Source organism: Achromobacter sp. ESBL13 (assembly GCF_036668755.1).
In the GTDB taxonomy this organism is placed as follows: Bacteria; Pseudomonadota; Gammaproteobacteria; order Burkholderiales; family Burkholderiaceae_B; genus Achromobacter.
This window is the reverse complement of record NZ_JAZEVT010000003.1, coordinates 1-226,962: the sequence shown is the minus strand read 5'-3', so window position 1 is coordinate 226,962 and position 226,962 is coordinate 1. Positions and strand designations below refer to the sequence as shown.

Annotated in this window: 208 protein-coding genes, 4 tRNA genes, 1 other RNA gene and 1 pseudogene (1 of these 214 only partly in view); 143 read left to right on the top strand and 71 right to left on the bottom strand. The window is 64.0% G+C overall.

Annotation, left to right across the window (positions count from 1 at the left end):
• The 5 genes from V6F88_RS15275 to V6F88_RS15255 all read right to left on the bottom strand — a co-directional run.
• A protein-coding gene (locus V6F88_RS15275) for an NfrA family protein (RefSeq protein WP_332610524.1) crosses the window boundary here: on the bottom strand, positions 1-2,137 show its 5' portion. 791 nt of this gene lie to the left of the window's left edge; 2,137 of the gene's 2,928 nt are visible here — the first part of the coding sequence; its start codon is at positions 2,135-2,137; its stop codon lies off the left edge, out of view.
• Entirely contained in the window at positions 2,134-3,828 is a 1,695-nt protein-coding gene (locus V6F88_RS15270) for a glycosyl transferase family protein (RefSeq protein WP_332610522.1), read from the bottom strand. Before V6F88_RS15270 ends, V6F88_RS15275 begins: the two co-directional genes overlap by 4 nt.
• Before the next feature lie 13 nt (positions 3,829-3,841).
• Complete coding sequence (locus tag V6F88_RS15265; protein WP_332610520.1) at positions 3,842-6,058, bottom strand: hypothetical protein; 2,217 nt, start codon at positions 6,056-6,058, stop codon at positions 3,842-3,844.
• A gap of 118 nt (positions 6,059-6,176) precedes the next feature.
• Entirely contained in the window at positions 6,177-7,337 is a 1,161-nt protein-coding gene (gene wecB / locus V6F88_RS15260; RefSeq protein ID WP_332610518.1) for a non-hydrolyzing UDP-N-acetylglucosamine 2-epimerase, read from the bottom strand.
• A gap of 198 nt (positions 7,338-7,535) precedes the next feature.
• Positions 7,536-8,444 (bottom strand): LysR family transcriptional regulator, encoded by a 909-nt coding sequence (locus tag V6F88_RS15255; protein WP_332610516.1) that lies wholly within the window; start codon positions 8,442-8,444, stop codon positions 7,536-7,538.
• 131 nt (positions 8,445-8,575) lie between these two features.
• Here V6F88_RS15255 and V6F88_RS15250 point away from each other — a divergent pair, with 131 nt between their 5' ends.
• Complete coding sequence (locus V6F88_RS15250; RefSeq protein WP_332610514.1) at positions 8,576-9,091, top strand: (R)-mandelonitrile lyase; 516 nt, start codon at positions 8,576-8,578, stop codon at positions 9,089-9,091.
• 136 nt (positions 9,092-9,227) lie between these two features.
• Positions 9,228-9,905 (top strand): carboxymuconolactone decarboxylase family protein, encoded by a 678-nt coding sequence (locus V6F88_RS15245; RefSeq protein ID WP_332610512.1) that lies wholly within the window; start codon positions 9,228-9,230, stop codon positions 9,903-9,905.
• 167 nt (positions 9,906-10,072) lie between these two features.
• Here V6F88_RS15245 and ssrA read toward each other — a convergent pair.
• The 5 genes from ssrA to ompA form a co-directional block, all read right to left on the bottom strand.
• Positions 10,073-10,462: a transfer-messenger RNA gene (gene ssrA, locus V6F88_RS15240) on the bottom strand.
• 113 nt (positions 10,463-10,575) lie between these two features.
• Complete coding sequence (locus V6F88_RS15235) at positions 10,576-11,754, bottom strand: MFS transporter (protein ID WP_332610510.1); 1,179 nt, start codon at positions 11,752-11,754, stop codon at positions 10,576-10,578.
• A 697-nt stretch (positions 11,755-12,451) separates the two neighbouring features.
• The gene (locus V6F88_RS15230) at positions 12,452-13,126 is read right to left on the bottom strand and encodes an HAD-IA family hydrolase (protein WP_332610509.1); all 675 of its coding nucleotides are present in this window, start codon (positions 13,124-13,126) and stop codon (positions 12,452-12,454) included.
• Complete coding sequence (gene ubiG / locus V6F88_RS15225; RefSeq protein WP_332610507.1) at positions 13,123-13,851, bottom strand: bifunctional 2-polyprenyl-6-hydroxyphenol methylase/3-demethylubiquinol 3-O-methyltransferase UbiG; 729 nt, start codon at positions 13,849-13,851, stop codon at positions 13,123-13,125. Before ubiG ends, V6F88_RS15230 begins: the two co-directional genes overlap by 4 nt.
• A 155-nt stretch (positions 13,852-14,006) precedes the next feature.
• On the bottom strand, positions 14,007-14,588 hold the full coding sequence (gene ompA, locus V6F88_RS15220) for an outer membrane protein OmpA (RefSeq protein WP_006225153.1): 582 nt from the start codon (positions 14,586-14,588) through the stop codon (positions 14,007-14,009).
• A 413-nt stretch (positions 14,589-15,001) separates the two neighbouring features.
• On the opposite strand from ompA, the gene gyrA reads away from it, so the two are divergent.
• From gyrA to cysM, 15 genes are all read left to right on the top strand, one after another.
• Entirely contained in the window at positions 15,002-17,677 is a 2,676-nt protein-coding gene (gene gyrA / locus V6F88_RS15215; protein WP_332610505.1) for a DNA gyrase subunit A, read from the top strand.
• Positions 17,677-18,807 (top strand): 3-phosphoserine/phosphohydroxythreonine transaminase, encoded by a 1,131-nt coding sequence (serC, locus tag V6F88_RS15210; protein WP_332610503.1) that lies wholly within the window; start codon positions 17,677-17,679, stop codon positions 18,805-18,807. The genes gyrA and serC overlap by 1 nt, the downstream gene beginning before the upstream one ends.
• Entirely contained in the window at positions 18,800-19,885 is a 1,086-nt protein-coding gene (pheA, locus tag V6F88_RS15205) for a prephenate dehydratase (RefSeq protein WP_332610501.1), read from the top strand. The genes serC and pheA overlap by 8 nt, the downstream gene beginning before the upstream one ends.
• A 9-nt stretch (positions 19,886-19,894) precedes the next feature.
• A complete protein-coding gene (hisC, locus tag V6F88_RS15200; RefSeq protein WP_332610499.1) occupies positions 19,895-21,016 on the top strand; it encodes a histidinol-phosphate transaminase in 1,122 nt (373 codons plus the stop codon).
• Positions 21,013-21,915 carry a prephenate dehydrogenase gene (locus V6F88_RS15195; protein ID WP_332610498.1) on the top strand — a complete coding sequence of 301 codons (903 nt, stop codon included), beginning with the start codon at positions 21,013-21,015 and terminating at the stop codon, positions 21,913-21,915. Before hisC ends, V6F88_RS15195 begins: the two co-directional genes overlap by 4 nt.
• Before the next feature lie 5 nt (positions 21,916-21,920).
• Positions 21,921-23,243: a 3-phosphoshikimate 1-carboxyvinyltransferase gene (aroA, locus tag V6F88_RS15190; RefSeq protein ID WP_332610497.1), complete on the top strand. Its 1,323-nt coding sequence runs from the start codon at positions 21,921-21,923 to the stop codon at positions 23,241-23,243.
• A 12-nt stretch (positions 23,244-23,255) separates the two neighbouring features.
• Positions 23,256-23,951 carry a (d)CMP kinase gene (gene cmk / locus V6F88_RS15185; RefSeq protein WP_332610496.1) on the top strand — a complete coding sequence of 232 codons (696 nt, stop codon included), beginning with the start codon at positions 23,256-23,258 and terminating at the stop codon, positions 23,949-23,951.
• A 303-nt stretch (positions 23,952-24,254) separates the two neighbouring features.
• Positions 24,255-25,967 (top strand): 30S ribosomal protein S1, encoded by a 1,713-nt coding sequence (gene rpsA, locus V6F88_RS15180; protein WP_332610495.1) that lies wholly within the window; start codon positions 24,255-24,257, stop codon positions 25,965-25,967.
• A gap of 3 nt (positions 25,968-25,970) precedes the next feature.
• On the top strand, positions 25,971-26,330 hold the full coding sequence (locus V6F88_RS15175; RefSeq protein WP_046802728.1) for an integration host factor subunit beta: 360 nt from the start codon (positions 25,971-25,973) through the stop codon (positions 26,328-26,330).
• Between the two features lie 177 nt (positions 26,331-26,507).
• Positions 26,508-26,822, top strand: coding sequence for a LapA family protein (locus V6F88_RS15170; RefSeq protein ID WP_006225143.1), 315 nt, complete (start codon positions 26,508-26,510; stop codon positions 26,820-26,822).
• Between the two features lie 66 nt (positions 26,823-26,888).
• The gene (gene lapB / locus V6F88_RS15165) at positions 26,889-28,103 is read left to right on the top strand and encodes a lipopolysaccharide assembly protein LapB (RefSeq protein ID WP_332610492.1); all 1,215 of its coding nucleotides are present in this window, start codon (positions 26,889-26,891) and stop codon (positions 28,101-28,103) included.
• Positions 28,100-29,041 (top strand): D-glycero-beta-D-manno-heptose-7-phosphate kinase, encoded by a 942-nt coding sequence (gene rfaE1, locus V6F88_RS15160; RefSeq protein ID WP_332610490.1) that lies wholly within the window; start codon positions 28,100-28,102, stop codon positions 29,039-29,041. Before lapB ends, rfaE1 begins: the two co-directional genes overlap by 4 nt.
• Positions 29,038-30,027 (top strand): ADP-glyceromanno-heptose 6-epimerase, encoded by a 990-nt coding sequence (rfaD, locus tag V6F88_RS15155; protein WP_332610486.1) that lies wholly within the window; start codon positions 29,038-29,040, stop codon positions 30,025-30,027. The genes rfaE1 and rfaD overlap by 4 nt, the downstream gene beginning before the upstream one ends.
• Before the next feature lie 218 nt (positions 30,028-30,245).
• Positions 30,246-30,740 (top strand): ComEA family DNA-binding protein, encoded by a 495-nt coding sequence (locus V6F88_RS15150; RefSeq protein ID WP_332610484.1) that lies wholly within the window; start codon positions 30,246-30,248, stop codon positions 30,738-30,740.
• 81 nt (positions 30,741-30,821) lie between these two features.
• Positions 30,822-31,730, top strand: a complete 909-nt coding sequence (cysM, locus tag V6F88_RS15145; protein ID WP_046802732.1) for a cysteine synthase CysM — start codon at positions 30,822-30,824, stop codon at positions 31,728-31,730.
• Positions 31,731-31,824: 94 nt separating this feature from the next.
• Here the strand turns inward: cysM and mltB are convergent, their stop codons facing one another.
• On the bottom strand, positions 31,825-32,979 hold the full coding sequence (gene mltB, locus V6F88_RS15140) for a lytic murein transglycosylase B (RefSeq protein ID WP_332610481.1): 1,155 nt from the start codon (positions 32,977-32,979) through the stop codon (positions 31,825-31,827).
• A 10-nt stretch (positions 32,980-32,989) separates the two neighbouring features.
• On the opposite strand from mltB, the gene V6F88_RS15135 reads away from it, so the two are divergent.
• The 17 genes from V6F88_RS15135 to V6F88_RS15055 all read left to right on the top strand — a co-directional run bounded on the left by V6F88_RS15135 (position 32,990) and on the right by V6F88_RS15055 (position 53,428).
• Positions 32,990-33,913: a histone deacetylase family protein gene (locus tag V6F88_RS15135; RefSeq protein WP_332610479.1), complete on the top strand. Its 924-nt coding sequence runs from the start codon at positions 32,990-32,992 to the stop codon at positions 33,911-33,913.
• A gap of 70 nt (positions 33,914-33,983) precedes the next feature.
• Positions 33,984-34,733 (top strand): electron transfer flavoprotein subunit beta/FixA family protein, encoded by a 750-nt coding sequence (locus V6F88_RS15130; protein ID WP_332610477.1) that lies wholly within the window; start codon positions 33,984-33,986, stop codon positions 34,731-34,733.
• Positions 34,734-34,735: 2 nt separating this feature from the next.
• Positions 34,736-35,665: an electron transfer flavoprotein subunit alpha/FixB family protein gene (locus tag V6F88_RS15125; RefSeq protein WP_046802735.1), complete on the top strand. Its 930-nt coding sequence runs from the start codon at positions 34,736-34,738 to the stop codon at positions 35,663-35,665.
• A 200-nt stretch (positions 35,666-35,865) separates the two neighbouring features.
• On the top strand, positions 35,866-37,557 hold the full coding sequence (gene aspT / locus V6F88_RS15120) for an aspartate-alanine antiporter (RefSeq protein WP_332610474.1): 1,692 nt from the start codon (positions 35,866-35,868) through the stop codon (positions 37,555-37,557).
• 115 nt (positions 37,558-37,672) lie between these two features.
• Positions 37,673-39,499 (top strand): bifunctional aspartate transaminase/aspartate 4-decarboxylase, encoded by a 1,827-nt coding sequence (locus V6F88_RS15115; RefSeq protein WP_332610473.1) that lies wholly within the window; start codon positions 37,673-37,675, stop codon positions 39,497-39,499.
• A gap of 22 nt (positions 39,500-39,521) precedes the next feature.
• Complete coding sequence (gene aspT, locus V6F88_RS15110) at positions 39,522-41,222, top strand: aspartate-alanine antiporter (protein WP_332610471.1); 1,701 nt, start codon at positions 39,522-39,524, stop codon at positions 41,220-41,222.
• 72 nt (positions 41,223-41,294) lie between these two features.
• The gene (locus V6F88_RS15105) at positions 41,295-43,121 is read left to right on the top strand and encodes an acyl-CoA dehydrogenase (protein WP_332610470.1); all 1,827 of its coding nucleotides are present in this window, start codon (positions 41,295-41,297) and stop codon (positions 43,119-43,121) included.
• 150 nt (positions 43,122-43,271) lie between these two features.
• A complete protein-coding gene (locus tag V6F88_RS15100) occupies positions 43,272-43,913 on the top strand; it encodes a peroxiredoxin (protein ID WP_046802740.1) in 642 nt (213 codons plus the stop codon).
• A 213-nt stretch (positions 43,914-44,126) separates the two neighbouring features.
• Positions 44,127-45,155 carry a sulfate ABC transporter substrate-binding protein gene (locus V6F88_RS15095; protein WP_332610469.1) on the top strand — a complete coding sequence of 343 codons (1,029 nt, stop codon included), beginning with the start codon at positions 44,127-44,129 and terminating at the stop codon, positions 45,153-45,155.
• Between the two features lie 24 nt (positions 45,156-45,179).
• Entirely contained in the window at positions 45,180-46,070 is an 891-nt protein-coding gene (gene cysT / locus V6F88_RS15090) for a sulfate ABC transporter permease subunit CysT (RefSeq protein ID WP_332610468.1), read from the top strand.
• Positions 46,067-46,969, top strand: coding sequence for a sulfate ABC transporter permease subunit CysW (gene cysW, locus V6F88_RS15085; RefSeq protein WP_046802743.1), 903 nt, complete (start codon positions 46,067-46,069; stop codon positions 46,967-46,969). The genes cysT and cysW overlap by 4 nt, the downstream gene beginning before the upstream one ends.
• 27 nt (positions 46,970-46,996) lie before the next feature.
• Positions 46,997-48,061, top strand: coding sequence for a sulfate/molybdate ABC transporter ATP-binding protein (locus V6F88_RS15080; RefSeq protein ID WP_332610466.1), 1,065 nt, complete (start codon positions 46,997-46,999; stop codon positions 48,059-48,061).
• Positions 48,058-48,804, top strand: coding sequence for a phosphoadenylyl-sulfate reductase (locus V6F88_RS15075; RefSeq protein ID WP_332610464.1), 747 nt, complete (start codon positions 48,058-48,060; stop codon positions 48,802-48,804). Before V6F88_RS15080 ends, V6F88_RS15075 begins: the two co-directional genes overlap by 4 nt.
• Before the next feature lie 41 nt (positions 48,805-48,845).
• Positions 48,846-49,754, top strand: coding sequence for a sulfate adenylyltransferase subunit CysD (cysD, locus tag V6F88_RS15070; RefSeq protein WP_332610462.1), 909 nt, complete (start codon positions 48,846-48,848; stop codon positions 49,752-49,754).
• A 40-nt stretch (positions 49,755-49,794) separates the two neighbouring features.
• Complete coding sequence (locus tag V6F88_RS15065; RefSeq protein ID WP_332610460.1) at positions 49,795-51,093, top strand: sulfate adenylyltransferase subunit 1; 1,299 nt, start codon at positions 49,795-49,797, stop codon at positions 51,091-51,093.
• 212 nt (positions 51,094-51,305) lie between these two features.
• On the top strand, positions 51,306-52,868 hold the full coding sequence (locus tag V6F88_RS15060; RefSeq protein ID WP_332610458.1) for a PA0069 family radical SAM protein: 1,563 nt from the start codon (positions 51,306-51,308) through the stop codon (positions 52,866-52,868).
• 62 nt (positions 52,869-52,930) lie between these two features.
• Entirely contained in the window at positions 52,931-53,428 is a 498-nt protein-coding gene (locus V6F88_RS15055) for a hypothetical protein (protein ID WP_332610456.1), read from the top strand.
• Positions 53,429-53,465: 37 nt separating this feature from the next.
• Here the strand turns inward: V6F88_RS15055 and V6F88_RS15050 are convergent, their stop codons facing one another.
• Entirely contained in the window at positions 53,466-54,338 is an 873-nt protein-coding gene (locus V6F88_RS15050) for a DMT family transporter (protein ID WP_104143159.1), read from the bottom strand.
• Positions 54,339-54,556: 218 nt separating this feature from the next.
• Here V6F88_RS15050 and rplS point away from each other — a divergent pair, with 218 nt between their 5' ends.
• Both rplS and V6F88_RS15040 read left to right on the top strand, forming a co-directional pair.
• Positions 54,557-54,937 carry a 50S ribosomal protein L19 gene (gene rplS / locus V6F88_RS15045; RefSeq protein WP_006218237.1) on the top strand — a complete coding sequence of 127 codons (381 nt, stop codon included), beginning with the start codon at positions 54,557-54,559 and terminating at the stop codon, positions 54,935-54,937.
• A gap of 123 nt (positions 54,938-55,060) precedes the next feature.
• On the top strand, positions 55,061-55,792 hold the full coding sequence (locus V6F88_RS15040) for a CoA pyrophosphatase (RefSeq protein WP_332610455.1): 732 nt from the start codon (positions 55,061-55,063) through the stop codon (positions 55,790-55,792).
• 123 nt (positions 55,793-55,915) lie between these two features.
• Here the strand turns inward: V6F88_RS15040 and rsgA are convergent, their stop codons facing one another.
• Complete coding sequence (rsgA, locus tag V6F88_RS15035) at positions 55,916-56,872, bottom strand: ribosome small subunit-dependent GTPase A (RefSeq protein ID WP_332610454.1); 957 nt, start codon at positions 56,870-56,872, stop codon at positions 55,916-55,918.
• The gene (locus tag V6F88_RS15030) at positions 56,869-58,119 is read right to left on the bottom strand and encodes a M48 family metallopeptidase (RefSeq protein ID WP_332610453.1); all 1,251 of its coding nucleotides are present in this window, start codon (positions 58,117-58,119) and stop codon (positions 56,869-56,871) included. The genes rsgA and V6F88_RS15030 overlap by 4 nt, the downstream gene beginning before the upstream one ends.
• A gap of 60 nt (positions 58,120-58,179) precedes the next feature.
• Between V6F88_RS15030 and orn the strand changes: the two genes are divergently transcribed.
• Positions 58,180-58,725: an oligoribonuclease gene (gene orn / locus V6F88_RS15025; protein WP_332610452.1), complete on the top strand. Its 546-nt coding sequence runs from the start codon at positions 58,180-58,182 to the stop codon at positions 58,723-58,725.
• Positions 58,726-58,950: 225 nt separating this feature from the next.
• Here the strand turns inward: orn and paaX are convergent, their stop codons facing one another.
• Positions 58,951-59,880, bottom strand: a complete 930-nt coding sequence (gene paaX / locus V6F88_RS15020; RefSeq protein WP_332610451.1) for a phenylacetic acid degradation operon negative regulatory protein PaaX — start codon at positions 59,878-59,880, stop codon at positions 58,951-58,953.
• Positions 59,881-60,052: 172 nt separating this feature from the next.
• Between paaX and paaA the strand changes: the two genes are divergently transcribed.
• From paaA to paaK, 9 genes are all read left to right on the top strand, one after another.
• A complete protein-coding gene (gene paaA, locus V6F88_RS15015) occupies positions 60,053-61,042 on the top strand; it encodes a 1,2-phenylacetyl-CoA epoxidase subunit PaaA (RefSeq protein ID WP_050447890.1) in 990 nt (329 codons plus the stop codon).
• A 171-nt stretch (positions 61,043-61,213) separates the two neighbouring features.
• Entirely contained in the window at positions 61,214-61,498 is a 285-nt protein-coding gene (paaB, locus tag V6F88_RS15010; protein WP_006218245.1) for a 1,2-phenylacetyl-CoA epoxidase subunit PaaB, read from the top strand.
• A gap of 14 nt (positions 61,499-61,512) precedes the next feature.
• Positions 61,513-62,277 carry a 1,2-phenylacetyl-CoA epoxidase subunit PaaC gene (gene paaC / locus V6F88_RS15005; protein WP_332610450.1) on the top strand — a complete coding sequence of 255 codons (765 nt, stop codon included), beginning with the start codon at positions 61,513-61,515 and terminating at the stop codon, positions 62,275-62,277.
• Entirely contained in the window at positions 62,274-62,780 is a 507-nt protein-coding gene (paaD, locus tag V6F88_RS15000) for a 1,2-phenylacetyl-CoA epoxidase subunit PaaD (protein WP_332610449.1), read from the top strand. The genes paaC and paaD overlap by 4 nt, the downstream gene beginning before the upstream one ends.
• 13 nt (positions 62,781-62,793) lie before the next feature.
• The gene (paaE, locus tag V6F88_RS14995; protein WP_332610448.1) at positions 62,794-63,879 is read left to right on the top strand and encodes a 1,2-phenylacetyl-CoA epoxidase subunit PaaE; all 1,086 of its coding nucleotides are present in this window, start codon (positions 62,794-62,796) and stop codon (positions 63,877-63,879) included.
• Between the two features lie 47 nt (positions 63,880-63,926).
• Positions 63,927-65,591 (top strand): phenylacetic acid degradation protein PaaN, encoded by a 1,665-nt coding sequence (paaN, locus tag V6F88_RS14990; protein WP_332610447.1) that lies wholly within the window; start codon positions 63,927-63,929, stop codon positions 65,589-65,591.
• Positions 65,592-65,605: 14 nt separating this feature from the next.
• The gene (paaG, locus tag V6F88_RS14985; RefSeq protein ID WP_332610446.1) at positions 65,606-66,394 is read left to right on the top strand and encodes a 2-(1,2-epoxy-1,2-dihydrophenyl)acetyl-CoA isomerase PaaG; all 789 of its coding nucleotides are present in this window, start codon (positions 65,606-65,608) and stop codon (positions 66,392-66,394) included.
• Positions 66,394-66,864 (top strand): hydroxyphenylacetyl-CoA thioesterase PaaI, encoded by a 471-nt coding sequence (gene paaI, locus V6F88_RS14980; protein WP_332610444.1) that lies wholly within the window; start codon positions 66,394-66,396, stop codon positions 66,862-66,864. The genes paaG and paaI overlap by 1 nt, the downstream gene beginning before the upstream one ends.
• A 102-nt stretch (positions 66,865-66,966) precedes the next feature.
• On the top strand, positions 66,967-68,286 hold the full coding sequence (gene paaK / locus V6F88_RS14975; protein ID WP_332610442.1) for a phenylacetate--CoA ligase PaaK: 1,320 nt from the start codon (positions 66,967-66,969) through the stop codon (positions 68,284-68,286).
• 110 nt (positions 68,287-68,396) lie between these two features.
• On the opposite strand, the gene V6F88_RS14970 is transcribed toward paaK, so the two are convergent.
• The 6 genes from V6F88_RS14970 to radC form a co-directional block, all read right to left on the bottom strand.
• The gene (locus V6F88_RS14970) at positions 68,397-69,803 is read right to left on the bottom strand and encodes an MATE family efflux transporter (RefSeq protein ID WP_332610440.1); all 1,407 of its coding nucleotides are present in this window, start codon (positions 69,801-69,803) and stop codon (positions 68,397-68,399) included.
• Positions 69,800-71,530: an ArnT family glycosyltransferase gene (locus tag V6F88_RS14965; protein WP_332610438.1), complete on the bottom strand. Its 1,731-nt coding sequence runs from the start codon at positions 71,528-71,530 to the stop codon at positions 69,800-69,802. Before V6F88_RS14965 ends, V6F88_RS14970 begins: the two co-directional genes overlap by 4 nt.
• 126 nt (positions 71,531-71,656) lie before the next feature.
• Positions 71,657-71,923, bottom strand: a complete 267-nt coding sequence (locus V6F88_RS14960) for a type B 50S ribosomal protein L31 (protein ID WP_006218255.1) — start codon at positions 71,921-71,923, stop codon at positions 71,657-71,659.
• A gap of 214 nt (positions 71,924-72,137) precedes the next feature.
• Positions 72,138-72,986 carry a tryptophan 2,3-dioxygenase gene (gene kynA / locus V6F88_RS14955; RefSeq protein ID WP_332610436.1) on the bottom strand — a complete coding sequence of 283 codons (849 nt, stop codon included), beginning with the start codon at positions 72,984-72,986 and terminating at the stop codon, positions 72,138-72,140.
• A gap of 183 nt (positions 72,987-73,169) precedes the next feature.
• A complete protein-coding gene (gene kynB / locus V6F88_RS14950) occupies positions 73,170-73,796 on the bottom strand; it encodes an arylformamidase (protein WP_006218257.1) in 627 nt (208 codons plus the stop codon).
• Between the two features lie 149 nt (positions 73,797-73,945).
• A complete protein-coding gene (radC, locus tag V6F88_RS14945) occupies positions 73,946-74,623 on the bottom strand; it encodes a RadC family protein (protein WP_332610435.1) in 678 nt (225 codons plus the stop codon).
• A gap of 49 nt (positions 74,624-74,672) precedes the next feature.
• Here radC and V6F88_RS14940 point away from each other — a divergent pair, with 49 nt between their 5' ends.
• From V6F88_RS14940 to maiA, 3 genes are read left to right on the top strand one after another with little or no spacing between them, the layout of a single operon-like run.
• A complete protein-coding gene (locus V6F88_RS14940) occupies positions 74,673-75,149 on the top strand; it encodes an FKBP-type peptidyl-prolyl cis-trans isomerase (RefSeq protein ID WP_006218259.1) in 477 nt (158 codons plus the stop codon).
• Entirely contained in the window at positions 75,149-76,126 is a 978-nt protein-coding gene (gene ispH / locus V6F88_RS14935; protein ID WP_332610434.1) for a 4-hydroxy-3-methylbut-2-enyl diphosphate reductase, read from the top strand. The genes V6F88_RS14940 and ispH overlap by 1 nt, the downstream gene beginning before the upstream one ends.
• Before the next feature lie 54 nt (positions 76,127-76,180).
• Positions 76,181-76,825, top strand: a complete 645-nt coding sequence (maiA, locus tag V6F88_RS14930; protein ID WP_332610433.1) for a maleylacetoacetate isomerase — start codon at positions 76,181-76,183, stop codon at positions 76,823-76,825.
• A gap of 32 nt (positions 76,826-76,857) precedes the next feature.
• Here the strand turns inward: maiA and V6F88_RS14925 are convergent, their stop codons facing one another.
• The 4 genes from V6F88_RS14925 to V6F88_RS14910 all read right to left on the bottom strand — a co-directional run bounded on the left by V6F88_RS14925 (position 76,858) and on the right by V6F88_RS14910 (position 80,587).
• Entirely contained in the window at positions 76,858-78,300 is a 1,443-nt protein-coding gene (locus V6F88_RS14925) for a DegQ family serine endoprotease (RefSeq protein ID WP_332610432.1), read from the bottom strand.
• 78 nt (positions 78,301-78,378) lie between these two features.
• Positions 78,379-79,713 carry an ATP-binding protein gene (locus V6F88_RS14920; protein ID WP_332610431.1) on the bottom strand — a complete coding sequence of 445 codons (1,335 nt, stop codon included), beginning with the start codon at positions 79,711-79,713 and terminating at the stop codon, positions 78,379-78,381.
• Positions 79,710-80,369 carry a response regulator gene (locus V6F88_RS14915; RefSeq protein ID WP_046802770.1) on the bottom strand — a complete coding sequence of 220 codons (660 nt, stop codon included), beginning with the start codon at positions 80,367-80,369 and terminating at the stop codon, positions 79,710-79,712. The genes V6F88_RS14920 and V6F88_RS14915 overlap by 4 nt, the downstream gene beginning before the upstream one ends.
• Positions 80,370-80,511: 142 nt before the next feature.
• Positions 80,512-80,587, bottom strand: a tRNA-Thr gene (locus tag V6F88_RS14910).
• 249 nt (positions 80,588-80,836) lie between these two features.
• Between V6F88_RS14910 and V6F88_RS14905 the strand changes: the two genes are divergently transcribed.
• The 4 genes from V6F88_RS14905 to V6F88_RS14890 all read left to right on the top strand — a co-directional run bounded on the left by V6F88_RS14905 (position 80,837) and on the right by V6F88_RS14890 (position 83,931).
• A tRNA-Asn gene (locus V6F88_RS14905) sits at positions 80,837-80,912 on the top strand.
• A gap of 191 nt (positions 80,913-81,103) precedes the next feature.
• A complete protein-coding gene (locus tag V6F88_RS14900; RefSeq protein ID WP_332610430.1) occupies positions 81,104-82,117 on the top strand; it encodes a CobW family GTP-binding protein in 1,014 nt (337 codons plus the stop codon).
• A gap of 105 nt (positions 82,118-82,222) precedes the next feature.
• Positions 82,223-83,128 carry a LysR family transcriptional regulator gene (locus V6F88_RS14895; protein ID WP_332610429.1) on the top strand — a complete coding sequence of 302 codons (906 nt, stop codon included), beginning with the start codon at positions 82,223-82,225 and terminating at the stop codon, positions 83,126-83,128.
• A gap of 470 nt (positions 83,129-83,598) precedes the next feature.
• The gene (locus V6F88_RS14890) at positions 83,599-83,931 is read left to right on the top strand and encodes a hypothetical protein (RefSeq protein WP_332610428.1); all 333 of its coding nucleotides are present in this window, start codon (positions 83,599-83,601) and stop codon (positions 83,929-83,931) included.
• Here the strand turns inward: V6F88_RS14890 and V6F88_RS14885 are convergent.
• Positions 83,910-83,986 (bottom strand) — tRNA-Met (locus V6F88_RS14885). The two genes, V6F88_RS14890 and V6F88_RS14885, sit on opposite strands and share 22 nt — an antisense overlap.
• A gap of 62 nt (positions 83,987-84,048) precedes the next feature.
• On the opposite strand from V6F88_RS14885, the gene scpB reads away from it, so the two are divergent.
• From scpB to typA, 8 genes are all read left to right on the top strand, one after another.
• A complete protein-coding gene (scpB, locus tag V6F88_RS14880; protein WP_332610427.1) occupies positions 84,049-85,287 on the top strand; it encodes an SMC-Scp complex subunit ScpB in 1,239 nt (412 codons plus the stop codon).
• Positions 85,288-85,322: 35 nt separating this feature from the next.
• Positions 85,323-87,158: a 23S rRNA pseudouridine(2605) synthase RluB gene (gene rluB, locus V6F88_RS14875; protein ID WP_332610426.1), complete on the top strand. Its 1,836-nt coding sequence runs from the start codon at positions 85,323-85,325 to the stop codon at positions 87,156-87,158.
• 587 nt (positions 87,159-87,745) lie between these two features.
• Entirely contained in the window at positions 87,746-88,249 is a 504-nt protein-coding gene (gene rimP, locus V6F88_RS14870) for a ribosome maturation factor RimP (protein WP_104143179.1), read from the top strand.
• A complete protein-coding gene (gene nusA / locus V6F88_RS14865; protein ID WP_006218270.1) occupies positions 88,246-89,724 on the top strand; it encodes a transcription termination factor NusA in 1,479 nt (492 codons plus the stop codon). Before rimP ends, nusA begins: the two co-directional genes overlap by 4 nt.
• A gap of 95 nt (positions 89,725-89,819) precedes the next feature.
• Entirely contained in the window at positions 89,820-92,873 is a 3,054-nt protein-coding gene (infB, locus tag V6F88_RS14860; protein ID WP_332610424.1) for a translation initiation factor IF-2, read from the top strand.
• Between the two features lie 23 nt (positions 92,874-92,896).
• Positions 92,897-93,298, top strand: a complete 402-nt coding sequence (gene rbfA / locus V6F88_RS14855; RefSeq protein WP_006218273.1) for a 30S ribosome-binding factor RbfA — start codon at positions 92,897-92,899, stop codon at positions 93,296-93,298.
• A gap of 38 nt (positions 93,299-93,336) precedes the next feature.
• Positions 93,337-94,089 carry a tRNA pseudouridine(55) synthase TruB gene (gene truB, locus V6F88_RS14850; RefSeq protein ID WP_046802776.1) on the top strand — a complete coding sequence of 251 codons (753 nt, stop codon included), beginning with the start codon at positions 93,337-93,339 and terminating at the stop codon, positions 94,087-94,089.
• A complete protein-coding gene (typA, locus tag V6F88_RS14845; protein WP_332610422.1) occupies positions 94,086-95,909 on the top strand; it encodes a translational GTPase TypA in 1,824 nt (607 codons plus the stop codon). Before truB ends, typA begins: the two co-directional genes overlap by 4 nt.
• Before the next feature lie 117 nt (positions 95,910-96,026).
• Here typA and V6F88_RS14840 read toward each other — a convergent pair whose 3' ends face one another.
• On the bottom strand, positions 96,027-96,425 hold the full coding sequence (locus V6F88_RS14840) for a tautomerase family protein (protein WP_332610420.1): 399 nt from the start codon (positions 96,423-96,425) through the stop codon (positions 96,027-96,029).
• 106 nt (positions 96,426-96,531) lie between these two features.
• Here V6F88_RS14840 and V6F88_RS14835 point away from each other — a divergent pair, with 106 nt between their 5' ends.
• Entirely contained in the window at positions 96,532-97,395 is an 864-nt protein-coding gene (locus V6F88_RS14835) for a LysR family transcriptional regulator (protein ID WP_332610418.1), read from the top strand.
• Between the two features lie 110 nt (positions 97,396-97,505).
• Here V6F88_RS14835 and V6F88_RS14830 read toward each other — a convergent pair whose 3' ends face one another.
• On the bottom strand, positions 97,506-98,132 hold the full coding sequence (locus V6F88_RS14830) for a TIGR00730 family Rossman fold protein (RefSeq protein ID WP_046802883.1): 627 nt from the start codon (positions 98,130-98,132) through the stop codon (positions 97,506-97,508).
• 52 nt (positions 98,133-98,184) lie between these two features.
• Between V6F88_RS14830 and polA the strand changes: the two genes are divergently transcribed.
• The 3 genes from polA (at position 98,185) to V6F88_RS14815 (ending at position 102,704) form a co-directional block, all read left to right on the top strand.
• Positions 98,185-100,902, top strand: coding sequence for a DNA polymerase I (gene polA / locus V6F88_RS14825; RefSeq protein WP_332610416.1), 2,718 nt, complete (start codon positions 98,185-98,187; stop codon positions 100,900-100,902).
• 117 nt (positions 100,903-101,019) lie between these two features.
• Complete coding sequence (locus V6F88_RS14820; protein ID WP_332610415.1) at positions 101,020-101,859, top strand: ZIP family metal transporter; 840 nt, start codon at positions 101,020-101,022, stop codon at positions 101,857-101,859.
• Positions 101,860-101,915: 56 nt separating this feature from the next.
• Positions 101,916-102,704 carry a dienelactone hydrolase family protein gene (locus V6F88_RS14815; RefSeq protein ID WP_332610413.1) on the top strand — a complete coding sequence of 263 codons (789 nt, stop codon included), beginning with the start codon at positions 101,916-101,918 and terminating at the stop codon, positions 102,702-102,704.
• A gap of 165 nt (positions 102,705-102,869) precedes the next feature.
• Here V6F88_RS14815 and V6F88_RS14810 read toward each other — a convergent pair whose 3' ends face one another.
• Positions 102,870-104,531 carry a Na/Pi cotransporter family protein gene (locus V6F88_RS14810; RefSeq protein ID WP_046802783.1) on the bottom strand — a complete coding sequence of 554 codons (1,662 nt, stop codon included), beginning with the start codon at positions 104,529-104,531 and terminating at the stop codon, positions 102,870-102,872.
• A 175-nt stretch (positions 104,532-104,706) separates the two neighbouring features.
• Between V6F88_RS14810 and V6F88_RS14805 the strand changes: the two genes are divergently transcribed.
• A complete protein-coding gene (locus V6F88_RS14805; protein ID WP_332610412.1) occupies positions 104,707-106,098 on the top strand; it encodes an L-serine ammonia-lyase in 1,392 nt (463 codons plus the stop codon).
• Positions 106,099-106,186: 88 nt separating this feature from the next.
• On the opposite strand, the gene htpX is transcribed toward V6F88_RS14805, so the two are convergent.
• Complete coding sequence (gene htpX / locus V6F88_RS14800; protein WP_046802784.1) at positions 106,187-107,068, bottom strand: protease HtpX; 882 nt, start codon at positions 107,066-107,068, stop codon at positions 106,187-106,189.
• Between the two features lie 153 nt (positions 107,069-107,221).
• Here htpX and V6F88_RS14795 point away from each other — a divergent pair, with 153 nt between their 5' ends.
• Positions 107,222-108,076, top strand: a complete 855-nt coding sequence (locus V6F88_RS14795) for a DMT family transporter (protein ID WP_046802785.1) — start codon at positions 107,222-107,224, stop codon at positions 108,074-108,076.
• 29 nt (positions 108,077-108,105) lie between these two features.
• Positions 108,106-108,957: a sulfurtransferase gene (locus V6F88_RS14790; protein ID WP_332610409.1), complete on the top strand. Its 852-nt coding sequence runs from the start codon at positions 108,106-108,108 to the stop codon at positions 108,955-108,957.
• Between the two features lie 84 nt (positions 108,958-109,041).
• Here the strand turns inward: V6F88_RS14790 and V6F88_RS14785 are convergent, their stop codons facing one another.
• Both V6F88_RS14785 and V6F88_RS14780 read right to left on the bottom strand, forming a co-directional pair.
• Positions 109,042-109,611, bottom strand: coding sequence for a phosphonate degradation HD-domain oxygenase (locus V6F88_RS14785; protein WP_006218288.1), 570 nt, complete (start codon positions 109,609-109,611; stop codon positions 109,042-109,044).
• 53 nt (positions 109,612-109,664) lie between these two features.
• Positions 109,665-110,528 carry a LysR family transcriptional regulator gene (locus V6F88_RS14780; protein ID WP_332610858.1) on the bottom strand — a complete coding sequence of 288 codons (864 nt, stop codon included), beginning with the start codon at positions 110,526-110,528 and terminating at the stop codon, positions 109,665-109,667.
• A gap of 147 nt (positions 110,529-110,675) precedes the next feature.
• Here V6F88_RS14780 and V6F88_RS14775 point away from each other — a divergent pair, with 147 nt between their 5' ends.
• The 5 genes from V6F88_RS14775 to V6F88_RS14755 all read left to right on the top strand — a co-directional run bounded on the left by V6F88_RS14775 (position 110,676) and on the right by V6F88_RS14755 (position 116,754).
• Complete coding sequence (locus V6F88_RS14775) at positions 110,676-111,830, top strand: putative 2-aminoethylphosphonate ABC transporter ATP-binding protein (protein WP_332610407.1); 1,155 nt, start codon at positions 110,676-110,678, stop codon at positions 111,828-111,830.
• 7 nt (positions 111,831-111,837) lie between these two features.
• Positions 111,838-113,604: a putative 2-aminoethylphosphonate ABC transporter permease subunit gene (locus V6F88_RS14770; protein WP_442880313.1), complete on the top strand. Its 1,767-nt coding sequence runs from the start codon at positions 111,838-111,840 to the stop codon at positions 113,602-113,604.
• Positions 113,605-113,628: 24 nt separating this feature from the next.
• The gene (gene phnX, locus V6F88_RS14765; protein ID WP_332610405.1) at positions 113,629-114,450 is read left to right on the top strand and encodes a phosphonoacetaldehyde hydrolase; all 822 of its coding nucleotides are present in this window, start codon (positions 113,629-113,631) and stop codon (positions 114,448-114,450) included.
• 137 nt (positions 114,451-114,587) lie between these two features.
• Positions 114,588-115,610 (top strand): putative 2-aminoethylphosphonate ABC transporter substrate-binding protein, encoded by a 1,023-nt coding sequence (locus tag V6F88_RS14760; protein ID WP_332610403.1) that lies wholly within the window; start codon positions 114,588-114,590, stop codon positions 115,608-115,610.
• A 13-nt stretch (positions 115,611-115,623) separates the two neighbouring features.
• Positions 115,624-116,754 carry a TIGR03364 family FAD-dependent oxidoreductase gene (locus tag V6F88_RS14755; protein ID WP_332610401.1) on the top strand — a complete coding sequence of 377 codons (1,131 nt, stop codon included), beginning with the start codon at positions 115,624-115,626 and terminating at the stop codon, positions 116,752-116,754.
• Positions 116,755-116,914: 160 nt separating this feature from the next.
• On the opposite strand, the gene V6F88_RS14750 is transcribed toward V6F88_RS14755, so the two are convergent.
• From V6F88_RS14750 to V6F88_RS14740, 3 genes are all read right to left on the bottom strand, one after another.
• Positions 116,915-118,060 (bottom strand): aromatic ring-hydroxylating oxygenase subunit alpha, encoded by a 1,146-nt coding sequence (locus tag V6F88_RS14750; RefSeq protein WP_332610400.1) that lies wholly within the window; start codon positions 118,058-118,060, stop codon positions 116,915-116,917.
• A gap of 332 nt (positions 118,061-118,392) precedes the next feature.
• Positions 118,393-119,403, bottom strand: coding sequence for an acyltransferase (locus V6F88_RS14745; protein ID WP_332610399.1), 1,011 nt, complete (start codon positions 119,401-119,403; stop codon positions 118,393-118,395).
• A 227-nt stretch (positions 119,404-119,630) separates the two neighbouring features.
• Positions 119,631-120,599, bottom strand: a complete 969-nt coding sequence (locus tag V6F88_RS14740; protein WP_332610398.1) for a Bug family tripartite tricarboxylate transporter substrate binding protein — start codon at positions 120,597-120,599, stop codon at positions 119,631-119,633.
• A gap of 169 nt (positions 120,600-120,768) precedes the next feature.
• Between V6F88_RS14740 and V6F88_RS14735 the strand changes: the two genes are divergently transcribed.
• The 12 genes from V6F88_RS14735 (at position 120,769) to V6F88_RS14680 (ending at position 130,967) form a co-directional block, all read left to right on the top strand.
• On the top strand, positions 120,769-121,623 hold the full coding sequence (locus V6F88_RS14735; protein ID WP_332610397.1) for an IclR family transcriptional regulator: 855 nt from the start codon (positions 120,769-120,771) through the stop codon (positions 121,621-121,623).
• An 82-nt stretch (positions 121,624-121,705) separates the two neighbouring features.
• Positions 121,706-121,972: an exodeoxyribonuclease VII small subunit gene (locus V6F88_RS14730; protein WP_046802796.1), complete on the top strand. Its 267-nt coding sequence runs from the start codon at positions 121,706-121,708 to the stop codon at positions 121,970-121,972.
• A gap of 7 nt (positions 121,973-121,979) precedes the next feature.
• Positions 121,980-122,891, top strand: a complete 912-nt coding sequence (locus V6F88_RS14725) for a polyprenyl synthetase family protein (RefSeq protein WP_332610396.1) — start codon at positions 121,980-121,982, stop codon at positions 122,889-122,891.
• Between the two features lie 53 nt (positions 122,892-122,944).
• The gene (gene dxs / locus V6F88_RS14720; RefSeq protein WP_332610395.1) at positions 122,945-124,813 is read left to right on the top strand and encodes a 1-deoxy-D-xylulose-5-phosphate synthase; all 1,869 of its coding nucleotides are present in this window, start codon (positions 122,945-122,947) and stop codon (positions 124,811-124,813) included.
• A gap of 272 nt (positions 124,814-125,085) precedes the next feature.
• Positions 125,086-125,883 (top strand): GTP cyclohydrolase FolE2, encoded by a 798-nt coding sequence (gene folE2, locus V6F88_RS14715; protein ID WP_332610394.1) that lies wholly within the window; start codon positions 125,086-125,088, stop codon positions 125,881-125,883.
• A 7-nt stretch (positions 125,884-125,890) separates the two neighbouring features.
• Entirely contained in the window at positions 125,891-126,814 is a 924-nt protein-coding gene (locus tag V6F88_RS14710; RefSeq protein WP_332610393.1) for a DUF817 domain-containing protein, read from the top strand.
• A gap of 195 nt (positions 126,815-127,009) precedes the next feature.
• On the top strand, positions 127,010-127,384 hold the full coding sequence (gene rpsF / locus V6F88_RS14705) for a 30S ribosomal protein S6 (protein ID WP_006218306.1): 375 nt from the start codon (positions 127,010-127,012) through the stop codon (positions 127,382-127,384).
• A 51-nt stretch (positions 127,385-127,435) separates the two neighbouring features.
• Complete coding sequence (priB, locus tag V6F88_RS14700) at positions 127,436-127,759, top strand: primosomal replication protein N (protein WP_046802801.1); 324 nt, start codon at positions 127,436-127,438, stop codon at positions 127,757-127,759.
• Between the two features lie 118 nt (positions 127,760-127,877).
• On the top strand, positions 127,878-128,150 hold the full coding sequence (gene rpsR, locus V6F88_RS14695) for a 30S ribosomal protein S18 (protein ID WP_006218308.1): 273 nt from the start codon (positions 127,878-127,880) through the stop codon (positions 128,148-128,150).
• 15 nt (positions 128,151-128,165) lie between these two features.
• The gene (rplI, locus tag V6F88_RS14690) at positions 128,166-128,621 is read left to right on the top strand and encodes a 50S ribosomal protein L9 (protein WP_332610392.1); all 456 of its coding nucleotides are present in this window, start codon (positions 128,166-128,168) and stop codon (positions 128,619-128,621) included.
• Positions 128,622-128,748: 127 nt separating this feature from the next.
• Positions 128,749-129,588: a hypothetical protein gene (locus V6F88_RS14685; RefSeq protein WP_332610391.1), complete on the top strand. Its 840-nt coding sequence runs from the start codon at positions 128,749-128,751 to the stop codon at positions 129,586-129,588.
• On the top strand, positions 129,585-130,967 hold the full coding sequence (locus V6F88_RS14680) for a replicative DNA helicase (RefSeq protein ID WP_006218311.1): 1,383 nt from the start codon (positions 129,585-129,587) through the stop codon (positions 130,965-130,967). Before V6F88_RS14685 ends, V6F88_RS14680 begins: the two co-directional genes overlap by 4 nt.
• A gap of 103 nt (positions 130,968-131,070) precedes the next feature.
• On the opposite strand, the gene V6F88_RS14675 is transcribed toward V6F88_RS14680, so the two are convergent.
• From V6F88_RS14675 to V6F88_RS14655, 5 genes are all read right to left on the bottom strand, one after another.
• Complete coding sequence (locus V6F88_RS14675; protein WP_332610390.1) at positions 131,071-132,048, bottom strand: bile acid:sodium symporter family protein; 978 nt, start codon at positions 132,046-132,048, stop codon at positions 131,071-131,073.
• 167 nt (positions 132,049-132,215) lie between these two features.
• The gene (gene pdxA, locus V6F88_RS14670) at positions 132,216-133,196 is read right to left on the bottom strand and encodes a 4-hydroxythreonine-4-phosphate dehydrogenase PdxA (RefSeq protein ID WP_332610388.1); all 981 of its coding nucleotides are present in this window, start codon (positions 133,194-133,196) and stop codon (positions 132,216-132,218) included.
• Positions 133,193-133,501 (bottom strand): hypothetical protein, encoded by a 309-nt coding sequence (locus V6F88_RS14665; protein ID WP_332610386.1) that lies wholly within the window; start codon positions 133,499-133,501, stop codon positions 133,193-133,195. The genes pdxA and V6F88_RS14665 overlap by 4 nt, the downstream gene beginning before the upstream one ends.
• Positions 133,502-133,593: 92 nt before the next feature.
• Positions 133,594-134,052 carry an Lrp/AsnC family transcriptional regulator gene (locus V6F88_RS14660; RefSeq protein ID WP_050446088.1) on the bottom strand — a complete coding sequence of 153 codons (459 nt, stop codon included), beginning with the start codon at positions 134,050-134,052 and terminating at the stop codon, positions 133,594-133,596.
• Positions 134,053-134,129: 77 nt separating this feature from the next.
• A complete protein-coding gene (locus V6F88_RS14655) occupies positions 134,130-134,735 on the bottom strand; it encodes a hypothetical protein (RefSeq protein ID WP_332610383.1) in 606 nt (201 codons plus the stop codon).
• Between the two features lie 183 nt (positions 134,736-134,918).
• Here V6F88_RS14655 and V6F88_RS14650 point away from each other — a divergent pair, with 183 nt between their 5' ends.
• Together V6F88_RS14650 and V6F88_RS14645 are read left to right on the top strand one after the other, a co-directional pair.
• Complete coding sequence (locus tag V6F88_RS14650) at positions 134,919-135,164, top strand: hypothetical protein (RefSeq protein ID WP_046802809.1); 246 nt, start codon at positions 134,919-134,921, stop codon at positions 135,162-135,164.
• Positions 135,165-135,400: 236 nt separating this feature from the next.
• Positions 135,401-135,673: a hypothetical protein gene (locus V6F88_RS14645; protein WP_332610381.1), complete on the top strand. Its 273-nt coding sequence runs from the start codon at positions 135,401-135,403 to the stop codon at positions 135,671-135,673.
• A 9-nt stretch (positions 135,674-135,682) separates the two neighbouring features.
• Here V6F88_RS14645 and V6F88_RS14640 read toward each other — a convergent pair whose 3' ends face one another.
• Positions 135,683-136,246: a DedA family protein gene (locus V6F88_RS14640; RefSeq protein ID WP_332610380.1), complete on the bottom strand. Its 564-nt coding sequence runs from the start codon at positions 136,244-136,246 to the stop codon at positions 135,683-135,685.
• Complete coding sequence (locus V6F88_RS14635) at positions 136,243-137,682, bottom strand: aminotransferase-like domain-containing protein (protein WP_332610379.1); 1,440 nt, start codon at positions 137,680-137,682, stop codon at positions 136,243-136,245. The genes V6F88_RS14640 and V6F88_RS14635 overlap by 4 nt, the downstream gene beginning before the upstream one ends.
• A gap of 169 nt (positions 137,683-137,851) precedes the next feature.
• Here V6F88_RS14635 and V6F88_RS14630 point away from each other — a divergent pair, with 169 nt between their 5' ends.
• The 4 genes from V6F88_RS14630 (at position 137,852) to V6F88_RS14615 (ending at position 140,466) form a co-directional block, all read left to right on the top strand.
• On the top strand, positions 137,852-138,241 hold the full coding sequence (locus tag V6F88_RS14630) for a hypothetical protein (RefSeq protein ID WP_332610378.1): 390 nt from the start codon (positions 137,852-137,854) through the stop codon (positions 138,239-138,241).
• Positions 138,242-138,265: 24 nt separating this feature from the next.
• Positions 138,266-138,342: transfer RNA gene (locus V6F88_RS14625), tRNA-Met, on the top strand.
• Positions 138,343-138,564: 222 nt separating this feature from the next.
• The gene (locus tag V6F88_RS14620; RefSeq protein ID WP_046802813.1) at positions 138,565-138,909 is read left to right on the top strand and encodes a hypothetical protein; all 345 of its coding nucleotides are present in this window, start codon (positions 138,565-138,567) and stop codon (positions 138,907-138,909) included.
• Between the two features lie 294 nt (positions 138,910-139,203).
• On the top strand, positions 139,204-140,466 hold the full coding sequence (locus V6F88_RS14615) for a TIGR03862 family flavoprotein (protein WP_332610377.1): 1,263 nt from the start codon (positions 139,204-139,206) through the stop codon (positions 140,464-140,466).
• A 28-nt stretch (positions 140,467-140,494) separates the two neighbouring features.
• Here V6F88_RS14615 and V6F88_RS14610 read toward each other — a convergent pair whose 3' ends face one another.
• Together V6F88_RS14610 and V6F88_RS14605 are read right to left on the bottom strand one after the other, a co-directional pair.
• Positions 140,495-140,902: a hypothetical protein gene (locus V6F88_RS14610; protein ID WP_332610376.1), complete on the bottom strand. Its 408-nt coding sequence runs from the start codon at positions 140,900-140,902 to the stop codon at positions 140,495-140,497.
• A 13-nt stretch (positions 140,903-140,915) separates the two neighbouring features.
• Positions 140,916-141,275, bottom strand: a complete 360-nt coding sequence (locus V6F88_RS14605; RefSeq protein ID WP_332610375.1) for a hypothetical protein — start codon at positions 141,273-141,275, stop codon at positions 140,916-140,918.
• Positions 141,276-141,550: 275 nt separating this feature from the next.
• Here V6F88_RS14605 and V6F88_RS14600 point away from each other — a divergent pair, with 275 nt between their 5' ends.
• From V6F88_RS14600 to V6F88_RS14575, 6 genes and pseudogenes are all read left to right on the top strand, one after another.
• Complete coding sequence (locus tag V6F88_RS14600; RefSeq protein ID WP_039883990.1) at positions 141,551-141,679, top strand: entericidin A/B family lipoprotein; 129 nt, start codon at positions 141,551-141,553, stop codon at positions 141,677-141,679.
• Between the two features lie 128 nt (positions 141,680-141,807).
• Positions 141,808-142,239, top strand: coding sequence for a BPTD_2524 family lipoprotein (locus V6F88_RS14595; protein ID WP_332610374.1), 432 nt, complete (start codon positions 141,808-141,810; stop codon positions 142,237-142,239).
• 3 nt (positions 142,240-142,242) lie between these two features.
• Positions 142,243-142,653, top strand: coding sequence for a hypothetical protein (locus V6F88_RS14590; RefSeq protein ID WP_332610373.1), 411 nt, complete (start codon positions 142,243-142,245; stop codon positions 142,651-142,653).
• A 166-nt stretch (positions 142,654-142,819) separates the two neighbouring features.
• Positions 142,820-144,112, top strand: a complete 1,293-nt coding sequence (locus V6F88_RS14585; RefSeq protein WP_332610372.1) for an aspartate carbamoyltransferase — start codon at positions 142,820-142,822, stop codon at positions 144,110-144,112.
• Positions 144,113-144,248: 136 nt separating this feature from the next.
• Complete coding sequence (locus V6F88_RS14580) at positions 144,249-145,670, top strand: diguanylate cyclase (protein ID WP_332610371.1); 1,422 nt, start codon at positions 144,249-144,251, stop codon at positions 145,668-145,670.
• Between the two features lie 143 nt (positions 145,671-145,813).
• Positions 145,814-146,420 (top strand): annotated as a pseudogene (locus V6F88_RS14575) (IS3 family transposase); the annotation flags it as partial.
• Positions 146,421-146,495: 75 nt separating this feature from the next.
• Here V6F88_RS14575 and V6F88_RS14570 read toward each other — a convergent pair.
• Positions 146,496-147,395: a recombination-associated protein RdgC gene (locus V6F88_RS14570; protein WP_006218333.1), complete on the bottom strand. Its 900-nt coding sequence runs from the start codon at positions 147,393-147,395 to the stop codon at positions 146,496-146,498.
• Between the two features lie 151 nt (positions 147,396-147,546).
• Here V6F88_RS14570 and V6F88_RS14565 point away from each other — a divergent pair, with 151 nt between their 5' ends.
• Positions 147,547-147,756, top strand: a complete 210-nt coding sequence (locus V6F88_RS14565) for a hypothetical protein (RefSeq protein WP_046802820.1) — start codon at positions 147,547-147,549, stop codon at positions 147,754-147,756.
• A gap of 427 nt (positions 147,757-148,183) precedes the next feature.
• Here V6F88_RS14565 and V6F88_RS14560 read toward each other — a convergent pair whose 3' ends face one another.
• From V6F88_RS14560 to V6F88_RS14550, 3 genes are all read right to left on the bottom strand, one after another.
• On the bottom strand, positions 148,184-149,845 hold the full coding sequence (locus tag V6F88_RS14560; protein ID WP_442880325.1) for an MFS transporter: 1,662 nt from the start codon (positions 149,843-149,845) through the stop codon (positions 148,184-148,186).
• Positions 149,846-150,074: 229 nt separating this feature from the next.
• The gene (locus V6F88_RS14555; protein WP_332610856.1) at positions 150,075-151,451 is read right to left on the bottom strand and encodes a sensor histidine kinase; all 1,377 of its coding nucleotides are present in this window, start codon (positions 151,449-151,451) and stop codon (positions 150,075-150,077) included.
• A 112-nt stretch (positions 151,452-151,563) separates the two neighbouring features.
• Complete coding sequence (locus tag V6F88_RS14550) at positions 151,564-152,253, bottom strand: response regulator transcription factor (RefSeq protein ID WP_006218337.1); 690 nt, start codon at positions 152,251-152,253, stop codon at positions 151,564-151,566.
• 315 nt (positions 152,254-152,568) lie between these two features.
• Between V6F88_RS14550 and recA the strand changes: the two genes are divergently transcribed.
• Both recA and recX read left to right on the top strand, forming a co-directional pair.
• On the top strand, positions 152,569-153,630 hold the full coding sequence (gene recA, locus V6F88_RS14545) for a recombinase RecA (protein ID WP_006218338.1): 1,062 nt from the start codon (positions 152,569-152,571) through the stop codon (positions 153,628-153,630).
• Between the two features lie 198 nt (positions 153,631-153,828).
• The gene (gene recX, locus V6F88_RS14540; RefSeq protein ID WP_332610362.1) at positions 153,829-154,551 is read left to right on the top strand and encodes a recombination regulator RecX; all 723 of its coding nucleotides are present in this window, start codon (positions 153,829-153,831) and stop codon (positions 154,549-154,551) included.
• 72 nt (positions 154,552-154,623) lie between these two features.
• On the opposite strand, the gene V6F88_RS14535 is transcribed toward recX, so the two are convergent.
• Positions 154,624-155,544 carry a LysR family transcriptional regulator gene (locus V6F88_RS14535; protein WP_332610361.1) on the bottom strand — a complete coding sequence of 307 codons (921 nt, stop codon included), beginning with the start codon at positions 155,542-155,544 and terminating at the stop codon, positions 154,624-154,626.
• A gap of 141 nt (positions 155,545-155,685) precedes the next feature.
• On the opposite strand from V6F88_RS14535, the gene metE reads away from it, so the two are divergent.
• The 12 genes from metE (at position 155,686) to ppa (ending at position 172,273) form a co-directional block, all read left to right on the top strand.
• On the top strand, positions 155,686-157,983 hold the full coding sequence (metE, locus tag V6F88_RS14530; RefSeq protein WP_332610359.1) for a 5-methyltetrahydropteroyltriglutamate--homocysteine S-methyltransferase: 2,298 nt from the start codon (positions 155,686-155,688) through the stop codon (positions 157,981-157,983).
• 234 nt (positions 157,984-158,217) lie between these two features.
• The gene (locus V6F88_RS14525) at positions 158,218-162,246 is read left to right on the top strand and encodes a Pls/PosA family non-ribosomal peptide synthetase (protein WP_332610357.1); all 4,029 of its coding nucleotides are present in this window, start codon (positions 158,218-158,220) and stop codon (positions 162,244-162,246) included.
• Between the two features lie 168 nt (positions 162,247-162,414).
• Positions 162,415-163,017, top strand: coding sequence for a DUF2889 domain-containing protein (locus V6F88_RS14520; RefSeq protein WP_332610355.1), 603 nt, complete (start codon positions 162,415-162,417; stop codon positions 163,015-163,017).
• Positions 163,018-163,027: 10 nt separating this feature from the next.
• The gene (gene sucC / locus V6F88_RS14515) at positions 163,028-164,188 is read left to right on the top strand and encodes an ADP-forming succinate--CoA ligase subunit beta (protein ID WP_332610353.1); all 1,161 of its coding nucleotides are present in this window, start codon (positions 163,028-163,030) and stop codon (positions 164,186-164,188) included.
• Positions 164,189-164,291: 103 nt separating this feature from the next.
• Positions 164,292-165,173 carry a succinate--CoA ligase subunit alpha gene (sucD, locus tag V6F88_RS14510; protein WP_006218345.1) on the top strand — a complete coding sequence of 294 codons (882 nt, stop codon included), beginning with the start codon at positions 164,292-164,294 and terminating at the stop codon, positions 165,171-165,173.
• Between the two features lie 286 nt (positions 165,174-165,459).
• Positions 165,460-166,158: a TerC family protein gene (locus V6F88_RS14505; protein WP_332610351.1), complete on the top strand. Its 699-nt coding sequence runs from the start codon at positions 165,460-165,462 to the stop codon at positions 166,156-166,158.
• Positions 166,159-166,268: 110 nt separating this feature from the next.
• The gene (locus V6F88_RS14500; protein ID WP_039883011.1) at positions 166,269-166,988 is read left to right on the top strand and encodes a TerC family protein; all 720 of its coding nucleotides are present in this window, start codon (positions 166,269-166,271) and stop codon (positions 166,986-166,988) included.
• 118 nt (positions 166,989-167,106) lie between these two features.
• Complete coding sequence (gene hemC, locus V6F88_RS14495; RefSeq protein ID WP_332610349.1) at positions 167,107-168,054, top strand: hydroxymethylbilane synthase; 948 nt, start codon at positions 167,107-167,109, stop codon at positions 168,052-168,054.
• The gene (locus V6F88_RS14490) at positions 168,054-168,854 is read left to right on the top strand and encodes a uroporphyrinogen-III synthase (protein WP_332610348.1); all 801 of its coding nucleotides are present in this window, start codon (positions 168,054-168,056) and stop codon (positions 168,852-168,854) included. Before hemC ends, V6F88_RS14490 begins: the two co-directional genes overlap by 1 nt.
• 37 nt (positions 168,855-168,891) lie before the next feature.
• Positions 168,892-170,085 (top strand): uroporphyrinogen-III C-methyltransferase, encoded by a 1,194-nt coding sequence (locus tag V6F88_RS14485; protein ID WP_332610347.1) that lies wholly within the window; start codon positions 168,892-168,894, stop codon positions 170,083-170,085.
• Positions 170,086-170,090: 5 nt separating this feature from the next.
• Positions 170,091-171,710: a heme biosynthesis HemY N-terminal domain-containing protein gene (locus tag V6F88_RS14480; protein WP_332610346.1), complete on the top strand. Its 1,620-nt coding sequence runs from the start codon at positions 170,091-170,093 to the stop codon at positions 171,708-171,710.
• A 32-nt stretch (positions 171,711-171,742) separates the two neighbouring features.
• Entirely contained in the window at positions 171,743-172,273 is a 531-nt protein-coding gene (gene ppa / locus V6F88_RS14475; RefSeq protein ID WP_046802833.1) for an inorganic diphosphatase, read from the top strand.
• Here the strand turns inward: ppa and V6F88_RS14470 are convergent, their stop codons facing one another.
• From V6F88_RS14470 to V6F88_RS14455, 4 genes are all read right to left on the bottom strand, one after another.
• Complete coding sequence (locus V6F88_RS14470; RefSeq protein WP_332610344.1) at positions 172,274-173,110, bottom strand: IclR family transcriptional regulator; 837 nt, start codon at positions 173,108-173,110, stop codon at positions 172,274-172,276. It lies immediately after the preceding gene.
• 15 nt (positions 173,111-173,125) lie between these two features.
• On the bottom strand, positions 173,126-173,887 hold the full coding sequence (locus V6F88_RS14465) for an SDR family NAD(P)-dependent oxidoreductase (protein ID WP_332610343.1): 762 nt from the start codon (positions 173,885-173,887) through the stop codon (positions 173,126-173,128).
• On the bottom strand, positions 173,887-175,098 hold the full coding sequence (locus tag V6F88_RS14460; RefSeq protein WP_332610342.1) for an ABC transporter substrate-binding protein: 1,212 nt from the start codon (positions 175,096-175,098) through the stop codon (positions 173,887-173,889). The genes V6F88_RS14465 and V6F88_RS14460 overlap by 1 nt, the downstream gene beginning before the upstream one ends.
• An 89-nt stretch (positions 175,099-175,187) precedes the next feature.
• Positions 175,188-175,586 carry a cupin domain-containing protein gene (locus V6F88_RS14455; protein WP_332610340.1) on the bottom strand — a complete coding sequence of 133 codons (399 nt, stop codon included), beginning with the start codon at positions 175,584-175,586 and terminating at the stop codon, positions 175,188-175,190.
• 172 nt (positions 175,587-175,758) lie between these two features.
• Between V6F88_RS14455 and V6F88_RS14450 the strand changes: the two genes are divergently transcribed.
• The 7 genes from V6F88_RS14450 to V6F88_RS14420 all read left to right on the top strand — a co-directional run bounded on the left by V6F88_RS14450 (position 175,759) and on the right by V6F88_RS14420 (position 181,221).
• Complete coding sequence (locus V6F88_RS14450) at positions 175,759-176,538, top strand: SDR family NAD(P)-dependent oxidoreductase (RefSeq protein ID WP_332610339.1); 780 nt, start codon at positions 175,759-175,761, stop codon at positions 176,536-176,538.
• 9 nt (positions 176,539-176,547) lie between these two features.
• A complete protein-coding gene (locus tag V6F88_RS14445) occupies positions 176,548-177,318 on the top strand; it encodes an ABC transporter ATP-binding protein (RefSeq protein ID WP_332610337.1) in 771 nt (256 codons plus the stop codon).
• Between the two features lies 1 nt (position 177,319).
• The gene (locus V6F88_RS14440) at positions 177,320-178,012 is read left to right on the top strand and encodes an ABC transporter ATP-binding protein (protein WP_219991972.1); all 693 of its coding nucleotides are present in this window, start codon (positions 177,320-177,322) and stop codon (positions 178,010-178,012) included.
• 13 nt (positions 178,013-178,025) lie between these two features.
• Positions 178,026-179,903: an ABC transporter permease gene (locus tag V6F88_RS14435; RefSeq protein ID WP_332610334.1), complete on the top strand. Its 1,878-nt coding sequence runs from the start codon at positions 178,026-178,028 to the stop codon at positions 179,901-179,903.
• The gene (locus tag V6F88_RS14430; protein ID WP_332610333.1) at positions 179,903-180,205 is read left to right on the top strand and encodes a Dabb family protein; all 303 of its coding nucleotides are present in this window, start codon (positions 179,903-179,905) and stop codon (positions 180,203-180,205) included. The genes V6F88_RS14435 and V6F88_RS14430 overlap by 1 nt, the downstream gene beginning before the upstream one ends.
• Before the next feature lie 137 nt (positions 180,206-180,342).
• Positions 180,343-181,038, top strand: coding sequence for a fumarylacetoacetate hydrolase family protein (locus tag V6F88_RS14425; protein WP_046802843.1), 696 nt, complete (start codon positions 180,343-180,345; stop codon positions 181,036-181,038).
• A gap of 51 nt (positions 181,039-181,089) precedes the next feature.
• Positions 181,090-181,221, top strand: coding sequence for an entericidin A/B family lipoprotein (locus V6F88_RS14420; protein WP_006218367.1), 132 nt, complete (start codon positions 181,090-181,092; stop codon positions 181,219-181,221).
• Positions 181,222-181,328: 107 nt separating this feature from the next.
• On the opposite strand, the gene V6F88_RS14415 is transcribed toward V6F88_RS14420, so the two are convergent.
• The 3 genes from V6F88_RS14415 to V6F88_RS14405 are packed head-to-tail and all read right to left on the bottom strand — an operon-like array spanning position 181,329 to position 184,014.
• Positions 181,329-183,035, bottom strand: a complete 1,707-nt coding sequence (locus V6F88_RS14415; protein ID WP_332610332.1) for a PhoH family protein — start codon at positions 183,033-183,035, stop codon at positions 181,329-181,331.
• Between the two features lie 56 nt (positions 183,036-183,091).
• Positions 183,092-183,556 (bottom strand): peroxiredoxin, encoded by a 465-nt coding sequence (locus tag V6F88_RS14410; protein ID WP_046805545.1) that lies wholly within the window; start codon positions 183,554-183,556, stop codon positions 183,092-183,094.
• Positions 183,553-184,014 carry an Mth938-like domain-containing protein gene (locus V6F88_RS14405; RefSeq protein WP_046805544.1) on the bottom strand — a complete coding sequence of 154 codons (462 nt, stop codon included), beginning with the start codon at positions 184,012-184,014 and terminating at the stop codon, positions 183,553-183,555. Before V6F88_RS14405 ends, V6F88_RS14410 begins: the two co-directional genes overlap by 4 nt.
• Positions 184,015-184,342: 328 nt before the next feature.
• Between V6F88_RS14405 and alaC the strand changes: the two genes are divergently transcribed.
• The 4 genes from alaC (at position 184,343) to V6F88_RS14385 (ending at position 188,705) form a co-directional block, all read left to right on the top strand.
• Entirely contained in the window at positions 184,343-185,530 is a 1,188-nt protein-coding gene (gene alaC / locus V6F88_RS14400) for an alanine transaminase (RefSeq protein WP_006218372.1), read from the top strand.
• A gap of 47 nt (positions 185,531-185,577) precedes the next feature.
• On the top strand, positions 185,578-186,882 hold the full coding sequence (locus V6F88_RS14395) for a homoserine dehydrogenase (protein ID WP_332610855.1): 1,305 nt from the start codon (positions 185,578-185,580) through the stop codon (positions 186,880-186,882).
• Complete coding sequence (gene thrC, locus V6F88_RS14390; protein ID WP_332610331.1) at positions 186,879-188,288, top strand: threonine synthase; 1,410 nt, start codon at positions 186,879-186,881, stop codon at positions 188,286-188,288. Before V6F88_RS14395 ends, thrC begins: the two co-directional genes overlap by 4 nt.
• Positions 188,289-188,483: 195 nt before the next feature.
• Positions 188,484-188,705: a YgdI/YgdR family lipoprotein gene (locus V6F88_RS14385; RefSeq protein ID WP_046805542.1), complete on the top strand. Its 222-nt coding sequence runs from the start codon at positions 188,484-188,486 to the stop codon at positions 188,703-188,705.
• Positions 188,706-188,793: 88 nt separating this feature from the next.
• Here V6F88_RS14385 and V6F88_RS14380 read toward each other — a convergent pair whose 3' ends face one another.
• Positions 188,794-189,813: a class 1 fructose-bisphosphatase gene (locus tag V6F88_RS14380; RefSeq protein WP_332610329.1), complete on the bottom strand. Its 1,020-nt coding sequence runs from the start codon at positions 189,811-189,813 to the stop codon at positions 188,794-188,796.
• Positions 189,814-189,823: 10 nt separating this feature from the next.
• A complete protein-coding gene (gene pepN, locus V6F88_RS14375; RefSeq protein ID WP_332610328.1) occupies positions 189,824-192,529 on the bottom strand; it encodes an aminopeptidase N in 2,706 nt (901 codons plus the stop codon).
• 150 nt (positions 192,530-192,679) lie between these two features.
• Between pepN and V6F88_RS14370 the strand changes: the two genes are divergently transcribed.
• Positions 192,680-193,327, top strand: a complete 648-nt coding sequence (locus V6F88_RS14370) for a DUF4136 domain-containing protein (RefSeq protein WP_332610854.1) — start codon at positions 192,680-192,682, stop codon at positions 193,325-193,327.
• A gap of 87 nt (positions 193,328-193,414) precedes the next feature.
• On the opposite strand, the gene V6F88_RS14365 is transcribed toward V6F88_RS14370, so the two are convergent.
• Positions 193,415-193,798, bottom strand: coding sequence for an H-NS histone family protein (locus tag V6F88_RS14365; protein WP_104143230.1), 384 nt, complete (start codon positions 193,796-193,798; stop codon positions 193,415-193,417).
• A gap of 812 nt (positions 193,799-194,610) precedes the next feature.
• On the opposite strand from V6F88_RS14365, the gene tldD reads away from it, so the two are divergent.
• From tldD to glcF, 6 genes are all read left to right on the top strand, one after another.
• Positions 194,611-196,071, top strand: a complete 1,461-nt coding sequence (gene tldD, locus V6F88_RS14360) for a metalloprotease TldD (RefSeq protein ID WP_006218381.1) — start codon at positions 194,611-194,613, stop codon at positions 196,069-196,071.
• A gap of 278 nt (positions 196,072-196,349) precedes the next feature.
• Entirely contained in the window at positions 196,350-197,423 is a 1,074-nt protein-coding gene (gene aroG / locus V6F88_RS14355; RefSeq protein ID WP_046805537.1) for a 3-deoxy-7-phosphoheptulonate synthase AroG, read from the top strand.
• 130 nt (positions 197,424-197,553) lie between these two features.
• Positions 197,554-198,963: an FAD-binding oxidoreductase gene (locus tag V6F88_RS14350; protein ID WP_332610325.1), complete on the top strand. Its 1,410-nt coding sequence runs from the start codon at positions 197,554-197,556 to the stop codon at positions 198,961-198,963.
• A 172-nt stretch (positions 198,964-199,135) separates the two neighbouring features.
• A complete protein-coding gene (locus V6F88_RS14345) occupies positions 199,136-200,635 on the top strand; it encodes an FAD-linked oxidase C-terminal domain-containing protein (protein ID WP_332610323.1) in 1,500 nt (499 codons plus the stop codon).
• 12 nt (positions 200,636-200,647) lie between these two features.
• Complete coding sequence (gene glcE, locus V6F88_RS14340; RefSeq protein WP_332610322.1) at positions 200,648-201,754, top strand: glycolate oxidase subunit GlcE; 1,107 nt, start codon at positions 200,648-200,650, stop codon at positions 201,752-201,754.
• Between the two features lie 3 nt (positions 201,755-201,757).
• Positions 201,758-202,990 carry a glycolate oxidase subunit GlcF gene (gene glcF / locus V6F88_RS14335; protein WP_332610321.1) on the top strand — a complete coding sequence of 411 codons (1,233 nt, stop codon included), beginning with the start codon at positions 201,758-201,760 and terminating at the stop codon, positions 202,988-202,990.
• Positions 202,991-203,072: 82 nt separating this feature from the next.
• Here the strand turns inward: glcF and V6F88_RS14330 are convergent, their stop codons facing one another.
• From V6F88_RS14330 to V6F88_RS14310, 5 genes are all read right to left on the bottom strand, one after another.
• On the bottom strand, positions 203,073-204,512 hold the full coding sequence (locus V6F88_RS14330) for an NAD(P)(+) transhydrogenase (Re/Si-specific) subunit beta (protein ID WP_046805532.1): 1,440 nt from the start codon (positions 204,510-204,512) through the stop codon (positions 203,073-203,075).
• Positions 204,509-204,832: an NAD(P) transhydrogenase subunit alpha gene (locus V6F88_RS14325; protein ID WP_332610320.1), complete on the bottom strand. Its 324-nt coding sequence runs from the start codon at positions 204,830-204,832 to the stop codon at positions 204,509-204,511. The genes V6F88_RS14330 and V6F88_RS14325 overlap by 4 nt, the downstream gene beginning before the upstream one ends.
• Before the next feature lie 2 nt (positions 204,833-204,834).
• Complete coding sequence (locus V6F88_RS14320; protein ID WP_332610319.1) at positions 204,835-205,953, bottom strand: Re/Si-specific NAD(P)(+) transhydrogenase subunit alpha; 1,119 nt, start codon at positions 205,951-205,953, stop codon at positions 204,835-204,837.
• Between the two features lie 565 nt (positions 205,954-206,518).
• Positions 206,519-207,394 (bottom strand): N-formylglutamate amidohydrolase, encoded by an 876-nt coding sequence (locus V6F88_RS14315; RefSeq protein ID WP_332610317.1) that lies wholly within the window; start codon positions 207,392-207,394, stop codon positions 206,519-206,521.
• Between the two features lie 71 nt (positions 207,395-207,465).
• On the bottom strand, positions 207,466-208,455 hold the full coding sequence (locus V6F88_RS14310; RefSeq protein ID WP_332610316.1) for a Bug family tripartite tricarboxylate transporter substrate binding protein: 990 nt from the start codon (positions 208,453-208,455) through the stop codon (positions 207,466-207,468).
• Between the two features lie 257 nt (positions 208,456-208,712).
• Here V6F88_RS14310 and V6F88_RS14305 point away from each other — a divergent pair, with 257 nt between their 5' ends.
• From V6F88_RS14305 to V6F88_RS14295, 3 genes are all read left to right on the top strand, one after another.
• On the top strand, positions 208,713-209,651 hold the full coding sequence (locus V6F88_RS14305) for a LysR substrate-binding domain-containing protein (protein ID WP_332610314.1): 939 nt from the start codon (positions 208,713-208,715) through the stop codon (positions 209,649-209,651).
• Between the two features lie 7 nt (positions 209,652-209,658).
• The gene (gene mnmA, locus V6F88_RS14300) at positions 209,659-210,777 is read left to right on the top strand and encodes a tRNA 2-thiouridine(34) synthase MnmA (RefSeq protein WP_332610312.1); all 1,119 of its coding nucleotides are present in this window, start codon (positions 209,659-209,661) and stop codon (positions 210,775-210,777) included.
• 105 nt (positions 210,778-210,882) lie between these two features.
• A complete protein-coding gene (locus V6F88_RS14295; RefSeq protein ID WP_332610311.1) occupies positions 210,883-211,704 on the top strand; it encodes a sulfite exporter TauE/SafE family protein in 822 nt (273 codons plus the stop codon).
• A 76-nt stretch (positions 211,705-211,780) separates the two neighbouring features.
• Here the strand turns inward: V6F88_RS14295 and V6F88_RS14290 are convergent, their stop codons facing one another.
• Positions 211,781-212,392: a glutathione S-transferase gene (locus V6F88_RS14290; protein WP_104143238.1), complete on the bottom strand. Its 612-nt coding sequence runs from the start codon at positions 212,390-212,392 to the stop codon at positions 211,781-211,783.
• A gap of 161 nt (positions 212,393-212,553) precedes the next feature.
• Between V6F88_RS14290 and purB the strand changes: the two genes are divergently transcribed.
• Positions 212,554-213,930: an adenylosuccinate lyase gene (purB, locus tag V6F88_RS14285; RefSeq protein ID WP_332610306.1), complete on the top strand. Its 1,377-nt coding sequence runs from the start codon at positions 212,554-212,556 to the stop codon at positions 213,928-213,930.
• 58 nt (positions 213,931-213,988) lie between these two features.
• Positions 213,989-214,447: a c-type cytochrome gene (locus V6F88_RS14280; RefSeq protein ID WP_046805522.1), complete on the top strand. Its 459-nt coding sequence runs from the start codon at positions 213,989-213,991 to the stop codon at positions 214,445-214,447.
• A gap of 104 nt (positions 214,448-214,551) precedes the next feature.
• Here V6F88_RS14280 and V6F88_RS14275 read toward each other — a convergent pair whose 3' ends face one another.
• The 3 genes from V6F88_RS14275 to V6F88_RS14265 form a co-directional block, all read right to left on the bottom strand.
• Positions 214,552-215,244: a cytochrome b/b6 domain-containing protein gene (locus V6F88_RS14275; RefSeq protein ID WP_332610304.1), complete on the bottom strand. Its 693-nt coding sequence runs from the start codon at positions 215,242-215,244 to the stop codon at positions 214,552-214,554.
• Positions 215,245-215,355: 111 nt separating this feature from the next.
• Positions 215,356-215,637 carry a hypothetical protein gene (locus tag V6F88_RS14270; RefSeq protein ID WP_046805520.1) on the bottom strand — a complete coding sequence of 94 codons (282 nt, stop codon included), beginning with the start codon at positions 215,635-215,637 and terminating at the stop codon, positions 215,356-215,358.
• A 741-nt stretch (positions 215,638-216,378) separates the two neighbouring features.
• Entirely contained in the window at positions 216,379-216,741 is a 363-nt protein-coding gene (locus V6F88_RS14265) for a hypothetical protein (protein ID WP_332610302.1), read from the bottom strand.
• A 123-nt stretch (positions 216,742-216,864) separates the two neighbouring features.
• Here V6F88_RS14265 and V6F88_RS14260 point away from each other — a divergent pair, with 123 nt between their 5' ends.
• From V6F88_RS14260 to V6F88_RS14250, 3 genes are all read left to right on the top strand, one after another.
• The gene (locus V6F88_RS14260) at positions 216,865-217,386 is read left to right on the top strand and encodes a GNAT family N-acetyltransferase (protein ID WP_332610300.1); all 522 of its coding nucleotides are present in this window, start codon (positions 216,865-216,867) and stop codon (positions 217,384-217,386) included.
• A gap of 179 nt (positions 217,387-217,565) precedes the next feature.
• Complete coding sequence (locus V6F88_RS14255) at positions 217,566-218,270, top strand: DUF3053 family protein (protein ID WP_332610298.1); 705 nt, start codon at positions 217,566-217,568, stop codon at positions 218,268-218,270.
• A gap of 67 nt (positions 218,271-218,337) precedes the next feature.
• Positions 218,338-219,429 carry an AI-2E family transporter gene (locus V6F88_RS14250; RefSeq protein WP_332610296.1) on the top strand — a complete coding sequence of 364 codons (1,092 nt, stop codon included), beginning with the start codon at positions 218,338-218,340 and terminating at the stop codon, positions 219,427-219,429.
• 44 nt (positions 219,430-219,473) lie between these two features.
• Here V6F88_RS14250 and V6F88_RS14245 read toward each other — a convergent pair whose 3' ends face one another.
• Entirely contained in the window at positions 219,474-221,408 is a 1,935-nt protein-coding gene (locus tag V6F88_RS14245) for a DUF4153 domain-containing protein (RefSeq protein ID WP_332610294.1), read from the bottom strand.
• 261 nt (positions 221,409-221,669) lie between these two features.
• Here V6F88_RS14245 and V6F88_RS14240 point away from each other — a divergent pair, with 261 nt between their 5' ends.
• The gene (locus tag V6F88_RS14240; RefSeq protein WP_332610292.1) at positions 221,670-223,244 is read left to right on the top strand and encodes a sensor domain-containing diguanylate cyclase; all 1,575 of its coding nucleotides are present in this window, start codon (positions 221,670-221,672) and stop codon (positions 223,242-223,244) included.
• Between the two features lie 444 nt (positions 223,245-223,688).
• Positions 223,689-224,594: an aromatic amino acid DMT transporter YddG gene (gene yddG, locus V6F88_RS14230; RefSeq protein ID WP_332610852.1), complete on the top strand. Its 906-nt coding sequence runs from the start codon at positions 223,689-223,691 to the stop codon at positions 224,592-224,594.
• A gap of 33 nt (positions 224,595-224,627) precedes the next feature.
• On the opposite strand, the gene V6F88_RS14225 is transcribed toward yddG, so the two are convergent.
• The gene (locus V6F88_RS14225; protein WP_046805512.1) at positions 224,628-224,819 is read right to left on the bottom strand and encodes a hypothetical protein; all 192 of its coding nucleotides are present in this window, start codon (positions 224,817-224,819) and stop codon (positions 224,628-224,630) included.
• 126 nt (positions 224,820-224,945) lie between these two features.
• Between V6F88_RS14225 and V6F88_RS14220 the strand changes: the two genes are divergently transcribed.
• The gene (locus V6F88_RS14220; protein WP_332610287.1) at positions 224,946-225,332 is read left to right on the top strand and encodes a hypothetical protein; all 387 of its coding nucleotides are present in this window, start codon (positions 224,946-224,948) and stop codon (positions 225,330-225,332) included.
• 21 nt (positions 225,333-225,353) lie between these two features.
• On the opposite strand, the gene V6F88_RS14215 is transcribed toward V6F88_RS14220, so the two are convergent.
• Entirely contained in the window at positions 225,354-225,563 is a 210-nt protein-coding gene (locus V6F88_RS14215; protein ID WP_332610285.1) for a hypothetical protein, read from the bottom strand.
• On the opposite strand from V6F88_RS14215, the gene V6F88_RS14210 reads away from it, so the two are divergent.
• The gene (locus V6F88_RS14210) at positions 225,562-225,753 is read left to right on the top strand and encodes a hypothetical protein (RefSeq protein WP_332610283.1); all 192 of its coding nucleotides are present in this window, start codon (positions 225,562-225,564) and stop codon (positions 225,751-225,753) included. The two genes, V6F88_RS14215 and V6F88_RS14210, sit on opposite strands and share 2 nt — an antisense overlap.
• A gap of 200 nt (positions 225,754-225,953) precedes the next feature.
• Complete coding sequence (locus V6F88_RS14205) at positions 225,954-226,862, top strand: hypothetical protein (protein ID WP_319308079.1); 909 nt, start codon at positions 225,954-225,956, stop codon at positions 226,860-226,862.
• Positions 226,863-226,962: the final 100 nt, after the last annotated feature.

The window sequence follows — 226,962 nt, the reverse complement described above, 5'->3', positions numbered from 1 at the left end:
CGCAAGGGTCGGCGACGGTCTGGCCGGTAGTCTTGCCGCCTTTGTCATACAAGGTGTTGGAAAAGCGGCCATACAACTCGAAGGTCTGCGTGGCCGAGTTCAGAAAGTCGGCCGGGCGCCAGAAGATTTCGGCCGTGCTGAAGATGGCGTCACCGGGCACCGTGATTGCCGCGCCGCCCAGCCCGGAGGACGCCGGCCGCGCGCCGCGATAGCCGGCGGACACATAGCCGCCCCATTCGCGCGACAACTCCGCAACGCCGCTGCGCGTGTCAAAGCGCTGCTGCGGCGTCAGTTCCAGTTTGCCGGCATCGGCTTCGTCGATAGCCTGCTGCAAATCAGCCACCGCGCCACGCTTGTCGCCCGCGCCGGCGCGCGCATAGCCTTCGTCCAGGATTACGGTGGGCGGCGCCTTGCCGGTGGCGCGCGCGGCCTGGAAGTCTTGCAATGCCAGGGCCGGCTGCTTCGTGCGTTGGCGCAGATAGCCGCGCTGCATCAGCAGCGTGGGGTCGTCGGGCTGCGCCACCAGCGCGTCGGTCATGCGTTGGTGGGCTTCGGCCAGCTGCGCGCCTTTGCCGGCTGCAAGCGTGGTGGTCAACAGCCGCTGGTATTCCTGGTTGGCCGGGTCTTGCTCGACGGCCAGGCGGGCCTGGGCGATGGCCTCGGCATAGGCTTCGCGCGCATAGGCGGCGTAGGCCCGTGCAGCGGGGCCGCCGCTGCCCACCGCGTCGGACGGCAGCAGGTCGCAATAGGCGCCGGGCGGCGTGTTGCGGCAGTCCGGGACGGGCGCGGGGTAATTGGCCAATGTCAGCGTGGCGGGCACGGCGGGCCGGGAACGGGCGCGCTTGATTCTTACGTCGGCGGCGCTGTCCTGGCTGCCCAGTGGCGTCATCAGGGCCAGCGCGCGGGCATTTTCGCCGCCGGCCAATGCGGCGTCGGCGGCCAGCAGCCGGATGCTGCGGCGCTGGGCTTCGGTTAATTGTCTTTGCTTCAACGCGGCGTCAAAGTCTGCATTCGCCAGATCGGTCTTGCCTTGGCGCTGGCGCAGATAGCCGCGCATGACCCGTGCCGTGGTGTTGCCGCTGCGCGCGCTGGTGGCGGGGGTGGCGTCCGCGCGGGCGGGGGCGTTGCTGTCGCCGGTGCCGCCGGTGGCTCTGGTGCCGTCGGCGCCGGCCGTGGCGTTGATAGCGTCGGTGGCGGCGGCCTCGGCTTCTGCCAGGCGGTCGCTTTGCATCAGCGCGGTAATCAGCAGCATGCGATAGCCGGCGGTGTCGGGTGACGCCGACACGGCCTGGCGTGCCAACGGCACGGCATCATCCGCGCGGTTGTCACTTAGCGCCTGGTAGGCCGCATCAGCCTGTTTGGCGGCCATGCGCGAGGCCATGGTCTGGCGCCGAGCAGCCAGGTCTTTTTTGTTCGGAGCGCCCAGCGCAATCGCGCGGTCGATGGCGGCGTCGGCCTGGGCGTATTGGTTCTGCGCTTCCAATGCGTCCAGCCACAGCATGGCCCACGCACCTTGCTTGGGGTCGATGCGAAATGCGCGCTCGGCGCCGCTTGCGGCGGCGGCATAGTCACCGCGCTTGTAGTCGGCGTAGGCGCGGGTGGCGATGGGATAGCCGCGACGGTAGGCCGAGGCGGGGGGCGATGCGGCAGGCGATGCAGGGGCCGATGGGGCGGCCGATGCAGGGGCCGATGCGGATCCGGGAGCGGCGGCGGTGCCGGGCGCCGGTGAAGGCGCAGGCGCCGGCGCGGAAGCGGTCGCGGGTGGCGGTGCCGGGCGCAGATTGGCGCGGGCCTGGCGTAACGCGGGCGTGTCGATGCCTTCCTTGATGGCGTCGGCGGCGGCCTGGTCGGCTTCTTTCAGCTTGCCTTGCTTTTGCAGCGCGTAGATTCGCAGCAGGTGCAAGCGTTCCACGTCCGGGCGCAGCACAATGGCCGATGCGGCCTGCCGCGCGGCCAGTTCATAGTGGCCGGCATCAAAATTCTTGTAAGCCTCTTCAGCGAACCGAAATGCGGCGCCTTCCAGCGGCGCTTCTGTTTTCGCGGTGGTCGGCGCGGCGCTTTGCGCGCTGGCCGGTGGGGCAGCCCCCATGCCGGCCAGCGCGGCGGACAGAATCAGCGAGCGGGTCAACGGTGTCATGTCGGCGCGGGTTTGTCTTTGGAATGCGGCGGTGTGGTCGCCTGTCCTGATTGTTGAAAGTCGATGGCTTCGCTTAGCGTGCCTTCGTCCAACCAGCCTTGCTCGGTCAGGATCTGTCCCAACGGTTTTTTATCGCGCGCCTGGATTTCAAGGGCGCGCGCCAGCGTGTCCTGATCGATGGCCTGCCACGACAACAACAGTTCGCCCAGCCGCTGGCGTTGCTGCGACAACTGGTCCGTGCTGGGAAAGTCGTGCATGGTCTTGTCCCATGCCAGCCGCTTGCCCGTGACCAGGTGGGCGATGAACAAACGCCACGCCCGCGCCGCGGCCATGGCGTTGATGAAGTTGCCCACGATCATGCGGGGAATCGACAGCACCGCGTGTTCCCAGCCATACATGCGCCCGACAAAGTACGCGCGCTGCACAACGCGCAGCAGCAGCGCCACGGCGTTAGCCCACATCAGTATCACCAACCACCCGCCGGGCCGGAAATACGAGGGGTAATACACCTTCCACCATCCGAATTTATCGGCCAGGAAGAACACGAAGAAGTTCGCCAGCAACACGTAGGCCAGGATGGCGATAAACGACGTCACCAGGCCCTTGCGGTCACGGAACAGCAGGTACCGATTGGCCAGGGACCCGGTCCAGCCCACCTGTTGCCAGCCTTGCAAACCGATGCCCAGCGTCCAGCGCGCCTTTTGCCGGTACGCGGTGCGAAACGTGTTCGGAAAATACTCGCGCACGCCCAGCGGCATGCGGATCGTGGAAACTTTTTCAGGCCCCAGGCCGAACCAGGAGCGGCGGCGCGTGACGTATTCCACTTCGAATTTGCCGAAGATCTGCTTCATGCCGCGCTGCGCCAACCGCGCCCCGATGTCGTAGTCTTCCGTCAGCGTGTCGGTATTGAACGGCTGGTTGTTGGTTTCGGCCGCCAGTTCCTCTAGCGCGCGTCGGGAAAAGCAGGTGCCCACGCCGGCGGACGGCACCATCTTCGACAAGCTTTCGCGCACCACCAGGTCCTTGGTGTGCCATTCGGCGAATTCATCCATGTAGGTGCCGGCCACCAGCTCGTGCCAGTGACGCTCCAGCGACGTGACCGGCAGCTGGATGAAGTCGATGCGTGGCAGCAGATAGTTGTAGTACTTCAGTTCCAGCGGGTGCAGCACGTCTTCGCTGTCGTGCAGGATGACGCCGGCAAACGGCACGGGCTGCTTGGCGTTCTGCGCGAAGATGGCCTGGACGATCCAGTTCAGGCAATCCGCCTTGCAGGTGGGCCCGTCATGCGGCACTTCCACGCGGATCAGCTTGCGATAGCGCCGCCGCATCCGCTCTACTTCGTCGATGGTGCGCTGGTCGTTCTGGTAGGTGCCCGCAAAGATCATGTAGTCCTTGTATTCCAGCGTGGACACCATGGTTTCAAGCATCGACGAGATCACGTCGTACTCCAGCCAGGCCGGCACCATGATGGCCAGCGGCTGTTCGGGCTTGGCCCGCAACTCCTCGGCCGACAGCGCGGTGTAGCGTCGCTTGACGGTCAGCGAACGCCGCAGTTCGCGCAGCCAGAACCAGGCGTCGATGAACAGATCATCCAGGCTGGACAGCAGGATGATGACCCCCACCACGGCGGTCACCACTTCCAGCCCGCGGTAATAGTCCGCGATGAAGTAGGGCCAATAAAGCGAAGACATGGCGGTGTCGGCCTTACGGGTTGCCCCGGTTCTTCTTGCGGCCCACGCGTCGCGCCACGATCAGGATCAGGATCAGCACAAGCAACGCGACGCTGATTGCCGGCACGCTCCAGGCGATGTAGCGGCGCCATTCGAAGAACGCGCTGCCGCCGGGGCTTGCGGGGTTGCTGGCTTCCGGGTTGGCGCTGTCTATCCACGCAATCGGCCCGTTGGCGCCGACCACGGCCACGTTGCCCCGATTCAGCACGAAAGGCGCGTCCAGCATGCCCGGGTGTTGGCCCACGGTGTGCCAAAGCACGCCATCCTGGCCATTGCCGCGCACGACTTCGGCGGTGCTCAGGTGGTCCAGCCCGGAGAGGTCCAGCCACGTTGCGTTGCGGCCATCCACCTTCAGTTGCTTGCGGTCGGTGACCTGAACCATGGGCTTGGCGCCGTCCACCGGCACTTCCATGGCCAGGAACGGGCGTGCCGGCTTGAACGGCTGGCCTGCCGGCGCTACCGACAATTCCGCGCGCGTGGCCGACACGCCGCTGGCCGAGGCGATGCCGATCACCCGCTTGATGTTGTCTGGCGCGTCGGCCAGATAGCCGTCCGGAATGATCAGTTGCGGGTTGCCGGCCAGCAGCGGCAACAGCCCGACAAAGGTGCCGTCGGGCTGCGGTTTGCCGGGCTTGATGTAGCTGGTGGGCAGCACGTTTACCGGGTAACCCTGGGCAATCTCGTTGCAGTCCACCGACACGGGCTGGCGCTGGAACTGGACGCGCAGCGCATTGGTCACGCCCAAGGCATAGCCAGGCACGCGGGCCGTCAGGCGCTCGGGTTTGCCGTCGGCATCCATTTGCCGGGCCGCCAGCAAGATGCCATTCCAGAACACCGATGCCACGGGGCGCGTGGACGATGCGCCGGGGGCCGCCGCCAGGTCCAGCACCAATTCATCGGGCATCAAGCCGTCCGAGGACACGGTGGACAGCGGGAAAGTGGTGGTCCAGTCGCCACGCGCCACGACGTCGAAGCTGGTCGCTGATCCGCCCAGCGTGGTCAGGCGCACGGCACCGTCGTCGGCGGCCTGCGGCGATGTGGCCGTTTTGATGTTGACCTGCCGCGTGACCAGGATGCGACGCCATGCACTGTCAAAAGCGCCCGCCGCTTGCGCGCCCGCGTCGGCCGCCACCGCAATGACGGCCTGCCGGCCCAGCGGCAGCAAGCGGATATCGCGCGAGGGCAGGTCGGCGCCGGCCAGCGGCATGCGGGCCTGGCGCCAGGCTTTGAAGGCGGCGGCCGCGTCGGCGTCACCGGCAAGCTGCGCGGCCAGCGCATCCAGTGCTTCGTTATAGCGGCCCCGCAGCGCGGCGTCGGCAATCACCACATCGCCGCTGACGGCGGGGGCGCCCATCACCAGCAGGGCGCCGATTTCTGCTGGGCTGGCCAGTTTGTGCGCGGGCTTGTTGGCAACGGCGGCAATGGCCGCAAGCTGTTCCAGCCCGGCCGGCGCTTGCAGGCCGCGCGTATCGATCTCGTCGCCCACCGACGGGAACGCGCGGACCGCGACGCGCTTGCCCGACCGTTCCAAGGCCACGCCCAGCCGCCAGGCGCTATCGAAGGCCTGCTGGTCCAGCTTGGTGCCCGACACCATCAGCACGGGCCTGCCGGGCAGCGTGGCCCAGGCGTCGTCCAGGTTGCCGATGGCCGAGGCATCGTAGCGATAGCGCAGGTGCGTTTGCGGTGAAATGATCAGCGCATTGGCGGTGGCGCGGTTGCTTTCGCAGCGGCGCAGCGCGATCTCTGATTGCCAGTCCACGCCCAGCCGCAAGAAGCCGGATTCCCGGTTGCGGCTCTCGACGTTCAGGCTGCGAGTCATGGACCCGTCTCCATCGGCGACGCGCTCCGCCGTTTGCGGCACGCCATCCAGCCATAGCACCATGGTGGTCCGGCCGGCTTCTCCCTTGGCATATCTGGCATCGAACGTCAGCGTGGCGTCCGAGATCGGCACGCCGCGCGGCACGGGCAGATAGAACTCCTGGCGCGCGTCGCTGTTGCTGAGGACGACGGGGTCCTTGACGCCCAGGTCAAGCAAGGTGGTGTCGCGCGTGATCCATCCATCGCCCTGCAAGCGCCGCAACGCATCGCCGGCGGGGCTGGCCAAGCTGCTTAGCGGCAGGACCAACCCCGCCATCATCAAGGCACGGCAAAGGACTCGGGCAACGGGAACGGGCAGGGCGCTGGGGTGCATTGGGGGCTCCGGGGCGGAATGCGTCGCGAATAAGGTCGGGGCGAATTAGCGCAATGGCTCGGGACAAGTGATCACGAGCGATTGATAAGGGCTACTGGTCAGGGGCAGGGCCGTGACATCAGGGCAAGGGCGCATTGGCGTCGCGGTACGGATCGAACTCGGAAACTGCGCGCCCGCATAGCGCGTCCACGATGCGCTGGCTGGCGCGGCCGTCGCCATAGGGGTTGATGCGACGCGAGAATGAGGCGTGCTGGTCGGTGTCGTCCAGCAGCCGGTTCACCTGGGTAACGATGCGCCGCGTGTCGGTGCCCACCAGGGCCACCGTGCCGGCTTCGACGGCTTCGGGGCGCTCGGTCACGTCGCGCATCACCAAAACGGGCTTGCCCAGATAAGGCGCTTCTTCCTGCACGCCGCCCGAATCCGTCAGGATGAGATGGGCGCGCTGCATGAACCACACGAAGTCCAGGTAATCCAGCGGATCAATCAGATGCACATGGGACAGCCCGGCCAGGTCCGTCATGACCACATTGCGCACCTGCGGATTCAGATGCACGGGGTACACAATCTGCAAATCATCGCGGCGCGCCAGTTCCGCCAACGCCGCGCAGATGTTCTTGAAGCCGCCGCCAAAACTCTCGCGCCGATGGCCGGTGACCAGCAGCAGGCGCCGCGTGGGGTCGAGCCAGTCGTAGCGCGCTTCCAGTCCTTGCGCGAGGGGCCCTGCGGGGTCCAGCTTGGCGCAGGTCATCGCCAGGGCATCAATGACGGTATTGCCGGTCACGGTGATTTGTCCGGCAAGGTTTTCGCGCATCAGGTTGCCGCGCGATTGCGCCGTGGGCGCGAACAGCCAGTCACCCACCGCGTCGACGACGCGCCGGTTCATTTCTTCAGGAAACGGCATGGCCAGGTTGCCGGTGCGCAAACCGGCTTCAACGTGGCCGATGCGCACGCGCCGGTGGAAAGATGCCAGCGCACACGCCGACGCGGTGCTGGTGTCCCCGTGCACAAGTACGCAGTCGGGCTGTTCCCCGTCCAGCACCTTGTCAACGCTTGAAATCAGCCGCGCATACAGGCCGTTCAGTGTTTGATTGGGCACCATGACGTCCAGGTCGTGCTGGGCGCGCAGGTCAAACAGCGCCAGTACCTGGTCCAACATCTCGCGGTGCTGGCCGGTCACGCACACCACGCTCTGTATCTGCGGCTCTTTGCCAAGCGCGGTGACCAGCGGCGCCATCTTGATGGCTTCAGGACGGGTCCCGAAGATGGATAGGACTTTCATCACAAGATGACCCTCCCCAGAGCGTGGTGGCGTCCATTATGTCTTGAAAATATTCGTAATATGTGACGGATTATGTCAGTAACCGCCATATTCGGCGCTACAGGGGGACAAGCACCGCGCCGTGTCGTGAGGCGTTGTCAAGATGCAAAAAAGCCAACTCCACGAGTTGGCTTGGAAGGGTTCGCTGCACGTCCGGTGTTAACGCGGCGCGTCGTCGGGCCGATACCGCAGCGCTTCGATCACCAGCGCCAGCGCTGGCGAGATGTGGCGTCGGCTGGCGTAATAAAGGTGGTAGCCGGGAAAACGGGGCCACCAATCCTCAAGCACCGGGAGCAGGCGGCCGCTGTCGATATGTGGCTGTATCAAGTCGAACGGAACATACGCCAGGCCCAGGCCGTCCAACGCCGCTTGCAGCATCAGGAAGGTGTTGTTGAACACGGTTTGGCCATCGACGCGGACGTTCAAGGCCTGCCCATTCTTTTCGAAATCCCAGGCATACAAGCCGCCATGGGTGGGAAGGCGCAGGTTCACGCAGCGATGCTCGGTCAGGTCTTGCGGGGTGATCGGCAACGGCCTGCCCGCCAGATATTCCGGAGATCCCGCCACCGCCATGCGCAGTTCGGGTGCGATGCGGACCGCGATCATGTCCTTGTCCACGCGGTTGCCCACGCGCACGCCCGCGTCAAAACGATGCGCGGCAATATCCGTGAACGCGTAATCCACGCTGAACTCAATCTGGATGTCGGGATATTGCTTCAGCAAGGGAGCCAACCGCGGCCAAAGCACCGTGGCGATGGCGTGGTCGTGCGCGGTGATGCGTACGGAGCCGGCAGGCTTGTCGCGCATGGCGTTCAGCGATGCCAGCTCTTGCTCGATCTCGCTAAGCCTGGGAGCCAGCACGTTCAGCAGCCGGTTGCCCGCCTCCGTGGTGGAAACACTGCGCGTGGTGCGCGTCAATAAACGCACGCCCAGGCGCGCTTCCAGGGCAAGCATGGCATGGCTGAGTGCAGAGCGCGACACGCCCAGCTGCGCGGCGGCCCGGGTAAAGCTGCGTTCGCGCGCCACGGCCACGAAAGCTTGCAGGTCGTTCAGGTTTTCTTTGGTCATTGGTGAGTGGCTTACACCAGTGTGTGCGCACTTTGCTGTCTTCTCAGCTAATGGTTCGGATCATACAGTGTGAAAAAGCCAGCGGCGCAACGGCATTGCGCTGCCATTCCCTTACAGAACAGGACCGATCCATGAACACGCTTTGTAAAACAGCCATCTGCCTGGCGGCGCTGCACACGGGCTCCTCGGGCGCTGCGGGCGTCGCGGGCCCCGCTCAAGCGCTCGATTCGAAGCCGGCTACAGGCAGGCAACAGCTAACGCGCGCGGGCAGTCAGCCTTCGATGGCCGGACCCGAGGATTACTTCACCGGACCCGTGCGGGTGGATCCGGTCTGGCCGGCCGATACGCACATCAACGCGTCGGGGGGCTTGGTCACCTTCGAGCCCGGTTCACGTTCCGCCTGGCATACGCACCCCGCGGGCCAGCGCCTGGTCGTGGTGTCGGGCGTGGGACTTACTCAGGAATGGGGCGGCCCCGTGCAGGAGATACGCCCAGGCGACGTGGTCTGGTGCCCGCCCGACGTCAAGCACTGGCACGGCGCCGCCCCCAACACCGCGATGACGCACCTTGCGGTCACCGGCACGGCGCAAGGCAAGAACGTGACCTGGATGGAAAAAGTCAGCGATGAACAATATAACGCGCGCTAAATACGCCGCTACGTGGGGTTATGGCCGCGTATTGGCGTTGAGCCTGAGCCTGGTTTGCGCGGGCGTCCACGCTGCGCAGGCCGCCCCACCCACCCCGACCGCCCCGTCCACCGCGAATCAACAGGAGTCCCAACCCATGCCCGCCGCCCAAACCACGTCCCCAATCACCGACCAGACGCTGTCTATGCGTCAACAAGCGATTATGCCGATCGCGGCATTTGCCGCCGCCGGCGATCTTAGCAAGCTGAACGCCGCTTTGAACCAAGGCTTGGACGCCGGCATGACGCTTAGCGATATCAAGGAAGTGCTGGTGCAACTCTACGCGTACGCCGGGTTCCCGCGCAGCTTGAACGCCCTGGGCGAATTGATGAAAGTGCAACAGGCGCGCAAGCAGCGCGGCATTGATGACGCGCCCGGCAGCGAACCCAGCCGCCCCATCCCGAAAGGCGACGCTTTGCTCGCGGCAGGCACTGCCAATCAAACCAAACTATCGGGCGGGGAGGTGGCGGGGCCGCTGTTCGACTTCGCACCCGTCGCCAACGAATACCTGCGTGCGCATCTGTTCGGCGATATTTTTGAGCGCGACAATCTCGATTGGCAAAGCCGGGAACTGGCCACGGTAGGAATGCTGTCGGCACTGCCTGGCGCCGAACCGCAGTTACAGGCGCACATGCGCATCAGCATGAATGTGGGCATTACCGAAGGCCAGCTCCATCACCTTGGGCAGATTCTGGAGGAACGCGCGGACCCCGCGTATGCCCAGCGGGCCCGTGCCGCGCTGGACCGCCATTTAGCGACGAAGGCAGCGGGTTGATTGGGAAAACGGTTTCGGAGATCCGAAAAGAAAAAGCCGCTCGACGATATGTCGAGCGGCTTTTTGCGTCTAGCGGTCAGTGCCGGTCAGTAATGAGCCTTTCGGCTAAAACGTTAATCCTGAAAATCAAAATGCCGAAAATCAGGAAAACCGGCATCAAGGGTATTTGGTGGAGCCGGGGGGAATTGAACCCCCGTCCGCAAGCCCTCTGCAATCAGTTCTACATGCGTAGTCGATTTATTTAGTTTTAACTTTGGACTTAGCCAACCGACAGGCCGGACCAAAGCGATTCACGTAATTTAAATCTGAGCCGTGTGACCCCAGCGCAGACCGATTCCTTGTGAATGTCGCTGCTGCGGTTCGAGGGTTACCCCCCTAGGAAGTTGCCTTCCTCCGCCTGACCCAAGGACAGATCAGTGCAGCGGCTCACCGCTTAAGCGGCGAGAGCGAAACGCTCGTCGTTGGCGTTTGTAGTGTTTCCAGTGGTTTAACGAGCGAACTGGTGCTCGGCATGCCCTGAGTTGTTTCGCGACCCACGTCGAATCCGGATCGGCCCCAAGAACTTCCTATTGTACTGGTAAATGCCATAGCCCGCTGTACTGTCCACCGGCCCGCCAAACGAGGCGTGGCGCGGGGGCGACAGCGGGTTCTGGCCCGCGTCTTACCGACCTTAGACGGCGTTTGCGCAAGCAGGTTCCGCGGGCGCGCGGCCGCGTGAAGCCGCCATCAGCGCCAGCGCCAAACCCACGGAAATCGCCACGATCAGCGCGGCGGCCCAGCCCAACGATGCCAGCCCATAGTTGTCGATGACATGGCCGCCCACCACGGCGCCCAGCCCGATACCGATATTGGCGCCCGAGATGTTCAGCGATGCGGCGAAGGCCGGCGCCTGCGGGGCCGCCTTCATCAGCCGGACGTGGCACACAATGAACAGCGCCGCCTGGGCGATGCCCCACAGCCCCAACGCCACCGCCAGCAAGCCGTGCGATTGCATCACCGGCGCGACGAACACCAGCCCGGCCGCCATCATGGACGAAAACAGCGCCGTTGCGCCCAGCGGGCTACGGTCGACCATGCGGCCGCCCAGCGTGTTGCCGATCAGGCCCACGGCGCCAAAAGCCATCATCGTCCAGCCAACGATCTGGCCGTTGAATCCGGCCAGTCGTTCAAGCATATCTGCCAGATAGGTGTAGGCCGTGAACATGCCGGTGAACACCAGCAGCGACAGCACCACGTGGCCCAGCACGATCGGGTCGCGCAGGATGCGTAGCTGTGTCACCAACTTGACGCTGTCGGCGCGGATCCGGGTGCTGGGAAAAGTCAGCAACAGCAGCAGGGCTTTGGCGAACGCCACGCCCGACAGCACCCAGAACGCGGCACGCCAACCGAACGCGTCCGATATCAGCACCCCAATCGGGATGCCGAACACGGTGGCCGCCACGATGCCGAAGGCGACTAGCGATATAGCACGCCCGGCGCGCGCCGGGCCCACCAGTTCAACGGCGGTGGCGCTGGCCAGCGACCAGAATACGGGCAAGGCCAAGGCAGGCACGAAACGGGCCACGGCCATGACCCAGATATTGGGCGCCAGGGCCGCCACGGCGTTTGACACGCCAAACAACGCCAGAACGCCAATAAACAGGCGTTTGCGTTCTACGTTGGCCATCAAGGCCGTTAACAAGGGGCCCGTGGCGGCAACCGTGAAAGCAAACAGCGTGACCAGCAGGCCAGCCTGTGAAACGGTCACATTCAGATCGCGGGCCAAGCCGGGCAACAGGCCGACGATCAGGAATTCGGTAGTGAGGATGGTGAAACCGGCGGCGGAAAGTAGCAGGATGGGCAAAAGCATAGGCATTCCTCTGGCGCGATGCCACATGGCGGCGCGCGGGGGCAGGGCGTTGTGATCGAAAAGGTCAAAACCGCGCGACGGCAATTGCGTGGCGCGCTGCACAACGGCGTTATGTCGTCGGCGGTAAGGTGTGTGCGGTTAGGCGTGTGCGGTGAAGGAAGCGGGGCGGATGAAAGCGCTGCCCCCACGCCAGCGAGGGCCGAATCGGCAATCGGAAGGTCCCAACCGCCGGGGATGGTTCACACTTTAAGGGAGTTCGAAATCCGGATAAAGCAGACTCGGGCGGAAAGATTGTTCGCGCGAGTCAACTAATGCGTGCGCAGCCCTGGGCCGAATGGGACGCTCATGATGGTCGGCGTGAGCGGGGCGACAGGGCGACAGGGAAGAGACGCACAAGGAGGGACGCGTTTGGGAGGCGGAGAAGAGGGGCTGAACAAAAGGCGCTCAACTGAAGAGGCTGAACAGTAGGGGCTGAACAGTAGGGGCTGAACAGTAGGGGCTGAACAGTAGCGGCTGAACCGAAGAGGCTGAACCGAAGAGGCTGAACCGAAGAGGCTGAACCGAAGAGGCTGAACCGAAGAGGCTGAACCGAAGAGGCTGAACCGAAGAGGCTGAACCGAAGAGGCTGAACCAAAAAGGCTGATTCGGGAGCCCGATCAAGAGAGGCGGCGAACCCCTAGCGCGCCGCCACCTCGCTTCAGCGCACGTCGCTGGGCAGCAACGGGTGGATGGCGGCCCAGAGCTCTTCCGGGGTGTTGGCGCGTGTTTCGGCCTGCCAACTGATGATGTCGTCGTCTTCGCCCACGTACCCGTAGGCGGCTGCCACGGCGGGCATGCCGGCGGCGTGCGCCGCCTGGATGTCGCGCAAGTCGTCACCCACATAGACGCAGCGGTCGGTGGCAAACCCGGCTTCCCGAGCCGCATGTTGCAGCGGCAGCGGGTGTGGCTTGGCGTGGGCGGTGGTGTCGCCGCAGACCAGCACGGCGCTGTCGCGGGTCAAATCCAGAAATTCGACGATGGGCAGTGTCAGATACGTCACTTTATTGGTGACAATGCCCCACGACAGGCCGCGTTCGCGAATGTCCGCCAGCAATTGCTCGATTCCGGGGAAAAGCTTGCTGTGCACTGTGGAGCTGGCCGCATAGTCTTCCAGGAACTGGAGACGTGTCGGCTCGTAATCCGGATCGCCGGGTGCCAGGTCCAGTGCGACGCGCAGCAGGCCACGCGCGCCTTGTGACGCCACCGGACGCAAGGCTTCGTACGGCATGGGCTCCAGGCCGCGGCGCGTACGTTGCTGGTTGGCGGCGGCGGCCAGGTCGGGGGCGGTATCGGCCAGGGTGCCGTCGAAATCAAACAGGATCAGGGCGCTCATTTGCGGGTAGCCATCAGATAGTTGACCGAGGTGTCGGACGACAGCGAATAGATCTGCGTAATCGGGTTGTATTCCATGCCCCGCATGCTGATCGGCTCCAGTTGGGCGGCGCGAGCGGCCGCGGACAGCTCGCTGGGCTTGATGAACTGGTCATAGCTGTGCGTGCCGCGCGGCAGCAGCCGCAGAACATATTCGGCGCCAATGATAGCGAAGAGGAAGGCCTTGGCGTTGCGGTTCAGTGTCGAAAAGAACACCCAGCCGCCCGGTTTCACTAGCGTCGAGCAGGCGCGCACGATGGATGCCGGATCCGGCACATGCTCCAGCATTTCCATGCAGGTGACCACGTCGTACTGGCCGGGCTGCTCGACAGCCAGCTCTTCAACGGGCACCTTGCGGTATTCCACCTTTACGCCCGATTCCAGTCCGTGCAAGCGTGCCACTTTAAGCGACTTGTCGGCCAGGTCGATACCGGTGACTTCCGCACCGCAGCGCGCCATGGCTTCAGCCAGGATGCCTCCGCCGCATCCGACGTCCAGCACCTTCCTGCCCGCCAGGTTGCCCGCACATTCCTGAATCCACTCCAGCCGTAGCGGGTTGATGGCGTGCAGCGGCTTGAACTCGCTTTCGGGGTCCCACCAGCGGCTGGCCAGGGCGCTGAACTTGTCCAGTTCGGCTTGGTCGGCGTTGACGGCAGGGCGGTCGGAGTCGTGAATTTGCGTGGTCATGGGAAGGTCCAGCGAAAGGCGACGCTATATATATAGAGGGGCGGCTGCCGCGCACGGGGCGAGGTAGGCCGCACGCCATAGCACCAACCTGGTGCATGACGGACGAAAAAAAGGGCCTCGCTATGCGAGGCCCCTTATTGTAGCTAGTCCGGCAATTACTTGCGGCTACCCACGATTTCGATTTCAACGCGACGGTTTTGGGCGCGGCCCTCTTTCGTCTTGTTGGAAGCGATCGGGTTCGACTCGCCCTTACCTTCCGTGTAGATACGGTTGGGGTCGATACCCTTGCTGACCAGGTAGGTCTTGACCGAAGCGGCGCGGCGCTCGGACAGCTTCTGGTTGTAGGCGTCAGTACCGATCGAATCGGTGTGGCCAACAGCAATGATGGTTTCCAGCTCGATACCGCGAGCTTGCTGGGCAACTTGATCCAGCAGCTGACGACCTTCGGGCTTCAGGGTCGACTTGTCGAAGTCGAAGAACGTGTCAGCATTGAACACGACCTTTGCCGCCATCGGGGCCGGCTTCGCCTTCTGTTGTGCAACCGGGACACCGTCGCAACCGGGGATACCGGTGGCAGGGGTCCAGAAAGCATCGCGCCAGCACAGTTCGTTCGTACCGTTTTTCCAAACGTTACCGAACGGGTTGCGCCAGTTGTCCACGGTTTGCGCGGAAGCTACACCAGAGGCCGTGACGGCGGCGAAGGCGAGCGCCAGAGCGAATTTGGAGGGTTTGTTCATGTTTCTCCTCGTTGAGCTTGAAGCTGGATAAGTGACTCGCAGCGAACCCCCGCCGCATATCAGGAAAACGGGGCCAGTATAGCAACGCCAAGAGCTGGTTCAAAGGATTAGCTACTGGGTTTCCTGCGTGCTGGAAACAATCTTAAGGCATTTGGGCACCTTTGGCTTCCCTGGAGAGGCGCATTAATGCTGGATATGGCGTTTTCGGCGCTCGTTCGGTTTTCCATGTTGGTTTTTGACAACAGGGGTGGAGGGCGTGGCCCGGCGGCCGAGGGACCTGTCCGACCGGCCGTCCAAGCCGACGCCTTGCGGCACACCGCAAGCAAGCCGGGCAAACGGGAACGGAATCGAATGATAGAATTTCCTGTTTACCCGGCCCGGGTTCCTCCTTACACGATTCTGTCGTTATATATATGGATTCCTTTGCCAAGGAGACGCTTCCGGTTTCGCTGGAAGAAGAGATGCGCCGCAGTTACCTCGATTACGCGATGAGCGTGATCGTTGGGCGGGCGCTACCGGATGTGCGGGATGGGCTCAAGCCCGTCCACCGGCGCGTGCTCTACGCGATGCATGAGCTGAACAACGATTGGAACCGCGCTTACAAGAAGTCGGCGCGTATCGTCGGGGACGTAATCGGTAAATACCACCCCCACGGTGACCAATCCGTGTACGACACCATCGTCCGCATGGCGCAGGATTTCTCCATGCGCTACATGCTTGTGGACGGCCAGGGCAACTTCGGCTCGATCGACGGCGATAACGCCGCGGCGATGCGGTACACCGAAATCCGCCTGGCGAAGATCGCCCACGAGCTGCTGGCCGACATCGACCAGGAGACGGTCGACTTCGGCCCCAACTATGACGGCAGCGAACAAGAACCGCTGCTGTTGCCCTCGCGTCTGCCCAACCTGCTGGTGAACGGCAGCTCTGGCATCGCCGTGGGCATGGCCACCAATATCCCGCCGCACAACTTGCAGGAAGTGGTCGACGGCTGCCTGTACTGCTTGCGCAACCCGGCCTGCACGGTCGATGAACTCATCGAGATCATCCCGGCGCCGGACTTTCCCACGGGCGGCATCATTTACGGCATGTCCGGCGTGCGCGAGGGTTATCGCACGGGTCGCGGTCGCGTCATCATGCGCGCCAAGACGCACTTCGAAGACATGGAAAAGGGCAACCGCCAAGCCATCGTCATCGACGCCATCCCCTACCAGGTCAACAAGAAGACGCTGCAGGAACGTATCGCCGAACTCGTCAACGACAAGAAGATCGAAGGCATCTCCGATATTCGCGACGAGTCCGACAAGGACGGCATGCGCCTGGTCATCGAGCTCAAGCGCGGTGAAGTGCCTGAGGTTGTGCTGAACAACCTGTACAAGAACACGCAGTTGCAAGACACCTTCGGGATGAACCTGGTGGCGTTGGTCGATGGCCAGCCGCGCCTGCTCAACCTGAAGCAGATGATCGACTACTTCCTGCAACATCGCCGCGAAGTGGTCACGCGCCGCACGGTGTTCCAACTGCGCAAGGCTCGCGAACGCGGCCACGTGCTGGAAGGCCTGGCCGTTGCGCTGGCAAACATCGACGACTTCATCGCGATCATCAAGGCCGCGCCGACGCCTCCGGTCGCGCGCCAGGAATTGATGGCCAAATCGTGGGATTCGTCGCTGGTTCGCGACATGCTTTCGCGCGCCGATGGCGACACGCCGGGAGGCCGCGCGGCCTTCCGTCCGGACGACCTGGGCACCGAATTCGGTCTTCAAGGCGACGGCCTGTACCGTCTGAGCGACACGCAGGCTCAGGAAATCCTGAACATGCGCCTGCAACGCCTGACCGGGCTTGAGCAGGACAAGATCGTCGGCGAATACAAGGACATCATGTCCACCATCGCCGACCTGCTCGACATCCTGGCACGCCCCGAGCGCATCACGACCATCATCAGCGACGAGCTTCAGGCCATCAAGGCCGAATTCTCGACGAACACGAAGGATGCGCGTCGCTCGGAAATCGAACTGAACGCAACCGAGCTTGACACCGAAGACCTGATCACGCCGACCGACATGGTCGTGACCCTGTCGCACGGTGGCTACATCAAGAGCCAACCGCTGTCCGAATACCGTTCGCAAAAGCGCGGTGGGCGCGGCAAGCAAGCCACGGCGATGAAGGAAAACGACTGGATCGACCAGCTGTTCATCGCGAACACGCACGATTATCTCTTGTGCTTCTCGAACCGCGGTCGTGTGTATTGGCTGAAGGTCTGGGAAGTGCCGCAAGGCACGCGCAACTCGCGCGGCAAGCCGATCGTCAACATGTTCCCGCTGGCTGATGGCGAGAAGGTCACGGTGGTGCTGCCGGTCAAGGAATTCAGCGAAGATCACTACGTCTTCATGGCGACCTCGCGCGGCACGGTCAAGAAGACCCCGCTGTCCGACTTCTCCAACCCGCGCAAGGCCGGCATCATTGCCGTGGACCTTGACGACGGCGACTACCTGATCGGCGCCGACCTCACCGACGGCAAGCACGACGTCATGCTGTTCTCGGATTCGGGCAAGGCCGTGCGCTTTGACGAAAACGACGTCCGTCCGATGGGCCGCAACGCCCGCGGCGTGCGCGGCATGATGCTGGAAGAAACGCAGACCGTCATCGCGCTGCTGGTGGCCGGCGACGAAACGCAGACCGTGCTGACCGCAACCGAAAACGGCTATGGCAAGCGCACCCCGATCGGCGAATACACGCGCCACGGCCGTGGCACCAAGGGCATGATCGCCATCCAGACCACCTCGCGTAACGGCAAGGTGGTGGGCGCGGTGCTGGTCAACCCGACCGACGAAATCATGTTGATCACCACCGGCGGCGTGCTGGTGCGTACCCGTGTCGCGGAAATCCGCGAAATGGGGCGCGCAACGCAGGGCGTCACGCTGATCAACGTTGATGACGGCAGCACGCTGTCCGGCGTACGTCGTGTTGTGGAAAGCGACGCTGACGACGACGGCGAGCTGGACGATGACGTCCAAGCCGAAGACGGTCAGGCGGAAGGCGGCGACGATACCAACGGCGCAACGGATTCGACGGAACCTACGGAGCAATAATGGCCCGCCCCTGGAACTTCTCGGCAGGCCCCTCGGCCTTGCCCGAGGTGGTATTGCAGCAAGCAGCAGCTGAGATGCTGGATTGGCATGGCAGTGGCATGTCGGTGATGGAAATGTCCCATCGCGGCAAGCACTTCGTGCAGATCTGCGACGAAGCCGAATCCGATTTGCGTGATCTGCTGGGCTTGCCCGCTGATTACGCGGTCATGTTCATGCAAGGCGGGGGTTCCGGGGAGAACGCCATCGTCCCCATGAATCTCATGGGGCGCCGGGGCACGCCGGCCGCCGACTTCGTCGTGACGGGCCATTGGTCCAAGCGTTCGTACAAGGAAGCGGCCCGCTACGGCAGCACCCACGTCGCGGCAAGCAGCGAGCAAGCCATCCAGCTGGATGGCCGCGAGCAGGCGCCGTTGACCTGGGTGCCGCCGGTCGATACCTGGAACGTGCGGCAGGAATCGGCCTACCTGCATCTTTGCAGCAATGAAACGATTGGTGGGGTCGAGTTCTTGGACTGGCCCGACACCGCCGCGCTGGGCGCGCCCGATGTGCCGCTGGTGGTGGATGCGTCGTCGCATTTCCTGTCGCGGCCCATGGATATCACGCGTTGCGGCATGGTGTATGCCGGCGCGCAGAAAAACGCAGGCCCGGCAGGCGTGACCATGGTCATTGCCCGCCGTGACCTGATCGGCCACGCCTTGCCGATTTGCCCGTCGGCGTTCGACTACGCCAACGTGGCCGCCGAGCATTCGCGCTACAACACACCGCCCACCTTCGCGATCTATGTCGCCGGCCTGGTGTTCAAGTGGGTCAAGGCCAACGGCGGCGTGGCGGGCATGGAAGCCGCCAACAAGGCCAAGGCCGACCTGCTGTACGGCTACCTGGACGGCAGCGGTTTCTTCCGCAATCCCATCCACGCGCCCGTGCGTTCGCGCATGAACGTACCGTTTGTGCTGCGCGATGAATCGCTCAACGACGCCTTCCTGCAAGGCGCCGATGCGGCGGGGCTGACCCAACTGAAGGGTCACAAGAGCGTGGGCGGCATGCGCGCGTCCATTTACAACGCCGTACCGCTTGCCGGGGTCGAAGCGTTGGTCGAGTACCTGAAGGAATTCGAGCGCCGCTATGGATGAAGACCTGCAACGCAAGTTGCGCCCCTTGCGCGAACGCATCGATGCGTTGGACGCGCAGATCCTCGACCTGCTTTCGCAGCGCGCCCGCGCCGCGTTGGAAGTTGGCGAAGCCAAGCACGCCGCACAGGCCGATGGCCCGGTGCTGCGCCCGGAGCGCGAGGCCGAAGTCATTCGCCGTTTGCAACAGATCAACCCGGGCCCGTTTCCGAATGCGGGCGTGGCGTCGGTCTGGACTGAAATCATCTCGGCCTGCCGTGGCCTGGAACGCGGCATGACGGTTGCCTACCTGGGCCCGCAAGGTTCGTTTTCCGAGCAGGCGGCGCTGGAACACTTTGGCCACGCCGTCCAGAAGCTGCCGTGCGTGTCGTTTGACGAGGTGTTCCGCGCGGTTGAGGGCGGGCAGGCCGACGTGGGCATGGTGCCGGTCGAAAACTCCACCGAAGGCGCCGTCAACCGCAGCCTGGACCTGCTGCTGAACACGCCGCTGACGATCCTGGGCGAGCGTTCGCTGGTGATCCGCCATTGCCTGATGTCGCAGTCGGGCACCATGGATGGCATCAAGACCATTTCCGCGCACCCGCAAGCGCTGGCGCAGTGCCAGGGCTGGCTGACACGCAACTATCCCGATGTGGAACGGGTTGCGGCGCCCAGCAATTCCGAAGCGGCGCGCGCCTCGGCGGGGGACCCGACCATCGCGGCCATTGCCGGCGAAGTGGCCGCGCCCGCCTGGAATCTTCAAGTCATCGCGGCCGGCATCCAGGACGATCCGCACAACCGCACCCGGTTCCTGGCGATCGGCAATATCCAGCCGCTGGTCAGCGGCAAGGACAAGACCAGCCTGATCCTGGCCGTGCCCAACCGCGCCGGCGCCGTCTACGAAATGCTGGCGCCCCTGGCGGACAACGGTGTGTCGATGACCCGCTTCGAGTCGCGCCCCGCGCGCACCGGCCAGTGGGAATATTATTTTTACGTCGACGTCCTGGGTCATCGTAATGATCCGAACGTTCAGCGCGCGCTTGCCACGTTGCAGGCGCAGGTTGCCTACCTGAAGGTGCTGGGTTCCTACCCGGCGCCGTGAGCCCACACCATGACCACCGCATCCAAGCCCCTCGTTGCCCCGGCGCATGTCAGCGCCATTGCGCCCTATCAGGCGGGTAAGCCCATCGAAGAACTGGCCCGTGAATTCGGGTTGGATCCGGCGGGCATCGTCAAGCTGGCCTCTAATGAAAACCCGCTGGGCATGCCCAAGTCGGCTCGCACCGCGATGTTGGCCGCGGCCGAGTCGCTGGCGCGTTATCCGGACCCGAACGGCTTCGATCTGAAGGCCGCGCTGGCCGAACGCTATGGCGTGCCGATGAACTGGATCACGCTGGGTAACGGCTCGAACGACATCCTGGAAATCGCGGCGCTGGCGCTGCTGGAGCCGGGATCGTCCGCCGTCTACGCGCAACATTCGTTTGCGGTCTATCGGCTTGCCACACAAGCGCGCGGTGCACGCCACATCGTGGTGCCGGCAAAAGACTACGGCCATGACCTTGACGCGATGTTCGACGCCATTGCCGACGACACGCGCTTGCTGTTCATCGCCAATCCGAATAATCCCACCGGCACCTTCGTGCCTGGCGACAAGGTTGCGTCCTTCCTGGAACGTGTGCACGCCGCGCATGGTGACCGGGTCACCGTGGTGCTGGACGAGGCTTACAACGAATATCTGGATCCGGAATATCGCTTCGACAGCACCGCGCTGGCGCGCCGTTTTCCGAACCTGATCATTTCGCGCACGTTCTCCAAGGCCTATGGGCTGGCGGGGCTGCGCGTGGGCTTCTCGGTGTCGCAGCCGCCCTTGACTGACTTGCTCAATCGCGTGCGTCAACCGTTCAATGTCAATACGCTAGCGCAGGCCGCGGCTATTGCCGCCCTGGGCGATGCGGCCTACCTTGAAGAGGCCTATGCGTCGAACAAGTCGGGCAAGGCGCAGCTGTGCGCCGCGTTCGATCGGCTTGGGCTGCGCTATGTGCCCAGCTTCGGCAACTTCGTGCTGGTGCACGTGGGCGACGCGCCCCGCATCAATCTGGAATTGCTCAAGCGTGGCGTGATCGTTCGCCCCGTGGCGGGCGATGGCCTGCCGGAATGGTTGCGTGTGTCGATCGGGTTGCCTGAAGAGAATGCCCGCTTTATTGATGCCCTGACCGACATCCTGGCCACATGAACGACGCGTTACCTTCTTCCGATCAGGGGGCCGCTGGCCCCCTGATTCCTGTATTGGCCGTGGTGGGCGTGGGGTTGATCGGTGGGTCGTTTGCCGCCGCGCTGCGCCAGGCAGGGCAGGTGGGGCGCGTGCTGGGCGTGGGGCGTAACGCCTCGTCGCTGGCGCGCGCCGTTGAGCTTGGTCTGATCGACGAAGCCGTCAGCGCCGAAGATGCCGCCGCACGCGCGGATCTGGTTCTTCTGTCCACGCCGGTCGGTGGCCTGAAAAATGTGTTGTCGCGGATGCTTCCCCATCTGGGCGACAACACCGTCGTCACCGATGCGGGCAGCACCAAGGCCGAAGTCGTCGATGCGGCGCGCCAGGCGTTGGGCGAGCAAATCGGGCGCTTCGTGCCAGGGCATCCGATTGCCGGCGCCGAGCGCACGGGCCCCGACGCCGCCGATGGCGCGCTATATCGCCGGCGTACCGTCATCTTGACGCCGTTGCCGCAGAACAGCGCCGCCTCCATCGCGCTGGTGCGACGTGCTTGGCAAGCCTGCGGCGCCAGCGTGATCGACATGGACGCCGATGCGCACGACCGCGTGCTGGCCTCGGTCAGCCATTTGCCGCACCTGTTGTCTGCCGTCTATATGGAGCAGGTGGCCACGGCCGCCGACGCCCGCACACGCCTTGACCTGGCGGGTAGCGGATTTCGCGATTTCACGCGCATCGCGGCGGGTTCGCCCGAGATGTGGCGCGATATCTTTTTATCCAATCGCGACGCGATGCTGGCCGAGCTTGCCGATCTGCGCGCCGTTCTGGATCGAGCCGAACGCGCCATTGCCGATGGCGACGACGCGGCCTTGCTGGCTTTGCTGGACACTGCGGCCCAGGCGCGCCGCAAGTGGCAACAGGAGTAACTGACATGGGCGCTTTGCCTTATCTGGACCTGCCGCGCGTGCGGCAGGCGCACGGCGTAATGGCCTTGCCCGGTTCCAAGAGCATTTCCAACCGCGTGTTGCTGTTGTCGGCCATCGCCGAAGGCTGCACGCGGATTACCGGGTTGCTGGATTCCGATGACACGCGCGTCATGTTGGGTGCCTTGCGCCAATTGGGCGTGCAGGTGTCTGACCTGGATGCCGGTCGCGTCACGGTAGAGGGCGTGCGCCGTTTTCCAGTTGAAAGCGCGGATCTTTTCATGGGCAATGCGGGCACCGCGATTCGTCCGCTGACCGCCGCGTTGGCCTTGATGGGTGGTGACTACCGCCTGTCCGGTGTTCCGCGCATGCACGAACGGCCCATCGGGGATCTGGCGGATGCGCTGAATGCACTGGGCGCACGCATCGATTATCTGGGTCAGCCCGGCTATCCGCCGCTGCATATCGGCCGTGGTCAGATCGCCGACGAGGCGGTTACGCGCGTGCAGGGCTCGGTATCCAGCCAGTTCCTGACGGCCTTGCTGCTGGCCGCGCCCTTGCGGGCCGGCCGCAGCGGCAAGCCCGTGACCCTGGAAGTGGTCGGCGAGCTCATCTCCAAGCCCTACATTGAAATCACGCTGAACCTGATGGCACGGTTCGGCGTGCAGGTGCAACGCGACGGCTGGAGCCGCTTCGTGATCGAAGGCGGGGCGGGCTACCGCAGTCCGGGCCAGATCGCGGTCGAAGGCGATGCCTCGACAGCGTCCTACTTTCTTGCGCTGGGCGCGATCGGCGGCGGCCCGCTGCGCGTGACCGGCGTGGGCGCTGACAGCATCCAGGGCGATGTCGCTTTTGCCGACACGCTGGCGCAAATGGGCGCCACGGTGGCCTACGGCCCCGACTGGATCGAGGTTTCGGGCGTAAGGGTGGCCGACGGGGCGCGCTTGAAGGCGTTCGATGCCGACTTCAACCTGATTCCGGACGCCGCCATGACCGCGGCGGCGCTGGCCTTGTATGCCGACGGTCCTTGCCGGCTGCGTAACATTGGCAGCTGGCGCGTCAAGGAAACGGACCGCATCCATGCCATGCAGACCGAGCTTGAAAAGCTGGGGGCAACGGTGGAATCGGGACCCGATTGGCTGCGGGTCATCCCGCCGGCGCAGGACGCCTGGCGCGACGCGCACATCGGCACGTGGGACGATCACCGCATGGCCATGTGCTTTTCATTGGCGGCCTTCGGGCCCGCCGCCGTCCGAATTTTGGACCCGGGTTGCGTCAGCAAGACGTTCCCGGGTTATTTTGATGTCTACGCAAGCCTTGTGTCGGCCTAGCGCACTTTCCCCATGACTTCCACTTCATTGACTGACTCTTCCGCCGCCGTCATCACGATCGATGGCCCCACCGCGTCCGGCAAGGGCACGGTGGCCCATCGCGTCGCCAAGGCGCTGGGCTGGGCCGTGCTGGACAGTGGCGCACTGTACCGGCTGACCGCCCTGGCTGCCCTGAATCAAGGCGTGTCCGTCGACGACGAACCCGGCGTGGCGCGCGTGGCGGAAACGCTGGATGTCCGCTTTGACGGGCCTCATGTGTACCTGGCCGGCGTCGATGTCGGGCACGAGATCCGGCGCGAAGAAGTCGGTAATTTCGCGTCGCGCGTCGCTGCGTTTCCCGGCGTGCGCCGGGCGCTGCTGGAGCGCCAGCGCGCGTTTCGTCGGCCCCCCGGGCTGGTCGCGGACGGTCGGGATATGGGCACCGTGGTGTTCCCGGACGCGTCGCTGAAGGTGTTCCTGGTTGCCGATGTGGTGGCCCGGGCCGAGAGGCGGCGTAAGCAGTTGATCGAAAAGGGAATTTCTGCTAATCTAGACGACCTTCTGCGAGACATGCGCGAGCGAGACGCCCGCGATACCGAACGCGCCACGGCGCCGCTGGCTCCCGCAGCAGACGCACACGTGCTGGATTCATCTGATTTGACGATTGCAGAAACGGTGCAGGCAATACTGGATTTTTGGCAGCAGGCCGGCAATAAGGCGAAAGGCTGATGCAAATAGCTTAGGCGAATAGCTTCGGCAAATAGCTTAGGCGAATAGCTTAGGCGAATAGCTTAGGCAAACAGCTGATTTGCCGGATTCTGCGCTGCAAAATCGCCCGGACGATACAACGTATTACGAACGTACAACGTCCGGGCCTAGTTTTATTTGATTAGGCCCTGTCCTCGCCAGGCGCAACCCCCACGGGCCACCCCGCAGGGCAAACCGGCAGGCAGGTATTTTGACTCCACTGTGGCGGGCAATCCGCTGCGGTGTGTTCTTAACGGCCATTTCGGCCCAATGGATTTCAACCCCATGTCTTCCGTTTCCACTACCGCCACCGGCGGCGAAAGCTTCGCCGACCTTTTCGCACAAAGCCTCAAGAGCCAGGACATGAAGTCCGGCGAGGTCATCAGCGCCGAAGTCGTGCGCGTCGACCATAATTTCGTCGTCGTCAACGCCGGCCTGAAGTCCGAAGCGCTGATCCCCCTGGAAGAGTTCCTGAACGACCAGGGCGAGCTCGAAGTGCAACCCGGCGATTTCGTCTCGGTGGCCATCGATTCCCTGGAAAACGGCTACGGCGACACCATCCTGTCGCGTGACCGCGCCAAGCGCCTGTCGGCCTGGCTGCAACTGGAAAAGGCCCTGGAAAACGGCGAGCTGGTTACCGGCACCATCACCGGCAAGGTGAAGGGCGGCCTGACCGTCATGACCAACGGCATCCGCGCGTTCCTGCCCGGTTCGCTGGTGGATCTGCGTCCGGTCAAGGACACCACCCCGTACGAAGGCAAGACCCTCGAATTCAAGGTCATCAAGCTCGACCGCAAGCGCAACAACGTTGTGCTGTCGCGTCGCCAAGTGCTGGAAGCCAGCATGGGCGAAGAGCGTCAAAAGTTGCTCGAAACCCTGCACGAAGGTGCTGTGGTCAAGGGCGTGGTCAAGAACATCACCGATTACGGCGCGTTCGTTGACCTGGGCGGCATCGACGGCCTGCTGCACATCACCGACATGGCATGGCGTCGTGTGCGTCACCCGTCCGAAGTCCTGCAAGTGGGTCAAGAAGTCGAAGCCAAGGTCCTCAAGTTCGACCAGGAAAAGAGCCGCGTCTCGCTGGGCGTCAAGCAGCTGGGCGAAGATCCGTGGGTGGGCCTGGCTCGCCGCTACCCGCAAGGCACCCGCCTGTTCGGTAAGGTCACGAACCTGACCGACTACGGCGCGTTCGTCGAAGTCGAAGCCGGCATCGAAGGCTTGGTCCACGTGTCCGAAATGGACTGGACCAACAAGAACGTCGACCCGCGCAAGGTTGTTACCCTGGGCGAAGAAGTCGAAGTCATGGTCCTGGAAATCGACGAAGACCGTCGTCGTATCTCGCTGGGCATGAAGCAGTGCCGTCAAAACCCGTGGGAAGAGTTCGCCACGAACTTCAAGCGCGGCGACAAGGTCCGCGGCGCCATCAAGTCGATCACCGACTTCGGCGTGTTCGTTGGTCTGCCTGGCGGTATCGACGGCCTGGTTCACCTGTCCGACCTGTCCTGGACGGAAACGGGCGAAGAAGCCGTGCGCAACTTCAAGAAGGGCGACGAGATCGAAGCCGTGGTTCTGGGCATCGATACCGACAAGGAACGCATCTCGCTGGGCATCAAGCAGCTGGAAGGCGACCCCTTCAACAACTTCGTCGCCACGTTTGACAAGGGCGCGGTTGTTCCGGGCACCATCAAGTCCGTCGAAGCCAAGGGCGCTGTTGTCACGCTGTCCGTGGACGTTGAAGGCTACCTGCGCGCTTCCGAGATCTCCTCGGGCCGCGTTGAAGATGCCACCACCGTTCTGAACGCCGGCGACAACATCGAAGCCATGATCGTCAACATCGACCGCAAGACGCGTTCGATCCAGCTGTCTATCAAGGCCCGTGACAACGCCGAGACCGCCGAAACGATCCAGCGCATGTCCGACGCCAGCGCTTCGTCCGGCACCACCAACCTCGGCGCGCTGCTGAAGGCCAAGCTGGACCAACAGCGCAACGACGGTTAATTCGTGACCAAGTCGGAGCTGATCGCCGCCTTGGCGGCCCGCTATCCTCAGCTGGCCGCCCGCGACACCGATTACGCCGTCAAGACCGTGCTGGATGCGATGACCCAGGCCCTGGCCTCGGGTCAGCGCATCGAGATCCGCGGCTTTGGCAGCTTCTCGTTGTCGCAGCGGTCTCCCCGCATCGGCCGCAATCCGAAGTCCGGCGAACAGGTGTTGGTGCCTGGTAAACAGGTACCGCACTTCAAGGCAGGCAAGGAATTGCGCGAACGGGTTGACCTGGTCGGCGGCAATGACGAGGACGCCCAGTCTTCTGGATCGGGTGAACCGATGACGTCAATGGCAAGTTTGCACGCCATGCACTGACGAATCGGCTAGTAAGGCTGCCTACGGGCAGATCGGACCGAGAACAGGCCCCTTGAGAAATCAAGGGGCTTTGTTTTTTCCGCTTCGGATTCGTCCCGCTTTTGCGGGGATTTTTTTTCTTGGACGCTTAAGACGTCGCTTACAATTGGCAGTCTTGAATTCTCTGGAGCATGCGTCATGCGCTATCTAGTCTGGGCCCTGCGATTGCTCGTGTTTATTGCGGTGTTGATGTTCGCCTTGAAGAACACCGACCCGGTCGCCGTGAAGTTCTACGCGGACTACGTCGTGCAAGATGTGCCGCTGATCGTCGTGATGCTGGTCGTGTTCGTTGCCGGAGCCTTGTTCGGCCTGTTGCTGACCGTGCCCGCCGCCATGCGCCGCCGCCGCGAAGCCATGCGCTTGCGCCGCGAACTGGACCGTGTCCAGGCCGCCGTCAACGGCACCACGCCCGTCGTGCCCCCCGAAGCCGTTGCCCCGATGTCGCCGCTTTGATGGCGCGCCGCTCGTCGAACGTCCCGCAACCGCATCCCGCACTGATTTACCGCAAGAGCCCGAAACGTGGATTTTGAACCTTGGTGGCTGATTTTCGTGCCGGTGTTGTTCGCGCTGGGCTGGCTGGCCGCGCGCTTTGACATCCGGCAAATGCTTCGGGAAACGCGCAGCCTGCCCGATTCGTATTTCCGGGGGCTGAACTTCCTGCTCAACGAAGAGCCGGACCGTGCCATCGACGCGTTTGTCGAAGTGGCCAAGCTGGACCCCGAAACAACCGAGCTGCACTTCGCGCTGGGCAGCCTGTTCCGTCGCCGAGGCGAAATGGAACGCGCCATCCGCGTGCATCAAAGCCTGCTCAGCCGTTCCGATCTGCCTGATGCCGAGCGCGAGCATGCACAGCATGAACTCGCGCAGGATTTCCTGAAGGCCGGCATGCTGGACCGCGCCGAAAGCGGTTTCGAACAGCTCAAGGACACGCGCTACGCCCTACCGGCGCTGCGCTCCTTGATTCGAATTTTTGAATCCGAACACGACTGGCCACGCGCCATCGAAGCGGTCAAGACCTTGCAGGGCCTGGTCGATGAACCGGTCCCGCAAATCGTGCATTACTACTGCGAGCAGGCGCAAACCGCGCTGTCGGCCAAGCCGGCGGACGTCGACGCGGCGCACAAAGCGCTGGACGCCGCCGACCATGCCTTGTCCACCACCGATGCGTCGGTGGGCAAGGGCGCCAAGGTGCGCACGGCGATGCTGCGTGCGCGACTGGCGTCGCTGGAACAGGACCCCAAGCGCGAGCGGCTTTACCTGGAATCGGTCATGACCGACGCGCCGGAATTCGCCGGGCTCGTGGCCGAGTCGCTTCTGGCCAACTATCGCGCCGCCAACCAGGTCGAAGCGGGGCTTGATTTCCTGCTCAAGCAATATCAACGGCACGCGTCGCTGGACCTGTTCAACGTGGTGTTCCGCGAATTGCGCGTGCAGCAGGGGTCTGACGTCGCGTGGGCGTTCGCGCGCGGTGCGTTGCGCAGCCATCCGTCCTTGCTGGGGCTGGATCGCCTGCTGGAAGCCGAACTGGCCAACCCGGAAAGCGGCGCGGAAAGCGGGCCGGTGCCCGGCGCCGACCTGACGCTGCTGCGCAGCCTGATTCACAAGCATACGCAACGCCTGGACCGCTATGCGTGTCGTAGTTGCGGTTTTCAAGCGCGTCGTTTTTACTGGCAATGTCCCGGCTGCAACGCCTGGGAGACCTACGCGCCGCGCCGCCTGGAAGAACTTGAATGAAGCCTTTTCCCGCCGAAGCCATTTCCCAAAGCCGCGTCCTTGTCGTGGGCGACGTGATGCTGGACCGCTACTGGTTCGGTGAAGTCGAACGCATTTCGCCGGAAGCGCCGGTGCCCGTGGTGCGGGTCGCGCGCCGTGAAGACCGCCTGGGTGGCGCCGCCAACGTCGCGCGCAACGTCGCGGCGCTGGGCGGGCAGGTGACGCTGGTGGGCGTGCTGGGCGAAGACGAGGCGGGCGAGAGCATCCGCCACTTGTCCGCCGAGGCCGGCATCCGTGCCGATCTGATCGCCGACCCCTCGCTGCACACCACATTGAAAATGCGCGTGCTGGGCCGTCAGCAGCAATTGCTGCGCGTGGACTTCGAGCAGCATCCCGAACAAGCCGCCCTGGACAGCGTGGACGCCGCGCTGGCGCGTCATCTGTCCAACCACGATGTGCTGGTGTTGTCCGATTACGCCAAGGGCGTGCTGACCCGCGTCGAATCGTTGGTGTCCATGGCGCGCCATGCAGGCATACCGGTGCTGGTAGACCCCAAGGGCGACGACTATTCGCGCTATCGTGGCGCCACCCTGGTCACGCCCAACCGGGCTGAAATGCAGCAGGCCGTGGGCCGCTGGAATTCCGAAGCCGAACTCACCGATCGCGCGCAGCGTCTGCGCGCCGACCTGGATCTTGAAGCCCTGCTGGTGACGCGGTCCGAGCAGGGCATGACATTGTTTACCGATGCGGGACGCGACCACATCGATGCGCAGGCGCACGAAGTGTTCGACGTGTCGGGTGCCGGCGATACGGTATTGGCCACGCTGGCCGTGTCGCGCGCCATTGGCTTGCCGTGGGCCGAATCGATGGGCTGGGCCAACAAGGCCGGCGGCATCGCCGTGGGCAAGCTGGGCACCTCTGTCGTCACCGCCGCGGAACTCGCAGGAGAAATTTCATGATCGTCGTAACCGGAGCCGCGGGCTTCATCGGCAGCAATCTGGTGCGCGGGCTTAACCGCCGTGGCATCCATGACATCATCGCGGTCGACGACCTGACCGAAGGCGACAAGTTCGTCAACCTGGTGGACTGCCAGATCGCTGAATACATGGACAAGGACGACTTCCGCCGGCGCGTGGCCGACGGCAGCCTGCCCGCCGTGCGCGCCGTGTTGCATCAGGGCGCCTGCTCGGACACCACCGAGCGCAACGGCCGCTACATGATGGACAACAACTACCGCGTCACGCTGGAACTGTTCGAGTTCTGCCAGACGCGGCGCATTCCCTTCCTGTATGCCTCGTCCGCCGCCGTCTATGGTGGCTCGTCCGTCTACGTCGAGGACCCGGCCAACGAAGGCCCGCTGAACGTCTACGGTTACTCGAAGCTGCTGTTCGACCAGGTGCTGCGCAAGCGCATGGACAGCCTGACGGCGCAGGTGGTCGGGCTGCGTTATTTCAACGTTTATGGCCCGCATGAACAGCACAAGGGCCGCATGGCCTCGGTGGCGTTTCACAACATGAACCAGTTTCTGGAACACGGGCATGTGCGCCTGTTCGCGGGCTGGGACGGTTATGTGGACGGCGGTCAAAGCCGCGATTTCATCTCGGTTGAAGACGTCGTGGCGGTCAACCTGCATTTTCTGGACCATCCCGATCAGTCCGGCATATTCAATTGCGGCACGGGCCGTGCACAACCCTTTAATGACGTGGCCGCAGCCGTGGTGAATGCCTTGCGTGCCGAGCGCGGCGAGGCCGAGCTGACGTTGGCGCAATTGGTCGAACTGGACTTGATCCGCTACATCCCGTTCCCGGAAGACCTGAAGGGCCGCTACCAAAGCTATACGCAGGCGGACGTCACCCAGCTGCGCACCGCCGGGTTCTATGCGCCGATGCGCGACGTGCAGACCGGTGTTGCCGAGTACGTGCGCTATTGGCGCGCGCGCCGCTAGCCGCCAGCCGCCCGCCGCTAAGGCGGGCTGCCGAAAAGCAGCACCACGCCGCCCCGCGCCGCGTGAAAGCCAGGCCACCCTTCAGGGTGGCCTTTATTTCGCCCACGTAGTTTCCGAGGTGGATCAATCCATTCACTGCACGGCCCGCAGGCAGGGCGAACGTCCATGATCCAGGGGTGGTTCGGCATCCGCCGCACCCGTTCTTTTCGGAGACCCTCATGAACCCTTTCCTTGTACCCGCCATTGTCCGTCGCGGCGCGGCCATGCCATGGCGCAAAGCGCGCTTGCCGCATGCGTCGGCAGGCGGCCGCAATGGGCGCCGCCTGTGGCAACACGTGCTTGGCGTCATGCTGGTGAGCGCCGCGCTGGGCTTCACCGCGCCGGAAGCCCGGGCGGTAGATGTCAACCAGGCCAGCGCGCAGCAATTAGAGACCATCCGGGGCATCGGCCCGCGCACGGCCGAAATCATCATCAATGAACGCGAACGCGGCGGCCGCTTCGATTCGTTCGAAGACCTGGCCGAGCGCGTGCGCGGCATTGGCGAGAAAAAGGCGCAGGCCTTGAAGGCGGCCGGCTTGCAGGTGGGCGAGGGCGATGGCGCGGCAGGATCGGGCCAAAGCCCAAGCCAAAGCCAAGGCTCGGGCGCCGCGTCATCCACCGCCAAACCGGCCAAGGGCAAACCCAGCACGGCGCCGGCGGCGGCCCGGCCCTGACGCGCCGGGTAGGCGGCTAACCCCTGGCGCGAGCGCGGCTTTTGCCCGCGCCCAGCGCCAGGCAGAGTTATTATCTTTTGCATGACTACTACCTACCCCACTATCGAGCAGACCGTCGGCAATACGCCGCTGGTGCGATTGCAGCGCATTCCCGGTGCCGCGGGCGACGCGCGTGGCAACGTCATCCTGGCCAAGCTGGAAGGCAATAATCCCGCCGGTTCCGTGAAGGACCGCCCCGCCTTGTCGATGATCCAGCACGCCGAAGCGCGTGGCGACATCAAGCCGGGCGACACCCTGATCGAGGCTACCAGCGGCAATACCGGCATCGCGCTGGCCATGGCGGCGGCGATGAAGGGGTACCGCATGATTCTGATCATGCCCGACAACCTGTCCGTGGAACGCCGGGCGGCCATGGCTGCCTACGGCGCCGAGCTGATCCTGACGCCCGCCGACAAGGGCGGCATGGAATACGCCCGCGACCTGGCCACCGAAATGCAGGCCGACGGCCGCGGCGTGGTGCTGGACCAGTTCGCCAACCCCGACAACCCGCGCGCGCATGTGGAAACCACGGGCCCCGAACTGTGGACGCAAACCGAAGGGCGCATCACGCATTTCGTCAGCGCCATGGGCACCACGGGCACGATTATGGGCGTGTCGACGTATTTGAAATCCCGCAACCCCGCCGTGCAGATCGTGGGCGCACAGCCGGCCGAAGGCTCGCAGATTCCGGGTATCCGCAAGTGGCCCGAGGCCTACCTGCCCAAGATCTTCGACCGCAGCCGCGTGGACGCCTACGAATCCATCGAGCAATCCGAAGCGGAAACCATGGCGCGCCGGCTGGCCGCCGAAGAAGGCATCTTTGGCGGAATTTCGTCCGCCGGTGCGCTGGTGGCCGCCTTGCGTGTGGCCGAAAGAGTTAACGACGCCACCATCGTGTTCATTGTCTGCGACCGGGGTGACCGTTACCTGTCCACGGGCGTATTCAACTGATTCCGTACGGCAGCAGTGGGGCGCATCCAGTCCCCACAATAAAAAAATGCCCCGTTCATCCTGACGGGGCATTGCTGTTTCCGGGGCGGGCAGATCACCGCGTGACGCGCGCTTCGATTTCGTACGCCAGGTCCGCCACCGACGTCGCGTAGAAGTAGCTGCGGTTGTACTTGGTCAGCGCAAAGAAATTGGGCGTGCCAACCCGGTATTGCGCCGTGCCGCGCGCTTCTTCAACCAGGTCCACCACCCCCAGCGGCTGGGTGCCCCAACCATTGCTGCTGGCGCCTGGCTGCAAACGCGCGCCGGCGGCCGACAGCGTGCTCCAGGTTTGCTTGGGCTCCAGGCCGCCGTCGACCAGCGCGGTGGGGTCCGCCGGCAACACCACCGGTGCAAACACGGGCAAGCCGCGCTGCCAGCCGTGCTGTGCCAGGAAGCTGCCCACGGACATGATGGCGTCCTGCGTGTTGTTGGTCAGGTCGATATGGCCGTTGTCGTCGCCGTCCACCGCGTAGTGCATGATGCTGGTGGGCATGAACTGCGGCATGCCGATGGCGCCGGCGTACGAGCCCTGCGTTTCCAGGTCCAGTTTGTCTTTCATGACCAGCGTCAGGAAGTCCGCCAACTGGCCCCGGAACATCGCGGCGCGCTCGGGTTTGTTGGGATCGGGATAGTCAAAGGCCAGCGTGGCCAGTGCATCCAGCACTCGGAAGTTGCCCATGTTGCGGCCGTACAGTGTTTCGACGCCGATGATCGACGCGATGATCGGGGCCGGCACGCCAAAGCGCTGAGCGGCCTGATTGAGCAGGTCGCGATTTTCGTTATAGAACTCGACGCCCCAGCCGATGCGCTTGGGTTCCACGAAGCGGGACCGATACGTCAGCCAACTGCGCCAGATTTTCTTGCCCGGCGGCGCCGGCGCGATCAGCCGGGACACGGTGGCGTTGTAGCGCGAGCTTTCCAACGCCTTGATCATCGGGTCCAGTGGCAATTGGCGTTCGGCCGCCAGGTCCTGCACGAAGCTGCGCACTTCCGGGCGCAGCGCGCCGGTGGCGGTCAGGGTGGCAGGCGCGTCATCCGGCAGTTCGGAGCCGGGTGTCGGCGTGGCGGGTCCGATGCGGATAGCGGCGTTCGCTGAAGCGGCCGGCGGCGGGGTCGAAAGGGAATTTGGAGCAGAGGGGGCGGTGGTGGAGCAGCCCGCCAGCAGGGCGGAAAGCGTTCCGAGTTGCAGTAATCGCCGACAGATGAACATAATCTTCCTTATGGAGACCATGTATCTTACCCACCCGGCTTGCCGCTTGCATGAAATGGGCAGTTGGCACCCTGAAAGCCCGCAGAGGCTGGATGCCATTTCCGACCAGCTATTGGCCAGCGGCCTGATGCCCTATCTGGACGACCGCCAAGCGCCCCAGGCGTCGCGCCACGACCTTTTGCGTGTGCACACCGTCCAGTATCTGGACAGTTTGCGCGAACATACGCCGGACCAAGGGTATTACCCGATCGATCCCGATACGCTGATGAATCCCCACACCTATGAAGCGGCCCTGTACGCGGCCGGCGCGGGGGTTGCGGCGGTGGATGCGGTGATGGGCGGCGACGCCCGCACGGCGTTCTGCGCGGTGCGTCCGCCCGGGCACCACGCCTGCCGGTCGCAAGCCATGGGCTTCTGCTTTTTGAATAACGTCGCGATCGCAGCGCGCCATGCGCTGGACTTTCACGGCCTGTCGCGCGTGGCCATCGTTGACTTCGACGTGCACCACGGCAACGGCACCGAAGACGTCTTCGCGGGCGACGAGCGCGTGCTGATGTGCAGCTTTTTTCAGCATCCGCTCTTTCCCAACAGCGGTACCGACCAGCCCGCGGACAACATGCTGAACGTGCCGGTGCCCGCGTATACGGTCGGCCCCGCGGTCAGGACGATCGTCACCGACCAGTGGCTGCCCCGGCTTGAAGCCTTCCGCCCGGAACTCATCCTGGTGTCCGCCGGATTCGATGCGCATCGGGAAGACGACATGGGCCAGATGGGCCTGGTCGAGGCTGACTACGGCTGGATCACCGAGCAACTCGTCGAGGTGGCCGAACGGCATAGTCAGGGCCGGATCGTCAGTACGCTTGAAGGTGGTTACAACTTATCTGCACTGGGGCGCAGTGTCGTTGCGCATATACGAGCGCTGGCGAAGCTGTAGAATCAGGAAAAAATTGTGCAATGCGATCCCGGCGCATGCCGGGTATTTATTTCCATTTGGAGGCAGCGGGATGAAGGTGTTGGTACCTGTCAAGCGCGTCGTTGACTACAACGTCAAGGTGCGAGTCAAGTCGGATCAGACTGGCGTGGATATCGCCAATGTGAAGATGTCCATGAACCCCTTTGACGAAATCGCCGTCGAAGAAGCGACCCGGCTCAAAGAGAAGGGTGCCGTCGCTGAAGTCGTGGCGGTTTCTTGCGGCGTTGCGCAATGCCAGGAGACGCTGCGCACCGCCATGGCCATTGGCGCCGATCGTGGCGTGCTGGTTCAGACCGATGCCGAACTCCAACCGCTGGCCGTCGCCAAGTTGTTGAAGGCCCTGGTCGACAAAGAGCAGCCGCAACTGGTCATTCTTGGCAAGCAAGCCATCGATGACGACGCCAACCAAACCGGCCAGATGCTGGCCGCGCTGCTGGACTGGCCGCAAGCCACGTTCGCCAGCAAGGTCGAACTGGCCGACGGCAAGGTCACGGTCACGCGTGAAGTGGACGGCGGGCTGGAAACGCTGACGCTGACGCTGCCGGCCATCGTCACCACCGACCTGCGCCTGAACGAGCCGCGTTACGTCACGCTGCCCAACATCATGAAGGCCAAGAAGAAGCAGTTGGACACCGTCACGCCCGACGAGCTGGGTGTTGATCCCGCGCCGCGCCTGAAGACGCTGAAGGTCAGCGAGCCGCCCGCCCGCAAGGCCGGCATCAAGGTGGCCGATGTTGCGGCCCTGGTGGACAAACTCAAGAACGAAGCGAAGGTGGTCTGAACATGACGACGCTGGTTATTGCCGAACACGATAACGCCCAGCTCAAGGGCGCAACCCTGAACGCCGTCGCCGCCGCCGCCAAGATCGGAGGCGACGTGCACGTGCTGGTCGCCGGCGCCAATGCGCGTGCCGTGGCCGACCAGGCCGCCGCCGCCGCAGGCGTGGCCAAGGTGCTGTTGGCTGACGCGCCGCAGCTGGCTGACGGTCTGGCGGAAAACGTCGCGGCGCAGGTGCTGGCCGTGGCTTCCAACTACAGCCACATCCTCTTCCCGGCCACCGCGTCGGGCAAGAACGTGGCGCCGCGCGTGGCCGCCAAGCTCGACGTCGCGCAGATTTCCGACATCATCGGCGTGGAATCCGCTGACACGTTCCAGCGCCCGATCTACGCGGGTAACGCCATTGCCACGGTGCAATCGGCCGACGCCGTGAAGGTCATCACCGTGCGCACGACGGGCTTTGACGCCGTCGCCGCGCAAGGGGGTTCGGCCGCCGTGGAAGACGTGGCCGCCGTGGCGGATTCGGGCAAGTCCACGTTCGTGGGCCGCGAAGTCGCCAAGAGCGACCGTCCCGAACTGGCCGGCGCGCGCGTCGTGGTCTCGGGCGGCCGTGGGTTGGGCAGCGCCGAGAACTTCAAGATCCTTGACCCGCTGGCCGACAAGCTCGGCGCCGCTTTGGGTGCCTCGCGCGCGGCCGTCGACGCCGGCTACGCGCCGAACGACTGGCAAGTGGGCCAGACCGGCAAGATCGTTGCGCCGCAGCTGTACGTGGCCGTTGGTATTTCCGGCGCCATCCAGCATTTGGCAGGCATGAAGGACTCGAAGGTCATCGTGGCCATCAACAAGGATCCCGAAGCCCCGATTTTCGGCGTGGCGGATTATGGCCTGGTGGGCGACCTGTTCCAGGTGGTGCCCGAACTGACCGGCGCGCTGTAAAACGTCAGCGACGTCGCCAGTATGAAAGCCCCGCGGATTCACCATCCACGGGGCTTTTTTCTGGTCTGCGATGATCTGGGATAGTTTGATATCTATGTAGTATTTCTTTTGATTTTCTGAAAGATTCTGATAATGTGTTCCGCGCGCAGCAGGATTTTTCGCGCACGTGCTCGACCTGTACAGAACGAAGGAGATTCGGGATGGAATGGTTCTTTGACACATTGCGGAAGTATCCAGAGTTGGCGGTATTTCTTACCCTGGGGCTGGGGTATTGGATCGGCGCCAAGAAAATCTTCGGGTTTAATCTCGGTGCGGTAACCGGCACGTTGTTGGTGGGTGTGTTGGTCGGCCAACTTGATATCACCATCGCCCCGATTCTGAAGCAGGTGTTCTTCCTGCTTTTTCTTTTTGGTCTTGGCTACGGCGTCGGACCACAATTCTTCCGCGGCATGAAAAGCGATGGCCTTCCCCAGGTCATCTTCGCGGTCATCATCTGCGTTATCTGCTTGCTGGTCACCTGGGCCACGGCCGTCGGATTTGGATTTGACGCCGGTACCGGTGCCGGGCTGTTGGCGGGCGCGCAAACCATTTCCGCGGTGATGGGCGTGGCCACGGACACGATCAACGGGCTGGGCGTGGACGCCGCGACCAAGAAGAAGTGGATCGACAGCATCCCCGTGGCCTACGCCGTCTGCTACATCTTTGGCACGGTCGGCAGCGCGTGGTTGCTGGCATCGCTGGGCCCCAAGCTGATGCGCGTGGACATCGTCAAAGAGTGCAAGGAATACGAAGCCAAGATGTCCGGCGGCGCCGATTCCATGGAACTGTCTGGCTACCGCAAGTTCACGGCCCGCGCCTACAAGCTTGACCACACCGATCTGGTGGGCAAGACGGTGGGCGACCTGGAAGCGCGCTTTGTCGACGCGCGCGTGTTTGTGGAACGCATCCGCCGTGGCGACCAGATCATCGATAACGACTCCAGCACGGTGCTGCAGGCGGGCGATGTGCTGGGCGTGACGGGGCGCCACGATGCGCTGGTCTTGCAGGCCGGCGGCATCATCGGCAATGAAGTCGAGGACAGGGACGTCATCAACCTGCCCGCCGAGATTGTCGAGGTGGTGCTGACCAACAAGAATGTGGCTGGCAAGACGCTCAAGGAATTGGCCGAAAACGAAACGGTGCGTCAGTTGGGCCGGGGCGTGTTCCTGCGCAAGGTTGTGCGCGGCGGTCACGATATGCCGGTCAACTGGGGCCTGAAGCTGGACCGCGGCGACCGTCTCTTTGTGCTGGGCGCCAAGCGTGACGTCGAGCGCGTCGTGGCCAAGCTGGGATATGTGGACCGGGCCACCGAGCAGACCGACATGGTGTTCGTCGGCTTCGGCATTTTGCTGGGCGGGCTGTTCGGTTCACTGGTGCTGACGGTCAGCGGCATTCCCATCACCTTGTCGACGTCCGGCGGTGCGCTGATATCGGGCCTGATCTTCGGCTACCTGCGATCGGTGCATCCCACCTTCGGCCGCGTGCCGGAACCGGTGCACTGGTTCCTGACGTCTGTCGGGCTGACGGCATTCGTGGCCGTGGTCGGCATCACTTCCGGGCCGGGCTTCGTGCAGGGCTTCCAGCAATTGGGCGCCAAGCTTTTCGTGGCCGGCATCATCGCCACCAGCGTGCCGATGATTCTGGGCGTGTTCATCGCCCGATATGTCTTCAAGTTCCATCCCGCGATCGTGCTGGGCGTCTGCGCTGGCGCCCGCACCACGACGGCGGCGATCGGCCAGATCACCGAGACGGCGAAAAGCCAGGTGCCCGCCCTGGGCTACACGGTGCCCTATGCAATCGGCAATACCCTGCTCATTATCTGGGGCATTGTCATCGTCATGCTGATGACCTAGTGGGACGCCCCGCAAGCCTGATCCGGGCTTGCGGGCAGCAAAACCGGGGCGGTGGGCATGCCCGCCGCGCCGCTTCGCCAGCGCTTGTCAAAACGCAAACCAGGAGTACCTAACAATGGCTTCCACCGCGCCTCTCACTGTCAGCCTGGCTTCCGCCTTGAAGACGACCCGCTCGCGTCAACGCGACCTTGAACAGCTGTCGCCGTTTGAACTGAAGGATTATCTGATTACGTTGGCCAAGGAGAATCAGCAGACGGCTGCCTTGACCATGTTGAACGCGGGCCGGGGCAACCCGAATTGGATCGCCACCGAGCCGCGCGACGCTTTCTTCCTGATGGGCCAGTTTGCGATGAAAGAGGCGCGCCGCGTGCGCGACGATGCCATCCTGGCTGGCATGCCGGCAAAGAAAGGTTGCGCCGACCGCTTGCGTAAATTCCTGTCCAAGCACAAGGGCGAGGACGGCTACGACTTCCTGGTGGGCGTGCTTGAATACGGCGTCAAGATAAAGGGTTTCGATCCGGATGAATGGATCCACGAACTGACCGACAGCATCATCGGTGACAACTACCCCGTGCCGCCGCGCGCGCTGGTGCATACCGAACAGATCGTGCACGACTACCTGATCAAGGAAATGTGCGATGGTCGGCCGCCCAAGGGCAAGTTCGACCTGTTTCCGGTAGAGGGCGGCACGGCCGCCATGTGCTACATCTTCGACTCGATGATGCAGAACGGCCTGTTGAAGCAGGGCGATACCATTGCGCTGTTCCTGCCCACCTTCACGCCCTATATCGAAATCGCGCACCTTGAGCGTTTCCAGTTCAAGATTGTCGCCATCAACGCCAGCAGCCTGCGGGCCGACGGCACGCACGACTGGCACTATCCCGCCTCTGAAATCGCCAAGCTGGAAAATCCGAAGATCAAGCTGGCCGTAACGGTCAACCCCAGCAACCCGCCGTCGGTGGCGTTCAGCCCGGTCGAGATGAAGCAGATCGTGCGCCTGATCCGCAAGAATCCCGATCTGGTGCTGGTCACGGACGATGTGTACGGCACCTTCGTGCCGAACTTCCGGTCGCTGATGGCCGAAGTGCCGCACAACACCATCTGCGTCTATTCCTTTTCCAAGAACTTTGGTTGCACGGGCTGGCGTCTGGGCGTGATTGCCACGCACGAGAAAAACACCATGGACCGGCGCATCGCCGAACTGCCCGCGGCCTGGAAGCAGCGCCTGAACAAGCGCTACGGCGCCATGACGATGGAGCCCGAAAAGCTCAAATTCATCGACCGCATGGTGGCCGACAGCCGCAACGTGGCGCTGAACCACACGGCGGGCCTGTCCCTGCCGCAGCAGGTGCAGATGTGCTTTTTTGCGCTGTCCCACCTGCTGGACCTGAAGGACGCCTACAAGCACCTGACGATGCAGATCGTGCGTGCGCGCCGCGACTCGCTATGGAGCGGGTTGGGTATTCCGGTGCCCCCGGAAGATCCGATGCGCGCCTGGTATTACGTGGAACTGGACTTCATGGTCTGGGCCAAGGTCATGTATGGCGATGCCTTCTGCAAGTACATGACGTCGAACTACGAGCCCGTGGACTTCCTGTTCCGGCTGGCCGAGAAGACGGGCGTGGTGCTGATGGATGGCGGCGGCTTCGGCGGGCCGCCGTGGTCGATCCGCATCTCGCTGGCCAATCTGGACGATGCCGATTACGCCAAGATCGGCAAGTACATGGTCGAGTGCGCCACCGAGTACGTCGAGGCATGGAAGGCGTCCGAGCTGGTGCGTTCGGGTCCGACTGCCGGCAAGGGCCAGACGGTGAAAGCCGGCGCGGCCAAGCGCGCGGCAAAGACGGCCACGAAGAAGGTCGCCAAGAAGGCGGTGAAGAAAGCCGTCAAGCAAGCGGACACGGCGGCCAAATCCGCCAAGAAGGCTACCGCCCGCAAGTAGGCAACCACAGGCGACATGAGCTATGACGTGCTCGATCGGGTTTTTCAATAGCGTCCCCATCGCGGTGTTGTTCGTCACGGTGGGTTTGGGATACCTGATCGGCAAGCTCAAGGTCGGGCCGATTCAGTTGGGCGGCGTGTGCGGCACGCTGATCGTCGCCCTGCTGATCGGCCAGACGGGTTGCCAGATGCGCGGGGACCTGAAAGAGGTGGCCTTCGCGCTGTTCATCTTCGCCATGGGCTATTCGGGCGGCCCGCAGTTCTTCGCCAACCTGAATCGCTCCAGCCTGCGCTATATCGCGCTGCCCATCATCGAAGCGTTGCTGGTGCTGACGATTGTGTTGTCGGCCGTGCCGCTGTTTGGCCTGGATGCCGGTACGGCGGCGGGGCTGGCGGCAGGCGCCGCAACCGAATCGGCGGTGGTCGGAACCGCCGCCGAAGCGCTCAAGCACCTGGGCTTGCCGGATGCAGAGGTGCAGCGCATGGAAGCCAACATAGCCACGGCCTACACGCTGACCTATCTGGTGGGCTTGATCAGCATCGTGTTTTTTACCAGCCAGGTCGCGCCGGCGTTGTTGCGTATCAACTTGCGCGCAGCGTCCAAGGCCCTGGAAGCCAAGCTGGGCGTCGCGTCCGGTGAAGACGAAGACATCAACCTGCCCACGTTGCCGCGCCTGGTGGGGCGGGCCCACGTGGTCAAGGACGCCGACGGCATGAAGGTGGGCGACATCGAGGCCCAACTGGGCGGTCGTACCGTGATCAGCCGCCTCCTGCGCAACGGCGCGGCGCTGGACGTTACCCCCGACGACACGCTGGCCACGGGCGACATCGTGGTGGTGCTGGGCTTGCGCCGTTTTGCGCTGCGGGCCGGCGCGGTGGTCGGCCCGGAGATCCAGCTGCCGGAGGCGCACGCCGATGATCTGCAACTGCGCGAGCTTGCGGTCATCGTCAACAAAAAGAACGTCAACGGAATCACCATGGGCGAGCTGGGCAAGCGCCCCGGCGCCAAGCGGGCACGTGGCGTCTTCGTGCAGTCCATCACGCGGTCGGGGCACGTGCTGCCATTGACGCCGGCCACCATCGTGCAATACGGGGACCTGGTCACGCTGGTGGGCGCCGAACCCGAACTGGCGCAAGCGGGTGCGGCGCTGGGCAGCGAGCTGCGCCGCAGCGGCGTCACCGATCTGGTCTTCCTGGCCTTCGGCATCCTGGCGGGCTTGATGATCGGCAGCCTCAGCGCACGCATGTGGGGCATCCCGGTGTCGCTGGGTAGCGGTGGCGGGGCGCTGGTCAGCGGGTTGGTGTGCGGCTGGATCAATGCCAAGCGGCCGTCGCTGGGGCACATGCCGGATCACGCCGTGCAGCTGTTGAAGGACCTGGGGCTGGCGGTGTTCGTGGCCTGCGTGGGCTTGTCGGCGGGGCCCGAAGCCGTGTCGCTGATCCGCGAACATGGCGCCGTGCTGCCGCTGATCGGCTTGCTGGTATCGCTGGGGCCGGCCTGCCTGTCATTGTGGGTGGGCCACAAGATACTGAAGATTGAAGGTCCGCTGCTCGTGGGCGCCATTGCCGGCCAGCACGTCAGCACGCCCGCCATCAGCGCCATCTTGAACTCCAGCGGCAGTTCCGTGCCGCTGCTGGGTTACACCGTGACCTATGCAATTGCCAACGTGCTGCTGCCGGTGCTGGGGCCCATCATCGTGTCGTTGGCGTACCATCTGAGTTAAGACGCGTATCTGAAAGACGCAGCAGAGGCGAGGCGCTTGGCGCCTCGCTGTCGTTTTGCACACGGAGACATCATGCCCTACGTAACCCCGCTACAGGACTTCCGCTTTACGCTGAACGAACTGGCCGGCCTGGACGACATCCTTGCATTGCCCGGCTTTGGCGACGTCACGCCGGATCTGGTCGACGCCATCCTGCAAGAGAACGGCCGCTTTGTGGAACAGGCGGTGGCGCCCTTGAATGTGCCGGGTGACACGCAGCCGCCTGTCTGGAAAGACGGCCATGTCACGACCACGCCCGGTTATGCGCAGGGCTTCAAGGACTACGCCGCCGGCGGCTGGCAAGGCTTGCAGCATCCGCAAGAGTGGGGTGGGCAAGGCCTGCCCAAGCTGGTTGCGGCCGCGCCCGGCGAGAACATCCAGGCTGCCAGCCTGGCGTTTTCCTTGTGCCCCATGCTGACCGACGGGGTGATCGAAGCCCTGCTGACCGTGGGCTCGGACGCGCAACGCCGCGAATACGTGCCGAACCTGATCGCGGGCAAGTGGACGGGCACCATGAACCTGACCGAGCCGCAAGCGGGTTCGGACCTGGCGCAGGTCGCCACGCGCGCCGTGCGCCAGGACGACGGCAGCTTCCGCCTGTTCGGCCAGAAGATCTTCATTACCTTCGGCGAACACGATCTGGCCGAAAACATCATCCACCTGGTGTTGGCCCGCACGCCCGACGCGCCCGCCGGCGTAAAGGGGATTTCGCTGTTCATCGTGCCCAAGTTCCTGGTCGACGCCAACGGCGCCGTGGGCAAGCGCAACGATGTCTGGTGCGCATCGCTGGAGCACAAGCTGGGCATCCATGGCAGCCCCACCGCCGTGCTGTTGTATGGCTCGGGCAAGGGCGAGGTCGGCGAGGGCGCCGTCGGTTATCAGGTCGGCGAACTGAATCGCGGCCTGGAATACATGTTCATCATGATGAACGCGGCGCGCTATTCGGTGGGGCAGCAGGGCATCGGCGTATCCGAACGCGCCTACCAGCATGCGCTGGCCTACGCGCGCGAACGCGTGCAGGGCCGTGCGGTGGAAGGGTCGGCCGGCCCGGTGGCCATCGTGCGCCATCCGGACGTGCAGCGCATGCTGCTGACCATGAAGGCGCTGACGGAAGCGGCGCGCGCCGTGTCCTATGTGACGGCCGCCGCGCATGACAAGGGCACGCATCACCCCGACCCGGAGCAGCGCTCGCGCAACCGTGCGTTCTATGAATACATGGTGCCTGTGGTGAAGGGGTACTCAACGGAAATCGCGGTCGAAGTCGCGTCGCTGGGCATCCAGGTGCATGGCGGCATGGGCTTTATTGAGGAAACGGGGGCGGCGCAGTTTTACCGGGATGCCCGCATTCTGCCGATCTACGAAGGCACCACCGCCATCCAGGCCAACGATCTGGTGGGGCGAAAGACGCAACGCGACGGCGGCGCCACCGCCTACGCGGCCATCGCCGCCATGCGCGAGACCTTGCGCGCGGTCGAGGCCGAGTCCACCCGCGCGGCGGCGCCCGAGCGCGATGCGCTGCGCCTGTTGCGCGACAACCTGGATGGCGCCATCCAGGCCTACGAGGCCGGCGTGGGGTTCATTCTTGAGCAATCCGCCGCCAACGTGCGCGCGGTGTTTTCCAGCAGCGTGCCTTACCTGATGCTGGCCGGCGTGGTGCATGGCGGCTGGCAGATGGCGCGCGCCGTGCTTGCGTGCCGTCGGCACATCGCCGCCGGTTCGTCAGACCCGTTCTATAAAACGAAGATCGCGACTGGGCTTTTCTACGCCGCTCACATCCTTCCACGGGCGCTGGCACTGTCGGCGGCAGTGCGCGCCGGCGTCGTCGCGGACGCCTGCGGCGTGGCAGTGGATATTGCATAAGGTTATATGGCTTGCGTATTTCCTCGACCGAAGGTTTGATGGAAGAATCGTTTCGCAAGCAGTAAGCTCGGCTTGGAAACGCCTTCCTGCGCTGCCCAGCTAGCCGGGCAGCCAGCTTCCTCCCCACTGAATCCTCAAATAGGAGACACCATGAGCCATCTACGTCTGGGCGATACCGCCCCCGATTTCGAACAGGATTCCTCGGCCGGTCCCATTCGCTTCCACGAATATCTGGGCAATAGCTGGGGGGTGCTGTTTTCGCACCCGGCCGATTTCACGCCGGTGTGCACGACCGAGCTGGGTTACACGGCCAAGCTCGCTGACGAATTCGCCAAGCGCAATGTGAAGGTGCTGGCGCTGTCTGTGGACGGCGCCGATTCGCATTCGAAATGGATCGAAGACATCAACGACACGCAGTCCACCAAGGTCAACTTCCCGATCCTGGCCGACAAGGACCGCAAAGTCTCCGAGCTTTACGACATGATCCACCCGAACGCCAACGCCACCTTGACGGTGCGTTCGGTGTTCATCATCGACCCGAACAAGAAGGTGCGCCTGATCATCACGTACCCCGCCAGCACGGGCCGCAACTTCAATGAAATCCTGCGTGTCATCGACTCGCTGCAATTGACGGACAGCCACAGCGTGGCCACGCCGGTCAACTGGGAAGACGGCGACGATGTGATCATCGTTCCGTCCCTGCAGGACGAAGCCGTCATCAAAGAGAAGTTCCCCAAAGGCTACAAGGCCGTGCGTCCTTACCTGCGCATCACGCCGCAACCGAATAAGTAAATTCGGATTCCGGGGGGTAGCATCCCGGTAAAAAACGCGGTTTTCAGCCGCCCGAACCGCCGCCTTCTCCATAGGAGAACGCGGCGGTTTTTTCATGGCTGGGACGGCTGTCCTATATGCCTGCGAGCGATGAGCAATCAAATAATGATTCGTTCCGTTCAGAATGCGCAGCCAGCACACTTGCTTCCATATTGAAAATATAGGGAGCAAGGGATGTCTTTCGGAAAAGCGGGTTGGTTGGCCGCGCTGGCGGCGGTGGCGGTTTCGCTGACAGCCGTGGCGCCGGCGCAAGCACAGCAAAAACAAACGCTGTTGAATGTGTCCTATGACCCCACGCGCGAGCTGTATCGCGCCATCGACGACGCCTTCATCAAGCAGTACAAGGAAAAGGCCAGCGTCGACCTGACCATACGCCAGTCGCACGGCGGATCGGGCCGCCAGGCGCGCTCGGTCATCGACGGGCTGGAAGCCGACGTGGTGACACTGGCGCTGGCCTATGACATCGACGCCATTGCCGACCGGGGGCTGATCCCCGAGAACTGGCAGTCGCGCCTGCCGCAGAACAGCTCGCCCTATACGTCCACCATCGTGTTCCTGGTGCGCAAGGGCAACCCCAAGGCCATCAAGGACTGGGACGACCTGATCAAGGACGGCGTGCAAGTCATCACGCCCAACCCGAAGACCTCCGGAGGCGCGCGCTGGAACTATCTGGCCGCCTGGGCCTACGCGTTGGAAAAGAACGGCGGCAGCGAAGAGAAGGCGCGCGCCTATGTCGGCGACCTGCTCAAGCACGTGCCGGTGCTGGACACCGGTGCACGCGGCGCCACGACCACGTTCGTGGAACGCGGCGTGGGCGACGTGCTGCTGGCCTGGGAAAACGAAGCCTTCCTGGCGCTTGAAGAACTGGGTCCGGACAAGTTCGACATCGTGGTGCCGTCGCTGTCCATCCTGGCCGAACCGCCGGTGGCCGTCGTGGACAAGATCGTGGACAAAAAGGGAACGCGCGCCGCCGCCCAGGCGTATCTGGAATTCCTGTACACGCCCGCGGCACAGGAAATCATCGCCAAGAACTATTACCGGCCCATCGACAAGACGGTGGCCGCCAAATACGAAAGCAAGTTCCCGAAGGTCAAGCTCGTCACCATCGACGACAAGATCTTCGGCGGCTGGCGCAAGGCGCAGAAAGATCACTTCAGTGATGGCGGCACCTTCGACCAGATCTACCTGCCGCAAAAGAAATAACGAGACGACCTTCGGACGACGGCTATGACAACTGCCTCCCCCCCGACGGCAATCGGCGCGCAAGCGCCTTTTGCCGTTCGGCGCAACAGCCCGGGCGTGCTGCCCGGATTTGGTATTTCCATGGGCTACGCCGTGCTGTACCTGAGCGTGCTTGTGCTGATTCCCCTGGCCGCGCTGCCTATCAAAAGCGCCGAACTGGGGTGGCAAGGGTTTTGGGACACGGTGACGGCGCCGCGCGTGATGGCGTCGTATCAACTGACCTTTGGCGCCTCGCTGATCGCCGCGTTGGTCAACCTGGTGTTCGGCTCCGTGGTGGCCTGGGTGCTGGTGCGCTATCGCTTTCCCGGGAAGAAGATTTTGGACGCCCTGGTGGACCTGCCGTTCGCACTGCCGACGGCAGTGGCCGGTATCGCGCTGACCGCCCTGTATTCGCAGAAAGGCTGGCTGGGCGGGCCGCTGTCCGAGTGGTTTGGATGGAAGGTGGCGTTCACGCCGCTAGGCATCGTGATTGCGCTGATCTTCATCGGCGTGCCCTTCGTGGTGCGTACAGTGCAGCCGGTGCTGGAAGACGTAGAACGCGAAATCGAGGAGGCTGCCGCCAGCCTGGGCGCAAGCCGCTGGCAGACCATCCGCCGCGTGCTGCTGCCCACCGTGGTGCCGGCGCTGATGACGGGGTTTGCGCTGGCCTTCGCGCGGGCGGTTGGCGAGTACGGATCGGTGGTCTTCATTGCCGGCAACATGCCGATGGTGTCCGAGATCACGCCGCTGCTGATCATTTCCAAGCTGGAACAATTCGACTACGCCGGCGCCGCCGCCATCGCGACCGTGATGCTGGTGCTGTCCTTCGTCATGCTGCTGGTCATCAACCTGCTGCAAGGCTGGCAAGCCCGCCGCAACCTCGGGAGGTTGGCATGAGCGCAGCGGACCGTCCCGCCCATTTGACCGAACCGCGCTGGGTGCGCGGCATCTTGCTGTTTGTTGCGCTGGCATTCCTGACCCTGTTCCTGCTGGTTCCGCTGGCGGCAGTGTTCGCCGAAGCCTTCAAGAAAGGCTGGCAGCTGTACCTGGACGCCATCGTCGAGCCCGACGCGCTGTCCGCCATCCGGCTGACCTTGCTGGTGGCCGCCATCGCGCTGCCGGTGAACCTGGTGTTTGGCGTGGCGGCGGCATGGGCCATCACCAAGTTCCAGTTTCGCGGCAAGCAGTTCCTGATCACGCTGATCGACCTGCCGTTCTCGGTGTCGCCCGTGGTGGCCGGCCTGGTGTTCATCCTGCTGTTCGGCACGCAAGGCTGGCTGGGCGGCTGGTTGCAGGACCACGACTGGAAGATCGTCTACGCCGTGCCCGGCATCATCCTGGCCACGCTGTTCGTGACCTTTCCGTTTGTGGCGCGTGAGCTGATCCCGTTGATGCAGGCGCAAGGCAGCGAAGAAGAACAAGCGGCGCTGACGCTGGGCGCCAGCGGCTGGCAGATTTTCTGGCGTGTGACGTTGCCCAATATCAAGTGGGGCCTGCTGTACGGCGCCATCTTGTGCAACGCGCGGGCAATGGGTGAATTCGGCGCGGTGTCCGTGGTGTCCGGCCAGGTGCGCGGGCTGACCAACACGATGACCCTGCACGTGGAAATTCTCTACAACGAATACCAGTATTCGGCCGCGTTCGCCGTGGCCTCGTTGCTGGCCCTGCTGGCGCTGGTGACCCTGGTGGCGAAAAACCTGGTCGAGTGGCGCAACGCGCGCATGTTGCGTGCCGCCGACCTGCCGGTCGAGTACCCCGGTGCAGCGGCCGCAACGATCAAGCCGGCCATCGCGTAACGCGCGACGGCCAAGACGGAGACAGGCATGAGTATCGAAGTTCGACACCTATCCAAGCGGTTCGGTCAGTTTCAGGCGCTGAACGACGTGTCGCTGCATATTGAAACCGGCGAACTGGTGGCGTTGCTGGGGCCGTCCGGCTGCGGCAAGACGTCGCTGCTGCGCATCATCGCCGGGCTGGAATTGCCCGATTCGGGCAGCGTCCTGTTCGGGGGCGAAGACGCCACGGACGTGGACGTGCGCCAGCGCCAGGTGGGGTTCGTATTCCAGCATTACGCGCTGTTCAAGCACATGACGGTGTTCGAGAACGTGGCGTTTGGCCTGCGCGTGAAGCATCGGTCGCAGCGCCCTTCGGAAGACCAGATCCAGCGCAAGGTGCATGACCTGCTGACGCTGGTGCAGCTGGATTGGCTGGCGGATCGTTATCCGGCGCAGCTGTCCGGCGGCCAGCGTCAACGTATCGCCCTGGCACGCGCGCTGGCCGTGGAGCCGCGCGTGTTGTTGCTGGACGAACCGTTCGGCGCGCTGGACGCCAAGGTGCGCAAGGAGCTGCGTCGGTGGCTGCGCCGTCTGCATGACGAGCTGAATGTGGCCAGCGTGTTTGTGACGCACGACCAGGAAGAGGCGCTTGAGGTCGCCGACCGCGTGGTGCTGATGAACGCCGGGCGCATCGAGCAGGTGGGCACGCCGCGTGAAGTCTGGGAGCAGCCCGCAACGCCGTTCGTGTACGGCTTTCTTGGCGATGTGAACCAGTTGCAGGGCGTGGCCACGGGCGGTGTCTGGCAAGGCGCCGGCTTGTCGCTGCCGGCGCCCGAGCTGGCGCAAGCCAATGCGCAGCGCGCCACCGCCTACGTTCGTCCGCACGAGTTCGAGATCGAGCGTTATCGCGCGGGCGGGCAGGGCATTGCGGTGCGCCTGTCGCACGCTTATCTGGCCGGCCCCAGCGCGTATCTGGAGCTGGCGCGCCAGGATTCCGACGCCATCATCGAAGCCGAAGTGCCCGAGCACCTGTACCGGGAACTGGACCTGCGCGATGGCGATACTTTGTTGGCGCGTCCCCGGCGCGCTCGCATCTTTGCGGTGCAACCATGACGACCTCCGTTGATTTTCCCTCCATCCAGGACGCCTCGCTGGCGCAGCGTTGGCAGGCGCTGGTGCAGCGGCTGGCCGATATTCAGCAGCGCCACCCGGACGCCGCGCTGGCCTCGTCGCTGGCCGCTGAAGACATGCTGTTGACGCATGCCATTTACGACTCGGGCCTGGACCTGGAGGTGTTCACCCTGGATACGGGCCGTCTGCATGCCGAAACGCTGGGCGTGCTGGATGCCGTGCGCGGGCGCTACGGGCGCGACGTCACGGTGTACCGGCCCGTGGCGGCGGCGGTGGAGCAGCACGTTGCCCAGCATGGCGCCTATGCGTTTTATGAAAGCGTGGCGCTGCGCAAAGCCTGTTGCCAGATCCGCAAGGTCGAGCCGCTGCGACGCGCGCTGGCGGGGCGCAGCGCCTGGATCACCGGGCAACGCCGGCAGCAATCCACCACGCGAGGCGAACTGCCCTTGCAGGAACAGGACCCGGTGTTCGGCCTGACCAAGTTCAACCCGCTGGCCGAATGGAGCGAGGACGACGTGTGGGCAGTGATCCGTGCGCTGGACGTGCCCTACAACCCTCTGCACGACCAGGGCTACCCGTCCATCGGATGCGAGCCCTGTACGCGCGCCATCCGGCCGGGCGAAGACGTGCGCGCCGGAAGATGGTGGTGGGAATCGTCGGATTCCAAGGAATGCGGTCTGCACGCGGGCAACCGCGTCATCAGTGTCGTGACGCGCGGCGAATGACGCCGTCCATGAATTCAAAATCTGTCTTAGGGGAATAACCTATGTCTGCTGTGATCCAACGCAGCCACCTGGATTGGCTGGAATCCGAAGCGATATTCATCATGCGCGAAGTGGCCGCCGAAAGCGAAAAGCCCGTGCTGCTGTTTTCGGGCGGCAAAGATTCCGTGGTGCTGCTGCGCCTGGCCGAAAAGGCGTTTCGCCCGGGCCGCTTTCCGTTCCCACTGATGCACATCGATACCGGCCACAACTTCGATGAAGTCATCGCGTTCCGAGATCAGCGCGCGGCCGAGTTGGGCGAGACCCTGATCGTGCGCAGCGTCGAGGATTCCATCAAGCGGGGCAGCGTGGTGCTGCGCCGCGAAACCGACTCGCGCAATGCGGCACAGGCCGTGACGTTGCTGGAAGCCATCGAGGAATTCGGCTTTGACGCCTGCATCGGCGGCGCGCGTCGCGACGAGGAAAAGGCGCGCGCCAAGGAACGCATCTTTTCCTTCCGCGATGAATTCGGCCAATGGGACCCCAAGGCACAGCGCCCCGAACTGTGGAACCTGTTCAACACGCGCGTGCATCGCGGCGAAAACATGCGCGTGTTTCCCATTTCGAACTGGACCGAACTGGACGTTTGGCAATACATCCAGCGCGAGCAACTGGCGTTGCCGTCAATCTACTTCAGCCACCAGCGCGAGGTGGTCCGTCGCAAGGGCCTGCTGGTGCCGGTGACGCGCCTGACGCCGCCGCAAGACGGCGAGCAGGTCGAGCGGCTGCCGGTGCGCTTTCGCACGGTGGGTGATATTTCGTGCACCTGCCCGGTGGCTTCCGACGCCGCTGACACCTACGCCATCATCGCCGAGACGGCGGTGACCGACATCACCGAGCGCGGCGCCACGCGCATGGACGACCAGACTTCCGAGGCCTCGATGGAGCGCCGCAAGAAGGAAGGCTATTTCTGAATGCACAACGCCGGCTGAGGCCGGCGGCAGGGGACGCACCATGAATGCACTGAACGATTCTTTCCTTTCCGGCGCCGGCACGGGCGTGCTGCGCCTGATCACGGCGGGCTCCGTCGATGATGGCAAATCCACGCTGATCGGCCGCCTGCTGTACGACAGCAAAGGCGTATTCGCCGACCAGTTGGATGCAATCTCGCGCGCCAAGCACAAGCGCGTGGCGGGCGACGGCATCGACTTTTCGCTCTTGACCGACGGGCTGGAAGCCGAGCGCGAGCAGGGCATCACGATTGATGTGGCTTACCGATACTTCTCCACGCCCGCACGCAAATTCATCATTGCCGATGCGCCCGGCCACGAGCAATACACGCGCAACATGGTCACCGGCGCGTCCACGGCAGACGTGGCCGTCATCCTCATCGACGCCACGCGCGCCGCCGACGGCAAGCTGCTGCCGCAGACCAAGCGGCACAGCACTATCGCGCGCCTGCTGGGCATCCGCCACATCGTGGTGGCCGTGAACAAGATGGACCTGGTCGATTGGGATCGCGCCGTGTTCGAACGCATTCGCGACGCGTATGCCGAACTGGCGGCCAAGCTGGGCATCGCGCATTTCGATGCGCTGCCGCTGTCGGCGTTGAACGGCGACAACGTCGTGACGCTGTCGCCCAAGACGCCCTGGTACGAAGGCCAGCCTTTGCTGGCGCTCCTGGAATCGCTGGACCTGGCCAGCGATGGCCGCGCATTGCCGCTGCGCTTTCCCGTGCAGTGGGTGGCGCGACACGGCGGCGACCAGAAAGAGGACTTTCGCGGTTATGCAGGCCGGGTGGCCAGCGGCGTGTTGCGCGCGGGCGATGCGGTCACTGTGCAACCGTCGGGTGTCAGTGCGGTGGTGCGCGAGGTTCGCGTCTTTGATCGCGTGCTGGACGAGGCGGTGGCGGGCGACTCCGTCACGGTGGTGCTGGATCGTGATGTCGACGTGTCGCGCGGCGACGTCATCGTGCACACGGCGGCGCCCGCGCAAGTCACGCGCGAGTTCGAGGCCGAGCTGTGCTGGTTGGATGCGCAGGCGTTGAACCCGGCGCGCAAGTATCTGCTGAAGTCGGGCACGCGGCTTACGTCGGCCAAGATTCGCGCGGTGCTTTCGCATCGCGACATCCACGAATTGCAGGAAGTCGAGAACACCGAAGGCACCTTGCAGATGAACGACATTGGTCGCGTGACGTTCACCACGCGCGAGGCGTTGGCGGTGGATCGCTACGCGGATGTGCCGTCTACCGGTGCCTTCATTCTGATCGATGAAGCCACGCATCAGACGGCTGCGGCGGGCATGTTGCGCTAGCGCTGAATCGGGCCGGAAAACAACGGAATTTCCGCCCGATTTTTGGTGTTGTATTTCTTCCAAATTCAATGCTGGCGCGGGTCTCCGGGCGATATCGCCTGATGAAATCGAATTGTTCAGACGCGCTCCGCGTCTTGCGGTAAAGTGGGGCTGTCTTACGGAAAGGGTTTTGGTGCTTGTCAAAACTACTGTGTTTTTGTACAGTAGTTTTTATGGCACGCACCGATCATTCTTTTCCCGCCGGTTCTGGGTCCCCGGCTGCCGCCCCCGCCGCCTTGCGCGGTCGGGGTGCGGTTACTAATGTTCGGCATCGCTTTCAGCGCGATGACCGTGTGCAGGTCGACGACGGTTGGTCTGGTTCGGGCCTGCCGGCGGATTTCGTCGACTCCGTCCCCGAATCCTTTGCGGATTCCTTTCCCGACACTTTCCCCGATCCCGATGGTTCCCGCGATTCCGCGTCGGCCCATTCTCCCGACGCCGCCTTGGCGCACGCCTCGCCGGCGCGCACGCGCGCCGGCGCCACGGTCATCCCCATCGTTCCCGATACGCGGCTGGCTCCGCCCGCGCCCAAGACCACCGTCACGGCCGAAGAAGCGCGCAAGATGCTGTCGCGCAATGACTCGCCCGATATCCCCTTTGACGTTGCGGTAAACCCGTATCGCGGGTGCGAGCACGGTTGCGTGTACTGCTATGCGCGGCCTACGCATTCGTACTTGGGCATGTCGCCCGGGCTGGACTTCGAAACCCGGTTGGTGGCAAAGGCAAACGCCGTCGATGCGCTGCGCGCGGAACTCGCGCGCCCTGGCTACAAGCCGTCGCCGATCAACATCGGTTCTGCTACTGACGCCTACCAGCCCATCGAACGCGATTGGCGCCTGACGCGCGGCATGCTGGAGCTGATGCTGGAAACCCGGCACCCCGTCACCATCGTCACGAAAAACGCGCTGGTCGGCCGGGATCTCGATCTGCTTGCAGCGCTGGCCGAGCAGAATCTGGTGGTCGTCTACATCAGCATCACCACGCTGGACGCCGGCATGGCGCGCACGCTGGAGCCGCGTGCCGCAGCGCCCTGGCGGCGGCTGGAAGCCGTGCGCAGCCTCACGGATGCCGGCGTGCCCGTAGGCGTGCTGGTGGCGCCCGTCATTCCGTTCATCAATGATGAATCCATGGAACACATCCTTCAGGAATCCAAGGCGGCCGGCGCGCATTACGCCAGCTACACCGTCTTGCGCCTGCCCTGGGAGGTCAAAACCCTGTTCGAGGATTGGCTTAACGCTCATTACCCGGACCGCGCCCAGCGCGTGCTGCACCGCATAGAAGACCTGCGCAACGGCCGTCGCAACGACCCCAACTTCGGCTCGCGCATGCGCGGCACCGGCATCTGGGCAGACTTGCTGCGCCAGCGCTTCGCCGTCGCGACCCGCAAGCTGGGGCTGAACCGTCACAGGTTGGCGCTGGATTGCGATCGCTTCCAGCCGCCCGTGGCGTCCGGCGCCACGCCGTCTCTGTTCTCGGCGGGTTCGCTTGCAGGGCAGGGCGCGGCGGCGATGGTCGCAGCGGCGCCCTCGGCTAGCGCCCCGGTGGCTGTGCCCGCTGCCGCTGCCGCTGCCGCTACGCCTAGCCCTTCCTCTACCGCTTTCCTATCCCCGGTTGGCGCGCAAGCGTCTTCAGGGGTCCCCCTTTCTGACGGCCTGCCGGCAGTTTCCAGCGGCTACGGCCGCGGTGCGCGCCAGTTGCGCGCGCTGGCAGCCGGCCAGTTGTCGCTGTTCGATTGATCACGGCCGGTTGCCGTGTCGGCCGCTGCGGCGGCGTGGAATCGTTTCTTGAAGGAGTTCTCATGAACACCGCTGATTTTTCCGTTTTGTCAGATGAACTCATCGTCTCGTTGAACCCGCTGCGCCGTGGCGCGTATCGGGCCCGCGCCGCCTGCGTCAAGCTGGCGGGCCTGGCCATGCCGTGGAATACCGCGTCTGCCGGTGACGAACCGCGCCAGCGCAGCCGCTCGGGCACTTCCCCCGCACGCTGGCCGTTCCCGCCCACGCCCGCCCAAGAGGGCGGCTTGGCCGAGCAGGCGGCGACGCGTCGCGTGGCGCCGGCAGTGGCTACGGTACTGGCGCCCGCCGTCAATTCCGCGATGGCTCCCGCCATGTCGCCTGCCATGGCTCCCGCGATGCCGGCGGCGGCGGCGCGCGAGCGCAGTCTGGGCAACGCCACGGTAGAACCCGTAACGTCGCAAGTCACCATGAAGGCCATGGTGCTGGATGTGGTGATGGTGCTGGCGTGGGGCGCGATCATCCCCGGCCTGATGTGGCTGGGCGCCGCCGCCGGCTTCTGAATTGCCGGGTCCCGACGCTAGGCTCAGCGTGGCGGGCTCAGCTGGAACCCAGCAGCACCACGCCCACCAGAATGGACACGCAACCGGCCAGACGGCCCGGCCCGACCTTCTCGCGCAGCAGGAACATGCCGGCCAGGGTGCCCAGCATCATCGACATTTCGCGGGCAGGCGCCACCAGGCTTAACGGCGCGCCGTTGCGCAGCGCATATAGCACCAGGATGTACCCCAGCGGAGACAGCAGGCCCACGGCCAACGCCAGATGCCAGTGGCCGCGCATGGACTGCCAGGCTTGCGCACGCCGGCCCATCATGTGGGGCGTCATCATGGCGGTGCGCGTTACGCACGTGAACCAATCGAACAGCACGGGGCTGATCAACAAGACCTTCACGCCATAGGCGTCGACCACGGTGTAGGCGGCGATGAACAGGCCGATCACCACGCCCCAGCGCACGCCGATCCACGCCTGCGCCTGCTTGAAGATGGTCAAGCGCCCCTGAGTGGCAATCATCAGCACGCCGATCACCACGCACAGCATGCCGACAATGCCGGTGCCGGTGGCGGGTTCGCCCAGCAGCAGGAAGGCTCCCGTGGTGGAAAGCAGCGGGCCGGTGCCTCGCGCAATGGGATACACCACGGACAGGTCTGCCACCTGATAGCCGCGTTGCAGGCAAAGGCTGTAGCCCAGATGCAACAGGCTGGATGTCAGGATGGCCCCGACGACGGGCCATGTCCACGTCATGCCGTCGTGGATCAGCACCCAGATGACCCAGGGGGCGTACAGCAAGGATGCGCACAGCCCGTAGGCAAACACGAAAGGCGCGCCCACCATGGCCGCGCGCTTGGCAAGCAGGTTCCACGTAGCGTGGGCCATCGCCGCCAGGACGACCAATATCAGGGACGTATACGACATGAGGGAACAGCGCCGAATGACGTGTTTGTTACAGAAGCAGCTAGGGTACAGCAAGCTGCCGGAAGGGCGCCATTCTACCCGACGCCCTAGCCGACTTTTGGTGTAGAATCATCGGCTTGCCAAATCTCATCCTCTGCTTGCGGCACCAGTAACAACATCGGTAAAAAACGAACGGCAATAGTTTTAGCCCGCAAAGACAAGATGATCTAGGAGTTCTCATGAACCTTATCGCTATCCTGGAACAGGAAGAAATTGCCCGTCTGACCGGCGGCCAAGCCAAGCCTGAATTTGCTCCTGGTGACACCGTCATCGTGAGCGTGAACGTCGTTGAAGGCACCCGCAAGCGCGTGCAGGCTTTCGAAGGCGTTGTTATCGCCAAGCGCAATCGCGGCCTGAACTCCGCGTTCACCGTGCGCAAGATTTCGTCGGGTGAAGCCGTGGAACGTACGTTCCAGCTGTACTCGCCGCAAATCGCCGGCATCGAAGTCAAGCGCCGCGGCGACGTGCGCCGCGCCAAGCTGTACTACCTGCGCAACCGCTCGGGCAAGTCGGCACGTATCAAGGAAAAGCTGGTCAGCAAGCAAGCCTCGGCGGCTTGATCGCTTATCGGCACACGGCCCTACCAGTGTCGGACGTTCGCGCCATTCAGCGTTTCCGTCCGGCACAGGTTTCCGGGTTAAAAAGGCACCTGCGAGGGTGCCTTTTTCTTTTTGCAAAGCCGTATGTCTGATTCCTCGTATTCTGCGCGGCCTCGACGGCCGCTTGTGCGCCCCGGCTTCGATCCGGCGACGCAACCGTGGGTAGTGGCCAACGATTCTCTGCCGGCCGTACCTGCCAGCTTGTTGACCCCGGATCGCCTGCGGGGCACGCTGAACCAGCCATCCACCTGGACGCTGGAGCTTTCGCGCGACAACGATCTGCGTTACCCCGGCCGCGAGGGCACACCGGTGCCGGCTGCCGTGTTGATTCCGCTGGTCACGCGCGATGACGGCGTACACATCATGTTGACCCAGCGCGCCGCGCATCTGCATGACCACGCCGGGCAGATCAGCTTTCCGGGCGGCCGCATCGAAACCAGCGACTCCACGCCCGTGGCCGCCGCCTTGCGCGAAGCGCAAGAAGAAACCGGATTGCCGGAAGATCATGTGGAAGTGTTGGGCAGCATGCCGCCCTACCTGACGGCGACGGGTTTTTCGATCATTCCCGTGGTGTCGTTGGTGCGGCCCGGTTTTGAACTGGCGCCCGACGCGTTCGAGGTGGCCGAAGTGTTTGAAGTGCCGCTGTCCTTCCTGATGGACCCGGCCAATCATCGGCTGTACGAAGCCAGGCTGGACGACGGGCGCGTGCGCAATTACTACGGGATGCCCTACGGCAAGCATTTCATCTGGGGGGCAACGGCGGGCATGTTGCGCAACCTCTATCACTTGTTGCGCCACGGATTGCAGCCGCGCTGACGGTATGGCCGAAAGCGGGCCGGCCAATCCGCTATTCATCCGTGCAAAAGAAAACGGCCCCTGCGGGCCGTTTTTGTTGTCGTGGCGTGTGCGGCCGTCGTGGTGTCCGTGACCAGCGCGAAATCAATAGCGTTGTTGTCCCGCCAGATTCTCTTCAAGAATGCGCTCGTACAGCGCGTAGCGCAGCGGGTTTATCTTGCCCGCCTGCAAGGCGGCCACCACGCCGCAGCCCGGTTCACGGCGATGCGTGCAATTGTAGAAACGGCATTCCTCGATGGGCTGTGCGAATTCCGGAAAGCCTCGGATGATGTCGTCGCGCGTCAGGTGTTGCAAGCCGAACGCCTGAAACCCGGGCGAATCGATCAGGTCGCCGCCGGGATCCGGCAGGTGATAAAGCCGCGTGCTGGTCGTGGTGTGCTTGCCCATGTCCAGCGCGGTGGAATGTTCGCGCGTGGCGGCGCGTGCGTCCGGAATCAGGGCATTGAGCAGCGTGGACTTGCCCATGCCGCTTTGGCCCAACAGCAAGTTGGTGCGGCCGGCCAGGCGTGGCGCCAGCAGCGTGTGCACCTTTTCAGGTTCCAGCGCGCTGAGTTCGACGACGGGCACGCCCAACGCCGCGATCGGTGCCAGGCGTGCGCGGGCGGCGGGCAATTCCTCCGTCAGGTCGGTCTTGTTCAGGACGATCAACGGCGAGATGCCGGCGCTCCAGGCACCGGCCAGGGCGCGTCCGGTCAGGTCGTCCGAGAACGTCGGTTGCACCGCGATCACGATCAACAGCTGGTCGACGTTGGAGGCGAACTGCTTGGACCGCATTTCGTCGGACCGGTACAGCAGGTTGGTGCGGGGCAGGATGGCGTCGATCGCGCCTTCGTCCTTGCCTTGCGGCGCGATGCGCACGCGGTCGCCGACGGCGGCGCCGGCCTTCTTGCCGCGCGGGAAGCACTTGCGCAGCGATCCGTCGGCAAGCTCAACGGTGTAGTGGCGCCCGTGCGCGGCGATGATGCGGCCGTCCAGCTGGCCGCCCACGGCGTCGGTCGTGGGCACTGCGACGCCGTTTCTGACATTGCGTGGGGCGCTCATGCGGTGGGCGCCATCAGGTGGCGGATGCGCTCGGCGGCGGGGGGATGGCTGTCGTAGAAGGCGGAATGCACAGGGTCGGGAGTCAGCGTAGCGGCGTTGTCGTCGTAGAGTTTGACCAGCGCGGACACCAGGTGTTGCGGTGAACTCTGCTCGGCCGCATAGCGGTCCGCTTCGAATTCGTCGCGACGCGAGTACCAGCTGGCCAACGGCGTGAACAGGAAAGTAAAAACGGGAATGACCAGGAAGAACAGCAGCAACGCCATCGCGTCGTTGCGTCCGCCCAGTTGGGGCACCACACCCAGGTCCATGTAGAACCAGGGCTGTTGCGATACCCAGCCCAGGATGGCGAAAAAGGCCAGCGCGGCGCCAAAGCTGAACGCAACGCGCTTGATGATGTGGCGCTTGGCGAAATGGCCTAGTTCGTGTGCCAGCACGGCTTCGATCTCGTCGCCGTTCAGACGTGCCAGCAGCGTGTCAAAAAACACGATGCGGCGCGACCGCCCGAAGCCGGTGAAGTAGGCATTGCCGTGCGCCGACCGGCGCGAGCCGTCCATCACGAACAGGCCGTTCAGCGCGAAGCCGCAGCGCTGGGCCAGCCGTTGGATGCGGCCGGCCAGATCCGGGTCGGACAGCGGCGTGAACTTGTTGAAAAGCGGGGCAATGAACATCGGGTAGACGATCAGCAGCGCCAGGTTGAACACCGTCCACAGCGCCCACGCCCAGACCCACCAGTAGGCCCCCGCGCTGCCCATCAACCCCAGCACGGCCGCGGCCAGCGGCAGGCCCAGCACGGCGGCCACCAGCAGGCCCTTGGCCGTGTCGGCAATGAATAGTTCGGGGGTCATCCGGTTGAAGCCAAAACGTGCCTCCAGCTTGAACTGCCGCCACAGCGTGAAAGGCAGGCCCAGCACGCCCAGCACCAGCGCCACCACGACCAGCAAAAGCATCTGGCGCAAAAAATCATTGCTGGTAAGCTGCGCAACCATCAGGTCGATGAATTGCAACCCGCCCATCAATGTCAGGCAGACCAGCAAAATGGCGTCGTAGGTGCGTTCAAGCATGCCCAGTTTGACGCGAGCGATGGTGTAATCGGCCGCGCGCTGATGGCTGGTCAGGCCGATACGAGGCGAGAACTCATCCGGCACGCGATCACGGTTACGCGCAACGTGGCGGATCTGGCGACCGGCCAGCCACAGGCGCACGGCAATATCGGCCAGCAGGAAAGCAACGAACAGCAGTGTGAACATGGGCGAAGCGTTTTGCTCAGTAGGGATGTGCGAAAATCGCGTGTTTTATAGGCAAATTATATGGCTGTGAACGAAAATCGCCTGGTCTGGCTGGACATGGAAATGACCGGGCTGGATCCTGAGAAAGAACGCATCATCGAGGTGGCCGTCGTGGTGACGGAACCCGACCTGACGGTCGTGGCCGAAGGCCCGGTGCTGGTTGTCCACCAGCCCGACAGCTTGCTCGACGCCATGGACAACTGGAATAAATCCACGCACGGCAAAAGCGGCCTGATCGACAAGGTGCGCGCGTCCACGGTGTCCGAAGCGCAGGCAGAGGATACGCTCTTGGCGTTTCTGGCGCAGCATGTGCCTCCGGGTAAATCGCCGTTGTGCGGCAATACCATCAGCCAGGATCGCCGCTTCATGTTTGCGTACATGCCGCGCCTGGAGCAGTTCTTCCACTATCGCAACCTGGATGTCAGCACGCTCAAGGAACTGGCGCGCCGCTGGGCGCCGGCCGTCTACAAGGGCTTCGAGAAAAAGAGCCGCCACGAAGCGCTGGCCGACATCTACGAGTCCATTGAAGAACTCAAGTACTACCGTGAGCACCTGCTGAAGGTGTAGGGCGGGCGGCATCGAAATGGCCCTGATCACTGGGCCGCATTCTGGGGCCGCATTCTGTGGCCTATTCATCGGGCCTATTCATCGGGCCTATTCATCGGGCCTATTCATCGGGCCACATTCATCGGGCCACATTCGTCGGGCCGCATTCTCGGGCCGCATCCGCTAGCCGCATTCACCCCCAGTCATGAGCGGGCAGGGGCCTTGACCCGCCCGCGGCAACGCCTGTCAGGTCGGCCGCCCGCCGAAACGGGATTCCACCTCGGCCGTCAATGGCGTATACCGCGCGTTATCCTGTCCGGCGCGCGCGTTCAGGTGCGTCTCCGACGCGTCAAATACCTTCCAGTAGATTCTTCCGCACAGCGCGCGCGCGGCGTGGCCCGGCCAGTTGTCGGGCAGCATGGGGGCAGGCAATTGGGGGTCGTGTAGAACGATCCGGCGCCAATTGTGCAGCAGCATGACCCGTACGACGAACGCGTCGGCGGGCGGCGGTGCCTCATCCAGCAACTTTTCCAGCGGACCAAAGTTGCGGGAGAACTGGCGGTACTGCTCAGCCACGTCGTCCAGGTTCCAGCATTGCGAGGCCAGGCTGGCAATCGGCAGGCCGCCGGCGCCGGCCAGGTCCCGGGCGGACAGCACCAGCGCCCGATCCGGGATACCCAGCTTTTCAAGAATGTCGTGCGCGGCCCGTGCCTCGGTGTGCGGGTGCGCGAACAAGCCCGGCGCGATCATGCCGAACCCTTCCCAGACCAATTCCCGACGCAATTCGGCGCGCTCGGCCAGCCCGTTGCCCGTGCGCGGCAGCGCCACCAACGTCCATTCCCCGTTCCAGTCCTGCGTCGCACCTTCGTAGATGCGCTGCGAGGCATGCGCGGTATGTCGCAGCCCCTGTTCCGAAATCAAGTACAGGCTGCGCCGGCCATGCCGCTCGGATTGCAACCAGTTTTGCGCCACCAACCGGAAAACGCTCGTGCGCAGGAGGCGTTCATTGATACCAAGCGGGGCCAGCAGTTCGATCAGGTCGCCCAGCCAGATGGCGCCGCCGTGTGGCGCCAACGCGTCCCCCAGCAGGCTGACGCAGAGCGATTTGGCGCGAGGCGGGTCGCTTTTCAACAAGCGGGACAGGAAACGGTCCAAAGGCGACGTAGGGTTTGCCATAAGGGGGGCCGCATGCGGCCGATATCAGGATCCGCAATATGATACATAAATCCAATGTGATACAGCTTTGAGTTTGACAATGGTTTTTTTGTATTAAATAATCCGCCTATGACATGACGGCACTGCGGAACGTTTGCCTTGCGATTTCGCAAACCGTCTCAAGGAGACAAACATGTACGCTCAACTCGTCGAAACCGGCGTCAAACAGGTCAAAACCGCTGACCAGCTTGAAGGCCCCGAACAGACGTTCCAGCGCCGCATAGACGATGGCGTGCGCATCGAGGCCAAGGACTGGATGCCCGATGCTTACCGCAAGACGCTGGTGCGCCAGATCTCGCAACACGCGCACTCGGAAATCGTCGGCATGCTGCCCGAAGGCAACTGGATCACGCGGGCCCCGTCGCTCAAGCGCAAGGCGATCCTGCTGGCCAAGGTGCAGGACGAGGCCGGCCACGGGCTGTACCTGTACAGCGCCGCCGAGACACTGGGCGTGTCGCGCGATGATCTGATCGACGACCTGCACGCGGGCCGCGCCAAATACTCCAGCATCTTCAATTACCCGACCCTTAGCTGGGCGGACATCGGCATGATCGGCTGGCTGGTCGATGGTTCGGCCATCATCAACCAGATTCCGCTGTGCCGCTGTTCCTACGGCCCCTACGCGCGCGCCATGGTTCGCGTCTGTAAGGAAGAATCCTTCCACCAGCGCCAGGGCTACGACCTGCTGATGCAGATGTGCCTGCATGGCACGCCCGAGCAAAAGGCGATGGTGCAGGATTCGCTGAATCGCTGGTGGTGGCCGGCCCTGATGATGTTCGGCCCGTCCGACGCCGATTCGCCCAACAGCGCGCAGTCGATGGCATGGAAGATCAAGCTTTTCTCCAACGACGAGCTGCGCCAGAAAATGGTGGACCAGACCGTGCCGCAGGCCGAATACCTGGGCCTGACCGTGCCGGACCCTGACCTGAAGTGGAACGCGGAGCGCGGCCACTACGACTTCGGCGAGATCGACTGGAGCGAGTTCTACGCCGTGCTCAAAGGCAATGGGCCGTGCAACCGCGAACGCCTGGCCGCGCGCGTCAAGGCGCACGAAGACGGCGCCTGGGTGCGCGACGCATTGGTCGCTTACGCGGACAAGAAGGCGCAACGCAAGGCCGCTTGAGGCGGTCAGCAACGCCTGCCCGTCCGCAACCCGCGCCTGCAACCCGCGTCCGCATCCCGCGCCGCAACCCTTGCTGCAACCCTTGCTGCAACCCTTGCTGCAACCCATACCGCAACCTTCACTGCATACCGGTGCGCGCCGCGCGCGCCCGGCATTTCAAGGATATCCATCATGAGCAAAGACTGGCCTTTGTGGGAAGTGTTCATCCGCAGCCAGCACGGCCTGGCCCACAAGCACGTTGGCAGCCTGCATGCCCCGGACGCCGAAATGGCGATCAATCACGCGCGTGACGTCTACACGCGCCGCAACGAAGGCTTGAGCATCTGGGTCGTGCGCGCCTCGGACATCTCGGCCAGCAGCCCCGGCGACAAGGAACCATTGTTCGAACCGGCCAACAGCAAGGTCTACCGGCATCCCACGTTTTTCCCGATGCCCGAAGAAATCAAGCACATGTAAGGCGGCAGGCAGACATGGACAAGACTCTGTTTGAATACCTGCTGCGCCTGGGCGATTCGTCGCTGATCCTGTCGCAGCGCCTGGGTGCGTGGACCGGGCACGGCCCCATCCTGGAAGAAGACCTGGCGCTGACCAATACCGCGCTGGACCTGTTGGGCCAGGCGCGAATGTGGCTGACGCTGGCGGGCGAAGTCGAAGGGGCGGGCCGCGACGAAGACGCGCTGGCCTACCACCGCGACGCACACCAGTTCCACAACGTGCTGCTGGTCGAACGCGCCAATGGCAACTATGCCGACACCATGGCGCGCCAGTTCCTGTTCGACGTCTGGCACTACTTCCTGCTGCAACGCCTGGAGCAATCCTCCGACGAACGCGTTGCCGCCATTGCCGCCAAGTCCATCAAGGAAGTCACCTACCACGTGCGCCGTTCGTCGGACATGGTGGTGCGCCTGGGTGACGGCACCGACGAAAGCCACGCCAAGATGCAGGCCGCCATCGACGACGCCTGGCGCTTTACCGGCGAACTGTTCGCCGACGACGCCGTCGACCAGGACGTGGCCACGCGCGGCATCGGCTGCGAACTGGCCGCGCTGCGCGAACCGTGGCTGGCACACGTGCGCGAAGTGCTGCAAGAAGCCACGCTGACCGTTCCGGATGAAACCGCCGCCAATCATCTGGCCTACCGGGGTGGCCGCCAGGGCAAGCACACCGAAGCGCTGGGCTACGTGCTGGCCGAAATGCAGCACCTGCCGCGTGCCTACCCGGGAGCCACCTGGTGAACGCGCTGGCGCCCGTTTCCGCCGACCAGGTCTATGCCTGGCTGCACGAGGTCCCCGACCCGGAGATCCCCGTGCTGTCCGTGGTGGACCTGGGCGTGGTGCGTGAGGTGACCTGGGAGGGCGACACCTGTGTCGTCGTCATCACCCCCACGTATTCCGGCTGCCCGGCCATGCGCGAAATCACGCAGGACATCCAGCAGACGCTGGCGCGTCATGGCGTGGCCGACGTCCGTGTCGACACGCGCCTGGCGCCCGCCTGGACCACCGACTGGATGAGCGAAAAGGGCCGCGAAGCCCTTAAGGGCTACGGCATCGCCGCACCCGCCGAGCGCGCCATCGATATTTCGGGCATCAGCCGCCGCGCTGTCGCGCCCGCCATCGCATGCCCGCGCTGCGGCTCGCGCGATACGCGGATGGTCAGCAACTTCGGGTCCACGTCGTGCAAGGCGCTGTATCGCTGCGTGTCTTGCCGCGAACCCTTCGACTATTTCAAGACTCACTGAGAGCGGTTTCAAGATGAGCAACCAATTTCATTCCTTGAAGGTGGCCTCGGTGGCGCGCAACACGCGCGATGCCGTGGTGGTGACCTTCGATCTGCCCGACACGCTGTCCGACGAGTTTGCCTTCCTGCCGGGGCAGTACCTGACCCTGCGCACGCAACTGAACGGCGAAGAGCTGCGCCGCTCGTACTCGATCTGTTCCGCGCCGCACGACAAGCTGCTGCGCGTGGCCATCAAAAAGGTCGACGAAGGCGCGTTCTCCAGCTGGGCCAACCACGAGCTGCAACCCGGCCAGACGCTGGAAGTGATGGCGCCCGCCGGCAACTTCACGGTGGATTTCTCGCCCGAGAACCAGCGCCATTACGTCGCCTTCGCGGTGGGCAGCGGCATCACGCCGGTGTTCTCGCTGGTGAAAACCGCGCTGTCCACCGAACCGCGCAGCAAGTTCACGCTGTTCTTCGGCAACCGCGCGTCGTCGGCCGTGCTGTTCCGCGAAGAAATCGAAGATCTTAAGAACCTGTACATGGAGCGCTTCTCGCTGGTGTACGTGATGAGCCGCGAGACGCAGGACATTGAACTGTTCAACGGCCGCCTGGATGGCGACAAGGTCGATCAATTGATGTCGGCCTGGATGAGCCCCGAGGACATCGATTACGCTTTTGTCTGTGGTCCGCAGACCATGACCGAAAGCGTGGTCGAGCGGCTGCAAGCGCGCGGCATTCCGAAGTCGAACATCAAATTCGAATTGTTCGGCGCGCCCAAGGGGCCGCGCGCATTGCGCACCGGCCACGACGCGCCGCAGGCGCCGGGCAAGGGCCAGTGCGAGGTGACCGTGGTGCAAGACGGCCACAGCCGCATGTTTGTGATCGATAAGAATAAAGACAGCGTGCTGGACTCGGCGCTGGCGCAGGGAATCGAGCTGCCCTATTCGTGCAAGGGCGGCGTGTGTTCCACCTGCCGCTGCAAGGTCATTGAAGGCGAAGTGGATATGGACGCCAACTTTGCCCTGGAAGACTACGAAGTGGCGCGTGGTTTCGTATTGAGCTGCCAGAGCTTTCCGGTCAGCGACCGCCTGGTTATCGACTTCGACCAGGAAACCTGACGCGGCCCGTGCCAGTCAGACACCCCTTATTCATTGGAGAGACAAGCGTGTCCCAAAAATTCTTTGAACGTCACCAGCCCGTGCTGGAACAATCCCTGGCGGCGGCCGCGCTGCGCGGCTACTGGAGCCCCTTTGCCGAATCGCCCAGCCCGCGCAACTATGGCGAAACCGCCAACGACGACGGCCGCGCCGCCTTCGAATCCCTTAAGGGCAAGCCGTTTCCCTTGAACCTGCACGACGCCGACGGCACCGTGGGCGGCGAGAAATCGCCCTACGGTTTTGACCTTGGCATCACGTACCCGCATGTGCCGGTCGACAAGCTGATCAGTGCGTCCAAGCGCGCGCTGGAAGATTGGCGCCGCGCCGGTCCGCAAGCCTGGGTGGGCGTGTCGCTGGAAATCCTGGCGCGCCTGAACAAGCTCAGCTTCGAAATCGCCTACGCCGTGCAGCACACCACCGGCCAGGGGTTCATGATGGCCTTCCAGGCCGGCGGCCCGCACGCGCAAGACCGCGGCTTTGAAGCGGTGACCTACGCATGGCAGGAAATGTCGCGCATTCCGGGCGTGGCGATGTGGGAAAAGCCGCAAGGCAAGAACGACCCGATCCGCATGGAAAAGCAGTTCACCGTGGTGCCGCGCGGCGTGGCGTTGGTGATCGGCTGCTCGACGTTTCCCACGTGGAACGGCTACCCCGGTATGTTCGCCAGCCTGGCCACGGGCAACACGGTTATCGTCAAGCCGCACCCGGGCGCGATCCTGCCGCTGGCCATCACCGTGAAGGTTGCGCGCGAAGTGCTGCAAGAGGCCGGCTTTGACCCCGATGTGGTGTTGCTGGCCGCGCATGAAGCGGGCGACGACACGGCGCAGAAGCTGGCGCTGGACCCGGCCGTCAAGATCGTGGACTTCACCGGCAGCACCGCCAACGGCAACTGGCTGGAAGATAACGCCCGCCAGGCGCTGGTCTACACCGAGAAGGCCGGCGTCAACCAGGTCATCATCGATTCCACCGACGACTTGAAGGGCGTGGCGCGCAACCTGGCGTTCTCGCTGGCGTTGTACTCGGGCCAGATGTGCACGGCGCCGCAAAACATCTACGTGCCGCGCGACGGCATCAACACGCCCGAAGGCCGCGTCAGCTTTGACGACGTCGCCGCCGCCTTGGGCGTGGCATTGGAAAAGCTGGGCGCCGACGCCGCCCGCGCCGTGGAATTGACGGGCGCCATCCAGAACGACGGCATCGTCCAGCGCATCGAAAAGGCCCGCGCGCTGGGCCTGCCTGTGGTGGCGGACAGCAAGACGCTGACGCACCCGCAGTTTGAAAATGCCCGCGTGCGCACGCCGCTGCTGCTGCGTACGGAAGCCGGCAACGCCGCCATCAGCCAGGAATGGTTTGGCCCGATCGCCTTCGTGGTGGCCACGGACTCCACCGCCCACAGCGTCCAGCTGGCGCGTGACAGCGTCATTCAGCACGGCGCGCTGTCGCTGTCTGCCTACACCACCGACCCGCAAGTGGCCGACCAGGTGCAGGACGCGGCTGAAGTGTCCGGCGTGTCGTTGTCGCTGAACCTGACGGGCGCGGTGTTCGTCAACCAGACCGCGGCCTTCAGCGACTTCCACGGCACCGGCGCCAACCCGGCCGCCAACGCCGCGCTGTCCGACACCGCCTTCGTGTCGAACCGCTTCCGCGTGGTGCAAACCCGCCGTCACGTCTAAGCAGGGCGACGCTTATGAGCTACCAGGACATTCAATTTGATTTGTCGGGCGGCATCGCCCGCCTGACGCTGAACCGCCCGGACAAGCTGAACAGCTTCACGGCGAACATGCACGCCGAAGTGGCCGACGCGTTGACGCGCGTGGAAAGCGAAGGCGCGCGCGTGTTGGTGCTGACCGGTGCGGGCCGGGGCTTTTGCGCAGGGCAGGACTTAAGCGAGCGCAAGCCCGCCGAAGACGGCACGCCGCCCGACCTGGGCGAAACCGTCGACAAGTTCTACGCGCCACTGGTGCGCCGCCTGAACGCCTTGCCGATGCCCGTTGTGGTCGGCGTGAACGGCGTGGCGGCGGGGGCGGGCGCCAACCTGGCGTTCGCGGGCGACATCGTCATCGCCAAGGCGTCGGCCAACTTCATCCAGTCATTCTGCCGCTTGGGCTTGATTCCCGACACCGGCGGCACCTTTGCGCTGCCGCGACTGGTGGGCCGCGCGCGCGCCATGGGCCTGGCGATGCTGGGCGACAAGCTCAGCGCCAAGCAGGCCGAGGAATGGGGCCTGATCTGGCAGTGCGTGGCGGACGAGGAATTCGACGCCACGCTGGAACGGCTGGCGCAGCACTTTTCCACGGCGCCCACCAAGGGCCTGGCATACACCAAGCGGGCCATGCAGGCCAGCCTGGGCAATGACCTGTCGACGCAGCTGGACCTGGAACGCGACATGATGCGCGAACTGGGCCGTAGCGCCGACTACGCCGAAGGCGTCGCCGCCTTCCTGGGCAAGCGCGAACCGCAATTCAAGGGGCAATGATGACCGTGCACGTTCCCCCCATTGAAGCGCCCAGCGATCCGCAGGAACTGGCGCAGGCCGTTGGCACCGTGATGTACGCGGGCGACGCGGCCTCGCAAGGCCTGGACATGAAGGTCGAGGAAATGGCGCCCGGCTATGCGCGGCTGACGATGCGCGTGCGCGGCGACATGCTGAACGGGCACAAGACCTGCCATGGCGGCTTCATTTTCGCGCTGGCCGACAGCGCGTTCGCGTTCTCTTGCAATTCGCGCAACGTCAGCACCGTGGCGTCGGGCTGCACCATCGATTACCTGGCACCCGGCTTTGAAGGCGACTTGCTGACCGCCGTGGCGCAAGAGCGTTCGCTGGCCGGCCGCACGGGCGTGTACGACGTCACCGTTACCAACCAGGACGGCCGCAATGTCGCCCTGTTTCGCGGGCGGTCCTATCGCATCAAGGGCCAGATCGTGGGGGTTGCCGCCGAAGGCTGAGGATGATGGTCCAACGCCACTAGAACATTCGTCATCCACCAAAGATAGAACCCCGCGCGCCGACCGGACCGGCGTAAAGAGAAATTCAGGAGAGAGATAACCATGTCCAACACCATGAGCAAGCCGGGGCTGGACCCCATCGAGCATGCCAGCCAGGACGAGCTGCGTGCGTTGCAGCTTGAGCGCCTTAAGTGGTCGCTCAAGCATGCGTACGACAATGTTCCGCATTACAAGAAAGCGTTCGACGAAGCGGGCGTGCATCCCGATGACCTGAAGCAGCTGTCCGATATTTCGAAGTTTCCGTTCACGACCAAGAAGGAACTGCGCGACAACTATCCGTTCGGCATGTTTGCCGTGCCGCGCGAGCGTATTTCGCGCGTGCACGCGTCCAGCGGAACCACGGGCAAGCCGACGGTGGTGGGCTACACCAAGGGCGACCTGGACAACTGGGCGAACCTGGTGGCGCGCTCGATCCGCGCGGCCGGCGGCAAGCCGGGCGACACCGTGCACATTGCCTATGGCTACGGGCTGTTCACCGGCGGCCTGGGCGCGCATTACGGCGCCGAGCGCCTGGGTTGCACGGTCATCCCGATGTCGGGCGGGCAAACCGAAAAGCAAGTGCAGCTGATCAACGATTTCCGTCCGGACATCATCATGGTCACGCCCTCATATTTCTGCAATATTCTGGAAGAACAGCGCCGCCAGGGCATTGATCCGCGTCAAAGCTCGCTGCGTATCGGCATCTTCGGCGCCGAGCCGTGGACGGGCCAGATGCGCGCCGATATCGAGGCAGAAGCCGGTATCGACGCGGTGGACATCTACGGCTTGTCGGAAGTGATGGGGCCGGGCGTGGCCAGCGAATGCGTGGAAACCAAAGACGGCCCGGTTGTCTGGGAAGACCATTTCTACGCCGAGATCATCAACCCGGATACCGGCGAACCCGTGGCCGATGGCGAGGCCGGCGAATTGGTGTTCACGTCGCTGACCAAGGAAGCGATGCCGATCATTCGCTACCGCACCCGCGACCTGACCCGCCTGTTGCCGCCCACGGCGCGCAGCATGCGCCGCATCGGCAAGATCACCGGCCGCAGCGACGACATGTTGATCGTGCGGGGCGTGAACATGTTCCCGACGCAGGTGGAAGAACTGGTGCTGAAGATCGCCCAGCTGGCGCCGCATTATCAACTGGTGCTGTCGCGTACCGGCAATATGGACGAGCTTGAAATCCTGACCGAAGTGCGCGCCGAGTTCTCGGGGCTGTCGGAGGCCGAACGCAATAACCTGGGCAAGCAATTGCAGCATGCCGTGAAGACGCACATCGGCGTCAGCGCGCGCATCCAGGTGTCGGACGCCGGCCATGTGGAGCGCACCTTGACGGGCAAGGCGCGCCGCGTGATCGACAAGCGACCGAAGGTGGTTTGATCCGGTCCTTTCCGGTTTCAGCCGTCAATCCCAATAAAAAAGCAGCCGTCTGGCTGCTTTTTTTATTGGTATGACACCGGCGCATAGCCGCCAGGGCAGGGCGGCGCAGGCTACCGTGCCACAGCCAACGTACGCACGATGCGTCGATACCAGATGTGCAGCAGGATGGCGGATAGCGCCAAGCCCACCATCGCCATCAACCACATGCTGCCTGCGCCTTCGGGTGAGCCGGGCAGCAGCGCATTGCGGATACCGTCCAGACCGCCCCGGCCGGGGCCAAAGCCGAACCACCAGCCGCCGACCAGCCCCACGCCCGCCAGCGCCACCACCTGCAACAACAGCGGCACCACCGCCACCTTGTAGGCGCGCAGCAGGTACGAATTGATGCACTGCATGGAATCGAACAGGTGAAACAGCGGCAGCACGGCCAGCAGTGTCGTGGCCACGGCAGCCACGCCGATGTCGTCGGTGTACGCGGCCAGGATCAGGGGGCGCCCCACCAGCAGCACGGCGGCGGTCAGCAGTGCGCCGATCAGGCCCAACGCCAGCCCGGCCATGCCGGTGCGATGCGCGTGCGCAAGGTTGCCCGCGCCGATGGCCTGCGCGGTCAGCGCGGCGGTGGCCACGCCCAGCGCCATCGGCATCATGTAGCACAGGGCGGCCAGGTTCGACATGATCTGGTGTCCGCCCGTGACGTACGTGCCTTCGCGCGCCACCAACAAGGCCATGAAAGTAAAGGCCGACACCTCAACCAGGTACGAACCGCCCATGGGGATGCCCAGGCGCAGCAGTTCCTTCAAGGTCTTCCAATCGGGCTTGCCCACGCGCAGGTTGAAGCGGCGATAGAAGCGGTCATGCGTGATGACCCACAGGCCCAAGCCCAGGCTCATCCACGACACCACGGCGGTTGCCAGCCCCGCACCGGTGGCGCCCATGGCGGGCAGGCCCAGGTTGCCGTAGATGAACAGCCAGTTGAAAAACGCCTTGAATGCAATGGCGGACAGGTTGATCGCCATGACCAGCTTGGGCCGCGAAACCGAGGTGCCCAGCGCGTAGATGGTACGAAATACCAGCGCGGCGGGCAGGGCCAGCACCAGGGCCTGCAAGTAGGACCCGATCCGTTCGCGCACGCCCGGCGCTACATCGCCCGACATGGATAACCACACGTCCGGAAACAGCATCAGCACCGCGCCCACCACCGACAGGCCCAGGGCCAGCCAGACGCCTTGGCCCCAGCTGCGGCCGACTTCGTTGTTGTTGCCGGCGCCGAATTGCTGCGCAAGGATGGGGATCAGGGCGTGCACGACGCCCATCAATCCAACGAAAACCGTGATGTAGATAGAGGCGGACAAGGCCATCGCGGCCAAGTCGCTGGCGCTGGAATGGCCGGTCATGGCGGTGTCCAGCACGCCGAACGAAATGCCGGCCCACTGGCTGATCAGCACCGGCCACGCTTGTTTGGCGATGCCGCGCAGGGTGGCGCCGAACGAGATCGGCGCCGCGTTGACGGAATTCATCGGTTCGGGCCGACTCGCAGCAGTCGGAACACTTCCTGGCGATCGGCGCGGCGGCCTCCCTGCCACAAGACGTCGGCCCCGTCGCTATACGCGGCGGTGTTGTCGCGCAGGCTTTGGTTGTTGGTCTGTTGCAGGATCAACGTGCACTTCGCGTCGAACGTGAAGGTCAGGTTGTCAAAGATCAGGAACGAAGCGCGTTGACCGCTGCCCAGGCTCAGGCCGCGCACGCATTCGCCGGGCCGCGCGTGTTGCGCCAGTGCCTGCGCCAGTTGGCCCGACACCGTGCGATAGCTGCGCGCGTAGTCCACGGCGGGTTGCCACAGCAGCACCAGCAGGATCCACGTTACGGTCAGGCCGCCCGCGGACAGCACCGTGCCGCGCCACAGCGCTTGCGGGCGTACACGCAGGCGCCACACCACCAGCGCAATCCAGGCCACGGTGAAGATCACCGCCAGCGTGAAGGCGCCCCACGAAATGACGGGCTCGTAGCCGGTGGTCTGACGGGCGATATTGCGGGAAATCTGCGCCGGCCAATTGAAGTGCAGGGCTACCCAGCCAAGCCACGCGGTGGCCGCCGTCAGCGAAAAACACATGACGGCAAACCAGTCCAGCGTATTGACCACGCCACGGCGCAGCGTGGGTAACGAGAACGCGCCCAGCACGGCGCAGGGCACGGCCAGCATCACGTATTCGGAGTCGGACGCTTCTTCCAGTACGAACAGCACCAGTGCAGCGCAGACCAGCAGCATCAACGGCAGCCAGATGTGCGGGGCGTAGATCCACTCGCGCCAGCGCCAGACCGCCAGCAAGGCCAGCGGCCATGTCGGCCACAAGTACCAAGGCAGGTCGCGCAACGTGCGGCCCATGTCATGCCAGGTCGGCAGGGCGAATGACGTCAGATTCCAGGTCTTCCAGTTGCGGATCCAATACTGGCTGCTTTCGCTGGCCGGGATCCACCAAGCCAGAATCAGCGCTACCGTTACCAGCACCGCCCACGGCAGCCAGCGCTTGCATTTCCACAATTGACTGCGCGGATAGAACGCCAGCAGTGCGCCGATCATGATGGGAACCGCGCCCACCCAACCGCGCGTAAGGAAGCTTGCGGCCAGCGCGATTCCCAGCGTGGTGGTGCCGGTAACCGGCCGGTCGACGCTGCGCGCCAACGAATAAAAGGCCAGCGCCTGGCAGGCCATGATTGCGGGTACGACGGTGGTTTCGTGCGTGCGCTGAAGGATGCCCACGGTAGCCAGCAGCAGCAGCAGGGCGGCGTCGGCCAGCATGCGCCCGTAGTCACGCGGTTCGGGTTCGCCGCCAAAGGGCAGCGCCAGCGGCTGCGCTTCGCTACGGCGGCCCAGCAGGTAGGTGCCGTACCAGACACTGGCGGCCGTGATGCCGAACCACAGCAGGTTCGGCAGGCGGCCGGCGGTGATGTCACCAATGAACGGCCCGAACAACCAGATGCAGATGGCGCCCACCCAGGTAATCAGCGGGCCTTCTTCGGCATGGGCCAGCAGCCCGACCTGAGGCAGCAACCATGTGATGCCGCCCTCCCGGATGGCCGTGATCATCGTCGCCAAGCCAACCGCATCGTCCGTTTTCCACGGGTCGCGCATGAACAGGCCGGCCACGATATAGGCCAGCGCCAGGCCCAGCAGGATCAGCCTGGGAAGCTTCGCGGTTGCCACGGACGTGAGCCGGGCAGGAGTGGAAAAAGAAAGTGGGGACACGGGCGTTAATGTAACCGAGGGATCAGGTTGCGCCAGCCCCTGGCTTGCAAAAAAAGCAGGCGAGGGAGGAAAAAAAAGCAGCCCGGAGGCTGCCTTTTTGCTGTGACTCCCGTAGGAGCAACAGGATCAGGAAGCGGACTTGACCGTGCCGGCGGTACGGGCGAAGCGGGCGCGGAATTTTTCCACACGGCCGGTTTCGACGATACGCGTTTGAGCGCCCGTGTAGAACGGGTGCGATTCGGAGGTCACGTCGCACTTGAAGAGCGGGTACGTCTTGCCGTCGATTTCGACGGTTTCGCGCGTGTGCACGGTCGAACGGGTGATGAACTTGTTACCCGTTTGCAGGTCGGCGAAGACGACTTCGCGGTATTCGGGGTGAATGCCTTCTTTCATGGTGCTTATCCTAGGACCCGCCAAGGGGTCTTTCAAGTTGTAGGGTCGCCAGCCAGGACGCGTTATGCCGTTCACAGTAGAACGCCCACGCAAGGATTCCAGCCACGTATCCAAAAAGTAACCCCAAATTCTAGCACGGGTTTTTCCCGGTAGACCAGGGCGGGCAGGTCAGAATCGACAGCCCCGCCTGCGAGGCGCAAAAGGGGACGGGCCCTTATAGTTCCGTGCGCAGTTTCCAGATCTCGGGGAACAGGACGACATCCAGCATCCGCCGCAGGTAATCCACGCCGGACGTGCCACCGGTGCCGCGCTTGAAACCGATGACGCGTTCAACGGTTGTGACGTGGCGGAATCGCCACAGTCGGAACGCGTCTTCCAGATCGGTCAGTTTCTCGCCCAGCTGGTACAGGTCCCAATAACGGTCGGTATCGCGGTACACCGTCAGCCATGCGGCTTCCACGCCTTCCGACGATTCATAGGGCTGGGTCCAGTCACGGTCCAGGCGGTCCGCCGGCACGGCGATGCCATGGCGAGCCAGTAGCCGCAGGGACTCGTCATACAGAGAGGGCGCGTCGTACGCGCTGCGCACCTGGGCCAGCAGGTCTTCGCGGTGCGCGTGCGGTTTCAGCATGGCCGCGTTCTTGTTGCCCAGCAGGAACTCGATCTGACGGTACTGGTAGCTCTGGAAGCCGCTGGAACGCGCCAGGTACGGCCGCAGCGCCGAGTATTCGGGAGGCGTCATCGTCGCCAGCACATCCCAGGCATGAACCAGCTGCTCCATGATCTTGCTGACTCGCGCCAGCATCTTGAAGGCGGGTTGCAGCCGGTCGGCCGCCACGTTGGCGATGGCCGCGCGCAACTCGTGCAGCATCAGCTTCATCCACAGTTCGCTGGTCTGGTGCTGGATGATAAAGAGCATCTCGTTGTGCTCGGGCGACAGCGGATGCTGCGCGCCCAGCACCTGATCCAGATGCAGGTAGTCGCCGTAGGTCATGTCGCGCGCGAAATCCAGCTGCGCTTTTTCCTGATGGACGATGTCTTCGGGGCGGTGCGGGCAGCTCATGCTTGGCCTCCGTGGCAGGGCGGGGCGGCGCGGCGGGCCGAGGCAGGCAATGCGCGCCAGCCCGGCGCGCAGGAACGGGCGCGCGCAAACGCGACAGCGTGATCTAGGGAGAGGTTCATGGTCGTGCGTCTTTCAAGGCGGGCGGCCCGTATAAGGAGGCCGCCCGAAAGCCAGCGGACCAGCCTACAGTTCGCGCAAGACGGCGCGTACGGGGCTGGCATCGGCCTGGACCAGCGCCAACGGCAGGGCGATCAATTCATAATCGCCTTCGGGCACGTCATCAAGAACCAGATTTTCCAGTACCCGCATGTCGTGCCGCAAGATCGTGTGGTGGCTGTCCAGGGTCTTGCTGGACGCGGGGTCGATGCTGGCGGTATCCAACCCGATCAGCATGACGCCGCGTTCGGCCAGCCATTCGATGGTTTGGGGGGCGTAGGCCGAAAAATCGTCCGTCCACCAATCTTGCGCCGCATGCTTGGCGGTGCGCACGAGCACTCGCGGCGGCAGGTTCAGCGCTGCGTGCGCCAGGTGATCCGTGGTGATCAACGGGCCGCAATCTATCGCGTGGATGACGCGACAGGGGCCCAGAAAGGGTTCCAGCGAAACCGCGCCGATGGCGGCCGCGCCGTTCTGATAGTGCAGGGGGGCGTCGGCATGGGCGCCGATGTGCGGCGACAGCGTGATTTCACTGACGTTGACCGGACAGCCGGGCGTCAGCGACCATTTCCATTGCTGGCGGTACGGCGTGTCGCCGGGAAAAACCGGTGACGCCGTGGAGACGGGCGGGGATATGTCCCACAAGCGTTTCATCAGAAGCGTTTTCGTGTCGGCTGGAAAGTTCCAGCGAATTGTCCAGCGAATTGTCCAGCGCGAATAGGTTAAAGCCTAAAGCAATTCAGGGCGGTAGTCTAACGAAATCCGGCGGCGGCGGGCGCTGCCGCGTACGCCGTGTCGCCGAGCTACAGCCAGCCCATTTCCGCCATCGATATGACTGACGCGCCCGCCACGATAAGGTGGTCGACCAGTTTAACGTCCACAAGGGCTAGCGCCTGTTTCAGCTGTTGCGTGAAACCCCGGTCCGCCGCGCTGGGCTCGGCCAAGCCCGAAGGATGGTTGTGCGCGACGATCAGGGCGGCTGCGTGGTGGCGCAGGGCCTCTCGCACGACCTCACGGGGGTAGACCGACGCCTGCGACAGCGTTCCCCGCGCCAGTTCCCCCGTGGCGATCACCCGTAGCTGGTTGTCCAGATAGAGGGCAATGCAGTGTTCCACCCGCCGATGGCCCAGCGCCGTCAGGCAATACTGCTTTACCTGGCCGGGATGGCGCACAGAATGGGGCCGGGTCAAATCTTCTTCGACGGCGCGGCGCGCCAGCTCCAGCAAGGCGGCCAGGGTGCAGGCCTTGGCGGCGCCCAGGCCCGGAACGGCCATGAGTTCCTCGGGAGTAGCCCCCAAAAGGCCGCGCAGGCCGGAAAAGCGCTCCAGCAGCCGGTTGGACAAATCGACCACGTTAGTGCCCGGAATCCCCGTGCGCAGCCCCAGCGCCAGCAGCTCTGCGTCCTGAAGCGCGCCCGCGCCGTGACGCAGTAGCCGCTCTCGGGGACGCTCATGTTTTGCCAGCCGGACAGACAATTTCATATAAGGCTCTAAAATCAGGGTTTATCCAATATCCATACGGTGGCAGATCTTGAGCATCGCCTCTAATGAAGTGAACGTTTTTGTCCGTCCGGATTCCTACCTGACGCTGCATTACCGAATCACGCTTGCATCCGGTCCGGGCAAGGACTCTGTGTTCACGAATACTTTCGACGGCCGTCCCGGCACGCTGCAAATGGGCAGCGGCCAGTGGGCGCCTGGCCTGGAAGCCGCGCTGATCGGCCATGCCGAAGGCGAGAAATTCAGCGTCACCCTGGAACCCGCCGACGCCTACGGCGACCGCAACCCTGAGCTGATCCAACGTGTCACGCGGGCGATGCTTGCCGAGCACGCGGGCGCCGATGCCACGTTCGAGCCGGGCGACCTGGTCGAGTTCACCGCCCCCAACGGCGGCCGCTACTCGGGCGTGCTGAAAGAAATCAATGACGAGTCGGCGCTGTTCGACTTCAACCATCCGCTTGCGGGCGTCCGCTTGCAACTGGACGTGGCGCTGCTGGGAGTTCTCTGATGAGCAAGGCCGTTACCGCCTCCGACGCTGAAGTCCTGCTGGCGCAGCCGCGTGGCTTCTGTGCCGGTGTGGACCGCGCCATCGACATCGTCGAACGCGCGATCGAACTGCATGGCGCGCCGATCTACGTGCGCCATGAAATCGTCCACAACCGCTATGTCGTGGAAGACCTGCGTGCCAAGGGCGCCGTCTTCATCGACGAACTGGACGATGCGCCCCCGGGCGCCATCGTCGTGTTCTCGGCCCATGGCGTGTCCAAGGCGGTGCGGGCTGAAGCCGAGGCCCGCGGCTTGCAGGTGTTTGACGCCACCTGCCCGCTGGTCACCAAGGTCCACATAGAAGTGGCCCGCATGCGAGCCGCCGGCCGCGAGATCATCATGATCGGCCACAAGGGGCACCCCGAAGTCGAAGGCACGCTGGGGCAGGCGCAAGGCGGCATGTACTTGGTGGAAACGGTGGAAGACGTGGCGGGCCTGCAAGTCAGCGACCCGGAAAACCTGGCTTTCGTGACGCAAACGACGCTGTCCGTCGATGACGCGGCGGCGGTATCGCAGGCGCTGAAGGCCCGCTTTCCCAGCATTGTCGAGCCCAAGAAAAGCGACATCTGCTACGCCACCCAGAACCGCCAGGATGCGGTCAAGGTGCTGGCGCCCGAGTGCGACCTGGTGCTGGTCGTGGGCAGCCCGAACAGTTCCAACTCCAACCGTCTGCGCGAAGTGGCCGAACGCAAGGGCGTGGCGTCCTACCTGATCGACGGCGCGCAATCCATCGACCCGGCGTGGTTGGTTGATCGCAAACGCATCGGCGTGACGGCGGGGGCTTCGGCGCCTGAAATCCTGGTGCAGCAGGTGATCGACCGCGTCAAGGAATTGGGCGCAGTGTCGGTGCGCACCATGCCGGGCCTGGAGGAAAATGTGGCCTTTCCGTTGCCCAAGGGCTTGTCGCGCAAGTCCGCGCAGACGGAATCGCTGGGATAAGCCGGCGCCGCCCGCACGGCGGCACAGCGCTCAAAAAAACAAGGAGAAGACTTCATGCAGTTGTACAGCTACTTCCGCAGTTCGGCCGCGTATCGCGTGCGCATCGCCCTGAATCTGAAGGGCCTGACTTACGAATATTTGCCCGTGCACCTGCTGAAGGACGGGGGCCAACAATTGTCGGACGGCTATCGCAAGCTGAACCCGACGGCGCTGGTACCCACCTTGATTGATGGCGATGCGGTGATCGGCCAGTCCCTGGCTATCATCGAGTATCTGGAAGAAACGCACCCGCAGGCGCCGCTGTTGCCTGCCGACCCGATTGGCCGCGCGCGCGTGCGCGACCTGGCGCTGGGTATTGCCTGCGACACGCATCCGCTGAACAACCTGCGCGTGCTGAAGTACCTGAAGCACACGCTGGGCGTGGACGAAGCGGCAAAGACCGCCTGGTACAAGCATTGGGTGCATCAAGGCCTGGAAGCGCTGGAAGCCCAACTGGCACGTTCAAGCGCCACGGGCCGTTTTTGTCATGGCGACACGCCCACCATCGCGGACCTTTGCCTGGTGCCGCAGGTGGCCAATGCGCAGCGCTTCGAATGTGACCTTTCCGCGATGCCCAACGTGACGCGCATCGATGCCGCCTGCCGCGAGTTGCCGGCTTTCGCAAACGCCGCGCCGGGCAAGCAGCCCGACGCGGAGTAAGTTCAGCGGCCGGCCGGATGGCCGGCTGGCGGTCAGCCGATCTGCACCGGCACGAAGATCTTGTCTTCGCCGCGCTGAACCAGCAGGGCCACGGTCTTGCCCGCCTTGGACAGCGCTTCCTTGACCTGGCCGATGTTGTGCACTGGCACCCCGTTCAGCGACAGCAGCACGTCGCCCGGTTCGATGCCCGCCTTGGCGGCCGGGCCGGCAGAGCGCTCGATCAGCAACCCTTCGGTGCCAGAGGCCTGCTGCTCCTGCGGGCTCAGCGGGCGCAGGGCAAGGCCCAGTTGACCGCGCTGCACGTCTTGATCGCCGGACGCGGTCTGCGTCTTGTCCTTCGGAATGCCGCCCAGGGTAGCGACCAGTTCCTTCGGGGCACCGGCGCGCCAGACGTCCAGCTTGATTTTTTCACCGGGCGAAGCCAGCGTAATCATCGACGCCAGGTCGCCCGACGACACGATGGTCTTGCCATTGATCTGGCGCACCACGTCACCCGGTTGCAAGCCCGCCTTGTCGGCGGCACTGCCCTTTTCGACGCTGGACACCAGCGCGCCGGACGGCGAATCGAGCTTGAACGAATTGGCCAGGTCCTGATTCACTTCCTGCACGGTCACGCCCAGTCGCGCATGCTGCACCTTGCCGTGTTCCAGGATCTGATCCTTGATCTTGTAGGCTACGTCGATGGGAATCGAGAACGACAGGCCCTGGAAACCACCGGTGCGGCTGTAGATCTGCGAGTTGATGCCCACGACTTCGCCACGATCATTGAACAGCGGGCCGCCCGAATTGCCCGGGTTGACCGCCACGTCCGTCTGGATGAAAGGCACCGACGTGTCATCGGGCAGCGAACGGCCCTTGGCGCTGACGATGCCGGCCGTGGCCGTATTTTCCAGGCCGTAGGGCGAGCCGATGGCCAGCACCCATTCGCCAACTTGCAGTTGGTTCACGTCACCCACCTTGACCACCGGCAGGTTCTTGGCGTCGATCTTGAGCACGGCCACATCGGTCTGCGGGTCCGCGCCCAGCACCTTCGCCTTGTACTCGCGGCGGTCAGTCAGCTTGACGGTGACTTCCTTGGCATCCTGCACGACGTGTGCGTTGGTCAGGATGATGCCGTCGGCGCTGATGATGAAGCCCGAGCCTTCGCCGCGCATCGGGACTTCACGCGACGGCATGCGGCCGCGCGAACCCGGGATCTGGCCAAAAAACTGGGCAAAGGGGTCATCGTCGTCGGCGGACACCTTGCGAGTGCCGCTGACGCTGATGTTGACGACAGCCGGGCCAAAGTCGCGGGTGATCTGGGCGAAGTTGGGCGGGCTGGAAGCGTTGATGGATGGCGTTGCGGCGATGGCGGTCGGGGCGTTGGCCGCCATCGACACGCCGCCCGTCACGGCGGTTGCGCCGGCGCCGCCAATGGCGCCAGCAGCCAGCAGCGCCAGCACTAGGCGCGAGGGTTTCATTTGCGAGGTCTTCATGTCGGCTCCTGCGTTCATGTTTGAGGACATGGCGCTATCTTCGGGCCTGACACTTAGGCGAATCTTAAATCGGCGTAATCAACGCGGAATGGGAAATTGCACGCGCGCGCGCAGGCCGTGGCCCCCGGGCGCGTCCTCAAGAATGATGTCGGCGCCATGGCGATCCGCGATGGCCCGCGCAATCGACAGGCCCAGTCCGCTGCCGTGCTGGGTGTTGCCTTCGGCGCGATAGAAGCGGTCGAAGACGCGCTCGCGTTCGGCGGGCGGTATGCCGGGCCCCTCGTCGTCGATGGTGAAAGATGCCTGGCCGGCCGTGGATTGCAGATGCAGACGGATGCGGCCGCCTTCGGGGCTGTGCTTGATGGCGTTGTCCAGCAGGTTGCGGGCCAGCAAGGTGAGGGCGTCGCGGTGGCCTTGCACGTGTGCTTCGCCGGCACCGTCCATGTCGATGGCGATCGACTTGGCATTGGCCTGCGCCAGCGTCTCGGACAGCGCCTGGCGCAGCACGTCGGCCAAGTCCACGGGGGTGGCGGGAGAGGGCTCGGACGTGCTTTCGTGACGCGCCATGGACAACATCTGCTCCACCAGCCGGGTGGCGCGGTCGATGCCCGAGGCCAGGCGCTGTTCCGCGATTTTGCGGCTGTCGGCGTCGCCGGCGCGTTGTAGTGCCTGTAGCTGCAAGCGTAGCGCGGCCAGTGGCGAGCGCAGCTCGTGCGCCGCGTCGCCAACAAATTGTTTTTGCTGGGCGAACGCGGTCCGCATGCGTTCCAGCAGCAAGTTCAATTCCAGGATCAGCGGGCGGATCTCGTCGGGCAAGCCCTGCACGTTGACGGGCGAAAGATCTTCGGGCTGCCGCGCCGCCACCTGGGCGCGAGCACGCTTGACGGGCCGAAGCGACCAACTGACCACGCACCACACCACCAGCATCAACAGCGGCGCCGCCGCCGCGATGGGTGCGATGGTTCGCAGCGCCAGCTCGCGGGCCATTTGCTTGCGCACGTTCATGTCCTGCGCCACCTGAATCACCTGAAACGGGGTGGCCAGCGCATACACGCGGTACGTGATGCCTTCCATTCTGGCATCGGAAAAACCCAGCACGATCTGGTCCGGCAGGGGGCGACGCGAGCGGGAATTGAATACGCGCAGGCCGTCGGGCGTCCAGATCTGGATGATCAGATCGTCTGCCATGGGTGTGGCGGCCCCAAGGCTTTGCCGGGGACCGGTGCTGAGCAGGCCGTCGCCCGTGCCCAGCGACAACGCGGTGCGTTGCAGCAGCGAATCGAAGATGTCGTCGGCCTGGGCCAGCGTGCTGCGATACGCGATAACGCCTTGCGCCAACGCGCCGACCACGATGGCGGCCAGCAGAAAAAACAGCAGGCGGGCTCTCAGCGAATAGCTAAGCCTGATGCTCATGTTTTGGGGATGACATAGCCGACGCCTCTGACGTTCTGGATCAGGTTCGGACCCAGTTTTTTGCGCAGGCCATGAATATAAACCTCAACCGCGTTGCTGCTGACGCTGTCTTTCCAGCTATACAGTTTTTCTTCCAGTTGGGCGCGCGAAAAGATCATGCCCGGACGGGCGATCAACGGCTCCAGGACGGCCCATTCGCGGGCGGTCAGAGCAACCGGGGTGCCGTCCACCATGGCAGCGTGCGATTGCGGATCGATCGTGATGCCCTCATGTTCGAACACCGGCTCGGCGCGGCCGGCGCTGCGGCGTATCAATGCCCGCATGCGCGCCAGCAGTTCGTCCACGTCGTAGGGTTTGACGATGTAGTCGTCCGCGCCTGCGTCCAGGCCCGCAATGCGGTCGCTGACGGCATCGCGCGCGGTGGCGATCAGGACGGGGGTGCGGTCCTTGCGGGCGCGTAGCTCGCGCAGCAAGGCCAGGCCGTCGCGCTTGGGCAGGCCCAGGTCCAGCAGGATGAGGTCGTAGGGGTCGGTACGCAGCGCGGATTCCGCGGCGCTGCCGTCCCGGACCCAATCCACGGCGTAGTGTTCCGCGCGCAGGCAATCCAGCACGCTTTCACCGATCATGATGTCGTCTTCGACAAGGAGGATGCGCATGGTGGTCTTCGCTTGGCTGAATGAAAATCCAGCAAGTTGGACGCGCGGCGGGCGGGCGGAGTTCCCGTAGGGGAACGCGGGGCGGCGGCGTGTTGGGGCGCGGAAATGAAAAAAGCAGCCCGAGAGGGCTGCTTTTAGAATTTGGTGCCGGCAATAGGAGTCGAACCTACGACCTTCGCATTACGAATGCGCTGCTCTACCAACTGAGCTATGCCGGCAAGACCATTCGCTTCGGCTTCACTGCCTTTCCGGGTTGCGGAATATCCGGGTTGCGGAATAACGAGCAAAACACTAGCGAAACATCTTAGTTCTTTCCAGTTCGCCGCCCTGTTTATGGGGCCTGATCTGGAAAGACCGAAATCATATCAGAGTTTTTTAGCGATGGGAAACGGTCACCCCAAAAAGAACAAAAAAAATCGCAGTTTGCGTGCGCCAAAAATTTAGTTCATAATTGCGTTCTTGGCAGATCCCCGATAGCTCAGTCGGTAGAGCGACGGACTGTTAATCCGCAGGTCGCTGGTTCGAGCCCAGCTCGGGGAGCCAAAAGAATTCAAGGTCGGTAAGCCGCCACGCGCAAGCAGGCAATGGCAACGGACCCAAGCCGAACTGAAGGGCCACTGGCGAAAGCGAGTGGCCCTTTTTGTTTTCGCCGTGCGCGACTGCGCGGATAGGGTTGTTGTGCAGGTTGTTGTACGCTTCGCCAGATCCAAAACAACCAAGCGGGACCAGGTGCAATGCCAGGGCAGATCGAAGACGACAAGCGCATCGGCGTAACCGTGATTTCAGGTTTCCTGGGTAGTGGCAAGACCACGCTGCTGAACCGCCTGCTGCACGACCCCGCTTATGCCGACGCCGTGGTTGTAGTCAATGAATACGGCGATATCGGCGTCGATCATCATCTGGTCCGACTGGCGCCTGCCAATGTCGTGCTGATCGAGGGCGGCTGCTTGTGCTGCGTCGTCAGCGGGGCGGTGGTCGACACGCTGCGCGACCTTTTCATGTTGGCGGTCAACCGCCGGATCAAGCCTTTTCGGCGGGTAATTATCGAAACCAGCGGGTTGGCGGACCCGGCATCGACGCTGTTCATGCTGAAACACGATCGGTTTCTGGCGGAGCGCTACGCGTATCGCGGCGCAATTGTCTTGGTGGACGTGCGCCATGGTGAATCGCAATTGGCCAACCAGCCCGAAGCGGCGCGGCAATTGGCCTTGGCGGACGCCGTCGTGCTCAGCAAGTCGGACTTGGCCGACGCGGCGCAGTTGCGGCGCGTAGAACAGGCCGTCATTGCCATCAATCCCGGGGCGCAGCGCTGTGTGCAGCGCCAGGACGCGCCGCTGGCCGGCATTTTGCGCGACGGCCCCGATGTGGCTGCGCGCCGCGATGGTGCTGCATTGTCGAATTGGCTTCAAGCGTTTACCCGGCCGCCGGTCGAGCGGCATGGCCAGGTGGCGAGCTTTTCTTTGTTCTTGTCGTCGCCCCTAGGGCGGGCCGCGTTCCTTGCGGGCGTGTCCCGCATCCAAGAGCGCTATGGACAGGGAATTTTGCGGATGAAGGGCCTGGTGTGCTTCGAAGGGGAGGTGCTGCCCTGCGAGGTGCATGGCGTGCACGGCGAGCTATACCCCTTGCGCGCACTCGCGCAATGGCCAACCGACGAACGCGCATCGCACCTGGTCTATATCGTTCGCGGCCTGGACGTTGCGCAGGTTCGCGCGGCCGTTGCTGAGGCGTTGGGGCAAGCACCGGCCTGAACCTGCCGTGCCGCCGCGAGTGATCAAAATGTCGCCATTTAGGCGCGGATGTTGCACTGAAATACGGTATAACCGGTACGGTCTGATGCAAGAATCGAGACAATCATGGATCGTTTGAAGGCGATGCAGGTGTTTGTAGAGGTTGCTGACCGGGGAAGCCTGTCGGCGGCGGCGGTTCATCTGGACATGTCGCGTGCCATGGTTTCCCGCTACCTGGCTGAAATGGAACAGTGGGTCGGGGTGCGCCTGCTGCACCGGACGACGCGCCGCTTGAGTCTGACCCCCGCAGGCGCCGAGACGCTACCCCGTTGCCGCCAGATGCTGGATATGGTCGGTGACCTGCGAAGCGCGGTGTCCACGCCTGAAGATACCCCTAGGGGCTTGTTGCGAATTACCACCAGCATGTCGTTTGGTTCCAGCCATCTGGCCGGCGCGGTGACAGACTACGTAAAACTGCACCCGGGCACATCGGTTGACTTGATGTTGGTCGAGCGCGCCGTCAATCTCGTGGAAGAGCGGGTCGATCTGGCGGTGCGCATCACCAATGACCTGGATCCGAACCTGATTGCCCGCAAGCTGGCGGTTTGCCGGTCGGTGGTGTGCGCATCCCCCGATTATCTGTCGCGCGAGGGGGTGCCGGCTCGGATTGAAGACCTGTCCCTGCGAAACTGCCTGACGCATTCTTATTTTGGCAAAAGCCTGTGGCGTTTCGAGCGGGAAGGGCTGCCGGTGGATGTGCCCGTCAGCGGAAATATCAGCGCCAACGAAGTGTCCGTGCTGTTGCATGCGGCGTTGGAGGGGGCGGGTATTGCGATGTTGCCTACTTACTACGCTAATGAATATATTGCGGCCGGCCGTTTGAAGGCGATCCTGCCTCAGTGCAAGCCTCAGGAGCTGGGCATTTACGGCGTCTACGCGTCGCGCCGGCAAATGCCGTTAATACTGCGTTCCATGTTGGACTTTCTGGTTGAGCGCCTGGGTTCGGCTCCTTGGGACAAGCCGGGTGCCTGATCCGGGCCACTCGCGCACGCGTTTCAAGCTTGAGGGGCAACGTTATGGCGGTATAATTCGCCAATTACGCGGACGGCTGGCCAAGGGTATTGATGTGGGTCTTGGCAGTTCGGTGTTCGCCAGCATGTACCTTCAAAATATCCAAGAATCGTAAGTCTGGCCCGCGTCCGGCCAGGGTGCGACGAAGCAGGTCTTCGCATGCGCAAGGGTGCTTGATGTCGGGCGTGTGGCCGGTAGCCATATCGCCAAGGCCATGGGCCGTTGATCCGGGCCGTTGATACTGACCGCCGTGAGATGCAGGCGCCGGGTTCCGGTGCTTCCCGCGGGCTTGTTGGCCAATGATGCCGGCTTTTCCAGAATTTGCTTAAAGCGTCTGCCGCGGTATCCGATGCGCAGGCACTACGCCTTTATCCTGACCCGTTCGCCTTTTGTGGCGCCAGCCTGTCAGTGGCAGTCAACCCAGGAATCTTGTGAACACTACGCCGATCAACGCCGTCGATTGCAGTCCCGTCTTGATGGTGGGTTGGCGGGCCAAGATTGGCAATCGTGGGTTGAGCGCAGGCCGCGCGTTATTCCAAATGGGCTTGTCGTTCGGTGTTGCTGCCCGGCGTGTGCTGCAAGCCGGCGCTGTGAAGGCGGCTTCGGTGAAGGCGGCTTCGGTGAAGGCGGCTTCGGTGAAGGCGGCTTCGGTGAAGGCGGCTTCGGCGCAAGCCGGCTTTCGCCATATCCACGAAGCACAAATGAAAAAGGCCCGGCGCATTCGCCAGGCCTTCATCAAATTTGGTTGCGGGGGCAGGATTTGAACCTACGACCTTCGGGTTATGAGCCCGACGAGCTGCCAGACTGCTCCACCCCGCGTCTGAGAAAAGAATATTAACCTTATTTTAAACCTAGCGCAAGTTAGCCCTTTGTGAATTTGAATGTCGATGAACGATAGCGAGGCAATACTCGTGCTGGAAACCGCGTTGTTATGCGCGGTGCAGCCGATGCAACTGTCCGATATGCGCAAGCTATTCGGGGACGATGAACAATTCGATAACAGCAAGCTGCGCGCGCTGTTGGAGACGCTGCAAGCCAATTGGGCCGATGGTGGTCTGGAGCTGGTGCAGCTGGCCAGCGGCTGGCGATTCCAGAGCCGCCCGCATATGCAGCGCTACCTTGAGCGCCTGAGTCCGGAAAAGCCGCCCAAGTACTCGCGCGCGGTCATGGAGACCTTGGCGATTGTTGCCTGGCGCCAGCCTGTCACGCGCGGCGATATCGAGGATATACGCGGCGTGACGGTGTCCTCGCAAATCGTGAAGGCCCTGGAAGATCGCGGCTGGATCGAGGTCATCGGGCATCGCGACGCGCCGGGTCGCCCTGCGCTGTTCGGCACCACGCGACAGTTCCTGGATGATCTGGGGCTGCGGGCGCTGGACGAGTTGCCGCCGCTGGAATCTGCCCACGCCGCCGCCGCGCTGGCTGGGCTGGACCTGGGCGAAGTGCAGCAGCTGACGGGTGAGGGTGTTGAGACGCCGCCAGAAGAGGCGGCAGAAGAGGCGGCAGAAGAGGCGGCAGAAGCCGGCGCAGCGGAGGCCGCCACCGACGGGCCGCTCAGTGTTGGTGGGTCGGATGCCGATGATGAGCATGCCCAGGGTGAACTCGCTGTCGAAAATATGGCCGACCCGTTAAAAAATGACCCTGTTCCAGTTGCGGAATTGTCAGTTTCGGAACACGATGCACCCATAGACCCGGTCGATAGCGTAGAATCCGTCGTTTCGCGCACAGAAGAAAGCGCGAATCCCGACGACGAACCCACCGTCCGGGAGCAAGCCGCAGGCTTGTCCAATATGCCGACCCCGTCCGGTTTCCCCGACGACAGGTTCGGTAACGACATTTCCGATATGGCCGCCGACCCCTCTACGGCCGGTGCTGCAAAGGAAAGTGTCGCGAACGCAAAACACGCGGAACCGACCGACCCGATTGACGAGACCGATCACGCAGCGCCTGGCGCCGCCGGGCATGAGCCCGCTTTCGGCCTTGATGATCCTGTTCGGCCCGAAACTGATGCCGTTTCCACGGCCTCGGACGAAGCGGATCCGGCGCAACCTGGCGCCGATCCTGATTCGGCGTCCCCTGATGATGACGAGCCCGCCCCTGGCAGGCCTACCCAAGTTTGAAATTCGGAGCTGTCCCAGTGACAACGAATACAGCAATGCAGGACGACAATCCCCGTTCGGATGACACCGTTTCCAACGGCCAGCCGGACGCCTCCGCCGCGCGCGAACCCTCTGCTGAAGGCGATGCCGGCGCGCGTGGGCGCGGACGCAAGCTGAGGACGCCGTTCCGCCGTCGCCGTGGCGACGCCGCCGCAGAGCAGGCTCCCGCTGAAGGCCAGTCCGCCGCGGCCGCAGCACCGGTTGAGTCGGCTGACTCCCGGGGTGGTGAGCAGGAAGCGGAGCAGGCGCTGTCGTATCTCGACAACACCGACCGCATGGAACAGCGCCTGGGCAAGTACCTGAATAGCGATTCGGTCATGCCCAAGTTGCACAAGGTGCTGGCCGACGCCGGTATCGGCTCGCGCCGCGAGATGGAAGAACTGATCGTTGCCGGCCGTGTGTCCGTCAATGGTGAGCCGGCCCATATCGGCCAGCGCGTTGCGCCCAACGATCAAGTCCGCGTGAACGGCAAGCCGATCATGCGCACGAATACGAAAAAGCCGCCGCGCGTGATTCTGTATCACAAGCCGGCAGGCGAAATCGTCAGCCATGACGATCCGGCGGGCCGCGCCAGCGTGTTTGCACGCTTGCCCAAGCTGCGCACGGGCAAGTGGCTGTCGGTGGGGCGTCTGGACCTGAACACGGAAGGTCTACTGATCTTCACGACCTCGGGTGACATGGCCAACCGCATCATGCATCCGCGCTATGGCACGGAGCGCGAGTACGCGGTTCGCGTGCTGGGCGAGATGGACGAAGCGCAGCGCCAGTCGCTGGTCGACGGCATCGAGCTTGAAGACGGCGTGGCCGCGTTCGGTGCGCTGGATTACCTGGGTGGCGACGGCAGCAACCGCTGGTATCGCGTGACCTTGCAGGAAGGGCGCAACCGCGAAGTCCGCCGCATGTTCGAAGCGGTGGGTGTGACGGTCAGCCGCCTGATCCGCACGCGCTTTGGTGACGTGGTTTTGCCGCGCACGCTGCGTCGCGGTCGCTGGGAAGAATTGGATGGTTCGCTGGTTACCGCGCTGATGGTCCAGCTGGGCCTGTTGCGCGATGACGACGAATCTGGCGGCAACCGTCGCCGTTCGAAGCAGCCGGTGTCGCATGACAGCGCGCTGCCTCCCGGGTTTGGCACGATGGATCGCAATGGCATGAACGGTGCCCGAATCGGTCGTCGCGGCAAGCTGCAAGGTGGTCGGCTGGGTAGCGCGGGTCAAACCGCCGCCTGCCCGTCCGACCCCTTTGGTACGGGCCTGATGATTGCCGGTGGCTATGCCAACGGTCATCCCCTGGCCTCGGAAGGCGCGGGCGGCAACCGCAAGGGTGGCAAGCCGGGCGGTGATCGTTCCGCAGCGGCCGGTGGTGGCCGACTTGGTGGCAAGCCAGGCGGCAAGCCGGGCGGAAAACCCGGCGGCAAGCCGCGAGGCCCGCGTGGTCCGCGCGCGGCGGCGGCAGACGGCCAGCGCGGCAACGTGGCTTCGGCTGATGTCGTTGCCGGCAACGTGGCCGAAGCTCCCGTGGGCGGCGGCCGCAAGCCTTCTGGCGGCAAGCCCGGCGGCAAACCGGCGGGTGCGCGTGGCGCTAATGGCGGTCGTAGCGGTAATGGCAAGCCCGCGGGCGCTGGAGGCCGTGGCGGCAACAAGGCGGAAGGTTCGCGTAATGCCGGCGGCCCGGCTGCGAACAAGGGTCCGGGGGCGGGCGGCAAGCCGCGCGCTCCGCGCAGTTCCTCCGCTGCCTCGTCGGGCCCGCGCGGCGACGATTGGCAGCCGCGAGGCGCCTCGGCCCATGAATCGCGGTTGGGTGTGATGGGTGGACGAGGCCGTCAGGGCCGCTGATCCGCTTGCTGGCGGCGCGTTTGGCGCGCCGCCGACCCCGATATGTCCCGTATAAGCGTAAGCCCGTGACGAATCAGGCGTTTTTCCAGTTTATCTGGTAAAATCAATGGTTTTCATGGCTTCGCGTCATTGCCCTTTGCCGGGCGATGGGTTCGAGATGCCGCTTTGGCAGGCTTGGTTGTTGCCAAGGCCAGAGTCGAAGCTCGTGCGAATGCGGGTATGAATACTGGTAAGAACGCTGGTAAGAATGCTGGTAAGAACGCGAGTATGAGTGCCGGCGAGAATGCCGACAGCAGTTTGCATTAGCAATTGAAGCGCAGCGGGTTTGCAATAGCTGCGGTTCTCAGCGGTTGTTGAATACGAAGTTGTTCAATAGCAGTTTGGCATCGGATATGCGCCAAGTGCCGCCGGACCTGAGGTTTCAATATCGGGTTGTGGGGCAGGCAGGGTTGGAATGACCCGTGGCGCATCAATTTAGGTCGCAATATAGGGCGCTGCCCAGCATTGCTCCTTACGTGCAGTAGGGAAGCGGCTGGGCTCTGCGCAATATCGGTGGGCTGGGCGTGCAGCCCATTTTTTTTGAGTATATGGCTGATTTATTCGCATTGACCGAAGAGGCTCTGGCCGGCATGGACGTCGAACTCGTGGACGTCGAGCGTGCCGCCCTGGGCCTTTTGCGCGTAACGATCGATCGGGTCGGCGGTGTGCGCATCGAAGACTGTGAACAGGTTTCCCGCCAGTTGTCGCGGGTGTTCGAAGTCGAAAACGTCGACTACAAACGACTGGAAGTCGGTTCGCCGGGCATTGACCGCCCGTTGCGCAACGAAGCCGAATTCCGCCGGTTTGCAGGCGAGCGCATCGAAATCAAGCTGCGTGAGGCATTAGACGGACGTAAGGTTTTCTCCGGCACGTTGACCGTGCCCGAAGACGACGCCGCCGCCTCGGAAGCTGACGCTGGGATGCACAAGACCGTCTTCGGTCTCGAATTTGAGGCAAAAAAGAACGAAATCCAGGTGTTGAATTTCACGGTCGAGGATATCGAACGTGCAAAACTGGATCCCGTTCTGGATTTCAAGGGCAAAAAGCGATGAGTCGCGAAATTCTTCTGTTGGTCGATGCCTTGGCGCGTGAAAAGAACGTCACGCGTGACGTCGTGTTCGGTGCGCTGGAAAGTGCGCTGGCCTCGGCCATGAAAAAGCGCTTCAAGGATGATGCGGACATTCGTGTCGCCATCGATAGGGAAACCGGCGATCACGAGGGCTTCCGCCGCTGGCTGGTGGTGCCTGACGAAGCGGGCCTGCAAGAACCTGACAAGCAGGAAATGCTGTCGGACGCGCAAGAAATCGTTCCTGATATTCAGGAAGGTGAATACATCGAAGAGCCGCTTGAGCCCATCGAATTCGGCCGCATCGGCGCGCAGGCGGCCAAGCAGGCCATCTTGCAAAAGATCCGGGATGCCGAACGCGAACAGGTGCTGAACGACTTCCTGGACCGTGGCGAAACCATTGTGTCCGGCACGATCAAGCGCATGGACAAAGGCGACGCCATTGTCGAAACCGGCAAGATCGAAGCGCGCCTGCCGCGCTCCGAAATGATCCCGAAGGAAAACCTCCGGGTTGCCGACCGTGTCCGCGCCTACGTGTTGCGTGTTGACCACGCCGCGCGCGGCCAGCAGGTGATCCTGTCGCGCACCTCGCCCGAGTTCATTCGCCAGCTATTCGAGAACGAAGTGCCCGAAATCGAGCAGGGTCTGCTCGAGATCAAGGCTGCTGCCCGTGACGCGGGTGTGCGTGCCAAGATCGCCGTGGTGGCATACGATAAGCGTATCGACCCGATCGGCACCTGCGTCGGCATGCGCGGTTCGCGCGTCACCGCGGTTCGTAACGAGCTGGGTGGTGAACAGGTCGACATCGTGTTGTGGTCGGAAGACCCCGCGCAGTTTGTCATCGGCGCCTTGGCGCCGGCCAACGTCGAATCGATCGTCGTTGATGAAGACAAGCATGCGATGGACGTCGTGGTTGACGAAGAAAACCTGCCCAAGGCCATTGGCGCCAAGGGTCAGAACGTGCGCCTGGCGTCCGAGCTGACGGGCTGGCAGATCAACATCATGACGCCGGAAGAAAGCCTGAACCGCCAGGAAGTCGAGCGTTCGGGTCTGCGCACCACGTTCATGAGCAAGTTGGACGTTGATGAGGAAGTCGCCGACATCCTGATCGACGAAGGTTTTACCGGTATCGAGGAAATCGCTTACGTACCCATGCAGGAACTGCTGGAAATCGAAGCGTTTGACGAAGACACCATCAATGAATTGCGCGCCCGTGCCCGCAATGCGCTACTGACTGAGGCAATTGCCCAGGAAGAGCGCCTTGAGACCGCACAGGATTTGCTTGAACTCGAAGGCATGACGCAAGAACTGGCTGCGAAGCTGGCCGAGCGTCAAGTGCATACGCGTGATGATCTGGCCGAATTGGCAACGGACGAACTGGCGGAAATCGCCGGCTTGACCGAGCAGGAAGCCAGCGACCTCATCATGCGTGCCCGTGCCCATTGGTTCGACGAAGAATAACCAAAAGGACACGGGTCTGCGGTGGGTAGTGCTGGTTTCATCCACCGCAAGTTCACGTTGTTTGTAATAGCTGCATATAGGGAAGAGAGAGCCTAATGTCGAGTAACACCGTCGCCCAGTTCGCTACCGAGCTGAAAATGCCTGCCAATGTGCTGCTGGATCAGCTGCGCTCGGCTGGTGTTGACCTCAAATCGGTTGACGATTCCGTCACCGACAGCGACAAGGCGAAATTGCTCGAATCGCTGCGTCGCGCCCATGGCGCGACCGAAGGCAAGAAGATCACCTTGACGCGCCGCCAGACGTCCGAGATCCGGCAGGCTGATGCCACCGGCCGCTCGCGCACGATCCAGGTCGAAGTGCGCAAGAAGCGCGTTTTCGTCAAGCGTGATCCCTCCGAAATCGCCCTTGAGCAGGCTGCGTCCGCGCGCGCCGAAGATGAAGTTGCGATCGAAGAAGAGCAGCAGGTGTCCGCGCCGGCTGCACCCGAGGCTCCTGCCGTGGTCGAGCCCCGCGAGACCACTGCCGACAAGGCCGAGGCTTCGGCCCCTGCCGCGGTACAAGAGCCCGTTGCTGTAGAAGCGCCCGCGCCGGTTGAAGCGCCCGCGCCTGTTGAACCCGTCGCGGCCGAAGTGCCCGCCCCCGTCGAGGCGCAAGCCGCCGAAGTCCAGGCCCAGCCTGAACCCGAACCGACGCCGGCGCCTGCTCCTGCCGAGCCCGTGGCCGAAGAGGCCAAGCCCGAAGTTAAGACTGAATCCACCGAGCCCAAGGCTGAAGAAGCCAAGCCGGAACCCGTTGTGCTAGCCAATAAGTCCGATACACCTTCCCCCGAGGCCTCTGCGCCGATCGCCCAGGCGCAGCCTGCCGCGAAGTCCGAACCCGTGAAAACCGCCGCGCCCGCGCCGGCCGCGCCCCCTGTCAAGGTGGGCAACCGTGCCGACAACCGCCGCGCCGGCCCGCCCCTTGCCGCCTCCGCTACGTCGGGTGGCCGCGATGAGGCGCGCCGTGCCGCCGAGGCCGAAGCCGCCGCGCTGCGCGAGATGCTGAACCGTCCGCGCAAGGTGCTGCGCGCGCCTGAGCCGGAGGCCCCCGCCGCCGCCGCTGCCGCGCCGATTTCCGGCACGCTGCACAAGCCGGCCGGCAAGCCGGGCGCCACGCCTGGCGCCAAGAAGGACGCCAAGCCCGCCGCTCCTGGCGCGAAAAAGACCATCAAGACCGCCGAAGTTGCTTCGACCTGGTCGGATGACGCCTCGCGCAAGAAGCCCGCCGACAAGCCGGCCGCCCCGGCCAGCCGTGATGGCTGGCGTGCAGGCGGCAAGGGGGGTGGCAAGGGCGGCGGCCGTGGTGGCCGCAACCAGCAGAACGACCGCCGCAACGAGCCCGCACCGCAGGAATTCATTGCACGCGAAGTTCACGTGCCGGAAACCATCAGCGTGGCCGACCTTGCGCACAAGATGTCCGTGAAGGCCGCCGAGGTCATCAAGCATCTGATGAAGCTGGGCCAGATGGTCACCATCAACCAGGTGCTGGACCAGGAAACGGCCATGATCGTGGTCGAGGAACTGGGCCACGTGGCCATCGCCGCCAAGCTGGACGATCCGGAAGCATTCCTGGACGAATCCGCCACGGTGTCCGAAGCTGAACAGCTGCCGCGCGCCCCGGTCGTGACCGTCATGGGCCACGTCGACCACGGTAAGACCTCGTTGCTGGATTACATCCGCCGCGCCAAGGTTGCCGCGGGCGAAGCCGGCGGCATTACGCAGCACATTGGCGCCTACCACGTTCAAACCGAACGCGGCATGGTGACCTTCCTTGACACCCCGGGCCACGAGGCGTTCACCGCCATGCGTGCCCGCGGCGCCAAGGCGACCGACATCGTGATTCTGGTGGTTGCCGCCGACGACGGCGTGATGCCGCAAACGCGTGAAGCCATCCACCACGCCAAGGCCGCGGGCGTGCCCATGGTTGTGGCCGTGACCAAGATCGACAAGCCGTCGGCCAACCCGGAACGCGTCAAGCAGGAACTGGTTGCCGAACAGGTCGTGCCGGAAGAATACGGTGGCGACGTGCCCTTCGTGGGCGTGTCGGCCAAGACCGGCGAAGGCATCGACGATCTGCTGGAAAACCTGCTGCTGCAAGCCGAAGTGCTGGAATTGAAGGCGCCGGAAGATGCTCCCGCCAAGGGTCTGGTCATCGAAGCCCGTCTGGACAAGGGCCGTGGCCCGGTCGCGACGATCCTGGTGCAAAGCGGTACGCTCAAGCGCGGCGACGTCGTGCTGGCCGGCGCAAGCTTCGGCCGCGTGCGCGCCATGCTGGACGAAAACGGCAAGCCGATTCAATCGGCCGGCCCGTCCATCCCGGTGGAAATTCAGGGTCTGACCGAAGTTCCCGCCGCCGGCGACGAACTGATGGCGCTGTCCGACGAACGCAAGGCGCGCGAAATCGCGCTGTTCCGCCAAGGCAAGTTCCGCGACGTCAAGTTGGCGCGCCAACAGGCCGCCAAGCTGGAATCGATGTTCGACAACCTGGGCGAGGGCACGCAAACGCTTACCCTTATCGTCAAGACCGACGTGCAGGGTTCGCAGGAAGCGCTGGTCCAATCGCTGGTCAAGCTGTCGACCGACGAAGTCCGTGTGCAAGTGGTGCACGCGGCCGTGGGCGGCATCTCGGAAACCGACATCAACCTGGCCATTGCCTCGAATGCTGTCGTGATCGGCTTCAACGTGCGTGCGGAAGCAAGCGCCAAGAAGCTGGCCGAGAACAACGGCATCGACGTGCGCTACTACAACATCATCTATGACGCCGTGGATGAAGTTAAGGCGGCCATGTCGGGCATGTTGGCGCCCGAAAAGAAGGAAGAAATCATCGGCCTGGTCGAGATCCGTGAGGTCTACAGCATCTCGCGCCTTGGCAACATCGCTGGTTGTATGGTGCTTGATGGCATCGTGCGCCGCGATTCCCAGGTACGCCTGCTGCGCAACAACGTGGTTCACTGGACGGGGCATCTTGAATCGCTGCGCCGCTTCAAGGACGACGTCAAGGAAGTCAAGTCGGGCTTCGATTGCGGTCTTACGCTGCGCGGCAACAATGACATCCAGGTGGGTGACCAGCTGGAAGTCTTTGAAATCAAGGAAATCGCGCGTACGCTGTAAAGCGTCGCGAGGCATTATTGCTAATGAGCCGTCACAAGTCCAAAGCCATCCCCGGCCGCAATCTGCGGCTGGCCGACCAGATCCAGAAGGATCTGGCCGAGATCATCCAGCGCGAGATCGATATGTCTCGCGCCGGACTGATCACGCTCTCTGGTGTGGAATTGTCGACCGACTACGCGCATGCCAAGGTGTGGTTCACGGTTTTGGGCGCCGAGCCCGAAGCCGCCACCGCCTTGCTGAACGAAAAAGCCGGTTGGCTGCATTCCCAGCTTTACAAGCTGCTGCACATTCACACTGTCCCCACTTTGCGCTTCTTCCACGACGAGCAGATTGCCCGTGGCATCGAAATGTCGATCCTCATCGACCGCGCAAACCGGCCCGGCCCGCACTCGGGCGTGCCTGACGAACCTGAAGACCAGTCCTGATCGGGCTGTCGTCACTGCTTTTCAACCGGATTCCGACGATGGCTAAACGACGCGGGCTTTTGCTCGACGGTGTGCTGTTGCTCGACAAACCCGTAGGTTTGTCGAGCAACCACGCCTTGCAACGCGCCAAGCGTTCCATGGACGCGGCGAAAGCCGGTCATACGGGAACGCTGGATCCCTTCGCCACCGGCTTGCTGGTGTGCTGCATGGGACGCGCAACCAAGATTTCCGGCGCGATGCTTAACGCTGACAAGGCGTATCGCGCTACGCTGCAATTTGGCAGCGAAACCGATTCTGGCGACCTGACCGGCAATGTCGTGTCCACCGCCGAACCGGGCTTTACCGTTGACGAACAGGCGCTGCGCGACGCGCTGTCACGTTTCTCGGGCACGATCGAGCAGATTCCGCCGATGTACTCCGCGCTCAAGCGCGACGGCAAGCCGCTGTACGAGTACGCGCGCGCCGGCATCGAGCTGGAACGGGCCCCGCGCCAGATCACGATTCACCGCATCGAGCTGTTGTCCCTTTCGGGAACGCAGGCAGAGATCGATGTGGCTTGCAGTAAAGGCACATACATCCGAACACTGGCCCAGGACATCGGGCGCGTGCTGGGCTGTTTCGCCCACCTGACGGCGCTGCGGCGCACGCATGTCGGGCCATTTTCTCTGGAACGCGCCGTTGAGCTGGAAGCCTTGCAGGCCATGCCAGACCCCAAGCAGGCATTGCTTGCACTGAACGAATTGCCGGAGGGCTTGCTGCCCTCCACCCTGACCTTAAAGGACTCGCTATGACTCGCGCCTTGCGCAACGTCGCCATCATCGCCCACGTGGACCACGGTAAAACAACCCTGGTCGACCAGCTGCTGCGCCAATCCGGCACCTTCCGCGAAAACCAGGCGCTGACCGAACGGGTCATGGACTCGAACGACCTGGAAAAAGAACGCGGCATTACGATTCTGGCCAAGAACTGTGCCGTTGAATACGAAGGCACGCACATCAACATCGTCGACACCCCGGGTCACGCCGACTTCGGTGGTGAAGTCGAGCGCGTGCTGTCCATGGTTGACGGCGTGCTGCTGCTGGTTGACGCCGTTGAAGGCCCGATGCCGCAGACCATTTTCGTGACCCGCAAGGCACTGGCCCTGGGCCTGAAGCCGATCGTGGTCGTCAACAAGGTCGACCGCCCGGGCGCCCGTACCGACTTCGTCATCAACGCCACGTTCGACCTGTTCGATAAGCTGGGCGCGACGGAAGAGCAGCTGGACTTCCCCGTGGTGTACGCCTCAGGCCTGTCCGGCTACGCCGGCCTGACCCCTGACGTGCGCGAAGGCAACATGCGCCCGTTGTTCGAAGCCATTCTGCAGCACGTGCCGCAGCGTGACGACGATCCCAACGGCCCGCTGCAGATGCAAATCATCTCGCTGGACTACAACAGCTACGTCGGCAAGATCGGCGTGGGCCGCATCAACCGTGGCCGCATGCGCCCCGGCATGGAAGTGGCTTACAAGTTTGGTCCGGACGGCCAGGGCGGCAAGGGCCGTATCAACCAGGTCCAGAAGTTCCATGGCCTGGAGCGCGTTGTGGTTGAAGAAGCCGAAGCCGGCGACATCGTGCTGATCAACGGCATCGAAGAGCTGGGCATTGGCTGCACCGTGACCGACGTGCTCACGCAGGAAGCCCTGCCGATGCTGCGCATCGACGAGCCGACGCTGACCATGAACTTCATGGTCAACACGTCGCCGCTGGCCGGCCGCGAAGGCAAGTTCGTGACCAGCCGCCAAGTGCGTGATCGCCTGGACCGCGAGCTGAAGTCCAACGTGGCGCTGCGTGTGCGTGACACGGGCGACGACACGGTGTTCGAAGTGTCGGGCCGTGGCGAACTGCACCTGACGATTCTGCTGGAAACGATGCGTCGCGAAGGCTACGAGCTGGCCGTGTCGCGTCCGCGCGTGGTGTTCAAGGACATCGACGGCGTGAAGTGCGAGCCGTTCGAATCGTTGACCATCGACGTTGAAGATGCCCACCAGGGTGGCGTGATGGAAGAGCTGGGCCGCCGCAAGGGCGACCTGCAAGACATGCAGCCGGACGGCCGTGGCCGTACGCGTCTGGAATACCTGATCCCGGCCCGTGGCCTGATCGGCTTCCAGAACGAATTCCTGACGCTGACGCGCGGCACGGGTTTGATGAGCCACATCTTCCACGAATACGCCCCGGTCAAGGAAGGTTCGATCGGCGAGCGTCGCAACGGCGTGCTGATCAGCCAGGACCAAGGCGATGCCGTGGCCTACGCGCTGTGGAAGCTGCAAGATCGCGGCCGCATGTTCGTGAGCCCGGGCGATGCGCTGTATGAAGGCATGATCATCGGCATTCACAGCCGTGACAACGACCTGGTCGTGAACCCGATCAAGGGCAAGCAGCTGACCAACGTGCGCGCCTCGGGTACCGACGAAGCCGTGCGCCTGGTGCCGCCGATCCAGATGTCCCTGGAATACGCCGTGGAATTCATCGACGACGACGAGCTCGTTGAAATCACGCCGAAGTCGATCCGTCTGCGCAAGCGCCATCTGCTGGAAAACGAACGCAAGCGCGCCGCGCGCGAAGCCTCCGTCTAAGACGAACCCCGGGGCATTCTGCCCCGGCGATTCGGCAGCAAAAAAGCCGCACACCTTTGGGTGCGCGGCTTTTTTTATGGATGCGGCTCGGCCCGCTGCGGGGCCGCCGCCGGAGGACTACACCCCGCTTTGCTGATGCCGGTATTCCTGCGTGGCGCCGCCGTATCCATAGGCGGCTGCCCGCGCGTCGATCACGTGCACGTACGAGCATTCGTGCAGTTCGCCCAGTATCTGCTGGAAGGACGCATAGATCTCTTTGATGTAGCGTGCCTTCTCGGCCTTGGTGTTGGTTTCATCCGTGACGCTGATGTCCAGGTGGAAGGCGTTCTTGCCCAGTTCCGATAGCGGCTTGCCGCCGATGAACCAGAGATCGTGCGGGATGTGCTGCAACGTAATGGCGATGACCGGCAGCTTCTTGCCCAGCACGGACTGCGTCAGTCCCGCCACGGAGTCGACCACGCGACGATTGATGGCAGGGTCCGACTGGCCGGAAAGGTGTACGACGATATGGGGCATGACAAGCTCCTGTGTGTAGGGGTAGAAGGCCAGTGTAGAGAGACGTTTGACATCGGAAAAGCAGGAAATTACGATTCTATCCATCGCAGAAACCGTTGGATGGGCTATGCCTGGATTTGACCTTGACCAGTTGCGCACGCTGGTCGCCGTGCTTGATGCCGGCAGCCTGACGGCGGCGGCGCCCAAGGTTTTTCTGTCGCAATCGTCGGTAAGCGAGCAGATGCGCAAACTGGAAGAGCGCGCCGGCCAGCCGCTGTTGACGCGCGCCAAAACGGGCGTGACCGCCACGCCGGCGGGCGAGCGCCTGCTGCGTCATGCCCGCGCCATCCTGGCGCTAAGCGACGAGGCTTACCGCGATTTGCGCGGCGTGGCGCTGCGCGGCGAATTGCGCTTGTTCATCACGGATTACTTTCGCCCCGGCGATGTGGCGCGCATGCTGCGGCGCTTGAACGAACAGTATCCGCAGGTGCGGTTGCACGTGACGATCATGAAAAGCGGCGCGATCGAGGCCGCCTACGAGCGAGGTGAGATCGACGTGGGCATATCGATGTCGATCCAGGAACGCGGCGCGCCACGGGCCCGGGCCCAGGGTGCATTGCTGCGCCGCGAGCCGCTGCTATGGATGGCCGCCGAAGGCGCCGCGGCGCCTGCCGGCGAACCCGTGCCGTTGCTGGTCTTGCCCGAGACCTGCGCATTGCGCCAATACGTGGAACGCCAGTTGACACGGCGTGCCGTACCGTACGCCGTGGCGCATGTGGCATCGGGCGTGGCAGGCTTGCAGCTGGCCATTTCGGCGGGCCTGGGGGTGGCGTGCCTGAACGAGTCAGCGCTGGCGCCCGGCATCGCACGGTTGCACGCATCCGGCCTGCCGACGCTGACGTCGGTGGAGTTTCGGCTCTTGCCCGCCCGCCCCGGAGAGAGCGAGTTCATCGGACTGGCGCGCGAAGCCATCGTCAAAGCCATGGCCTGAGGCGGTGGCCTGGAGTCACGGCCGGAGATCGCGGCGCGAAACCATAGGATTGACGCGGCAGCCTGGGGCGGCCGCCGCGTCCTGCGCAGGCTAAAAGCCCCGCCCCGGACTCAGGCGGGCAGGGACGGCGCGTATTGCGCCTCGGAAGTGACCTTGTCATGGAATTCCACGACGCGGCGCACCACTTTGACGGGGTCGTCCTCGATGATGAAAAGGTCAAGGTCGTGCGCGCCGATCATGCCATTGCCCAGCACCTGATCGCCTAACCACTCGACCATGCCCGACCAGTATTCGCTGCCCACCAGCACGATGGGCGCGGGCGGCACTTTGCCGGTCTGGATCAGCGTCAGCGCTTCGAAGAGCTCGTCCAGCGTGCCAAAACCGCCCGGCATCGCCACGTAGGCGAAGCTGTGCATGAAGAACGTCGCCTTGCGCGAGAAGAAATATTCGAATGACAGGCTGATGGTCTGATATTCGTTGTTGTGCGCTTCGTGCGGCAGGCTGATGTTCAGCCCGATGCTGGTGCCGCCTGCCTCGAAGGCGCCCTTGTTGGCGGCCTCCATGATGCCGGGGCCGCCCCCTGCGATGACCGCGAACCCGGCGCCTGCCAAGGCGGCCGAAATGGCAACGGTGGTTTCATAGTGGGGGGAGTTGCGGCTGACGCGTGCGCTGCCGAAGACACTGACTGCGGGCCCGATGTTCGCGAGCTTATCTGCCGCCGTCCGTATCTCTGACATAATCAGCGGAATTTGTTTGCCGGCGGGTGTTTCCATATCTGCCTTTGTAACCATGAAAAAAACCTTATTACTGGTCGACGGTTCAAGCTACTTGTACCGCGCTTTCCACGCTATGCCTGATTTGCGCAACGCGCAAGGCGAACCCACGGGTGCGCTGTACGGCGTGGTCAATATGCTGCGCAAGCTTGTATCTGATCATAAGGCAGAGTATGCCGCATGTATTTTCGATGCTCGCGGCAAGACTTTCCGAGACGACCTGTATCCCGAATACAAGTCGCATCGGCCGCCCATGCCGGAAGACCTGGCGGCGCAGATCGAACCCATCCACCGCGCCGTGCGCGCGCTGGGCTGGCCCGTGCTGGCCATCGAAGGGGTAGAGGCCGACGACGTCATCGGTACGCTGGCCAAGCGCGCTGCCGAACACGATGTGCACACCATCGTTTCGACCGGCGACAAGGACCTGGCGCAGTTGGTCAACAGCCACGTCACGCTGGTCAACACCATGACCGGCGAAGTGCTGGACGAGCCCGGCGTGGTCAACAAGTTTGGCGTGCCGCCCGACCGCATCGTCGACTACCTGATGCTGGTGGGCGATACCGTGGACAACGTGCCGGGCGTCACCAAGGTTGGCCCCAAGACGGCCGTGAAGTGGTTGACCGAATTCGGCTCGATCGACAAGCTGATCGAAGGCGCCGACACCATCAAGGGTGTGGCCGGCAACAACCTGCGCGAGGCCATCCCCAACTTTCCGCTGACCCGCCAATTGTTGACGGTGAAGTACGACTGCGACCTGACCGGCCATGTCGAAAGCGTGGACGACCTGAAACCGCGCGCGCGCGACGACGCCACCTTGACCGAACTGTACGAACGCTACGGCTTCCGTACCTGGCTGCGCGACCTGACCGGGGACGCCGAACGTGTACCCACGGGCGATGCGCGCATCGCCGTGGATATGCCCGAGGCGCCCACCGAACTGGACTACCGCATCATCTCCGACTGGGCCGAATTCGACGCCTGGTTCGAGCGGCTGCAAAATGCATCGCTGGTGGCGCTGGACACCGAAACCACTTCGCTGGACCAGATGCAGGCGCGCCTGGTGGGCTTGTCCCTGGCGGTGGAACCGGGCGTGGCCTGCTACATCCCCGTGGCGCATCGCGGGCCGGACGGCGCCACCCAGTTGCCCAAGGCCGAGGTGCTGGCGCGCCTGAAACCCTGGCTGGAAGATGCGTCGCGCGCCAAGCTGCTGCACCACGCCAAGTACGACGCCCATGTGTTCGCCAACGAAGGCATTGCGCTGGCGGGCATCACCGACGACACGATGCTGCAAGCGTACGTGCTGGAATCGCATCGCGGCGTGGGGCTGAACGACCTGGCGCAGCGCTATCTGGGCCGCAGCGGCGTGTCGTACGAAGACCTGTGCGGCAAGGGCGCCAAGCAGATCGGTTTTGACGAGGTGGCTGTCGACAAGGCGGGGCATTACGCTGCCGAAGATGCCGACTTCACGCTGCAATTGCACCGTGTGCTGCGCCCGATGGTGGCGGCGGATCAGGGCCTGGACCGCATCTACCAGCTTGAGATCAAGGTGTCGGCGGTGCTGACCACGATCGAACGCAATGGCGTGAAGGTGGATGCCGAAGAACTGGGCCGCCAGAGCCACAAGCTGGGCCAGGAAATGCTGCGCCTGGAGCAAAAGGCCTATGAATTGGCCGGTCAGCCCTTCAACCTGAATTCGCCTAAGCAACTGGGCGAAATCCTGTTTGAACGCATGCAGTTGCCGGTGGTGCGCAAGACCGCCAGCGGTGCGCCGTCCACCGACGAAGACGTGCTGACCAAGCTGGCGCTGGACTACCCGCTGCCCCAGGTGCTGCTGGAATACCGGGGCCTGTCCAAGCTGAAGTCCACCTACACGGACAAGCTGCCGCGCATGATCAACCCGGCCACGGGCCGCGTGCACACGCGTTATTCGCAGGCGGCGGTCATTACCGGCCGCTTGGCGTCGTCCGATCCCAACCTGCAGAACATCCCCGTGCGCACCGAGGCGGGCCGCCGCGTGCGTGAAGCCTTCATTGCCGAACAGGGCGTGCTGCTGTCGGCCGACTATTCGCAGATTGAACTGCGCATCATGGCGCACGTGTCCGATGACGCCAACCTGCAAAGCGCGTTCGCCGCCGGCGAGGACATTCACCGCGCCACGGCGGCCGAAGTGTTCGGCGTGGCTTTGTCGGACGTGTCGACGGACCAGCGCCGCGCGGCCAAGGCCATCAACTTTGGCCTGATCTACGGCATGGGCGTGTTCGGCCTGGCGTCCAACCTGGGCATCACCCGGGACGCCGCGCAGGCCTATATCGACCGCTATTTCGCGCGCTATCCCGGCGTGGCGATGTATATGGAAAACACCCGCAGGCTGGCGCGCGAACAGGGCTACGTCGAAACGGTTTTCGGTCGACGTCTGCAATTGCCGGAAATCCGTGGCGCCTCGGGGCCACGTCGGCAAGGCGCTGAGCGGGCCGCCATCAATGCGCCCATGCAGGGCACGGCGGCTGACCTGATCAAGCTGGCCATGGTGGCCGTGCAAGATTGGCTGGAAGCCGAAAAACTGCAAACCCGCATGATCATGCAGGTACACGATGAACTGGTTCTGGAAGCGCCGGACGCCGAGATCGACGTGGTCAAGGAAGCACTGCCTCGCCTGATGTGCTCGGTGGCCGAACTGCGCGTGCCGCTGGTCGCGGAAGTGGGCATGGGCAAGAACTGGGAACAGGCGCACTAAGCTCTGCGCGTACTTCACGGAGATACCGATGGGCCGTCCTTGGACGGCCCATTTCCGATTTTGGGATTGCAACAATATAATGTTGCGCTTCCTCCCCGCCTATATTGCGTCCCCCAAATGTTGCTGCTCTGGGTCCTGCTTGCCACCGTAACCGGCGGGCTTATCGCCGTCTTTGTCGCCAGCTGGCTGGCCTACAAGGTGTTCGCCCAATACCTGCATCACATGGTGAGCCTGTCGGTGGGCGTGCTGCTGTCGGTGGCGCTATTGCACTTGCTGCCCGAGGCCTTCGAGGGCGCGGTCGGCAACGCTCATGCCTTGTTTGGCCTGATGCTGGCCTCGCTGATTGGTTTTTTCGTGCTGGAAAAGATTGCGTTGCTGCGCCATAGCCATCACCACGAAGGCGACGGGCATCACCACCACAAAGGCCACGACCACCACGAAGCGGGGCGGGGCGGCGTGCTGATCCTGATCGGAAGTTCGCTGCACAATCTGTGCGACGGGGTGCTGGTGGCGGCGGCGTTCCTGACGGATCCGCTGCTGGGCGTGCTGACGGCGGCGTCGATCATCGTGCACGAAGTGCCGCACAAGCTTAGCGATTTTGTCGTGTTGCTCAATGCCGGGCTGCCGCGTCGCCGTGCGTTTTCGCTGATCCTGTTCACCAGCTTGTGTTCAGCCGTGGGCGGCATAATAGGGTACTTTGTGTTGCAGCAGGCGCAGGACTGGGTGCCGTATATCTTGGTGGTTGCCGCAAGTAGCTTCCTGTATATCTCGGTGGCCGACCTGATGCCGCAAATGCACGAACGGGTGTCCCTTTCGGATGCCGTCCCGCAGTTGTTGCTGGTGGGCCTGGGTGTCGCGCTGATCTACAGCGTGACCACGCTGATGCACCATGGGCACGAGCACGGGGCCGACGCCGGCTCCGGCGCGCCCCACGCGGAGCACGCTCACACGCATTAGGGCGCGCGCGGACGGGATGCCTGCTTGTCGATCAATTCCCAACAGGAGCGTCCCCCATGAGCTTTTCCGCCGCCGCCGGCAACGTTGCCCCCACCGTCATCCACACTGACACCGAAGGCCTGGTTCACGCTGACTTCAAGCTGCCCGTGGCAGACGCTTCAATCGCCGCTTATTACGCCGCGCCCGAAGGCCGCCAGGACCTGCCCATCGTGCTGGTGGTGCAGGAGATCTTCGGCGTGCACGAGCACATCAAGGACCTTTGCCGGCGCATCGCCAAGGCCGGCTACCTGGCCGTCGCCGCGAATCTCTATGAACGCCAGGGCGACGCCTCCGTCTACACCGACATTCCGAAATTGATCTCTGAATTGGTCAGCAAGGTACCGGATGAACAGGTGTTTTCCGACCTGGACGCCAGCGTGGCCTGGGCGGCGGAAAATGGCGGCGACCCCAAGCGCGTGGCCATCACGGGCTTTTGCTGGGGCGGCCGCCTGACGTGGATGTACGCCGCTCACAATCCGGACGTGAAGGCTGCCGTGGCCTGGTACGGCAAGCTCAGCGTGGGCCACGGCCCGCTGATCAAGCGCGTGGCCTTCGATGTGGTCAACGAGCTGCATGCGCCGGTGCTGGGCCTGTACGGCGGCAAGGACGCCAGCATCCCGCTGGCCGATATCGAAACCATGAAGGCCAAGCTGGCGACCGGCAACGCGGCGGCCAAGCAGTCGGAATTTGTGGTGTACCCGGACGCGGACCACGCGTTCCTGGCGGATTACCGGGCCAGTTACCAGCCCGAGGCGGCCAAGGACGGCTGGAGCCGGATGCTGGCGTGGTTCCAGCGCTATTTGTAATGTGCGCCGGGGGCAGGGGCAGGGTCAGTTTGCGCTGCCCTGACTAAAGCGCGGGGCCGGGCGGGGGAAGCGCCCGCCGTCCGCCGCAACACGGCTGGGGTGGCGGGCTTCCGTCTAATGCGTGCTTGCGCGCGGGGTTGCCGCTTCCCCGGACCCCGCTTTCGCTTAGTTGCCGGCTTCGCGCAAGCGGCTGGGCAAAAGCTCGCCGTGGCGGGCCAGCAGCGGATACGCCGCGGCGCCCACCAAGTGAGAGTTGATTCCCTTCATATCCCGCAGGATGTCCAGGTACAGCGCGCCGACTTCGGCCGCGTCCACCTGGCCTGACTTGATCTTTTGCAGATGGGTGTCGGCGGCCTGCGTTTCGATCGTGCGGAAACGCGCCTTTTCGCCGGCCAGCGCGCGTGCCTGGCGCAGGTCATCATTGACGAACAGCGCGGCGGCCTGGCGTTGGTTTGCGATCAGCTGGCCCAGCGTGTCATCCAGGCTGGCGCGCTGCTCGGGCGAAAACGTCCAGCCCTGCTTGCGCAGCTTGGCCACGTGGCTTAAGAGCCCGTGGTGCGCGATATCGCCCGCGTGGCCGATGTTGCTGGCAAAGGCCAGGATGTCGTCCATGCGCTGGATGTCGTCACGCGTCATGTTTTCCTGGTCCAGCGTGGCCAGGTAGGTCGTGATGGCGTTTTCCAGCTTGTCCAGCGCGGCGTCCAATTGCCGCGCCTGCACCATGCGGTGGCGGTTGTCGCGCTTGAAGCCGGCGCGCGCATACAGCAGCAACGTCTGCACCATGTCGGCCATGCGCAGCGCTTCGCGCGCCGCGTTGCCCAGCGCCACGGCGGGCACGTCGTGCGCCCATTCATCCAGATACTGCGGCCGGGACGGGTCGTTGGGGTCGGCGCGCTTGGGCAGCCAGCGCGTCAGCAACGCCGCATAGGGCGACAGCAGCGGCAGGAACAGGATGGCGATGACCGCGTTGAACAGCGTGTGGAAATTGGCCACGGCGCGGGCCGGGTCGCTGGCCATGTCGCTCATCAGGGGTTGCAGCACGGGCAGCAGGATCAGGCCGGCCAGCACGCCCAGCACGCGGGTCAGCAGGTTGCCCAGGGGCAGGCGGCGGGCGGCGGGATCGTCGCCCGTGACGCCTTCGATCATGGGGTTGATGGCCGTGCCCAGGTTGGCGCCCAGCACCAGCGCAAAGGCCACATGCGGCGCCACCATGTGATGGCTTGCCAGTGACATCACCAGCACCACCACGGCCACGCTGGAGTGCGCGGCCCAGGTGAACGCGGCGGACAGCAGGACGGCGGCCACGGGCTGGGTCGACAAGGCGTCCAGAATCATGCCCAGCATGGGCGCCGTCTGGAACGGCTCGAACAGTTCAACCAGCTGATGCAGGGAAAGCAGCAGCAGGCCCAGACCGATGAACACGCGGCCCAGGTCGCGCGTGCGGCCGGGGGGATACCGGCGGAACATCCAGACGCCCGCCAGGATCAGGATAGGGGCCAGCGAAGTCAGGTCAAACGACAGCAGCTGCACGATAAGCGTCGTGCCGACGTTGGCTCCCAGCATGGCGGCCAGCGCGGGCACCAGGCCAACCACGCCGCCGGCGGCAAACCCCGTGATCATCAGCCCCGTCGCGGTGCTGCTTTGCAGGGCGGCGGTGATGCCCAGCCCGGCGGCAAAGGCGCGCAGGCGCGTGCCCAGGGCGCGGCCCAGCGCTGCGCCCAAGGCGGCGCCAAACGCACGCTGCACGCCGGTTTGGACCATGTGCACGCCCCAAAGCAGCAAGGCGACGTAGCCGGCGAAGTCAAGCAGGGTAATAAGTCCAGACATCCAGGGGTGTTCCCGTTCTTTTTATGACAAGTAATATTTATGTAATGATCGCATGCCTGACCGGGTGACGGAACCGGTGGCGGCGATACAGCATACGCCCCGCCGGCCATTCCTGCGCGCGGGGGTGGCAACGCGTATCATTGCCTGACTATTCTTTGATGTACTGGAGTGTCGCGTGGCCGTTTCCGTATTCGATCTGTTCAAGATAGGCATAGGCCCGTCTAGTTCCCATACGGTGGGTCCGATGCGGGCCGCCCTGCTGTTCGCGCAAGGCCTGGAACGCGATGGCCTGATTCCGCGCGTGGCGTATGTCCGCGCCGAGCTCTACGGCTCGCTGGGCGCGACGGGCAAGGGGCACGGCACCGACAAGGGCGTGCTGCTGGGTCTGATGGGCGAAGCGCCCGACACGGTCGACCCCGCCGCCATCGCCGGCATGATCGCCTCGGTGCGCGCCAGCCGCCAGTTGCCGCTGCTGGGCCGTTATCCGGTCGCCTTCATCGAGAAAGAACACATGGTGTTCTATCGCCGCGAAGCCATGGCCGAACACCCCAACGGCATGAAATTCCACGCCGTCGACGCCAATGGCGAGTCGCTGCGCGAAGCGCGCTACCTGTCGGTGGGCGGCGGCTTTGTGGTGACGGCAGGCGCCTCGAACAGCCAGGTGATCGCCGCGCACAATCAGCTGCCGTATCCCTTCCGCTCGGGCCGCGAACTGCTGACGATGTGCCGCGAAAGCGGTCTGACCGTGGCGCAGCTGATGATGAAGAATGAGCTGACCTGGCGCGAGGCCGCCGAGACGGACAGCGGCCTGGATCGCATCTGGCAGGTCATGCAGGACTGCGTGGCGCGCGGTTGCGGCATTGACTACCCGGAAGCCGACGGCGAATTGCCCGGTCCCTTGCGCGTGCGTCGCCGCGCGCCGGAGCTCTACCGCAATCTGACCCAACGCGCCGAGCGCACCTTGTCCGATCCGCTGTCGGTCATGGACTGGGTCAACCTGTACGCCATGGCGGTCAACGAAGAGAACGCGGCGGGCGGCCGCGTCGTCACGGCGCCCACCAATGGCGCCGCCGGCATCATCCCCGCCGTGCTGCACTATTACGATCGCTTCGTGCCCGGCGCCAGCCGCGAGGGCGTGCGCGAGTTCCTCTTGACCGCCGCGGCGATCGGCCTGCTGTACAAGTACAACGCGTCGCTGTCGGGGGCCGAAGTGGGCTGCCAGGGCGAAGTGGGCGTGGCCTGTTCGATGGCCGCCGGCGGCTTGGCCGCGGCGCAGGGCGGCACGGTGGAACAGGTTGAGAACGCCGCCGAGATCGGCATGGAACACAACCTGGGCCTGACGTGCGACCCCGTTGGCGGGCTGGTCCAGATTCCCTGTATTGAGCGCAACGCCATGGCGTCCATCAAGGCCGTCAATGCCGCGCGCATGGCCTTGCGGGGCGACGGGCAGCACTATGTGTCGCTGGACTCCGTTATCAAGACCATGCGCGAAACCGGCGCCGACATGAAGACGAAGTACAAGGAAACGGCGCGAGGCGGCTTGGCGGTGAACATCGTCGAGTGCTAATGCGCGGGCGCTGATGCCCAATAGAAAAAGCCCCTGGGGTTTCTGACCCCAGGGGCTTTTTGCTGCCTGCTTGAACAGGGCGCGGCGGTCAGACCACGCGGGCGTTCTGCAAGGCGGCGATGCGCGACGGGATGGGCGGGTGCGAGGCGAACATGGCCGCCAGGCCGCCGCGGCCAGTGATGCCCGAGGCCTCGAACGACTTGGGCAAATCGCCCGGTTCCAGGCCGCCCAGCCGAGCCAGCGCGCGGATCATGGGTTCGCGCGCGCCCATCAGGTGGGCCGAGCCCGCGTCGGCGCGGTATTCGCGCTGGCGCGAGAACCAGGCCACGATGATCGAGGCCAGCACGCCGAAGATGATTTCACAGACCAGCACGGTGATGTAGTAGCCCGGGCCGATGCCGCGTTCGTTCTTGAACACGACGCGGTCAATGAAGTAACCCACGACGCGGGCCAGGAACACGACGAACGTGTTCACGACGCCCTGGATCAGGGTCAGCGTGACCATGTCGCCGTTGGCGATGTGGGCCACTTCGTGCGCCAGCACGGCCGCCACTTCTTCTTCGCTCATGCTTTCCAGCAAGCCCGTCGACACGGCGACCAGCGAGTCGTTCTTGAACGCGCCGGTGGCGAACGCGTTGGGCGCGCCTTCGTAGATGGCCACTTCGGGGCGGCCGATACCCGCGCGGTCGGCCAGTTGGTGAACGGTGTCGACCAGCCAGGCTTCACGTTGGTTGCGGGGGGCGTTCGGGTCCAGCACCTGTGCCCCGGTGCTCCATTTGGCCATCGGCTTGCTGATCAGCAACGAGATGATGGCGCCGGTAAAGCCCACGACCACCGAGAAGATCAGCAGGGCGTTCAGGTTCAGGCCGTTGGCGGTGATGTAGCGGTCTACGCCCAGGATGCGCAGCGTGGCCGACAGCACGAGCATGACGGCCAGGTTGGTGATGACGAACAAGACAATGCGTTTCATGTTTTTTGTGTTCCTCTGCGAGCGGGAAATACCCGGGTTCGACATGGCGGCGGCCCGCCAGTTCCCCGACTCGCCGGCACCGCTCCCGGTGGGCAAGAGTATAGTATCGCTTTCCCCTATTTCCCCTCACTTTTCCCTTAGCGTAGACCCCCAATGCAGGCTCTCTGGATGTTGTTGGCGTCCGCCATGTTCGCCATCATGGGGTCGTTCGTGAAGTTCGGCACGGAACACGGCGCGTCGCTGCCGCAGATCGTGCTTTTTCGCGGGCTGCCTTCCGTCCTTCTTTTGCTGCTGTGGGCGCGCGCTGGGCGGCAATCCATCGTTCCGACCAGCTGGAAGTTGCACCTGTGGCGCAACCTGTCCGGCGTCACGTCGATGTGGCTGGGCTTCTTCGCCATCTCGCACCTGCCCCTGGCCACCGCCACCAGCCTGAACTACACCGCGCCGCTGTTCATCGCGTGTTGGATGCTGGGTTGGGGTGGCGCCCAGCGCGACCCGGTCCGCATCCTGGCGGTGGCGTTGGGCTTCCTGGGCGTGATCGCCGTGCTGCGGCCCAGCATCAACGAAGACCAATGGCTGGCCGCCGTCATGGGCATGGGCGCGGGCGCCATGTCGGCCATCGCGATGATGCAGATCCGCCAGTTGGGCCGTATCGGCGAACCCGAATGGCGCACCGTGCTGTTTTTCTCCGTGGCGGTCTGCGTGTCCAGCATTGCCGGCTTATGGTTCGAAGGCTGGGGCCACGCCGACTGGCAGGGCTATGCGTCGCTGTTCGGCGTGGGCGTGGCCGGCATGTTCGGCCAGCTTGCCATGACCCGGGCCTTCGGCATGGGCTCGGCGCTGCTGACCGCGGCATTGCAATACAGCACCATTATTTTCGCGGCCTTGCTGGGCATGGGCTTCTGGGGCGACCATCTGGACGCCCTGGCCTGGGCCGGCATGGGCTTGATCATTTCCGCGGGGCTGCTGTCGGTGTGGCGCACCATGCGCGACCCGAAGCCGACCTGACCCGCCCCCTTCGATCAGGAGCACCCCGAATGACGACCACACTGATTTCCGCCGCTGACCTGGCCGCGCGCCTCGATTCGCCCGACGTGCGGGTATTCGACGTGCGGCATGACCTGACCGACCACGCCGCCGGCCGTCAGGCCTATGATGCCGGGCATATCCCCGGGGCCCGCCACCTGGATCACGAAACCGAGCTGGCGGCACCGCGCACCGGTAAGAACGGCCGGCATCCGTTGCCGTCGCGCGCCGAATTCGGGGGGCTGATGGCGGCTCATGGCGTGACGCCGCAAACGCTGGTGGTGGCGTACGACGCCAGCGGCGGCATGTACGCCGCGCACCTGTGGTGGATGTTGCGTTGGTTGGGCCATGAACGCGTGGCGGTGCTGGACGGCGGTTGGCAGGCGTGGCTGGCGGCCGGTTTGCCGACCACGACCGACGCGGCGGCCGCGGTCAAAGCGGGCCAGCCGACGGCGCCCGGCGAGTCGCTGGCCGGTTCCGTCGACGCCCCAGCCGTGCTGGGCAACATCGCCCGCCCGGCCTTTACCGTGATCGACGCGCGCGCGGCCAACCGCTATCGCGGCGAAGTCGAACCCATGGACCCCGTGGCCGGCCACATCCCGGGCGCGCTGAACCGTCCCAACGGCGAAAACCTGCAAGCCGATGGGCGCTTCAAGTCACCCGAGCAGTTGCGCGCGGAATTCGCCGACCTGCTGGGTGACCGCGACCCCAAGGCCGTGGTGCATCAGTGCGGCTCGGGCATCACGGCGTGCCATAACCTCTTGTCGATGGAAATCGCCGGCCTGTCCGGCTCGCGGCTGTACCCGGGCTCGTGGAGCGAATGGTGCAGCGACCCGTCCCGCCCGGTGGCGAAGGGCGCCTGAAGCGTCAGGCGCCTGGCCCGCGCACTCGAAAGCGCGTGTTGCGGCACCCCTGTTGCGTGCAAGCCGGCGCTGCGCCCCGGTTCGTTACCAGATCGCGGCCAGCTTCACGCGGCCCGACACGCTTTCCGCAATTTCCAGAAAGTGGTCCAGCGGCGGCGTGGCCAGGCCCGGCACCTTGGCCATGTCGTCCCACCGCCTTAGCCGGATCGCATCCGGCGCGCCCGGCATGCTGGCGAAATCCACCGCCTGGCTCGCATCAAAACTGCCGCCCTGTAATGCCAGGCTGCGCTTGGAATCCTCGGAGAGCGACGCTTCATATTGCGGCTCCACGTAGCACAGGTAGCGCTTGGCTTCGACGTGCAGGCGGATCGGGTCCAGCACCGCCGAACTGAACAGCCCGCGCAGGAACGGCAGCACGAAATACTGGTGCTTGTCGTCGATGCCGCGCAGCGTGGGCGTGCCCGGCCGGTCGGCGATCAAGTGCCCCAGGTCGTGCAACAGGCTGGCGGTGATCAGGTGTGCGCTGGCGCCGTGGCGCTCAGCCAGCGACGCCGTTTGCAGCGCGTGGCGCAAATGGCTGACGGATTCACCGTGATACGACCGGTGTCCGCGTTCCAGAAAAATCTGCTCGATGTCTTGCAAGGTCAAGGCCATGGTTGTCTCCTGATTGGCCGCAAGGGGGAGGGGGCGGGCAGTGACCCAGCGGGTCAGCCGGCTGCCGGCGCCATCTCCAGGAAGCGCGCGATCAGCTGCACCGGTTGGCGCTCGCGCAGGCAGTACAGGTATTCATGCATCACGATGTCGGCGCCGTCGATATCCAGGGCAGCCAGATCGGGATGGGACGGAATCTCGCGCGACGGGATCAGGCTGATCCCCAGGCCGCACAGGATGGCTTGCCGGATCGATTCCCGGCTGCCGATCTCCAGCGTGCGTTGCACCGTAACGCCCGCCGCTTGCAGGGCGTCTTCGGTCAGCTGGCGCGTCATCGAACCGGGCTCGCGCACAAGCAGCGCGTGCTCGGCAAGGTCGGCCAGCCGCACGCGGCCACGTCGGGCCAGCGGATGGTCGCGATGGGTGACCACGCGAATCGGGTCGGCCGCGATCATCCGCCGATACAGGTGCTTGTCATCCATCAGAAAAGACGACGTGGCAATCTCGATGCGATAGTCGTGCAGCGCTTGCAGCATCGACTGCGAATTGCCGATCGTGACCGCCAGGTCGATGCCGGGGTAGCGCTGGTTGTATCGGCGCACCGTGTCCATGATGTAGAACGGGCCCGTGGCGCCGACACGCAGGTTGCCTTCGCGCAGGTCGCTGGCGTCGCGCAGCCGGAAATCGATCTCGGTTTCCTGCTGCACCAGCTTTTCCACCATGGGCATCAGGTTCTGCCCGGCGTCCGACAGGCGCATGCCGCGCCCTTGGCGATGGAACAGTTCAATGCCGTAGCGCGATTCCAGCTGGCGTAGCTGCCCCGTCACCGTGGGCTGACTGACGCCAAGCTGGGCGGCGGCCTTGGTGACGGTGCCGCAGCGGGCCACGGCGTAGAAAGATTTGAGTTCGGCGACAAGCACGATGACGGAGGCGGGAAAGGGACGCAATGCGCAAGACCGCCAGTACACCAAAATAATTTGATGTTTTTATTACTGCATTTGCGCGAAGTGTCATAAACGCTCAATACGCGGCTTCCATACTGCCTTCGTTCCCAGACCGGAGGCAGCATGCCCCAAGCCGATAACGACCTTTACCCCGCCGGGCCGCCCCAAGCCGGGCTTGACCCGATCGCGGGCAAAGAGCCCCAGCAAGGGGCAAAGCGCGGCGGCTTTCTGACCGTACGAAATCTGGTCAAGACTTTCGGTAGCCACACGGCGTTGGCCGACGTTTCGCTGGACATTCGCGCCGGAGAACTGGTGTGCCTGCTGGGCCCGTCCGGTTGCGGCAAAACGACGCTGCTGCGCGCCATTGCCGGGCTGGAACGCCAGGACAGCGGCTCCATCGTGCTGTCGGGCCGCGATATTTCCCATGCCGAGCCGCAAGCGCGCGACTACGGCATCCTGTTCCAGTCCTATGCGCTGTTCCCCAACTTGACGGTCGCGCAGAACGTGGCTTACGGCCTGAGCGGCAAGCGCGCGCATCGCAAGCACGTGGCGCACCGCGTAGAGGAAATGCTGACGCTGGTGGGGCTGGCCGGCGCCGCCGACAAGTATCCGGGACAGATCTCGGGCGGACAGCAACAGCGCGTGGCTTTGGCGCGCGCGCTGGCCCCGTCGCCGTCCCTGTTGCTGTTGGACGAACCGATGTCCGCGCTGGACGCCCGCGTGCGTGAGCATCTGCGTATTGAGTTGCGCGCCTTGCAAAAGCGCCTGTCCATCACGACGCTGATGGTCACGCACGACCAGGAAGAGGCCATGGTGATGGCCGACCGTATCGCCGTCATGAACGGCGGTGTCATTGAACAGTACGGCACGCCGCGCGAGCTGTATCGCCAACCGGGCTCGGCCTTCATCGCCGATTTCGTGGGCGAGGCGAACTGGCTTCCGTTTGAACGCGTGGACGCGCACCGTGCCCGCGTCGGCCGCCAGGAACTGGCGGTGGACGACACGCTGGATGGCCGATTCGGCAAGCTGTTTGTCCGGCCCGAGGCGGTGCGCGTCAGCATGGCGCGCCCGGAAGAACCCAATTCGATGCTGGCCGATGTGCTGGACGGCGTGTTCCTGGGCCGCGGCTACCGCCTGGCGTTGCGGCTGGAAGGCGTGCCCGGGTCCACCGTGCATTCCATCGTGTCCCCCGAAATCGGAGACGCCTTGTTGGGTCCCCATGCTGCCAGCCGCTGCTGGGTGGAGCTGCCGCGCCATGCGATTCGCGCCTACGCTTGATTCCGCCATGACCGGTTCTGCTTCCGTGGCTGAGGCGCCGCCGGCTCCGGCCGCGGCTTCGGCTTCGGCCGTGGCCTTGGGCCGCCGCCCCATGCCGGCCTGGATCGGCTCGCTGGGCCTGACTATGGGGCAGGGCGCGTTGCTGCTGTTCCTGTTTCTGTTCCTGGCGTTGCCGCTGGCGGCCATTCTCGCCAAGTCCGTGACGGACAACGACGGCGCATGGGCGGGCCTGTCGGTGCTTACCGGCATCATCGGCGCGGACGGCTTTCTGGCGATGGTCGGCCGCAGCCTGACAGCGGGCCTCGTGACGATGCTGCTGGTGGTGCCGTGCGCCTATGCCTACGCCTACGGCCTGACGCGTACGCGCCTGCCCGGCAAGGGCCTGTTGCGCACCATCGCCTTGCTGCCGCTGCTGGCGCCGTCGCTGCTGCCCGGTATCGCCCTGGTCTACCTGTTGGGCAACCAGGGCCTGCTCAAGGGCTTGACGGGCGGCGCCACCATTTACGGCTTCTGGGGCATTGTCGTCGGCGAGGCTTTCTACACCTTCCCGCATGCGCTGATGATCCTGTTGACCGGGCTGACGCTGGCCGACGGGCGCCTGTATGACGCGGCGCGCGCCATGGGCGCCGGCCCGTGGCGTACCTTCCTGACCGTGACCCTGCCCGGCACGCGCTATGCCGTGTTCTCAGCCTGCTGCGTGGTGTTCACCCTGACGGTCACCGATTTTGGCGTGCCCAAGGTGGTGGGCGGCGACTACAACGTGTTGGCCATGGAAGCCTACAAGGCGGTGGTCGGCCAGCAGAATTTTCCGAAGGGCGCGGCCATCGGCATCCTGCTGCTGCTACCCGCCTTGCTGACCTTCGTGCTGGACCGGCGCCTGCGGGCCCGCCAGGGCGCACAGATGAGCGGCCGCGCGCAAGCCTATGCGGCAAGTCCGAACCGCCGCCGCGATGCTGCTTTCCTGGCGCTGGCCGGCGTGATGGCCGCGTTTCTGCTGCTGATTATCGGCGTGGCGGTGTGGGCGTCGTTCGTGAAAATGTGGCCCTATAACCTTTCCATGTCGATGCGGTCCTACGACTTCGACAACATGGACGGCGGCGGCTGGCTGGCGTGGCGCAACAGTTTGCAGCTGGCGTTCTTTACCGCCGTGATCGGCACGGCAGTCGTCTTCGTGGGCGCCTGGATGATGGAAAAAGTGCCGGCGCGCGGCCAACTGGGGCGCGGCCTGCGCGGCGCGGTCAGCATGCTGGCGCTGATGCCGATGGCCGTGCCCGGCCTGGTGCTGGGCCTGGGCTACATCTTCTTTTTCAACAGCCTGATGAACCCGCTGAACGTGCTGTACGGCACCATGCCGTTGCTGATTCTGTGCACGGTCGTGCACTTCTACACCAGCGCTCACCTTACGGCCGCCACCGCGCTGAACGCGCTGGACCCGGAATTCGAAGCCGCGTCCGCATCGCTGAAGGTGCCGCGCATGACGACGTTCCTGCGCGTGACCCTGCCGATGTGCCTGCCCGCCGCGCTGGACATCGCCCGCTATTTGTTTGTATCCGCCATGACGACCGTGTCTGCCGTGGTGTTTCTTTACAGCCCGTCCACGGTGCTGGCCGCCGTTGCCGTGCTTAACATGGACGACGCCGGCTTCATCGGCCCGGCCGCCGCCATGTGCACGGTGATCATGGCCAGCTCGGCCGTCGCGGCGTTGACGCTGCATCTGGCCAGCCGCGCGCTGGTGGCGCGCAGCCAGGCCTGGCGCCGCCCCGTGGCCCTTTGAACGATTGATTTCAGGACGACCCTTATGACTGTTTCTTCCTTACCCGTGCAGCTGGAAGCCGTGATCTTCGACTGGGCCGGCACGCTGGTCGACTTCGGGTCGTTTGCCCCCACCAAGGTGTTCGTCGATGCGTTCTCGCAGTTCGGCATGGACGTGTCGCTGAAAGAAGCCCGCGGCCCGATGGGCATGGGCAAGTGGGACCACATCCGCGCGCTGTGCAACCAGCCCGCCATCGCCGCCCAGTATCAGGCCCAGTTCGGACGCGTGCCCAGCGATGACGACGTGACGGCCATCTACGAACGCTTCCTGCCGATGCAGATGGAGAAGGTGGCCCAGTATTCGGCGGCCATCCCCGGCGCGGCTGAGCTGTTGCGCGCGTTGCGCCGTAAGGGCCTGAAGATCGGCTCGTGCTCGGGCTACCCGGACAGCGTGATGCGCCGCGTAGTCGAACGCGCTGCGTCCGAAGGGCTGGAGCCCGATTGCATCGTGGCCAGCGACGACGTGCCGCGCGCGCGCCCGGCGCCGGCCATGGCGTTGAAGAACGTGGTGGAACTGGGCCTGTCGGACGTGGCCGCGTGCATCAAGGTTGACGACACCGCGCCCGGCATCGAGGAAGGGCGCCGCGCCGGCATGTGGTCGGTGGGCTTGCTGCTGTCCGGCAACGCCGCCGGCCTGACCCTGGACGAATACCTGAGCCTGGACGAGGCCGGCCGCGACCTGGTCCGCGCCGATGCCAGCCGCGAGCTTGCCACTGCCGCGCCGCATTACCTGATCGATACGGTCGCGGATCTGCCGGCCGTCATCATCGACATCGAAGCCCGTCTGGCACGAGGCCAACGCCCCTGATCTAGCTTCCGCTTGCCGGCGCCGCCGGCCCTGCATTCCCTGTTGTGCGCGCCTTTGTACCGCAGCCGGCACCCGCCGGCAGTGGGGGCGACGTTCACCCTTTTTACGCGTTTTTCCGCTTATTCACGGAGTTCTTCATGAATCGCTACAAGCTGCTTGCACTGGCCACCGCCCTGACGGGCGTGATGGGCGTCGCTTCCGCCGAGACCACGCTGACGGTCTACACCGCGCTGGAAGCCGATCAGATCAAGGTCTACCAGGCCGCGTTCGAAAAGGCCAATCCCGACATCAAGATCCAGTGGGTGCGCGATTCCACCGGCATCATCGCGGCCAAGCTGCTGGCTGAAAAAAGCAACCCCAAGGCGGACGTGATCTGGGGCTTGGCGGGCACGGCGCTGGGCTTGATGGACAAGGAAGGCATGTTGCAGCCGTACGCCCCGAAGGGCCTGGACCAGATCGCCGCCAACATGCGCGACGCCAAGGCCGAGCCGTCGTGGGTCGGCATGGACGGCTACGCGGCTGCCATCTGCTTCAACACCATCGAAGCCGAAAAGCAGAAGCTGCCCAAGCCCACGTCGTGGCAAGACCTGACCAAGCCGGTGTACGCCGGCAAGATCGTCATGCCGAACCCGGCGTCCTCGGGCACGGGTTTCCTGGATGTCAGCGCCTGGTTGCAGATCTTTGGAGAAGACAAGGGTTGGGCCTATATGGACGCCTTGCACAAGAACATCGGGTCGTACACGCACTCGGGCTCGAAGCCTTGCAACATGGCGGCCGCCGGCGAATTCCCGATCGGCGTGTCGTTCGACTATCGCGCAGCCAAGCTGAAGGCCGACGGTGCGCCGGTTGAAGCCGTGTTCCCGTCGGAAGGCCTGGGCTGGGAAGTCGAAGCCACCGCCATCATGAAGGGGACCAAGAACCTGGACGCGGCCCGCAAGCTGGCTGACTTCTCGGCCAGCCGTGAAGCCAACGAACTGTACAAGGCCAACTTCGCGGTGCTGGCGATTCCGTCCATCGCGACGGTCAACCCGAACCTGCCGGCTGACCTGACCAAGCGCATGATCAAGAACGATTTCGTGTGGGCCGCGACCCACCGCGAACGCATCATCGCCGAGTGGACGCGCCGCTACGACGGCAAGTCGGAACCCAAGAAGAAGTAAGGCGCGGCCCGCGATGAAAACATACGACGTAATCGTGGTGGGCGCGGGCATGCTTGGCATCGCGCACGCCTGGGCGGCCGCCAAGCGCGGCCTGTCGGTGGCGGTGATCGAACGCAGCCGCCAGGCGCATGGCGCCACCATCCGCAACTTCGGCCAGGTCATTGTGACCGGCCAGGCGCCCGGCATGATGCTGTCGCATGCCCAGCAGGCGCGCGAGCTGTGGTTGGATCTGGCCGCCAAGGCGGGCTTTCATGTGCGGGCCAACGGCGCGCTGGTGCTGGCGCGAAATATCGACGAGGCCAGTGTGTTGCAGGAATTTGCGGACACGCGCTTGATGCAGGAAGGCTACCGTGCCGAGCTGCTGTCGGCGCGCCAGGTGGCCGGCCTGTATGGCGGTCAGTTGGCGCACCACTGCCTGGCGCTGCGCGGGCATGACGACCTGCAAATCTACTCGCGCGATGCCCTACCTGCCATCACGCGATACCTGGCCGAGTCGCTGGGGGTGACGTTCATCACCGGCACCCTGGCGCGCGCGGTCGAAAACGGGGGGGTGGGTACCACCGCCGGCGAGTTCCAGGGCAGGCATGTGTTTGTGTGTCCCGGCCATGATTACCTGACGCTGCTGCCCGAACGCTTCGCGCCGATGAACCTGGAAGTCACGCGCCTGCAAATGCTGCGCGCGGCGTTCGAGACGAACCCCATTGCCCTGGACCGCCCGGTGTTGACCGGCTTGTCCTGCGTGCACTACGGCGCCTTCTCGGATTTGCCCACGGCGCATGCGCTGCGCCAGGTTATCCAGCAACGCACGCCGATGCTGCTGGAAAACGGCATACACCTGTTGATCAGCCCCACGCCCAACGGTGAACTGATCATCGGTGATTCGCATCGTTATGGCACGGACGCGTTCCCGTTCAACGACGAAGCGGTCGACAACACGATGCTGGACCTGGCCTCGCAGGCGCTGGGTGCGCGCCTGCGTGTGCTTGAGCGCTGGCAGGGCGTTTACGGCGCGCACGGACCGGCGCCGTTTTCGGTGATGCCGGTGGATGCGGCCACCACCGTTGCAGTCATGCATTCAGGCGTGGGCATGACGGTGGGTCTGGCCATCGGCGAACGCACCGTGACCAAGGTATTGGGGCACTGATGGCCCTGGTCGGATGACGGTCGGGCGGTTGGGCCGTGATCCGATTGCTTGAGACAAAAGAAAAGGGCCTTGCGTTGTGTGACGCAAAGCCCTTTTTGTATGGCTTGTATGGTCCGTATGGCAAAAGCCAGGGTGCCTACAGGTCTACAGGTACCCAGGTCTACAGGTCCTGCATGATCCGGCGATACCATTCGTGGAAGTGTTGCATGCCGTCTTCCATGGGCGATTGATAAGGGCCGGCTTCGTTCACGCCGCGCAACATCAGCGCCTTGCGGCCCGCGTCCATGCGTTCGGCGATCTCGTCGTCTTCAATGGCCGTTTCCATGTACGCCGCACGCTGGGCTTCGACGAATTCGCGTTCAAACGCCGAGATTTCCTCGGGGTAGTAGAACTCGACGACGTTCACCGTTTCCTGCGGGCTCTTCGGGTATAGCGTGGACAGCACCAGCACGTGCGGATAGAGCTCGATCATGTGGGTCGGAAAGTACGTGACCCAGACCGCGCCGAAATCCGGAGCGTCGCCTTCGCGGAACGACAACAGGCGGTCGTGCCATTGCTTGTACACATCCGAACCCGGCTGCGCCAACGCGTTGTGCACGCCCACTTTTTGAAGGCTGTACCAGTCGTTGAATTCCCAGGTCAGGTCGTCGCAGGTGACGAAGCGGCCCAGGCCCGGGTGGAACGGGCCAACGTGGTAGTCCTCAAGGTAGACCTCGATGAAGGTCTTCCAGTTGTAGTTGCACTGATGCACCTCGACGTGGTCCAGCACGTAGTCGCCGAAGTTGAATTCCGGGCGCGAGAACAGCGGCGCCATGTCGGCGGCCGGATCGCGCGGGCCTTCGAACAGCAAACCGTGGCAATCGCGCAGGCGGAACTTCTGCAAGTTCATGCAGGGCGTGGTGTCGAACTGAGGCGCGCCCAACAACTCGCCTTGGTTGTTGTACGTCCAGCGGTGCAGGGGGCAAACGATGTTGCCACCGGTTGCCTTCAGGTTTCCGTGCGTATTGCAGTTGCCGGCCACATTGCCGGCCTCGCCGCCCAGCATCAAAGCCTGGCGGTGGCGGCAGACATTTGAGATGAGTTCAACGCCTTGCTGGTTGCGAACCAGCACGCGTCCCCCGCTTTCCTGTACCAACGACCGCCAATCCCCGATTTCGGGCACCAATTTCTGATGGCCGACGTATTGCGAGGATTGCTTGAAAATGAGTTCTTGCTCGCGGGCAAAGAGGGCTTCGTCAAAATATGCACTGACGGGTAGCTGGGTGCGAGCTGGCACGACATGTGCCATCCGACCGATGTCGGTCATGATTCCCTCCGCTCGGATAAAAAAGCCAGGACGGTTTGAGCTCTGCCAAGCGCTTTTGTTCAAGCCCAGCAGTTTCAAGGATCCGATTCGAAAGCCGAAAACCGAAAGCCGCTTCGAAAAACGATCTGAAAAACTGCTTGGAGCTCAACCGTGAGCTTGGCTACGTACGTGCTGGCGCGAAGAAAAATCGGTGTCTGGCCGATCAAATAAGCCGTGAATTGTACCCCAAGGGCCTCCCTCCCGCCCGGGAAGATGGACGGGCCTAAATCCAGCGTTGGCGGGGCCTGCCGGCCCTGTCCCATCGTCGATTAACCCTTCACGGCGTAGGTCTTTCAGACGAGCTTGCGCGTGGCCGGATGACGCCTTAACAGCCAGCTGCTGGCTGCCGACAGCGCGAACACGGCAACGGTCAGCAAGGGCACTGCCCAGGCGTCGCGCGGGTTGCCGGAGATGGCGCCGGCCCGGCGTGCCACGTCCAGGAACACGGGATGGATCAGGTACACGCCGAAGGTCAAGGGCGCCAGGGCGGATAGCCGCGGCAGCCGGGGCGAAGACACGATCCACTGGAAGGCTGCCAGCGACATGAAGGGCACCGTCAGGCTGAAGTAATCATAAAAGTACGTGTCCAGCGCATGGCCGTCGGACATCACGGTGACGCCAAGCGCCGTTGCCGCTACGCTGCCCGCAAGTATCAGGCCCGGCCGGGGAATGCGCAGGTCGCCATCGAAAATCAATCGGCCCGCCACGAAATAACCCAGATACGGCAGGAACCAGGTCAGGAAGAATCCGTGCGGGGCGCCCAGCGCGCGGCGGTACAGCGCATCCAGGATGGCCACGCCCAGAATGCCCACCACCCACAGCGACCGGCCGCGCGGCGTGCTGCGTGCGTACAGCAGGCGGGCCAGCGGGGCAAACAAGTACAGCCCCACGATCATGTACAGGTACCACAGGTGGTAATAGGGTTCGCCTTGCGCAACCTTGCGTGGCCAGAACGAAAAGTCCACCCGGCCGTCGTCCCACCAGTCCAGGCCGGTGCGCCAGGCCAGATAGAACAGGGTCCAGAAGAGCAGCGGCGCGCAGATGCGCGCCATGCGGCGGCTGTAAAACTTGCGGGCGTCTTGGGGCTTGTTCGGATCTAGCAGCAGGGCGCCGCTGACCATGACGAAAACGGGCACGCACCAGCGCGCCGCCGAGTCATACAGATTGGCGGCCAGCCACGCGCCGCCGCCATACGCGGCAGGGTCGCTGACAATCAAGGCCGCGCTATGCAGCAGGACGACGGCTACGGCCGCCAGCCAGCGGGCGGCGTCCAGTCGGGCATAACGGTCTTCGGGGGTTTGCATCGGGCTCCCGCTGGTGTTTTCGCTTTTTCACCATAGCAGTCGGTCCCATGCCCTTCTGTATCCAGCGGTTAGGCAAGGCATGAAAAACCGACAGGACCCGGCTGGGTGCTGTCGGTGCAATGGGGCCGGGCCCGTGGCCCGGCAAGCTTTGGCGGCCGGGTCCGCGCGCCAACGATTTGTCACGAAAACCGGAGACGGCGGGCCGGCCGCATCAGGGCATTGCCGCGTTACTGCAAGACGATGTTGGCCTGCTTGATCAACTGCGAGACGATGGGTTGTTCGGTCTTGATCTGCTTGTCCAGCTCGGCCGCCGTGCCGGAACGCGGGTCGATGCCCATGTCCAGCAGGCGCTTTTTCACGGCGTCGTCCTTCAGGGTCTCGGTCAGGGCGGCTTGCAGCTTTTCAAGCACCGGCGCGGGCGTGCCCTTGGGCGCCACGAAGCTGAACCACGCCGTCATGTCGAAGGCGGGGTAGCCTTCTTCGGCCAGCGTTTGGAGCTTGGGCAGCGTCGCCAGGCGCGACGGGCTGGTGATGGCAAACACCTTGACCTTGCCCGCGTCCGCCTGCGGCATGCCGGTGGCGACCATGTCAAAGAACAAATCCACGTCGCCGCTGATCAGCGCGGGCAGCGCTTGGGTCGCCCCCTTGAACGGCACGTGCAGGATGTCGATGCCGGCGCGTTCCTTGAACAGTTCACCCGCCAGATGGGACGAGGTGCCGGGGCCGAACGTGGCGAACGTCAGCTTGCCGGGGTTCTGCTTGGCATAGGCCACGACGTCCTGCGTGCTGTTGAACGGGCGCTTGGGGCTGGACAGCAGCACCAGGGGGCCCACGCCCACCATGCCGATACGGGCGAAACCGTCCGGGTCGTAGGGCAGTTCCTTATACAGATAGCGGTTCGTGACCAGCGTGGAATTGGTGGCCATCAGGATGGTGTAGCCGTCCGGCTGCTCGCGCGACACGTAGGCCGCGCCGATGGACGTGCCGGCGCCTGCCTTGTTTTCCACGATCATCGGCTGGCCCAGCGTCTTGGCCATGCGTTCGGCCAGGATGCGGGTCAGCACGTCGGTGGCGCCACCGGCCGGGAAGGGCGAGATGACCTTGATCGGGCGGGTCGGGTAGGTCTCGGCCTGAGCGCCCAGCGCGGCAGCGCTGAGCAGGACGGTGGCCAGCAGTTTGAGGCTCGTGCGAATCATGTTTTCCCCTTGAAATCGCGTGCATGAGTGGATCGCCGGGCCTGGCTTGGCCGCCGCGTCGCGTTGCGCCGCGGGGTGGCTTGCCAGGTCTCCTTGGATGTTTTAAATTCCGTGTACTGGAATTTGGTTTTGTCATTCGAAATAAACTATAAAAACGAAGCGAATAGAAATGCAATCTTTTTCTGACTCCAAGCGCGTCCTGCACGCCGCCGTCAAACCGGACGAAACGCTCGAACTGAGCCAGCCGGCACGCCGCAAGCGCACGGCCGGCGTGGGCGAGGGCGCCAATTCGCCCGACTTCATTACCGCCCTGGCGCGGGGTCTGGACGTGTTGCGCTGCTTTCGCCATGGCGTGATGGCGCTGGGCAACCTGGACCTGGCGCGCCTGACCGGCCTGCCCAAGCCGACCATCAGCCGCATCACCTACACGCTGACCGAACTGGGCTACCTGCGCTATCACCCCGACACCGGCAAGTATTCGCCCGGCTATGGCGTGCTGGCGCTGGGTTTCGGCCTGTTGGCCGGGCTGGAAGTGCGCGAACTGGCCAAGGCGTCAATGACCGAACTGGCGCGCGACACCGGCGGTGCCGTGGCCTTGGGCGCGTTCGATGGCGACGCGATGACCTACGTTGAAGCCATTCACGGGTCGTCGGCGCTGTATCTGCGGTTGCCCGTGGGCTATCGCGCCAGCCTGGACAGCGCCATGGGCCGGGCCTATCTGGCCAGCTTGCCCGACACCGCTTGTCAGGAAGTGATGGCGCGGCTGGGCCCGGTGGCTCCGCCGGTGGCCGCCATTGACCGCGCCCGCGCCGAATTGCAGGAATTCGGCTGCTGCTTCGCGCTGGGTGAATGGCAATCCGGCATCAATGCCGTTGCCGTGCCCTTTACCTCGATCACCGGCGAAGGCGTCTTCGTGATGAGCTGCGGCGGGCCATTGAGCCTCTTGCCCGAACCGGACCTGAGGTCTCGCGTAGGCCCGGCATTACGGGCCGCGATTGCGGGACTGGCGGGGGCGCCGGCCTGATCCTCGCGGCGCATCCGGGTCCGCGTTGGCTATCTCGTACAATTCACAAATTGATCCACCCCTAGCGCCCTCGGAGACCCGTTTGGCCAACCCCACACAAGCCGATCCGCAGATCGATGACCGTCCCTTGCCCCAGGATTTTGAAACGGCCCTGGCCGAATTGGAATCGCTGGTTGCAGCCATGGAAGACGGCTCGTTGCCGCTTGAGCAGTCGCTGGCTGCCTACCGGCGCGGCGTGGCGTTGACGCGGGTCTGCCAGGAACGCTTGGCGCAGGCGGAACAGCAGGTCAAGGTATTGGAAGGCGACTTGCTGCGCCCGCTGGACCCGGCGGCGCTGGATGACGAATAAGAAACCGATGAAGACCACTCAACTCCCCTTCGCGGAGTGGTTGCAGGGGCGCGTGCGGCACGTTGAAGACGTCCTGGACGACCTGATGCCGCCCGCGGATGTGCTGCCTGTCCGCCTGCATGAAGCCATGCGTTACGCCGTGCTGGGCGGTGGCAAGCGCGTACGCGCCGCCATGGTCTACGCCGCCGGGCAGGCCTGCCCGGTCAGCGGCAGTGTGCTGGCCATCGAGGCCTCGCTGGACCGCGCGGCAGCCGCTGTCGAATTGATCCACGCTTATTCGCTGGTGCATGACGATCTGCCATGCATGGACGACGACACCTTGCGTCGTGGCCGGCCCACTACCCACGTGCAGTTCGACGAAGCCACCGCCATGCTGGCCGGCGACGCCTTGCAGCCGCTGGCGTTCGACCTGCTGGCATCCATGCCGATCGCGCCCGCGCTGATCGTGCAGGCGACGCAGTCGCTGGCGCGCGCCGCCGGCAGCCAGGGCATGGCGGGCGGCCAGGCCATCGACCTGCTCAGCGTCGGCCATTCGCTGTCGCGCGATGAACTCCAGACCATGCACAGCATGAAGACGGGCGCCATGCTTGCGTGCAGCGTGGCGCTTGGCGGCATCGTGGCGGGCGCAAGCTCGGCCTCGCGCCAGGCGCTGGACGCCTACGCGCAGGCCATGGGCTTGGCGTTCCAGGTGGTGGACGATATTCTGGACGTTACCGCCGACACGGCCAGCCTGGGCAAGACGCCCGGCAAGGACGCGGCGGAAAACAAGCCGACGTACGTGTCGCTACTGGGCCTGTCCGAGGCGCGCGAGTTCGCCGAGGAATTGCGTGTGGCCGCGCTGGCGGCGCTTGAACCCCTGGGCGATGCCGGTTTGCGCCTGGCGCAATTGGCCGACTTCATCGTCCTTCGAGACCGCTGATCCGTGACAAGCCCGGCCTGAGTCCAGGTCGGGTCAACGAACCCCAAAAAAGCATGACGACTGATTTATTGGACCGCATTCAATCCCCGGCAGACCTCAAGCGCCTGGATCGTCGCGAGCTGAAAAAGCTTGCCGACGAACTGCGCGGCTTCGTGCTGGAGTCGGTATCCAAAACGGGCGGGCACCTGTCGTCCAACCTGGGCACGGTCGAGCTCACGCTAGCCCTGCATCAGGTGTTCGACACGCCGCATGACCGCATCGTCTGGGACGTGGGCCACCAGTCCTACCCGCACAAGATCCTGACCGGCCGCCGCGCCGGCATGGCGCAGCTGCGGCAACAGGGCGGCATTTCCGGCTTTCCCAAGCGCAGCGAATCCGAATACGACGCCTTCGGCACGGCGCACTCGTCCACGTCGATCTCGGCGGCGCTGGGCATGGCGGTGGCCTCGCGCAATGCCGGCGTGCAGCGCCAGCACATCGCCATCATCGGCGACGGCGCCATGTCGGCGGGCATGGCATTCGAAGCCATGAACAATGCAGGCGTCACCCCCAACATCAACCTGCTGGTGATCCTGAACGACAACGATATGTCGATCTCGCCGCCGGTGGGAGCGCTGAACCGCTACCTGGCGCGCCTGATGTCGGGCCGCTTCTACGCCACTGCCAAGAACGTGGGCCGCGCCGTCTTGCAGCACGTGCCGCCCGTGCTGGAACTGGCGCGCCGTTTTGAAGAGCACGCCAAGGGCATGGTCACGCCGGCCACGTTGTTTGAGGAATTCGGCTTCAATTACGTCGGCCCCATCGACGGCCATGACCTGGACGCGCTGGTGCCCACCTTGCAGAACCTGAAGGCGCTGCAAGGGCTGCAATTCCTGCACGTGGTCACCAAGAAAGGGCAGGGCTACAAGCTGGCCGAAGCGGACCCGGTGCTTTATCACGGCCCGGGCAAGTTCGATCCCGCCGTCGGTATCCTGCAATCGAAGGCGCCGGGCAAACGCACGTTCACGCAGGTGTTCGGGCAGTGGCTGTGCGACACGGCCGAGCAGGACACGCGTCTGGTCGCGATCACCCCCGCCATGCGCGAAGGCAGCGGCCTGGTGGAATTCGAAAAGCGCTTTCCGCTGCGTTATTTCGACGTGGGCATCGCCGAACAGCACGCCGTGACGTTCGCGGCGGGCGTGGCCTGCGAAGGGCAAAAGCCCGTTGTGGCCATCTACTCGACCTTTATGCAACGCGGCTACGACCAGTTCATCCACGACGTGGCGCTGCAAAATCTGGACGTGACGTTCGCGCTGGACCGCGCCGGCATCGTGGGCGCGGACGGCGCCACCCACGCGGGCAATTACGACACGGCATTCCTGCGTTGCGTGCCCAATATGGTGGTGGCCACGCCGTCCGACGAAAGCGAAACGCGCTTGCTGCTGTCGACCTGTTATCAGCATCCCGGCCCGGCGTCCGTGCGCTATCCGCGCGGCGCGGGTTGCGGCGCGGTCGAAGCCCCTGGCCTGGATACGGTGGAACTGGGCCGTGGCGTGGTGCGGCGCGAGGGCAAGAAAATCGCCATCCTGGGTTTCGGCACGCTGGTGCAAGCCGCGTTGGCCGCGGCCGGCAAGTTGGACGCCACGGTTGCCGACATGCGCTTCGTCAAGCCGATCGACAAGGCGCTGATCCTGGACTTGGCCGGCCGCCACGATGCGTTGGTCACGATCGAGGACGCCTCCATCATGGGCGGCGCGGGCAGTGCGGTGCTGGAAGTGTTGAGCGCCGAGGGCGTGCAGATTCCGGTGCTGCAACTGGGCTTGCCGGACGTTTTCATCGACCATGGCGAACAATCGGCCCTGCTGGCCGGCATCGGTCTGGATGCCGCCGGTATCGAGCAGTCGATCCGTAACCGCTACGCCGATCTGCTCGCCGAAGATTAAGCCGGTTGCACTTAGCCGGCCTCTCTTAGCCGGCTTCACTTGGCCGGCTTCGGCCCTGTCGGTGGTTGACCCAGCCGGCGGTCGACCCGGCCGTCCCTTCGGGCAACGGCCTCGCCATTGCCCAAAATCTGGAACACACTGTTCCGCCGTCACCGACCTACCCATAGAAGGGTTTTCCCAGGCGTAGGCAAGGCTTTCGGCGATAATGGCCCCCTCTTCAAGTTTCCTAGGCGCGTCCGCAAGCGATCGATCGCCTAGACAGGTACGCTGACATGAATTCTCCGATCGACCCCGCCCTGGTGATGCCCGATGTTCAAAGTTCGGCTGACACCCGGCACATCCCGATTCAGCGCGTGGGCATTCGTGGCGTGCGCCATCCCATGCTGGTTGAAGGCGGTGATGGGGCGCCGCAGGGCACCGTCGCCAACTGGACGCTGACCGTTGCGCTGCCCCCCGAAGAAAAAGGGACGCACATGTCCCGCTTTGTGGCGCTGCTGGAAAAATACCGCAGCACGCCCATGACGCCGGCCCGCTTCCGCGCCATGGCGGCCGACATGCTGCCGTTGCTGCACGCCGAAAGCGGCGACATCACCGCCGCCTTCCCGTATTTCATCAATAAGTCGGCCCCCATTTCGGGCGTGCAAAGCCTGCTGGACTACGAAGTTCAGTGGATCGCGCGCGCCAAGGGTGACGCGGTCGAATTCGAGCTGGTCGTCCAGGTGCCGGTGACAAGCTTGTGCCCGTGTTCGAAGGCCATCTCGGAATACGGCGCGCACAACCAACGTTCGCACGTGACGGTGTCTGCCATTCTTGGCGACGACATCAGCATGGACGGCGTCATCCGCCTGATCGAAGAAGAAGGCTCGTGCGAACTGTGGGGCCTGCTCAAGCGGCCCGACGAAAAGTACGTGACCGAACGCGCCTACGACAATCCCAAGTTTGTCGAAGACCTGGTGCGGGACGTGGCCGCGCGCCTGACGGCGCACCCCGGCATCGCGCGTTACCGGGTAGAAGCCGAGAACTTCGAATCGATTCACAACCACTCGGCCTACGCCGTCGTGGAAGGCTGAAACCACCGTGAATCATCCGGCGGCCACCGACTGGCCGCTTATCGCAAGGCTGCAAGCCTGGGAATCGCGGCTGGCCAATAACCTGGCCGGCCGCGGCCGTTTGGGCGTGGCGCTTTACGAGTTTTTCCGCTTTGGCATCAAGCAAGCCTGGGCCTGCCTGTTCGGCGGGCTGATGTGCGCGCTGCTGCTGGGCACGCACTGGTGGTACCCCAAGGATGCGCTGCTGGCGCGCTACGATTTCCTGACGCTGGCGGCGCTGGGCATCCAGGCCGTCTTGCTGGCGCTGCGCATGGAAACCTGGAGCGAAGCCCGCGTGATCCTGATGTTCCATGTGGTGGGCACGGGCATGGAAATCTTCAAGACCGCGGCGGGGTCCTGGATCTACCCCGAGGCCAGCGTGCTACGCATTGGCGGTGTGCCGCTGTTTACCGGCTTTATGTATGCGGCAGTGGGCAGTTATCTGGCGCGCGTTTGGCGGCTGTTCGATTTCCGCTTTCGCGCGCATCCTCCGCTGATGGCCACCGTGGCCTTGTCGGTGATGATCTACGTAAACTTCTTTTCGCACCATTTCGTCATGGATTTCCGGTGGTTGCTGTTTGCGCTGACCGCCGTGCTGTTTGCCCGCACCTGGGTGTATTTCCGCATTTGGCGCGTCTACCGCCGCATGCCGCTGTTGCTGGGTTTCGTGCTGGTGGCCTTGTTCATCTGGTTTGCCGAGAACATCGGCACCTTTGCCAACGCCTGGCGCTATCCAAACCAATCGCACGCGTGGCAGTGGGTGTCCATCGCCAAGCTGGGGTCGTGGTTCCTGTTGATGATCATCAGTTACGTGATGGTCAGCGTGGTTAACCGGCCCAGGGAAATCGCTGTTGCCAATCTGCCGCAAGCGGCGGGGCAGGGCGGCGAAAAAGCCCCGTCCCTGATTTCCTGACGCGCCAGGCGCTTGCGAAGCAATCTTCAATCGGTAATAATCGAGGGCTTTCTTGCTCGACCGCCCATGGTTTTTGGGTAGCGGGCTGCCCCTTGCGGGACTGATGTCTTTTGTGAACCACCACACAACCACCCATGATGGAAAGCGCGGGTGCAAGACGCCAGGCCGGCAAGACATCCTCAAGGAGTTTTACTCATGCGTCACTACGAAGTAGTGTTTATCGTTCACCCCGACCAAAGCGAGCAAGTGCCCGCCATGGTCGAACGCTACCAAGCGCTGGTTACGGGCCAAGGCGGCTCGGTTCACCGCCTGGAAGACTGGGGTCGCCGCCAACTGGCCTACCCGATCCAGAAGCTCGTCAAGGCTCATTACGTCTGCCTGAACATCGAGTGCGGCCAAGCCACGCTGGATGAGCTGGAACACTCGTTCCGCTACAACGACGCCGTTCTGCGCCACCTGGTCATCAAGACCAAGAAGGCCCAGACCACGCCCTCGATCATGATGAAGTCGGTCGAGCGTGAAGAAGCCCGTAAGGCTTCGGCTGAGGCTGTCGCGGTTCAGCCCGAATAAGCAGGGCTCACGCAGAGCTCAACTTATGAAGTCCCCTTGGTGCCTGGCAGGATGAATCAGCTGGAACTTAGCGCGCGCGTTCTCGAATGCGAGCCTTTGCGCCACACTCCCGCCGGCCTGCCCGCACTGGAAATGGTGCTGGCACACGAGTCCGAAGTTATCGAAGCCGGCCATCCGCGCCGTGTTGAATTGACGATTACGGCCGTGGCACTGGGCGATCTGGCGTTGCTGTTGAAGAACACCGCGTTAGGGTCTGAATTGCTGGTGCAGGGGTTTTTGGCTCCCGCCCGCAAGGACTCGGTGAAGATCAAGCTGCATTTGCAGCAGGCACGCAAGATCAGCGGTAGCGCAGGACGCGATCCGCAGGTGGCTTGAACAGGTTGAGCAAAGGGTGCGAGAGCGCCTTCTGAATACGGATAGGTTATGGGGAGCTGGGCCCGGTTTCTAAAAACCCCGGGTAAAACCCGCCCCCTCAAACATAGAGGCACATATCATGGCTTTCTTCGGAAAACGCAAAGAAAAACGCAAATTCACGCAGCAGAACCCGCTTTTCAAGCGTCGTAAGTTCTGCCGCTTTACCGCAGCCGGCGTCGAAGAGATCGACTACAAGGATCTGGACACCCTGCGCGACTTCGTGCAAGAAAACGGCAAGATCATCCCGGCTCGCCTGACCGGCACCAAGGCAATCTACCAGCGCCAGCTGGACACGGCCATCAAGCGCGCGCGCTTCCTGGCTCTGTTGCCTTACACCGACAACCACAACTAATCCGGGGCACTGAAAATGCAAGTTATTCTGCTCGAAAAAGTCGTCAACCTGGGCAACCTCGGTGAAGTCGTTCGCGTGCGTGACGGTTACGCCCGCAACTTCCTGATCCCCCAGCGCAAGGCCCGTCGTGCTACCGACGCCGCTTTGAAGGAATTCGAAGCTCGCCGCGCCGAACTCGAAAAGGCCCAGGCTGAAAAGCTGGCCGCCGCCCAAGCGCTGGGCGAGCGCATCGCCGGCTACCAGCTGAAGATCGCTCAGAAGGCCGGTGTTGACGGCCGTCTGTTCGGCTCGGTCACCAATGCCGACATCGCCGAAGCCCTGAAGAAGGCCGGTTTCGAAGGCGTTGAAAAGGCGCAAGTGCGTCTGCCCAACGGCCAGCTGAAGTCGGTTGGCGAGTTCCCGATCCAGGTCGCCCTGCACGCCGACGTTGTCGTCGACGTCACGGTTCTGGTGGAAGGCGAACTGTCCTAAGCCGTACCCGCGGTAAAAAGAAGCCGGCCCGCGCGCCGGCTTTTTTTCTTTTTGACCGGCCGTCGTTGCGTTCCGCCTTGGCGGCATCACGCATCGCCTCGCCATCTTGCCCAGCTCAGAGGACCTCTTGACCCACCCGCCCGTCCATCACAACGCGCCGCCCGGCCTGCGCGCCTGGCTCGACAGTGTCGACGCCTTGCGTGAACCTTCGGTGCGTGACGTGACGATCGATGGCGTGCGCTGCATCGTCAAGCGCCGGCGGCCCGGCTTCGGGCGTGGCGTCAGCTATGCGCTGCGCTATGTGCGCGCCTTTCTGCTGGGCGTGGGCTGCAAGCTGTTCCTGGGTGAATTTCCGCGCCCGGGCGTGTTGCTGCGCAATGGCTTGACGCACGAAGCCCAGCGCCTGTCGATGTTGCTGGAGGCCGGATGCCGTGTGCCGGAAGTGTGGTGGCAGGAGCATGGCCTGTTGGTGCTGGAGTACGTGGGCGACGACCTGGCTGATCTGATTCGCAACGAAGACGCTACCTCGCAGCTGTGGCTGACCCGTGCGGCCGCCGCAGATCTGGCCGCCTTCCACGCGCGTGGCATGTGGCACGGCGGCGCGCAAATCCGTAACGTCACCTTGCAGGACGGGGAGCTGTGGCGCATCGACTTCGAAGAGAATATCGGGTCGACGCTGTCGCGTCCGCTGGCGCAGGCGTACGACCTTTTCCAGATGTTGTCCTCGCTGGTGTCTTTGCGTAAATTGCCCGATGACGTCGCCGTCACGCTGGGTAAACTGGCGCTCGACGTGTACCTGGACAGCAATCCCGATGCCGCCGTCAAAGCGCGCCTGACCCGTCTGGCGCGCATTCTTTGCAGCGTCGCGGCGCCTTTGCGTCCCTTGTTGCGGCGCCTTCCGTCGCGCGATGTGCAAGGGTTTTTTCGCGTTGCGGACATCCTGCAGCCGTTACTATCGAAGTCATGAACACACCTGCCGATCCCCAGCTTGAATACCTGCGAGTTCCCCCCCATTCCATCGAGGCGGAGCAGTCGGTTCTGGGCGGCCTGCTGCTGGACAACACCGCGTGGGACCGCATCGCCGACGTGCTGGTCGAAGAAGATTTTTATCGCCACGACCACCGCCTGATCTGGCACCACATCGCCCGGCTGATCGGCCTGGCGCGTCCGGCCGACGTCATCACCGTCAATGAATCGCTGATCAGCGCCGGCAAGGCCGAGGACTCGGGCGGCCTGGCATACCTGAATGCGCTGGCGCACAACACGCCGTCGGCCGCCAACATCCGCCGCTACGCCGAAATCGTGCGCGAGCGCGCCATGCTGCGCAAGCTGGTGTCCATCGCCGACGAGATCTCGTCGGCCGCCCTGAACCCGCAGGGCAAGGAAGCGCGCCAGCTGCTGGACGAAGCCGAATCCAAGGTGTTCAAGATCGCCCAGGAAGGCTCGCGCGGTGCCGCGGGCTTCCAGGAAATCCAGCCGCTGCTGACCCAGGTGGTCGAACGTATCGACGAGCTCTACCACCGCGAAGGCAGCTCGGACGTGACCGGCGTGCCCACCGGCTTTACCGACCTGGACAAGATGACGTCCGGCATGCAGGGCGGCGACCTCATCATCGTGGCCGGCCGCCCTTCCATGGGCAAGACCTCGTTCTCGATGAACATCGGCGAACACGTTGCGATTGAGCAGGGCCTGCCCGTGGCGGTGTTTTCCATGGAAATGGGCGCCGTGCAGCTGGCGATGCGTATGCTGGGTTCGGTCGGTTTGCTGGACCAGCATCGCATGCGTACCGGCAAGCTGATCGCCGACGACTGGCCGCGTGTGACCCACGCCGTGCAGCTGATGCAGGACGCGCAGGTCTACATCGATGAAACGCCCGCGCTGAGCCCCATGGAAGTGCGCGCGCGTACCCGCCGCCTGGCGCGCCAATGCGGCCAGCTTGGGCTCATCATTATCGACTACCTGCAACTGATGTCGGGTAACGGCTCGGGCGAAAACCGCGCGACCGAAGTGTCGGAAATCAGCCGTTCGCTGAAGGGCCTGGCCAAGGAACTGAACTGCCCGCTGATTGCGCTGTCGCAGCTGAACCGAAGCCTGGAACAACGCCCCAACAAGCGCCCTGTGATGAGTGACCTGCGCGAATCCGGCGCTATCGAACAGGATGCCGACGTGATCCTGTTCATCTATCGAGACGAAGTCTACAACCCGGACTCGCCGGACAAGGGCACGGCCGAGATCATCATCGGCAAGCAGCGTAACGGCCCTATCGGCACGGTGCGGCTGACCTTCCAGGGTTCCAGCACGCGCTTCCTGAACTTCTCGGGTGCACAGCCACGCGACATGTACTGACCGCCATCGCGGCAGTCGCCGCCTTGGCTCCAAAAAAAAACCGCGCCCCGTATCAAGGGGCGCGGTTTTTTTTTATGTCTGGACGGTAGATCAATCGCGGCGATCAGCCTTCAATTTCAGGACGCTTGCCATAGCGCGCGGCCAACACGCCGCACACCATCAGCTGGATCTGGTGGAACAGCATCAAGGGCAGCACGATCGCGCCCACGGCGTGGCCGGCGAACAGCACCTGCGCCATCGGAATGCCGCTGGCCAGGCTCTTTTTCGAACCGCAGAAGAGCAGCGTGATGCGGTCTTCGACGTTGAAGCCGAACATCTTGCCGGCCAGCGCCGACAGGCCCAGCGCAAGTGCCAGGATGACCGCGCAGCACACCACCAGGCCCGCCAGCGCGGGGATGGGCGTGGTGCTCCACAAGCCTTCGTTGATGGCTTCGGAAAAGGCGGTGTACACCACCAGCAGGATCGAGCCCTGGTCAACGAACTTCAGCATGGCTTTGTGCTTGTGCACCCATGCGCCGATCCAGCGGCGTGCGAGCTGGCCCAGCACGAAGGGCAGCAGCAGTTGCAGCATGATCTTGCCGACCGCGTCGAACGAAATCGGCGCGCTGCCCGCGTTGGCCACCACCGTGCCCACCAGCAGCGGCGTCAGGAAGATGCCCAGCAGGCTGGAGGCGGATGCGCTGCACACGGCGGCGGGCACGTTGCCGCGCGCCATCGACGTGAAGGCGATGGCCGATTGCACCGTGGCCGGCAGGCAGCACAGGAACAGGATGCCCAGGTACAGCTCGGGCGTGACCAAGGGTTCCAGCACCGGCTTGAGCGCCAGGCCCAGCAAGGGAAACATCAGGAACGTGGCCGAGAAAATCGTAAGGTGCAGCTTCCAGTGCGTCAGGCCGGCGATGATGGCCTCGCGGGACAGGCGGGCGCCGTGCAGGAAGAACAGCAGGCCAACCGCGATGTTTGTGATCCAGCCAAATACCACCACGCCTTGCCCGTGCGCGGGCACGATGCTGGCAAGGATGACGGTGCAGATCAGGTAGAGAGTGAAGCGGTCGGGCAGAAGGCGGACAAGGCGTGACATGGACGAATAGAGAGGAGCAGACGAAAAGCGGGAACAACGCGCTGCGAACCAGGCGGCAAGCCAAGCGGAAAACCCCGCGGCGAATCAAGCCTGGGCAGTCGGCGGCGCATGGGAGGCGTCGGAAACGGGGCGTATTGTAGTCCCCGTCGCCGTCGCCGTCGTGCGCATCAGGGTGTCATTGCCAGCGCCAAGTCGAACGCGGCTACCAGCGAGGCGTGGTCGGCCACACCCCGGCCGGCGATGTCGAACGCGGTGCCGTGGTCGACGCTGGTGCGCACGAAGGGCAAGCCCACCGTGACGTTCACGCCATGGTCCAGGCCCAGGTACTTCACGGGGATCAGCCCCTGGTCGTGATACTGCGCCACGACGATGTCGAATTCGCCCCGGCGGGCACGCATGAAGATGGTGTCGCCGGGCCAGGGGCCGCTGGCGTCGATGCCTTCGGCGCGCGCGCGGGCGATTGCCGGTTCAATGATGTCGATATCTTCGCGGCCGAACTTGCCGCCTTCGCCGGCGTGCGGGTTCAGGCCCGCCACCGCCACGCGCGGCGCGGCAATGCCCATCTGGCGGCACGCGCGGTCGGCCAGCCGCATGGCGGTCAGCTCGGCGTCGGGCGTGATGCGGGCTATCACGTCTGCCAGCGCCACGTGTATGGTCACCAGCAGGACGCGCAGCTCGTCATTGGCCAGCATCATCGCGAAGTCCTGTGTGGCCGAGCGGTCGGCCAGGATTTCGGTGTGGCCGGGGTAGTCGATGCCGGCTTCATGCATGGACTTTTTGTTCAGCGGCGCGGTGACGATGGCGCGGATGCGGCCGGCCTGCGCGTCGTCAATCGCGGCGCAGACGTAGTCGTAGGCGCCGCGTCCTGCCGCTGCGCTGATCTGCCCCAGCGGCAAATCGTCGGGCAGGGCCGGGCTACAGGCGATGACATGGATGCGCCCTGCATCGGGGCCGGCCTGGGCGACATCGCCCACTTCGACAACGTCCAGGCGTGCGCCCAGCTGAGCCACCGCGCGGCGCAGCGCGCCCGCATCGCCGTACACCACGCAGGGGGCGCTCAGGCCTTGCGCGATCGCCTTGACGACGATCTCAGGGCCGATGCCGGCGGCATCGCCCATGGTGATGCCCACGGGCAATGAGGCGTTCACGATGCCTTGTCCTTGGGCGGCTCGACAACGCCGCATTCAAACGTAACCGTGGCGCGCTTGGAGCCCAGGCCCGTGGCGTGATTCGACGTGACCTTCGGTTTTTGCAGCTTGCGGCCGATGCCCTGGCAATACTGGTCGGCGCGTTGCAGCGTCTGGTTCTTCAGTTCCACCCACGTCAGCAACTGCGTGCCTGAACTATAGGTGACGCTGTAGGTGTCTTTGCCGACGGAGGTGACCTCGCTCATGCTGGAGCAGGCGGCTAGCAAGGTCAGCAGGGCGGCGGCGGGGGCAAGGCGTGCAAGCATGGGGCATCCAGAAAACGCGATATCCGCCATTACAACACCATGTCGGCCCACGAGAAAAGACGGCCGACCGGCCCAAGCAGGGTCAGGTACGTTTAGGGCGCGGCCACCGCGCTGCGGCGGTCGACCTTGCGGCTAAGGACGATGGACGTCTGCGTTTGCTTGACGCCGTCGATCAGGCCGATGCGGTCCAACAGGTCGTCCAGCTGCTCGTGCGTTTCGCAGCGCAGAAAGATCAGGTAGTCGTACGGGCCGCTGACGGACGAGACTTCTTCCACTTCCGGCATGCGTTCCAGTTCGCGGATCACGGCGGCCGGTGTCTTGGGCAGCACGCTGATGAAGCAATACGCGCGCACGGCGGCTTCTTCCAGGCGGCGCCCCAGGCGCACGCCGTAGCCCGACACGATGTGTTCGCGTTCCAGCCGCGCAATGCGCGCGACCACGGTGGTGCGGGCCAAGCCCAGCTTGCGCGCCAGGATCGCGGCGGGCTCGCGCGCATTGGCCGATAGCAGGCTGAGCAATTGCCGGTCGATGTCGTCGAGTCGTTCGTTCATGCAAAAGGCGTGCCGCAAATAGCGAAGAGCCGACGGTACAGGCGGGCGGGCGCCCGCGTCAATGCGATGACGCGTTGTTAGCCGTCCGATTCCGGCGGAATGCCGCCATGGTAGATGCGGCCATCGAATTCGAATCGGGTGATGGTTTTGTGGGCCGCGTCGAAAATGCGGTCGCGGGCGGCGTCTGTCAGGCCGTCGTGATCGGCGAAGCGGAAGCGGCAAAGGTCGATGTCGCTGTCATAGAAGACCGAATTGACGTAGCGGCTGACGTCGGCTTCATGCGCGAAGTGCGCGAATTCGCGCAGCTGTTCCATTTCGTGGAAGGCGCCGTTGCGGCTGACCAGCAGCATGCCGAATTTGCGTTCCTCGTCGGCTACCGGATCAGGCGCGGGGGGCGCGCTGGCGGACAAGGCGTCGTCATAGTCGAAGCGGGCGCCGGTTTCGTGCATGGCGTCCAGCACGCCTTGCCACTGCGCTTCGTCCAGCGCCAGGCGCGCCATCATGAAGAACAGCCGTTGCCGGCCTAGCGCGCGCGGCTCGGGGCCACCCACGAAACTGGACCACGGCGTTGCGGCATCCAGCCCGGCCAGCTCGGCCATGCGCGCGTCACTGAATCCCAACCTGTCCTGCAAGCGCTGCAAAGATTGGGCATCTGGCGGTGCATAGTTCTGGATCGTCTTCATACGCGCGCTCCGGTGGCCCCGGGCGCCGTGGATGGCGCCCGGCTGCGTGCGCCGCGTTGCTTGAGCGGCACGCTTTATGCTAGCGCGGCCCCCGGCGCTTGCCTAGCACGCGCCGGGCGCCCATGGGCTGCCGGAGGCCATGCTAGGATTTGCGCCGATCATCAATGCCAGGAGGCTTCAGTCATGGATACTCAAGAACAAATCGCCGTTATCGTCCACACCATTTCGCACCAGGGCGGCCGCATCGACGCGCTGAATTCGACGCTGCTGTCGATGCTGCATCTGGCCAAGGCATCGCCGGGCCTGCGCGAGGCCATCGAGGCGCAACTGGAACAGAACTATTCCAGCCTGCTGGCCCGTTCCGAGAATCCCCAGTATGTGGCGGGCTTTGAAAGCGTGCGCGACATGATCATTGCCGCGTTGAAATAAGCGCTAGGGGCAAGCGGTCAGCATCTGGGTGGCGGACCGGCGTTCCGAGTCGCACCGGCGGGAAAGTTACCCACAGCTTCTGTGGACAAGCCTTGGGATAGTCCGGGCATAGATCGGCATTTGCCTTTAAATACAAAGGCTTGGATAGGGCGGTCAAAGGTGGCTCCATTTGCGCGTTTCAAGCGCGCGATTGTGTGGTGTCCACACCGCCGCCAAGCCGGGTAATATGCGGCCCCATGCGGAATCAGTATCGATTGGAACATCCGGGCAGCGCCATGTTGGCGCGTGTCTCGGAAGCGGCAAAGCTGGCGGCGTTCGACCCCGGCAAACTTTCTCCCGAAGCGCGCGAGAGCTGGGAGCGCATGGGCCATGGCTTCAAGGCGTGGCACGACTTCGACCAACGCCATCCCATCCTGCGCCGCCTGGCGCTGCTGCCGTTTATTGGCGGCTGGTACCGCAAGGCGCGCCGCCGTCACGTGCTGCGCGCCAGCGGCAGGTTTGTCTGCTGACGACGTCGCTCAACGACGGCGCCGCGCCAGCAGGTGATAGGCCAGGCCAATCACCCCCCCAATCGCCAGCGCCACGGCCAGCTTGGTCTCTACGCCATGCAGGCGCCCCAGCAGCGATTCAATCGTCTGGCCAAACGCATAACCCACCACGCTGAAGCACACCGCCCAGATGACGGCGGCAATGGCATTGAGCACCAGAAAACGCAGCGGCGGCACGCTGGACATACCCAGCGCCACCGGGCCGACGGTACGCAGGCCATACAGGAATCGCAGGCTCAGGATGAATCCGTGCGGGTAGCGGTCGATGGCGGCTAGCGCTCTTTCAAACGCGGGTTTTTCGCGGATGCGCCGCACAAAGCGGTGATCGCGATAGCGGCGTCCCAGAAAGAAAAGCAACTGGTCCGCGATGAACGACCCGGCAAACGCGCACAGCATCACGTAGGGCAAGTGCATCAGATGCTGGTGGGCCAGAAAGCCGGCGAACACCACCACGCTTTCGCCTTCCAGGAACGTGCCGGCCAGCACGGCCCACAGCCCGTAATCGACAATGAACTGATGCAGGGACGCGTTCATGCGGCGCCTTCGCCCACGATGCGCGCCAGGGTCAGCAACGCCCGCGAGATTTCGGGCGTGGTGCACTGGCCGCAACTGATGCGCAGGAAGTGGTTGTAGCGCGTGCTGTTGGAAAACATGGCGCCGGGCGCGACCCGGATGCCTTGCCGCAACGCGGCTTCGAACACGTCCATGCCGGACCGGCCGTCTGGCATTTCCACCCACAGCAGCATTCCGCCTTGCGGCACGCTTAACCGGGTACCCCGCGGAAAGTGCGCGGCAATGGCTTCGGCCGTCTGGTCGCGCTGCGTTTTCAAATGTCGCCGCAGGCGTGCCAGATGGCGGTCATAGGCGCGCGACCCCAGGTATTCGGCAACGGCAATCTGTGCAAGCGGTTCATTGGGCCGGCTTTGCGCGTACTTGAGCATGGCGATGCGCGCCTTCCAGCGCCCGCCCAGCAACCAGCCCAGCCGCATGCCCGGCGCCAGGGTCTTGTGCATCGACGAACAATAGATGACGTTGCCGGTGGCGTCCCATGATTTAGCGGCTGCCAGCGGCGCGTCGTCATCGGTCAAGGCGCCGTAGGTGTCGTCTTCGATCAGCGGCACCTGCTGGCGTTCGCACAGCGCCACCAGGCGCGCCTTTTCGGCATCGGGCATGACGCAGCCCAAGGGGTTCTGGAAATTGGGCACCACCACCACGGCGCGAATATTGCCGTGCGTCTGAAACGCCAGGTCCAGCGCTTCGATGGACAGGCCATGTTGCGGGCTGGTGGGAATTTCCAGCGCGCGCATGCCCAGGCTTTCCAGGATTTGCAGCAGGCCGAAATAGGTGGGCGATTCGACGGCGATGGTGTCGCCGGGGCGTGCCACCGCGCGCAGCGCCAGGTTCAAGGCTTCGATGCAGCCGTGCGTGACGATGACGTCATCCGGCGTGGCATTGATGCCGTTGGCCAGGGCGCGGCGCGCCAGCACCGTGCGCAGTTCGGGATGGCCTTGCGGGGGCACAGGGCTGACCAGCACCTGGGGCGACACGCGCAGCGCGCGCGTCATGGCCTGCTTCAGCGCGTCCATCGGATACGCCTCGGGCACCGCCGCCGCCAGCGCAAAGTTGGCGCTGACGGGATGCGCCTCGCATTTGGCGATGAAGTCCGAGACGCGATCGTGGATGCCGACATACTGCGCGGCACCCAGCGCTTGGCGGATATCGGGCTCGCTAACGGGGGGGATGCTGTTGCGGCGCGCCTGCAAGACGAAATAGCCCGACCGGGGCCGGGCTTCGATCAAGCCGTCGTCTTCCAACCGGCGGCAGGCCTGCAAGGCAGTGGACAGGCTGACATGGTGCGTGCGCACCAGCGAGCGCACGGATGGCATGCGCTGCTCGGGCGCCAGGACGCCCGTCTGGATGGCGCGCCGGTAGTGGTTCGCCAAGCGTAGGTACAGCGGTTGTGGGTCCATGTGCCGATCATGCTCCCGGTGGCTGGACTGAAGGAAGGCACAGATTCATGAAAAGTACACCATAACAGCGGTGAAATCGAGCGTCTGCATCGGTACAGAAAGCGGCGCTGTGTGGCTGTTGCGCGAAGCAGGGCGGGCGTAGCCTGTCATTGTCCGATTGGAGAACATCATGCACGCCGACCTCGATTCCCACACCCCCTCCCAAGCCGCCTCGCGCCGCGTCGAAATCGCCTCGGGAGCCGGCCGCGCCTTCGTCCTGAAGGCGGGTGCAACGCTGGTCTGCGTGTCAGGCAGCGTGCGGGTCGAACAAGTCGCGGCGGGCGCGGAAGCCGCGGGCTGCCTGCATCTGCCGCGTTCGGTGCGCGTCAATGCCGGTGAAGCGCACGGCATGGCCGAAGGCGGGGTGGTACGCGTGACGGCGATTCAGGCCGCGGACGTGATCTGCGTGGACCCGCCCGGTCCCGTTGCCCGCTTTTTGAACACTATGGCGAGAATATTTCGCCATAAAACGGCCAAATCCGCGAATAATCGGCTGGGTGCGCTGCACAAGATTTCATAATGGTGTATGATTCATCACATCAGACGCGGGGTGGAGCAGTCTGGCAGCTCGTCGGGCTCATAACCCGAAGGTCGTAGGTTCAAATCCTGCCCCCGCAACCAGTTTCAAGAAAAAGCCGCGATGCATATCGCGGCTTTTTTTCGTCCATGCGTTTCGTCTGCGCTTTGCGTCCGCGCCGCTGGTCTGTTCTTTTCACGTTCACTTGCCCTGGGTCAATCCTTTGTTCCAGTCCGGAGTTTCCCGGATGTGCCCGCCCGCACAGCGCCGCAACCCTGAGCTACCATGGGTCACGCGCGCTAGGTTGCCGCACAAGAGGAGGGTCCATGGGTACAGCAAAATACGATCATCCCGGATTTGTCGCCGACACAGGCGCTGAAGGCAAATACCACGTCGGCATCTGGTGCCCGCACGGCTATCCCGCTCACATCCACATTGGCCGGCCCGCCGAACGCGGTGATCCTCAAGCGCTGCTGCGCCTGCGCATTCCGGATGGCGTCTTCCAGTCCTTGCCAGATGACCCCGAAACCCTGTGCCGCCGTGCGCTGGGCCAGGCGATGGGCGCGGGCTTGCTGCGAACGGTGGCCGTGGACGGCGAATACCAGGAACTGCGTTTCGAGATGGACGCCGAGCCCTGGTCCGGGCCCATGCAAGCGGCGGGCAACGCCTGAAGGCACGGAAGTTACCCACAGCGACTGTGGACAAGCCTTGGGATAGCCTTTGCGCATGTCCGAATTGTCCAGCGATAACAAAGGCTTGGCGCCTGCGGTCAATAATTGGCCGGTGCCAGGCCTTTTTCTTTGGCCGGTAGCGGCGTTGCCCTGACTCCGCGCGCACCCGCAAGCCGCTCTGCCGCAAGCGCCATGCGACAATTCTTCCCGCATTTTGTTGTCTGCGACCCGTTCCTACTTCCCTATGTACTGTCTTCTATCTTCCCTTGCGCCCGCCACGATGAGCCGGCTGCCATGACGAACCTGCAACAGGCGGCGTCCTCCACCACGCCGCGCGTCGCGGTCATTGGCGGTGGGCCGGCGGGGCTGATGGCGGCGGAAGGGCTGGCCGCCCAGGGCTTGCAGGTCGATGTGTTTGACGCCATGCCATCCGTCGGGCGCAAGTTCCTGATGGCCGGGCGCGGCGGGCTGAATCTGACGCATAGCGAAGGCCCGAGTGCTTTCCTGGCGCGCTATGGTTCGCGCGCGGCTCACGTCGCGCCTTGGCTGCAAGCGATGGACGCCACGGCGCTGCGCGAGTGGGCGCACGCGCTTGGCATCGAGACGTTTGTCGGATCGTCGGGCCGCGTGTTTCCTCAAGAAATGAAGGCCGCGCCGTTATTGCGCGCGTGGTTGGCGCGGCTGCGTGCCGCCGGTGTGCGTTTCCACATGCGGCACCGTTGGCTGGGCTGGCCGCAAGACGAGACGATGTCTTCACAAACGCTACGCTTCGACACGCCCGACGGCGTCCAGGCGTGTGCGGCGGATGCCGTTGTGCTGGCGGTGGGCGGCGGCAGTTGGGCCAAGCTGGGGTCGGATGGCGCCTGGGTGCCGGGCTTGCAATCGCATGGTGTTCCCGTCGCGCCGCTGCGCCCCGCCAACTGCGGCTTCGACGTGGCGTGGTCTGCGCACTTTGTCGAGCGCTATGCTGGCCAGCCGGTCAAGTCGGTGTCCATGGCGTGCGCGACGATGCCGGCTCGGCAAGGCGAATTCGTCGTATCCGCAAGCGGTATCGAGGGCAGCCTGGTGTATGCGATGTCCGCGGCGTTGCGCGACGAGATCGACCGATCCGGCCGCGCGGTCGCCATGCTGGACCTGGCGCCCGATTGGACACAGGACAAAGTCAACGCAGCGGTCATGCATCCACGCGGAGCGCGTTCCATGTCCAGCCATCTGCAAAGCCGTATGGGCTTGACCGGCGTGAAGGCGGGGCTGCTGCGCGAATGCGCCACGGCGGAGGACTTCAAGGACCCGGCTCGATTGGCCATGCGCATCAAGGCATTGCCGGTGACGCTGTTACGGCCGCGACCCATCGACGAAGCCATCAGCACGGCGGGCGGCGTGGCGTTTGACGCGGTGTCGGCGGGTCTGATGCTGGTATCGGCGCCCGGCGTGTTCTGCGCGGGCGAAATGCTGGACTGGGAAGCGCCCACGGGCGGCTATCTGCTGACCGCCTGCATGGCTAGCGGCGTGGTTGCTGCCAGGGGCGTGTGCGAATACCTGGCTGGCCGGCGCTAAGGCCGGCCGCTGCGCTTGGCAGTGCCCTTCAAGACCCGGACGGGTAAGGCGACATGCCCAACGGTGCGCGTGGGGCCAAGTCGCCGACCACATGGCCGACCACCGGGGGCGCGCCTTCTTCTGGCTGGGTGATGATGCCGATCACGCGTGTGATGGCGCTGGCGGGAATGCCGGTGCCGTGCGCCGGATCTTGCACCAGTTGCCAGACGGTAGCGTCGGCTGGCCCGCCGTCCGTCGCGGTTTCGCTGGAAGAATCCAGGCAGCTGCGCGCAAAGAAGGACCAATCCGATGCGCTGCAAGGCAAGCCGTGTGCCGTGGCCAATCGCGCCAAAGCCAGAGGTGCGTCCGCCTGGCTCGCGGCATGCTGGGCGGCAGCGCCCAGCGTGACGTCCAGTGACAGCAAGCGGAGAAACTCTACGACGTTGTCTGAATTCATTGTGGGTCTCCTGTCAGCCGGGGCTTTGTCCCAGCATCGACACTAGCGATTTCTTCAGGCGCGCCGAAAAGATCGGCACCGTGTGCGACACGCCATTGCGGTCGACGCCTTCTTTCAGTTCAACGGACTGCCCCAGGAAAATCTCGGGCGCGGCATTGATTTCGTTGTAGCGGGCAAGCAGTTCATCCACATGGCTTTGTGCGTCGGCAAGCGTGCTGCTGTCGGCAAGCTTGCCTGCGGCATGGGCTTGCAGAATACGGTGCAGATCGTCGATAAACAGCGCCAAAGCCGCTTGTCCGCGGCACTGCGGCTGTTCCCAGCCCCAGCCCTGTGGGCCGGCGCCAGCGTTCTGCGATACGGGTTTTTTGTTCATTTGCGCATCCTAATCCATTGCAGGCAAATACGCGACACCGCGCCAGGGACGCGTTTGTCACGGCCGCGTAAGGGCGGTTACGGGGTGCGGTCCGGCCGGGTTACAAAGTGCGGCCATCAGCCTGCCGCCCTGGCGGCGGCCGAATTGTAGGCGCCAATTTGCAGCCCTGATGCGACACGTATTGGAAGCTGCACGCCAGGGCGTGCGAGTGGTGCGCAAATCTGTCCCTTTGCGGTATGCTGGCTTCGGTTTCCACGCCCAGACAGGAGATGTTTATGAAAAACAAAGTTGTTCTCGTCATGCTGCTTTCGATCGCCGCGCTTTCGGCGGGCTGCAATACTGTTGCGGGCGCCGGCAAGGATATTCAGCGAGGCGGTGAGAAGATCGAAGGCGCTGCGAAGTAAGACCGCAACGCCCAGCTGCTGATGAGCCAGGCCGAGGCCACGCGCGAAATGCCCAGGCATTTCCCGCGTGGCCTTTTTGCGGCCGCTGGCATAATCGCAAAAGTCAGAATTTCAATGCGGGAAGAATCATGCGCAAGTCTGTATGGGTGGGTGTAACGCTGGCAGTGCTGTTGGCCGGCTGCGCGAGCAAGGGGGTTTACGAATCCGACGCCGTGCAAAAAGAGACCTTTAGCGTCGACACCAACTACCAGGCCGCCTTCCGCCGGGGCGGCGAATATGTGCGCACCTGCCACGTGAATGTTCAGCATCCGTATGGGTTGGCGTACGCGTGGCGCCACACCCTGGGCGAGAAGGGCGCGCCCGATGAAATCCAGGTCTACAAGGTGGGCGAACCCGCCAAGGTGCTGGAACTGATTTCGGCCGAGGCCGACGGCCCCGCCAAGTCCAAGGTCACGGTCACCGTGCTGGGACAGGGCCGCTGGGATGCGGCAGAAATCGCCGCCGCGCGCGCCTCCATCCAAAGCGCCACGCCGGCCTGCCGCACCGGCAACGGCGGCTGATTCATGGACGCCCGCCACCCGCAGCGTCGATCCTCGGGGATGTCTTTTGCGCTGCTTGCGGGCGGCTTCAGATTCTTGGGCTGGCTCAACGGCGCGTCCGCGTTGGTGCTGGTCGCGTTCTCGCTTGGCATCGTGGGCGGCGACATCGCGGCGCCCGATCTCCAATTACCGTTGGCGCTGTTCCTGGCCGGGCTGCTGGTCTCTTGCATGGGACTGTTGTTCGCTTACCTGGCGCAGGTCAGCTTGTTGCGGCAAGGCGACATCGGCCATGTCACGCGCGGCCATTGGCCGACGCAGTTGCTGGCCATGATCTGCTACCTGTTGGGGGCGCTGGCGTTCTGCGCCGGCTGCTGGTTTTCGCTGGGCCAGGCGGCGCCGGACGTGCAGCAAAATACGTCCTACGCCAGCCGGTAGCGCCTCCCGGCATCGCGCCAAAGCCCGTTGCCGGCGCGCGCTTCCCTGCCGGTCGTGGCGCGGAAATAACAAGGGTAAACCCTTGTACGCAAAAATATTGGACTTGCACTTGTGTTGGGAATAATATGCGCGCTGCGTATATAAATCCTCTTTCTCGGGGCCCGTCATGACCATCTCCCAGCAAGCCTTCCTGCGCGACGCCATGCGACGCCTGAACCTCACGCGCGACGTGTTCGCGACCCGTATCGGCGTCAAGCGCCGGGCGCTGGATACGTGGTTGCTGCCCGAGGGATCGCAGGAATTTCGCGCCATGCCGGAAGTGGTGCAGCGCTTTGTCAGCGAGATCGTGCAAAACGGCGTGCTGCTGGAAAAATATACGCAAAGCGTACAAGACGGCCCCCTGCGTGAGCGCATCGCCGTGGAAGGCAAGAACCAACTGCTGTCGGTGGACCAGTTCACCCGCGAATCGGTCGAAGACCTGTTCCGCGTTGCCGACATGATGCAGCCTATCGCACGCCGTCAGAAAGTGTCGCGCGTGCTGGAAGGCGCCGTGCTGGGCAACCTGTTTTTTGAAGCCAGCACCCGCACCCGCGTCAGCTTCGGGTCGGCGTTCTGCCGCCTGGGCGGTTCGGTGTGCGACACCACGGGCTTCACGTTTTCGTCGATGGCCAAGGGCGAATCGATCTACGACACCAGCCGCGTCATGAGCGGCTATGTGGATGCCATGGTCATCCGCCACCCCGAGCAAGGTTCGGTTGCGGAGTTCGCGCGCGCCACCAACATTCCGGTGGTGAACGGGGGCGACGGCCCGGGCGAACACCCCAGCCAGGCGTTGCTGGACCTGTACACGATCCTGACGGAATTCTCGCGTCTGGGTAAGTTGCTGGATGGCGCGCACATCGCCATGGTTGGCGACTTGAAGTACGGCCGTACCGTGCATTCGCTGATCAAGCTGATGGCGCTGTACAAAAACGTAAAGTTCTCGCTGGTGTCGCCCAAGGGGCTGGAAATGCCCAGCTACATCATTGAGCAGGCCAGCCGCAACGGCAACATCATCGAGCAGAAGACGTCGCTGGCCGAAGGCCTGGCAGGCGCGGATGTGATCTACGCGACGCGCGTGCAGAAAGAGCGCTTCGCCAACGAGGAAAACGAAGGCTACACGCCCGATTTCCAGATCAACCGCGCCATCATCGACGCGTATTGCAGCCCCGAAACCATCGTGATGCACCCGCTGCCGCGCGACAGCCGTCCGGGCGCCAACGACCTGAGCGTGGACTTGAACCACGATCCGCGCCTGGCGATCTTCCGCCAGACGGACAACGGCATCCCGATCCGCATGGCGATCTTCGCGGTGCTGTTGGGCGTTGAAGGGCTGGTGCAGCATTCGCTGCGCGATGTCACGTGGCAGCATCCGTCGCACGTGGGTCCGGACGATTCCGCCTTCCACGGCTTGGAATAAGCTGGGTCATAAGCCTGGATAGCACTGCCGCGCGTGGGCCCCTGTAGGGGCCCACTTTCTTTTAGCGCATAATCCGCGCTGGTTTTTCGTCGCGTGTCGCTTTTGGCACGCGCGAAGTTTTTGGGGCGGATGATTTATGTCTTCGAGCAAGACGGCGTTGCCGGTTTGGACAAGCGGCGCTGATCAAGCGTGCTACCTCAGCGCGTCCAACGCGCAAGCGTGGGAAGCGGTCTACCAGTCAGTGGACGCCTACACGCGCGGCCAGGTGGCCGCCGTGGTGGCGGACAGCGCCAAGGAGCTGGTGGACGCGTTCTATTCCACCTTGCTGGCCGACGTTGAAGCCGGGCCGCGCCTGTCCCACGAGATCGTGTCGACGCGCCTGCACAAGGGCATGAAGCACTGGCTGCTTGGGCTGCTTTGTGTGCGCGACCAGGGCGATATCGTGGCCTTGATGGCCACGCAGAAAAAGGTGGGCGAAGTGCATGCCCGCGTCCATATCCCGATCCATCTGGTGATGGCGGGCGCGCGTGTGCTGAAGAACGAAATTGCCGAACGGCTGCGCGCCAGCGATCTGGACGGCATGGCCGCGTCCATCGCCACGCAATACGTCTGTAATCTGTTTGATCTGGCGATCGAACAGATGAGCCGCGCCTTCATGCGCGATATCAACCGCGGCGCGCGCAACGACGAGGCCTATCGCCTGTTCGCATTGGGGCAGAACATATCCACCGAGCGCGAGCGCCAACGCGCCGCGCTGCTGGAATGGAGCCAGGCCGTGCTGATCGGCCTGCATTACCGCGCGCCGGAACAGGCGCTGCCTCGCTTGGCGGCTTCTGAATTCGGCCTGTGGTTGCAGCACAAGGGCGGAGTGCTGTTTGAAAGCGCCCCTGCGTTGCGCCAGATCACCGACGCTGTCGCTGAGCTAGACGACGTGGTGCTGCCTCGGCTGCTGATGGACGACGGCGAGCGCCAGTTGTCGATGCCCGATCAGGTGCGGCAATTGCAGGAGCTGGTGGCGCGCATCAAGCATCTGCTCAATGGGCTGTTCGATATGGTGGCCGAGATCGAAAGCGGCAGCGACCCGCTGACCAACGTGCTGAACCGGCGCTTTTTGCCGTCGGTCATCGGCCGCGAGATCGCCATCTCCAGCCGTCAAAACAGCCGGTTTTCGGTACTGCTGCTGGACATCGACCACTTCAAGGCCATCAACGACGCGCATGGGCATTCGGGCGGCGACCACATCTTGCGCCAGTTTGCCGAGGTGGTTCACCAGTCGTGCCGGTCCAGCGATTTTGTGTTCCGTTATGGCGGTGAGGAATTCCTGGTGGTGTTGGTGGACACCGGTCCGGAAGCCGCGTTGGCCGCGGCCCAGAAGCTGGGCGCCGAGATCCGCCGCCACGCGTTCACCATCCCCGAAGCGGGCGCGCAACGCATCACGGCCAGCATCGGCGTTGCCACGTTTGACGGCCACCCTGACTACGCCTACCTGATCGACCGGGCCGACAAGGCGCTGTACCAGGCCAAGTTGGCCGGACGCGACCGCAGCGTGGCGGCGTAAGCGGCGATCCCGGCCGATGTGTCGCCGGGGCTGTCGATAAGCCCCGGGGCGCAACTGCCCAGCAACCGCCCAGCCACCGCCTGGGGCGATTGCCGGCGTGTACGTCGCATCAATGAAAAAGGCCGCCCGTTCCTGAACTGAACGTGGTCCAAGGATTAAGGCCCAAGCATTCGCTCGAACTGCTGCTACGAGCAGCGAAGCTCTCGCGCAGCACGTTCTACTACCAATTGAAGGCGCAGGCCGCCGTGGACGCGTACGCCCAGCTCAAGCAGCGCATCGGCGCAGTCTACGCACGCCACAAGGGCCGCTATGGCTACCGCCGGATCACGGCGGTGCTGCGTCAGGCGGGCAAACTGGTGAATCACAAGACGGTGCAGAAGCTGATGCAGATGCTGGGCTTGAAGTCGCTCGTGCGCGCCAAGAAGTACCGTTCGTATCGAGGGCAGTCGCATCACGTCGCGGCAAACGTGTTGGCACGTGACTTCCAGGCCGAGCGTCCGAACGAGGCTGGCGGCCCGGTCCGTGACCCAGAGCATGTCACGCAAGGGCAACTGCCTGGACAACGCCGCCATGGAAAGCTTCTTCGGCACGCTCAGGGCCAAGTTCTTCCACCTGAACCGCTTCAAGAGCGTCGACCAGTTGCAGGCCGGCATCAGGCAGTACATCCATTACTACAATCACGATCGCATCAAGCTCAAGCTAAAAGGCCTGAGCCCGGTGCAATACCGAGCTCAGGCCTTCGGGCTTTAGCTTCTGACGTCCAACTTTCGGGGGTCAGTTCATTTGCGGGCGGCCTTTGCGTTGGGCGTGATCCCGCGCGCGTGATCAGATCTTCTTTTCGCCGCCCAATGCTTCGACCAGTTCGGCCATCATCTTGGCCAGTTCGCCCGTCATGAGCATCATGTCGGAATCGAACTTTTCATCGTCGTTGGCGGCAACGCCTTCGTTGCCTTCCTTCAGCACGTCCAGCGGCGACACGCGCTTGACGTCCAGGCCTTCGGTCAGCACGAACGAAATGCGGTCGGCCCAGGTCATGGCCAGGCGCGTGCACTGCTTGCCCGACTGGATGTGGCGGCGCACGTCGTCGGCGTCGATCGAATGCTTGACGTAGCGGATGGCCGCGCCGCTTTCGCCCGATGAACGCAGTTCGGTGTCCTGGTCGATGCTGAAGTTCGAGGGGGCCTCGTCTTCGGCCAGCCAGCCCGTCATGGCAGACGCGGGCGATTGCGCCACGTACAGGTTTTCCAGCGGGAAGGGGTCCACGCACTTGGCCAGCAAGCCGATGACTTCGTCGGCTTTCGCGGAGGCCGCAGCGTCGATGACCAGCCAGTGGTTTTGCGGGTCGATCCAGACGCGCGTGTCGCGGTAAACGCTGAAGGCGCGCGGCAGCAACTCGTCAGTGACGCGTTCCTTGATTTCCTTCATCTGCTTGCGGCCCGGCTTGTAGCCTTGCTGCTCTTCGATTTCCTGGGCGCGCGCCTTGGCGACCTGATTCACGACGGTGCCCGGCAGAAGCTTCTTTTCCGCGCGCAGGCTAAGCAGGATCTGCCCGTTCACAACGTGGGCAAGCCCGCCGTTTTCGCGCGGGGGAACCCAGCCCAGGCTTTGCATTTCAAGGTTGTTGCCCGCTTGGTAGGCGTGCCGCGCAAGCGTTTCTTCAAGCTGATCGCCAACGAGAGTCCACGGCGATGAGAGGCGGTAAATCTTGAGGTTTTTGAACCACATGAGCGTCGGCCAAAAGGGTTGATTCTATACGACGCGGCCGGTTTGCCGAAGTGCTGCAATACGGTTGCGACAGGGGACACGTTCTGTCACTGACACAGGGCGGGCGTTGCGTTAACTTGCGCGCACCGACATGGAATCGGAGAGGAAAAACATGAAAATCATTGGTGCCATCCTGATCGTCCTGGGCATTGTGGCTTTGGCCTACAAGGGCTTCAACTACAAGTCCGAAGAGACCGTTTTGCAGATCGGTTCGGTCAAGGCCACGGCCGAAACCGAGAAGTCGGTGCCGATCCCGATGTGGGCGGGCATTGCCGCCATCGTGGCGGGCGTGCTGGTTATCGGTGTGGGCATGCGCCGTTAATCAGGCCCGGTATCCGCACAATGATGGCCGCCTCGCGGCCATCATTTTTTTTGGGGGCTGCCTTTCCTGCGCTGCCTTTCCTGCGCTGCCTTTCCTGCGCTGGCTTTCCTGCACTGGCTTTCTAGCGCTAAAAAAAAAGCGGCCCGGCTCAATAAAGGCCGGGCCGGTACGGGAGCACACAATACCGCGTCATAAAAGGCTCGCGGGGAACGCGGTATCGGTGTCAGAACACTAGCCCTGCAATCGTCTGACAGGGGGATCAATCGTCATTCGATCTGAAGCAAGGCCGCAATCTGAGGCGCCAGTCTAAGCGCCAGGGTCTGACATCGTCCTGAAAGTGCGCAGAAGTTTCACGCAAAAAAAAAGCTCCGTAAGGAGCTTTCAAGGCCGGGCAGGCGCAGCAGTCCCGCCCGGCGGGGGATGGTCTTTACGCGTTGATGTCGTTGTCCTTGGATTCGCGCACGAACAGGGTGCCGATGACCAGGGTCATGACGGCGATGATGATCGGGTACCACAGGCCGTCGTAGATGTTGCCCGTGGCCGCCACCACCGCGAAGGCCACCGGGGGCAGGAAGCCGCCGAACCAGCCGTTGCCGATGTGGTAAGGCAAGCTCATCGAGGTGTAGCGGATGCGGGTCGGGAACATTTCCACCAGCATGGCCGCGATCGGGCCGTAGACCATGGTCACGTACAGCACCAGGATCGCCAGCAACACCACCACCATGACGTTGTTGCTTTGCGCCGGGTCCGCCTTGGCCGGGTAGCCGTGGCTTCGGATCGCGGTGGTCAGCGCCTTGTCCAGTTCAGCGGCCTTGGCCTTGAAGTCGGCCGGGGCCAGGGACTTGCCGTCGAACGAGGCAAATTCGTCATTGCCGATCTTGACTTTCGCCAGCGATCCGGCAGGCGCCGCTTCGTTCTTGTAGTTCACCGAGTTGCGAGCCATGAAGGACTTCACGACGTCGCAAGAGCTGGTGAACGCTGACGTGCCCACCGGGTTGAACTGGAACGAGCAGGTGCCGGGGTCGGCGATGACCGTGACCGGGGCGGTGGCCTGGGCCTTTTCCAGCGCCGGGTTGGCGAAGTGGGTGATGCCCTGGAAAATAGGGAAGTACGTTGCCGCGGCAATCAGGCAGCCCGCCATGATGATGGGCTTGCGACCGATCTTGTCCGACAGCGCGCCAAACACCACGAAGAAGGGCGTGCCGATCAAGAGCGCGATGGCGATCATGATGTTGGCCGTGTTGGCGTCTACCTTCAGCGTCTGCGTCAGGAAGAACAGCGCGTAGAACTGACCCGTGTACCAGACCACGGCCTGGCCGGCGGTCAGGCCCAGCAGCGCCAGGATCACGACCTTCAGGTTCTTCCACTGGCCGAACGATTCAGCGATCGGCGCCTTCGAACCCTTGCCTTCTTCCTTCATGCGCTTGAAGGTGGGCGACTCGCTCAGTTGCAGGCGGATCCACACCGAGATGCCCAGCAGCACGACCGAAATCAGGAACGGAATGCGCCAGCCCCAGGCTTTGAAGTCGTCTTCGCCCATGACCGTGCGGATGCCCAGGATGACCAGCAGCGACAGGAACAGGCCCAGCGTGGCGGTGGTCTGAATCCACGACGTGTAGAAGCCGCGGCGGCCGTGCGGCGCGTGTTCGGCAACGTAAGTCGCCGCGCCACCGTATTCACCGCCCAACGCCAGACCTTGCAGCAGGCGCAGCACGATCAGGATGGCCGGAGCGGCCAGGCCGATGCTGGCGTAACTGGGCAGCACGCCCACCAGGAAGGTGGACAGGCCCATGATCACAATCGTGACCAGGAAGGTGTACTTGCGTCCTACCAGGTCACCCAGGCGGCCGAACACCAGCGCGCCGAACGGGCGCACGGCGAACCCGGCGGCGAACGCCAGCAACGCGAAAATGAAGCCCGCGGTGGGGTTCACGCCAGAGAAAAAGTGTTGCGCGATGATGGCTGCGAGCGAGCCGTATAGATAAAAGTCGTACCACTCAAAAACCGTGCCCAGCGACGATGCGAAGATGACGCGGCGTTCATCCTTGGTCATCGGGCGCGGTTCCGCGGAAGGACCGCGGCCTGCCATGGTTGTTGTGCTCATGATGTCTCCTCGTTTTTTGGCCGGCGGTTTTCCGCCGTGCTTGGCCCTTTGCCGGTCAAGCCGACATCGAGCTATGCGCAACATTGAGCCGCGAGCCTGACGAGGTTCTGACGGAACCCTTACCTGAATCTTAAAATTGAAACTAAATGTTATTGCTCCGCGGGGAGCTAGGGATAGTCCTTAGCCGCCGGACGGACGAGTCGTACACACGGCGCTAGCTTTCATGCCGGTCCGACGGGTCGGCATATGGCGGGAACACGACGCTGATGCGCGTACCCGGCAGGTCCGAATGGGGATTCGGATGGTCGTCTATCAGCACCGTCGCCTGGTGCTTTTGCGCGATCTCGCGCACGATCGCCAGGCCTAGGCCGCTGCCGTCCGACGCGGTGCCCAGCACGCGGTAGAAGCGGTCGAACACGCGTTCGCGCTCGTCTGGCGCAATGCCGGGGCCGGAATCTTCCACTTCCAGCACGGCCTCGTCACCGCGCCGCTGCACGCGCACGGTAATGTGGCCCCCGCGCGGCGTATAGCGCAAGGCGTTGTCGACCAGGTTGTTCAGCAATTCGGCCAGCAGCAGCGGGTTGCCGTTGATATCGACGGGATCGTCAGAGCCCTCAAAGCCCAGGTCGGTGCTTAGCGAGAGCGCCTGCGGCACCCAGTGCATGGCCTGCTCGTAGGCGATGGCGTTCAGATCGGTGCGCGTCAGGCCGATGGCACTGGGGTTTTCGGCGCGTGCCAGCAGCAGCAACTGGTTCACCAGCCGCGTTGCGCGTTCGGATCCGGTCACCAGCTGCCGCAGGCTGGATTGCATTTCTTCGGGGCTGGCATCGCGCAGCGCCAGTTCGGCTTGCGTGCGCAGCCCGGCAAGGGGCGTCTTCAATTGGTGGGCGGCGTCCGCCACGAAACGGCGCTGCGCCTGCACGTTGGCCGACAGCCGATCCAGCAGGTCGTTCATGGCGGCGACCAGCGGCGCGATTTCTGAAGGGGCGGCGCGTTCATCGATGGGCGACAGGTCATCGGGCCGACGCGCGCGCAGGCGTTGCTGTAGCGCGTTCAGCGGCGCCACGCCGCGCGACAGGCCGAACCACACCAGCAGCACCGCGATCGGCAGCACCACGAACTGCGGAATGATCACGCCCTTGATGATGTCGTTGGCCAGTTGCGTGCGCTTTTCCACGGTCTCGGCCACGATCAGCAGCGCGGGCTGCGTGTTGGGCAGGTTCAGGTCCACCCACGTGAACGCCAGGCGGATGCCGAATCCGCGCATGGTGTCGTCTTCGTACTGAACTTCGCCAGGGCGCGGCTGGCCCACGGTGGCCGGCAGCGGCAGGGCGCGGTCGCCGCCCAGGTATTCGCCCCGGCTGCCCAGCACCAGCCAGAACACGCTGTCGGTTTCGTCGGCGCGCAACACGTCACGCGCGGCGTCGGTCATCTTCAGCACGGCCCGGCCGTCCTGCGCATGGACTTGCCGCGTCAACACGTGAAGGTTGTTGGCCAGCGCGCGGTCGTAGGGCACGTTGGCGATGTTCTGGGCGACCACGTACGTGATCGCGACGCTCATGGGCCACAGCAGGAACAGCGGCGCCAGCATCCAGTCCAGGATTTCGCCCAGCAGCGACCGCTGCGGCGGTGCAAAGCTCGGGCCCTTGGACCCGGCTTGCATGATATCCAGCGCTTCCTGATTCAGCGGCTCGGGCCGGGGGTCAGCTGGCGAGGTACGCGGCACCCTGGTCCCGCTCCAGACAGTAGCCCAGGCCACGCACGGTCACGATCTTCACGCCGCTGGGTTCGAGCTTCTTGCGCAGCCGATGCACGTAGACCTCGATGGCGTTGGTGCTGACTTCTTCGCCCCATTCGCACAGGTGGTCCACCAACTGCGTCTTGCTGACCATGCGGCCGCTGCGCGTCAGCAGGATTTCCAACAGGCTGACTTCGCGTGCCGAGAGGTCCAGCGTCTGGTCGTCGACGATGGCGACGCGGCCCGTCTGGTCGAACAGCAGCCGGCCATGCTTGAGCATCGTGGCGCCGCCGCCCGCGCCGCGTCGCGTCAGTGCCCGCACGCGCGCTTCCAGTTCGGACAGCGCAAAAGGCTTGGCCATATAGTCGTCAGCGCCCAGGTCCAGGCCCTTCACGCGCTGTTCGATGCTGTCGGCGGCGGTCAGGATCAGGACGGGCAGGGCGGAATTGCGGGCGCGCAGCCTGCGCAGCACTTCCAGCCCGGCCAATTGCGGCAGGCCCAGATCCAGAATGAGCAGGTCAAACGCCTGGGCCGCCAGCGCCGAATCGGCGGCAAGCCCGTCACGCACGGCATCGACCGCATAACCGTTATGCCGTAATGACCGGGATAGGCCATCGGCCAGAATGCTGTCGTCTTCGGCGATCAGGATACGCATGGGGCGGCACGGAAGCTGCAAAAAGGTCCCTGTGGCGCCGGCGCTTTGCGTGCCGGCCGCCCCGGAGTAACGGGGCTATCGCCTTGTGGGCGGCCCGGCGGCGGAAAAGGGACGAAACGCCGGGGTCGGCTTCGATTCTGTCATACGGCGCCAAGCTTGCCCACTCAGGGAATACGTGCAAAACTCTGGCACACTGGTTTTTTGTACAGTACAATCCGATGCAATAATCTGAACCTGATTCAAAACAGCAACGCTGCGGTCCAAGGGTGCTCCTTCATGCCGCAACCACCAGATACGTCACAGACAGGACTTTACATGGACGACAAAACCACCAAGGCCGCCGCATCGGAAAAGGCCAAGGCGCTTGCCGCCGCGCTTTCGCAGATCGAAAAGCAGTTCGGCAAGGGCTCGATCATGCGCTACGGCGATAACGAGGTCTCGCACGATATCCAGGTGGTTTCCACGGGGTCGTTGGGTCTGGACATCGCCTTGGGCGTTGGCGGCCTGCCGCGCGGCCGCGTGGTCGAAATCTACGGCCCGGAATCGTCGGGCAAGACCACGCTGACGCTGCAAGTCATTGCCGAAATGCAAAAGATCGGCGGCACCTGCGCCTTCGTTGATGCCGAGCACGCGCTGGACGTCCAATACGCCAACAAGCTGGGCGTGAACCTGACCGACCTGCTGATCTCGCAGCCCGACACGGGCGAGCAAGCCCTGGAAATCACCGATGCGCTGGTGCGCTCGGGTTCGGTTGACCTGATCGTCATCGACTCGGTGGCAGCGCTGGTGCCCAAGGCTGAAATCGAGGGCGAAATGGGCGATTCCCTGCCGGGCCTGCAAGCCCGTCTGATGAGCCAGGCATTGCGCAAGCTGACCGCCACGATCAAGCGCACCAACTGCATGGTCATCTTCATCAACCAGATCCGCATGAAGATCGGTGTCATGTTCGGCAACCCCGAAACCACCACGGGCGGCAACGCGCTGAAGTTCTACGCATCGGTGCGCCTGGACATCCGCCGCATCGGCTCCATCAAGAAGGGTGACGAGGTCGTCGGCAACGAAACCCGCGTCAAGGTAGTCAAGAACAAGGTGGCGCCGCCGTTCAAGCAAGCGGAATTCGACATCATGTACGGCGCCGGTATTTCGCGTGAAGGCGAAATCATCGACCTGGGCGTGGCCGCAAACGTGGTCGACAAGTCCGGTGCGTGGTACAGCTACAACGGCAACCGCATCGGCCAGGGCAAGGACAACGTCCGCGAATACCTGAAAGAGCACCGCGACATGGCGATCGAAATCGAAAACCGCGTTCGCGAGAATCAGGGCATCGTCAGCCGCGCCGCTGAATTCGTGCCCACGGCGGAAGACACCGCCGAATAAGCCTCCGCCTGCCTCTGGCTCAGCGTCGCCAAGGGCCGGCAGGACAGGGTTATCGCAGCGGGGCTGGGTGGCGAGCGATGCCGCACAGCCATACACGGCAGGCGCCAAGACGGGCCTGCCGTTTTGCATCATTCGTCGGGCTGGGTGCGCCGCGTCTTTATCGATCGGGCACTCGTCCTTGACCATGGCAGGAAGCGCATGAGCTGGAAATCGACCCCTGCGTCAGCCGACCGTCTACGCGCCAAGTTGGATGACGAGTTTGAAACCGTCGCCAAGCCGCAAGGCTTGCGGCGCAGTTCGGACGCGCGGCGCGAACAAGAAGCGGCCGAGCCGGCCGCTGACAAGGATGTCTGGCAACGCAGCTCAGAGCAGCGCGCGCTGAAGTCCCGCACGTCTCGGACTTCCCGTACCCCGGACCTCTCGGACACGCCGCCAACGGGCGACAAGGCCTCGGATGAAGGCAAGCCGGCTCGCAAGGGCCCGTCGCTGAAAATGCGCGCGGTGGGATATCTGTCGCGCCGCGAGCATGCGCGCGAGGAGCTGGCGCGCAAGTTAGCCGCCTACGCTGAAGACGCCGACGAAGTCCAAAGCGTGCTGGATGCGTTGGAAAAAGAAGGCTGGTTATCGACCGAACGTTTCGCGCAAAGCCTGGTGCACCGACGTGCGTCGCGTCAAGGCGCGGCGCGCATCGTGCAGGAATTGCGCCAGCACGGCGTGGACGATATCCAGGTCGCGGAACTGCGCGAACAACTGCGCGCCACCGAATACGATCGCGCGCTGGAGGTCTGGAAAAAGCGCTTCGATACCAAGCCGCAAGACCGCGCGGCCTACGCGAAGCAGGCGCGCTTTCTGGCCAGCCGCGGCTTCGCGCACGACGTCATCCGCCGAATTTTGGGCGCGGGCGAGGGCGAGGACGATTGACTGCATCCGGCGCGGCCCCGCGAAGGCGGCCGGGCGCTGCCGTCCATGGACGCCGCCCCTTGGGCGGCGTTTTTACGTCTTGGCCGACTTGATACCCGACAGTGTCTTGAAGCACACGTCGCGCGTAATGGTCAGGAATTCGTCAATGTAGGACGCGTCCGTATCTTCGCTGCGCACGGCTGCATACAACGTGCGCCAAACGCCTTGCGGCCCCAGCCGACACAGCCGCAACCACCCCTGATTCATGTATTCCGTCAGCGCCCAGTTCGGCAAGGCCGCCACGCCACGGTTGCTGGCGACCAGTTGCGCAATGATCGGGGTCAGCTCGGCCTTGCGGATCGCGGCGGGCTCCACATCGGCAGGGTCCAGGAACGCGGTGAAGACGTCCAGGCGTTGTTTGTCCACCGGATACGTTATCAGCGTCTGGTCCGCCAACTGGTCGGGCATGATGAATTTGCTGCCGGCCAGCGGGTTTGCTTCCGATACCGCCAGCACCAGTTCGTACCTGAACAAGGGCAGGTATTCCACGGCATCCAGCGGCTGCGGGTCCGACGTGATCACCAAGTCCAGGTCGCCGCGCACCAGGGCGGGCAGGGGGGCAAACGAAAACGCCGCCGACAGGTCCAGCGCCACGTCGGGCCACTGCACCCGGAACGCGTCCAGCGCCGGCATCAACCACTGAAAGCAGGAATGGCAGTCAATCGCCAGATGCAGTCTGCCGGTGCGGCCGGCCGCCAGCCTTTGCAAGTCGCGCTCGGTTGCGCGGATGCGAGGCAGCACTTCATCCGCCAGCGCCAGCACGCGCAAGCCGGCCGTGGTCAGGCGCGCGGGTCGGGTACGGCGGTTCAGCAGCGGCGTGCCCAGCCGGGTTTCCAGGTCGCGCAATTGATGCGATAGGGCGGACTGGGTCAGATGCAGCCGTTCGGCGGCTTCTTGCAAACTGCCGCCCTCGCGAATGGCGGTAAGCGTTTCAAGGTGGCGGATTTCTAGCATGAGGACGACGGACGTATTGTGGAATAACGAGGATTGTATGAGATTTGTTCATCTTATGAATGTGGACATTGATTTTGATTCATGTAGATTTACCCGCACAATGCCTGTCACTTGAACAAATTTTGTCTAATGGCGGTTGTCATGACTACTATTCATAATCTCGGGTTCCCCCGAATCGGCGCGCAGCGCGAACTGAAGCGGGCTGTCGAGGCCTATTGGGCCGGCAAGCAAACCGCGCAAGCGCTGGAAGAGACCGGCCGCGAACTGCGTGCCAGGCACTGGAAGCTGCAAGCCGCCGCTGGTTTGAAGTTTGTGCCGGTGGGCGACTTTGCCTGGTACGACCAGATCCTGGAATGGACCACGCTGCTGGGCGCCGTGCCTGCCCGCTTCGGTCAGAAGGACAACGAGGCCGTGTCGCTGGACACGCTGTTCCGCATGGGCCGTGGCCGCGCGCCGTCGGGCAAGCCCGCCGCCGCTTGCGAAATGACCAAGTGGTTCGACACCAACTATCACTACATCGTGCCTGAGCTCGTGCCCGGCCAGACCTTCCGCATCGCCCGCGAATCGCTGTTCGAACAAGTCCAGGAAGCGCAGGCGCTGGGCCACGAAGTCAAGCCCGTGATCCCCGGCCCGTTGACCTGGCTGTACCAGGGCAAGGGCGACGCGTTCGCCGGTGGCGCCGCTGACGAAGGCAAGCTGCAACTGCTGGCTGCGTTGTTGCCGGTGTATCAGCAAGTGCTGGCTCGCTTTGCCAAGCAAGGCGTGCAATGGGTGCAGATCGACGAACCCATTCTTGCGCTGGACCTGCCGCAAGCCTGGCGCGATGCCTTTGAATCGGTGTATGCGACGTTGGCGGCCAGCCCGGTCAAGCTGTTGATCGCCACCTACTTCGACGGCTTGAAAGACAACCTGGCCACCGCGCAAGCGCTGCCCGTGGCCGGCTTGCACGTGGACCTGGTTCGCGCACGCGAACAACTGCATGACGTCGTCGCTGGTTTGCGTGCCGACCAGGTGCTATCCGCCGGCGTCGTCAGCGGCCGCAACATCTGGCGCACGGATCTGGATGCGGCCATCGCCACGCTGGCGCCCATCAAGCAACTGCTGGGCGACCGCCTGTGGTTGGCGCCGTCGTGCTCGCTGCTGCATGTGCCGGTGGACCTGGCCAATGAAACGGACCTGGACGCCGAGCTCAAGAGCTGGCTGTCGTTCGCGGCGCAAAAGCTGGAAGAACTGAAGCTGCTGGGCCGCGCGTTGAGCAACGCCACCGACGCCTCCGTGCAGGATGGCCTGATCAAGCAACGTGCCGCGCTGGCTGCCCGCCGTTCGTCGCCGCGCATTCACAACCCCGTCGTGGGTCAGCGCATGGCCGGCGCCAGCGCCGTGTCGCGTGACCGAGCACCGTTCGCCGGCCGCATCGCGCGCCAGCAAGAACAGCTGGGCCTGCCCGCTTACCCGACCACCACGATCGGCTCGTTCCCGCAAACCGCCGAAATCCGCGCGTTGCGCCGCGATTGGAAGGCCGGCGCGCTGACGGATTCCGGCTACGAAACCGCCATCCGCAAGGAAATCGAAGAGGTCATCCGCTTTCAGGAAAAGGTCGGCCTGGACGTCTTGGTGCACGGCGAACCCGAGCGCAACGACATGGTGGAGTATTTTGGCGAATTGCTGGCCGGCTTTGCGTTCACCAAGAACGGCTGGGTGCAAAGCTACGGGTCGCGTTGCGTCAAGCCGCCGATCATTTTTGGCGACGTGGCCCGTCCCGCGCCGATGACGGTGGGCTGGTCGTCTTACGCGCAATCGCTGACGGACAAGCCGGTCAAGGGCATGCTGACCGGGCCGGTCACCATCTTGCAATGGTCATTCGTACGCGACGACCAACCGCGCGAGCAGACCTGCCGCCAACTGGCGCTGGCCCTGCGCGATGAAGTGGTGGACCTGGAAGCCGCGGGGATCAGCGTCATCCAGATTGACGAACCGGCCATACGGGAAGGCCTGCCGCTGCGTCGCGCTGACTGGAAGGCCTATCTGGATTGGGCCGTGGACTGCTTCCGTTTGTCGACGGCGGGCGTGCGCGATACAACGCAGATCCACACCCACATGTGCTATTCCGAATTCAACGACATCATCGAATCCATCGCGGCCATGGACGCCGACGTGATCACAATCGAAACGTCGCGTTCGAACATGGAATTGCTGAAGGCCTTTGAAGATTTCGATTATCCGAACGACATCGGCCCGGGCGTGTACGACATACATTCGCCCAACGTGCCGGAAGTCGACTGGATGGTCGGCTTGATGGAAAAGGCGGCGGCGCGCTTGCCCAAGGAACGCCTGTGGGTGAATCCTGACTGCGGCCTGAAGACGCGTGCATGGCCTGAAACCGAAGCCGCGCTAATCGGCATGGTGCAGGCGGCGCGCGCGCTGCGCCAGTCGGCCTGACGCCAAACCGTCACGTGTCCGCCCGCTTGAAACGCGGCGGCGCCATCTACCCCTTGCGTGATGCCCGCCGGCATTGCACAAGGGGTTTTTTTAATGCGCTGGCGTGAACGAATTTTGGCGGTGATGGTCCATTAAGCCACCATGCGTCGGCTGTGCCCGTGCCATGGCTGCTGCGTTAGTTGCCACCCCATTAGTTGGCATCCTCTTTTTTGCTGCCGGATTGTCGCCGTTCCTATGATTCTCCAAGGCCCTTATCGGCCGGATCTGCTTCTTGCGGAAACGCTGCCCGATATTCTGGAAGCCACGATCCTGCGGCATCCCGCCGCCATCGCCATCCACTGGCTGGATCAAACACTGAGCTACGACACGCTGGGCCAACGCGCATCGCTGGCCGCGCACCACCTGATTCGGGCGGGCGTGCGACCCGGGCATATCGTCGGCCTGTGCTTGCCACGTGGTGCCGACCTGCTGGTGATGCAGGCGGCCATCGCGTTGGCCGGCGCGGCCTGGCTGCCATTTGAAGCCGATACGCCACCGGACCGCATGCTGGTGTGTTTGCAGGATGCTGGGGCCAACGGCCTGATCGCCGGCGCGGATGTGCGTCTGGATGGCATGGTCACCTGGACGCCGTGGGCGCTGGCGGTTCCCGCCCTGGGCGCGCTGAACCGCCGCGTAGGGCTGCGGCCCGAACACCCGGCCTATGTAATCTACACGTCCGGTTCAACCGGCAAACCCAAGGGCGTGCCGATCTCGCAAGCCAGCATTTGCCATTTCCTGCGCAGCGAAAACGAAGTGTTGGGCGTACGTCAGGACGACAAGGTCTACCAGGGCTTCTCGGTGGCGTTCGACATGTCGTTCGAGGAAATCTGGATCAGCTACCTGGTGGGCGCCAGCCTGTGGGTTGCGCCCAAGATGCTGACGACCGACCCCGAAGGGCTGCCCGATGCCCTGGTGCGCGAAGGCGTCACGGTGCTGCATGCGGTGCCCACGCTATTGGCTTTGTTCGCGCATGACGTGCCCGGCTTGCGCATCGTGAACCTGGGCGGCGAAGTGTGCCCCGACTTTCTGGTGCCGCGATGGGCCACGCCCGGCCGTCGCTTGTTCAATACCTATGGGCCGACCGAGACCACCGTGTCCGCCAGCGTGGCCGAGTTGCTGCCGGGGCAAGCGGTGACGATCGGTGTGCCGCTGCCCAATTACGGCATGCTGGTGCGCGGTAACGACGGGGCGGTGCTGCCGGCCGGCCAGGTTGGAGAGCTGTGCATCACCGGCCCCGGCGTGGCCGAGGGCTATCTGGGTCGGCCGGAACTCACAGCAGAAAAATTCGTGAACAACCCGCGACCCGGCGGCAGCCACGACACGCGCATGTATCGCAGTGGCGACCTGGCGCGCATCGACGAACACGGGCAGATCCATTGCCTGGGGCGCAGCGACGATCAAGTCAAGGTGCGCGGCTTTCGCGTCGAGCTTGGCGAGATCGAGGCGGCGCTGTATCGCCAACCCGGGGTCGGCGCGGCCGCTGTGGTGTTGCGCGACTTGGCTGGTATTGAGCAGTTGGTGGCGTTCGTGATGCCGGAAAGCGACGCGCGCCTGGGTCCGCACGCCTTGCGCACCGCCTTGGCGCAAGCGCTGCCGGTGTACATGATTCCGGCCCGCTTTGAATTCGTGGCCGAGGTGCCGCGCCTGACCTCGGGCAAGATTGACCGCAAGACGCTGCGGGCGCGCCAGCTGGACACCGCACAGCAACCGTCCACGGAAGACGACGAGCCCGTCACGGCGGGCGAGCGCGCGTTGTTCGATGCGCTGCGTCCTTTGTTTCCGGGACAGCCGCTGCACCTGGCCAGCGACTTCTTCCGTAATCTGGGCGGCCATTCGCTGCTGGCCGCGCGGCTGGTTTCGTCGCTGCGCAAACATCCGAATTTGTCGGCGCTGAGCATGCACGAGCTTTACCAGCATGCCGGCGTGGGCGCGTTCGCGGCGCGCCTGGATGCGTTGATGGCAACGGCAACGGCAACGGCATCGGCAACCGCAACCGCAACCGCGGCCTCTGCGTCCACTGTTACGGCAACCGCCGCCGTGCACGCCGCGCAAGACGTCTCGCCCGCCCGCGCGCCGGAATGGCGCCGTTGGACGTGTGGCCTGGCGCAATTGGCCGCGCTGCCGTTGTTGATCGGCGTGCGCATGCTGATCTGGCTGACGCCGTTTTTTACGTACCACTACCTGACCGGTGACGATGGCGATTCAGTCTGGCGCGCCGTGGCCTGGTCCATCGCCAGCTACCTGGCGTGCAACCTGCTGAGCTTTGCCGTGGCCGTAGTGTGTAAATGGGCGATCGTCGGCCGCCAGAAACCGGGCCGTTATCCGCTGTATGGCTGGCGCTTTTATCGCTGGTGGCTGGTCGACCGCATCCTGGATATTCCGCCCGCGCATCTGCTGGCGGGCTCGCCGCTTCAGGTCTGGTATCTGCGGGCACTGGGCGCGCGCATCGGCCGCGACGCCGCCATCAGCCGGGTCTCGGTGCGTGCGCCAGACCTTCTGACGGTGGGCGATGGCGTCAGCATCGGCGCCGCCGTCAATCTTGAGAACTTCGCGGTGCGCGGTGGCGCCTGGGAAGTCGGCCCGATCACCCTGGCCCACAACGTCTATGTCGGTTCGTACTCGGTGCTGCAAGGCGATGTCGCGATGGGCGAGGGCGCGCGGCTGGAAGGGTTGTCGTCGCTGGCCGGCGGCACGCGCGTGCCGGCCGGGCAAACCTGGACGGGCGCGCCGGCGCGGCATGACCCGTGCGCGCAGCCGTCTGATCTGCCGCCCCGGCCAGTGCGGGCAGGGCGCTGGCGCCGCCTGGATGTGCTGGCCTATGCGGCGGGCGGCACGCTGATCGCCGCGTTGTTCTTCATGCCGGTCTTTCCCAGCTTCGTGTTGATCGATTGGATCGACGCGCGCTGGCTCGACCTGATGGGCTCGCGCGCGTCCTGGCCCACCGCGTTCCTGTGCTATCTGTTGCTGGCGCTGCCGGCCAGCGCGTCGCTCTTGCTGTTGACGGTGCTGGCGTGCGCGGCGCTGCGCTGGTCGCTGCTGCCCCGGCTGTCGGCGGGGCGCTGGCCGGTATATGGCCAGATCTACCTGCGCCGTTGGCTGACTAATCAAATCCAGGAGGCCAGCCTCAGCGTGCTGCACGGGCTGTATGCGTCCATCTATGCCGGTTCGTGGTACCGGCTGCTGGGCGCGAAAGTGGGGCGCGGTACCGAGATTTCCACGGCGATGGGCATCGTGCCGGACATGCTGACCCTGGGGCGCGACAGCTTCATCGCCGACGGCGTGATGCTGGGCGACGAGGAAATCGACCAGGGCTGGATGCGCTTGCGCCCGACCGTCATCGGCAACCGCAGCTTCGTGGGCAACGGGGCGTACGTGCCGGATGGATCGGTGTTGCCCGACGACGTCCTGATCGGGGTGCAAAGCCGCGCGCCGGCGAACGCTGCGATGGCCAGCGGCCAGACATGGCTGGGCAATCCGCCGCTGGCGCTGCCCGCGCGCGAGCAGACGGCCGGCTTTCCCGGTCATCTGACCTTCCGGCCCAGCGCCGCCCGCAAGGTGGCGCGCGGAGCGGTCGAGGGCATGCGCATGATCCTGCCGCTGGCGGTGGTGATCGCAGTGGGCTACCTGACCGTTATGCGCGTCATACCCATCGCGGCGGCCGAGGGGTTTATCGGCGCGTTTGACGAATTGATGCTGGCGGGCGTGCTGTACGGCGTGGGCACCTTTCTTTTCGTGGTGTTGCTCAAATGGGCGCTGATGGGGCGCTACCGGCCGTGCGCCGAACCGATGTGGACGCCGTTTGTGTGGAAAAGCGAAGCGGTGACCAGCCTGTATGAATCCATCGCGGTGCCGAACTTCTTCAATTTCCTGCGCGCCACTCCGTGGTTGCCGCTGGCGCTGCGCTGCCTGGGGGCGCGCATCGGCAAGCGGGTGTTCATGGACACAACCGACCTCACGGAGTACGACTGCGTGTCGATCGGCGACGATGCGGTGCTGCACGCGGGGTCGGGGCCGCAGACGCATCTGTTCGAAGACCGGGTCATGAAGATCGGGCCGGTCGATGTCGGCCCGGACGTGAATGTCGGCCCCCGCAGCACCATCCTGTACGGCACCCACGTGGAAGCCGGCGCCCGCCTGGGGCCACTGACGTTGGTGCTTAAGGGCGAGACGATTCCGGCGGGGCAGGCGTGGATGGGCAGTCCGGCCACACCGTGGACAGTCTGAGGACGCCGGGCAGGGCGGGCGGCAGGGTGCGCCGGGTGGCACGCGGGAGCGCCGGCATGGCCCGCCCCCGCAATCCGGCCATTTGCTACCAGGCCGCCTGCGCTATACTTTCAAGGTTTTGTTGCCGCGCACCATGCGCAGGCCATCTTCGCCCCGCAGGCCCCCAGCATGCCCTTGCCACCGCCCGATTACCCTCGCCAACCGCTGCACACGCGTTCCATACGCGTGCAGTCGTATGCGCGCGAGGATGGCAATTGGGATCTGGAAGCCGAGCTGATCGACGTCAAGGCGTACGATTTTCCCAAGAGCGACGGCAAGATGTTCAAGGCCGGGCAGCCCATCCACCATATGCACCTGCGCATCACCATCGACGAGGAATACTCGATCCTGGACGCGCAGGCCGTCTATGATGCGGCCCCTTATGGCGGTCATTGCATGGCCATCGAGGCGGCTTACACTGATTTGATCGGCATGAATCTGCTTAAGGGGTTCCGCCGCCAGGTCAAGGAGCGGTTCGGGCACGTGCAGGGCTGTACGCACATGACCGAGCTGTCGCAGGTGCTTCCCACCGCGGCGGTCCAGACCATGGCCAACCGCCGGCGGCAGGAAACCAACCCGAACCGGCGTCCATTCCAATTGGACGGCTGTCATGCGCTAAGCACTGGCGGCCCGGTGGTGGCTGAGCACTATCCCAAGTGGTACACGGGGGGTAGCGCTGAGGCATCGGCCGATTCGTCCTCCGATTCACCTTCTCTTTCTCATACGTCCTGACAGGTAACACATGAAAATCCACGAGTATCAAGGCAAGGAACTGCTGAAGCAATTTGGCATCCCGGTGCCGCGCGGGATCCCCGCTCTTTCCGTCGACGAGGCCGTGGCTGCCGCTGAAAAGCTGGGTGGACCGGTCTGGGTCGTCAAGGCGCAAATCCACGCGGGCGGCCGCGGCAAGGGCGGTGGCGTCAAGCTGGCGCGTTCGCTGGAAGACGTGCGCAAGCTGGCCTCGGAAATCCTGGGCATGCAGCTGATCACGCACCAGACCGGCCCGGAAGGCCAGAAGGTCCGTCGCCTGTACATCGAAGACGGCGCCGACATTCAAAAGGAATACTACGTGTCGCTGGTCACTGACCGCGCCACGCAGAAGGTTGCCTTCATCGCTTCCAGCGAAGGCGGCATGGACATCGAGGAAGTGGCTCATTCCACTCCCGAGAAGATCATCACCGAATACATCGACCCGCTGACCGGCCTGTCGGCCGAGCAAGCCACCAAGATCGCCAACGCGATCGGCCTGCCCGCCGACTCCACCGCCCAAGCCGTGGACGTGTTCCAGAAGCTGTATCAGTGCTACATGGAAACCGACGCGTCGCTGGTTGAAATCAACCCGCTGAACCGCGACAGCAAGGGCAACATCATCGCCCTGGACGCCAAGTTCAACTTCGACCCCAACGCCCTGTTCCGCCACCCGGAAATCGTCGCCTACCGCGACCTGGACGAAGAAGACCCCGCTGAAATCGAAGCCAGCAAGTTCGACTTGGCCTACATCCAGCTCGAGGGCAACATCGGCTGCCTGGTGAACGGCGCCGGTCTGGCCATGGCCACGATGGACACCATCAAGCTGTTCGGCGGCGAGCCGGCCAACTTCCTGGACGTCGGCGGCGGCGCAACGGCCGAGAAGGTCACCGAAGCCTTCAAGATCATGCTCGCGAACAAGAGCGTGAAGGCCATTCTGGTCAACATCTTTGGCGGCATCATGCGCTGCGATGTCATCGCCGAAGGCGTGATCGCGGCTTGCAAGGCCGTCAACCTGAACGTGCCGCTGGTCGTGCGCATGAAGGGCACCAACGAAGAACTCGGCAAGAAGATGCTGGCCGACTCCGGCCTGCCGATCATCAGCGCCGACACGATGGCCGAAGCGGCCACCCGCGTCGTAGCCGCCGTTAAGTAAATATGCCCCCTCGCCGCGCCCCTTCGTGGCTTGCTGCCCCCCATGGGGGAGCTTTCCACCTTGGGACGGCCCGGCGGTAAAAGAAATTGCCAAGGATTCACAAATGTCGATTCTGATCAACAAGGACACCAAAGTCATCACCCAGGGCATCACGGGCAAGACGGGCCAGTTCCACACCCGTATGTGCCGTGAGTATGCCAATGGCAAAGCCGCCTTCGTGGCCGGCGTGAACCCCAAGAAAGCGGGTGAAGACTTTGAAGGCGTGCCGATCTTCGCTTCCGTCAAGGAAGCCAAGGCCGACACCGGCGCAACCGTGTCCGTCATCTACGTGCCGCCCGCCGGCGCCGCTGCCGCCATCTGGGAAGCCGTCGAAGCCGAACTGGATCTGGTGATCTGCATCACCGAAGGCATCCCGGTCCGTGACATGCTGGAAGTCAAGAACCGCATGAAGGCCAAGGGCAGCAAGACGCTGCTGCTGGGCCCGAACTGCCCCGGCCTGATCACGCCGGACGAAATCAAGATCGGCATCATGCCCGGTCACATCCACCGCAAGGGTCGCATCGGCATCGTCAGCCGTTCGGGCACCCTGACGTACGAAGCCGTGGCGCAAGTCACCGAACTGGGCCTGGGCCAATCCAGCGCCGTCGGTATCGGTGGCGACCCCATCAACGGCCTGAAGCACGTCGACGTCCTGAAGATGTTCAATGACGACCCCGACACCGACGCCGTCATCATGATCGGCGAAATCGGCGGCCCCGACGAAGTCAACGCCGCTGAATGGGCGAAGGACAACATGAAGAAGCCGGTCGTCGGCTTCATCGCTGGTGTCACCGCTCCTCCTGGAAAGCGCATGGGCCACGCTGGCGCCCTGATCTCCGGTGGCGCCGACACGGCCGACGCCAAGCTGGAAGTCATGGAAGCTTGCGGCATCCGCACCACGCGCAACCCCTCCGAAATGGGCAAGCTGCTCAAGTCGGTGCTGTAAGCCTTTCAGCATTGCGTACAAAAAAGCCCGCTTCGGCGGGCTTTTTTTCGGCCGGTCGGCGCGGGTCTTCAGCGAAATTTCTGTGGTTTTCCTAGGGTAATCCCGTGTCCAAACTGCGTTCGTCCAAACATACGGAAAGCTGAACGAAACTATAATGAAAGAAATTTCGCACGTACCCAGCAAGAATGCCGTCGGGCTCGCACCAAGACGGTCAGTACGGCTTTTGGTTTTTTTCATCCATTAATTTGGTTCGTCCTAGGGGGATCAACACCTAGGAAAGAGAGGCATGGAACTCAGTTCAGCGGCATTCTGGATAGCGCTGCTCCAGATCATTTGGGTCAATATTCTGCTATCGGGCGACAACGCCGTGGTTATTGCGCTGGCGGCGCGCTCGCTGCCTCCGGCGCAGCAAAAGAAGGCGATCACGATCGGCTCGGCCGCCGCGATCATCATGCGTATCGTGCTGACCCTGGTGGCGGCCAAGTTGCTGTTGTTGCCGTACCTGAAGCTGATCGGCGCGTTGCTGCTGGTCTACATCGGCGTGACGCTGCTGTTGCCGGAAGGCGAAGACGACGGCGCGGGCAAGACGCAAGGCAATTTGCTGACCGCGATCCGCACTATCATGATTGCCGACCTGGTCATGAGCCTGGATAACGTGGTGGCCGTCGCTGCCGCGGCGATGGGCGACACGACCTTGCTGGTGTTGGGCCTGGCCATCAGCATCCCCTTGGTCATCTTCGGCAGCACGTTGCTTTTGAAGGTTATCGAGCGCTTCCCGATCATCGTCTGGGTGGGTGCGGCGTTGCTGGGCTTCATCGCCGGCGAATTGTTGGTGGGTGACCCCGCCTTGCAAGAGCCGGTGGCGCGTCTCGACGCGGCCCTGGGCGTATCGCATCACAGTTTCGAACTGATGACCGGTGCATTGGGCGCGATTCTGGTGCTGGCAATTGGTAAAGTTTTGCTGATGCGCCAGAAAGCTGAATGAAAGCTGAATTACAATAATTAGTTGTTTTAATGATCTCGCCGCGCAGTGCGCGGCGGGGTGGCCGGCTCGGGACCGGCCTTTCTTTTCATAAATGCCTTCGGGGGTTCATAGTGCTTGAGTTTTTCCAGACGCTGAGTTGGGCAGCGGTATTCCAGATCATCCTCATCGACATCCTGCTCGGCGGCGACAACGCGGTGGTTATCGCGCTGGCGTGCCGCAACCTTGCGCCCAAGCAGCGCATGCAGGGCATTCTTTGGGGCACCGCGGGCGCCATCATCCTGCGTGTCGTGCTGATTGCTTTCGCATTGACGCTTCTGTCGATTCCTTTCCTGAAGGTCGTTGGCGGTCTGCTGCTGGTCTGGATCGGCGTCAAGCTCTTGATCCCCGAAGACGATGCGCACGGCAACGTGAAGGGCGGAACGTCCATCGCCGCCGCCATCAAGACCATCATCATTGCTGACTTCGTAATGAGCCTGGACAACGTGATCGCCATTGCCGGCGCGGCCCAGAACGCCCACGCCGACCATCAGATCGGCCTGGTTGCCTTCGGCCTGATCGTCAGCGTGCCGATCATCATCTGGGGCAGCACCCTGGTCCTGAAGCTGATCGACAAGTATCCGTTGGTGGTTACGTTTGGCGCCGCGCTCCTGGGCTGGATCGCCGGTGGCATGCTGATTACCGATGTGGTTGTCGAACGTCAATTCGGTGTGCAGCCGACTACGGTTAAAATCGCTGCAGAAATTATCGGCGCCTTGCTCGTTGTTGTCCTTGGACGGTGGCTGGCAAGCCGCAAAACCGCTTCCAAGGAATCAGCACATGAGTCTGCGTAGATCCGTCGATCCCCAGCAATCCGAATCGGGCCTGAGCCTCCTTCAGGGCCTTTTCGTGCTGGCCATCCTCGGGGTAGTCGCGACGGTCATCGTCTCCAATTTCGTTTGATGACCGCACGTGTCTCTTCCGCAACGCCTGGTCATCGCGACCCGCGCCAGCCGGCTTGCCCTGTGGCAAGCCGAGCATGTGCGCGACCGGCTGCGCACGCTGTACCCGGCGTGCGCGGTTGAGCTTCTTACCCTGACAACCCGAGGCGACCAGATCCTTGACCGTACCCTGTCCAAGGTCGGTGGCAAGGGTCTTTTCGTCAAGGAACTTGAAAACGCGTTGCTCGACGGGCGCGCCGATCTTGCCGTGCACTCTTTGAAAGACGTGCCGGTGGATCTGCAAGCCCCGTTCGAGCTGTGCGCCATTCTTGATCGCGCGGACCCGCGCGATGCCTTCGTATCGAATCGCTTTGCCTGTCTGGCAGATCTGCCGGCGGGCGCGGTCGTGGGTACGTCAAGCCTGCGGCGCGAATCGCAGATTCGTGCGCGCTTTCCTGAACTGGTCGTCAAACCGCTACGCGGCAACCTGGACACCCGTCTGGGCAAGCTGGACAAGGGCGAGTACGACGCCATTGTGCTGGCCGCCGCGGGGTTGGAACGCCTGGGCCTTCAGGCGCGCATCCGCAGCCTGCTGGACCCGGCCGACAGTCTGCCGGCCGCCGGGCAGGGCGCCTTGGGCATCGAAATCCGCAACGACCGCGACGACATGCGCGCGTGGCTCTCGCCGCTGATCAGCGCGGCCACGACGTCATGCGTGCAAGCCGAACGGGCGGTGTCTCGCAGGCTGGGCGGTTCCTGTCAGGTGCCGCTGGCGGCGTTTGCCCAGATCTCTGGCGACACCTTGTCATTGCGCGCCCTGGTGGCCTCGCCGGATGGCGTGCGCATGGTCCACACGGCCCGCAGCGGCCCGGTGGCCGATGCCGAAGCCTTGGGTGAAGCCGCCGCACAAGAGCTGCTGGATGCCGGCGCCGCTGCCATCCTTCAGGAACTGCTGCAAGCCGACCCTCGGCCGGACTGATGTCCAGCCCCGCCCGAGTCGCCGTCCTGACGCGGCCCGAAGGGCGCAACGAGGCGCTGGCCGGCCGTCTGACCGACGCCGGCTGGTCCGCCTGTATTCTGCCCGCGCTGGAAATCCATCCGCTTGATGTCCCCGCCGCGCAATTGCCGCGCCCGGCCGACTTCGACATGGTCGTGTTCGTCAGCGGCAACGCGGCCAAGCAGTACTTGCGCCAACTTGCTGCCGCGCACGGTCTGCATGCGTGGCCCGCCGGGGTGATTGCCGCCACGGTCGGTCCGGCCAGCGCCCAAGCGCTGCGCGAGTCCCCAACGTTTGGCGCGAATACAACAGTTCTGCACCCTGGCGACGATGCAGCCAGCCACGATTCCGAAGCTTTGTGGGCCGTGCTGCGCGGCCTGCCAGCCTTGCCGCCGCGCGTGCTGCTCGTGCGCGGCACGCAGGGCAGGGACTGGTTGGGTGACCAATTGCAGGCGCACGGGGTGGCCGTGACGCGCCATGCGGCCTACCTGCGGCGGCCCGCCGTGTGGGACGCCTCGGCGCTGGCGCCATTGCGTGGCTGGGCCCAGGCGGGCGTAACGGCCATCTGGCTTATCACCAGCGGCGAAGGCGCCGATGCCGTACGCGCCAATCTGGACGCTGCCGGCCTGACGCCGTGGTGGCAACAATGCCACTTTGTGTTGACGCATCCAACGCTGGCGCGGCGCGTACCCCCGGCCTGTCATGGCGCCGATGGGCCGGCAATGGTAAAAATCTGCTTGCCCAACGACGAGTCGATATTCCAGGCTTTTGTTGCTGCTTGATTCGTTGCATCGGACTGACACCGAATACAATCGCGTCATGACAGACAAGACTCCCGCTACCGATCCGGTCGTTCACACGGCCGCCCCGGGCGCAAGCGCGCCCGCATCGGCCCCGGCCGATCCCGTCAAGGCCCGTCCGGCCAAGCGCGGCAATGGCCCCTTGGTCACCGCCCTGATAATCGTCATCCTGCTTGCCGTGGGCCTGGGTTACGCGTTGTGGAAGCAGCGCACCCAGTTCGTGTCCGCCGGCCGCGAGGTTGCCACGCGCATCGACACGCTGACCGCCGACGTGGCGCAGGCGCGCAAGGACACGCGCGAGGCCCTGGCGCTGGCGCAGGCGCAAGCCGGCCGCGTGGGCGAGCTTGAAGACACCGTCCGCGAAACCCAAAGCCAGTACAACGCGCTGCAACAGGCGTGGCAGAACTTCAACGACAGCGCCAGTGACGAACTGCTGGCCAACGACGTCGAACGCCTGTTGACCATCGGCAACCAGCAATTGCGCCTGGCCGGCAACGTGTCCAACGCCATCGTTGCACTGGAAACCGCGCAGGCCCGCCTGGCACGCGCCGACCGCCCGCGTTTTTCAAGCCTTCAACAAGCCATCAACGGCGACCTGGATCGCCTGCGCGCCGTCTCCACCGTGGACATTCCCGCCCAATCCGCGCGCATCGAACGCCTGGTGGCGCTGGTCAACAAGGCGCCGCTGCTGGTGCCCGATTCCGCCGCGCCGGGCATGGCCGCCGCTGGCGAAACCCAGCCCGCCGCCGCGCCCGCACCCACGATCGATCCGCAAGCCGGCTTGCCCGCCGACGCGCCCTGGTGGCAGCGCTGGCGCGCCGAAGTCGTGTCGTGGCCCGGCCGCGCGGGTTCGGCCCTGGCGCACGAACTTGGCGGCCTGATCACCATCCAGCGCGTTGACGAACCGGCCGCGTTGCTGCTGTCGCCCGAGCAAGCCGACCAGGTGCGTGGCACGCTGCGCCAGCGTCTGCTGACCGTGCAGCTGGCCATGTTGATGCGTCAACCCGCTGTCTGGAAGAGCGAACTCGACAACGTCGGCGTCACCTTGTCCAAGTACTTCGACTCCCGTTCACCCGATACGGTCGCCGCGCAAACGCTGGCGCGTGAACTGGCCCAGACGGACATCGCCGTGCGCATGCCGGACGTGGCCGACAGCCTGAACGCCGTGGCCGCCTTGCGCGCCGCGGGCTTCAAGACCAGCGGGCAGGATTGAGCCTTATGCGTACCTGGTTCTGGACACTGCTGCTCGCCGTCATCGCCGTCGCCCTGGCGGTGGTGCTGCGCTCGCATTCCGGCAACGTGCTGTTGCTGGTCTGGCCGTGGCGCATTGGAATGTCGCTGACGTTGGCCGTGCTGCTGATCGTGGCCGCCTTCATCGTGCTTTATGTGGGTTTGCGCCTGCTGGCGTGGCTGCTTGCCATTCCGGATCGCGTTCGCGTGTGGCGCGGCAAGCGCGCACAGGCGCGTGACCACGAATTGCTGGAACGCGGCTGGATCGGCCTGCTTGAAGGCCGTTACGCGGTTGCCGAAAAAGACCTGACCAAGCTGCTAGAGCAAACCAAGGTGCAAACGCGCCGCGTGCTGGCCGCCTTGTCCGCGGCGCGCGCCGCGCATGGCTTGGGCGAATTCGACCGGCGCGACCGCCTGCTTGCCACCGCGCAAGAACAGGCCGGCACCGACCCCGGACTGACGGAAGCCACGGCAACCGTGTCGGCCGACATGCTGCTGGACCAGGGCCGCCCCGAGCGCGCGCTGGCCGTGCTGGCGCCGTTGGCGGACGGCGGCGCACGCCATCTGCACACGATGCGCCTGCTGCTGCGCGCACACACCGCATTGCATCACCAGGAACAGGTTTTCACGCTTGCACGCGGGCTGGTGCGTCGTAATGCCCTGGCCCGTGGCGAGGCCGACGTGTTGATCGATACGTCCGGCGCCGCGCGCCTGCGCGCCGCCGCGCACAGCGATGCGTGGCGCGCCATCTGGAAAGACCTGAAAGCCGAAGAGCGCCTGCTGCCGGATATCGCGCTGGCCGGCGCCGCCGCCTTCGAGGCGGCCGGCGAGCCCAACGAAGCGGCGCGCGTGCTGGAAGCCGCCATCGCCGTGAAGTTCAACCCGGCACTGGTGGCCGCCTACGCCCGCTGCGACGCCGAGCAGGTGTCGCGCCGTCTGGCCAAGGCCGAGACCTGGTTGCAGCAACGCCCGACCGACCCCGATCTGCTGACCGCGTTGGGCATGCTGTGCCTGAACGGCCAGTTGTGGGGGCAGGCCGAACGCTACCTGCTGCGCAGCCTCAGCCGCCGCGGCGATGCGCAAACGCATGCGTTGCTGGGCAGCCTTTATGACCGCCTGGACCGACCCGCCGATGCCGTGCGCCACTGGCGCCTGGCCACGGCGGCCAGCATGGCGCTGCCGGTGCTGGCGGCCGACGCGGCCTTGCCCGCGGCGGACACCGGATCGGACCCGTACCGCGTGGACGCCGAAGGCGGCTATGCGGTGGGCTTGTCGGACTCGGACGGCGATGCCGATGTGGGCGGCGACTACCCGTCGTTGCCTCCCGCCGTAGCCGCCTCGGCCTCTGACTACGTGCTGGACCCGGACGCCCGGGTCAGCCGCGACCAGCGCGACCGCGCGCTGGCGCCCGAAGACGCGCCGCTGGCGGGCGGCACGTCGGATATCGACGAGTACTTCGACAGCGCCCCGATTCCGGCGGCGGCTTTCGATGAACCCGTGCCCACGTATTCGCCGGCGCCCGCCGCCCCCGCGAAGCCCGCGCCCGCCCCGGCGTCGGCTCCGGTGCCGACGACCAAGCCGCCGTTCAAGGACGACGGCTCGCTTTGAACATTTCTTCAGACAAACAACAAGGTTGAATCATGAGTCTTGATCGCGTCTCCCCTGGCAAGAAGCTGCCGGAAGACTTCAACGTCATCATCGAAATCCCCATGAACGCCGACCCGGTGAAGTACGAGGTCGACAAGGACACGGGCGCGATTTTCGTTGACCGCTTCATGCTGACCGCCATGCACTACCCGTGCAACTACGGCTACATTCCCCAAACCCTGTCGGACGACGGCGACCCCGCCGACGTGCTGGTCCTGACCCCGTTCCCCATCCAGATCGGCGCCGTCGTGCGCTGCCGCGCCATTGGCGTGCTGGAAATGGACGACGAGTCGGGCGGCGACGCCAAGCTGTTGGCCGTGCCGATCGAAAAGCTGTACCCCCCGTACCGCAACATCAAGTCGTACGAAGACCTGCCGACCGAAGACGTCGCTCGTATCCAGCACTTTTTCGAGCACTACAAAGATCTCGAAAAGGGCAAGTGGGTCAAGGTCAAGGGTTGGAAGGGCGTGGACGCCGCTCACGAAGAAATCGTGAACAGCGTCGAACGCTACAACAAGGCCTGATCAGGCTTTGGTCCGCGCCGGTGTTGCACCGGCGGGGGCCCTGATGCGGCGCGGCCGCGACGGCATGATGCCGATCGCCGCCGCGCCGTTGCTTTGCGGGGCTTGCAGGTTCTGCGACACCGCGGCCGCCGCCACCTGGATGCGCGCTTGCAATACATCTAGGCGCGCTGCCGACGTGTTCGCCTGGGCGGCAATGAAGACCAGGCTGCCCACTACCTTTTGGTCGGGGCTGAAAATCGCCGCGCCGATCCCCATCAAGCCGGGGTCGACCTCGCCATGCGACACGCACACCCCCGCCGTGCGCAGCCGTTTCAGGTTGGCGCGAAATTCGTCCCAGTCTTCGCCCAGGCCCGCCTCGCGGATTTCAGCCGCGTGCCACAGCATCAGGTTGCGCAATTGATAGGGCGGCAGGTTCGCCAGGATGGGCTTGGCCGTCGCGCCCCTGAACATCGGGAAGGGCCGGCCGCGCGCATAGCTGGATTCGATCGAGTTGTCGGTCCAGTAGCGATCCACGCACATGACCTTGTCGCCGTAGTAGCTGCACAGCATCAGGTTGGCGTGCAGCTCGTCGCCCGTGGCACGCATGACGTCGCGCGCCGCGCGCATCAGCGGGTCGTGCTGGCGCAGATGGCGATCCAGTTCGATGATGCGTGAGCCCAGCACGTACGCGCCGCCCGCCGTAGGGGCAAGCAGCCCGCTTTCCGTCAGCGATTTCAGGTAGCGATACGCGGTGGCGCGCGAGCAATCCAGATGCGCCATGACGTCCTCCTGGAACGCGGCGGTGGTGTCGTCGCGAAAAAGGTCAAGGATGGACAGCATGCGATCGGGAGTGCTCATTGCGTGGAGACGTGCCTAGTGAATGTGGAAGCCGCCGTTGACGTCGACCACGATGCCGGTTGAATAAGAGGACAGGTCCGAGGCCAGGAACAGAATGGCTTGGGCAACCTCGGCGGGCGAGCCGAAACGTTGCAGCGGAATGCCCTGTTTGAGTTCTTGTTCCCAATTTTCGCCGAATTTTCCCAGCGTCATGTCCGTTTCGATAATGCCGGGCGCCACGCAATTGGCGCGCACGCCGCGTGGGCCCAGTTCGCGCGCCAGCGCTTTGGTGAAACTGATGACGCCGCCCTTGGACGCCGCGTAATGCGAGCCGCCCAGCAGGCCGCCGCCGCGCAGGGCGGCGGTGGAGCCCAGGTTGACGATTGCCGCTTGCCGCGTGCTTTCCAGCAGTGCGGGCAGGGCGGCGTGCGTGACGTTGTAGGTGCCGGTCAGGTTGACGTCGACCATGCGGCGGAATTCGTCCTCGGGCAAGTCCCAGATGCGCGTGGCGGCCACGATGCCGGCGTTGTTGACCAGCACGTCGATGCCGCCCAGCGCCTTCACGGCGCGCGCCATCGCGGCCTTGCACGAGGCGCCGCGCGACACGTCGCAATGCAGGTTGACGCGGCCGTCCTCCACCGCGCCCGGGCCATCTTTGGGATAGGCGTGGTCCAGCACCGCAACGCTGGCGCCCTGCGCCAGGAAGAGCTCGACAACGGCCGCGCCGATGCCACGGGGGTTGGCGCCCCCCGTGATCACGGCGCGCTTGCCGGCCAGCAGCGACAGCGCGCCGTTCATCACGACTTCACCAGTGAGCAGCCGCCGTCCTTGAGCGGACGGAACGCCTGCTCCGCCGGAATCTTGCGCACCAGGTTGTAGTAGTCCCAGTCGCGCTTGGATTCCGACGGCTTCTTGACCTGAAACAGATACAGGTCACGCATGACGCGGCCGTCCTCGCGGACGCGGCCGTTTTCCGTCATGAAGTCGTTGATGGGCGTGTCGTGCATTTTCTTCAACACGGGTTCGGATGCGTCCGTGCCGGCGGCCTTGATGGCATTCAGGTAATGCATGGTGGCGCTGTAGTTACTGGCCTGCACCATCGACGGCATGCGCCCCGTGCGCTTGAAATAGCGTTCGGACCATTGGCGCGCCTTGTCATCCTGGTCCCAATAGAAGGGCTCCACCAGGTTCAGCCCTTGCGCGTATTCCAGCCCCACGCTGCGCACATCCACGATGCTCATGAACAGCGCGGCCACCCGTTGCTTGCTGCCCATGATGCCGAATTCAAAGGCTTGCTTGATGCTGTTGATGGTATCGCCGCTGCCGTTGGCCAGACCGATGACCTGCGCCTTGGACGCTTGCGCCTGCAACAGGAACGACGAGAAGTCCGAGCTGGCGATGGGGTGGCGCACGCTGCCCACGACCTGGCCGCCCTTGGCTTTGACGACGGCCATGGCGTCGCGTTCCAGTGAATGGCCGAACGCGTAGTCGGAGGTGATGAAGAACCAGCTTTTGCCGCCGTCCTCAATCACGCCGTTGGCCACGCCGGTGGCATAAGCGTAGGTGTCGTAGGTCCAGTGCATGCCGTTGGGCGAACACGCCTTGCCCGTCAGGTCGGCCGAGCCCGCGCTGGTGAAGATGACGACGCGCTTCATCTGGCGGGTCAGGTCCTGCACGGCCAGCGCGATGGCCGAATTGGGCACGTCCAGGATCAGGTCCACCTTGTCGTTCTCGTACCAGCGCCGCGCCACCGACACCCCGATGTCCACCTTGTTCTGGTGGTCGGCCGAGATCACTTCGATGGGCTTGCCCAGCACGTTGCCACCGAAATCCTCGACGGCCATCTTCACGGCTTCGACGCCGAACTTGCCGGACAGGTCCGCCATCATGCCGGACTGATCGCCCAACACGCCGATCTTCACGACGTCATCGGATACCTGCGCCATGGCGGGCACGGACAGGGCGCCCAGCACGCAGGCGGCAAGGCTGTTCTTGATACGGGTCTTCATGGGGTGTCTCCTTGGGGGCTTGTTCTTTTGCGCGCCGCCCTGTGCCGGGCGGTCATGCGGGGTCGTGCGGGTTGGCAAGGCCGGGGGGCTTACTCCAGCGTCTGGCCGGCGTAGGCGTCGATGAACAAATTGGGCTTCAAGAAAAAGCTGAGGACGAGCGCGCCGGTGGGCGCGCGCGCGATGTGCTGGTTGCCGCGCGGCCGCCACACGTAGTCGCCCGCGCGGACCTCGCCTTCGGCATCCACGATGGAGCCTTCCAGCACATAGGTCTGTTCGACTTCCACGTGTTCGTGTAGCGGCAGTTCGGTGCCGGGCTGCCAGCGGAACAGGGCGGTCAGCAAGCCGGTTTCCTTGTCCTGCATCAGCACCTTCATGTCGATGCCTTCCACTTGCGTGGGTTTCCAGGGCAGTTCGGCCACTTTCAAAAAGCGCGACGCCAAGGGCGGCAGCGCATTCGCGGCGGGGCAGCCGGGGGTTTCGAGGGCCATGATTGTCTCCTAGCCAGAACTCGTTATCGAAGATAAAGCAAGAATCTTGTTATTGAGTGGTCAAAAATAGTCGCGTATATTGAGATTCATGTCAACCATGTCTTGCGCGAAAAGGCAGGGGTGACACAGGCCGGACCTAGAGATCCGATGCCGATAAAACAAGGAGACAAGTTTGAAACACGACTATCTGGACCAGACGTTCGGTCTGGCAGGGCGCGTCGCGCTGGTGACGGGCGCGGCAAGAGGGCTGGGCTACGCCATCGCCGAAGCGCTGGGCCGCGCGGGGGCGCGGGTGGTGGTCAACGACCTGTCCGAAGCCGCCTGCGACGCCGCCGCCGCCAAGCTGGCCGCGCTGGGGATCGACGCGCACGGCGTGCCGTTCGACGTGGCGGACGCGGGCGCCGTCACCGACGCCGTGGCGCGTCTGGATGACGTGGGCCTGTCCATCGACGTATTGGTCAGCAATGCCGGCAACCAGAATCGCAAGCCGGTCGTCGAGATGACGCCGGCCGAGTGGCAGGCCTTGCAGAACGTGCATGTGAACGGCGCGTTTCATTGCGCGCGCGCCGTGCTGCCGGGCATGGGCAAGCGCGGCTTCGGCCGCATCGTGCTGATGTCATCGGTGGCGGGCCAGGCGACCATGCCCAATATTGCCGCCTACGCCACCGCCAAGGGCGCCATCGCCGCCTTCACGCGCGCGCTGGCCGTGGAATATGGCGCCAGCGGCATCACGTGCAATGCGCTGGCCCCCGGCTTTGTGCGCACCGATTTCACGCAGGGCCTGCAAGACAACCCCCAATTCCAATCGTTCCTGTCGGCCTCGGTGCCGGTGGGCCGATGGGCCACGCCGGAAGACGTTGCGCCTGCCGTGGTGTACCTGGCCTCGAAGGCCGCATCGTTCGTCAACGGGCATGTCCTGGCGATCGACGGCGGCCTGTTGGCCCGCATGTAAGAGGCCACCATGACGACGCCAAGCACCCAAGCGGTTCTGTCCGCACAGGGGCTGGTCAAGCGATTCGGCGGCTTCAATGCCGTCGATGGCGTGACCCTTGCCCTGCACGAAGGCTCCATCCACGCCTTGATCGGCCCCAATGGCGCCGGCAAGACCACCTGCTTCAATCTGCTGACCAAGTTCCTGACGCCGGATGCGGGCGTCATTCATTACCGCGGCCGCGATATCACGGCGCTGGCGCCCGAGCAGATTGCGCGGCTGGGCATCGTGCGGTCGTTCCAGATCTCGGCCGTGTTCCTGGGCCTTACCGTGCTGCAGAACATGCGCGTGGCGCTGATGCGCCAGCATGGCGACGGCATGCGCTTCTGGCGCAGCCGCCGCAGTGTCGATCGCCTGAACGAACGCGCCATGGAGCTGCTGGACGCGGTGGGCCTAGCCAACCTGGCGGATACAACAGCGGCCATGCTGCCGTATGGTCGCAAGCGCGCGCTGGAAATCGCGATGACGCTGGCGCTGGACCCCGACATCATGTTGCTGGACGAGCCCATGGCCGGGCTGGGCCAGGAAGACGTGGCCCGCATCGCCGCGTTGATCCGGCGCGTGGCGGTGAACCGCAGCATCCTGATGGTCGAGCACAACCTGTCCGTGGTGGCGGACCTGTCCGACACCATCACCGTGCTGGCGCGCGGCGCGGTGCTGGCGCAAGGCGACTACGCCGCCGTGTCGCGCGATGAGCGCGTCATCACCGCGTACATGGGCTCGGACGAGGAGGCGCACTGACATGCTGGCCATCAACGACCTTAACGCCTGGTACGGGGAATCCCACGTGCTGCATGGCGTGAATATCGACGTCCAGCGCGGCGAACTTGTCACCATCCTGGGCCGCAACGGCGCGGGCAAGACCACGACGCTGCGCGCCATCATGGGCATCCTGGACAAGCGGCGCGGCTCCATCCGTTTGAACGGGCAGGAAACGGTGAGCATGGCGCCCCACCGCATCCCGCGCCTGGGCGTGGTGTATTGCCCCGAAGAACGGGCGGTGTTCCGCAGCTTGAGCGTCACCGAAAACCTGCTGCTGCCGCCGCGCCTGGCGGACGGCGGCATGTCGCTGGACGAAATCTACACGCTGTTTCCCAACCTGCGCGAACGCAGCGCCAGTTCCGGCGGCAACCTGTCAGGTGGCGAGCAGCAGATGCTGGCCATCGCGCGCATCCTGCGCACCGGTGCGCAGCTGATCCTGCTGGACGAACCCACCGAAGGCCTGGCGCCCGTCATCGTGCAGCAGATCGGACACGCCATCCGCACGCTGAAAGAACGCGGCTTCACCATCGTGCTGGTCGAGCAGAACTTCCGCTTTGCGACCAAGGTGGCCGACCGTCACTACGTCATGGAGCACGGCTGCGTGGTCGACCAGTTGTCGGCGGATGAGGCGCGCCGCGATCCTGCCCGGATCGCACGCCGCCTGGGCGTCTGAAAGGAGAATCCCTGTGTTCGAAATTTTCGGTGTGCCGTCCACGGCGCTGTTCGGCCAGCTGTTGCTGGGCCTGATCAACGGGTCTTTCTACGCCTTGCTATCGATCGGGCTGGCGGTGATTTTCGGCCTGTTGAACATCATCAACTTTGCCCATGGCGCGCAGTACACGGCCGGCGCGTTCCTGGCGTGGATGCTGCTCAATTACCTGGGCGTGAACTACTGGGCCGCGCTGGTGCTGGTGCCGCTCATCATGGCGGTGTTTGCCGTGGTGGTCGAGCGCCTGCTGATTTCCCGCACCTATCGCATGGACCACTTGTACGGGCTGCTGCTCACGTTCGGCATCGCACTGCTGATCGAAGGCGGGCTGCGCCAGGCCTATGGCGTGTCGGGGCTGCCGTACACGATTCCGAAAGCCCTGTCCGGTGGTGTGAACCTGGGCTTCATGTTCCTGCCGTGGTATCGCGGATGGGCGGTGGCCGTGTCGCTGGTGCTGTGCCTGGCGGTCTGGGTGCTGATCGAAAAAACGCGCGTGGGCGCCATGCTGCGCGCCGCCACCGAGAACCCGACCATCGTGCGTTCCTTCGGCATCAACGTGCCGCTGTTGATCACGCTGACCTACGCGCTGGGCGTGGCGCTGGCATCGGTGGCGGGCGTGATCGCCGCGCCCATCTACCAGGTGAGCCCGATGATGGGGTCGAACCTGGTGGTCGTGGTGTTCGCGGTGGTGGTGATCGGCGGCATGGGGTCCATCATGGGCGCCATCATCAGCGGCTTCGGGTTGGGCATCATCGAGGGGCTGACCAAGGTGTTCTACCCCGAGGCCGCCAACCTGGCGATCTTCATCATCATGGTGCTGGTGCTGCTGTGCAAGCCGGCCGGCCTGTTCGGCAAGCCCTTGCAGGTGCAGAACGTGCTGGCTGCCGAAGCCACCCGCCAGCCCGTGCAGCTGAGCCGGCGCGCGATGCGCATATCCATGGCGGTGCTGGCCCTGGTGGCGCTGGCGGCGCCGTGGTTCGTCTATCCCACGTTCCTGATGAAGGTGCTGTGCTTTGCGCTGTTCGCGGCGGCGTTCAACCTGCTGGTGGGCTATGTGGGGCTGCTGTCGTTCGGCCACGCGGCCTTCTTCGGCGCGGCGGCCTATGCGACCGGCATCGTCATGAAGGTGCTGGGCGCCACGCCCGAACTCGGGCTGTTGGCGGGCGTGGTCACGGGCGGGCTGCTGGGCCTGTTGTTCGGCGCCATCGCCATCCGGCGCCAGGGCATCTACTTCGCCATGATTACGTTGGCGCTGTCGCAACTGGTCTACTTCATTGCGGTGCAAGCGGGCTTCACAGGCGGCGAGGACGGCTTGCAAAGCGTGCCGCGCGGCAAGCTGTTCGGTATTTTCGACCTGCAGAACGTGATGCCCATGTATTACTTCACGCTGGCCGTGTTTGCGCTGGGCTACGCCTTCGTGCTGCGCGTGCTTAATTCCCCGTTCGGCGAAGTGATCCGGTCGGTGCGCGACAACGAGCAGCGGGCACGATCGCTGGGCTATTCCACGTCGCGTTACAAGCTGCTGGCCTTCACGCTGTCGGCCTCGGTGGCGGGGCTGGCGGGCGGCTTGAAGGTGCTGGTTTTCGGCGTGGCCTCATTGACGGATGTGCACTGGCACGCCAACGGCGAGGTCGTGCTGATGGCGCTGCTGGGCGGTATCGGCACCGTGTTCGGTCCGCTGGCCGGCGCCTTCACGTTTGTGTCCCTGCAAAATTACCTGGCGCCGCTGGGGTCTTGGGTGCTGATCGTGCAAGGGGCCATCTTTGTCTTGTGCGTGTTGCTGTTGCGAGACGGCATCATGGGATTGATTGCGCGCGCCTGGCTGGCCGCGACGCGTTCCAGGAAGGAGTCCTGATGTTTCTGCATGTGGTGATGTTGCAACTGTCGTCGGCCGCCGACGCCCGCTTTCATGAACGCGTCCAGGCTTATTGCGATCGGGTGATGGCCGAATGCGATGGGGTGGCGGGCTATGCGTTCCGGCCCAATCAGGCCGGCCGCGCCGACGGCCTGACGCACGCGGTGGTGGCCGCCTTCACTGACGAGGCGGCCCATGACCGCTACCAGGTGTCGCCCGCGCACCAGGAAATGAAAACCTATATGGCCGGCTTCATCGAGCGCCTGGTGGTTTTCGATGGTGAAATCCCTACGTTTTCCTGAACGAAACCCGGCCGCCCCTGGCGTCGGGAAAGGGATAAACTCGCGGATGATTTTTACCTTACGCGCCGCGCCTTTCGCGCGGGGGGTAAGATATTTGGCCGGTTTTCAGTCACGTATTTGTCATAGGTTGATCGCTCATGGACTACGTATTACCTCCCCAGCCGCCCGTCGCGGTCCCCGTGGACGGCAGCGCCGCGTTGTTTCCGGTGCGCCGCGTCTATTGCGTGGGTCGCAACTACGCCGAACACGCCAAGGAAATGGGCTTCACCGGCCGTGAAGATCCGTTCTTCTTCTGCAAGCCCGCGGACGCCGTCCGCCCCGTTGCCGACGGTGAGACCGGCAAAATGTCGTATCCGCCCAAGACCTCGAACCTGCACTACGAGATGGAACTGGTCGTGGTGCTGGGCAAGGGCGGCCGCGACATACCGGTCGAGCAGGCCAACGAATGCGTGTGGGGCTATGCGCTGGGCCTGGACATGACCCGCCGCGACCTGCAAGGCGAAATGAAGAAGCAGGGTCGCCCCTGGGAAATCGGCAAGGCGTTCGACGAGTCGGCCCCGATTGGCCCGATCCACCCGCGCAGCGTCGTGGGCACGCTGGACAAGGGCGCCATCTGGCTGGATGTGAACGGCCAGCGCAAGCAATCCAGCGACATCTCGCAGATGCTGTGGAACATCCCGGAAAGCATTTCATACCTGTCGGGCCTGTTCGAATTGCAGCCGGGCGACATCATTTTCACCGGCACGCCCGAGGGCGTGGGCGCCGTGGTGCAGGGCGATGTCATCACCGGCGGCGTGGAAGGCCTGGGCGAACTGCGCGTGCAGATCGTTTGACCTACCCCCACACCATTGGCATCGATATTTTTTTGTTCAGGAGTTGACAGCATGCGCGGCAAGATCGTGCTGACCGCCTTTGTCGTATTCGGATTCGTGCTCGCCGGTTGCAATACCGTTGCGGGCATGGGCCGCGATATGTCACGGGCCGGCAATGCCATCACCAACGCGGCCGACAAATAAGCACCGTCGGCTTGATTGGCACAGGCAAGAAAAAGCCCCTTGAAGTGATTTCAAGGGGCTTTTTTTGTGCGGGGCGTGCAGCAGTGCGCGCAGCAGTGGCGCAGGCCTTACAGCACATCCCCCGCGTAGTCGGCCAGGCGGGAACGTTCGCCGCGCTGCAAGGTGACGTGCCCGGAATGCGGCCAGCCCTTGAAGCGGTCTACGACGAACGTCAGGCCAGAGCTGCCTTCGGTCAGGTACGGCGTGTCGATCTGGGCAACGTTGCCCAGGCAGATCACCTTGGTGCCGGGGCCCGCGCGGGTCACCAGCGTTTTCATCTGCTTGGGCGTCAGGTTCTGGGCCTCGTCGATGATCAGGTACTTGTTCAGGAACGTGCGGCCGCGCATGAAGTTCAGCGACTTGACCTTGATGCGTGAGCGGATCAGGTCCATGGTGGCGGCACGGCCCCAGTCGCCGTTGCCTTCGCCATCGCCCATGTTCAGGACGTCAAGGTTGTCTTCCAGCGCGCCCATCCAGGGCAACATCTTTTCTTCTTCCGTGCCGGGCAGGAAACCGATGTCTTCACCGACCGGCACCGTGACGCGCGTCATGATGATTTCGGTGTAGCGCTTGGTCTCAAGCACCTGCGTGATACCGGCCGCCAACGCCAGCAGCGTCTTGCCCGTGCCTGCCTGGCCCAGCAGCGATACGAAATCGCACTCCGGGTTCATCAGCAGGTTCATGGCGAAGTTCTGTTCGCGGTTGCGCGCCGTGATGCCCCAGACGTTGTTCTTGCCGTGGGTGTAGTCGCGCAGGGTGGCCAGCACCGCCATCTTGCCGCTGACTTCGCGCACCTGCGCGTACAGCGGCATCTGGCCTTCGAAGTAGACGAACTGGTTGACGACGAACTGCGAGCACAACGGACCATGGATACGGTAGAACGTGGTGCCCCCTTGCTGCCAGGATTCCACGTCCTTGCCGTGCTTGTTCCAGAAGTCCTCGGGCAGTTGCATCACCCCCGTGTACATCAGGTCCGAATCTTCCAGGACGTGGTCGTTGAAGTAGTCTTCGGCGGCCATGCCCAGCGCGCGAGCCTTCAGGCGCATGTTGATGTCCTTGGACACCAGCACGACCTCGCGCTGCGGGAATTTTTCTTGCAGGGCACGCACCACGCCCAGGATCTGGTTGTCGGCCTTGCCCATGGGCAGGTCGGACGGCAGCGTGCTGTGGATGGCCGTCGTCTGGAACATCAGGCGGCCGGTGGCATCCTTGTTGCCCAGCTTGGCCAGCTCCAGCCCTTCATCCAGTTGCGTGGCGTCTTGCACCAGCGCATCCAGCGATCGGCTGACCTGACGCGCGTTGCGCGCTACTTCCGACATGCCTTTCTTTTGATGGTCCAGCTCTTCCAGCGTCATCATCGGCAGGAAGATGTCGTGCTCTTCAAAGCGGAACAGTGAGCTGGGGTCGTGCAGCAGTACGTTGGTGTCCAGCACGAACAGCTTGCGCGGCTCGTTCTGGGCGCGCGGCTTGCCGCGCTTGGTCGGGGCGGGCGCCGTCTTGGCCGCGCGCGTTTCGGCGCGGGCGGTCGCAGGGGCGGCTGGGGCGGGCGGAGGAACCTGGCGGGCGGGCGCGGGGATCTGCGCCTTGCGTGCCGGCTCGGCCATGCCGTCAAGTTCGGGCTGCACAAGCAGCTCGTCATCGTCGTCGGCAAGCGCGGCTTGGGTGCTGGACTGCGCAGCGGCAGTCTTGGTGGTGCGGGCCTGCACCCGGGCGGATTCGCCCGAGGGGAAGGTCAGGATGGCTGCGGGGCGGGTGGGCAACTTCGGAAGCGGCATATGCGTCACTCTCCAGGGTGGGCCGGCAATAGCGCCTGACGGGTATTCCTGTACGGCTAACCGATACTTTTCGCGGCCTGCAGGACTTCCTTGGCGTGGCCCGGGACCTTCACCCCGCGCCACTCCTGCACCAGCACGCCATAGGCGTCGATCAAAAAGGTGCTGCGCTCGATGCCTCGCACCTGCTTGCCGTACATATTCTTCTGCTTGATGACGCCGAACAGATTGCACACGGTTTCGTCGGCGTCGGAGATGAGCGGGAAAGGAAGTTCGTACTTGGCCTTGAAGTTCTCATGCGACTTGAGCGAGTCGCGCGAGATTCCGATGACCACCGCGCTGGCCGCCAGGAAGTCGGCGTGCAGGTCGCGGAAGTCCTGGCTTTCGGTGGTGCAGCCAGGCGTGTTGTCCTTGGGGTAAAAATACAGGATCACGGCACGGCCCTGGCATTGTTCCAGGCTGATCGGACCAATCGTGCTTTCCGCGGTGAATTGCGGGGCGGGCTTGCCGATGCTGGGCGTCATTTCTGTGGATCTCCATTGGGTGGGATGAGGGCGACGACCACGCGCCGGCCCTCCGCCATCAGGATGTTGTAGGTGCGAGAGGCGGCGTGCGTGTCCATGATCTCGACGCCGATTCCCATGGCCAACAGGGGACGCAACACTTCGGGACGCAGGAACTGTTGCCGGGCGCCCGTGCCTACCAGCAATACCTCGGGCGCATTGGCCGGGCGGCTGGGGCTGGCTTCCGGTTCATCCAGAAAAGCCATCGGGTCGCGGACGGGCTCGGTCAAACCGGCCGCCTGGTGCAACAGGGTAGAGGTGATGTCGGCCGGCGAGTCAACAGGCCATTCGGTAACTTCGCCTTCGGGGCCAAATGCGACCGACGAGGAAAAACGAACTTGGTTGACCTCGATATACCCCTCACCGTAAGCAGTCACGGTGTTCAGGGCGGCCGTCGCAGGATCAGTATGCAGCTTCAATAAAAACTCCGGCTTTATGGGCTTGATGATAGCGCATCAAACTCGCCATGGGTTGCAGTGTTGGGGGCTTCGTTGCTTGACGGTATAAGCGGATTCCCTGCCTTGCAACAACGTGGTTTTTGGCGCGTATGAACAGGGCAAAAAAAGCCTGTCTTTTCAATGGGGAAACGGACCCGTTTTTGCCCCATTTGCCGCATGGCCGTCGTTGCGCTAGATTACAGGGTTTTGCTGCGCTGCAATCGTGTGCTGGCGCGGCTTTAAGCCCCTTTCCCCTTCGCGCGACCGCGCCCTGGTTTTTTCGCCCTTTCCGCCCCTAAGGATTCCCATCATGAGGAAGTTCTCTCGCATCGAGCGTTTGCCCCCGTACGTTTTCAACATTACTGGCGAGCTCAAGATGGCGGCGCGGCGGCGGGGCGAGGACATCATCGACATGTCCATGGGCAACCCGGACGGTGCCACCCCCAAGCACATCGTCGACAAGATGGTGGAGGCCACGTCGCGTCCCACCACCCACGGCTATTCGGTGTCCAAGGGCATTCCGCGTCTGCGCAAGGCGATCTGTGATTGGTACCAGCGCCGCTACGCGGTGGAGTTCGATCCGGATTCCGAAGCCATCGTCACCATCGGCTCCAAAGAAGGCCTGGCCCACTTGATGCTGGCCACGCTGGATCGCGGCGACACGGTGCTGGTGCCCAACCCCAGCTACCCGATCCACATCTATGGCGCGGTGATTGCCGGCGCCAACATCCGCTCGGTGCGCATGACGCCCGGCGTCGATTTCTTCGAAGAGCTGGAACGCGCGGTGCGCGAATCCATCCCGAAGCCCAAGATGATGGTGCTGGGCTTTCCCAGCAACCCGACCGCACAGTGCGTGGACCTGTCGTTCTTCGAACGCGTGGTGGCGTTGGCCAAGGAACACGACATCCTGGTGGTGCATGACCTGGCCTACGCCGACATCACGTTCGACGGCTACGTGGCGCCGTCCATCATGCAGGTGCCGGGCGCGCGCGATGTGGCCGTCGAGTTCTTCACGATGAGCAAGAGCTACAACATGGCGGGCTGGCGCATCGGCTACATGGTGGGCAACCGCGAGCTGGTCAACGCGCTGGCGCGCATCAAGAGCTATCACGACTACGGTACGTTCACGCCGATCCAGGTGGCGTCCATCGCCGCCCTGGACGGCCCGCAGGATTGCGTGAGCGAGATCGTGGCCCAATACCAAAGCCGCCGCGACGTGCTCGTGCGCGGCCTGCACGAAGCAGGTTGGAATGTGGAAATTCCCAAGGCGTCCATGTATATCTGGGCGCAGATCCCCGAGCCCTACCGGGCGATGGGCTCTTTGGAATTTGCCAAGCGTGTCCTGTCGGATGCGAAAGTGGCCGTGTCCCCCGGGATCGGCTTCGGCGAGTATGGCGACGACTACGTACGCTTCGCTCTTATCGAAAACGAGCAGCGCACCCGCCAAGCGGTGCGCGGCATCAAAGATATGTTCCGCAAGGACGGATTGCTGAAATGAATACCCCTGAACGCTCACCCGCCGCGCAAGCCCCCGAGGGCGGCGCGATGCGTCCCATGAAGGTGGGCCTGCTTGGTCTTGGCGTTGTTGGCGGCGGCACGTGGACCGTGCTGTCGCGCAACGCGGAAGAAATCGCGCGTCGCGCCGGCCGCCGCATCGAAGTCACCCGCGCCGCCGTGCGCGATGTGGCCAAGGCACGCGCCCGCGTGGGCGACTCGATCCTGGTCGATACCGACGTCCATGCGCTGGTTTGCGACCCCGAAATCGACATCGTGGTTGAACTGATCGGCGGCGACACGCTGGCGCTGGAACTGGTGATGCAGGCCATCGCCAACGGCAAGCATGTCGTCACCGCCAACAAGGCGCTGCTGGCCAAGCATGGCAACGAGATCTTCGCCGCTGCGTACGAGCGCGGCGTGATGGTCACGTTCGAAGCCGCGGTGGCCGGCGGCATCCCCATCATCAAGGCGATACGCGAAGGCCTGACGGCCAACCGCATCCAGTGGGTGGCGGGCATTATCAACGGCACCACCAACTTCATCCTGTCGGAAATGCGCTCGCGCGGGTTGCCGTTCGCCGACGTGCTGGCCGAAGCCCAGCGCCTGGGCTACGCCGAAGCCGACCCCACGTTCGACGTGGAAGGCGTGGACGCCGCGCACAAGCTGACGCTGCTGGCCTCGCTGGCCTTTGGCGTGCCGGTGCAATTTGACCGCGCCTACATCGAAGGCATCTCGCAGCTGGCCGCCGAAGATATCGAACATGCCGAGCGCCTGGGCTACCGCATCAAGCTGCTGGGCGTGACCAAGCGTCGTCCCGACGGCATCGAACTGCGCGTGCATCCCGCGCTGGTGCCGTCCGAGCGCCTGCTGGCCAATGTCGAAGGCGCGATGAACGCCGTGCTGGTCAAGGGCGATGCCGTCGGCCCCACGCTGTATTACGGCCAGGGCGCGGGCGAAGAGCCCACCGCATCTGCCGTGGTGGCTGACCTGGTCGACGTGACGCGCCTGCACACCGCCGACCCGGGCAACCGCGTGCCGCATCTGGCGTTCCAGCCCGATGCCATGTCCGACACGCCGATCCTGCCGATCGAACTGGTCAGCACGTCGTATTACCTGCGCCTGCGCGTGGACGATCAGCCGGGCGTGCTGGCCGACATCGCCCGTATCCTGGCCGACCGCTCGATCTCGATCGGTTCGATGATCCAGCAGCCCTCGCACATCGGCGGCGCCGACATCATCTTCCTGACGCATGAAGCCGTGGAAGGCAACATCAATCAGGCCATCGAGCGCATCGAGGCGATGCCGTTCGTGCGGTCCAAGGTCACCCGTTTGCGCGTGGAGAACCTGACATGAAATACGTCTCGACCCGAGGCGGCATGGCCGCCCAGCCCTTTTCCGACATCCTGCTGGAAGGCCTGGCGCCCGACGGCGGCCTGGCCGTGCCGGAACAACTGCCGCAGGTGTCCGAGCAAACGCTGGAATCGTGGCGCGGCTTGTCCTACGCCGACCTGGCGTTCGAAGTGCTGTCACTGTTTGCCACCGACATTCCCGCCGAAGACCTGCGCCGCCTGACGCGCGCGGCCTACACGCAAGAGATCTTCAACAGCGAAGATATCGTGCCGCTGCGCCCCCTGGACGGCGGCCTGTCGCTGCTGGGCTTGTCCGAGGGGCCGACGCTGGCGTTCAAGGACATGGCCATGCAGTTCCTGGGCCAGGTCTTTGAATACACGCTGGCCAAGCGCGGCACCACCTTGAACATCCTGGGCGCGACCTCGGGCGACACGGGCTCGGCGGCCGAATACGCATTGCGCGGCAAGCAGGGCGTGGCCGTGTTCATGCTGTCGCCGCATGGCCGCATGAGCGCCTTCCAGCGCGCACAGATGTATTCGCTGCAAGACGAAAACATCCACAACATCGCGGTGCGCGGCGTGTTCGACGAAGCGCAGGACATCGTCAAGGCGCTGGCCAGCGACCTGGGTTTCAAGACGAAGTACCGCCTGGGCGCCGTCAACTCGATCAACTGGGCGCGCATCGCCGCCCAGGTCGTGTACTACTTCCACGGCTGGTTGCGCGCCACCGACAAGCCGGGCCAGCAGGTCTCGTTTGCGGTGCCGTCGGGCAACTTCGGCAACATCCTGTCGGGCCACATCGCGCGCAGCATGGGCTTGCCGGTGCGCCGCCTGGTGCTGGCCACGAACGAAAACAACGTGCTGGAAGAGTTCTTCCGCACGGGCATCTACCGCCCGCGTCCGGCCGAGCAGACGTACGCCACGTCCAGTCCGTCGATGGATATTTCGCGCGCGTCCAACTTCGAACGCTTCGTTTTCGACCTGGTGGGCCGCGACGCCTCCCGCGTGAAGGCGCTGTGGACGACCTTGGCGCAAGACGGTTCGTTCGACTTGTCCGACCTGAAGCCGCAGTTCGAATCGCGCTACGGCTTCGTTTCCGGCCAAAGCTCGCACGAGGCGCGCCTGGCCACCATCCGGTCCTTGTACGACGAGACCGGCGTGCTGGTCGATCCGCACACCGCCGATGGCGTGAAGGTGGCGCGCGACTTCGTCGAGCCCGGCGTGCCGATGCTGGTGCTGGAAACGGCCTTGCCGGCCAAGTTCTCCGAAACCATCGAAGAGGCGCTGGGCCGGCCGGCCACGCCGCCGGGCAACCTGGCCAACCTGGAGTCGCTGCCGCAGCGGGTACAGGTCATGGACTGCACGATGGCCGAGGTGCGCCGCTTCATCGAGGCCAACGCCAAGGTCTGAACCCCTGCGCCGACCTGTAACGGCTTGCGGTTTATGTAAGCGTAAAACCCCTCACGGGCTGGCCCGTGAGGGGTTTTTTTACGATGTGGGTTGCGGGGTTTACGTTCTTTCGCAATTTGCCGACAACCCGACACGATATCGGGGCCAGGTTCCCGATACAGTGGGATCACCTATTCACACTTGGAGAACACGCCCATGAACCTGAAGACCATGACGTTGGCCCTGGTGGTGACCGGAGTTGGGGTGCTGGCCGGATGCTCGTCGCCCTCGGTCATTCAGCAACGGGACGGTAGCTCGACCGTGACGCCCGATTCGCCGTCTTACGACAAAAAGTCCGGCATGTATGAATACGACAAGGACGGCAAGAAAGTCCAGATCAACAAGGACGACGTAAAGTCCATCGAAGAGGTCAAGTGACCGCCGTTGCGCCCCGAGCGCAATAAAAAAAGCCCCTTGAGCAATCAAGGGGCTTTTTGCTTTCCGCGTTTTGCTTTTCAGCGCGGCATTACTTCGCCGCTTCTTCGGCGTGGTAGCGGCCCACACGTTCCACTTCGTTCTTCGAGCCCAGGATCACGCTGACGCGCTGGTGCAGTTTGTCCGGCTGGATGTCCATGATGCGCTGGACGCCGTTGATCGCGGCGCCGCCGGCCTGTTCGACCAGGAAGCTCATCGGGTTGGCTTCATACATCAGGCGCAGCTTGCCGGCCTTGCCGGGTTCGCGGGCATCCCAGGGGTACATGAAGATGCCGCCACGGGTCAGGATGCGATGCACGTCTGCCACCATCGAGGCGATCCAGCGCATGTTGTAGTCCTTGCCCAGGGGGCCCGTGGTGCCAGCCAGGCAATCGTCGACGTAGCGCTTGACGGGCGGTGCCCAGTGGCGGCTGTTCGACATGTTGATGGCGAATTCCTTGGTGTCTTCCGGCACGCGGATATTCTCGTGCGTGAGCACCCACGAGCCCATCTCGCGGTCCAGCGTGAAGCCGACCACGCCGTTGCCGATGGTCAGCACCAGCATGGTCTGCGGGCCATAGACGGCATAACCGGCCACGACCTGCTTGTTGCCGGGTTGCAGGAAATCGTCTTCGCAGACCGGAGCGCCCGACACGTTGTGCGGGGCTTGCAGCACCGAGAAGATGGTGCCGATGGAGACGTTGACGTCGATGTTGGACGAACCATCCAGGGGATCGAACAACAGCAGGTATTCGCCCTTGGGGTAGCGATTCGGAATCAAATGGATGGTCTCCATTTCTTCCGAGGCCATGGCCGCCAGGTGGCCGCCCCATTCGTTGGCTTCAAGCAGGATTTCGTTGGACAGGACGTCCAGCTTCTTCTGCACTTCGCCTTGGACGTTTTCGCTTTCCAGGCTGCCCAGGACGCCGCCCAGCGCGCCCTTGCTGACGGCGTGGCTAATCGCCTTGCAGGCGCGCGCGACCACTTCGATCAGCAGCCGGACTTCCGGCGCCAGGGCTTGGGCAGAGCGTTGTTGCTCCACCAGGTATTGAGTAAGTGTTTTACGTTTCAAGAGGGTCTCCCTATGCTGCGAATTCTAAAGCCTTGGATACGATTTCCTGCACGTTGCGCGACAGCCCTGCATGGGCGCGCACTTGTTGCAGCGCGGCCTGCATGGGCGTGCGCAGGGCCGGCACGAAGCGCGACCAGTTGTCCAGCGCGCGCGCCAGCCTGGCCGCGACTTCGGGGTTCAGAGCGTCCAGCGCCAGCACCTGCTCGGCCCAGAACGCATAACCGGAACCATCCGGGTGATGCATGCCGCGCGCATTGTTCAGGCAGAACTGGAAAATCAGCGCGCGGGCGCGGTTGGGGTTGCGCAACGTGAAGGCGGGGTGCGTCATGAGTTCGCGGGCGGTATGCACCGTGGTCGAACGCGCGGCCGCCTGCAAGGCAAACCACTTGTCTACTACCAGCGGGTTGTCGCGCCACTTGTCATAGAACGCCGCCAGCGCTTCCTGCGGGAAGTCGCCCTGGCCGTAATTGATCAGCGCGGACAGCGCGGCCATGCTGTCGGTCATGTTGCCGGCGTGCTCGTACTGATGCTCGGCCAGACGCTGGGCGTCGTGTTCGCCGGCCGCCAGCAGATGGCTCAAGGCCAGATTCTTCAGGGCGCGCTTGCCGGCTGGCACCGGCGCGGGGCTGTATTCGCCCGGCGTCTGGTTCTGTTCGAACGTCTGGCGCAATTCCGTGGCCAGTTGACGGCCGAGTTCGGCGCGCAGGAAGTCCCGGGCCACGGCCAGCGCGGGCGGGTCCACTGCCTGCATGCGTTCGGCCAGCGTCTTCTCGGACGGCAGGGCCAGCGCGCGTGCGCGATAGGCGGCGTCCAGGGCCGGGTCGGTCAGCAGTGCGCGCCACGCGTTGATGAATGCGGCGTCCGCGTGCAGCGTGCGCCCGGCCTGGCGGGCTTCGGCCAAGGCAAGGATCTGGCGCGTGGCCAGTTCCTGGCCGGCTTCCCAGCGGGCAAAGGGGTTGGTGTCATGCGCGGACAGCAGCGCCAGTTCTTCGTCGGTCCAGTCGTAGTCGACGATGACGGGGGCCGAGAAATCGCGCAACAACGACGGCACGGGCCGCTCGGCGATATCTTCGAACACCCATTGCTGGGTGGGCGTGGTCAGTTCCAGCAGGGCGGTGTCGCGGGTGGCGCCGTCGTGACGCAGCGGCAGCGCGTGACCGTCCTGGTCCAGAAGGCCGATCGCAAACGGGATGTGGTACGGCGCCTTGACGTAGTCGGCGCCGGCTTTTTTCTCGACGCCCACGGGCTGGCATTGCTGGGTCAGCGTGACCGTGCAGCGGCGGGTGGCGGCATCGTGTTCAAGCTTGACGGCCACGCGCGGCGTGCCGGCCTGACGGTACCAGCGGCGGAACACCGACAGGTCGCGGCCCGGGTGCTGGCGCACATAGACGGATTCCATGGCGTCGACAAAGTCGTCGCAGGTGACGGCCTGGCCGTCGTGGCGGCGAAAATACTCGTCCATGCCGGCGCGGAAACCCTCTTCGCCCAGCAGCGTGTGCTGCATGCGGATGACTTCGGCGCCTTTCTCGTACACGGTTGCCGTATAGAAGTTGCCGATTTCCTGGTAGCTCTCGGGGCGGATGGGGTGGGCCATGGGGCCGGCATCTTCCGGGAACTGGGCGGCGCGCAGGGCTACCACGTCATCGATACGCTTGACGGCGCGCGCGCTGGTGGCGGCGGCGGCATCCATGTCGTGCGCCATCATGTCGGCGCTGAATTCCTGGTCACGGAAAACCGTCAGCCCTTCTTTCAGGCTCAGCTGGAACCAATCGCGGCACGTGACGCGGTTGCCCGTCCAGTTGTGGAAGTATTCATGGCCGATGACGGATTCGATGCCTTCGTAGTTGGCGTCGGTGGCGCTGTCGGCGTCGGCCAGCACGTAGGCGGCGTTGAAGATATTCAAGCCCTTGTTTTCCATCGCGCCCATGTTGAAGTCATGGACTGCGACGATCATGAAGCGGTCCAGATCCAATTCCAGGCCGAAGCGGGTCTCATCCCAGCGCAGCGCGCGCACCAGCGAATCCAGGGCCCATTCGGTCTTGGTTTCAGAGCCGGGGTCGCTGTACACCTGAAGCAGCACGTCGCGGCCACTGGCCGTCTTGACGGTGGTTTCACGGTGCGTCAGGTTGCCGGCCACCAGCGCAAACAGGTAGCAGGGCTTGGGGAACGGGTCTTCCCATTCGACTTCGTTGCGGCCGTCGGGCAACTGGCGCGATGCCATCAGGTTGCCGTTGGACAGCAGCACGGGGTATTGCGGTTGCGCGCGCAGCGTCACGCGGTAGCGCGACATCACGTCGGGGCGGTCGGCAAACCAGGTGATGCGGCGAAAGCCCTCGGCCTCGCATTGCGTGAAGAAATTGCCCCCGGACACATACAGGCCCATCAGCGTGGAGTTGGCGGAAGGATTGCAGCGGCTGACGACGTCGACCGTGGCGTCGGCGGGCAGGCCGTAAATGGCCAGGCTGTGCTCGGACAGGTGATAGGCGTCGGCGTCCAGTGTGGCGCCGTTGACCGCTACCGACACGAGTTCCAGGTCTTCTCCGTCCAGGATCAAGGCGGCGTCGGCGCTGGCGCCGGGCTTGCGTTGCACGTGCATCGTGCAGCGCACTTCGGTGGCGTCCGGCGCCAGGTCGAAGGCCAAAGCGACTTCGGGAATGTCGTAGGGGTAGGGCTGGTAATCCTTGCGATAAACGGTAATGGGCGTGTCGGTGCGCATGGAGTTGCAGTCCTGGTTTGAACGAGGGGTCTATTGTAGTGGGTGGGCGCGGCGCGCAGTCTGGGGCGTGCGGACTACGGCAAACTTTTTGCCGTGGGCATAGTCAAAGCTCAGTATGATGGCGCCGTCGCGCGCAACAGGAGTCGCAAAATGTTCCGAAAGTCGTTGTTCAGTGTGGGCCGTTGGGCAGGATTAACGGCCGTCGCGGCAACGCTGGCACTGGCCGGTTGTGCCGCGCCGTCCGTTTCCGCGCGAGTGACTTCGTTCCAGCAATGGCCCGCCGGCGTTGAAGGACAGACTTACCAATTCGTGGCCGCGGACCCGAATCAACTGAATAATCTGGAATACCAGTCCTATCAGGACATGGTGCGCGCCGGCATCGGCGCAACCGGTTTGGTCGAAGCCCAGCCCGGCGCCAAGGGGCGCTTCGATGTGTCATTTACCTATGGCACCAGCCAGACCCAGGTAATGGTGCGCCGGGCCTACGATCCGTACTTCTATGGCGGCTATGGCTATGGCGGATATGGCGGCTTTTACGGGCCTCGTCCCTGGGGCGGCGCCTATGGGTACTGGGGGCCGGAATGGGTGGATGTGCCCATGGCGGTGCAACGCAACACACTGAGCTTGAAGATTCGGGACACCCAACGTGGGGGTGCCGAGGTTTACCGGTCGACGGCCTTCATACTTAGTCAGGGCGATGATTTCATGCGCACCATGCCCTATCTGGTACGCGCGATATTCGACAATTTCCCCGGCAATAATGGGGCGGAACGCGAAATTCAGTTCCCGCTTCAGTAAGCCTTGACGGCGCTTTGGCGCTGAATTTCAAAATAAATCGGCGCACCAGATTGGTGCGCCGATTTATTTCTTACTACAGAATAGGTTTTATTCTTTGATAAGAAAGCTGTCGCGTGTCGCGCCGCCGGCTTCTTCAGCGGCGAGCCAGCGCGGGGCTTTGCCACGGCCGCTCCAGGTTTCGCCCGTTTGCGGGTGACGATACTTCGGGGCAACGGCACGCTTGGCAGCTGTGGCGGGACGCGCAGCCGCGCCAGCCTTGCGGCGGCCACCAGGCGCCACGCGGGCGGGCTTGCCCGAACCGTATGCCGCAATGATTTCTTCCGGGGTGATGTCGTATTCGCGCATGGACGTGATGATGGACGTGATCACGGGCTTGCGACGCTTCGTTTGGAGGACTTCCGCCTTCTTTTGAAGCTTGTTGATTTCCTTCTCGATCTTTGCTTGCAGAGCTGCGTATGTTTCTCGGGCCATGGTTTATTCCTGATTATGGAACTGCTTTAATCGCCGGCGAAGTAATGTTTAATTGTTGTGCTTCGCATAATACATAAATTGCGGCTTGACTTCTCTATTTTCGAGCTAATTACTTTGTATCAAAAGAGCCGCAAGGCCTGTCGGTATGCGGGCTTTGGCCGGGAACAACTTTTGGGAAGGATATTCCCAAATTTAGGACCATTTGAAACAAGCGCGGATTTGGTTCACAAGGCGGACGAATCCCGCAAACGGGGCCTGTTCCCGGTGCCATTTGTTTCAATTAGCGAAAGAATCGCGGTTTGTGTCGGGGGCCCGCCGATTTATCCTCGCGGCTGTTGCCGATTTAAAGGCGTGTCCCGCAACCCCCATTTACGACCCATAGTGGATGACAGAATTGGCACTCGGTGCGCGTGCAATGCGGCTGCTATGCATTTTGGCATTGCCGGATCAGCGGATTGATATGGGGAATTAGGGCGTCTTCCGGGTCGAGTTTCGGCATTTTGATCAACGCTTGTCAGACCAATCCGCGGTATTTCTCATTCTTGTATGCCAAGAGCGTTGGCACGGGCCCGCGCGGGTGGCGGCGCAATCCGGACTGTTATGTGGTGAAACAATATTTAGTTGTTTCGCTTAACTTGATACTTAATCCAATGACCCCATATTTATTCACGCGTGAATAATCTTTCACCTCCTCGGACGCCGCCGTCATGCCAAAGTCGGGACGAGGGGGGCCGGTCAGCGGTACGATACGGTCTTGTGCATCCACGCAACGCGTGCGCCCGTGCCGCGCCGATGCCCCCTGAATAGAGCCTATGAAAATCACTGATCCCGCTATCGCTTCCCTTGCCACCGCCAAATCGCTTTTGCTTGACCCCTGGGGCCTGACCGAAGCGGATATGGCGCGCGCCCTGGGTGAGATCTTCACCCACAAGGTCGATTACGCCGACCTGTACTTTCAGTACACGCGCAGCGAGGGATGGAGTCTGGAAGAGGGCATCGTCAAGACCGGCAGCTTTTCCATCAGCCAGGGCGTCGGCGTGCGTGCCGTCAGCGGCGAGAAAACCGCCTTCGCCTATTCCGATTCCCTGTCGGCCGACGCGTTGCTGTCGTCGGCTCACGCTGTGCGCGGCATTGCCCGCCGCGGAGCCGGCAAGGTCAAGGTAGCCGCCCAGGTCGAAGCCGAGATGGGTCGCAGCCTGTACGCCGACATCGACCCCGTCGCCACGTTGAGCGCGCCGGAAAAGGTGGCGCTGCTGGAACGCATCGAGCGCATGGCGCGCGCACGCGACCCGCATGTCATTCAGGTGATGGCCGGGCTGGGCGCCGAATATGACGTGGTGCTGGTGGCGGGCAGCGACGGCCGTCTGGCCGCCGACGTGCGCCCGCTGGTGCGCCTGTCGCTGACCGTGATCGCCGAACGCAACGGCCGCCGCGAGATGGGTCATGCCGGCGGCGGTGGGCGTTTGGGCCTGGCCTACTTCACCGACGAAATGCTGCAAGGCTACGTCGAACGCGCCGTGCATGAAGCCATGGTCAACCTTGAGGCGCGCCCGGCGCCCGCCGGCGAGATGACCGTGGTGCTGGGGTCCGGCTGGCCCGGCATCCTGCTGCACGAGGCCGTGGGCCACGGGCTGGAAGGCGATTTCAACCGCAAGGGCTCCAGCGTGTTTTCCGGCCGCATCGGCGAGCGCGTGGCGTCCAAGGGCGTCACCGTGGTCGACGACGGCACGCTGCCCGACCGCCGCGGTTCGCTCAACATCGACGATGAAGGCAATGCCACGCAGCGCAATGTGCTGATCGAAGACGGCATTCTGCGCGGCTACATGCAAGACACGCTGAACGCGCGCCTGATGAAAACCGCCGCCACCGGCAACGGCCGCCGCGAATCGTTTGCGCATCTGCCGATGCCCCGCATGACCAACACGTACATGCTGGCCGGCGACAAGCCCGCCGAAGAAATCGTGTCGTCGGTCAAGCGCGGCCTGTACGCCGTCAATTTCGGCGGCGGCCAGGTCGACATCACCAGCGGCAAGTTCGTGTTTTCGGCATCCGAGGCCTACATGATCGAAGACGGCAAGGTGACCTACCCGGTCAAGGGCGCCACGTTGATCGGCAACGGCCCCGACGCCATGACCCGCGTCACGATGATCGGCAACGATCTGCAGCTGGATTCCGGCGTGGGCACTTGCGGCAAGGACGGCCAAAGCGTACCGGTGGGCGTGGGCATGCCGACCGTGCGCATGGAAGGGCTGACCGTCGGCGGTACCGCCTGAACGTCAAATCGGGCCGCCACCGTCGTCAAAAAACGATGTGACGGCCCGAATGTTTTGTGCTAGAGTCGTTTCCCATGAAATTCGCGTCCCCCGCCTTTACCTTTTATTTTTATGGTTTTCTGAAGCCGCTGGCGGAGGAAGGGACGCACTCAATCTGAAGTTTGGAAAGAATCCCCCCAAAAAAGCCGCCAGCGAACTGGCGGCTTTTTTTGTGCCGCCGGGATCGGAAACCACCGATCGGATTTGGACCCGTTGGCGGGCAACCCAGGAGCAGTACCGTGTCACACAATACCGACGACCTTCGCATCCGAGAAATCAAGGAACTGAATCCGCCCGCGCACGTGATGCGCGAGTTTGCATGCACCAAAGAGGCGGGCGACACCGTGTTCGCCGCACGCCAGGGCATGCACCGCATCCTGCACGGCATGGACGACCGCATGATCGTCGTGATCGGCCCCTGCTCGATTCACGACACGCGCGCCGCCATCGAATATGCGAAGCGTTTGAAGCCGGTGCGTGACCGCCTCAGCGCCGATCTGGAAATCGTGATGCGCGTGTATTTCGAAAAGCCGCGTACCACGGTGGGCTGGAAAGGCCTGATCAACGATCCGGACCTGGACGGCAGCTTCGACATCAACAAGGGCGTGCGCGTGGCGCGGGAACTGCTGCTGGATATCAACAGCCTGGGCTTGCCGGCCGGCTGCGAGTTCCTGGACATGATTACGCCGCAGTACATCGCGGATCTGGTCTCCTGGGGGGCGATCGGGGCACGCACGACGGAAAGCCAGGTGCACCGCGAACTGGCATCCGGGTTGTCGTGTCCGGTGGGGTTCAAGAACGGCACGGACGGCAATGTGAAGATCGCGGTCGACGCGATCAAGGCCGCGTCGCAGCCGCACCATTTCCTTTCGGTGACCAAGGGCGGCCATTCGGCGATCGTGTCCACCGCCGGCAACGAGGACTGCCACGTCATCCTGCGCGGCGGCAAAACGCCGAACTACGACGCGGCCAGCGTGGACGCCGCCTGCCAGGACGTGTCCAAGGCCGGCTTGGCCCAGCGCATCATGGTGGACGCCAGCCACGCGAACAGCAGCAAGGACCCCGAAAACCAACCCCGCGTGATCGACGACGTGGCGCGCCAGATGGAAGCGGGCGACGCCCGGCTGATCGGCGTCATGGTGGAAAGCCACCTGTTGGGCGGCCGTCAGGACATGGTCCCGGGCAAGCCCCTGGTATACGGCCAGAGCATTACCGACGGCTGCATCGATTGGGACGCGTCCGTTGCCGTGCTGGAACGCCTGGCCCATGCCGTGCGCGAACGCCGCCGCGTGGCGCTGACCTCCGGCAAGTAAGCGGCCCGTCACGCCGGCGTGTCGCAAGCCGTCTTCCTGGGGCGGTTTGCGGCGCAGCATGCGTGGCGGCGTAGAATATTCGGATTAACGAACCCGCGCCCGCCGCGAATTCCAAGAGAACACGCTGATCATGAATGCTCCCTTGCACGCTGAAACGTTGCGCCGTCCGGTGCCGGCCGCCTGTCTGGACGCCTTGCGCGCGCGCTTTGGCGACCGCCTGTCTGAATCCTCGGCCGTGTGCGAGCATCATGGCCGCGACGAGTCCCCGTATCCCGCCATGCTGCCCGACGCCGTGGTCTTTGCGCACAGCACGGAAGACGTGGCCGCGGTGGCAAAGCTGTGCAATGAACATCGTGTTCCGTTGATTCCGTATGGCGCCGGTTCGTCGCTGGAAGGCCACATCCTGGCGATCCAGGGCGGCATCAGCCTGGACCTGTCGCAGATGAACAAGGTGTTGGCGATCAACGCCGAAGACCTGACCGCCACGGTGCAGGCCGGCGTTCTGCGCAAGCAATTGAACGAAGAAATTCGCAGCACCGGCCTGTTCTTCCCGATCGACCCGGGCGCGGACGCCAGCCTGGGCGGCATGGCCGCCACGCGGGCATCCGGCACCAACGCCGTGCGCTACGGCACCATGCGCGAAAACGTCATGTCGTTGACGGTGGTGACGGCCGACGGCCGCATCATCCGCACCGCGGGCCGCGCGCGCAAATCGTCGGCGGGCTATGACCTGACGCGCGTCTTCGTCGGTAGCGAAGGCACGCTGGGCATCATTACCGAAGTCACCGTGCGGCTGTACCCGCAGCCCGAAGCCGTGTCGGCGGCGGTCTGCAACTTCCCCACGCTGGACGACGCCGTGCAAAGCGTGATCGAAATCATCCAGATGGGTGTGCCGATCGCGCGCGTGGAATTCATGGACGCCGCCAGCGTGCGGTCCGTCAACCAATACAGCAAGCTGAGCCTGCGGGAAACGCCGCTGCTGGTGTTTGAATTCCATGGCAGCCCGGCCGGCGTGCAGGAACAGGCCGAAACCGTGCAGGCAATTACCGCCGAACATGGCGGCATGGATTTCGAATGGGCCGAACGCCCCGAAGACCGCAGCCGCTTGTGGACGGCACGCCACAATGCCTATTTCGCGGGCCTGCAATTACGCCCCGGTTGCCGCGCCAGCACCACCGACGTGTGCGTACCGATTTCGCGCTTGGCCGATTGCGTGCGCGACACCGTCGAAGAACTGGAACGCGCCAGCTTCCCGTACACCATCGTTGGCCACGTGGGCGACGGCAATTTCCACGTACTGATGCTGCTGGACGCCGACAACCCGAAGGAATGGGAAGAGTCGGAAACCATCAACCACAACCTGGTTCGCCGCGCGATTGCGGCGGACGGCACCTGCACCGGCGAACACGGCGTGGGCCTGCACAAAATGCAGTTCATGGCGGAAGAGCACGGCGACGATGCGCTGGATCTGATGCGTAGCCTGAAGCACGCTTTTGATCCGAACAACATCCTGAACCCGGGCAAGATCGTCTCCTGGTAAGACGTCAAGCGGGCCACTTGCCTTCGCTGAAGCCGACGGTATTGCCGTCGGCTTTTTTGCGCGTGCACAGCGCACAATTACTGCTGGTTACGAGTCGGGCACGGCATTCATCCCATGGATGCGGGTAAATCCCGGCCTGTTTTCATAGTGCGCTCGCGCTATTGTTGCGCTCATGAATTCACTGGTCGAAACCGGCCTGGCACAAGTGCAGGCGCCTTATTCGTTGCAGCAGCTCATCGAGGCGTTGTCGGCCGCGTTGCCCGCGCACTGCGTATTGTTCCGCGAAGAAGATACCCGTCCCTACGAGTGCGACGGCCTGTCGTTGTATCGCGCGCTGCCGGCCGTGGTGGCCCTGCCTGAAACCGAAGAACAAGTGCAAGCCGTCATGCGGATCTGCAAGCGGCTGAATGCGCCGCTGGTGGCGCGTGGCGCAGGCACCGGCTTGTCGGGCGGCGCCATGCCGCATAGCCAGGGCGTGCTGCTTGGCTTGTCCAAATTCAATCGCATCAAGCATATCGACCTGGCCAGCGCCACCGCCATCGTGCAGCCCGGCGTGCGCAACCTGGCCATTTCCGAAGCGGCCTCGCCCTATGGCCTTTATTACGCGCCCGATCCGTCCAGCCAGATCGCCTGCTCCATCGGCGGCAACGTAGCCGAGAATTCCGGCGGCGTGCATTGCCTGAAGTACGGCCTGACCGTGCACAACGTGCTGCGCGTGCGGGTCGTCACCATTGACGGCGACATCGTCGAGCTGGGCTCCGAGGCGCCCGACGCGCCGGGGCTGGACCTGCTGTCCATCTTCATTGGATCGGAAGGCATGCTGGGCGTGGTCACTGAAGTGACCGTCAAGCTGATCCCCAAGCCCGCTTGCGCGCAGGTGGTGATGGCCAGCTTTTCCAGCGTCGAGGCGGCGGGCAACGCCGTCACGCAGATCATCGCGGCGGGCATGATTCCTGCTGGGCTTGAAATGATGGATCGGCGCGCCACGCATATGGTCGAACCCTTTGTGCGCGCCGGCTATGACCTGGACGCGCAGGCCATCCTGCTGTGCGAATCGGACGGCACCCCTGACGAGGTGGCGCACGAAATCGCGCGGATGGAAGCGGTGTTTCGCGATGCCGGCGCAACGCGTTGCCAAGTGTCCACGTCGGAAGCCGAGCGCCTGAAATTCTGGGCGGGACGCAAGAACGCGTTCCCGGCGGCTGGCCGCGTGTCGCCTGATTATTACTGCATGGACGGCACGATTCCGCGTCGGCACCTGGCGCGCGTGTTGGGCGCCATCGAGCAGATGGAAGACGAATTCGGCTTGCGATGCGCCAACGTTTTCCATGCGGGAGACGGCAATTTGCATCCGTTGATTCTGTTCGATTCGAACAAGCCGGACGAGGTCGAGCGCGCCGAGAAATTCGGCGCCGCGATTCTTGAGCTGTGCGTGCAGGTAGGAGGCACCGTGACCGGAGAGCACGGTGTGGGTATGGAGAAAATAAATCAAATGTGCGTGCAATTCTCTCGCGAAGAACTCGACGCGTTCCTGGCGGTCAAGCGGGCGTTCGACCCGCCGTGCCTGCTGAATCCTGAAAAAGTCATTCCCACGCTGGCCCGCTGCGCCGAATACGGCAAGATGCACGTCCATGCGGGCGAGTTGCGTTTCCCCGATCTCGCCCGTTTCTAGGACGCATCCCCTATGGATTTTGTCCTGTCGGAATTGTGCGACCAGGTCATGACGGCTCGTGCCGGCCACAAGCCGCTGTTTGTCATGGGTGGTGGCAGCAAGGCGTTCTACGGCAACTATCGGCCGGTCACGCCGCAAGACGGCCACTGCCTGCTCGACATGACGCCGTATCGCGGCATCGTCAGCTATCACCCATCCGAGCTGGTGGTGACGGTGCGCGCCGGTACGCCCTTGGCCGAGCTTGAAGCGGTGTTGGCCGAGAACGGGCAGATGCTGGCGTTTGAACCGCCGCACTTCGCGGAATCGGCGACCGTGGGCGGCTGCGTGGCGGCGGGCCTGTCTGGCCCCCGCCGCATGAGCGCCGGCGCATTGCGCGACTTTGTCCTGGGCACGCGGCTGCTGGACTCGGAAGGGCGCATGCTGTCGTTCGGCGGCGAAGTCATGAAGAACGTGGCGGGGTACGACGTGTCGCGCTTGTTGGCGGGGTCGCACGGCGTCTTCGGCGCGATTCTTGATGTGTCGATGAAGGTGGTGCCGCGCCCCATGGAAGAGCTGACGCTGGTGCTGCCCGCCACGCAGGCGCAGGCGCTGGCAAGTTTTGCGCTGTGGCGCGGCAAGCCGTTGCCCATTTCCGCCACCAGCTGGACGGGCGATGATGACGGGGGCGAAGGGCTCATGCACGTGCGGCTGTCAGGCGCGCCGCCGGCGCTGGCCAGCGCACGCCACGTCATCGGCGGAGACCCGCTGCTGCCGGATGCCGCCTTGGTGTGGTGGCGCTCGTTGCGCGAGCAGACGCACCCATTTTTTCACCCCGGCCGGCCTTTGTGGCGTCTTGCGCTGCCGCCCACCGCCGCGGCATTGGGCCTGGGGCCCACGCTGATCGAATGGGGGGGCGGCCAGCGCTGGCTGTCCGGCCAACGTGACGCCACCGAACTGCGCGAAGTCGCCGCGCGGCTGGGCGGGCATGCCACCTTGTTCCGCCCCGGCAACGGCAAGCCACCGCTCGACGGGGTATTTCATCCGCTGGCGCCCGGCGTCGCGGCGATCACGCGTCGGCTCAAGCAGGAGCTTGATCCGGCCAGCCTGTTCAACCCCGGCCGCCTGGTTCTGGAGCTATAGCGCATGCAAACCAACCTGGCATCCTGGGCCCGCGATACCGACCTGGGCAACGAAGCCGACGCCATCTTGCGGCGTTGCGTGCATTGCGGTTTCTGCACCGCCACCTGTCCCACGTATCAAGTGCTGGGCGACGAACTGGACAGCCCGCGCGGGCGCATCTATCTGATCAAGCAGGTGCTGGAAGGCGCCGAGCCCACGCAGTCCACGCAACAGCATCTGGACCGTTGCCTGACCTGCCGCAATTGCGAAACCACATGCCCGTCGGGCGTTCAGTATGGTCACCTGATCGATATCGGGCGCAAGATCGTGGACGAGCGCGTGCCGCGTTCGTGGGCCGACAAGACCAAGCGCAACCTGTTGCGTCGCGCCATGTTGTCGCCGATGTTCGCGCCCGCGATGAAGGCGGGGCAGGCCATGCGCGCCCTGCTGCCCGAGGCGCTCAAGCGCAAGGTGCCCGAGCGCCGTGACCCGGGCGCCTTGCCCGTTGTGTCAGGGCATGCGCGCCAGGTGCTGATGCTGACCGGCTGCGTGCAGCCGGCCATGATGCCTACCATCGACGCGGCCACCATCCGCGTGCTGGATGCCGTGGGCATTGGCGCGCGGCTGGCGCCGGGCGCGGGGTGTTGTGGCGCGGTCAGTTTCCATCTGGATGCGCAGGACGCCGCGTTGGCGCAGATGCGCGCCAATGTGGACGCATGGTGGCCGCTGATACAGGACGGGACGATCGAGGCCATCGTCATGAACGCATCCGGCTGCGGCGCCATGGTCAAGGAATATGCGCATCACTTAAAGCACGATCCCGCGTACGCGCAGAAGGCCGCGGACATCGTTGCGCGCGTCAAGGACGTGGCCGAAATTGTCGCCCCGCATGCCGCGCAGCTGCGGGCGCGTTTACCCGGCGGCACGCGGGCCGCGTATCACCCGCCCTGCACCTTGCAGCACTGGCAGGGCTTGCGACCGCTATCCGAGCAGTTGCTGGCGGATCTGGGTTTCGATTTGCAGCCGTTTGCCGACAAGCATCTGTGCTGCGGATCGGCGGGGGCTTATTCCGTGCTGCATCCGGATATCGCATTGCAGCTGCGCGACCGCAAACTGACGGCTATTGCCGCAGGCGGGCCCGATGTGATCCTGTCGGCCAACATCGGCTGCATCGGCCATCTGCAAAGCGGCACCGACACGCCGGTGCGGCATTGGGTGGAAGTGGTGGACGATCAATTGCGCCAGGCGGCGGCGTAGGGCGGCGAAAGGCGCCGGCCGCAAGCGCGGACGACGGCGCGCAACGAACGCCCGTCGCCAGGCGTTCGTTGCACCGGGCGGTTTATTCCACCGCCTTCACCATATCCTCAAGCACCTTCTTGGCATCGCCAAACACCATCATCGTGCGATCCATGTAGAACAACTCGTTGTCCAGCCCGGCGTAGCCGGACGCCATGGAACGCTTGTTCACGATGACGGTGCGCGCCTTGTAGGCTTCCAGGATCGGCATGCCCGCGATGGGAGACTTCGGGTCGTTCTTGGCTGCCGGATTGACCACGTCGTTCGCGCCCAGCACCAGCACGACGTCGGTCTGCGCGAACTCGCTGTTGATGTCGTCCATTTCGAAGACCTGGTCGTAGGGCACTTCGGCTTCGGCCAACAGCACGTTCATGTGGCCGGGCATGCGGCCCGCCACGGGGTGGATGGCGTACTTCACCGTCACGCCGCGTTCGGTCAGCTTGGTCGCCAGTTCTTTCAGCGCGTGCTGCGCGCGCGCCACCGCCAGGCCGTAGCCGGGCACGATGGTCACGCTTTCGGCGTTGGTCATCAGGAATGCCGCATCGTCCGCGCTGCCCGACTTGACGCTGCGCTGCTGTGCCGCGCCCGCATCGGCGGCGCTGCCGGCCTGGCCGCCGAAGCCGCCCAAAATCACGTTGAAGAACGACCGGTTCATCGCCTTGCACATGATGTAGGACAGGATGGCGCCGGACGACCCGACCAGCGAGCCGGCAATGATCAGCATGGGGTTATTCAGCGAAAAGCCGATGCCGGCTGCGGCCCAACCCGAATAGCTGTTCAGCATCGACACCACCACCGGCATGTCCGCGCCGCCGATCGGGATGATGATCAGCACGCCCAGCACGAAGGCCACCAGCGTCATGATGATGAAGGGCGTCCATTCCTGGGTCAGCATGAACCACAGGCCGCAGCCCAGCATCACCAATGCCAGCGCCAGGTTCAGCATGTGCTGGCCGGGGAACACGACGGGCGCGCCCTGGAACAGCCGGAACTTGTACTTGCCCGACAGCTTGCCGAACGCGATGACCGAGCCCGAGAACGTGATGGCGCCCACGAATGTGCCGATGAAAAGCTCGAAGCGGTTGCCGGTGGGAATCAGCATGCCGGCCGGAACGATGCCGAAGGCGTGCGGCTCGGCAACGACGGCAACCGCGATGGCGACCGCGGCCAGGCCGATCATGCTGTGCATGAAGGCGACCAGTTCGGGCATCTTCGTCATCTCGACGCGGCGGGCCATCAAGGTGCCGATGGAACCGCCCACCAGCAAGCCCAGCAGGACCCAGCCCAGGCCGATGGTGGCGGTGCCTTCGCGCGCCAGCCCGATGATGAGCGCCGCCGTGGTCAGCACGGCGATGGCCATGCCGGCCATGCCGAAGGCGTTGCCCAGCCGGGACGTGGTCGGGTGCGACAGCCCCTTGAGCGCCTGGATGAAGCAGACCGAGGCAATCAGGTAGAGCAGGGTGACGAGGTTGAGCGAGATCATTTCGCTTGCTCCTTGCCCGGCCCCGGCTTGCGATCCTTTTTCTTGAACATTTCCAGCATGCGCCGAGTGACCAGAAAGCCGCCGAAGACGTTCACGGCCGCCAGCGCCACGGCGAACACGCCCATGCCGCGCGCCAGGCCGCCTTCGGTCAGCGCGGCCGCCAGCATGGCGCCCACGATGATGATGGCGGAGATGGCGTTGGTGACCGCCATCAACGGCGTGTGCAAGGCGGGCGTGACGTTCCAGACAACGTGGTAGCCGACATAGATGGCCAGCACGAAGATGATGAGGTTCATCAGGGTGGGGTTGATCGCTTCCATGTTCAGGTCCTTTGCATCACATTGCCGCCTTCGCACACCAGGCAGGCCGCCACGATTTCATCGTCGCGCTGAATCGCCAGCGCGCCGTCCGCATTGATGATGAGCTTCAGGAAGTCCATGACGTTGCGCGCGTAGAGCGCGGACGCGTCGGTGGCGACCAGGCCGGGCAGGTTGGTCAGGCCGACGATCGTCACGCCGTGCTTTTCCACGATCTTGCCGCGTTCGGACAGGGGGCAGTTGCCGCCGCGTTCGACGGCCAGGTCCACCAACACCGAGCCGGGGCGCATGGCCGCGACAGTGTCGGCCGACACCAGTGTGGGCGCGGGGCGACCCGGGATCAGCGCGGTGGTGATGACGATGTCGGCCTGCTTGCAGCGTTCGGACACCAACGCCGCCTGCCGCGCCATCCATCCGGGCGGCATGGCGCGCGCGTAGCCGCCTTTGCCTTCCGCGATTTCGCGTTCTTCGTCGGTTTCGAAAGGCACGTCGATGAACTTGGCGCCCAGGGATTCAACCTGTTCCCTTGCGGCGGGGCGCACGTCGGACGCCTCGACGACCGCGCCCAGGCGCTTGGCGGTGGCAATGGCCTGAAGGCCGGCCACGCCAGTGCCCAGCACCACGGCGCGCGCGGCCTTGAGCGTGCCGGCGGCGGTCATCATCATGGGAATCAGCCGGCCATAGTGGTGCGCGGCCAGCAGCACGGCTTTGTAGCCGGCCAGGTTGGCTTGAGAAGACAGCACATCCAGGCTTTGCGCGCGCGTGATGCGGGGCGCGGCTTCCAGGGCAAAGCCGGTCAGGCCGGCGGCGGCCATCTGTTCGATGCCTTCGGCGTCGAACGGGTCCAGCATGCCGATGACGACGGCCCCGCGCTTCATGTGGGGCACTTCATCGGAAGAGGGGGCACGAACCTTCATGACGAGGTCCGCGCCCAAGGCATCCTGGGCAGAGCCCAGCGTGGCTCCCGCGGCCTCGTAGGCGTCGTCAAGATAACGGGCGGCGACGCCGGCCCCGCGCTCCACGACAACGGTGTGTTTGCCGCCTACGTACTTCTTGACGGTCTCCGGTGTTGCTGCGACACGGGTTTCCCCGTCTCGGGTCTCTTTGGGTATCCCGATGTGCATCGACGCCTCTCCTCAGAAGGTTCGCCGTAGTTATACACGCTAATGTTGCCCCCACGCTGCGCTCATTGCATTCGCTTGCTGCCCCCCAAGGGGGCTGGCCCACCTTGGGGCGGCCCGGCGGTGGGCCGTTGCCCCCACGCTGCGCTCATTGCATTCGCTTGCTGCCCCCCAAGGGGGCTGCCCACCTTGGGGCGGCCCGGCGGTGGGCCGTTGCCCCACGCTGCGCTCATTGCATTCGCTTGCTGCGCCCCAAGGGGGCTGGCACACCTTGGGGCGGCCCGGCGGTGGGCCGTTGCCCGCACGCTGCGCTCATTGCATTCGCTTGCTGCCCCCCAAGGGGGCTGGCCCACCTTGGGGCGGCCCGGCGGTGGGCCGTTGCCCCCACGCTGCGCTCATTGCATTCGCTTGCTGCGCCCCTAGGGGCGGCCCGGGTTCTTTGGGCTACGGCTTTTGCCGGACGAAAAAAAGCCCCATGGCGAACCATGGGGCTCCGGGTTTTGCAACCCACATGCTCCGGCCAGTCTTACCACGCCGCTGGCCGGCACTTGCGCGTAAACGTCCGGCGTCAGGCCGTTTGCGCGCGAGTCCAGTTGATCAGCGCGGCGGTCAGGTCGCGCAGATCGGCCTTCAGACGGCCATAGTTTTCGGTGGGACGCAGCGTCACTTCGTCCATGTACAGCTTGCGGTTGATTTCGATCTGCAAGCTGTGGCGGCCTTCCTGGGGGCGGCCGAAAGCGCGCACCAGTTCGACGCCCTTGTACGGGTCGTTGACCGTGACGTTATAGCCACGCTCGCGCAGCCAGGCCGCGATGAATTCGCGGAATGCCGGGTCGCTGGTGCTGCCGTCGCGGTCGCCCAACACGAAGTCGGGGTGAACCAGACCGGGGCGGTCCGTGGCGAAGGCGCCCGCCACGCTGGGCATCGAGTGGCAGTTGATGTGCCAGACTTTGCCGAACTTCTTGTGTGCCGAATCCAGCACCTGGCCAAGGGCAGCGTGGTACGGCGTCCAGCAGGCGTCGATGCGGTGACGCACTTCCTCAACCGTCAGCTTGCGGTTGTACAGCGGCGTGCCGTCATCCAGCATGCGCCAGATCAGGCCCTTGCCAAGCTTGACCTTGGGCGATGCGTTGACGGCATCCGGCCAGGCTTGGTCCAGCAGCAATTCATCGATTTCGTCGGCCGCGCGATTGGCGTCGATGTAGGCACGCGGAAACGCGGCGGCAACCATCGGCACGCCCATGTCCAGCGCGTCGCCCCACAGGTCGTCAACCCAGGTGTCCTCGGCAGTGCGCAGCGCGCCAAAGTCCACCGCGGCGGCGAAGTCGGGAGGGTAGGCGGTGCCGCTGTGCGGAGAGTCCAGCACAAGCGGGGCCGAGGATTCCGAATCCGGATATTGCTGCGGAAGGTCGAGCCGGTAAGACAGGGGTTGGGTAATTCGCATATAGAGGTCTTGCGTTCGTGATTCGAAAGGCCCGCGCTGCCCGTGACGGCGCGGCGCGGGCCGAAGATCGCTTAGTCGATCTTCACGTTGGCTTCTTTGGCGATGCGCTTGTTCTTGGCGATTTCAGCGGCGATCTGCTTGCCGAAGTCGGCCGAGCTGTTGGCGGCGGGCTCAGCACCCAGGCCTTCCAGGCGCGCCTTCACGTCCGCTTCGGCGCTAACCTTCTGCACGGCGGCGTTCAGCTTGGCCAGGATGGGTTCCGGCAGCTTGGCCGGGGCGACCAGGCCGAACCACGACGCATCGTTCACGGCCGGCAGGCCGGCTTCGGCGAACGTGGGCACGTTGGGCAGGCTGGCCACACGCTTGGGCGAGGCAACGGCCATGGCGATCAGGCGGCCGGACTGCACGTGCGGCAGGGTGGACGGCAGGTTGTCATACATGACGTCGACCTGGCCGGCCAGCGCGTCGTTCAGCGCCGGGCCCACGCCACGGTACGGAACGTGCATCAGATCGGTGCCCGAGGCCATCTTGAACAGTTCGCCCATCATGTGCGAGACCGAACCGTTGCCGGCGGACGCGTACGTCAGCTTGCCAGGCTGGCTCTTGGCCAGCTTGATGAAGTCGGCGATGTTCTTGGCGTCAACCTTGGGGTTGATCGTCATGATGTTCGGCACGGCGGCCAGGTTCGAGATGGGCGTGAAGTCCTTCTCGCCATCGAACGGCAGGTTCGGGTAGATGGCCGGGTTGATGCCGTGCGTGCTGACCGTGGCGATGCCCAGGACGTAGCCGTCCGGTGCGCTGCTGGCAACGAATGCGCTGCCGATCGAGCCGCCCGCGCCACCGCGGTTTTCCACCACGACGGTCTGGCCCAGTTCCTTGCCCAGCTTGTCCGCGAACAGGCGGCCGACGATGTCGGTGGTGCCTCCGGGCGGGAAGGGAACGATCAGGCGGATGGGCTTGCTGGGATACGCGTCTTCAGCGTGCGCGATACCCGAGGTCAGCGGCATGGCCAGGGTCGCGGCGGCGACACACAGGCCCAGTACTACGTTACGGCGTTGCATGGATTCCCCTAATAAATGGAAAGCGAATGCGCAAAGGCAGTCGCAAACGCAACGATTCTTTCCTGGCGGGGCCGTTTGCGCAAACGAAAGTTTCTCCGTAAGCTATGACTTTTTTTCATGCCTCCCGTTTGTCGACACGATTCGGGCGTTACTTTTGTGTAACTTTTCCGGTGGCGGCACACGCGATCGAGGCCGGGGAAACATCCCCCGATCAAGCCCCGCCGGGGCGGGAGCCCCACGCGACGTGGGGGCGAATCATGCGACGTTTCTGTCCCTCTTTAACGGATCTTCAAGCATTTGAAGTTGCCGCGCGGCACAGCAGCTTTACGCGGGCAGCGCAGGAATTGTGCGTCACGCAGGGCGCGGTCAGTAAACAGGTGAAACATCTGGAAGAGTTCGTAGGCGTTGAACTATTCCTGCGCATCAGGCAAGGCCTGGTGCTGACCGAGGCCGGCCGCAGTTATCTGACCAAGGTTCAAGCGGGTTTGGGCCAGATCGAAGCGGCCACGGTCGAGTTGATTGCGCATCAAGGGCAGGGCGGCACGTTGAACCTGACCTGTATGCCCACGTTCGGCGCGCGCTGGTTGATCCCGCGCCTGACGGCCTTTATGCGCTTGCGCCCCGACATTCACGTTGAATTTTTGCCCCATCGGCAGGGCTACGATTTTTCCACGCCTGAACTGGATGCCGCCGTGCGATTCGGCGAAGGCATCTGGCCGGGCAGCGGCGCCGACTACATCGTGGGCCGCGATATCGTGCCCGTGTGCAGCCCGCGCCTGATTCCGGGCGGCTGTCCATCGCCCGAGGCCCTGCTGGCGTATCCGCTGCTGCACCATACGTCGGCGCTGGAGGGCTGGCGCGATTGGTTCGAGCAAGCCGGCTGCGACAGCCGCCGCAGCCTGGAAGGCGCCCGCTTCGACCAGTACGCGCTGTTGTCGCAGGCCGCCGCGGCCGGTTTCGGCGTGGCGCTGATCCCGCGTTGCCTGATCGAAGACGAACTGCGTGACGGCAAGCTGGCCGTGGCCATCAAGCTGCCGATCCGCGCACGCATGGGCTATTACCTGTGTTACCCCGAGCAGAAGGCCAACCTGCCCACCTTGCAGGCGTTTCGCGCCTGGCTGATGGAAGTGTCCCGGGCCGCCGAGCCGCAGCCCAACGCCGCGCCCGCGCCCGAAGCCGCGTCCGAACTAAAATAGCCGCATCATGAGTCAAATATCCACCAAGAAAGGCCGCGTTGTCGTGGGCATGTCGGGCGGCGTCGATTCTTCGGTCACCGCATGGTTGCTGAAGCAACAAGGCTATGAAGTCGTCGGCCTGTTCATGAAGAACTGGGAAGACGACGACGATTCCGAATACTGTTCCACCCGCCAGGACTTGCTGGACGCCGCCAGCGTCGCGGACCTGGTGGGCGTGGATTTTGAATTCGTCAATTTCGCTGCCGAATACAAGGACCGCGTGTTCGCCGAATTCCTGCGCGAATATTCCGCCGGCCGCACCCCCAATCCCGACGTGCTGTGCAATGCCGAAATCAAGTTCAAGGCATTTCTCGACCACGCCATGGCGCTGGGCGCCGAGCACATCGCCACGGGCCACTACGCCCGGGTGCGCGAAGTGCCGGCCGACGGGGGCGGCACGCAGTTCCAATTGCTCAAGGCCCTGGACGCCTCCAAGGACCAAAGCTATTTCCTGCATCGGCTGAACCAGGCGCAACTGTCGCGCACGCTGTTTCCGCTGGGCGAAATCCACAAGACCGAAGTGCGCCGCATCGCGCACGAGATCGGGCTGCACAACGCCGCCAAGAAGGATTCCACCGGTATCTGCTTTATCGGCGAGCGCCCGTTTCGCGAATTCCTGAACCGCTACCTGCCGACCGAGCCGGGCCCGATCCTGACGTCGGAAGGCCAGCAGGTGGGCCGCCACGAGGGCCTGTCGTTCTACACGCTGGGCCAGCGCAAGGGCCTGGGCGTGGGCGGCGTGAAGGGGCGCCAGCGCGAGGACGGCACGGCCGAGGCCTGGTACGTGGCGCGCAAGGACCTGGAGCGCAACATCCTGTACGTGGTGCAGGGGCATGACCACCCCTGGCTGCTGTCCGGCCAGTTGCAGGCGCAGGACGCCAGTTGGGTGGCAGGCCATCCTCCCGCGCTTGCCGGCTACGGCGCCAAGACGCGCTACCGCCAGGCGGATGCGGCCTGCCGTCTGGACCGGGCTGAAGGCGATACGTTCGCGCTGGATTTCACCGATCCGCAATGGGCCGTCACGCCGGGCCAGTCGGCTGTGCTTTACGATGGCGAGGTTTGCCTGGGCGGTGGCATCATTCTGTAGCGCACCGCCGCACCGGTGCATGTGCGATCAAGCAAGGCCCCGTGGGCGCGTCGCCCGCGGGGCCTTGTTCATGAACCCAAGAATTCAAAACGAGAGGAGAAGGTTGTGGATGTTTCGATGGTGATTTGCCTGCTGTTGCTGGGCGCGGTAGCCGGCTTCGCGGCAGGGCTGCTGGGAATCGGCGGCGGGATGCTGCTGGTGCCGCTGTTGACCATGTTGTTCTCGTGGCAGGGCATGCCGCCCGATCTGGTGGTGCACGCCGCCATTGCCACGTCGATGACGTCCATCCTGTTCACGTCGATTTCCAGCGTGCGGGCGCACCAGCAGCGCGGCACGATCAAATGGAACATCGTGTGGGCCATGGCGCCGGGCATCATCATCGGCGGGCTGATATCGGGCGGAGCGGTGTTCGCGGCCCTGAACACGCTGTGGTTGTCGCTGTTCTTTGCGCTGTTCGTCGGTTATTCGGGCTGGAGCATGCTGCGCAACAAGAAGCCCAAGCCGGCTCGCCAGATGCCGGGGGTGGTGGGCACCAGCGCGGCCGGGGCGGGTATCGGGTTCCTGTCGGGGCTGGTCGGCGCGGGCGGCGGATTCCTGTCTGTGCCGTTCATGGTCTGGTGCAACGTGGCCTTACACAACGCCGTGTCCACGTCGGCCGCGCTGGGTTTTCCCATTGCGCTGGCCAACAGCGTGGGTTACGTGGTGTCGGGCCTGAATGAAGGGGCCACGCGCCCCGGCATGCTGGGCTACATCTACTGGCCCGCCTTGCTGGCGCTGGTGTGCACCAGCGTGTTGACCGCGCCGCTGGGCGCGCGGATGGCGCATCGCCTGCCGGTGCAAACCCTGAAGCGCGTGTTCGCGTGCCTGCTTTTCGCCTTGGCGGCGTACATGCTGTTCAAGGCCTGGCAGACGTTCGCGGCGCAATAAGGCCGCGCAATGCAAACCGGCCACACAAGGTGGCCGGTCATCAAGCACCCGTGTGCAACGGGCAGGCGGAAGCCGCTCAGGCGGTCTTGGGCGCGGTGTCGATAAACGACTGCCGCTGCGCCAGCTTGTCGTGCAGGCGCGCCAGGTTCAGGTGGTTGGCGCGCCAGTCCAGCGCGGCAAAGCGCAGGTCCAGGTAGCCCAGCGCGCAGCCGACGGCGATGTCGGCCAGGCTGTAGTTGATGCCCATGCAGTGGGCGTTATCACCCAGGCTTTTGTTCATGGCGTCCAGGCTGGCGTGGATCTTGCCGTATTGGCGTTCGATCCATTCCGGGCTGCGCTGGGCCTCCGGGCGCTGGTTTTCCTTGACGATGGCGACACAGGCGTCCAGGACGCCATCGGCGATGGCCTCCCAGCACTTGACGGCGGCACGGTCACGCCCCTGCTGCGGAATCAGGCGGGCAACGGGCGACAAGGTGTCCACGTACTCGACGATGACGCGCGAATCAAACAGCGCGCCGCCATCTTCCATGACCAGGCAGGGCACCTTGCCCAGCGGGTTGTACGTTTGGATCTGCGTGTCGGCGGACCAGACGTTTTCGAGTTCAAGCCGGTAGTCCAGCTTTTTCTCGGCCATGACGATACGCACTTTGCGTACGTATGGACTGGTAAGCGAGCCGATCAGTTTCATGGAGTCACAAGCGGAGTCGAAAAGCGGCCGAAGTATAGCAGGCCGTATGACGGTCACGCCGTCCGTTGGCCGGAATCTTCGCCAGTTTGCCACAATGTTGCACGCCCCTGGATGATAAAATCGCCGGGTTTTCCCATCCGTAGCCATTTCTTCTTCAGACCATGCAAATCGCCGACCAGTTGAGCCAACTTAATGCCCTTTCGCCATTGGATGGCCGTTACGCTTCCCGGGGCGACGCGCTGCGCGGCCTGCTGTCCGAAGCCGGCTTCATGGCGCATCGCGTCGAAGTCGAGGTGGCCTGGCTGGTCGCCTTGTCCGACGCCGGCCTGGCCGAGCTGCCCGCTTTTTCGCAGGCCGCCCGCCAGCGCCTGCAACAGCTGGTGCAGGATTTTTCCGAAGCCGATGCCGGCCGCATCAAGGACATCGAACGCGTCACCAACCATGACGTGAAGGCCGTTGAGTACTGGCTGAAGGAAAAAGTGGCCGATGACGCCGAGCTGGCCCGCGCCGCCGAATTCATCCACTTCGCCTGCACCTCGGAAGACATCAACAACACCTCGCACGCGCTGATGCTGTCGCGCGCCCGCGATCAGGTGGTGGTGCCGCGCCTGCGCCAACTGGCCGCCAAGCTGAACGACATGGCCGTGGCGCAAGCCGATCAGCCGATGCTGTCGCGCACGCACGGTCAGCCGGCCAGCCCGACCACGCTGGGCAAGGAATTTGCCAACGTGGCCGCGCGCCTGAATCGCGCCATTGCCGCTGTCGAAGCGGTTGAACCGCTGGCCAAGTTGAACGGCGCCACCGGCAACTACAACGCCCACCTGTCGGCCTATCCGGAAATCGATTGGCCCGCCTTCAGCCAGCGCGTGCTGGCCGGCCTGGGTCTGACCCAGAACCGCCACACCATCCAGATCGAACCGCACGACTGGATGTCGGCCCTGTTCGACGCCATCACGCGCGCCAACATCATCGTTCTGGACCTGGACCGCGACGTCTGGGGCTATGTGGCGCTGGGCTACTTCAAGCAGCGCCTGAAGGAAGGCGAGGTCGGTTCGTCGACCATGCCGCACAAGGTCAACCCGATCGACTTCGAAAACTCCGAAGGCAACCTGGGCCTGGCCAATGCCGTGCTGCGCCACCTGGCCGACAAGCTGCCGATCTCGCGCTGGCAGCGCGACCTGACCGACTCCACCGTACTGCGCAACCTGGGCGTGGGCCTGGGCTATTGCCTGGTGGCGTGGGACGCCTGCATGCGCGGCCTGGGCAAGCTGGAAGTGAACACGGCCGCCATCGACGCCGACATCGATGCCTGCTGGGAAGTGCTGGCCGAGCCGGTGCAGACGGTGATGCGCCGCTACGGCCTGCCGCAGCCTTACGAACAACTCAAGGCATTGACGCGCGGCAAGGGCATTACCGAAGAAGCGCTGCGCGAATTCATCCAGGGCCTTGCGCTGCCGGAAGAACCCAAGGCCCGCCTGTTGGCCATGACCCCCCGTTCGTACATCGGACTGGCCGCCGAGCTGGCCCGGGCGGTATAGTCGCCATGCCGCGCGCGTCATGCGCGCGGCATACTTGTTGTCCTTACGGGAGATTGCAATGCAAAAGTTGTCCACGCTAGTCGCGTTGGCCTGTATGACCGTGGCGCCGTTGCTCGCGACGACCGCCTCGGCACAGTTCGCCAAGCCCGAAGACGCGGTCAAGTACCGTCAATCGGCGTTGACGCTGATGGCTTCGCACTTTGGTCGCATGACGCCGGTGGTCAAGGGCCAGGCGCCTTACGACGCCGCGCAGATCAAGGCCAACGTCGAAGTGCTCAAGACCTTGTCGGCGTTGCCGTGGACGGCTTTCGGGCCCGGAACGGAAGGCGGTGATGCTCGCCCCGAAATCTGGAGCGACGCTGCGGGCTTCAAGCAAAAGCAACAAGCTTTCCAGGACAACATCGTCAAGTTGTCGGCCGCCGCTGATTCCGGCGATCTGGACAAGCTGCGCGCCGCCTTCGGCGACGTGGGCGCCAGCTGCAAGGCCTGCCACGACTCCTACCGCAAGAAGAAGTAAGGCGCTGCCGTCTGACGACGGCATCGTTGCTTGCCCAGCAAAAAGCCCCTCGATGTATCGAGGGGCTTTTTGTTTTTCCGGGCGCCGTGTCCACGCGTGGCGGATTACGAAAAGGACATGTCCGCCACGACTTCCAGCGACCGTATCCAAAGCACCAGGCCGGTCACGCATGCGCCCAGCAGCAGTGCACGCAACCACACCGCGAAACCGTCCTGTGCGGGCGGCGTGCCGGCGGGCAGGTCCTTGGCGTCGACATCGCCCGTGATGATGGCTCGCACCAGGCGTTTGCGGCGCACCAGCGCGTACCACGCTACGGCCAGCAGGTGCAGCGCGATCAGGCCGATGATGACCCATTCGTTCAGCTTGTGCCACGACGTCAATGTGCCCGAGGTGTCGGCGCTGACGTAACCGAACAGCGGCCCTTGCGTCATGATGTCGTCGGTGGTGAACAAGCCGCTGACGGCTTGAAAGCCGACGATCAGCAGCAGCGCCAGTACCGACAGGGCGCCCAGCGGATTATGTCCGGCGGGCGCGGCGGCGCCCTTGAGGTATTTGGCCACCGCGCCTGGGCCGCGCACAAACGTGGCAAAGCGCGCGTAGCGCGGGCCGACGATGCCCCATAGCAGGCGGAAGATGATCAGGCCCAGCGCCGTACAGCCAAAGCGCACGTGCCAGTCCATATACAGGCCGCCCAGCTTGACGCTGACGTACGCGCCGACGATACAGACGACTAGCGCCCAATGAAAGAGACGGGTGGGAAGGTCCCAGATCCGAACCGCGAGTCGATTGTTCTGCATGGTGAGCGTGCCAGGGCTGCGTTGCGAGCGACTTTATCACGCAACAATGAAATCGCCGCGCACCAGGCGCGGCGAAGCTGTCAGCGATATCGGCGCGTAGCGCCGATAAGTTTAGTACGAAGCGTTGCGCACCGATTCGATGCGATGCACGTGTTCGTGGCGGAAACGGATCCGCTGGCCAGGGGCCTTCTGCGTGGTATTGCCGCAAGCCACAACTTCCGTCGTGTAGGTCGTCGTGCCGTTGATCGGCGCGTTGAAGATGACGGTTGCGCGAATGGCCGGGCCATTGGCCGGTTGCAGATGAACGATGTCGCCGATATGGATCGGGGTGTTGTCCAGCGTCGTGTGAGCCGGGCGGCGGATCAGGTCCGAGGTAGTGAAACGAGTATTCATGGTGTGTGTTCTCTTAAGTTCTAGTTATTAGAAAAGCTGCGTGTTGCGCATGCTGCGAAGGGCGGACGTACCAAAAGCGCCTCGCGTCCTCGCGGTTGCCTTGTCACCGGGTTTTGTTTTGACAGGGCAGGCATGACACTAACGCATAAGTGTTGCCGTCAGTTTGCGCATTCTCATGTTTTTTGCGTGCGCGCGTAACGGGGTACTGCGGGGGGTGCTACGGCCCAATGCCATCGGTCAGTCCTGGACGGCATTGGTTCGAGCCTGAGGCTGCCATGTCGGTGCATGCGCCTGCGGGCTCAAGGGATCGCACAGAGCGGGTTGACTCTGGCGGGTGCTGTGCGACCTGGAAGGTGATGGGTAATCACGATCCGGGTTGCAACGTGTCTTGTTGCTTCTTTCCAAGCCGGACTGGCGGATTGGTGAAGATGTGGCGGGGTAGTGCCATGTATCCGGGCGGATGCTGGCGATTTGCATGGTTCGCGCGTTTTTCGCGCGGGTTTTCTCGTTATTGGTTTTGGGAAACCTGGAGTTCTTGCAAATCAGACTGCAATGCCGGGAGGCTGGGTGGCGCGCGGTTTTCGCGGCGGGTACCCGGGTTCAAGCCCCTGGTCTAATGTTTTCGGCCAATTTATTCTGGGAAATATGGGGCGCGAAAATGCATTAGTCGTCGATATTATCGCGACTTTTATCGCCTTGCAAGTGTTTTTTAAGGGGCCGGGCCAGGCTCCCGAAGCCGGCTCAGTGCTCGGCCTGCCGGGCCTGGTGCTGGGCCTCGATGATCAGCCCTTCAAGGCGCGGAGACATCCGCAACGCCACTTGCGCGCCCATGGATCCGTCGCGCTGGCGTTCGGTTTCCAGCGCCAGAACGATGCTCTCGTCGTTGAACGCCTCGGGCGCCGCGTCAAGGTCGGCATAGCGCAGGACCAGCGCGTCCACGGCCTTTTGGGCGGCCGCCAAGGCGTCGTCCGACAACTGGCCCTGTCCAAGGTACTGATTCACCACGCGAGCCAGGTCGTTCATGAAATACAGCAGCGCGGCCGCGCCGCGGCAGTCGGGCAGGGTGAATCCCCAAGGCTTGGAAGAGGCGGGTGGTTGAGTCATGAAGTGCGGTGCCACGTTACGAAGGCCGGCTGGCCGGGATTCCGCATTTTACGGCCCTTCGTTGCATCCCCCTCGTCGCATGCCCCTCGTCGCATACCCATTGGTGCATACTCCCGGGCCATCATGATTCGACTTGCCCTTCCTTGCGACCTGGCCCGCCTGGCCGACATCGAACGCTCTGCCGCCCAACGCTTTGTCGGCACGGACATGGCGTGGGCCGCCGGCGGCGAAACCTTGCCGTTGGAAACGTTGCATCAGGCGCGGACGGCCGGCCTGCTGTGGGGCGCCGTGCACGGCGAGCGGCTGTGTGGGTTTGCGCTGGCCACGCCAATGGACGGCGACCTCTACCTGGCGGAAATTTCCGTGGCCATGCCCGAGCAAGGCCGCGGTCTTGGCCGCGCGCTGATGCGGGCGGTGCTGGACCATGCACGGCAGGCGGGCCGCTACAACGCCGTGGTGCTGACCACCGACCTGCATCTTCCCTGGAACGCGCCGTTTTATCGGCGGCTGGGCTTCGATGTGGTGGTGCCGTCGTATTCTCCTGGCTTGCACGCGCGCTTGCGTGCAGAGGCCGCAGCAGGCTTTGATCCCGCGCGTCGCTGTGCGATGGCTTATCCGCTGGCGAAACGGCCGGTCCAGCCGTGAGCCATCGCGCCCTTTGCTCGCCCCTGTGTCAACTCGCTTCGATCGCAACAAAATCCACCCATAGGCGGCGCCTGCCAGGCGCTTCGGGATAATCTGCCCTCATGCGTCAGCTTCCGCCTAGGGGGCGGCGCCGTCTCGATTGATCAATACATCAACCCGCCATGGCGAGGAGGATACGCATGTCATTGTGGCGAGCCTGCCTGATGGTTCTGGCAGCGGCGTCGCTGTTGTTCGCAACCGCGTGCGTCAATAAAGAGCCCCAGGAGCGCGCGGCGTTCATCCAGCTGCTGCAAGCGCGGGTCAATAGCGATGCGCTGCTGTCCATGCCCGCCCTGAGCAAGGCGGAAAAGGCAGCGGTGGGCGACTACGCCGACGCCTATGAAGTCATTACCGATTTCCAGCAGAAAATGGCCAAGTCGGCCCAGGACATGCACGCGGTGCTTGAGTTGGAAACGATCCGATCCGTGGGGGAAATCGTCCAGCGTCAAAGCGGTTTCGAGGCGGCGCGCAAGACGCTGGCGGACAGCGCCGGCCGGCTTGAGGACGCCCGTGCGAAAGCGGACAGCGCGCGTGCCAAATTGGAATTGCCAGCGGATCTGGCGCCGGTGTATGACGGCGTGTACGACGAGGCCGTGACCGGCCCCGCCACCGAGCTCATGCGGTCGGCTTCCAAACTGGATTCGGTGGCGCGCGATGCGCTGGCCGTCGGAGCTTTCGTGGCCGCCAACGCTGGCGATATCCAGCTGGTGGACGACCAGGCGCGCGTGGCCACGCCCACGCTGCAACAGGAACTGAACCTGCGCCTGCAAGGCCTGAACGCACAGTCGGACGCCCTTACCCAGGCGCGCCGGACGATATTGTTGGCGGCGCAGCGCGGCGAGTGACCAAGCGGCCTTGCATGGGCTTTGTACAATGCGGGTCTCGCGGCGATCGCCGTGCCTGGAACGGAACATGAGCCAATCATCCAGCTTGCACTACAGAACCTTTCTGCTCCTGCTCGCGGTGGTCTCCATCGCGTTCGGCTGGCTGTTGTGGCCTTTCTACGGCGCCGTTTTCTGGGGCGCCATTCTTGCCATCATCTTTGGACCCTTGCAACGCCGCCTGGTCAAGCGCATGGGCGGGCGGCGCAACCTGTCTGCCCTGATTACATTGCTGGGCGTGTTGCTGCTGGTCATTCTGCCGCTGGTGGCGATCACCGGCTCCCTGGTGCGGGAAGGCGCCAACCTGTACCAGAGCATCAAGTCGGGCGAACTGAATTTTGGCGCCTATTTTCAGCAAGCCATGGCGGCGTTGCCGCCTTCCGTGCATGACGTGCTGGCGCGCTTCGACCTGGCCGATATCCCCAGCCTGCAGGAAAAGCTCAGTGCCGGCGCGATGCAGGCCAGCCAGTTTCTTGCGACCCAGGCGCTGAGCATCGGGCAGGACACGTTCCAGTTCGTCATCAGCTTCGGCATCATGCTGTACCTGCTGTTCTTCCTGCTGCGTGACGGGCCTGAACTGTCGGCGCGCATCAAGCGCGCCATGCCGCTTAGCGATGCACACAAGCAGCATCTGTTCCGCAAGTTCACGACCGTGGTGCGCGCCACCGTCAAGGGCAACATCGCGGTTGCGGCCGCGCAGGGCGCGCTGGGCGGCATCATCTTTTCGATCCTGTCGATCCAGGGCGCGCTGCTGTGGGGCGTGATCATGGGGTTTTTGTCGCTGCTGCCGGCCATCGGCGCGGGCCTGATCTGGGCTCCCGTTGCGATCTACTTCCTGCTGACCGGCGCCGTGGTCAAGGGGGCGGTGCTGATCGGGTTCGGCGTGCTGGTCATCGGCATGGTCGACAACGTGCTGCGCCCCATTCTTGTTGGCAAGGACACGAAAATGCCCGACTACGTGGTGCTGATTTCCACGTTGGGCGGCATGGCTCTGTTCGGGCTGAACGGCTTTGTGATCGGGCCGCTGATCGCCGCGCTGTTCATGGCGTGCTGGGACCTTTTTTCGCCCACTGACCACACGCTTGAGCCGCAAGACAAGCTGCCGGTGACGCCGCCGAAATAACGTCGCGGCGCCGGCCGGCTAGCGGATGGCGGCTTGCCATTGCATCAACGCAGGCGCAGCAGCTGGTCACCAATGAGCAGGTCCCGGTCGGCTCGGGGGCGGGTGCGCACCAGCCCCTGGTCCAACGCCTGCGCCACGTCGTCCACGCCGGTGACGTCTTCCATGGGCTGTTCGAAACTGGTGGCGTGCAGATCGCCCAGATAGCGCCATTGGTCCGCCGCGTCCAGGGTGAAGGCGCTGAACCGGTCCGGCCCCGGGTAGTCGGTGTCCGTTTGCGGCGCCACGTACAAAATGAGTTCGTCCGCACCGTCGCCCGTCAGGTCGGCGAAAATGACACGGCAGCGCGACACAGGCGACGCAGGCGACGCGGGCGCGCCCGAGGCATCGGCGCCCGACGCAACGGCGCCCGACGCAACGGCGCCCGACGCATCGGCGCCCGACGCAACGGCGCGGGATCTTTCGGCGGGCACGCAGGCACGCGCCAACGCGGGATGGTCGCGTCGCAGCGTCCGCCACCAGGGCGCCGGTACGTCGCGTCCGGCCGGTGTCACGGTCAGCGACAAGGCCATGTCCGGAACCGGATCCTGCGCGGGATTCAACGGCGCGTCCCAGCGGAAATACCCGCCTTGCAGCGTCTCTTTGGCGGCTTCGGCAATACGAAGGTCGCGCGCATTGGCGGCACCGTCCGCCAGCCGGCGCAGGGCATCGTGCCCCCACACGCCGTAGTCTCTGCCCATGGCATGAAAGCTGAAATCCTGCGGGTCTTTGCGCCCGTCGACCAACCGCTGAAACTGGCTTTCGGCCGTCAGGCGCAGCGGGTTGGCCAGCGGCGTGGCCAGCGCCAGCAGCACTGCCACCGTGGCCAATGCCGCGACCAGATTGGTGGCCGCAAGTGCCGCATGATGGTGTCTACCGCGTATCCCCGCCCATGCGTAACCGATGCCGTACAGCACCAGGATCGCGGCGACACCCACGCCCCAGGCGCGCAGCACCGTCCAGCCGTATTGCTCTACGCGAATTACCGCGCCGGTCAGCGCGACGGCCGCCAACGGCAACAGGCACACCATGGCCCAGCGCAACAGCCGGCGCAGCCGGGGTCCGAACGGGTCTGCCAGCGGGCCGTCTTGCCAGGCCGCGTTGATCAGCTTGATCCAGACCAGTGAGAACGCGATCAGCGCCCCGGCGGACAATTGCACGGCCTGAAGCCCCAGCGCCAGCCTTGCCGCCAGCGCAACGGTAAAGGCCAGGCCTACCAGCGAAACCAGCGGCAGCAGCCACGCATTGAGCGTCAGCCACGCGCGTTGCAGGATGTTCGTCAGCGCCGGCCGGCGACGCACGCCGACCAGGCAGGCGGCCAGGATCATTGGCCATACGGCAAAGCGGAACGTCGCGTCCTCGACCAGGCGACGGACGATGCGGATTCCGATCATGTCGAACATCGCGCCGGCTGCCGCCATCAGCAGGCAAACGCAAAGCGCCAGGCAAAGGCTCAGGCCCAGGTGCACCGCGTTGCGCCAGGCGGCGCGGAAAATAGCGGGATAGTTCCAGCGGGGCCGGTGAATGTCCAACGCCTGCACCAAGGGCAGCAGCACAAAGGCGACGATGCCCGTCAAAAGCAGCGCCATCGCCGTCTCGCCGCGCCCCGCCCAGCCACCCCGTTCACCCGGCAGTGATCCAAACGCTGCGGTCATGCCGTAGGCGGTGACCAGCGGCAACAACACGCCGAAGATGCCCAGTGCCGTCAGCCATCGTCGGCGGCTTTTCATTCCCGATGACAACGCCGCGGCAAGCGGCATCAGCGCCAGCCATTGCAGCAGGAAATACAGGGAGAAGGGGTGGCCCCATGGCCAGGCCCGATGCGCCATCAACTGTTGCATGCCGGCGCCCAGCAGCGCGGCGATGGCGCCATGGATCAGCACGGTGATATCCGCCGCGTCCAGACGGGCGCCGACGGTCTTTTTCAGGGACGGATTATTCATGGCGGCGATAGTAGCAACAGGCCGGCCGTCGCGCCTGAACAACGCGCGCCACCCCTGCATCAAATCGTCGTGGGCACGGATTTTTCGGAGTAAATTGGGGACGCGATGTGGCGCGCCAAAGGCGCGATAACGCCCCGAAAAGGCGTCTGTGCGCGGATTGTGCGGTTGCGGGCTTCTGCAATAATTTCTGAGTTTCATCCCGACCGGACGGCTATCCGGACAGGACGTATCGGGAGGCGCATGGTTCCAAGGGGGAAGACGATGGCTGATGGCGAGGCCCTGCCTGGCGTGCGCACGCGCCCTCAACACCGGTACTCAATGCGCACCGGTCTGCTGACACTCGTCTTTGCCTGTATCTTGCCGGCCCTGGTCGTGGCGTCGGTGGCGGTGTACGAAAGCTACGTCGTCCAAAAAGACCGGATCTTGCGAGACACGATTTTCCTGGCTCGCAATCTTGCCGCCATCCTCGATCGTGAACTGACTGGCGTGGAGGCCGGATTGCAGATGCTGGCCGCCTCGCCCGACCTGCTCAGCGGCGACCTTGCCAGTTTTCATCAACGCGCGCGGGATTCGTTGCGCTTTCAAATCGTGGACAGCTATGTCGTCACGGACCAGGACGGGCGCCAGCTGGTCAACACGCTGGCGCCTTTCGGTGCGCCATTGCCTTCCAGCGGCGCGCCCGAGGACCTGCGGCGGGTGTTCGCCACGCGGGCGCCGGTGCTGACCAGCCTGTTCATCGGCGGTGTCAGCAAGAAGCCGACGATCGCGCTGGGTGTGCCGGTGGTGCGTGCCGACAGTGTCATTTACAGCCTGAACGTGGGCTTGTCCCCAGACCGTATCGGCAACGCGCTGGCCCGGCGCGCCTTGCCCGAAGGCTGGGTGGCGGCGGTGCTGGACGGTTCGGGAACGATCATTGCCCGCACCCGCGATGGTACGAAGTTCGTCGGCCAGAAAGCCGTGCCTGCGCTGGCGCAGGCCGTGCAGCAGGAAGGCGAAGGCGCGTTCGAATCCATCACCAAGGAAGGCACGCCGGTCTACACGGCGTTCAGTCGTTCGATGTTGTCGGGCTGGACGGTGGCGGCGGGCGCGCCCATGAGCCTGGTCACAACGGATTTGTACCGGTCCATTGCCTGGCTCGCCCTGGGCACCCTGGTCGCATTCGGCCTGGGGCTGTGGCTGGCGTTGCGCCTGGCCAGCCGCTTGACGTCGGCGGTGCAGGGCCTGGTCGGGCCGGCGTTGGCGTTGGGGGAAGGGCGCACTGTCGAGCTGGCGGGCACAAGCGTCAAAGAGGCAGAGGAAGTCGGCACGGCGTTGTTGCAGGCCTCGCGCATGCTGGCGCACGCGCAGCACCTGGCACACTACGACCCGCTGACCGGCCTGTGCAATCGGGTGCTGTTCGGCGAGCTCGTGCTGCGTGAATTGTCCGTGGCGCAGCGCAGCGGCGAATCCTTCGCCATCCTGGCTATCGACCTGGACGGCTTCAAGGCGGTCAACGATTTGCACGGCCATGCGGCGGGCGATACCGTCCTGAAAGAGGCCGCCGACCGCATGGCGCGCGCGATCCGTGTATCGGACGTGGCAGCCAGGCTGGGCGGCGATGAATTTGCGGTGCTGCTGATGGGCGTGGGCCGAGAACAGGCGCAATCCGTGGCAGAGGCGCTGGTCGATAGCTTGTCTTTGCCTTATCCGGGCATCAGCGTCGGCGTGTCGGCAAGCGTGGGTATTGCCGTCTATCCCGACTCCGGCATTACGATGTTGCAGTTGCTCGAGCGCGCCGATGTCGCGCTCTACAAGGCAAAGGGCGAAGGCAAGCGGCGGGTGGCGTGGGATCGCTAGCGCGGTGCGCCTGGCGGTTCAGGCGTCGGGTCGCGGAGGCTGCTGGGGCGCCAGCGCCGTCAGGACCTCGCCGGAACTCAACCGATATCGCCGCTCGCCCAGGGCGATCACGCCTTCTCCTTCAGAAGTCCTGAGGATGTACCGGGACGTCGCAAGCAGGGGTGCGGCCGACGGGCCAGGGTCGTCCGCTTGCAAGAAAACTTCGATCCGGTAGAGCCGGCCTGACTCCGTGCTGGCTAGCACATCGCTCAATCTGCGTATGGAAATGGCCATGCGGCTGATACTCCCTCTTGTTTGGTGTTTCAGTGGGTCTGTCGCGTATCCCGGCGCGGCGCTGGCCGCCCCGGTTGGTCACTACGATAACGATTGGTTTTCGCTACACTGCCCGCCTGCCGCCGCTCGGGCGCCAATCGAGGGGCATTCAGAAAATTAGCGGAAACGGTAATGCGATTCTCTCCCGGCCGGAATACGGCCACATTTTTCGGTCTGCTGGCGATCCTGCTGTGGGGCACGGTCGTCGGCTTGATTCGCGGCGTCAGTGAGAATTTCGGCGCCATCGGGGGCGCCGCGCTCATTTATACGGTAGGTTCAGCCTTCCTTGTGTGTCTGCTCGGGTTTCCGACGTTACGGAGTTTTCCGCGGCGTTATCTCTGGATGGGCAGCTTGCTGTTCGTTGCTTACGAGATCTGCCTGTCGCTATCCCTGGGCTTCGCGCTGGACCGCCCCCAGGCCATCGAACTGGGCATCGTCAATTACCTTTGGCCTTGCCTGACCGTGCTGTTTGCCATCGTCATGAATGGGCAGCGTGCCAATGCCTGGGTAGTGCCGGGCATATTGCTGTCGGTGTGCGGCATCGTGTGGGTCGTGGGCGGGTCAAGCCTGTCTTGGGAACGCACCCTGGCAAACATTTCCAGCAACCCCCTGAGTTATGGATTGGCATTGGGCGGCGCCATTATCTGGGCCGTGTATTGCAACGTGACCAAACGCTATGCCGACGGTAAAAATGGCGTGACCTTGTTTTTCATGCTGACCGCGGCTGCCTTGTGGGCAAAGTACGGTTTCAGCGCCGAACCGCCGTTGGTGTTCGCCGGGCCGGCCGCGCTGGAATTAGGTATTACCGGCGCTGCGATGGCTGCCGGCTACGCACTTTGGAACGTGGGCATATTGAACGGCAATCTGACCTTGCTAGCGACGGCGTCTTATTTCACGCCGGTGCTGTCCACCTTTTTCGCGGCCGTGTGGCTGTCTACCCGCTTGACCGCGTCATTCTGGCAAGGAGTGGCGATGGTCACAGCAGGTTCTTTGTTGTGTTGGGCAGCAACGAAAAGCAAAGCCGCTCGGGGCGTGTAGCCCGGGGCGGCAATTACCGATCATGAAACGCGATCAGTCGATCAGCATGGACTGCGCCACCGCGTATCCCAACGGGATAAGCAACAGCGATGCAAACGTTGAACTGACGATCGCCGCCGATATCTTCAGCCAGGGCTCGGGGCCCGCGCTTCGAATCGTTTGAACCACTAATCCGACGATACCCATAACCATCAAACAGCTCATTACCACTGCTACGTAAGTCATGTTGTCTCCGTCCTCGCCTGATTAAAGGGATTCGGCGCCGTGTTTTACGGTCTGTATGTTTGAGCTGATTGTGCGCCTGTATTTGCGGACTTGGCCCTAGGGTTTTCCTAGCGCTCGCATGTCGGTGTGGCGTTTTTGCCGCGCAGTGCGCAGCATGATTTTGTGTGCGGTCGCAGCAATTCAAACGGTGTACGCCAGGGGCTTCATGCCCCGGCGGTTTGCGCTACGATGGCGGCGTCTCATCCTGGAAAAGGCGGCAACATGCCGAACCGATTGCGCCCTGGCACGCGTGCCACGCTTCAAGTCAGGCAGCTGATGCCGGGCGAATTTGCCTGGATCATCACGTTGCTGGATCCCGAAACCGGCAATGTGCACAGCACCAATTATTCCGAAAGGCGCTATGGCAGCCAGGATGAAGCTTCGGTTGCCGGCAAGGCCGCGATCATGAAAATCCTGGGTAAAGACGGCAATAATGCGGTGGCGATCAGCCGTGATGGCAAATCCAAGCCATAAAGTCGTGTCGCCCTTGAACGATTAAAAGCCCTCGCTGAGGGCTTTTTTGCGGGCGTCGCGAATAGAAGCGCCGAATGCAAGCGCCGGATGCCAGCGCCGGATAGAAGAGCGGGGTGGAAGGGCGGGGAAGGGCGGGCGCGGCGGCTGGTGGCGGGTGGTTGCCGGATTCAGGAACGCCGCTTGCTGAAGGGCAAGGCGGTGCGCTTTGCGCCGCAGAGGAGAACCGATCATGTCCCAGTCCCCGCATCGAGAGCCCGGCTTGCCGGACGATCTGCCGCCGGATGACCCGTCGTTGCCCGGCAACCTGCCGCCCGATGATCCCCTGCCGGATCCGAATCGGCCCGCGGATGACCCGCCGCTACAGGATCCGACCCCGCCCGCGCCGGACCCCCGCATGCCCGGCGCGATAGACCTGGCCTGAGCGCCACGTCCGCTTTTTCCGATAACCCTGAAAGGAGTCTGTCATGCGTTCCATTTTGCTTTGGCTGCTTGGCGTGCCTATTCCCATCATCATTTTGCTGGCGCTTTTCTGGCATTGATGCCGGTTGGCCGTCTCGTGCATCGGCGTCGGTGCGGCGTTGCACGCAGCCGGCGTGAAATAACAATGAACAAGGAATCACCATGGAAAACGCATCATCTTTGAGCCAACCCTACGGCGCCGTGCCGCCACGCGAGTCGGCGATATCAGCGGTGTCCTGGGCCGCGGTGTTCGCGGGTGCCGTGATCGCCGCGGCGCTGTCATTGGCCTTGTTTGCCGGGGGTACCGGCCTGGGCTTCCTGTCTGTGTCGCCGTGGGGCGATGAGGGCATGTCGGCGCCCGCCGTGGGCATCAGCATCATTGCGTGGATGCTGTTCACGCAGATCGTGTCTTACGGTATCGGCGGCTACGTCGCCGGTAGGCTGCGCACCAAGTGGGTCGACGTGCATTCCGACGAGATCTATTTCCGCGATACGGCACACGGCTTCCTGGTGTGGGCCCTGAGCGCGGTTGTCAGCGCGGCGTTGCTGGGTTCGGCCATTGCCACGCTGGCGTCCGGCGCGGCCAAGGCGGGCGCGTCGGTAGCGGCCGGTGCAGGCACGGCGGTTACTGCTACGGCAGCGGCTGGCGCCAGCGGCGGAGGCATGGACCGCGCAACGGACTACTTCACCGATACGTTGCTGCGTTCGGACCGGCCCGAAGCGGCCGGCGACCGAAACGCGGCCCGCACGGAAGTGGGCCGCATCGTGGCCATGAGCCTGGCGCGTGGTGACATGACGCCCGAGGACCGCGACTACGTGGCAAAGGTTGTGGCCGCACAAACCGGTCAGGAGCCGGCCGTGGCGCAGCGTCGTGTCGAGCAGACCATCGCGAACGCCAAGAAGGCCGCCGAAGACGCCAAGCAGAAGGCCAAGGAAGCTGCCGACAAGGCGCGCAAGGCTGCCGCCGCGTTCGCGCTGTGGGGTTTCGCATCAATGCTGATCGGCGCCTTCGTTGCCAGCCTGGCTGCAACCTGGGGCGGCAAGCGTCGCGATACGCTGCGTAAGCTGTAAAAAAGCAGGAGTGGGCAGAAGCGCCCGGGGACGATCCGCGCGTATTTTTGGCGTATTTTTGGCGTATTTTGTGCCGGGGCAGTGCTTCAGCCTTCAGCCC

What these genes read in the sequence shown, in the direction of transcription:
- V6F88_RS15270 (WP_332610522.1), bottom strand. Translation starts at nt 3,828, where the DNA reads ATGTCTTCGCTTTATTGGCCCTACTTCATCGCGGACTATTACCGCGGG.
- V6F88_RS15265 (WP_332610520.1), bottom strand. Translation starts at nt 6,058, where the DNA reads ATGCACCCCAGCGCCCTGCCCGTTCCCGTTGCCCGAGTCCTTTGCCGT.
- wecB (WP_332610518.1), bottom strand. Translation starts at nt 7,337, where the DNA reads ATGAAAGTCCTATCCATCTTCGGGACCCGTCCTGAAGCCATCAAGATG.
- V6F88_RS15255 (WP_332610516.1), bottom strand. Translation starts at nt 8,444, where the DNA reads ATGACCAAAGAAAACCTGAACGACCTGCAAGCTTTCGTGGCCGTGGCG.
- V6F88_RS15250 (WP_332610514.1), top strand. Translation starts at nt 8,576, where the DNA reads ATGAACACGCTTTGTAAAACAGCCATCTGCCTGGCGGCGCTGCACACG.
- V6F88_RS15245 (WP_332610512.1), top strand. Translation starts at nt 9,228, where the DNA reads ATGCCCGCCGCCCAAACCACGTCCCCAATCACCGACCAGACGCTGTCT.
- V6F88_RS15235 (WP_332610510.1), bottom strand. Translation starts at nt 11,754, where the DNA reads ATGCTTTTGCCCATCCTGCTACTTTCCGCCGCCGGTTTCACCATCCTC.
- V6F88_RS15230 (WP_332610509.1), bottom strand. Translation starts at nt 13,126, where the DNA reads ATGAGCGCCCTGATCCTGTTTGATTTCGACGGCACCCTGGCCGATACC.
- ubiG (WP_332610507.1), bottom strand. Translation starts at nt 13,851, where the DNA reads ATGACCACGCAAATTCACGACTCCGACCGCCCTGCCGTCAACGCCGAC.
- ompA (WP_006225153.1), bottom strand. Translation starts at nt 14,588, where the DNA reads ATGAACAAACCCTCCAAATTCGCTCTGGCGCTCGCCTTCGCCGCCGTC.
- gyrA (WP_332610505.1), top strand. Translation starts at nt 15,002, where the DNA reads ATGGATTCCTTTGCCAAGGAGACGCTTCCGGTTTCGCTGGAAGAAGAG.
- serC (WP_332610503.1), top strand. Translation starts at nt 17,677, where the DNA reads ATGGCCCGCCCCTGGAACTTCTCGGCAGGCCCCTCGGCCTTGCCCGAG.
- pheA (WP_332610501.1), top strand. Translation starts at nt 18,800, where the DNA reads ATGGATGAAGACCTGCAACGCAAGTTGCGCCCCTTGCGCGAACGCATC.
- hisC (WP_332610499.1), top strand. Translation starts at nt 19,895, where the DNA reads ATGACCACCGCATCCAAGCCCCTCGTTGCCCCGGCGCATGTCAGCGCC.
- V6F88_RS15195 (WP_332610498.1), top strand. Translation starts at nt 21,013, where the DNA reads ATGAACGACGCGTTACCTTCTTCCGATCAGGGGGCCGCTGGCCCCCTG.
- aroA (WP_332610497.1), top strand. Translation starts at nt 21,921, where the DNA reads ATGGGCGCTTTGCCTTATCTGGACCTGCCGCGCGTGCGGCAGGCGCAC.
- cmk (WP_332610496.1), top strand. Translation starts at nt 23,256, where the DNA reads ATGACTTCCACTTCATTGACTGACTCTTCCGCCGCCGTCATCACGATC.
- rpsA (WP_332610495.1), top strand. Translation starts at nt 24,255, where the DNA reads ATGTCTTCCGTTTCCACTACCGCCACCGGCGGCGAAAGCTTCGCCGAC.
- V6F88_RS15170 (WP_006225143.1), top strand. Translation starts at nt 26,508, where the DNA reads ATGCGCTATCTAGTCTGGGCCCTGCGATTGCTCGTGTTTATTGCGGTG.
- rfaE1 (WP_332610490.1), top strand. Translation starts at nt 28,100, where the DNA reads ATGAAGCCTTTTCCCGCCGAAGCCATTTCCCAAAGCCGCGTCCTTGTC.
- rfaD (WP_332610486.1), top strand. Translation starts at nt 29,038, where the DNA reads ATGATCGTCGTAACCGGAGCCGCGGGCTTCATCGGCAGCAATCTGGTG.
- V6F88_RS15150 (WP_332610484.1), top strand. Translation starts at nt 30,246, where the DNA reads ATGAACCCTTTCCTTGTACCCGCCATTGTCCGTCGCGGCGCGGCCATG.
- cysM (WP_046802732.1), top strand. Translation starts at nt 30,822, where the DNA reads ATGACTACTACCTACCCCACTATCGAGCAGACCGTCGGCAATACGCCG.
- mltB (WP_332610481.1), bottom strand. Translation starts at nt 32,979, where the DNA reads ATGTTCATCTGTCGGCGATTACTGCAACTCGGAACGCTTTCCGCCCTG.
- V6F88_RS15135 (WP_332610479.1), top strand. Translation starts at nt 32,990, where the DNA reads ATGGAGACCATGTATCTTACCCACCCGGCTTGCCGCTTGCATGAAATG.
- V6F88_RS15130 (WP_332610477.1), top strand. Translation starts at nt 33,984, where the DNA reads ATGAAGGTGTTGGTACCTGTCAAGCGCGTCGTTGACTACAACGTCAAG.
- V6F88_RS15125 (WP_046802735.1), top strand. Translation starts at nt 34,736, where the DNA reads ATGACGACGCTGGTTATTGCCGAACACGATAACGCCCAGCTCAAGGGC.
- aspT (WP_332610474.1), top strand. Translation starts at nt 35,866, where the DNA reads ATGGAATGGTTCTTTGACACATTGCGGAAGTATCCAGAGTTGGCGGTA.
- V6F88_RS15115 (WP_332610473.1), top strand. Translation starts at nt 37,673, where the DNA reads ATGGCTTCCACCGCGCCTCTCACTGTCAGCCTGGCTTCCGCCTTGAAG.
- aspT (WP_332610471.1), top strand. Translation starts at nt 39,522, where the DNA reads ATGACGTGCTCGATCGGGTTTTTCAATAGCGTCCCCATCGCGGTGTTG.
- V6F88_RS15105 (WP_332610470.1), top strand. Translation starts at nt 41,295, where the DNA reads ATGCCCTACGTAACCCCGCTACAGGACTTCCGCTTTACGCTGAACGAA.
- V6F88_RS15100 (WP_046802740.1), top strand. Translation starts at nt 43,272, where the DNA reads ATGAGCCATCTACGTCTGGGCGATACCGCCCCCGATTTCGAACAGGAT.
- V6F88_RS15095 (WP_332610469.1), top strand. Translation starts at nt 44,127, where the DNA reads ATGTCTTTCGGAAAAGCGGGTTGGTTGGCCGCGCTGGCGGCGGTGGCG.
- cysT (WP_332610468.1), top strand. Translation starts at nt 45,180, where the DNA reads ATGACAACTGCCTCCCCCCCGACGGCAATCGGCGCGCAAGCGCCTTTT.
- cysW (WP_046802743.1), top strand. Translation starts at nt 46,067, where the DNA reads ATGAGCGCAGCGGACCGTCCCGCCCATTTGACCGAACCGCGCTGGGTG.
- V6F88_RS15080 (WP_332610466.1), top strand. Translation starts at nt 46,997, where the DNA reads ATGAGTATCGAAGTTCGACACCTATCCAAGCGGTTCGGTCAGTTTCAG.
- V6F88_RS15075 (WP_332610464.1), top strand. Translation starts at nt 48,058, where the DNA reads ATGACGACCTCCGTTGATTTTCCCTCCATCCAGGACGCCTCGCTGGCG.
- cysD (WP_332610462.1), top strand. Translation starts at nt 48,846, where the DNA reads ATGTCTGCTGTGATCCAACGCAGCCACCTGGATTGGCTGGAATCCGAA.
- V6F88_RS15065 (WP_332610460.1), top strand. Translation starts at nt 49,795, where the DNA reads ATGAATGCACTGAACGATTCTTTCCTTTCCGGCGCCGGCACGGGCGTG.
- V6F88_RS15060 (WP_332610458.1), top strand. Translation starts at nt 51,306, where the DNA reads ATGGCACGCACCGATCATTCTTTTCCCGCCGGTTCTGGGTCCCCGGCT.
- V6F88_RS15055 (WP_332610456.1), top strand. Translation starts at nt 52,931, where the DNA reads ATGAACACCGCTGATTTTTCCGTTTTGTCAGATGAACTCATCGTCTCG.
- V6F88_RS15050 (WP_104143159.1), bottom strand. Translation starts at nt 54,338, where the DNA reads ATGTCGTATACGTCCCTGATATTGGTCGTCCTGGCGGCGATGGCCCAC.
- rplS (WP_006218237.1), top strand. Translation starts at nt 54,557, where the DNA reads ATGAACCTTATCGCTATCCTGGAACAGGAAGAAATTGCCCGTCTGACC.
- V6F88_RS15040 (WP_332610455.1), top strand. Translation starts at nt 55,061, where the DNA reads ATGTCTGATTCCTCGTATTCTGCGCGGCCTCGACGGCCGCTTGTGCGC.
- rsgA (WP_332610454.1), bottom strand. Translation starts at nt 56,872, where the DNA reads ATGAGCGCCCCACGCAATGTCAGAAACGGCGTCGCAGTGCCCACGACC.
- V6F88_RS15030 (WP_332610453.1), bottom strand. Translation starts at nt 58,119, where the DNA reads ATGTTCACACTGCTGTTCGTTGCTTTCCTGCTGGCCGATATTGCCGTG.
- orn (WP_332610452.1), top strand. Translation starts at nt 58,180, where the DNA reads ATGGCTGTGAACGAAAATCGCCTGGTCTGGCTGGACATGGAAATGACC.
- paaX (WP_332610451.1), bottom strand. Translation starts at nt 59,880, where the DNA reads ATGGCAAACCCTACGTCGCCTTTGGACCGTTTCCTGTCCCGCTTGTTG.
- paaA (WP_050447890.1), top strand. Translation starts at nt 60,053, where the DNA reads ATGTACGCTCAACTCGTCGAAACCGGCGTCAAACAGGTCAAAACCGCT.
- paaB (WP_006218245.1), top strand. Translation starts at nt 61,214, where the DNA reads ATGAGCAAAGACTGGCCTTTGTGGGAAGTGTTCATCCGCAGCCAGCAC.
- paaC (WP_332610450.1), top strand. Translation starts at nt 61,513, where the DNA reads ATGGACAAGACTCTGTTTGAATACCTGCTGCGCCTGGGCGATTCGTCG.
- paaE (WP_332610448.1), top strand. Translation starts at nt 62,794, where the DNA reads ATGAGCAACCAATTTCATTCCTTGAAGGTGGCCTCGGTGGCGCGCAAC.
- paaG (WP_332610446.1), top strand. Translation starts at nt 65,606, where the DNA reads ATGAGCTACCAGGACATTCAATTTGATTTGTCGGGCGGCATCGCCCGC.
- paaI (WP_332610444.1), top strand. Translation starts at nt 66,394, where the DNA reads ATGACCGTGCACGTTCCCCCCATTGAAGCGCCCAGCGATCCGCAGGAA.
- paaK (WP_332610442.1), top strand. Translation starts at nt 66,967, where the DNA reads ATGTCCAACACCATGAGCAAGCCGGGGCTGGACCCCATCGAGCATGCC.
- V6F88_RS14970 (WP_332610440.1), bottom strand. Translation starts at nt 69,803, where the DNA reads ATGAATTCCGTCAACGCGGCGCCGATCTCGTTCGGCGCCACCCTGCGC.
- V6F88_RS14960 (WP_006218255.1), bottom strand. Translation starts at nt 71,923, where the DNA reads ATGAAAGAAGGCATTCACCCCGAATACCGCGAAGTCGTCTTCGCCGAC.
- kynA (WP_332610436.1), bottom strand. Translation starts at nt 72,986, where the DNA reads ATGAGCTGCCCGCACCGCCCCGAAGACATCGTCCATCAGGAAAAAGCG.
- kynB (WP_006218257.1), bottom strand. Translation starts at nt 73,796, where the DNA reads ATGAAACGCTTGTGGGACATATCCCCGCCCGTCTCCACGGCGTCACCG.
- radC (WP_332610435.1), bottom strand. Translation starts at nt 74,623, where the DNA reads ATGAAATTGTCTGTCCGGCTGGCAAAACATGAGCGTCCCCGAGAGCGG.
- ispH (WP_332610434.1), top strand. Translation starts at nt 75,149, where the DNA reads ATGAGCAAGGCCGTTACCGCCTCCGACGCTGAAGTCCTGCTGGCGCAG.
- maiA (WP_332610433.1), top strand. Translation starts at nt 76,181, where the DNA reads ATGCAGTTGTACAGCTACTTCCGCAGTTCGGCCGCGTATCGCGTGCGC.
- V6F88_RS14925 (WP_332610432.1), bottom strand. Translation starts at nt 78,300, where the DNA reads ATGAAGACCTCGCAAATGAAACCCTCGCGCCTAGTGCTGGCGCTGCTG.
- V6F88_RS14920 (WP_332610431.1), bottom strand. Translation starts at nt 79,713, where the DNA reads ATGAGCATCAGGCTTAGCTATTCGCTGAGAGCCCGCCTGCTGTTTTTT.
- V6F88_RS14915 (WP_046802770.1), bottom strand. Translation starts at nt 80,369, where the DNA reads ATGCGCATCCTCCTTGTCGAAGACGACATCATGATCGGTGAAAGCGTG.
- V6F88_RS14900 (WP_332610430.1), top strand. Translation starts at nt 81,104, where the DNA reads ATGCCAGGGCAGATCGAAGACGACAAGCGCATCGGCGTAACCGTGATT.
- V6F88_RS14895 (WP_332610429.1), top strand. Translation starts at nt 82,223, where the DNA reads ATGGATCGTTTGAAGGCGATGCAGGTGTTTGTAGAGGTTGCTGACCGG.
- scpB (WP_332610427.1), top strand. Translation starts at nt 84,049, where the DNA reads ATGTCGATGAACGATAGCGAGGCAATACTCGTGCTGGAAACCGCGTTG.
- rluB (WP_332610426.1), top strand. Translation starts at nt 85,323, where the DNA reads ATGCAGGACGACAATCCCCGTTCGGATGACACCGTTTCCAACGGCCAG.
- rimP (WP_104143179.1), top strand. Translation starts at nt 87,746, where the DNA reads ATGGCTGATTTATTCGCATTGACCGAAGAGGCTCTGGCCGGCATGGAC.
- nusA (WP_006218270.1), top strand. Translation starts at nt 88,246, where the DNA reads ATGAGTCGCGAAATTCTTCTGTTGGTCGATGCCTTGGCGCGTGAAAAG.
- infB (WP_332610424.1), top strand. Translation starts at nt 89,820, where the DNA reads ATGTCGAGTAACACCGTCGCCCAGTTCGCTACCGAGCTGAAAATGCCT.
- rbfA (WP_006218273.1), top strand. Translation starts at nt 92,897, where the DNA reads ATGAGCCGTCACAAGTCCAAAGCCATCCCCGGCCGCAATCTGCGGCTG.
- truB (WP_046802776.1), top strand. Translation starts at nt 93,337, where the DNA reads ATGGCTAAACGACGCGGGCTTTTGCTCGACGGTGTGCTGTTGCTCGAC.
- typA (WP_332610422.1), top strand. Translation starts at nt 94,086, where the DNA reads ATGACTCGCGCCTTGCGCAACGTCGCCATCATCGCCCACGTGGACCAC.
- V6F88_RS14840 (WP_332610420.1), bottom strand. Translation starts at nt 96,425, where the DNA reads ATGCCCCATATCGTCGTACACCTTTCCGGCCAGTCGGACCCTGCCATC.
- V6F88_RS14835 (WP_332610418.1), top strand. Translation starts at nt 96,532, where the DNA reads ATGCCTGGATTTGACCTTGACCAGTTGCGCACGCTGGTCGCCGTGCTT.
- V6F88_RS14830 (WP_046802883.1), bottom strand. Translation starts at nt 98,132, where the DNA reads ATGTCAGAGATACGGACGGCGGCAGATAAGCTCGCGAACATCGGGCCC.
- polA (WP_332610416.1), top strand. Translation starts at nt 98,185, where the DNA reads ATGAAAAAAACCTTATTACTGGTCGACGGTTCAAGCTACTTGTACCGC.
- V6F88_RS14820 (WP_332610415.1), top strand. Translation starts at nt 101,020, where the DNA reads ATGTTGCTGCTCTGGGTCCTGCTTGCCACCGTAACCGGCGGGCTTATC.
- V6F88_RS14815 (WP_332610413.1), top strand. Translation starts at nt 101,916, where the DNA reads ATGAGCTTTTCCGCCGCCGCCGGCAACGTTGCCCCCACCGTCATCCAC.
- V6F88_RS14810 (WP_046802783.1), bottom strand. Translation starts at nt 104,531, where the DNA reads ATGTCTGGACTTATTACCCTGCTTGACTTCGCCGGCTACGTCGCCTTG.
- htpX (WP_046802784.1), bottom strand. Translation starts at nt 107,068, where the DNA reads ATGAAACGCATTGTCTTGTTCGTCATCACCAACCTGGCCGTCATGCTC.
- V6F88_RS14795 (WP_046802785.1), top strand. Translation starts at nt 107,222, where the DNA reads ATGCAGGCTCTCTGGATGTTGTTGGCGTCCGCCATGTTCGCCATCATG.
- V6F88_RS14790 (WP_332610409.1), top strand. Translation starts at nt 108,106, where the DNA reads ATGACGACCACACTGATTTCCGCCGCTGACCTGGCCGCGCGCCTCGAT.
- V6F88_RS14785 (WP_006218288.1), bottom strand. Translation starts at nt 109,611, where the DNA reads ATGGCCTTGACCTTGCAAGACATCGAGCAGATTTTTCTGGAACGCGGA.
- V6F88_RS14775 (WP_332610407.1), top strand. Translation starts at nt 110,676, where the DNA reads ATGCCCCAAGCCGATAACGACCTTTACCCCGCCGGGCCGCCCCAAGCC.
- V6F88_RS14770 (WP_442880313.1), top strand. Translation starts at nt 111,838, where the DNA reads ATGACCGGTTCTGCTTCCGTGGCTGAGGCGCCGCCGGCTCCGGCCGCG.
- phnX (WP_332610405.1), top strand. Translation starts at nt 113,629, where the DNA reads ATGACTGTTTCTTCCTTACCCGTGCAGCTGGAAGCCGTGATCTTCGAC.
- V6F88_RS14760 (WP_332610403.1), top strand. Translation starts at nt 114,588, where the DNA reads ATGAATCGCTACAAGCTGCTTGCACTGGCCACCGCCCTGACGGGCGTG.
- V6F88_RS14755 (WP_332610401.1), top strand. Translation starts at nt 115,624, where the DNA reads ATGAAAACATACGACGTAATCGTGGTGGGCGCGGGCATGCTTGGCATC.
- V6F88_RS14750 (WP_332610400.1), bottom strand. Translation starts at nt 118,060, where the DNA reads ATGACCGACATCGGTCGGATGGCACATGTCGTGCCAGCTCGCACCCAG.
- V6F88_RS14745 (WP_332610399.1), bottom strand. Translation starts at nt 119,403, where the DNA reads ATGCAAACCCCCGAAGACCGTTATGCCCGACTGGACGCCGCCCGCTGG.
- V6F88_RS14740 (WP_332610398.1), bottom strand. Translation starts at nt 120,599, where the DNA reads ATGATTCGCACGAGCCTCAAACTGCTGGCCACCGTCCTGCTCAGCGCT.
- V6F88_RS14735 (WP_332610397.1), top strand. Translation starts at nt 120,769, where the DNA reads ATGCAATCTTTTTCTGACTCCAAGCGCGTCCTGCACGCCGCCGTCAAA.
- V6F88_RS14725 (WP_332610396.1), top strand. Translation starts at nt 121,980, where the DNA reads ATGAAGACCACTCAACTCCCCTTCGCGGAGTGGTTGCAGGGGCGCGTG.
- dxs (WP_332610395.1), top strand. Translation starts at nt 122,945, where the DNA reads ATGACGACTGATTTATTGGACCGCATTCAATCCCCGGCAGACCTCAAG.
- folE2 (WP_332610394.1), top strand. Translation starts at nt 125,086, where the DNA reads ATGAATTCTCCGATCGACCCCGCCCTGGTGATGCCCGATGTTCAAAGT.
- rpsF (WP_006218306.1), top strand. Translation starts at nt 127,010, where the DNA reads ATGCGTCACTACGAAGTAGTGTTTATCGTTCACCCCGACCAAAGCGAG.
- priB (WP_046802801.1), top strand. Translation starts at nt 127,436, where the DNA reads ATGAATCAGCTGGAACTTAGCGCGCGCGTTCTCGAATGCGAGCCTTTG.
- rpsR (WP_006218308.1), top strand. Translation starts at nt 127,878, where the DNA reads ATGGCTTTCTTCGGAAAACGCAAAGAAAAACGCAAATTCACGCAGCAG.
- rplI (WP_332610392.1), top strand. Translation starts at nt 128,166, where the DNA reads ATGCAAGTTATTCTGCTCGAAAAAGTCGTCAACCTGGGCAACCTCGGT.
- V6F88_RS14680 (WP_006218311.1), top strand. Translation starts at nt 129,585, where the DNA reads ATGAACACACCTGCCGATCCCCAGCTTGAATACCTGCGAGTTCCCCCC.
- V6F88_RS14675 (WP_332610390.1), bottom strand. Translation starts at nt 132,048, where the DNA reads ATGTCACGCCTTGTCCGCCTTCTGCCCGACCGCTTCACTCTCTACCTG.
- V6F88_RS14665 (WP_332610386.1), bottom strand. Translation starts at nt 133,501, where the DNA reads ATGCTTGCACGCCTTGCCCCCGCCGCCGCCCTGCTGACCTTGCTAGCC.
- V6F88_RS14660 (WP_050446088.1), bottom strand. Translation starts at nt 134,052, where the DNA reads ATGAACGAACGACTCGACGACATCGACCGGCAATTGCTCAGCCTGCTA.
- V6F88_RS14655 (WP_332610383.1), bottom strand. Translation starts at nt 134,735, where the DNA reads ATGAAGACGATCCAGAACTATGCACCGCCAGATGCCCAATCTTTGCAG.
- V6F88_RS14650 (WP_046802809.1), top strand. Translation starts at nt 134,919, where the DNA reads ATGGATACTCAAGAACAAATCGCCGTTATCGTCCACACCATTTCGCAC.
- V6F88_RS14645 (WP_332610381.1), top strand. Translation starts at nt 135,401, where the DNA reads ATGCGGAATCAGTATCGATTGGAACATCCGGGCAGCGCCATGTTGGCG.
- V6F88_RS14640 (WP_332610380.1), bottom strand. Translation starts at nt 136,246, where the DNA reads ATGAACGCGTCCCTGCATCAGTTCATTGTCGATTACGGGCTGTGGGCC.
- V6F88_RS14635 (WP_332610379.1), bottom strand. Translation starts at nt 137,682, where the DNA reads ATGGACCCACAACCGCTGTACCTACGCTTGGCGAACCACTACCGGCGC.
- V6F88_RS14630 (WP_332610378.1), top strand. Translation starts at nt 137,852, where the DNA reads ATGCACGCCGACCTCGATTCCCACACCCCCTCCCAAGCCGCCTCGCGC.
- V6F88_RS14620 (WP_046802813.1), top strand. Translation starts at nt 138,565, where the DNA reads ATGGGTACAGCAAAATACGATCATCCCGGATTTGTCGCCGACACAGGC.
- V6F88_RS14615 (WP_332610377.1), top strand. Translation starts at nt 139,204, where the DNA reads ATGACGAACCTGCAACAGGCGGCGTCCTCCACCACGCCGCGCGTCGCG.
- V6F88_RS14610 (WP_332610376.1), bottom strand. Translation starts at nt 140,902, where the DNA reads ATGAATTCAGACAACGTCGTAGAGTTTCTCCGCTTGCTGTCACTGGAC.
- V6F88_RS14605 (WP_332610375.1), bottom strand. Translation starts at nt 141,275, where the DNA reads ATGAACAAAAAACCCGTATCGCAGAACGCTGGCGCCGGCCCACAGGGC.
- V6F88_RS14600 (WP_039883990.1), top strand. Translation starts at nt 141,551, where the DNA reads ATGAAAAACAAAGTTGTTCTCGTCATGCTGCTTTCGATCGCCGCGCTT.
- V6F88_RS14595 (WP_332610374.1), top strand. Translation starts at nt 141,808, where the DNA reads ATGCGCAAGTCTGTATGGGTGGGTGTAACGCTGGCAGTGCTGTTGGCC.
- V6F88_RS14590 (WP_332610373.1), top strand. Translation starts at nt 142,243, where the DNA reads ATGGACGCCCGCCACCCGCAGCGTCGATCCTCGGGGATGTCTTTTGCG.
- V6F88_RS14585 (WP_332610372.1), top strand. Translation starts at nt 142,820, where the DNA reads ATGACCATCTCCCAGCAAGCCTTCCTGCGCGACGCCATGCGACGCCTG.
- V6F88_RS14580 (WP_332610371.1), top strand. Translation starts at nt 144,249, where the DNA reads ATGTCTTCGAGCAAGACGGCGTTGCCGGTTTGGACAAGCGGCGCTGAT.
- V6F88_RS14570 (WP_006218333.1), bottom strand. Translation starts at nt 147,395, where the DNA reads ATGTGGTTCAAAAACCTCAAGATTTACCGCCTCTCATCGCCGTGGACT.
- V6F88_RS14565 (WP_046802820.1), top strand. Translation starts at nt 147,547, where the DNA reads ATGAAAATCATTGGTGCCATCCTGATCGTCCTGGGCATTGTGGCTTTG.
- V6F88_RS14560 (WP_442880325.1), bottom strand. Translation starts at nt 149,845, where the DNA reads ATGGCAGGCCGCGGTCCTTCCGCGGAACCGCGCCCGATGACCAAGGAT.
- V6F88_RS14555 (WP_332610856.1), bottom strand. Translation starts at nt 151,451, where the DNA reads ATGCTGGCGCCGCTGTTCCTGCTGTGGCCCATGAGCGTCGCGATCACG.
- V6F88_RS14550 (WP_006218337.1), bottom strand. Translation starts at nt 152,253, where the DNA reads ATGCGTATCCTGATCGCCGAAGACGACAGCATTCTGGCCGATGGCCTA.
- recA (WP_006218338.1), top strand. Translation starts at nt 152,569, where the DNA reads ATGGACGACAAAACCACCAAGGCCGCCGCATCGGAAAAGGCCAAGGCG.
- recX (WP_332610362.1), top strand. Translation starts at nt 153,829, where the DNA reads ATGAGCTGGAAATCGACCCCTGCGTCAGCCGACCGTCTACGCGCCAAG.
- V6F88_RS14535 (WP_332610361.1), bottom strand. Translation starts at nt 155,544, where the DNA reads ATGCTAGAAATCCGCCACCTTGAAACGCTTACCGCCATTCGCGAGGGC.
- metE (WP_332610359.1), top strand. Translation starts at nt 155,686, where the DNA reads ATGACTACTATTCATAATCTCGGGTTCCCCCGAATCGGCGCGCAGCGC.
- V6F88_RS14525 (WP_332610357.1), top strand. Translation starts at nt 158,218, where the DNA reads ATGATTCTCCAAGGCCCTTATCGGCCGGATCTGCTTCTTGCGGAAACG.
- V6F88_RS14520 (WP_332610355.1), top strand. Translation starts at nt 162,415, where the DNA reads ATGCCCTTGCCACCGCCCGATTACCCTCGCCAACCGCTGCACACGCGT.
- sucC (WP_332610353.1), top strand. Translation starts at nt 163,028, where the DNA reads ATGAAAATCCACGAGTATCAAGGCAAGGAACTGCTGAAGCAATTTGGC.
- sucD (WP_006218345.1), top strand. Translation starts at nt 164,292, where the DNA reads ATGTCGATTCTGATCAACAAGGACACCAAAGTCATCACCCAGGGCATC.
- V6F88_RS14505 (WP_332610351.1), top strand. Translation starts at nt 165,460, where the DNA reads ATGGAACTCAGTTCAGCGGCATTCTGGATAGCGCTGCTCCAGATCATT.
- V6F88_RS14490 (WP_332610348.1), top strand. Translation starts at nt 168,054, where the DNA reads ATGTCCAGCCCCGCCCGAGTCGCCGTCCTGACGCGGCCCGAAGGGCGC.
- V6F88_RS14485 (WP_332610347.1), top strand. Translation starts at nt 168,892, where the DNA reads ATGACAGACAAGACTCCCGCTACCGATCCGGTCGTTCACACGGCCGCC.
- V6F88_RS14480 (WP_332610346.1), top strand. Translation starts at nt 170,091, where the DNA reads ATGCGTACCTGGTTCTGGACACTGCTGCTCGCCGTCATCGCCGTCGCC.
- ppa (WP_046802833.1), top strand. Translation starts at nt 171,743, where the DNA reads ATGAGTCTTGATCGCGTCTCCCCTGGCAAGAAGCTGCCGGAAGACTTC.
- V6F88_RS14470 (WP_332610344.1), bottom strand. Translation starts at nt 173,110, where the DNA reads ATGAGCACTCCCGATCGCATGCTGTCCATCCTTGACCTTTTTCGCGAC.
- V6F88_RS14465 (WP_332610343.1), bottom strand. Translation starts at nt 173,887, where the DNA reads ATGAACGGCGCGCTGTCGCTGCTGGCCGGCAAGCGCGCCGTGATCACG.
- V6F88_RS14460 (WP_332610342.1), bottom strand. Translation starts at nt 175,098, where the DNA reads ATGAAGACCCGTATCAAGAACAGCCTTGCCGCCTGCGTGCTGGGCGCC.
- V6F88_RS14455 (WP_332610340.1), bottom strand. Translation starts at nt 175,586, where the DNA reads ATGGCCCTCGAAACCCCCGGCTGCCCCGCCGCGAATGCGCTGCCGCCC.
- V6F88_RS14445 (WP_332610337.1), top strand. Translation starts at nt 176,548, where the DNA reads ATGACGACGCCAAGCACCCAAGCGGTTCTGTCCGCACAGGGGCTGGTC.
- V6F88_RS14440 (WP_219991972.1), top strand. Translation starts at nt 177,320, where the DNA reads ATGCTGGCCATCAACGACCTTAACGCCTGGTACGGGGAATCCCACGTG.
- V6F88_RS14430 (WP_332610333.1), top strand. Translation starts at nt 179,903, where the DNA reads ATGTTTCTGCATGTGGTGATGTTGCAACTGTCGTCGGCCGCCGACGCC.
- V6F88_RS14425 (WP_046802843.1), top strand. Translation starts at nt 180,343, where the DNA reads ATGGACTACGTATTACCTCCCCAGCCGCCCGTCGCGGTCCCCGTGGAC.
- V6F88_RS14420 (WP_006218367.1), top strand. Translation starts at nt 181,090, where the DNA reads ATGCGCGGCAAGATCGTGCTGACCGCCTTTGTCGTATTCGGATTCGTG.
- V6F88_RS14415 (WP_332610332.1), bottom strand. Translation starts at nt 183,035, where the DNA reads ATGCCGCTTCCGAAGTTGCCCACCCGCCCCGCAGCCATCCTGACCTTC.
- V6F88_RS14410 (WP_046805545.1), bottom strand. Translation starts at nt 183,556, where the DNA reads ATGACGCCCAGCATCGGCAAGCCCGCCCCGCAATTCACCGCGGAAAGC.
- alaC (WP_006218372.1), top strand. Translation starts at nt 184,343, where the DNA reads ATGAGGAAGTTCTCTCGCATCGAGCGTTTGCCCCCGTACGTTTTCAAC.
- V6F88_RS14395 (WP_332610855.1), top strand. Translation starts at nt 185,578, where the DNA reads ATGCGTCCCATGAAGGTGGGCCTGCTTGGTCTTGGCGTTGTTGGCGGC.
- thrC (WP_332610331.1), top strand. Translation starts at nt 186,879, where the DNA reads ATGAAATACGTCTCGACCCGAGGCGGCATGGCCGCCCAGCCCTTTTCC.
- V6F88_RS14385 (WP_046805542.1), top strand. Translation starts at nt 188,484, where the DNA reads ATGAACCTGAAGACCATGACGTTGGCCCTGGTGGTGACCGGAGTTGGG.
- pepN (WP_332610328.1), bottom strand. Translation starts at nt 192,529, where the DNA reads ATGCGCACCGACACGCCCATTACCGTTTATCGCAAGGATTACCAGCCC.
- V6F88_RS14370 (WP_332610854.1), top strand. Translation starts at nt 192,680, where the DNA reads ATGTTCCGAAAGTCGTTGTTCAGTGTGGGCCGTTGGGCAGGATTAACG.
- V6F88_RS14365 (WP_104143230.1), bottom strand. Translation starts at nt 193,798, where the DNA reads ATGGCCCGAGAAACATACGCAGCTCTGCAAGCAAAGATCGAGAAGGAA.
- tldD (WP_006218381.1), top strand. Translation starts at nt 194,611, where the DNA reads ATGAAAATCACTGATCCCGCTATCGCTTCCCTTGCCACCGCCAAATCG.
- V6F88_RS14350 (WP_332610325.1), top strand. Translation starts at nt 197,554, where the DNA reads ATGAATGCTCCCTTGCACGCTGAAACGTTGCGCCGTCCGGTGCCGGCC.
- V6F88_RS14345 (WP_332610323.1), top strand. Translation starts at nt 199,136, where the DNA reads ATGAATTCACTGGTCGAAACCGGCCTGGCACAAGTGCAGGCGCCTTAT.
- glcE (WP_332610322.1), top strand. Translation starts at nt 200,648, where the DNA reads ATGGATTTTGTCCTGTCGGAATTGTGCGACCAGGTCATGACGGCTCGT.
- glcF (WP_332610321.1), top strand. Translation starts at nt 201,758, where the DNA reads ATGCAAACCAACCTGGCATCCTGGGCCCGCGATACCGACCTGGGCAAC.
- V6F88_RS14330 (WP_046805532.1), bottom strand. Translation starts at nt 204,512, where the DNA reads ATGATCTCGCTCAACCTCGTCACCCTGCTCTACCTGATTGCCTCGGTC.
- V6F88_RS14325 (WP_332610320.1), bottom strand. Translation starts at nt 204,832, where the DNA reads ATGGAAGCGATCAACCCCACCCTGATGAACCTCATCATCTTCGTGCTG.
- V6F88_RS14320 (WP_332610319.1), bottom strand. Translation starts at nt 205,953, where the DNA reads ATGCACATCGGGATACCCAAAGAGACCCGAGACGGGGAAACCCGTGTC.
- V6F88_RS14315 (WP_332610317.1), bottom strand. Translation starts at nt 207,394, where the DNA reads ATGCGAATTACCCAACCCCTGTCTTACCGGCTCGACCTTCCGCAGCAA.
- V6F88_RS14310 (WP_332610316.1), bottom strand. Translation starts at nt 208,455, where the DNA reads ATGCAACGCCGTAACGTAGTACTGGGCCTGTGTGTCGCCGCCGCGACC.
- V6F88_RS14305 (WP_332610314.1), top strand. Translation starts at nt 208,713, where the DNA reads ATGCGACGTTTCTGTCCCTCTTTAACGGATCTTCAAGCATTTGAAGTT.
- mnmA (WP_332610312.1), top strand. Translation starts at nt 209,659, where the DNA reads ATGAGTCAAATATCCACCAAGAAAGGCCGCGTTGTCGTGGGCATGTCG.
- V6F88_RS14290 (WP_104143238.1), bottom strand. Translation starts at nt 212,392, where the DNA reads ATGAAACTGATCGGCTCGCTTACCAGTCCATACGTACGCAAAGTGCGT.
- purB (WP_332610306.1), top strand. Translation starts at nt 212,554, where the DNA reads ATGCAAATCGCCGACCAGTTGAGCCAACTTAATGCCCTTTCGCCATTG.
- V6F88_RS14280 (WP_046805522.1), top strand. Translation starts at nt 213,989, where the DNA reads ATGCAAAAGTTGTCCACGCTAGTCGCGTTGGCCTGTATGACCGTGGCG.
- V6F88_RS14275 (WP_332610304.1), bottom strand. Translation starts at nt 215,244, where the DNA reads ATGCAGAACAATCGACTCGCGGTTCGGATCTGGGACCTTCCCACCCGT.
- V6F88_RS14270 (WP_046805520.1), bottom strand. Translation starts at nt 215,637, where the DNA reads ATGAATACTCGTTTCACTACCTCGGACCTGATCCGCCGCCCGGCTCAC.
- V6F88_RS14265 (WP_332610302.1), bottom strand. Translation starts at nt 216,741, where the DNA reads ATGACTCAACCACCCGCCTCTTCCAAGCCTTGGGGATTCACCCTGCCC.
- V6F88_RS14260 (WP_332610300.1), top strand. Translation starts at nt 216,865, where the DNA reads ATGATTCGACTTGCCCTTCCTTGCGACCTGGCCCGCCTGGCCGACATC.
- V6F88_RS14255 (WP_332610298.1), top strand. Translation starts at nt 217,566, where the DNA reads ATGTCATTGTGGCGAGCCTGCCTGATGGTTCTGGCAGCGGCGTCGCTG.
- V6F88_RS14250 (WP_332610296.1), top strand. Translation starts at nt 218,338, where the DNA reads ATGAGCCAATCATCCAGCTTGCACTACAGAACCTTTCTGCTCCTGCTC.
- V6F88_RS14245 (WP_332610294.1), bottom strand. Translation starts at nt 221,408, where the DNA reads ATGAATAATCCGTCCCTGAAAAAGACCGTCGGCGCCCGTCTGGACGCG.
- V6F88_RS14240 (WP_332610292.1), top strand. Translation starts at nt 221,670, where the DNA reads ATGGCTGATGGCGAGGCCCTGCCTGGCGTGCGCACGCGCCCTCAACAC.
- yddG (WP_332610852.1), top strand. Translation starts at nt 223,689, where the DNA reads ATGCGATTCTCTCCCGGCCGGAATACGGCCACATTTTTCGGTCTGCTG.
- V6F88_RS14225 (WP_046805512.1), bottom strand. Translation starts at nt 224,819, where the DNA reads ATGACTTACGTAGCAGTGGTAATGAGCTGTTTGATGGTTATGGGTATC.
- V6F88_RS14210 (WP_332610283.1), top strand. Translation starts at nt 225,562, where the DNA reads ATGTCCCAGTCCCCGCATCGAGAGCCCGGCTTGCCGGACGATCTGCCG.
- V6F88_RS14215 (WP_332610285.1), bottom strand. Translation starts at nt 225,563, where the DNA reads ATGATCGGTTCTCCTCTGCGGCGCAAAGCGCACCGCCTTGCCCTTCAG.
- V6F88_RS14205 (WP_319308079.1), top strand. Translation starts at nt 225,954, where the DNA reads ATGGAAAACGCATCATCTTTGAGCCAACCCTACGGCGCCGTGCCGCCA.